Raw genomic sequence first — 230686 nt, forward strand, 5'->3', positions numbered from 1 at the left:
CATAATGGACACTGGCCTCTCCCTCTTGCAGGAAGGGGTTGAAGGGTTTTTCCTCTGTATCTTTTAGCCATATTACCATCAATCCTCTTCAGGTCTTTTCTTTATCTAATGTTGAAGAGGTTTAAATATTGATGGGTTATTTGCCCATTTATTTATCTGCCTTCACTAAAATTTTTTAGGACAAACAGCATGTAAAAATACGAGCCTGCTGTCTTCAAAAAAAAGCAGGCCTGTTGAAGGCCTGCCCTGTCTTTATTCTCCAAGGTCTACGTTGTGGTATACCTGGCGAACATCCTCTAAATCTTCTAAAGCGTCAATCATTTTTTCGAATTGCACTTGTGCATCTTCAGGAAGTGTTACTTCACTTTGCGCCAGCATTGTCAATTCTGCAACGCTGAATTCAGTTATTCCTGCAGTCCTGAATGCTTCCTGGACCGTATGGAATTGGTCAGGTTCTGCGTATACTATGACAGAACCCTCTTCTTCCAGTACATCGCGCACATCCACATCTGCTTCCATTAATAGCTCAAGTACTTCTTCCTCTGTTTTGCCTTCGACTCCGATCACGGCAGTGGCGTCAAACATATATGCTACTGAACCGCTGACTCCCATGTTTCCGCCATTTTTACCGAATGCTGCACGTACGTCGGAAGCGGTACGGTTGACGTTATTGGTCAATGCATCGACAATGACCATGGAGCCGCTTGGACCAAATCCTTCGTAGCGAAGTTCATCATAATTTTCTTCTGAACCGCCTTTTGCTTTCTCTATGGCCCGGTCAATGATTGTTTTTGGCACGTTATAGGTTTTAGCACGCTCAAGTACGAACTTCAATGACTGATTTGATTCAGGATCCGGCTCCCCCTGCTTGGCAGCAACATAAATTTCACGCCCAAATTTTGCATAAACACGACTTGTATTTGCGTCCTTCGAAGCCTTTTTCTCTTTGATATTGTTCCATTTACGGCCCATATGTCTCACTCTCTTTCAACAATGAATCTTTTTAGATATGATTTAAAACAATTACCTGCTGTCTTCAAAATAAATATTTTATACATGTTTTATTGAAGATGCTGGCTTTATACACTAGACTATTATACCTTAAATGGATAATTTGTTAAGAGTATTGATTCAAAAACACCTCTTGTTTCTAAACTCCAAAGTGCGTTATGGAAGCAACCAATGCCTGTATTCATAATTTTATACAGAAGGCGAATAAAAAAGTTTTCTTCAGAAGACACATGGTGTTTTCAATAAAGAAATGAAGGATGCATTCAGGCAGATGCACTCATAACTTAACAAATTAGGGATTCCATTGATACAGAATTCAATTCTTTGTCCCAAATGTAAATTTCTATTTCTTATCCTGTATTTCAGTCCGCCTCCAATTACCTCTTCATGCTATCAAGGCGTATAGATCTAAAAAATAGCCGGCCATAAATTCAGCCAAACAGGATATGTTAAATAGTAAAGGAGGTAAACAAATGTCTGCTACTAACAAACAAGATGAACTAAGCAGCTCTTCTCATAAGCATCGGGCTAGGGCGCGCATCAGAAACAGAAATTCGACAGACTTCAGCAGTGCAACCTTAAGGCGTGTGGCACTCATGCCTTTGTCCCGTTTCCGCTGAAGCCAGTGGTGCTGGCGCATAACTTTTACAAAACTCACTGTCGCTATCCGGCACCCTTGAACTATCTAATACATCCAGAAAACAAAATAAGACATTTTATAACAGAAATTTGTCTTTGTTGAGATTAAAAAATTCACTAACACCGCAGATTATAGTACTATAGACTTATAAAGTCCATCAGGAGAAATATTATGATAAGCAATTACGAAGCTCAAATATTTTTAAAAGAAATTGGTCGATTAATCGACGATTATTATAGATGTAAGGAGCTAAGGGTAAAAAACGAAATTGGTTTGGAAATCCAATTACTTACCCAGCTGATTTCCTCGGAACTGATAAGTAATTAATATTTTTCATTTTGTAATTTGGAGTTAAAAAAAGAAAGCTTCCGAGTCCAGATGAGCTTTCTTTTCTTATGTAGCTATTTAACTAAGGCTGGTGGCAATAACTTTGTCTTTGCCGGTTCTTTTTGCTGAATATAGATTTTGGTCAGCTGCAGACAACAGCTGCGCCCGATTTATATTGCTGCCTCTGACCGTGCAGACACCGATGCTTACTGTTACCGGCAACTCTCCTGTAATAGTTCTCCAATTCGCAGATTTCACTGCCATTCTAATCTCCTCCGCACTGCGGAATGCTGCATCTTCACTTACCTCAGGAAAAAGGATGACAAATTCTTCTCCCCCTATTCGTGCCACTTCAGCTGTTTCCATTACAGTAACTGTCAGGATTTTAGCAAAGTGAACCAGAACAGCGTCTCCCACTTCATGGGACAAGGTATCGTTAATTTGTTTAAAATTATCTAAATCAATGATTGCAGCACTTAATGGCTGGCCTGTTAATGCCACATTTTCAATGAGTTCTTCAAGATGCGCATCAATATATCTTCGATTATGCAGGCCCGTAAGAGGGTCACGAAGAGCCATTTCGCGGTAATGTTCACTGTCACGTCGTGCTTCCTCTGCATCGACTAACCCACGCAGGATCCGAGAACGTGATTCCCTTTCTGCCAGGCGTAGTTCTTCATTTTCAGCGTGAAATGAACGATGCTCCTCATACGCCTCCCGGTAACGGCCAGCTGCAGCAAATAGCTGGGCTTGCTCCAGCCTAACCTGAACTCTAAGGACGGACAAATCATGCTCTTCACAAATATGCCTTGCCTTATCCAGGGTGCTTTGGGCCGATTCAAGCTTCCCCTGAAGCCTTTGCGCTGTAACAGCAGTTAAAAGGCATTCCGGCAAAGATGTCAATTCAATTAACAGCCTGCCTGTAAGGTCATGCAATACAGGAGTTAAAGTTACTTCAGCGTCAGCGGGCCGTCCTAATAAAATTTCTATTCGTGCAATGGTATCCAAATACAAAGCATCAAGCTGAATCTTGTATGTTTGTGATAGCTGCCTCAATTGCTCCATAAGCTCCAGGGCAACTGCCGCGTCATTTAGCTCATAAGCAGTGAAAGCCATATTATTTAGGGTGATTAAAGAAAGTTCATAATCCCCCGCGTCCTTTGCAATATTGAGCACTTCTTGATACCTCTGCGCTGAATCATCATAGGCACCGTTTTCATCCAAAGTGAGGGAAAGGATAAGCAGATGTTCTGCCCTGGTATAAGGAAGCATCGTATCCGGCGAATAGTCCAGCGCCCGTACTGCATGCTCAAAAGCACTGGTATTGTCCCCGATTCTCCGATAAAAACTAGCAAGCTGACGATGGCTGCATGCCATCACATGACGATTTTGTTGTTCATGGGCCCATTTGTTTACCTCGTGAAAGATTCGTCCTCCATCTGCAACTCTGCCCTGCCTGCTAATGACATCCGCATGAATTAGTCTCGCACGCATATTCAAAGCTTCAATGCCTAATTTTTCTGTTATTTGAAGGGCTAATTGAGCTGGCACTATTGCTGCATTTAAATTCCGAAATGGTATGATTTCCAAAAGGTCCAAAGCCGCATCGAGGGAAGATGGACTATCTTCACAAATATGAGTGGAGCGATCATGGTCTTTACATTTTGCATAGTGGGCAAGCGGGTCTCCTCCGGAATTCCAAATAGACTCAACTTGGCAAAGAAGACAATTGTGATTTTGTAACAGCAAAATGATTCCCCCAAACTCCGATATGTAATAATGGATTAAGATTTACACTACTTACGCAATTTTTCTTTGTATAGCTGAGTATCCCTCTGTTCTGCATCATTTCAGAAAATCATTCAAAAAAAATAATGACATTCAGCACAATTTAAACTATCAAACATTTATGTCTTGATACTATAACACTACTGAATATTCAGATTAAAACAACTACTATAAACCCATCCAGCCATTTTATGGAAAGCAGTTTATGTAAAGCGTATGCTTAAGAATTACCCTATAGTAAAATAGAAGGAATACGGATAAGTTTTCCAAACTTAAATATACTATATTTTGTCATATATACCAACATTATAAGCAAGAAACATTCCCTAATATTATGTATTAATTTATGATTCATTGAAAATAGGCATTATTCCTCATCTAGATGCTTTTTGATAAATAGCATAAAAACTATCTGACAAGACTTGACTATAGAGTCCAGTTCTCCCCATATAATAGTGATTTCCACTGTCATAACAAATTACATGAATTCCTCGATTCTGCCAAACTCCTATAAATGGCATACATTACCTATATATTAAAGATATACTAGTAAATTATAATTTTCAGGAAATGTATAAAACAAAAAGGAGAACAGCATGAGGAAACTTGGGGTATTTTTGATTTCTTTAACGTTGCTAATAGGCTTATTTCCGGGCTTTATCATGGCAGCTGAGCCTTCCAGCTTTGATAAGGAGCTGGATTCGTATTTACAGAAGGTTTCTCAAACCAGGGGTTTTGACGTTACAAGAGAGGATATTGAAGCATCTCTGGCTGCCTATGATGAATCCCTAAGTGATTATCATAGTATTCGTGATTTAAAGGATGTTTTAGGTGAAGTTATCAAAAAAGATCTGAGCAATCTGGATCTTATTACTGAAGATTTTGGTCTTGACCAAAAAGGGATTGAAAAATTACTTATCGATAATGGTGAACAATTAAGCGATTACGTTTTTTTATATGACCTATATGATGCCATTGAATTGTACCGATTCGAGCGCGATCCTAACTTTGATCAGGATTTAAGCAATTTTATCTCTAAAATCAGTAAAATTAGGGGTCTCAATATTACTAAGAAAAATATTGAAGACTATCTTGCCAGCTTTGATGATAGTCTCGATACGTTTGAAACCGTGGATGATCTAAGCGATTATCTGGGAGAAGTCATTAAGTCTGATTTAAGCAACCTTGATCAATTTAATGAGTATTATGGTCTTGATAGGCAAGCAATTGAAGATATACTGAAAGAACACAACAAAGACCTGTCGGATTACATTTTCATTGATCAATTAGATGAAGCAATTTGGGAATATACAGATGGCAATCTACCCGGTCTTGATGAAGAGCTTGCGGCTGATATGCTTCCAATCTTTGAACAAGAGTTTGGTTTGTCAGAGGACGAATTAAACAGGATTGAGAAGCATCTTGAATCGTTGGAGGGTACACTTTCCGACGAGCAGACTATGGAACGTTTAGATCAATTGGCTGAACGGATGATGCGCTTTGAAGAGTTTGATTCTGCCAGCGATCTATCTGCACAGGACATTGCAGAAATATCTTCCATTTATGATGAATTTCTGTCCATCTTTAAGTTAAAGGCGAGCTTCAGCCTTGTAAAAAATGACAAAGAAACAGCAATATCATTTGCTGATTTGATTTTCCTGGAAGAATTAAAAGGCGCTAAATTAAAGGTGAGCCTTTACACAACAGATGGAGAGTTTCTGGCTGACCTCCTTGTCTCTGAGGCACTAGTAGATTCCGAAACGCTGACTGAAACAGGCGAACAAATGGAAGAGGCAGCACAGGAAGCAGAACAGGTTTTTTCTCAGCCAGCAGGCCCTAGAATTTCGCAGAAACATTCCGAATTAAAACAAGGTACACAGCAGAAGACAGTTAAAGGAGCAAAGCTTCCAAAAACAGCTACTAACTATATTTCCAATGCTATTCTTGGAGCGTTGATCGCTTTAGCTGGATTCTTTGTTTTCCGTCATGTTAGGAAAGCATAGAAATGAACAATAAAAAACAAGGAATCAACCGCAAAAAACGGTTGATTCTTCTTGCTTTGCCGTTACTGCTAATGTTCATTGGGGTTTTGCTGTCTTCCGCAAATCTGTATAAATTTGCTTATGGGTATTTCATCTACAAAACTTCCCCTGACAATCATTCTGTTGAAGCAAAGACCAAAAATGATCCTGATACAGAGAAACCTAAAGTAAACCAATCCCAGGATAAAGAGGAACTTTACCCGGTAAGGCCGAAAATTGGTGAAAAAATGGGTAAACTGTTTATTCCGAAATTGAATGCTACTCTCCCTATCTATCATGGTACTAACGAGGATGAACTAGCAAAGGGGGTAGGACACTTTGCCGGGAGTGTTCTTCCTGGTGAGAAAGATAACTCTGTCTTGTCAGGTCATCGTGACACTGTTTTTAGAAAATTGGGCCAAATAGGAATAAACGACATTTTAATCGTTCAAACAAAGGCCGGTGAATTCCAATACAGAGTAAATAAGGTCAGGATTGTAGATGAAAATGACCGCACTGTCATCGTTCCAAAACCGCGTGCTACTTTGACTGTGAGTACGTGCTATCCTTTTGATTATATAGGGTCAGCCCCACAGCGGTACATTTTGGTCGCCCATCTTGTGAAAAAGACAATTAATTAGGTAAAAAAGGAACTGACAAAAGGGTTTGGGAACATTTCCATTCGAACCCCCTTTTGTCAACTACCTGAACGCTGCGGCACGCTGCAGCTTTTTCTGTTATATATTTCATTATAATTTAAACTTTACTATTCATTAGAAACAAGGCTTTTATAATAAAAAACGCTAGCATCCAAGCTTCCATTTGCAGACAACGCATAGCCTGGAATTCGCCCCGCTTCTATGAATCCAATGGATCGGTATAAGTGATTAGATGGATCTCCTTCCCTGGTATCGAGTACAAGAAGACGAATGCCCTCTTCTTTCGCTCTTTCTTCAGCTTTGTTCATTAATGCCCGGCCAATACCCATCCTCCTGTATTTTGGAGAAGTCATCAATTTTGCTATTTCTGCTCTATGGCTGCCATTTTGCTTTTTACATAGCTGCAATTGAATGCTTCCTGCAATGTCATGATCAATCTCAGCAATAAACAAAATAACTCCAGGTGCCAGTACGCTTGTCCAGTAATGAGCTGCATCTGATTCGGAAAGCGGCGGCAAAAACCCTACGGATGCACCGTCATCCACCACACTAACCAAAAGTTCGGAAAGCTGCTGTTGGTACGCATCAACCAATTCTACCTCTACAATCTTTAACTTTCTATCCATCATAAACACCCCGCAGAATAGTATGTATAACTGCAATAATACCATCTACTTGTGGAATCTTATATATCTCGTGCAATTTTATAAATTCTTTATTTGGGACGACTGATTAATGGATTGCACGAAGAATAGACAGTTCCAAACCTTGGACTGTCTAGGCATATGATAAAAATTGAGTTACCGTTCGTTTTCAGCAATTATTTGTTGGATTAGTTAACTATTAAGTTCTTTTCATTAAGGAATGCTAGGACTTTTACCATGCTCAAAATCATTAATAATAATAAAGTCACCCGTGTTGACAGCCCTCTCAACTTGTCTGTATGTGAAGATGGAATGGTCATGCTCTACTCCTTCCACTTCCTGGTCCCAATCAATCCTGTATGCTATTCCACCATCAAATACCGCTTTAAAAACAACACCCATACCTAGACCATTACATTTTTCAATAAGGTCATCAGAAAGAATAAAAAGGAATTTATCGCTCAGAAAACCGCTGTTATTCCTGCAATTACCACACATATCATTTCTCCTCCTGCAACTGTTTTTGTTGGAAAAATTTTTCCTGCAGTGTTGTCGTAAGTTTTAACATTTTCTCTTATTTTTAATCACTAATGTTTTTCTATTGAGGGTTTACTGTCAGGATATGCAGGCAAGATCCTTTTGGGTACCTTTTTTTATTCAGGGTAGACATCAATTACTTGTGTGAATTTAGAAAAAGGCTTAATAAAGTTCCCATGGACAAACAAGACCTTTGCTTCTAAAACAAAATGGCTGCATAAACGGCAGCCATTTTGTTGTAACTATTAACTTATATGTACATTTATTGGATAGCGGTAAAAGGTTTGTGTTCCTCCTGGGTATTCACTTTATCAATTTTATCTACAAACATTTGAAAGACCTTCTTCTTCTCTTCCAAATCCTTGATATCTTCCTTTAACTGAGTAAATTTCTGCTCAAATGGTTTATGGTACATCTCCCTGATTGTGCGAATAATTTCATCGTTAACTGTGGATTGGACCACCTGTTTTGTAATACTAAATTTATAAGAATAAATTTGAAGCTCTTTCTTTACTTGTTCGTACTCCCGATCAATATCTCTTAACAGACCACCTATTTCTTCTTTCCAATCTGCTAAAGATTTTTTTACATGTGCCTCCATGATATATCCCATCTCCCTGCCTGCGCAAAAACTGCTGAAAAATAATTACTTTATCCAAAATTGTAGCAGTCTATCTTTTCAGATTGATTGCTTTCCTATTACATTGTGCAATTGAAATATTAAATAGATTTTACAAAACAAGGATATGCCCTTTCATCTTGATAAGAGGTCTATTGCATCATGGTCACGACCTACTACAACAATGTCGGCCATTTTTGAGAATATTCCATTCTCAATGACACCCGGAATCATATTAATTTTTTTGCATAGTTCTTGAGGGTCTGCTATTGCATCAAATTTGCAATCTACAATATAATTACCGTTATCTGTGACAAAAGGATCCCCATTGCGCAACCTCAGAGCTGGATTACAATTTAGTTCTTGTAGCTGTCTGATGGTTATTTCTAACCCAAATTGAACAATTTCAACTGGTAATGGAAAATGGCCAAGCGTTGAGACACATTTAGTTTCATCCACAACTATGATGAGCCGACGGGAATTCGATGCAATGATCTTTTCTCTCAATAATGCTCCCCCGCCTCCTTTGATCAAATCTAGGTCAGGGTTCACTTCATCCGCACCATCAATTGTAACGTCCAATTTTGTAACCTTCGATAAAGGAATTAATGGTATGCCGTTCTCGTTTGCAAGCTTTTCAGTGTGCTTTGAAGTAGGGACTGCAGAAATATCAAGTCCCTCACTGACCAGCTTCCCCAGTTTTTTAATAGTCCAATAAACTGTCGAACCGGTACCCAATCCGATTGTCATTCCCTCCTCAATATACTGGGTAGCGGCTTCTCCAGCCATTTGTTTTGTATGCATTAAAAAGACCCCCTTCTTTTGCTGCATTCTTTATGTCTTTCGAACACTGATCTTCTACAGTTAGAAGCTTAGATATGTAATTACCTATACCCTTATCTAAAATTTTTTGTTGAACGATGATGAAAAAATCTTCTATATATATTGAACTAAAGTTTTCCTTTATGATATGGCTGTTGGATTTTTGCGGCAGGCGCTCGGTTTTCTTGAGAGCCAGGGATTTGGCGCCTCTGCGGTTTCCCTATGCCTGCTTCTTACGCAGGATTTTAAAATGGCTTCCGCGGAATATTGCTAAGCACCAAGATCATGCCATAGCGTTTTCGAGGAGTCTCGCACCTTCCACTCCAATCAACAGGTTTGTAAATATAGGTACCAAATGAAAGTCCAGTATCTTTAATTCAACTTTTATAGTACAAAGGTAAATTACATTATAAATTTACAAGCTAGGATTAACCTGGGATGTTGTAATCTTGGTGATATAAAATGAAAAGCCGCCCACATGGCAGCTGTAAAAATCACAAAATTCAGATAGTAAATTTGAAAGGAACATTAAAGTGACCAAGTAAGAAAAAAATAATGAAAATCGACAAAATATAAGCCAGGATTGGATGATATTGATGCAGAGCAATGATTGAGAACATCATTAAATCAAAGAAGTATGAATACCAAAAATGCCATCCATTCTGATAAGAGATCCGGTCAAATTTCAGTAAGAGCCATTCTACTGCTATGTAAATTCCTGACCATAAAAATATGTAAGCAACTCGTCGGCTCCATTCTTTCGGGAAATGCTGCAGAAAAAGAAAAATGCTAACCGGCATCGTAATGAGTGCATAAATAATAACTGTCATGTCATGATTGAATAAGAAATCAGGATGGAATTTCCATAGTGTATAATCCTTTACCATATATTCATAAAGCAATCCCCCGGTTGCTATGAAAAACATGCTTGCATGGTATTTTTTCCACTCCTTCCAATTACCCCACTTAAACGAAGCTAAAACTGTCAAAATTGTGATTGCAACGTGCATAATCACTGCCCTTTCGAGTAGTTTTGTTTTAAAGTCTGCCCTGTTAACCTTAAATGCATGTGTAATAAAGGTATTTGTTCCGTTTTTTTGAACATACTCAATATACTCCATGTTGACGATATGTTACACAGAAAGCTCATGGAGCATTGGCTCCCAGATAAAAGACCCAGTGTTTTCACCAGGTTGATTACATAGATTTCCCTTTCATGGTTACATTAAGAAAAGTAATAAAAAGGAAGGATGGGTACTGGTCTATGTTATCACTGTTCAGGCGTTCTAAAAAATCTCAAAAGGAAAAAGATTTTACCAAAGTATTGGAGCAAACGAATCCATCCGACTCCACTGATTTACCTATTTATCCTTCTTTAGAGGATAATCTGCAGTTGATCAAGAAGGTATTTGAGAATTCTTCGGATGTCAATTTTCGCAAAATTCAGGTGAATGAAACACTTAAGGGACTGGTAGTCTATATAGATGGTATGGCTGATACTAAAGCAATTGGAGATAATGTCCTGAAAGAATTGCTGGCATCATACAGAAAAAATCCAGATCAAATACAAAATAAATCAGAACTGCAAAATAACGTCTCTTTTCCTTCCGTTCAATTTACCAAGGAATTCAAAAAGGTGTTTTCACAAATACTCTTTGGAGCTGCCGTTCTTTTTGCCGATGGCTGCGAGGAAGCAATGATCCTTTCTGTGAGAAAGGGAGTCCGGCGGGGTGTTTCAGAACCTACCACTGAAGCTTCTATTCGCGGACCCAGGGAAGGCTTTACGGAAAATCTGCGTACAAACACGGCACTTCTCCGATTTAGGTTAAAAACGACGAAGCTAAAGTTCGAACCATTCGTAAAGGGCGAACAAACACAAACCAATATTGTGCTCTGTTATATCGAAGGTTTGGCAGATAAATCGGTATTGGATGAAGTTAGAAAACGATTGGATCGAATCGAAATCGACAGTGTTTTGGAAACAGGATATATAGAAGAGCTGATTGAGGACAATCCGTATTCGCCCTTTCCTCAGCTGCAATATACGGAGAGGCCGGATGCTGCAGCCGGGCAGCTTCTTGAGGGCTGCTTTGCTATTTTTGTTGACGGTACTCCTTTTGTATTAATAGGACCTGTTACTGCGTGGCAAATGCTCCACGCAAGTGAAGATTACTATGAACGATTTTATATCTCCAATTTCATCCGCTGGCTGCGTTTCTTTTTTCTGTTTGTCGCATTGTTTACACCAGCTCTTTATATTGCAGTAACAACATTTCATCAGGACATGCTGCCGACAACATTAATTTTAAGTATAGCTGCTGCCAGGGAAGCCATTCCGTTCCCTGCTCTGGTAGAAGCATTAATTATGGAGCTAAGCTTTGAAGCATTAAGGGAAGCTAGTGTCAGGCTGCCAAAAACAGTCGGACAGGCTGTTAGTATATTAGGTGCGCTTGTAATTGGCCAGGCCGCTGTAGAAGCTGGAATTGTATCGGCCCCGATGGTAATCATAGTTTCCATGACAGGGATAGCATCATTTGCCATTCCAAAATTTAATTTTGCTATTTCAATCCGTTTGATTCGGTTTCCACTAATGATATTGGCGGGAGCATTCGGTTTGTTCGGAATTATAATAGGCTCCTCAGTCGTAATTGCTCATGTAGCACAGCTGCATTCTTTTGGTGTTCCCTATCTTTCTGGCCTGGCACCTCTAAAACAGCATGAACTCAAGGATATTTTGGTAAGGGCGCCTTGGTGGAAAATGATTCACAGGCCTTCTAGTTATGCAAGACGTAATCTAAAGAGGATGAAGAGAGGAAATCAAACAGCTATTAAATAGCATTATTTTGCCATTCAGTCTAATTATGCAGCCAAGAAGAAAGGTGATGGATTTGTTAAGGATATGTAAACTATCGGCAATAATATTGGTCCTCCTTTCACAAACTGGATGCTGGGATCGCCGGGAAGTAAATGATGTCGCTTTTGTTATCGGCAGTGCCTTTGATAAAGAAAAAGATAAGCTGCGTGTCGCTTTACAGGTGGCATTGCCGGGACAGCAGGGCGGTGCAGGCAGTAAGGGCGGCGGTGGCGGAACGAGCGGAGATCAATCTTATTTCATGCAATCAGACACTGGTAATTCAGTCAGGGAAATTAACAACCGCCAGCAGCTTGCTAATTCCCGCCAGCTTTACTTTGCCCACAGGAGAGTTGTCTTGATTGGAGAAGAACTTGCAAGATCCGGGCTCGAACCGGTAATGGATGTATTGGGCCGCGTGCCTCAAAATCGTTTAACTTCTTATGTTGTGATAACTGAGGACAAAGCAGAAAAGGTATTGGAGACTAATGTTCCGGTTGAAAAATACCCTGGTGAATTGATTCGAGAACTGGCTGTCAATGCGATGAGAAATCCCCGTTCGGTTAAACATGCACTCAATGCGATGCTTACGGAGGGAATCGACCTTGCTGTACCATATGTGTCATTAACAAAAAATAAGGGTGGAACTACCCCGAAAATTGTGAAAATCCAAGGTTTATCCGTATTTCATGATAATAAGCTGGCGGGTTTTTTAAAGGGTGATCAATCATCTATGGCTTTAATGTTAATGCAAGAAGCGAAAACTCCTGAATTCACTTTGCCTGCACCCCAGGGGACAGGATCTATCACTGTAAGGGTCGAAGAGTATTCAACGGATAAACAGCCTTCTATAAAGAGAGGAAAAATCGGTTTTGACATAAACATTAAAGGACGCGGTCTTGTAGTTGAAAATGAATCGACTATGCAGCTATCGACTGAATCACAGTTGGTAAAATTAGAAAAGGCACTGAACGCAAAACTAAAATCAGATACTGTTAAATCCCTTCACGCACTCCAAAAAAAATATAATTCTGATGTGATCGGCCTTGGTCAGGCACTCCATCTGAAGGAGCCGACAAAATGGCCGCGTTATAAGGATTGGCATTCCCATTTTCCAGGGGTAGAGACCGAAATTCATCCCCATATAATTATCGAAAACGTGGGCCAGGTCATAAAACCTTTGGGAAGGAGAGATAAGGAGTTAAAGCATGATTAAAGCAATTTTACTTGCTTGTATAGTTGCAGCATTGATTATATTCCTGGAGAGGAACAGACTGAAGAAGTCCTCAAATAGCTCACGGTTGATATTTTACTCACTTCTTCTTCTAAGCGCAGCTATTGGGGTTTACAACAACACACAAGTAGAGCCTTTTCGTCCGCTTTTATGGCTGCAAACTATCCTGGAACACATAAACCCGTTATGAAAGGAGTGTCATGAATTGGAGAGAGTATCCCGTCTGCAAATTGTAATGCTTGGTGCTACCCATTTAATAAGTGCCACACTTGTGAGTGTCCCTGCCCAGGCAGCTCAATATGCCAGACAGCAAGTATATTTGTCTTTAATAATCGCTGCAATAATCATTGTTTTATCATTATGGCTGCTTGATCGGGTCATGCGAAGATTTCCAAAGCAGGACCTGTTTAAATCTTTAATGGTAAACGCAGGAGGAAAAGGAATAGCTGTCTTATATGTATGTTTCTTTTTCTTTATTCTTGTTCGTGATTTCAGGATGTTAGGTGATTTCGTGAAAATCTCGCTTCTTCCCGATACGCCCCCTATAGTGATTGGAGTCCTTTTAGTATTTGTATTTTGGTATATGACCCGTGGCGGTGCGGAAGCCCTGGGACGCATGGCGGAATTATATCTTCCATTGCTTATTGTTGCGGTCCTTTTTATTCCTCTTATTATGGTTAAAGATTTTGATCCGGTTCTTATGGCTCCTTACCTGCCAATAGAACCTATCGGAGTGTTAAAAGGAGCATGGTTTTTTGTAGGATATATAGGAGAAGTCATTGCGATGGTCTTTGTGTTTTCAAATTCAAGCTATCGGTTCAGATATGGACTTTACAGCTTATTGTTGGGTACAGGAGTTCTTTTTATTTTGGTTGTTTCGTCCCAATTGATTCTTGGTACCGTATTACTTCCAAGAATGTTCTATCCTACATATGAGCTGGTACGCCATATAAATGTTACCGATTTTTTAGATCGCTTTGATTTGCCGCTGGTTGGCGTTTACCTCCCTGTTATGTTCATAAAAATTTCTTTCAGCTTATATATTGTTTGCTTGGGGATAGTGAGGCTTCTTCCTGACGCTTCGGGCAAACTGCTTGTTACTCCTGTTTCTGCATTAGGTTTTGTTTGTGCATTCTGGTTTTTTAGAGATGCGATACAATTATTCAATTTTAATCGCAGCTATCCATTGATTGCACTATTTTTTGAACTGCTTATTCCTATACTGCTTTTCTTTTTACTACGCCCAAAAGAAAAGGTGAACAGTGAGCAGCCTAACTCCTCAGCCTGAAAACCAGCCCGATCCTTGTATGTCCATTTGCATTCAAAAGGGCCCCTTTTTAAGAGCCCTTTTCAAATGTTATTTACTAAAAATTCTGTGCGACAATCGAACCGGGTGTTGCCGGTGCCGTTAGTTTCTCTGGACCAGTCTCTAAAAACGACTGGCGATTCTTATTCTGGGCCAGTTTCTCACGCAACCCAAGAGACTTCATCGGATTCATAACCTTATCACGTGATTGTTTATTTCTCATGAGATAGGCTGCTGTTCCAATAGCCAGCGATCCAAGAATTTTATTTTTAGTACTCATATTGGCGATTGGGTTGTTTGCCGTTTTAGACCCGCTGAATGTAGTGGTATCTTTTCTGCTCTTTACAGGTAAATCTTCTACAGCCTTTCTAGCCTGCGGGTTCGTTAGTACTTTCATTTGATTCTTCATCGTTTCTCGTGCATCCTTATTTTTCATTAGATACGCAGCGGCACCGATGGCTACTGTTCCAAGCAATTTGTTATTCATCTTTTTCGCCCTCCTCTAAGAATTAATAGCTGCATGGTACTTACCTGTCCAGACGATTATCTTGATCACGCAAAATTCGATTGTCAGTTTCTTCTACATCTATATCCTCTTTTCTTAACGTGTCGGAAACTTGTTGTGTTTCGGTTACAGTCTGTTTTCCTATCACAATTTCATCCGTTACGACGGCCCTTTTGTTGACATTTATCTTTTCCTCTGTCAATGGTATTCGAATGGTTTCATCCTCCCCAATCGGGCCAGCATCAAGAGCGTCTGTGTCTCTGACACTGTGGTGTTCTACATATACTTCTTCATGCTCTACTGGAACATTGACTGTTTTTTGTTCTTCTTTAACTTCCTTGTTAATGACAACCTCTCCTGCCTGGACTCTTTCTTTGTTTATTTCCAATTGTTCTTCACGGAGGCGCAGCTTCCTTTCGTCATCGAGATGAGCAGGCTGATTACCGATTGAATATATGCTGTCAGTGCTATTGCCGTCGATTACTGTGTTTCTATCTCCCATGGTGGCATCTACCGAATTACTTTCTCCTAATGTGGCATTCACAGAGTTGTATTCTCCTGAGGTTCCATTTGCAATATTTGAGTTTCCATCTAATAAATCTGATGTATCTTCATCTACAAGAACAAGGATCTTACCTTGTTCAACATCGGCCACATACCGATCAGCCTCTGTAGAGGGCAAGCCTGCAGTTGATAAAGTATCATGGAGATCAACACTACCGGAATCTACAGAAAAAAACCTGGCTACTTTGTCCATGAAGGTTTCATCATTATCATGTTCCGCTGTAATGGTATCTACATTTAAGGTTGTAAAGTCGCCAAAATCAAACCGCTCTTCCCTATCTGCTACTAGAGTAATATCATTTCCATCATATCCTTTTGACTTGAGCTCCTGTATTGCAATAATAGCTTTTGAACCAGAATCATACACTCCATATACATGTTTATCCATTATGTTTCCTCCTTTAAATGTTGTATGCCAAACTTATACCCGGCATGCTTAAGCCTAAACGATAGGCTGATTGGTAAATGAGGAATTAAATGGAAATTTCATGATAATCCATAAAAATACAAATAAAAAAGAGAGAGGTATTGTTAAACACCTCTCTCATTACCTTTGGATTGAAGACCCAAGATTTCTTTTGGAAATACTGATTGTTTTCCTGATGGATACGATCAAAGCTGCGGCCCAAAGCAATATTACAATCGTATAAATCATTGGGTAGAAATCTTTTTGTTCAGGAAGCCACGAGAGTAAGAGGGTACGGAGATTTACTAATATGATAAACCCTCCAACAAAAACTCCCATCATCTGAGCAGGCAGGATGCGAACAAACCAGGCTGCGAGTGGAGCTGCAAATAAGCCGCCAAGCATAAGAGCGCCTACCCACATCCAATTTACTGACTCCCAGCCTAAAGATATCATAAAGCCAATAGTTGCAGATAGGGCAACTGCAAATTCCGTTGTATCCACGGTCCCAATCACCTTCCGTGCTGTCATCCCTTTTTTGGATAGCAGCACAGGAGTGGCTATCGGCCCCCAGCCTCCGCCTCCCGTGGCATCGGCAAATCCGGCAATCAAGCCTAGTGGGATTGACTGGCGGTATGGCAATGGAGGGTTATCCTTCTCCTCCGACTGCTTAAATAGAAATAAGAACCGAATGATCACATAAATTCCCAACGCTAATAGAAAACAGGATACGTAAGGTTTTACAAGGTCACCAGGCAGATTGCTTAGAAAGCAGGCCCCAATGAATGCTCCTATAGAACCAGGCACAATCAGCTTAAATACCATTTTTCGATCAACATTGCCAAACCTTATGTGTGATATGCCAGATGCCGCAGTGGTCACAACCTCTGATAAGTGGACGGAAGCAGAGGCAACAGCCGGGGCAATACCAAACGCCAAAAGGAGCGAAGAGGAGGTGACTCCGTATGCCATACCCAGGGATCCGTCAATTAATTGGGCTAAAAACCCAATAAAGGCCAGTACAAATAACTTTTTCATGTTACCTCCTTCTCGAGAAGACGTACGTCATCCAGCAGCTTCCATTTATGGTTTGGTTTCAAGCATGCTCTGAAGACGGTTATCGAAATTCATTCTCTCTATTCTAATCTCTTTATATTTTTCATCGGTCAACTCTGAAAGCAATTTTGTTTTCAGAGACGGATCCAGAGCGCTTCGATTGATGATCTTTCTTTCCTCAGAAAGAAATTCCAGGTATTCTTCGTATGATTCATCATATTCGTTTAATAATCTGTCTTTAATCTTCTTGGCAAGGTGAGGACTGGCACCACTTGTCGAAATTCCAATCACTAACTTTCCACGGGCTGCAACAGCTGGGATATGAAAATTGCCCAGTTCATGGTCACTAGCCACATTTACCAGCTGATGCTCTCCACTGTTTTCCTGGACTTCCCTGTTCACCTGCGTTGAATCTGACGCTGCAATGATTAAAAATGCATCCTTATAATCTTCTTTTTCTGCTACCTTACGTAACACTGTTACCTTATTATCATCCGAAAGTTCTGAAATTTCCTCACATAATTTAGGGCTTACTACTCGGACCTGTGCTCCCGCTTCCAGCAACGCCCCTATACGGCGAAAGGCAATTCTGCCCCCGCCGATAATAACGCATAACTTTCCTGAGAGATCAAGCATGACGGGATACAAGATCCTGTCCTCCTCCGGCTTCAATCACACGTTGCCTTAATACGCTGTTGATTAAAGGATGATAGCCAAGGTACTGGCATAAGATGAATTCTTTATCTTGGTCAGCCAAGCTTTTCCGGATTGTTTTTTGAATCGTGTTCATGAGTATTCCCGTGAACAGGAGATAAGGTACCACATAGATTTTTTTATATTTGCTTTGCTTTACGATTTCTAGCGCTTCTTCCAGTCCCGGTTTGGCTGCAGTCAAATAACAGGTGTCCACCCGGCCAATGCCAGCTCTTTCCTTTAGAAATCCGGCTATCGTGGTTAAATCACGCTTGACATCAGGATCACTGCTGCCTCTTCCTATCAATAAAACCATGCTGTCCTTATCTATTAATTTTCCAGTTTCGCTAAGGCGTTCCATCAAAATTTCAACCATATTGCCATGAACACCAATTGGCCGGCTATACCGCATTTCTACATTTGGAAATTGCTTTGATACTCTGGCAAGTTCGTTAGGTATATCTTCTTTTGCATGGACGGCTGTGAGCAATAACACAGGAATAACAATAATTGTAGCAGCTCCTCTTTCGACACATCTTGCATATGCTTCCTCTATTGTTGGATCCGCCAATTCCAAGAAACAGTATTCCTGAATTGCCACTGGAATTTCTTCCATACAGGTTTCGATAAACGAGATAGCCTGCTCGCAGGCTAGCTTCACCCTGCTCCCATGCAAAACATATAACACAGCTTCCATTTTAAAAAGCCTCGCTAACTAGCAGTTTTTGTTCCTTAGCGTTCAACTGTTCAAACCAGCTGATTTTTTCACGCATTTTTACTACCTCTCCGATTATGATTAATGATGGGTTTGTAATGTTATCCCTGGCTGCCGTTTCCACTGCGGTTTGCAATGTGCAGACGACAGTCTTTTGCTCACTAAAGGTGCCCCAATGTATAAAGGCGACAGGCGTGTCGGGGGTTTTTCCGTTTTCAATGAGCTTCTGCTGAATGTATGGCAGGTTCTTCACACCCATATAAATGGCAATAGTATCAATGCCTTTAGCAAGAGCTGCCCACTTAAGACTGTCATCTTCCCCTTCTTTGCGGTGTCCTGTTATGATGGCAAATGAGGAACCGTAATCACGGTGAGTGACTGGAATACCTGCATATGCAGGGGCTGCAACCCCTGCAGTAATACCAGGTACGATCTCAAACTCAATCCCAGCCTTTGCGACAGCTTCTGCTTCTTCCCCTCCTCTTCCAAATACAAAAGGATCGCCGCCTTTTAATCTTGTTACGACTTTTCCTTTTCTGGCATACTTCACCAGGAAGTGGTTTATTGTATCTTGCTGCAGAAGATGATAATCAGGAAGCTTGCCGCAATAAATCAGTTCCGCATCTGGTTTCGCATGGGCCAGCAGTTCTTTATTGATTAGTCGATCGTATAGTATGACGTCCGCTTCCTGGATGCATTTCAATCCTTTTACTGTGATGAGTTCTGGATCTCCTGGGCCTGCACCCACCAGATATACTTTCCCCATTTCCTTCACCCTTTCCGTTCTATAATGCTGTTTCAAGTTGAGATAATACGAAGCCTGTGCCTTTCCGGATTTTTTTCTTTTCATAAAGAGAAACATCCTTTACATCAGGCATAGACAAATAATGTTTTTCCAGTTCTATATCTACTAATCGAAAAGCCGCATCATCATTTTCCGCTGCTATGATTACATGAATCGGACCTTCCGCCAGAGCGACCTCAAATCTGTATAAATTCATAGAATATTCTTCCTTTACTCAATTAAACTGCTACATTTAGGATGGAATCTAATTTTTCCTGAAGTGGAAGAGTACCCACTCTTTCAACATAATCAAAGAATGTTTCGCCAGGAACCTTCGTTTCGTTAAAATACTCTAGAAGCTGTCTCAGGGTAGTGTCCAGTTGTTCCGCCTCTACCTTGCCCTTAAGCTTTTCATTGAGTTTCCCGCCATTGTTCAAGGTTCCGCCGACATAAATTTCAAATGCTTCAACCATTACCTTGTCTTTATTTTTCATCTTGATTCCCTGAAGTCCAATTTCAGCTATCTGCCTTTGGCCGCATGAGTTCGGGCAGCCAACCATATGAATCCGGACAGGTACATCAAGCTGGATTTCCTGGTCTAAATACTCTGCTATTCTTTTCATTCTTTCCTTTGTTTCTACCAGTGCAAGATTGCAATATTCAATACCCGTGCAGGATACCGAATAGCCAATGATCTTTTCTGGAGAAACCGGGAATTTCTTGAAAATGTCTTCCTGCAGCAGTGCCTCAACGTTTGCATCAGGTATGTTCGGAATAATTAGATTTTGAGAGTTACAGTTTCTAATATCCCCATTTCCATAGAGCTTCGACACACGCGCAAATTCGATGACTTCATCAGGTGTCAACCGTCCAACAGGAATATTGACTCCGATATAATTAAGGCCTTCCTGTTTCTGTTTGTGCACGCCGTAAAAATAACCTGCATTCCAGCCTTTCGATGCATCCTCTCCAGCCGAAAGCAGCGGTCCAGTGTACTCAAGAAGCTTTTCGTTGAACTTTTCAGGACCCCAATCTGCTACAAGAAATTTTAAGCGGGAACGGTGACGCTTTTCACGGTATCCGTGATCACGGAAAATCGTTGTGACAGCAATTGCGACCTGCAATGTTTGATCAGGGGTAATAAATACATCCAGGGCCTCTGCCAATTTTGGCACGGATGACAAGCCGCCGCCAACCTTGACATGGAAGCCTGCGACCCTTTCACCGTTAATATCTTTATAAGCAGGCACAAATGATAGATCGTTGATTTCAGAGTTTGATGCATTATAAATATTTGAGCTGATTGAAATCTTGTATTTACGGGGAAGGTTAGAAAAATCCTCATTAAACTGAAAATATTCATATACTTCCTTGACTACGTCCCTTGTATCGAATAATTCGTTCGGGTCAATACCAGCCAGTGGATTTCCTACGATATTTCTTGTAATATCTCCACAGGCCCCTGCTGTCGATAATCCAACCTCTTCTAGGCGGTTCAAAATATCTGGAATCTGTTCAATCGTCAGCCAGTGAAATTGGATAGCCTGTCTTGTTGTAATATCATAAACACCGCGCCCGTAATCCTTAGCAATATTGGCAAGGGCAATTGTTTGCTCATTTGTAAGGTGTCCTGAAGGAATGACGACGCGCATCATGAAATAGCCATCTTCTTTTGGACGCTGCAGATACAGACCTGCCCATTTGAACATATCCCACTCTTCTTTTGGAATAGAACTGAAGCCTTCTTTAGCATAACGGGGGATATCATCATAGATTTTAAGTCCGTCGCTTACGAGCTTTCTTACTTCTGTCTTATTAATACCGGGATTATCTTTCCAAAACTTATCGTATACCATGGTCTTCCACCTCTTTAAATGAAATTTCTTTTTGTCAAATAGCTGATTAGCCGTTCCGCGCATTCCTCTATGGAATATCGGTCGGTCTCCAAAACCAGAGCCGGATTTTCTGGTTCTTCATACGGGGAATCGATACCTGTAAAGTCCTTGATAATTCCCTGTCGCGCCTTTTCGTAAAGCCCTTTTGGATCCCGGTTTTCGCACTCCTCGATCGGACATTTCACATATACTTCAATGAATTCATCCTCCTCCAGAAGTTCCCGGACGATGGCGCGGTCCTCCCTGAAAGGTGAGATAAATGCGGTTAATACGACCTGTCCGCTATCTATGAACAATTTGGCGACTTCCCCGATTCTGCGAATGTTCTCCTTCCGATCCTCTGCTGAAAAGCCCAAATCTTTATTTAGTCCATGCCGGATATTATCTCCGTCCAGCACATAATTGCTAATGCCATTTTTATAGAGTGAGTTTGCCAGTTCGTTGGCGATAGTTGATTTACCTGAGCCTGATAAGCCTGTAAACCAAATCGCAAAGCTATGATGGGCATTTTGTATCCTGCGTGATTCCTTTGAAAGTGATAATTCATGCCAGGTTACGTTTGTGCTCTTTGCCAAAACATGTTCCTCCTATGTTGAATCAAGATTGCAGGGAAGCTACCTTGATACCTTTAATTAGTACTTCAATGACTTCTTTCCTGCTAAATGTGCTTGGCGGTATTTCACCATTACGGAGCATTTCCCTCACCTTGGTTCCTGAAAGGATCACATGGCTTTCTTTACCATGCGGACAAGTTTTAGTAGATGCCATGCTCTCGCATTCCTCACAATAAAAGCTGTGTTCAAAAAAGAGTAAAGTAATTCCTAATTCGTCTTCCGTGAAATTATCAAAGATTTGCTGTGCGTCGTATGTACCGTAATAATTACCGACTCCAGCATGATCCCTTCCTACAATAAAGTGAGTGCAGCCGTAATTTTTTCTTACCATGGCATGGAAGACAGCTTCACGAGGGCCTGCATATCTCATCGCCGCAGGGAAAACAGATAGAAATACTCGGTTTTTTGGGTAATAATTATCCAGTAAAACTCGATAGCTCTCCATCCTGATATCAGCAGGTATGTCATCAGATTTTGTTTCTCCAACCAATGGATTCAATAGGAGCCCATCTACAATTTCAAGTGCGGACTTCTGAATATATTCATGCGCCCGATGAACCGGGTTTCTGGTTTGAAATCCAACAATGGTATTCCAGCCTAATTGCTCGAATTGTTTTCTTGTTTCTGCCGGGTCCAGGTAGTAATCCGCAAATTTATCTCGTGGAATTCTTTTAACCTGGTGAACTGGACCTCCAACATAGACATTGCCTCTGCTGAATAGTTTAGCCACTCCAGGGTGTTCCTGGCTGTCAGTCTTATAAACTTCCCTTGCTTCCTTTTCTTTGTCAGGCGCATAGATATCCTGGACTGTGATAACTCCGTAGGTAGTGCCGTGTTGAACCAGCCTTACCTCGTCGCCGACAGATATGGAATCTGCTTCATCCTGACTGACAGGAAGCGTGATCGGAATGCTCCATACCTCTCCTGTAGAAAGATGCATGCCTTCCACCACTGATTCATAATCCTTCTTGGTCAGAAATCCGGTAATAGGGCTGTAGCCTCCTGTAGCGATAAGTTCAAGGTCACTAAGCGCCATATTATCTAATTCGATTTCTTTCAGGATGTGGTCAAATTTGTAATTGGGATTTAAACGGTTGACCAAAGTTCCACCATGCGGAATGCTTAATGTCATATATAATCCTCCATTCTAATATTTCCGTTCTTCAATCGTGTGTCAGTTATCTTTAAATATTCTTTATATGTGGAGGCCGCACTCCGTCTTGCCTGATCCGCTCCAGCGGCCTGCCCTCAAGTCATCCTCACTGAAAGCCGGTTTGGTACACTTTTCACAGCCTATGCTGGGATACCCCCTATCATGCAGGATGTTATACGGCAATCCCTGTTTGTGGGCGTATCTCCATACATCCTTCCATGTCCAATGGATCAATGGACAGATCTTAATGGATTTAAATTTATTATCTTTATTTATAAATTGTGTATTTTTCCTAGTTTCGGACTGTTCCCTTCTTAACCCGGACAGCCAGGCAGCGGGTCCGGAAAGCACCTGGTGCAGCGGTATTACCTTCCTTATCTCGCAGCATTTGTTTGGCTCTCTCGCCCACAATTCATCTCCATATTGTGAAGCCTGCTCCTCCAATGTAAGGTCCGGCTTTTTCATTTCAATTCTCAGCTGCGGATATCGTGTTTTTACTTCATCAATTAATTGGTAGGTCTCATTAAAATGGAGATCTGTATCCAGGAAGATCACTCTGGCCTGTGTGTTAATCTTAGAGATCAAGTCAATTAAAACGATTCCTTCAATTCCAAAGCTGCAGGCATAAACCAGCTCATCGCCGTAATGTCCATAGGCCCACTCCAAGACATTGAGAGCTCCCTTAGTCGGATTATCAATGTCAAATTCAATGGGGTTGAAAGTATCAAAGTCCTTGTGAAGCAATAAATTAGTCATATCTGTCCCCCCCTCTCAATTCATTTACCATTTGTTTTAAAGAAAAAATATTATTATCATCTCATGAACCAAATAAAAAAGGCAGCATTAACAAAATTCCAGAAATGGAATGTGTCAATACCGCCTCTAGTTTGTCTAGTCAGCTGTATATTTGTTTTCAGTTTAAGATGCCGCCTTTTTTATTGGATAATGGAATGTGAGCACTCTTAATCTCAATATAAAAATAAAAACCTTTCATTTTAGAAAGATTTCAGGCAATGTTGATACATAAAACCCTTATCTTCCAAAATGATTCTACATTTTGTTGGAGTTAGCACCTTGCAAGCATTGCAGGTTGCCGGACATCATTGGGCCAATTCCCTCCGTCGCTCTCGATAAGTTTAACTATTTAAAATAATACCACAATATCAAATAGTGTCAATATAGTTTTCATATTAATTTACTCGGAATTTAAAAATTAAAAATTTCTGACAAAAAATTTTTGGATTAACGAAATCCCGAAACTTCAAAAGGAATTACTGGCTTGAGTTTTAAATAGGTAATATCACTTATTTCCGGCTGTTCCACCTCTCCCTTCAAAGCAAAGCGTAATTTTAATCAATTTTGGCCACAAAAAAAACAACGGAGGCAAGCGCCTAACCGCATAAACAACTTTTCCACCGGTTTTAGCTTATTGACAATCCTGCTGTTCAAGTTGTTGTTTCTCCCTAGATTCTTTATTAAGCAAATAGCCTTTGAAGCCAATTAGACGGCTGTTTTTGATTTTTCTTCATACGATTAGAGTTCTGCGCCTCAGATATAAATTGCTGTTGTTTGTCTTGAATAACATCCATGATCAAATAATAATTGACCATACTATCCCCTCCTTGAATTTTTCCTATATACTAATGCGGGTTATTGTTTTGTTCACTGATCCTTATATACTCAGAATAAAGGAATGATCGTTTTTTAGCTTCAGCACTATGATTTAACTTATCTACACCGTTAGCCGGATATTTTATTCGGTCCAGATTAGCAACTCAGATAAGACGTTTGCAAATAAAAAGGAGCCTGCAAGGCTCCAACTTTTTAATAATACATTTATTCTTACTATCCAGCTGCTTGTTTCCTGAATATCCAGTAGGAATAGCCGATAGGGCTCAAAAGCAGAATGATAGCTGCTGGAACCAAAATGGCTTCTGATATCCTTTCAGGAAGGAAACTACTGATTATAAATAAACTCCGCTTACCCAAAAGTCTTCGCACCGAATTTCTGTGTAAGACTCCAATTTGCCTCATCATGAAGTGTCCATGGAGTTTTAATGCCTACAAAATACTTATTTTTACGTTAGGCATATACAATCCAATCAAGGTGAAAAGTACTCCTATCACGAAAGGGATAATAATATTCATTTGGATTTCATAACCAAGACCGGAACATATAATCATAAGATTAATTATAGAAAATAATACAAGTGTGGAAAAGTTTATCATTGAATACCCTTTTGTAAAGCTCTTGTAGTTTTCCCGTTTCGGGTCTATCTTTGGGATGATAACAAGGATCGCATACATGAAGACCATAATTCCAAGTGATAGAAGCATGGCATTTAATTTGGATGCAAAACCATCAGCATGATCATTTATACTCCAGTGGATGGGAAGTTGGTCCGGTAATCTCGAATAGAATGTCAGCCATATCATTAATGTAGCTGCAATTAATGATATCGGCAGGAAATGTTTTTTCACGGAATTCATCCTTTCTTATAAGTCTGTCGGAATTATCCGTCAAATATAAAAAGGAATTAAATGGTATATATCACTATGTTTTAAGCTTTATTTATTTATTCGATTTCTGAATCAAATGTAATAAACTCTTTTTTATGCATTCGAATAAAATTGCCGATAATCTGAAGTGTCTCAGGGCCAAGTTCATGGAAAGTATCATGCAGGGGTTTAAGCAGGTCATAGAGAGATGAATCGTAATCCAAATCGTTATACGTCACTTGAAAATTTTCCAGACTCCTTGGAAAATCCATTTTTAAAAGGCAAACCTCAATTTCCTCGATTAAATGAAGCAATTTATCAGTTCCTAGGTGGCGCAATCCCCATTTCAATTCCGACCAGGTTTCTGGCTGTGCAACAAAATAAGCACTCCACCAATAGAATTCTGCAAAGGAGTTTCGTGCATGATTATAAAAAGCACTGAACATAAATAATGCTTTTTGGCCAGTTGTTAAATGATCATAAACCTCTTTCTTCATGGCGCCCTTCTTGCCGCGAATCATGGGTATGATAGGTTCAAAACAATTTTCCGCCAGTGCTGAATCTTCCAATAATTCGAAATCCTCTTGGCTCATTGATTTCAACAAAAAAATCACTCCTTACCTTAAATTATATACCTTTGGGTAAAATTTCGGGAACAGGAAACGATTAAGGCATTTTCAAGGACTGGTTTCTTGTTTTTAGGTGAACCTGCCAAGTGTTTCTAGCCATTCGCATCATACAGATGATGCTTTTTGTTTTTCTAAACATACTGTCTTTTTTCTATCAATAGCAACGAGATGGGGATATACGAATCTGCTTTTAATTCCAATAAAAAAACCGCTAAAGGCGGCTTTTCATTTAATGCGATATACTCTGATTATCTTTCGTTTCTTTTTGCTCACCTACAAGTCGGTCATTAGTCAGCATGAACACGAAAATCAAAACCAAAACTGCAGGTATGATTGCCCAAGCAAATGTATAAGCGATTGAATCGGCAAGATGATCAATGATTTTATCGAGAATAGGCAGTGGAATATGGGCCCTTGCCTCCTCTGATAACAGGGCACGGGGATCACTTTGGCCGTCTCCGCTGAACATTTGCCCTGCTTCTTTAAATGTTTCTTTCATATCGTCGGAAAAAACATTTCGCTGGATGATCCCATATACGGTAATGCCGACAGTCATTCCAAGCTGGCGAACGAATGACACGGTTGAATTTGCAGAACCCCGCCGATCCGGACCAATATTATGGATTGCAGCCATATTTATAACTGAAAAAGAAGCACCTGTCCCCAGTCCAATTATGATCATATACCAGGTTACTGTTGCCCTAGTGGTGTCTGCATTTACCGTACTGAGCAAGTATATGCCAATAAGGAAAATCACCGCAAATACCAGCATGACATTCCGGTACCCAAACTTTGCTGCCGATATGGCACCTGTCTGGGCTGATACTACGACTCCCAGCATCATTGGCAGCAATATTAATCCTGCGTTTGTAGCAGTACCTCCTGTCACTCCCTGAATAAATAGAGGAATATATACAGATCCCACAATAAATGCTATGCCGTAAAGCAGGCCTACAATGGTACTGGAGGCAAATAACCGGTCTTTGAACATCGAGAAGGATATGACCGGATCCTCTGCCCTTCTTTCAGCAACAATAAAGATCAAAAATAACACAGCAAACCCTGTGAACAGTCCAATAATTACGTTTGAATCCCAGGCATACTCATTGCCACCCAATTCCAGTCCGAACATTAGGCAGACCACTGCGCCTACAAGCGTAGCAGCACCCAGCCAGTCGATTTTTTGTTTTTTATGTGCAAGGGATTCTTTATAAAATAACGCAATTAATAATAATGAAATAATACCTAACGGAAGATTGATGTAAAAAATCCAGTGCCAGCTGATATAGTCCGTTATGTAAGCACCTAACAAGGGGCCAAAAATGCTTGACAGGCCAAAAACCGCTCCAAAAAGACCACCCATTTTCCCCCTCTTTTCCGGAGGGAAAATATCAAAAATGATAGTGAAGGTGATCGGTACCATAGCCCCTCCCCCGATACCCTGAATAGCCCTATACACACTAAGCTGTTCAATGCTTTGAGCAGTCCCGCAAAGGATTGACCCAAACATGAAAAGTATGAGGCCCATAACAAAGAAACGCTTCCGTCCAAACATATCAGATAGCTTGCCGAATATTGGCATCCCAGCCATTTCAGCAACCATGTAAGCAGAAGTGACCCAAATAAATTTATCCAATCCGCCTAAATCTCCAACAATCGTAGCCATGGCTGTCGCAACAATCGTGTTATCCATTGAAGCCATCAGGATTGACAGAAGGAGCCCAGCGACCACAAAACCCTGCTTGCTTTTTACTTGATTCATACATATCTCCTTTTAACATTTTTATAAGTCAGCACCGATGGAATAATGTATACACAATATCAAATGAATATTCTTGGAAGCCCAATTCATTCCAAAAAAGTTAAGTACCTATATGACAATGTACCACAAAGTTACGGAACATAGGAGTTGCAATTAACAACATCAGCACATTCGTTTAACCTGTTCACTAAAAAAACCCCATTGAAATGGGGCAGTGAATTACTATATTATATTTTTTCTTATGGCCAATAGTCCTGATTTTCTTCTATATCCACAGGGAAAATGCAGTGTGAAAAGGCTCTATATCATCCATCAATTAAGCATACTTAAATTTACACAATCAATTTTCCCAAGGCAGAAACCTGTGTACTCACCATTTACAATTTCATATACTTCGAGTGGTTCTTTTCCCATGATTTTTACCGCATTTTTGACCGTGAATATTTCCCCTGTTTCAGCAACTACATTTCCATCCACATCATATATCGTATTAATCAGCTGAACCTTCATTATCCTTCTCCTTTTAAGAAATTTCCCAAACAGCCTCTAGGGATTGAATTTCTCTAAAATCTCGGTTATTTAAATATATTTTTAAAGCTCACGGTTATGTCACGAATCTTTTATAACTCTTAATTTATCATCGGCTGTGCCTTGCATAATTTTAATAGAAGAAATAACTATTTTTCGCAAACATATTTTCTGTATTTTCCGATATTTTTGGAAAAAGCCTTCCAGGTTTGTTTTTTAAGCGAGGCGGGTATTATCTACGTGTGTCAGAACTTAGTTCTTTTTTAGTGGGGATAGCATGAGTGGCTATCACGGTATTTGGCGTAGGAGGAGCCAATATCATCTTAGAATCGGCAACTGAACAAACTTTTCAGACAGTAAATTCCATGGGAACAACATATTAAATGCTGAACGTATTTGTTACCTAAGTGATTATATTTACTTCTGAATATGTAATACTCTGCATTTCAGCAAAATACAAATATTATTCTTTATGAAATTAAAGCTTACTTTATTTTTGTCATGAGTTTGGAAAAACAGAATGAATTGTTCAAGCATTAATTCAGTAGGATCGTTTCTGCAGTGCTTTTGGTTTTCCGGTGTTCAATGACCAGGTGTACCGGCAATTGCATCGCGGATCCAAGCCTTTGCTTTCAACCCAAACAATGGTTAAGTAAGACCTACAAATTATGGTACTCGTTGCGGAATAAAAATATTTAGTGTCTGATTATCCAGCATACCTCATTGTAAAAGGATCTCAGTTATTTTTCCTGAGATCAGCGATGATCGCATCCTGATTGTATAGTTCGACTGAAGGATATTCAGTTATCAAAAAAAAGCCAGCCTTATAGGCTGGCTTAATCAAGAGCAATATCCTAAGTTTTAAAGGTTTTTAATCAATGTTATTTCATTAAACGCCTGATAAAGATTTGCTTTTACTGTGATATTATCCAATTTCAGCCCCAGGCTTACCATTGTTTGAGCAACTTCCGGGCGAATACCTGTAATTATTGTTTTAACACCGATTAAGGACAGCGCATCAATTACCTTGAACAACTGATCCGCAACCATCGTATCAACAATTAAAACACCGGATAGATCCAATACCAGGTGGCTCAGCTTTAATTTTCCTGCCTGTTTCAATGTTTCTTCCATCAATAACCGAGCTCTCTCTGTGTCAATATTCCCTATAAGCGGCAGTACCCCTACTCCGGGTACTAGCGGGACTACAGGGACTGATAACTCAAGAAAAGTACTTTTAGCATTTTCAAGAGATGTCTGAAAGGAATTTACGAAGCTAAGACTAAAATAATATACTGCTTTATCTAAAAGAGGATCTATGATAAAAATAGCCTCAAAAATGGTAGATACTGAAAGATTATTTGCCGAAGCTTCCTTTTGGATTGCTTTCCACAGATATTCTCTATAAAAGGACGAATCTTTTAAGGCTTCATCCAAAGTGACCCCCAGGCTATAAAAATAATTGCCTGTATCTCTTCCCCATTTTTCTATTTTCTCAACAGCGCCATCTTTGTCCATATAATTAACCAATGCCTCACCAAATAAACTGATAAAGTTTGCACGGGTATTAAGTAAATCCGCTTCAACTTGTTCTAATTGGCGCTGCTGTTCCTGGGTCATAGGAATACCTGCCAGGCGATTATTGTGTACTTCTCTGGCAATTTCATACTTTTTTTGTATTATCATATTTCCCAACGACTGTAATTCAAAACTCATTGACTAATCCTCCAAAAAAATCCAACATTCATAGTTCACTAAAGTAATAGTAACGGAAAAGTGGGAAAAAGCACAAGCGTAATCATTTACGAGGTGTTTCACTTGGCAAAATAGCTGATGGTTTGTGCTTTCTGATTCATAACGTAAATCAGTTCTTAAAAATGGTCCGCAGCATTTGCACCTTTCCTGGCATTATGGAAAACAAAAAATCATTATGCGTAAAATGATTGCCTTAATATGGACTTGGAAGCAAGCAAAATATATAAGAAACAGTCAAAATGGAGTTTTCCAATAATAATGTCTATCTTTTAGTGATGTCCGATACAACTCACAATTTCGAGAAAGTAATGATAAAGAAGAGCTGCCAAACCTTTCATTCTGTTATTGAAAGCTAAATGCTGATGGTTATTTTACCCAGATGACACCTGGTTATTCCAATAATCCAAGAATTCGATATTCACGTATGGATATACCACCCGTCAACGGCAGGGAATAAGCCTTTTGCAATTTCTCAACAGCCATTTTTGTATGTATATCATATATGCCATTAATGGAGCCATTATAGATCCCCATGGCTTTTAACCTCGATTGTACAATAAGGACGAGATTTCCTTTAGAACCTAGAGATATGTTCTTTAATTCACCTTGGCCAAAACCCGTGACAGGACCACCAATTCTCACCACTGTGCCTTCAGGTATAATTTCATACAAAGATTCAACATCTTGATTCCGCATTCTGATACACCCGCCGCTAACTTTTTTACCAATGAGTTTGGGTTTGTTCGTTCCATGCATGCCGTATTTCCCCCAAGGAACATTTAACCCCAGCCATCTTGTGCCAAATCCTCCTCCCCATGACTTTGATTTTTCTACGACCTTATAGGTCCCTATTGGAGTAGGTGAATTATCACGTCCTGGCGCTATGGGAAACGTGCCGAATTTATGATTATTTTTCATAACGATAAGTTCATTCTTCCATAGATCGATCTGTATTGAGTAAATATTTTGCTGGTCTTGCGCTTTAACATGTGCTGGCAATGCAATGAATATAATTATGACAATAAAGCTGATGATCTTCACATCTATTAACTCCTCCTGAAAGTGCTATAGCTGTGTTTACTGTACCTTTAGAATACACTTAATACTATACAAATATGTTATAAGGCAACGTATCCAGAAAACAAAAAAGAAGAACCCTCAGAGTTCTTCTTGTACATAAATGGCGAATGTAGATCATTATTTTACCTTTGCATTTTCTGTCCTATTTCCGGAGATTTCCTCAAAAAAGAAGCATTACATACCGCGTACTACGGATAACTGACATAGTATAGCTATCCAATTAAAAGTCCAGCTATATGCTAGCCTTCTCTTTTATCATTCCAAAGACCGGTTCAGGCTTTCTCGCGTGATTGTCCATTCTTTTTAATTCTTGTCGAAGTAGGCGTTTGATCTTTCTGCGTCGGTGTACTGCTTTTTTACCCATTAGATAAACCCTCCTTTAGAATTACACTGGAATCCATGCAAAAAGTCTGTACAGATACTAACCGTAATGTGGGGGATTTTCATTTACTTCAGGTCCATCGTAAGAATCGAAATCGAATTGCTCCTCTCTTAAGTCGCAGCACAAGGTACACAAAAAGCGCTTCGGCCAGACAGGCAATTGTTTGCCGCAATTAATACATGAATCTATAAGCATCCAGATCCCCTCCTTACACTTAATATATAACAAATGCCGCATTAGGATTCAACAAAGACGCAAAAGAATTTTCTGACTTTAAGTTAGGTTTTTTGACATCTGCAACTAAATCCTTAGCTACTATGACCCATTTTTCATTGCCTGCCTGCGTGTTGCTGATGGGAAGAAAGCAAAATATTATGGATTGGCTGGTAAAATGTAAGGAAGGATCATGTAACTTCAAGGTATTTATTCATAGAAATACTTGCTTCGTATGAAGCCCAGTTTCTTTTCATGGTCACAAGACTGAGACATTATTTGACGAACATTTTTGTATTGGAAAGTTCACCGGTATAATCCGTAAAAAAATAAAGAGCCGCCAAATTTGACAGCTCCACTATAAATATATGTTAACGACTCATATTTGAAGCATTGCGTTGGATATTTTCGTTCAAATCCTGAACATCAGAAACTGCACCTTTCATCGCTTCTGAGGCATCATCCACACTATCAGCCACCAGTTCCTTAAATTCTCTCGGATTCTTTTTTGCATGTTTGAACATATCAACGGAATTGTTTTTAAGACCAACAGCAGCAGATTTTACTTTCCTTCTAGTGGTAGAATCGAAAATGGCAGTTGCGGCTCCTCCAATGGCACTTCCAATTAAAACACCTTTTAATAATTTACTGCGATTACTGCTTTTATTGATGTTGTTGTGATCCTGCTGCTCCGTTTTTTCAACTTTACGTAGCTCCTGATTTTCCACCGGTCATTTTCCTCCTTGTAAATCCTGATGTTCTTATTTTCCCTATGGTTCCTGTCATTAAACAAATGCGAACCTATATAAGATTCCTTAAAAAAGAACAGCCTGTTCATCCTTTTTCAGGCAAACAGGCTATCCAAAAGAATATTTATGTTATTTTGAGACCATTACAAGTATTTTTCCATTCGTAACATCCGACTCATATTGCCGTGCTTCTTCATCCTCTAAACCCATATCCTTTAATGCACCTACTAATCCGCCAGCATTTGTTGCGGCCCCTGCTACTGCCCCGCCAAGTGTTGAAAAAATAGGGCCTGCTGCTAGAATTGGACCTACTCCGGGAATGGCGAGAGCACTTATTCCCAGGAAAAGGCCTGCCAATCCAATTGCCCCGCCAACTGCTGCCCCTGCGACGATTCCATCTTGATCTCTTGGTGCTACTTTATCTGCATTCGGGCCAAGACCGTCAATATTTTTTGCTATTACGGATATTTCTTCAATACTATAGCCCTGGCTTTGTAAATCCTTGACTGCTTTCAAGGCCTCTGTCTCTGTTTCGTATAACCCAATTACTCTTTTTGTCATGATGAAGATCTCCTTTTGCTAGAATTCTATTCATTAAATACCCTAAACGGAGGATTTCAATCATAAAAAAAGATGGTGAAAATAGAAACAAAGCAGGCTAATTACAAGAAGAATTTTCCTGTTTTGAAAATAGAATATGAGGGTAGAAATATAAAGTAATTTTCCCCCTAATCTGTCACTTTTCTAAGTGACTTTTTTTAATTTCAAGTATATATGTGTATTTTTCCATAAAACAAATAGATTATGGTCATACATATGGTCGGATAAATATTAAGATTTCATAAATATGATGAACGTGCAAACGGTCAAGAGAGGAATGATTAGCCACAGGATGAAAAAAGAAGCGACAACTTTTGTGATTGCATGCCAAGGCCAATATATACGAGCACCTTACCTGTTTGAAGGTTCCATTTATTTAACAAAGAATTTCATGGATGCTGTTCATTTTAAATCGAAAGATCAAGCTATAAACTTTCTAGGACAATTGTACAATACCAAATCGTATCAATATAATCTTATTGAACCATGTATAACACCAAATAAACTTGCTGTAATCAAAGTAATATATCAGATTGTGCAAGAAGAGAAGGTTAGTCATTTTAAACCGAAGGTGCTTCCTTTCAGATTGTAATTTACATTGGTCTTTACAAGTCGAGTGATGATACACGTTATAACGCCCTTTAGGCATAACATCTTTTCTATATACACCTACTATTAACCCCGCATAGTTAAAAAAGCAACCGAAAGTAAATAAGATTCCCCCCTCCAAACAGCTCAGTATACAGCTGTTTTCTTTTTGGATTCCAAAGGAAATCTGAATCATTAACATTTATAATCCATAATTACTATGTCTATAAATTTCGTTTAATTCAAAGACTAGGGCACCACAAAATTGTAAAAATTACGGAGAGAGGTTACTTTTTGGTAAGAAAGGTTGATTTAGAGATGAATGTTAAATCAATTACATTTTTGGACCGTCCTGTTTTTCATATCCTGCCAGACATTTATGAAAACTTGGGACTTCCAGACCTCTCATCCTTTTACGAACAGCATTTCACTTTTATTTTGACTTTCGGAAAGATAGATACAAAGGGAAATGGCAGGATTCGATACTATAAAAAGGAAAAAATTTATAAGGTGCATCTACTTGAACATCTGCCAGGTGTCGGTCCGGTAAGGCAAAAAAAGTTGAAACAGCTGCTGCTTCAACAAACAATATCTACATTTAAAAATAATATAGAGACAGAGCAGAATATGCGAAAAGTTTATTACGCTGATTTTGGCAGACGCTGACTTTGCCTTCACCTTCTGTTCTACATATTCACACTCTATATCCATTATTTAAATCTCTCGCATTAATCACTGCATTTACAGCTCGGTTAAAAATAATGGAATCAGGAAGTTAAAACAACTGATTACTGTTTAGAACGATAATTCTTTATATTTACCAGTCCTATATATTTGATTTGTCTTCATCACCTCCTAAGGAAACTTCTCCTTTTTCTTATTCAAATTGCTGAAATTAGATCTGGATAGAAAAATCAATTGAAGTTAGCTATGGATTTTTTTATTCCTTTCTATTAAGATTTAGTACGTATGTGCTTGATAGTTTGTAAAGGGAGAAACATATGCAAAAAAATAAGCAGATGATTTTATATTCCCTATTGGGGATAACATGGATTTATATAACCAACTTTGCACTTGAAGACTGGCTACATGACGACGGATTATTTGTAAATATCCAAAGAACACTGGGTATTGCGTACATTGTGATTCTGGGATGGTGCTATTATTACTATTTAATGAAGAAGAAAGTGTACCATCAGACATTGAAGGATGAACAAAAGCTTTCGACCTTAATCAACTCCATGGTAGATTTTGTGAATTTTAAAGATGGCGAGGGGCGCTGGCTTGAATCTAATCAGTTTGGACTGGAGCTTTTTCAACTCGAAGGAGTCGATTATAAAGGAAAAAAAGATTCCGAACTTGCTCAGTATTCGGATTTTTATGGAGATGCATTAAGATATTGTGAAATATCAGATGAAGAGACATGGGTAAAGGGATTCATTTCGCGCTGCGAGGAAGTTATTCCATTGCCGGATGGAGGCTCTAAAACCTTTGACACGATAAAGGTTCCCCTCTTTCACCAGGATGGTTCCAGAAAGGCATTGGTAGTAATAGGAAGAGACATAACGGAAAGGATCAAAGCAGAGAAAAGACTATCAGAAAGTCAGCAGCAATATCGCTCTCTGTTTGAGTATAATCCTGATCCTATATATATGATTGATTTAAATGGGATCATAACTAATATTAATCCGAAATTTGAAGAGCTTCTCGGTTTCTCCCGGGAGGATCTGTTGGGAACACCTGTGGCTAATAAAGTATATGAGATCGACAAATATAGAACAGAGCTAACTGAAGCCTTTTACCATGTCATTCATCAAAAAAAGAGTGTATACAACGGGGACGTCAGGTTTGTAACCAAGGATGGCGGATCCGTTCTGCTGTATTGTACTTCAGTGCCGATGATTATTGATGATAAAGTTGTAGGAGTAATTGGATATACGAAGGATGTAACATCCATTAGGGAAACAGAAGAACGGCTGCGGAAGACGGAGAAACTGTCAGTAGTTGGAGAACTGGCGGCAAGTGTAGCACACGAGATCAGAAATCCTCTTACAGCATTAAAAGGTTTCGTTCAATTGCTCCAGGGCCAGGATACAAGAAACGGCCAGTATTTCAATATAATGTTAGATGAATTGGACAGGATCAATCATATTGTCGGTGAATTGCTGGTGCTGGCTAAACCGCAGCAGGTCAAATTTAGGGAATTCGATATTTTACACTTGGTCACTGATGTAAAAACACTTCTGGAGTCTCAGGCGAATCTTTTTGGATCTGAAATCTCGATTGATTCTCCTCCACCCATGCCTGCCATACTGTGTGAACCAAACCAGTTAAAACAGGTCTTTATTAACATAATTAAAAACTCCATAGAAGCGGAAGCAAATTTGATCAATATCAGTTTTGAATTTCAGGACAGCTCCATATTAATCAAGATTTGTGATAATGGGATTGGAATCGAAACAGAAAGGATGAAGCATTTAGGAGAACCTTTTTATTCCTCCAAGGAAAAAGGGACTGGCTTAGGGCTGACAGTTACAACGAAAATAGTTGAATCACATAACGGCAAAATTTCATTTGAAAGTGAAATTAATAAAGGGACTGAGGTAACCATCGAACTTCCAGTTGCTGTCCGTGTAATGGCACCTACTTCTTGATAGGTGCTTTTTTCATTATCCTTTAGTAAAAGGAACAGTGGCCGGCAGGATAGGTAAACCTGCCATAGAGACTTCCCTTCTCAATCATTCTTCATTGATGAAAATAACTTGGTCATGGCCGCAATCATTGCAGGCCATTAAATGCGGACAGATCCCTCCTCTTGAAGTGTTAGCATAACCATCTCCCATCTTTACTGTGGCATCGTCATTGTAATGCCCATACGGGTCTAAAAAATCAGACACCTTTCCTGCATCATTTAATTTTGCCCCACAGTTTTGACAGTTCATATCCATTTCTTTAAAGGCATTGCATAACGGACACATTGGCATATTGTTCCCTCTCTCGTTTTTCTATAGTATCCATGTTTCCTCGAATTAGTATGTAAACAGAATAAATGCAATCTTAAACTAAAAAACATTGGGTTTTGAGTTGCAAATCATAGTCCTTTTATAATAAAAATTGTTACAATAATATGACAGGAAATCCAAAATTTCACATGACAGGAGAGAATTCAGAACACTATGAAGCTTGAAAAAAAATATATGGATTATTTCGTGAATCATAGACAGGAATTTCAGGATAAGCTATTATCTGAAGCAATTAATGTCCGAGATAGGATTAATGATATTTTACTGGTAGGAAATATTGACCTTTTAAATAACGCTCATCAATTGGTCATGTATGTTCTGAGTGAACAAGAGGAGGCTGTGGAAGAATTCGCTAAGGTAGAAGGCGTATCATGGGCGGCCCATAATTTAACACTTTCTTTTAAACTGGAATGGGTACAAGCTATTCGCAGAACTCTATGGTTTTTCCTTCGAAAACTGGATCAAGAAAAAATTCAACCGCTGGATTCCGACAATTTTTTTGAAATGGAAAAGAAAGTGAATGATGGGATTGACAAATTTCTAAATAACTTATTCTTAAGTTATTCAGCTTATAAAGACAAGCTCATTGAATCACAGAGGGCGCTTGTGGAGGATTTATCTGTCCCAATCATCCCCATCACCCATAAAGTATGTGTGCTTCCGTTGATTGGAGACATTGATATATACAGGTCGAATACTATTGAAGAGAAAGTTTTGATGGAAATCAGCCGGCTCCGTATTCACACACTCATCATGGACCTGTCTGGCATTGCGAAGATGGAGACTCAGGTAATCAATCATTTAATGAAGATTACTGATGGAGCCAACATGATGGGCTGCAATTCTGTCATTACAGGTTTACGCCCCGAAATCGTAAGAAGTATCACAAGGCTTGGTCTGACTTTTGATAAGAAAGCAGAGACGAAAGCCACCCTTCAGCAAGCCCTTGAGGATTATCTCCAAGTTTCATCAGTAAGATAGACAATGCTGTTTATTAGCGGGAATTGTTTTAAAGGGGCATTAATTAAGGCATTTACATAGTTTTAATCAGTGTTTTGTATATGGAAAATCTAAGTCGTTAAGTCGGGTGATATTTTAGACTAGATTACCCGACTTAAACTGGGGTCACCATCTATTCTTTTTAAAAGACAGCTAAACAGCTTTCTTGACATCCATTATTCTACACGGCCACCGGCTCTTCCCTTCAAATTGTCTCCATTAATCATTTCTTCTCCCAAACGATCTGTCACTGTCTTATGTTCAGCATGTACTTGATTTAAATCATTTCTATTATAAACTTCTGCTTTTGTCCCGTTATTTTTTTCGCTACCTTGCTCCATCTCTCCACCTCCTTATCATGTTACGACTTTAGCTTGCCGAGTTTGGCAGTTAAATAATACAAGAAATAACTGGTTGAATAGTGTGGTTTTTAGACATCTCGTATTCGTTTTCCAGGTTGTTTACATTATGAGTCAGATTCACTATAAACCATTAACAGTCATGCTTGAATCAGCCAGTCTGCTTTTCAGCACGATACGACAGCATTTACATAAATAAGACCAGGAAATCATTCCTGGCCTTACTTACACAATAAATCTCCTGCCTGCAAAGAACAGTATTGGGTTGCTACATCATTAATTTTGATGAACTGAGAGCTCTCGATAGAGTAGACTGGACGGACATACCTTCAAAAGATAATCCAAGCTGGACAGCTGTCTGAGCAATTTCCGGCCTTAGCCCGGAAAGGGTTGTTTTAACTCCAATCAAACTCAATGCCTCGATTAGTTGGAAAATTTGATGTGCTACCATAGTATCGATCATGACAACGCCTGATAAATCTAAAAATAACTGGCTAACCCCAAGCCTTGCACACTGTTCTAGTGTATTCTCTAGCATAAATTTAGCCCTAGTCGTATCGATATCCCCGACAAGCGGCAGCAGTGCAATATCCTTATTCAAAGAAATGACAGGCGAACTCAACTCTACAATCAGTTCCTGCTGAGCCTTCAGCCTGTCCTGTGAATGCTTTACATGTTGCTCGGTAAACCAGACGAGGATGTTGCCGAATGTTTTTGTTGCGATTCTATACCATGATGTCGCTTCTCTTTTTGTATATTCATCTGTATGTTCCATCACAAATTCAGTGATCAAATCCAAATACTGATCTTGCGTCGCAAGGAATTCCCTCAAAATATAGTGCAATGGAGTGTTAAGATGCTGTTCATCTTTAGCCACCATAACAATCCAATCTTCAAACTCCTTAAAAAAGGCTGACTCTTCCTTAATGAAAACCTGGCAAAATTGTTTATGGAATTCATGATTTTGTTTTTTTAAGTTTTCGATAATCACTGGATCTGTAGAAGAATAAACCCCTGATGGATCGCTCTTGTCTAAATGGCGATACCAATCCTCCGTCAATTTCCAGGTCCTTTCTAAAAAAAACTGATATAATTCCTTATTTATATGCATACAAAATCTCTCCCCTTATTGCCAATCATCCATAATAGGAGGATGCAAATTGAGCATTGGAATTGGCAGGTTATACTTAATACTATATAATTCTTCTGCCTAATTGTCCTAATGCAAAGTGTATCCCATGCTGGAGGGTTTGGAAGCAATCAAATTTAGACAGATTAATGCTTGATTGGGATATTATAATGCTGAGTTCGGCAGAAATACCTACCAGGATGGTTTGCGTACCAATAAGTGCAGTTGCGGAACCTATTTTCTCAATAAGGCTGGCAGTATGTTCACTGATATCCTTATCAAGTCCGGTCAGGTCAAGGACAAGATAGCTTGCCTTATGTGACGGCAAATTATTCAACGTTTTCACTACAAGCTCTTCAGAACGTTCTTCGTCGTATTTTCCTAGAAGAGGCACCACTACGATTCCCTCTAGCACGGGGATAATTGGTGAAGAAAGCTGTTTTATTAGCTCCTTTAATTCCCTCGTCTTTTCTGCAACTATTGTTTCTAAATGCTGAATCTGTTCGGATTCCTTTTTCCTCGCAAGTTCGTGAATATTGTTTGAAACCGAAACATCAGAAGGGAAATAATGAATCACACTATGGTCATGGCCTTCTACTTGATATTGCTCGACTTTATACCAAACATTCGTGCCAAACAAACCTGTAAAAATACCTGCATAATGGGCAGGTAGATAATTGCCGCCCTGTTTTTTCCCCTGTGCCACATTGATTTTATGTTCCCAGCTATCTTTTATATGTGCAGTAAGTGACTTGGTTTCAAAGTCCAGGTTCACTATGGTGGTTTTACCCCAGCCTGCCGATGCATATGTATTTGTAATCAATTCCGCTGCCTCGGCCACAGTAACATCCTTGATTTTTTGAAAATATTCACCTACTACCAGACCCTGCCTGAAACCAGTCGTTTCGAACACCAGGTTGGATGCTTCATCTCCTGATATTTCCTCAATGGTATCGAAGAAGGTCCGCATAGCACTTGATATCCAGAACAAAACAGCATCCTGTCCTTCAAACATAAATTGACCCTTTTCCAAATCCCATTGAAAATCCAGCCCACCTACAGTAATACTTTCATTTTTACTCATTTACATATTCCGCCTTCACCTAGAAATATTATTTTAATATTCTCCATCAACGAAAGTAATTTTACTACAATACTAAAGAAATTACATCTCATATGCAATCCCATACAATATATTTGGTAAATAACTGGTTAATTAGTCGTAAACCTAATCAAGATTAATCTCCTGGATGGATAAACTGTATATTAGAAATACCAAAATGCTCTACTTGATCAAATAAATTAAAAAAAGTAATACACTATCTTGATTTAATATGTGATTGTTAGGCATTTTAGTTGTTTCATCTAAAGGTTAGGCGTATGCTTTCTAGGTAGTTTTTTTAGGAGGCGCAGAACATGAAACAACTTTCCAAAACACATACGGCCTTGCTGCTTGCTTTTCTGGTAATTGTGTGGGGCGTTAACTGGCCACTTTCCAAGATGGCACTCAGCTATACACCTCCCATTTTATTTGCTGGCATCAGAACATGTCTGGGAGGTGTAATATTACTGATCTTTGCACTTCCCAGATTCAAGACTCTCCGTATTAAAGAAAACTGGCATTATTACTTGGTTTCCGCTGTTTTAAATATCATTCTTTTTTACGGACTTCAAACCGTTGGCCTGGGTTATGCTCCAGCTGGCCTATTTTCGGCCATCGTTTTTATTGAGCCTGTATTATTGGGGATTTTTTGCTGGATTTGGCTAGGTGAATCCATGTATCGATTTAAAATCATTGGTTTGGTTCTTGGATTCGCGGGTGTATTGATTATAAGTTCAAGTGGTTTGACAGGTGACATTTCGATCTTGGGAATATTTCTTGCAATAGGTTCAGCAATAGCCTGGGGATTAGGTACTGTATACGTTAAAAAGACCGGTGATCGTGTCGATTCGATTTGGATGGTCACGGCACAGCTTATTATTGGAGGACTTTTCTTAATAAGTATCGGCTTTAGTGTGGAAAGCTGGTCTGATATCCACTGGGAAGCGCCATTCGTAACCAACCTTCTTTTTATTTCCACGTTTGTCATCGCTTTTGGCTGGCTGGCATTTTTTACACTAGTCGGCTCAGGCGAAGCAAGTAAGGTTGGCTCATATACTTTTCTTATTCCGCTTATCGCGATTTTCTGCAGTACCTTGCTTTTAAAGGAAAGTATCACATTAAATTTGGTAGTCGGGCTTATATGTATTGTGATTAGTATTTTATTTGTTAACTTAAGAGTAAAACCTTCAAACATAGTATCTGCTAAATATAAATAATAAAAAAAATCACGACGAACAATTATTTCAGCAATTTTGCAATAAAAAAGGAAAGAAAGGCACTCTCCTCTCTTTCCTTTTCTTTATTATTCAATTCCCTCTGTGACTTTGATAAAATTGTCAGATAAGACTGCATGAACCCCTTTTACTCCATTGACAACCTGAGTGACTCTGAGATCTACCGCAACACTGGCGATAGCAAGTGCTTGACTCTTTTGTAGGCCAAAAAACTGCTGAAGAAGCTGAACCATTTCAGATAATGCAGTTGCGGCTGCTTCATTTAGATCTTCGTCAAAACCAAATGTAATCCACCCGGACGGCGTTTTTGCTATTGGCATATTTAGACTCATATCGTTGCGGACAGTCAAAGTTATATCAACGAGATCCATCGGACACTCGATGGCAGTTCCAGACACTTCACCATCACCTTGTAAGGCATGGCCATCCCCTATTGAAAATAATCCTCCTTCGACTGAGATAGGTAAAAACAGGCTGCTTCCCTTTATAAGTTCTTTACAATCGATATTCCCACCGAAGTAACCAGGTGGAGGCGTGGGATGCGTTCCGCTTTCAAGTGGAGCAAGAGCCATTAATCCCATGAAGGGCATAAGGGGGACCTCAAAGGTTTTATTTCCGATTACACATCTCCCTAACATTGTGTTTGTATCCAGTCTCCAGTCCAATTGAACTCTCTGTGATTCAGACAAACCTAATTTTTCATTTTGCCAATTTTTCATGCCTCCTGCCCAATTACGCCCATACCAGCCAGGTACAATATCATTCAGTTTAACTTCGAGTACCATGCCCGGTCTCGCCCCTTCTATTTTTATAGGGCCAACCATTGGATGACCAGGCTTTTCTTCCTGTTCCCTCGAAGAATAAATAGTCCTTTCTTGACCCGGTATTTTAGAGTAGCCCCACTGAATATCAAGAGTTGACAATTGGATGGAATCTCCGGACTGAACAGTTAGGATCGGTTTATATTCACGGTTAAAAGAACCATGGAAAAGATTCGGTTCCAGCTGCAGCTTATGTATCATTTTTTACTCCCCTCTCTATCTTTAAATTGAGCATCATTCTCTGTATTTTATCATTGCTGCTATTATAAGAGGTAGCAATTTTTGCTTCGAAGCAGGTGGTGTCCTGTTACTGGTTGATGCAGTTTCGAACCCGGTTATTTAACGAATATCATTCTGTTACCTTTTTCAAACTGCGATTGTGGGGGCACCCAGCACACATAGTTTGCTTTGTATCGAGCATATGGGACAAACAGCATGTTTTTCTCACCCGCACAAACTTTTCCTGTTTTTGAAGGAATTTTTTTTCAGTATAAAATCGGCGGAATGGATTAGTCCGTGCATGAAATATTCTCCCCGGGGCCTCATTTATCAGATAATGGAAGTCGGAGCGGATTGTTTGTTCCTCCGATTTACCTTTATATTGCCCCTGAAGGTTTTCATACAGCCAGAATATATAAGTAGCTATATTCTCCCACATGATTTGTTTTGGGAGCTTTGTTTCTTTAAACAATATATCAATGATTAGATGCAGATGAAGTGCGAATGTTTCCTTGCACACTTCCTCTCTTGCTTTTTCCCTGTCGGCTTCCAAAATGTACCCAGTATTGTCTTTGTACAGGATTTCAAGCATCCACCCTGTATGGCCTTTTTCCTGAAATGAAATATTTTCGAGATTGGAGTTAAATTTTATATTCAGCATCGACATGGAATACATATTGATAACGGCGAAAAATCCATATCGTTTTATTAACAAGGAAGCGGCGACTTTCAGATCGGGCGCCTTTAATCTATTTTGAATTTCCATCAGAATGGTTTGCAGTTTTTCGGGCTTTAACAGATCCAATGCACTGAAGAAAAATGCTGATGAATCCATATTAGAAGCAAACCGATAGGCTGATAAAAGTCCTATCTCATGATCCAGTAATTTTTTCATCATGTCTGTAACAGCTCCTTGACGATCTTTCTGCCTCTGCCATGCGGAATACACAAAGGCGTCCCAAATAATGGATCTACGGTGACCTCACAATCCAGTTGAAATACATCTTTCACAAGCGAACTTGTTATAATTTGCTCTGGCATTCCTTCGGCAAAAACCCGGCCATCCTTTAATGCTACAACATAATGAGCATAGCGGCATGCCAAATTCAAATCATGGAGGACCATGATAATCGTGCGGTTTTCTCTCTCGTTTAAATCGAACAGCAAATCAAGGATTTCTATTTGATGTGTCAGGTCCAGATACGTGGTTGGTTCGTCCAGGAGAATGATATCGGTACTCTGAGCAAGCGTCATAGCTATCCATGCACGCTGGCGCTGCCCTCCAGAAAGAGTATCAACAGGACGGTGTCTCAGCTCCTGCAGTCCTGTAGCGATAAGAGCTTCCTCCACCTTCTTCTCATCTTCCACAGTCCATTGCCGCAGCCAGCTTTGATAAGGATAGCGGCCCTGTTTGACCAGCTGGACAACCGTCAGTCCTTCCGGAGTAATAGGAGCTTGAGGTAAAATCGCCATTTTCCTGGCTACCTCTTTCGTAGGGTACTTGGCAATCGTTTGTCCATCTAAAAGTACAGAGCCGGCAACCGGTTTCAACAAACGAGCCATCGACCGAAGCAATGTTGATTTTCCACACCCGTTACTTCCGATGAAAACAGTTATTTCTCCCCGTGGTATAGATAAGTTCAATTCATCTATTATAATATTTTCACCATATGATAAAGTTAGGGCATCCGTCCTTATTGCAGTATTCATTGTGATCGCATACTCCTCATTCCTATTAATATCTTGTCTTATACAGCAGATAGATAAAATACGGCGCTCCAATGGCAGCTGTGAAGACGCCGGCGGGTACTTCAAGAGGTGCAAAAATAGTCCGGCCTATCAAATCTGCAATAATCACCAGGATTGCACCAATTAACGCAGCAACAGGCAAAAGCGCACCAAATGCATTTCCTACTATCCTGCGGGCCATATGCGGAGCCATTAGCCCAACAAATCCAATTCCTCCAGCAAAGGCAATTGCACTTCCAGTGAGGCCAGTTGCAATTAACAACAATATCAATCTTTGTATTTGAATTTTGCTTCCTACTCCTACTGCAATATCTTCTCCTAAAACATGAACGTTTAAGGTACGTGCAAATATCCATGTTATAGCTACTAAGACTAGAATTATAGGAATCATAATGTTTACATTTTCCCAGGTCGCTCCATTAACCGAACCAGTAATCCATATATTAGCCTGTGAAGCACGGTATATGGGCCCTAATACCATCATCATCGTGGTTCCTGCCTGCATCAATGCAGAAATGCCAATCCCGACAAGTACAAGACGGATTGGTGCAACTCCATGTTTCCATGCCAGGATATAAACAACAAATGCAGTGATGGCAGCTCCGGCAAAGGCCGCGATAGGCAGCCATTCTATACTGACAGTCAATGAATTGTTGGTATCGCTAAAAATCGCGAGAAACGATACTACTGCAACGGAAGCGCCACCTGTCAATCCGATAATGTCGGGAGAGGCAAGCGGGTTTCTGATTATGCCCTGGAGAATTCCACCTGCCACCGACAGGGCAATTCCCGCCATCATAGCAACTAGGATCCTTGGCAGCCTGAATGAAACGATAACCATCTTTTCCATTTCATTGCCAATTCCAAACAGAGCCTTTATGACGTTCACCGGAGAAATAAATAACTGACCGGTACCAGCACTGAGTAAAACGCTGAATGATAGCGCAGCCAATAATCCGCATAACACGGCAAGCGACTTTTTATCTGTCAAATAGGAAACTTTCCCATGAAAAAGTCGTATACTCTTATATTTATTCATTGCCATTAAACCCCTTTCTTGCAATAAAGATGAAGAAAGGAGTACCTATAATAGCTGTCATTACCCCCACAGGCACTTCCTGCGGCATAATGATAAATCTTGAAAGAATGTCTGCAGCTACAAGAAGGATTGCTCCAAGTACACCGCTATAGGGTATGACCCATCTATGGTCGCTGCCTACCATGGCACGTGTTATATGCGGAATGACGATACCGATAAATCCAACGGGACCAGCCACTGCAACAGCCCCTCCGGAGAGGAATATCACACACAAAGCAGCTAAGACTTTAATTTTCCCCACTTTAACACCTAAGCTCTGTGCTACATCATCACCCATGGCAAGCAGATTTAGTTTGGCTGCCAGTATAACAGACACTAGCCATCCTGCAGCTAAATATGGGATGACAGCTGTCAGCGTTTCCAGCTTACGGCCTTGAACGGAACCAGCAAGCCAGAATAAAACCTGTTCAAGAGCTGTTTCATTTAACACCAGAAGACCCTGGGTCAAAGAAGAAAAAAAAGCGGCAATCGCTGCCCCGGCGAGGGTGAGTTTCATTGGTGTCAATCCATCCCGGCCAAAGGAACCTGCGCCGTACACTAAAACCGCGGCAATGGCTGCTCCGAAAAATGAAACCCATGTATAGGCTTGAAGGCTTCCCATAGAGAAAATGGTAACTGCGATAACAACCGCTAAGCCTGCGCCAGCGTTTATTCCAAAGATACCCGGTGAAGCAAGCGGATTTTTCGTCAGTGTCTGCATTAACACACCTGCGATTGCAAGGCTGGCGCCTACACAGGCAGCTATTAATGATCTTGGAAGCCTGATAGTTCGTAAAACCAAATGCTCATTCGAGCCATTAAAAGCAGTGAAGGAGTCCCACGCCATTGTCCAGGTAGTAGCCCTATACCCGTAAACAATGCTGGCACACATCAATAAAAGCAAAAGCACCCAAAACAGTATGTACACTGCTGCTTTCTGCGATGTAGTCTTTAATACCATCATATTTTATCTCACCATTGTTCCCAGTATATTCTATATAACATATCCTCTATCTTAGTCTATTTAAACGCTGTCTTCCTGTCAATGCAAATGAAAATCATTTTCAATTGTTTATTGACAACGCATTCATATCATTTTATTATCAAAGTGTAAATGATAACGATTATCATTAAAAAATACATACTATTCAGGGGGTTATTATGTTTTTAAAACGCATCTTCATGCTTGGAGTACTTTCTATTTTCTCCGTGATACTGGCGGCATGTGGAGGAAGTGGACAAACTGAAAATTCGGGTGCTTCTCCTGCTAAGGGTAAAAGCTATACTGTTGAGCATGCCATGGGCCAAACGAAAATTTCTGCTACACCAAAGAAAATTGTCATCTTGACCAATGAAGGAACAGAAGCACTGCTATCTTTGGGAGTTACGCCAGTAGGTGCTGTCCAATCCTGGACAGGGAATCCATGGTATGATCATATAAAGGATGAGATGAAAGATGTCAAGGTAGTAGGAACTGAAAGTGAAGTGAATCTTGAGGCGATCATTGCACTGCAGCCCGATTTAATTATAGGGAACAAAATGCGCCAGGAAGACCTTTATGATAAATTGAGCCAGATTGCTCCAACAGTTTTTTCAGAAACTCTTCGAGGAGACTGGAAGGAGAACTTCAGTTTATATGCTAATGCAATCAATAAAAAAGAAAAAGGCAAGCAGGTTCTCGGCGAATATGACCAGCATGTTCAAGATGTAAAAGGAAAACTTGGAGATAAAACGAACCAAGAAATATCAGTTGTTCGATTTATGGCCGGAACTACCCGAATTTACTATACAGAATCCTTCTCGGGGGTTATTTTCAGGGAACTAGGATTCAAACGAGCAAACCAGCAAGCTAAGTTATTTACGCCTGGCAATAAGCTCGGTAACCTTGCTGTGGAAGTTGGAAAAGAAGCCATTCCCGAAATGGATGCCGATACACTCTTTTATTTTACCTACGCGCCTCCAAATGATGAAACAGGAACAGCGACTGAAAAAAAGTGGACAAACGACCCTCTTTGGAAAAACCTGAATGCGGTTAAACAAGGGCGCGCATATCAAGTCGATGACGCCATTTGGAATACAGCAGGAGGAATTCTGGCGGCTAACCGTATGCTAGATGATGTAGAAAAGATTTTTTCAGAGCAATGACAAAAAAAACCGGTCTCAAAAGTAATAGGAGTCCGGTTTTTTTATATTATTTATACTGCTCTAATTTACTAATTACTGATCGTTCTTTTGTTTGCTGATTGTTTTTAATATTTCACGGTAGTCCTGGTCTTTCATGCGTTGCTTACTAACAGGCGCTGCTGGTTTTATGGTGTCTTGCTTCCCGGTTCCTGTCATCCGTTTCAAGGCTTGTCGATATTGGTAATCCTTCATCTTATGTTCATCTTGAATGATATGGTTATTAAGATGATCTTCACCCTCTGCGCCTAAAAGGTTTGGCATGCTTTGCTCATTTGATCCTGCCGGAATTTTGTCTTCATTAGACAACTTGTTCCCTTCGTTGCCTGGACCATTTCCAGCACTGTCCCTATTGCGAGGTGAAGCAGCCCTGACATTCATAGATACCAACCCGACGGCCACTAATATAGCAACAATAATGGCAATGATCATAGCCATCTGTTTCACCCCTCCTACCTTTTGGCAGTGAATGAATTTGTGACATTTGCAACCCGTGAACCAAGAGCCCTTCCTAAAATGAGTCCATTTTCGGAAATTAACTCATCACTGTCAGGCGGGCATGTGACACCTACACCATAGTAAGAGCCATACAATGCATTCTCGGCAATGCTGCCAGGAAGTCCTACGATAATCATGCCTTGATGCAGCATTGGTGTTATAAGGTTTAGCATAGTTGCCTCTAATCCGCCATGCACGGTTGCGGTGGTACAGAACACGGCCCCTATCTTATTGACGAGTTTGCCTTCAGCCCATAAATATCCAAGCCTGTCTATCCATGTTTTCAGACCGGAGCTGATTGTGCCAAAATGCCCGGGACATCCCCAGATGATAGCATCCATATCAGCAAGCTTATATACGTCTGCAGTGCTGACATGATCGATGAATACATCTGTCCCCTCAACTTCCTTTGCCCCTTCAGCAATGGATTCAGCAAGCATCCTTGTGTGCTCGCCCTCACTATCGTATACAACATAAATCTTCATCTAAATACCCCCCATCGGTTGTGTACCAGATTACTTTTGTTCATTTACGGGAGAAGGCAGCAGCTTGACATCTTTGTTTAGCTTAGCCTCCCGTCGTTCCTTATCCTTTCGTACATCACGCAGGAAAAGGCTTAAAATCAGCCCTACGACAGCAAATCCAGTTGCCCAATAAAAAGCATCATTCATTCCGAGGACATTTGATTGAAGCAAAATCTGTCCTTGAAGGATGGAAATCGCTGTTTGCTGCGCCTGTTCAGCTGTCTGATGCATGGAAGCCATGATCGACTGGACAAGATGCTGAAATGACTGTGTAAAATTTGGATCGGCTGTGCTCATTTGGTTGCCCAGGTTCGCAGCATGCAATGAGGTCCGGTTAGAATAGATTGTAGTCACAAGACTTGTTCCAATCGCACCTGCAACCTGCCTGATTGTATTAGACATGGCAGTTCCATGACTGTTAAAATGTTGAGGCAGCTGGTTCATCCCGGCTGTCATGATTGTCATCATCAATAAAGACATACCAAATGAACGGACCATATAAATTGCCAGCAGAGTGTTATAGCCCGTTCCAGGCGTTAACTTTGTAAATTCATATGTCGTTATAATCGTGATAGTCAAACCGACAATTGCCAATGGCCTCGGACCGACTCTATCGAAGATGATTCCAGAGATCGGTGACATTACCGCCATGATCAAGGCCCCAGGCAGCATGAGCAATCCTGCCTCAAGCGGTGTAAATCCGCGGAAATTCTGCAAATAAATTGGCAGTAAAAATAGTCCGGTAAACATCGCAACTGTAATAATCGCAGAGATGACATTAGATAATGAGAACATGTCATACTTAAAGACCCTGAAATCGAGCAATGGCTTTTCCGATTTCAACTGTTGGATGACAAATGCTGCGATGGAAACCAAGCCAATAACCATGGTCAATATGACAATTGGATCACTCCACGATTCTGTTCCTGCTTCACTGACACCATACAAAAGTGAGGCCACTCCCAATAGTGATAAGAAAGCCCCTAATACATCAAGACGAACATATTTAGGTTCTGAAACATTCTTTAACGTTAAAACTGCGATTAAAACAACGATTAATCCAACCGGTACCATCCCATAGAACATCACCCTCCAGGTAAAATGTTCAATGATCCATCCGGATAAAGTAGGACCGATTGCTGGTGCGAACATCATCGCAAGGCCAAAGATACCCATTCCCTTTCCTCGCATATGAGGAGGGAAAATGAACATGATAATCGTCATTACCAGGGGTTGTAAAATACCTCCCCCTGCTGCCTGGACTAGACGCCCTGTCAGCATGATTGAAAAATTCGGCGCTATTCCGCAAATAAAGGCGCCAATCGTAAATAGGATCATCGCGATAATAAATAAAATACGCGTACCAAATCTTTCTATTAAGAATGCAGACAAAGGAATTAATGCACCATTCACCAGCATAAAACCAGTTGAAAGCCATTGAATCGTTGTCGCAGCCACATTGAAGTCGGTCATCATATGCGGCATGGCAACGCTCAGCAGCGTCTGATTCAGGATGACGACAAAAAGGCCGAGCATTAAAACACCAAGCAACGGGAGATGCTGTCTTACTCCTCCGTCATCAAGCTCTATATGTTCGGAAGCCATTTACAGACAACCTCCTTTCCTTATTTCGTGTACTATTGGAATCTCTCTATATTCACTTAACTGAGATTCTGACGTCGGCATTCATACCAGGCAGAACTTTATCGGACGGAGCCTTGATAGAAATCCGTACAGGAACCGTCTGTGTAACTTCCGTATAATTGCCACTCGCGTTTTGCTGAGGCATTAAAGAGAACATTGAATTTGTAGCGTAACCAATTTTTTCCAGTGTTCCCTCATAGGTAGTGTCAGGGTCCCCTTCAACGGTGATATCGACACTATCACCTTCTTCAATATCCTGTATCTCGCCTTCTTCAATATTGGCTGTTATATATAGGTTTTTCATATCGATGGTCTGTGCCAAAACTTGGCCCGCCTGGACCATCTGATTATTATTTACCTGTTCCCTTACAATCGTTCCATCGCTAGTGGCTTTTATAGTTCCTGTCCCATCGGCTCCTGAAATCTTCCCAAGGTTTGCATCGTTTTTTACAACATCACCTTCTGAAACATTCCAGCCTGATAGCCTTCCCGCTGCGGGTGCGACAATGGCCGTCATGTCACCAGCAACCCTCGCATCATCTGTCTGCACATAATTTGTGTTTTGATAGTAGTAATATCCTCCTACCGCAATCAATGCGAAAATCACCAGGATTCCAATTAAATTAAGTAAGACTAAACGTCCTCTTCCCACAACTCGTTTCCCCTTTCAAAAAATAATATTTAATAAACATAAATATTAAACCAACTAAATTAAAACTTCAAAGCAAAAGTATCGTAAAATTCACTGGTATTTTTTGCCTTTGGGCAACCACTATATTAAAAAGTATGTATCATTAGAATGTGAATTATTTATCTACCGGAAATACCAGGATTAATTTTTCGCAAAAAAAAACTGCCATGCAGGCAGTAAGAAAAAAACATAAAAGTGAATTAAAAATCCACGAAAATTTTTAAATTCGATGTATAATTGCGTTCAGATTGTTTTCATTACCTCTCTTTTTCTAAATCAGAGGTCTGCAGTGTGATCACCTTTCCGCCTATTTGAACGTGGACAGTATCCTTAAATATCGCTTTGACTATCCCTTTGATGGAAATAATGGAATCAACGGTTATCAATTTTTTTGGATCAGCAATTTCAGTCATACTTGTTTACCTCCTTTGTTAATGCTATAGCAGGGTCCACAAAACGGGACACGATTGAAACAAACTATACAATTACGTTTTTATGTTTTATTACGACATTACCCAAACTATATAACAATAAAGCATTTATATGTTCAATAACTATCTTATTTTTGGTTCAAGTATCATACTAACATAGCAGGCTGTCTATATATTATATTTTGTTCAAAGATGCTCCGAAAACCTGTGGCTTTCGTAATAACCGAAACTCTTGTCAAAGAGCATTTCAGATTTAATTATTCACTGCTCAAAACCCTGCAATTATTAATCTTTAGAGAGCGGCACATATTCGACTTGTCACTACCACTGTAATCAAATTAACAGGCATGTACTGGAACTTTGTCCGTCTTCTCGCAAACTCAAAATTAATTTATAACTGTAAATTCTGATTCTACTTTCAAAAACAATATTCCTGCTAGTAGTATTATATTTTAAAACTTTTATATTCCCTGTGAGTAGAAGTATAAAATGGACGAATAAGTATGATTGTATGCAGCAAATTCCAAAAATATGCCGACTGGATTTCACCTTATATATTTTTCTGTCAGTAAAAAACTTTGTGGCAAATTAAAAGACGGTCATGCAACCGCCTTATGTATCCACCTATTTTATGATTACTGTTATATTGTAAAACAACCATTTTTGGACAACCTAAATCATTTTTCCTCTGTGTGAATCTGGAAGGTAACCCCGTATTTATCAGTCAAGTTTCCATAAGCAGGGCTGAAAAATGTTTTCTGTAAAGGCATGTTCACTTTTCCACCCTGCTGTAATGCTTCAAAGATTTGCCTTGCTTTATCAGCATCATCGGTTGAAATGCTGAGAGTTACATGATTACCCGTTTGATATGGTGAGCCAGGAAACGTATCAGAAAACATCAACTCAGAACCGACTACCTTAAGCAATGCATGGGCCACTCTCCCTTTTACATCTGCCGAGAGAGGAAATTCAGGGTTTTCAGGCATCTCTCCGAATGTTTGCATAAAAAGCACTTGTGCATCCAGTGCTTTTTCATAAAATTGAATGGCTTCCTTGGCATTTCCATCCAGCACTAAATAAGGCGTAAGTTTTAAAGTCATCTACATTCTCCTTTTACTATTATTTATTTACCATTATATACCTATTACATGATAACACATTAAGTAATGGATTGTTTATTTCTTACATTCCACAGGGATGTCAGCTTTCATGCTGCTCGCACTGGAGTCTCCAAGTCTCCGATCCAATAAACCGGTTTAGGACATATGATACAATTTTTAATAGCGATTGATAAAATACTTAGATAAACATTAAGAATAAATGTAAAAATCCGGCTGTTTTATTGGTTATACCTAATCGCGTGGCTGTTCCCTTTCTTCTCTTAACAGATCCACTTTTCCGTTCTCAATTTTTATGACATCGCCAGCTACAGCTTCTGCGGGAAATTGATCATGTGGAAAATTGATGTCCTCCCCCTCAATTTCAACGACAACTATGTTTCCATCAAAGCGGGTGATAACACCTCTTAATGATTGATCTTCCATATTAACTCACCTTCTTTTTATTGTTCCTTATATATGGTATGGGTAATACTAATGTCCCCGATAAGAAAGGGAAAATATACCTAAACGGAATTCTGGGGATTTTTAATATTACGTTACATCCATTTCCGATACAGGACCAAAGTTTATTGACGTACGAACAAATTTCTTCTATTCAGTTACATGCGGAAAATCATCAGGCTCCTTTCTTTGCGATACCCTATTCTAATGGTCTATTTTGAAGAAAAAGCAGGTAATCAATTGTTAAATAATTTGCCATTTAACAATCGTAATTCTCGTCCCTGTATCCACTGTCGATTCAAGCGAAAACTCATCCATTAGCTTCTTCACCCAGGGTAGTCCGACTCCAAGTCCCCCGGATGTTGAATATCCTGCCTTCAGTGCTTTATTTTTATCCTTGATTCCAGGTCCTTGATCTATAGCCGTTACTCTAATTCCATACTTCGTCCTCTCGTGAACAGGTTCCATTCTAATTTGGCCGCTGCCAGCATGCTGATACATGTTCCTTGCTAACTCTGAAATAGCCGTAACTAATTTTGCCCGATTTACTGTAGTAAACTTAAGGGAATAAGATAATTCTCGTCCGATTTTTCTTGCATGAACTATATCCCATTCCTGTCGGATTTCAACTGTGAAGCTCGATTTCGCAGACAGTAATGACTTTTTATTTGTATTTCTTAATGCTGAATCAGCTTGCAAATCGTCATTCTTCATTTTCTCACCCCAAAGAATTATTATCTATAATCAAACCAATTCGAATATTTTTGATAAAAAAAAGCCAAAAAGAAGAGATATTTCTTCTTTTTGGCTCATGTCTAGTTCTATCGCCTAGCCCATTGCTGCCCCCATTATATCGGCTGCAAAATAATTACGATGCCGCTTTTGTCCTCTTCAAAGTTCCAGGCCACAAAAAAATTCTCCACCCGGGCTCCCAAGTATATTTCTAAATTTTCCTTATGACTATGTAAGAGCTTTTTTTCCAATCTTCTCTTGGCGATTGTAAGCGTCTCGTTATAACCTAAGGAAATTAGCTCCATTTCAATCCTTATAAGAATCTTTTTACGAATGATTAGCAGTGTTCTAGGATTCAGCAAGTAGGAACAAATCTTACCAGGGGTTTTTTGCGCTTCTTCACTCATCGATATTATTTCATGATGGACATTCTCTTGATTTTGGTAAAAGGCCGACAAAGAAGTATGGTTTTCTGGAGTAACTGCTACAAACATTCCTGATGATGTGTGCAAATTCCAGTCATAATAAAACTCCTTGATTTCCACTCCTAGCCTCATTTTTATATAAATCTTGATCTCCGGTATTAGAGTTTCCATCAGCATATCCCTTATTTTTTGCACATAGGCAATATTGTCTCCCTGGTCCAATAACCTTTGCTCCATTGGTGTTATAAAATCTTTGATATATATCGTGATAAAAGGATAGGCAACGGTCGCATAAACTGAACCTGGCCCCTTGCCAAAATTTTCTCTTAGAAGCCTTCCGATATAGCTCCCAATTTCTCTTTCCTTATGATTAAATACCATAGACGCCATCCCTTTAAGAACTTAGCATTAAATCTAAATTCCCTCATTCTATCCAATTAAATCTAATAAAAAAGAGCAAGTGAGCGAATCATATAACTTTATCTACTTAAATGTTCGAGTTCCATCTTAGGGGTAAAACAAAAATGCTACTAATAGACTAATTCTCCAAAAATAAGGAAAATCCTTTGGCACCCTAAAAATATTTGGAACTCACTCATCAGCATCACTTTAGTTCCTGTGCCGATTTACAAAAAGCGTTTTTCCAGTAAAGGAAACGGGAACGATAAAAATAAAAAAGTATTTAACTATTGAAAAAATTGAATATATGATGGTAAAATTCATTAACGGATAGGAGATTTGATGCTTCTTTCCAAATAAGGGTGAAGTGATATGGATGTAAAAAGCCAGCAAACCAAATTGGCGAACAACTTGGGAAGATTGTTGCGTGATAAATTTGGCAAGGGTCCCGAAGCAGTGCATGTAACTGTAAAAAAACCTTTTGTTCTGGTCTACGTCCGCGGATTTATATCAGCGATGGAACAAGTGCTGCTTGACCAGGATCAAGAGATTACTGTCAAAACTACACGTGAAGTACTGATGAAGACTATAGAGCCCGAGATACGCGGTTATATCAAGGCAATTACCGAAATGGAAATCCAGCATCTTTATTACGATTGGAACTTACAGCATCAAACCGGTATGTTTGTAGGAATCAGTCCGGAAGCACCTCTATCTGATAATCCATATGATGAGGATTTCAAGGAGAAAAATGCAGTAGATAAGGAAATTATCCAGATTAGTGAACAAGCTGAGAAGGCACCCGAATCCATTATCTCCTATCAGCTAAGTCCTCGAGCCATAATAGTGATCCGCGAGGGTATCCTGGTACCTATAGAAAAACAACTCATTGCTCTAGGATTTACCGAGACTTTAAGAGTAGCAAAAAGACAGCTTGAAGGAGATTTGCTGATAAATAATACAAACCTTCCTTCTATGCTTAATGCTGATATTCTCGATATTTTCGTAGACTGGAATTTTGAAATGGATAATAGTGTCATTATAATAATCGTAAAACCAAAACAATAATACGGTGGTAGTGATTTGGACAATTTTTGTGCCGGACATAAGCCGAAAGAAAAGAACCTTTTCTTTCGGCTCTTTTATTTGTCGAAACATGCGATTAAGCATTCATATCTTATATCTGGCAGTCAACCCCAAATTATCTTTCTATGGGAGAGGGTTATAAACATGGTGAACGAGCAAAAATTTCCATTTTTAAGAAGAGAACTTGACCGGTTACTGAACGATTATGAAAGATGCGGGGAAGACGTTTCAAAAGCAGAAATCATGGAAGATATTAAACTAATTATGTCAGTTCTCCCAGACTCAGGCTCCCCTCACTCCCAGGAAATCTATCTGTTGAGGAAACTTGAATCACAAAAATAATAATTGATATAGCGCAACAAGAGCGTTCTGAAGGTTTTCCATTTTAATGAAACTGTTCTAAAAGTATATATATGAGAAAATCTTTCTGATTCATCAGTTTGCCATGTCGTTACATATCTGTTTTTATATTTAACATTAGGAAAATGAGATTCGGCAGTATTCACTTATATCACTGGAAAAATTACGCTTTTCTGAACTGAACTAGAATTTGATTTAGTCTAATAATCACCCCCATCACAGGATTCACAACCTTTTCCTTGAACTTTTATAAGAATGCTGGAAAAAACAATGTGATAATATGTTAAATTAAGAGAAAATGATTGGAAAATTCCGAAGAGGATCCAGGACTATATAGGTATTTCTTTTTATGGGGTGATAAGCAGTTGTTTAGTGCATTTGTTCTTCCGGTTATTATAATTTTTGGATCCATTGCAGCCATTGCAGCCTGGATTCATACACTGATCATTCTTAGGGAGCTTCATGAAATTAAAAGCTTTTTAGGCATTATTGAGGTGAAAAAAGCTTCTTTTCTTGATCGAGACTTAGATAATGACTGAAAATGCCTCCTTGCGAGGCTTTTTTATTTACCATCCTAGTAATAATCTTCCGTAATTATAAACCTAATGAATGATACCTCTTCTCTTTCTCCATTTCATTTTTTTCCGCATATCTCTTGGCAACCAATTATTCTTGAAATAAAATAAAGATGTGAAATTTTTGTCGATTCATCCAAGAAATTGTCGAAAAAGAAAAAAGAGAGTGAAATATCAATTTCACGGCGTTTATTTAAGATGGTTTATAGGAAAGGAAGTCCTGGCTTGATTGATTCAATGCTTATAAATTTTTTATTTTTACTATTACCAGTTACCATATTTCTCATATTTTTTGAGAATCGCTTGAATTTTTTCCTTAATTACAACAGTAAATTCTTTTTATTTATTTTGGCTGCCATCACAATGATGTTATGTATGGAGTTTCCGATCAAATTGGATATCGGTTATATAGTAGATTTACGTTATATACCGTTTATCATTGTCTCTCTTTTCGGAGGTTATCGACTCGCTTTTCCTTTATATCTAATTTTGAATATACATCGTTTCATTATCGGCGGTGAAGGATTTCTGCCCTCCTTCGTTTTTTCAACAGTCATTTTCGCATTGGTGCCATCTTTAAAAAATACATTTTTACAGTTTCGGTCACGGAGCAGAACAGTCTGTGCAGCTGTGGTGTCGTTTCTGACGATATCCTTGTACTTAGTTATATTACCCTTTACAGGCCAGGTAATGAACAGGGAATATTGGATCCTCTTCACGTATAGTATTACGACTTATGTCGTTGTTATGGTGATCATTATAAGCATGATCCAGCAAATTATCAGAAACACCAAAGCACGCCAATCTATGATCCAAACCGAAAAATTAAATTTGATCAGCGAATTATCAGCAAGTGTATCTCATGAAATACGTAATCCATTAACTGTAACCAGCGGCTTCCTGCAGCTTATTAATAAATCCAAGAATATCTCCTATGAGGAAAAGGGATACATTGGTTTCGCCCTTCAGGAGTTAAGGCGTGCAGAAAACATTGTCAGTGACTTCCTTGCTTTTGCAAAACCTCAATCAGAATATATGGTATATTCCAACCTCAAAGAGGAAGTTGAATATGTCAAGAACATCATTACACCATATGCGAATATGAATGATGTGGATATAAAGCTGAGTTTTACAAACACATTAAATATAACTTATGATAAAAACCAAATCCAGCAGTGTATGCTCAATTTATATAAGAATGGGATCGAGGCCATGAAGGAAAATGGCGGCACTCTCCATATAGAAGTTAAGAATGATAACGAGAATAACATCATTATCGAGATCAAGGATGACGGTTATGGAATGACTAGAGAGGAAATCATGATGCTGGGCAATCCCTACTACTCAACAAAAAAGGAAGGTACCGGCCTTGGCATGCTGATGGTTTACAGTACTGTAAACAAAGTAAAAGGGAAGATTCATATAGAAAGCGAAAAAGGTAAGGGAACGCTCTTTCGAATTATTATCCCCGTATAAAGGGGCTAGCTGGCCTGGTCCCTTTATTTGGACACAGTAGCTGGGCTTGGAGTTTGTGTTCTTGTAATTAAATTTATAGGTAGATGATTCGCTAATAAACAATACCGGCAAAGCCTTCTCATATAAAACGCCATCACCATGATACATACAGATTTTGTAGATCCTAAGTTTCCAAATAATGCAAGTTATCAATGACCAGGAGGGTATATTTCTATTAATGAGGTATGTGTATAGCATTAAAAAACTCGCCAATATTGACGAGCTGATACTCCTATTTTGATTCATCATATGAAATCAGCTGATGGTACTTGATAACTCAAATCCAGGCCTCATCACGGTGAAAATTATAGAAAACATTTGCTGTTTACCCACCTCTATAATTTAAAGGAAACGAATTTTAATTCAGTCATTTCTTCCGTTGAGTATTTGATGCCTTCCTTGCCAATCCCGCTATGTTTGACTCCTCCATAAGGCATGTGGTCCACTCGGAATGAAGGTATATCATTGATAATCACTCCACCAACTTCTAATCTTTCTGCAGCATCGAATGCTTTATTTATATTGGTGGTGTATACCCCTGCCTGTAAGCCATATTCAGAGTCATTTACTAATTCAATGGCTTCATCCCAGGTACGATAAGAATTTACAGAAACTACGGGACCAAATACTTCCTTACATGATATTGAAAGCTCTTTGCCGCTCTGCGAAATAATGGTGGGTTCGAACACTGTACCCATTCTTTTTCCACCATGAACAATGGAAGCGCCTGACGCTTCAGCGTCCCTTATCCAATTTTCAATCCGTTCTGTTTCACTTGGATGAATAAGGGATGATACATCCGTTGTTTCAGATTGAGGGTCCCCAAGCTTCAGCTCACGTGCAAATTTAACCATTTTTCCTACAAAGCTATCATATAATTCTTCCTGTACATATATTCTTTGTACAGAGATACATACCTGGCCTGCGAAATTAAAGGAGCCTTCAACACAGCGGGCAGCGACTGCGTCGAGATCATCTGCGCTATCCACTATGACAGCGGCATTGGAACCAAGCTCCAGCGTAACTTTCTTCAGTCCTGCTTTTTCTTTTATACCCAATCCGACAGGAACGCTACCCGTAAATGTAACCATCTTGACCCTCGGATCGGTTACCAATATATTGCCAATGGCACTCCCTTTGCCCGTTACCACATTAAGCGCACCTGCAGGCAAACCCGCATCTTCGAATATCTTGGCTGTCATGAAAGCACTGAGAGGAGTTTGTGAGGCAGGTTTCAGCACTACCGTATTCCCGGCAGCAAAAGCAGGTCCTAACTTATGTGCTACCAGATTAAATGGGAAATTAAAAGGTGTGATGGCTGCAATGATCCCTAATGGCTCGCGCTTGGTATAGCCAAAACGATTTGCTCCAGTTTTTGCAGCATCAAGCGGAATGGTTTCGCCGTGAATCCTTTTCGCTTCTTCTGAAGCAAATTTATAGGTCTCTATCGTACGCAGAATTTCAGCCCTTGCTGCCTTTAGGGGCTTAGCATTTTCCCTTGCTAAAATAAGAGCACATTCCTCGGCCCTTTCCTTAAATAAATCAGATACTTTTTCCAAAATTTCTGAACGCTCCAACGAGGTCAAAGCACGCATGGTTTTAACTGCGGCTTCGGCGCTTGCTAAAGCATCCTCTACTTCCTGTTTGTCCGCAATGGGGATTGAAGTTATTATTTCCTGATTGTATGGTGAAAGGAGATCTTCATATTCCTTCCCCTGCACCCATTCCCCGCCGATAAATAATGACTGTTTTTCCACAAGGTCTTCCCCCTAATTAGCATTATAAATGGAACGAATGAAGTTGTTCCTAACAAGAAAGGTTAAGCAGATATATTTTTATTCATTTTTGCCCCATCAGTCCCTTTAACGGCTGTAATCATTAAATGTGCTAAAACCGCGGTGATACAACCAATCAATCCAAGAATAATAAAACCCTGCTTTAATGTAAGGATATCCCCGATCACTCCCATAAAAACAGGGCCTAAAAACATTCCTAAACCATAAATAGCCTGATAGAATCCCATTGCTGTGGCACGCTTCCCAGAGTGCATATGATTAATACTTAAAGCCATTAAGATTGGAGCAGCTAAACCCCTTCCTATCCCGGAAATGGTTTGTGTGAAAATTAACATAGCAATACTGGAGGTAAAGGGAATGATCAGTGTAAATAAACCCATGAAAATAAAACCGATGATTATTACATTTTTTTCCCCTATTTTAACAGATAAATATCGGCCTCCGACCCATGAAGCAACGGCAGTAGGGAAGGTTGAGAAAAATGTGAGCAACCCCATATCAAACTTATCCGCTCCCAGAGATTGGGCAAAAACCGGTGTAAAACCAAATACTGCAGCAAACATTAACATGTAAAGCAATATGGAGAGGAATGATACCGTTAACAATATTCGATCGCCTGCAACCTCCAATACTCCTCCCACAGTAATTCTTTCATTCCGATCCTCGAATTTTTCAATAATGAAAAATGCACATATTAACCCGATTATTCCAACGACGCCGCCAATCACAAATGAAGATTCCCATCCGTATCGATCGGCAAACCATCCTCCGCATAAAATACCTAACATTTGGCCCGTCATATTATAGAAGGAAATGGTTCCAATAGCCTTTGTTGTCTCTTCACGCAAATAGTAGCTAGTGAACAGGATGGTGAAATCAACCCATGTTGCAGCCGCTGCTCCAGCCAAAGCCCTGAGTATCAATATCCAGGTAACATCTTGTGTTATCAGGATACCCACACCGGAAAGAATGGAGAAGATTAACCCGAAAATGATAAAAATTTTTCGTTTATGGAAACGATCGGACACTATGCCGACTGGAATCCTGAGCAACATCTGCGTTAGGCCATACATGCCAACGATCAGGCCTGCCATTTTATAGGAAGCACCCAGGTACTCTACATAAGCAGCCAAAATAGGAACGCATGTGTACATGGAAAACCAGTACAAAAGGGTAACAATACAGAATAAGGGGATACGATTGCTATGTGTTTTAATGAACCCCACCTCCCCACATGATATCCTAAGGACAAGCCGCCCCATCAGGGTGAACCGCTTCTACCACACGGGAATTTGCTTTTTGTCCCCTGTTAAATGCCAGCAATTCAGCTGCTATACTTACCGCAATTTCCTCAGGAGTACTAGCGCCGATATCTAACCCAATCGGTGAGTGTACCTTTCCCTCTTCCAATGTTACGCCGTATTCCAACAGGTCGATCTTCATTTTTTGCATTCGTTTTGCAGCCCCTAAAATTCCGATATAGGGCATCTTTGCTTCCAGAAGCTCTCCAAGTAATTGAAGATCAAGCTCATAATTATGTGTCATGATAAGACAATAAGTGTTTTTACTTAAGCACAGTGTGTTATATCCCGTGCGATTGACGAGAAGAACCTCATCCGCCTTAGGAAATCGATTGGTTTGTGCGTAATTTGGCCGATGGTCTATAACAGATATTCGCCAGTTAATTGCAGCTAATTGGTTTACAACCGGCGTTACATCCGGTCCTGCACCAAAAATGGCTACATGCTGTCTTGGCTTGATGTGTTCAACAAAGCACTCTGCAACTACCCCATCCAAAAGTAAGTCTTTACAATATGCTGAAGATGACGAATCGGTCAAAATGCTCTGATGTTCCAACACCCTAAAACTGCCGGGAGGAACCAGCGTTTCATTTGAAGAATGAATTACTGTTGCAACAGTAATCAAAGTATTTGTGTCATAATTGGTAATTAACTGATCATATAAAGCTAAGGCATCCATTAAATGATGCACCGGGTCAAAGGGTTGGAGAAAGAGTGTTATTGCTCCGTCACATCCGAGTCCCATACCCCATAAAAAGTCGTTTTCATTCCGAAAATCGTAAATAATCGTTTCTGGTTTAAAACTCTTGATAACCTCCTGTATCCTTCCTGCCAAATCACTCTCCACGCATCCGCCGCTTACAAGCCCTTCAACCTGTCCGTCCTCCATAATTAAACAACGGGTTCCGGAAGGCTGGTAGGTGGATCCTTCGGTTCGTATTATAGTTGCAAGTGCAGCCGGTTTTTGCTCATCTAGACATTTTTTTAAACCAAGTATTACTTTATGCACCTACCCTGTTCCTCCGTTCAGATTGTATTTTTTGGACAAAGTAAAATTTCAGGGTGCATCTCATAATATAAAGAAGTGTTACTATTTGGATACTACCCGATTTATTAAAGTTCCGATTCCTTCAACTTCCAGTTCGACCCGGTCTCCTGCATGAAGAAATTTTTCTCTTTCTGCTCCGGATCCCCATCCTATTGTCCCAGTCCCCAAAACTTCACCAACCTGAAGATATTCTTCCATGGATGCATGGGCAATTAAATCTTCAAACTTCCAGTGAATACTGCCTGAGTTATCATCACACCATGTTTCACCATTGACACGCGCAGTCATAGCCATATTATAAATATCGGGGATTTCATCAGCTGTCACAATCCAGGGCCCTAATGTATGGCCTTTCGTAAAGTCTTTCCCCTTGGCAGGACCTAAACCAATTGCAATCTCCTTTGACTGAATCTTACGTGCACTGAAATCATTGTATATGGTATAACCGAAAACATGCTCTAGAGCATCTTCTTTTTTGATATTGATACCGCCGCGCCCGATCACCATCGCCAATTCAAATTCAAAATCCAGTTCCTCTGCGTAAGAAGGCATTGGAATATCATCGCCATGGGCAGAAAGGCTGCTTGGATTAGCTTTATAATATGCAGGCATTTCATACCACTCAGGAGGGATATCTTTTCCAAGCTTTGGATAAATATTTTTAAGATGAGTTTCAAATGCCATAAAATCCCTTAACATAGGAGGACGTGTTATTGGTGGCAAAAGCTGCACATCGGTGAGAGGGAAAATTATTTTTTCACCGTTTGGACCAGTTTCATCCCCAGCTTCCAACGCCCTATGCAATGCCGTTTGGGCTGCTTCCATGCCAGCTTCGCCATTTTCGATAAAAGCCACCATATTAGAAGGAAGCAATGCCCCTGTCAACCTCTTAGCCGCATTTTCGTTCAATCCGCTTGAAAGCAGTGAAAGCCGATACGACGATGCTAAATCAATAGCTTTATCCCCATGCACAGCTCCTATTCTTTCTTCAGAACCGTCCAGCGTATTTACCCTATAAGTTATTAGTTTCATATTGGCCTCCATGAGGTTTGAATTATTAATCTACCAATGTAAATAGTTCACGTTCACGCTTCTCAAGAATTGGAACAATTTTTCCTTCGATGATTTCCTTAAAATGAGGTGTTTCACGATGGTCCTCCAGCGCAGCTTCGTCTTTATATTGTTCATAAAGTAAAAACATGTCCGGATTATCCTGTGATCGATTGGCAAAATACGCGCCGCATCCCGGCTCATGTTCTTCCACTAACGGTTTCATCTGATTTAAATAAGTTTGGACTTCATCCCCTTTACCTTCTTTACAGTGATATTTCGCTACTAATACGATCATCTTTAGTTCCTCCTATTAATTGGTTTTCTTTCTCAAAAGAACGATACTGGATCTTGCATGTTCCCCGGGAAAAAGTTAAATTTATAGATTCACAATATTCTGGCTCTCCCAGGTCTTTTTCCAGCAAATATTTATTCAAAAATGCCCTTAATACCGGTGAGTGAGAGACACAAATATATCGGCGGGTGATATTCCCAGGAATCAGGCTGAGGCTTTCTGCGTATGCCATTAATCTCCTGGCAACCGCCTCCGCATTTTCCCCTGGAGGGTTTTCAAGATGGAGCCAGTAGCCAATCCGGTCAGGACTGTTCAAAAAGTTTGTCCAAAAAGGCAGTTCGAGCAGCTCGTGATGCAGAAATCCCAGGTTTGGCACTTGGGCAGCAAGCGCTTCAACCGATGAAACAAGTTCCACCCTTTTTCCTCCTAAATAAATATCTGGATTGCGGATAGCATTTTCAATCTCCGGATGAAAAACGGTTACATCTTCTCGGACAGCTTCCATGAATCCCTTCCTAAGCAACTCACAAGTTTGTTTTGTCCTTTTTGTAACTGCATGCAGGAATTCTACATGTTCAGGCCCTGTGATGGAGCCTGCCAATTTCCTTCCCTGTCTTTGGGCTGCTGCCTTACCTTGTTCAGTAATAGGCACATCTCCACGATGAGAGGCGACTTCTCCATGACGGACAAAATGAACATAAACGGTCATTGATCTGCCCCCTCTTTTTCCTTAATTGCCCGCCAAACTCGTTCAGGATGCAGCGGCAATTGATGAATACGTATACCAATCGCATTTGCAACCGCATTCCCTATAGCAGCGGGTACCGCCATTAATCCCCCTTCACCGACTCCCTTTGCACCGAACGGTCCTGGACCGTCTTCATTTTCAATAACAAGAGAACTGAATTGTTCAGGTATATCATCGAATAATGGAATCCGGTATTGAACAAGTGACGGGTTGGTTAGCACTCCATTATCAAATATCATTTGCTCAAAAAGTGCTGCACCCAGGCCCTGCATCGAAGACCCTATATCCTGCCCCTCTACCTGCTGGAGATTAATCGCCCGCCCTGCATCTACTGCGGTCAGGAGTTTGCACACCGTAACCCGGCCAGTATCCGGATTCACCTCTACTTCTGCCGCGACCCAGCATGGCTCCCAAAATGGGGTAGACCCGCCAATCGGGGACTTGGTAGGTGCCAGGATATACTGGCCTACAGCTATAATTTCAATTCCGGAGAGCTCCTTTGTCTGAGCTAAAACTTCGGGAATTGTAAGCTCTGCATCCTTCGTGAATACTTTGCCGTCTTGGATCCTTATATTACGTGGATTTTCGTCCAGCAACACCGCACATCTTTTTAGGAGTTTTTCTCTCACTTCACGTGCAGCATTTTGTACAGCCCTTCCCATTGCCACTGTCGTACGGCTGGCCGTGGTAGTCGAATCAAACGGAACCATCGATGTGTCCGGTTTTGTTACCACCACTTTTTCAAGCGGCAGCTCCAGCTCCTCTGCGGCTATTTGGGCCATGGTACTGGTTGACCCCTGGCCCATCTCAGCTGCACCCATAAGTATGGATGCACTTCCATCTGAATGGAGCCTGACAATCGCGGTAGACTCCGTTGGGGCCTGGCTTGGTTTAAATGAAACAGCAACTCCTCTCCCTCTCCATGGTTGAATCGGCTGGTCCCAACCCAATTTTGAGGTTAGCTCCTTAAGTACTGGAACATAATCTGTATCAATGGGAGTGTCACCCTCAGCATACAACTCCCCTCGTTCAAGCAAATTTTTCACCCGGAATTCAACTGCATCCATACCGATTGCGTTTGCGATCTCATCTGTATGCTGTTCATATGCCCATGTAGCCTGCGGCACACCAAAACCTCTAAAAGCCCCGCTTGGCGGCGTATTTGTATAAATCGCGCGGGAATGTATCTCAAGGTTTGGTAATCTATATGGCCCGGCGGACACATACCCGCCTTTTTGAGCTACCCTAGGTGCACAATCAGCATAGGCCCCAATTTGATAATCAATCTGTACCGATCTCGCCAATAAAGTCCCGTCGCCACTTACACCGCTCTTGATTCTTATTCTCGCCCCTGCTCTTCTGATTGTTCTTGCAGTCTCGGACATGGAAAGAGCTACTCTTACTGGCCTTCCTGCTTTACGGGCAAGTGCAACGGCAAGCGGCTCTACCTTTGAGAAAGCTTTGGCACCAAATGATCCGCCCATGGGGAAGGAAACAACGCGTACTTGTGATTGAGGACGACCGAAAATTAAAGCCAAATCCTGACGAACTACCATAGGCGTTTGTGTACCTGTCCATACCGTAATGCCCGCCGAGTCGATTTTTGCTACTGTATGTATTGGCTCAAGCGGGAAATGGTGAATAATCGGTACACGATACTCGTTTTCTATTACTTTATCAGCTTTTAACAGCGCGGACTCTACATGCCCACGATTATAGTCCCATTGAAATGCAATATTGGTAGCAGTATGAGGATCCGCATCTGCCAGTACCTTACTGTAGTGGCTGCCACGTTGACTATTTGTTTGAACTAATGGGGCATTCGGTCCCAGTGCTGCTTCCAGACTGTCTACTTCAGGTAGAGGGTCATATGAAACATCTACAAGACTAGCTGCATAATGTGCAGTTCTGGAATCGATTGCTACAACAGCTGCGACTGGCTCTCCTTCGTAACGTACACGGTCAATGGCCAGAATAGGCTGATCCCGGAAAACCGGACCATAGTGAGGGTCAAGATCCTTTAAATCATCTCGGGTCAAAATACAAATGACCCCTGGCACCTCTAATGCAGCAGTTACATCTATAGACTCAATCAGGGCATGGGCAAACGGGCTATGAACGATAGCAGACTCCAGCATCCCTTCAATCCGCACATCGCTTGGATATTCCATGCTTCCTGTAATTCTGGGCCGGTAGTCAGTGCGCGGCAATATACGGCCTATAGTCTTCCTGGCAATTGGTACTTGCGTTTTCATTCGCCATTGCCTCCTGATACAGCAGCCTGCTGGACTGCTTTAATGATCGAAGTATAGCCTGTACACCGGCATATATTGCCATGTAGATAATGTTGGATTTCTTGTTCGCTTGGGTTTGGCGACTCTTTAAGCAAAGCTAAAGATGACAGCATCATGCCATATGTACAAAAACCACATTGAAGTGCCCCTTTGTCAATGAATGCCTGCTGGATTGGATGCAGGTTTCCTCCAGCGGATAGCCCCTCCGCAGTCAGAATATCGGCACCATCCATTTCTACTGCCAGGGTGGTGCAGGAACTTACGGGTTTGCCATCAATCAAAACAGTACACGCCCCGCATACCTGCATATCACATGAGCGCTTAACACTAATCAGTCCGAGCTTATCCCGCAGTACATCAATTAATAAATGGGATGATTCTATTTCAATATCCGCCTTCACCCCATTTACGAAGCAGCTTATCTGGTGTGTTGCCATGAATGACCTTCCTCCTTTGCCCTCTGTATTGCCTCTGTCACCGCTTCACGCAATAAGGCTCCTACCACTTGAGTTTTGTATTCTGCTGATCCGTCATTGTCATCCAGAGCATCCATTTGAGGTTCGGCGGCAGCAACCCACCAAGCGACTGTTTTTGGAATATCATTGATAGCCTCACCAGCCAGCAGCTTTTCTGCATTTGTCAGCCTGGTAGGGATGGGGTTTGCAGCAGAAACTACTAATCTTGCTTTTAAGATGTTCTCATTCTGGTCATCCAATTGAATAATTGCCGCAACTCCAGCCATCGGGAATTCAGCTACAGAAAACTTTCGATAAGCAGCACCTGTTCTTTTTTCCAGGACTGGAAGCAGTACGTGGGTAATAACTTCTCCTGGCTCAAGCGATGTTTCAAAAGGCCCTTGCCAAAATTCACTCATGGGTATTCTTCTGGTTTTGGATGAAGATTTAGCAAGAATAATTGCATTTGCTGCTACTAAAAAGGCACCTGGATCAGACCTGGGTTCAGCAAAAGCCAGATTTCCACCAATTGTCCCTGCTGTCCGAACTCGAATATTGCCTATATTATTCTCCAGTTCAGCGAAAGCCGGGTGATATTGGTGAATTACAGACGAATGGGCAATATTATCGTGGGTGGCCATTGCACCAATGGTTATCAATCTACTATCCTCATCCATCATTATTTGATCCATACTTGGCACACGGCGTAAACTGATGAGGTGATTGCAGACAATCAAACCTTCTTTTAAAACCTGCAGGAGTTCAGTCCCACCAGCGTAAAATGCAGCTTCGTCTCCCCATTCGTTTTTAAGATCGATTGCGTCATCGAGACTTTTGGCATATGTCAAATCAAAGGACTCGAGCAGCATCGCCGTTTTCTCCCTCCAGCACCTGTGTCAAATTTGCCGCAAACGCATCTACCTTCTCAGTAAACTTCCGGTTTACCATTCCCTGTCCCAATGTTGCCAATTTGCCTTTCATCTGATAATCCACATCCAATTTCAGTTCAGTGCCATTACCTGCTGCATCTGGGTTGACTTGTACGAACATATTCAGATGGACAAGTGTTTTCGTATATTTGTCCTGCCCCTTAGCCTTAATTTTCATCATCGGCTGCTCGGCTTCAACTACGGACAGCTCCATTGGAAATGAAACTTTAAAGGGACCCACTTTATCAGTTGCCACAGCATTATACTGCTTTCCTGGTTCAATGGCAGCCATTTGTTCGACTCCAGGAATACAGGTAGCTACACGCTCGATTGCATTTACCCAGTTCCATACTGTATCCGGGTTTGCTGATAATTGTATGGTATGTTCAATTTGCATTGTATCTCCTCCTTGTTGCCAAATGATTTTTATTCGACAATGGCGACTGCCCTGACAGCGGCTCCTGTGGATTTTTCCCATTTAACCGGAAATACCGAGAGCAAAAATCCGGTAGCACCGGGGAGCTCTTCAAAATTCTGCATATTTTCCAGATGATAGTATTCTTCTGTAAGCATGACTTTGTGTGCTTCCCAGAATTTTTTCTTTTCGAACATGGACCAAACAGGAGGATCAAAAGTCGAAGCATCGCAACCCATCACCTTTACCCCTTTTTGAATCAAATAAAGGGTCGCTTCTCCGCTCATTCCGCAAAAATCAGTGTTATAACGGTCTTCATTGTTAAATGCTCCGGCTCCAGTCCAGATGAGTACGATGTCCCTTTCCTTTATCTCATAGCCCATCTCTTGTTCTGCATTTTTTATATCTTCTACAGTAATAATGCTGCCAGGTTCCTTATGGCGAAAATCTAGACGAACCCCGTCACCAAAACAATATTCAAGCGGGATTCCTTCAGCTCCCGGAGCATCCTCGCGCATATGCCGGAGAGTATCCATGTGGGTGCCGATATGGTCTCCTTGAACAATGACACAATGCGCTGTAAGCCAATCCGCCCCATATTGTGCCGCACCTATATTTTCCGCAAATTGAGTATGGCTCTCCACCTGGGCTATAATCGGCCGGGCCACTCTGGGAAAAGTTTGCATGTCCGGACTTACAGTCATACTTAAATCGATAATTCGACGTTTCATTTCTGCTTCCTCCCTTTTTATGTAATATTTTGCAAACGGTTTTTAACATATCCTCAAAATATAAAGTGCATATCAGGCCGCTTCTTGCGGCCTGATATGCAGCGTTTATTCGATAATGGACACAATGCCCTTCGCGCCATCCACTCTGATCAGCTGCCCGGACTTGATTTTACTAGTAGCATCTAGTGTGCTAGTAACAGCAGGAATGCCATATTCCCTGGCTATGACAGCAGGATGGGATAACGCACCGCCTGCATCTGTCACCAGTCCTGAAATCTTGCTGAATAGTAATGTCCATGCCGGATTCGTCATACGGCACACAAGGATTTCTCCCTGCTGCAGCTGATCGAATTCTGCCGGGTCATTTACAAGTCTTGCAATCCCCTCCACCACTCCAGCGGAAGCAGCAAGGCCTTGTATTTCAGTCGTTTCTAAATCTTTGGTTTTTCCTAATTCAAAACGTTCCGGATAACCCCAGACACCCACATACGCCTGTTCGTACAGTGACCAATGATCCGCTGTTCCAACCCAGTCACGCGGTGTTACTTCCCTGGCTTTTTCCTGTTCAATTCTTCGCTCGGCTACTCTGGCACGTGCATCGAATGCATCAGGAGTTGCTGAAAGCTCACGAATTTCATCGTATAAGAGATAGAAAATATCTTCAGACTTGTTAATGTCCCCTCGAGCGGCAAACTTTTTTCCAAGCTCTTTTATCGATATTCTCATGCGGGCATATGTTCCCTGGTCTATGTAGAAATGATGGTCTGGTGTGAGAGGAGCCATTGCCAAGGCAAGTTCCAGTGCATTTTCAAACTTCTGTGAGTCTTCATCATTTTGGATGAGGGCTCGTAATCCTTCTATTGCAGCTTTTTGTTCTTCGGCAACTTTTGTTATATCTTTATGGTAATCATAGTCTGAGTCTAGATAGTTTCGAAGCATTTCATAGATGGGGGCTGGATTTTCTTTCCAGAGCTGATAGGTGTATTCGTGGGTGTATACTGCCTTATAGCCATATTCTTCTTTGTAAGCATCGATTGCTTTAAGAATTTCTTGTCCACGAGGAGAGGATTTCAGTGAGGCAATAATGTTATCCATTGAATCCTGTTCTGTGAAGATGGATTTAAGACTAGGGTCAGATTTGATCTCTTCTTTAATTCTCCACAAATCCCTTGATGACTCCCAGTTCTTATCCTGAACAGAGACCAATACCTTACCTGAATACTGTGCGGCTGCCTCTGGCCCGGCAACTTCACCTGCCACCTGCCCAAATTGCTGGAAAGCTGCAAACTGAGCAAGATTTAGTATCCAGTGAATTCTCAGATGGCGTTCCTGAATATCAAGCGCATCCTCGAGAAGAACCATCATTTCAGGCAAGCTTGCCTCTTCATACGCAAACGTATCAAGGTATTCGAGATTTTTTTTGATTTCAGGCAGGTATCTATCATCCCACCACTTTAGAAATCGGGTAGCATAGACTGGAAGCATCATCGCAAAATATGGAGCAAGTTTTGCTGCTTCTTCAGGCTCACGCCGCATTACAGCGGTATATACGTAACCGTTTATGTTTCTTGCCTGCCAATCCTTTCCGAATGGCACACCAAAACGTCGATACATATATTTGCAGGCTTCACCCCACCAGCCTCCGATATCAAAATAAAGTGGTGAAACTGGGCGAGGAACATGCAGGTCATCAAACCACCAGAACTCCTTTTTATCCTGTTCAGATTGCCACTTTACCGGAAAACTTTCATTTCCTAAGAATTCGCCCAAGATGTCATTTGAAGTACTTTGTACAGACATTTACCTTCCCCCTTGAATAATAGATTATCGCATAAGGCCATAAAATGGCCAAATTGCCCAAAATAATAAATCTTAAGGTTTTGGAGCTAATTCCTCTATATGCTGTCGGATTATGGTCCCCGCATGCAACGGATCACCGGAAAGCAGTGCATCCAGTACCTCATAGTGCCGCCTGGCCAAATCTGGTAAATCCTTCTTGGCATTGTGGGTTGAAAACAATGTCCAGCTTCCCGGATTGATTTTCTCCCAGACGGAAAGCAAAAAATGGTTTCCTGACGACTTAATCACAGTTCTATGGAACTGCACATCCACCGCAATCATGGTACGGAGGTCGCCAGCTTCAGCAGCCTGTATCATTTCTTCTATGCACTTCTGCATTTCGCCGATATTTTTTTGAGTCAGTTTCGGTACTGCCAATCGTACGGCCGTTTCTTCCAATGCTGCCCGGACAATATACCTTTCCTGTAATTCGGCGACCGATAGTTTTTTGACGAAGGTGCCTTTGTAGGGCTCACTATATAAAACACCCATATGTTCCAAATCTCTTAGAGCTTCACGGACCGGTGCCTGGCTGACTTTAAGGTGTTTGGCCACCTTCGTTTCCACAATTCGCTCTTCCGGTTTTAAATTACCGTTCAATATAGCTTCCAAAAGGTAGTCCTTAACTTCATCACGCAGCATGGTGCGCTTGATAGCAGGCTCTTTTATTGAATCTAGCCATTCCAAGGTTCAGCTCTCCTTTACATGGTAGTAACAGGCCTGCTTTGCAGCAAGTAGACTTTGCCCAATTTGATTGCCCACTCTACATCCTGAGGTGCACCGAAAAATTGTTCGAGATTGCCAGCTACTTCATTCAGCCTCGATAATTCATTATTATTGAGTACCTGAGCACGAACCTTGTCTGCAGGGACCGGTAGATGCTTTACTTCTTTTTCACTTCGGACGATCATCTGCAGTTTCGGTAAAACGCTTACATTTATAGTGGAGCCTGTACTTTTATCAACGATATATTGATCAGGTGTTACTTCACCAGACACAAGTGCCTCTCCCAATCCCCAGCAAGCCTCAATGACAACCTCTTGCCCCTTGGTTATCGGGTTTACCGTGAACATTACACCGGCTTTATCTGCCTCAATCAATTTTTGCACGACTACGGCTCCAGCTACCTGTTCTTCCTTAATCCCATGACGCACTCGATAAGCAATCGCACGATCCGTAAAGCAGGATGCCCAGCAGCATTTCACCCTGTGTAACACCTGTTCAGCAGTCACTACACCTAAATATGTATCTTGCTGTCCTGCAAAACTTGCTTCGGGTAAATCCTCGGCAGTAGCACTAGAGCGTACGGCGACTGGCCCATCATCCGGACATAATCTTTTATAGGAATCTATTATTACTTGTTCCAGTTCTTGGGGCAAAGTGAGCGTTTCGATAGCTGTTCTAATGATGGAAGAAGCTTTTGCAGCCGCTACAGAATCATTAATGTTAAGTTCGTCCATTTCTCTTTGAATGATTTTATCTACTCCAGTCTCAGCAAGTGCCGAAAGGTAGGCCTCTGTGGATACGACAAATCCTTCTGGAATCGGAAGCCCGGCACAGGCCATCTGGGTCAAGCTGGCCCCTTTTCCTCCTGTCAATTTTAGCTCTGCGCCTACCGGATCATTCAGCGAAATAATCATCTTTTTGAACCCTCCATTCTATATAGATTTTTGATTTCCTTGTAATTGATTATTAGTTATCAATAATCGATTATTAGTTATTATAATATTTTGAATATTTTATATTTTAATTGTAAGCGATTTCATTTTCTTTGTAAACGATTATTTTTTATTAATAATCGATTTTCGATTTTGTGTTATTAGCTAATACTCGGATTGCTTGTTCGTAATCACTTTGCGTATCGATGTCCATATTCCACATTCTTTTGGGGAAATCCACAGTCTCTACCTTGGATGAAAACAATCTAATGATGTCTCTCGCACCCTGATCTCCTTCAATATTTATTAAAAGCGGAAATAGTTCTCTATCAAATAAAACTGGATGGCCCGCCTGTCCCTCGTACAATGCACGGACAATCCTGATTCCATTTTCATAGTGGTCCTGATAAATAGAATACATTTTTATGACGACTTCTTTTGGAATGAATGGCTGGTCTCCCAAGAACAAGAAAACTGCCTGAATGTCAGACGGTAATGCTGATATCCCCTTTTTAAGTGAAGAGGACATACCATTTTCCGATTCCTCATTTTTTATATAGCTGATGTTGTAGTCTTGGATGTAATCTTTCATGCTTTCAGTGTGTTTATTGCCTACCAAAGTGATGCAGCTAAATTCCATACTTAAAGCCAGCTCCACCGGATAAAGGAACAATGGTTTTTCCCCCAGATAAGAAAGCTGTTTCATTGAGCCAAACCGCTTAGCCTGTCCAGCTGCCAGTATCACGGCACCGATTCCTTCCATAAAAAAACATCCTCATTTCGATATAGTACTTGGACAAAAGAGTTTTTGCATAAATCTATTCATCCAGTATTAGATAAGCAGAGACAAAGAATAAAAAGATGGCAGCAAGCTTCCTCTCATTAATTGGCATGCGCATCCCCCCAAATAATCCAAAATGGTCGATGAGCATGGCAATTAGAACCTGCCCTATAATCACTGACATTACTGTTAAGGTGACACCTATTTTAGGCACAACGAAGACCATTGCAGTAACATAAAATGCCCCGAGCATGCCTCCAATTAATTGCCATTTCGGAACAGTGGTTATTGCTGAAATGTCCCCTTTTCCCCAGAATATGCTGACAAACAAGAGGGTAATTGCCCCGGTCGTAAAGGAAGTAAGGGCACCTTCAATAACTCCTATTTTTTTCCCCAATCCCCCATTGATTTTATCCTGAAATGCAATGGCCATTCCACCCATAAAAGCAAGAATAGGAAAAATTATTCTCATCTCATGAATTCTCCTTTTGTAAGATAATTGGTAACATACTATGAGTTACTATTCTGATAGACATTATCTAATAGCCATGAGATGGATTATATGACTAATTCTCTTATGCTATTCGTGCCTTACGAAATGATTATCATTAAAAATTGGAAATGGGTTAGATCGTTTATGTGCTTTGAAGCAATGTAATAAGATCATTGACAATCAGTTAATATGTAAGATTTCCTGCTCCCTTCAGTAGAAGTGACCGGGGACAATATATTTCCCTTATATTTAAGCCTGATTTAGCATCTGAAAAATCTGCCCTCTGTGGTGGGCTTCATGTTCTATCAAATGATAGATTACCCATTCGGGAGATACATCATATTGTTCTAGCTGTCTCGGTCTCCTAAAATCCTGCAAATCCATGTTCATAAAACGTGAAAGTAATTTTTGCCTGACTGCTGTCAATCTATGAAAATGTTCTTCCAATGACTGCCCTGAAACAGTGGCAAGGGAACCATCTTCAGTGCGGGCTTCCTCAGGAAACAATTGCTTTATTTCAGGGTCAAAATCTGTTCTGAGGACTTCCACATAAAACCAGTCAGCTTCGATCAATGCAATATGATAGAGGAGAGACCCAACTGTTTTATTTTCTATTTTTCGATCCAATGTGTCCTGACTTATTCCATTGAGCCTCTCTATAATTGTTCTTCTGACATCCTCCAGTGCCCATAGCCATCTTCCTATTTCCGGGTCATATCCTGGCAAAGCCAAAACCTTTAAAGACTTTTTCATCAACTTCTCACATTCCTTTCAGCACTTATTTCTTGTAAGTATTTTATTAAAAATAATTCAACTTAAAAATCCGATATCCTTCTATATATTACTGTTATTCTTGATACAGGAGTGTAAATCTAGCAATAATCAAAAAAAGGCCTTGCTGTATCAAGCAAGGCCTTTGACTCTTATTGAGTAATTTGTGCAGGTGAACCTGCAAAGAGTGACACTGCATTCTCTCCCAGCATTTTATTAATTTGGGTTTCCGTGACCCCCTGCTCTCTAAGCTGAGGCAATATATTAAGGAAAATATGCTCAGGATGCCAATTTTCAACAATCTGCATCATTTGTTCGCTCATGACCGGAGGACGTCCCAGCCAGATGTTCACAGTATCATGTGCAAGCAGGATTTGATCTTCATAGCCTTCATGCAGTAAAGAAAGCAAGGTCTGGATTCTCTCCTGGTCAAACGGTGCCCCAACCAGCCCCTGCAAACCGAAACGGTCAAAAGCAATCCTTACACCCTGGTTCATGGTCTCCTTATGATAAGAAGGATCTGTGTTTCCACACATATGGCCGATAATAATCTTATTTGGATCAGCACCATGCTCAATCAATAACTTTGCCTGCTCAGGCCCCATTGTCCCCTCCTGGGTATGGGTAAGGATGACAATTCCTGTTTCCTTTTGGGCTCTTGAGGCTGCTCGGAAAAACATCTTTTCATACTCTGTTATTTCACCCTTGCTGGAGGCAAGTTTGATTATACCTGGTTTGATTCCCGTATCAGCAATGCCTTCTTCTATTTCTTTTATGAACATTTCATAAATTTCCTCTTCGGCTGTGCCAAGGGACTGCCGGAATTTGAAGTAAGGAGTTGCGCCTTCTCCTTCATAGTAATAGCCAGTCGCACAGATGATTTGCAAACCTGTAGCTTCCGAGACTTTCTTTAAGAATATTGGGTCTCTCCCACATTCATTCGGAGTCGGATCTACAACAGTTTTGACACCATGGCTCATGATTTGCCTTGCGATCCCAATTGCAGTTTCCAGTGCCTCTTCCTCATTGAATCCTCCAAGGGTAACGTCGCCATGAAAACCGGGATAACCGAATATAAAATGCTCATGGATCAAAGTCTTTCCCAATTCCTCGACTGAAATCGGTCCTGTAACGGTTTCTACTACTTTTGTCATCATTGATTCACCATCCTATTATTATCCTTTTCTTCTTCCTGAAGCTTTCTCCACAAAATTTTGCCGCTCGCAGTTGTTGGGAATGAGTCCCTGAATTCTATAGATCGAGGGTATTTATAAGCAGCCATCTGCCCTTTTGCCCACTCGATAATTTCCTCTTCTTTGACCTTTCCTTTATCCTTTTCATTTAAAATGACGAAAGCCTTCACTGTTTCCCCTCTCTTTGGATCAGGCACTCCGACCACACAAGCCTGCTGGACAGCCGGGTGTTTGTAAAGCAAGGATTCTACTTCTGTTGGCCATACCTTGTAGCCAGAGGCGTTTATCATCCTCTTAACACGATCGACAATAAAGAAGTACCCTTCCTCGTCGTATTTGCCAATATCGCCTGTACGGAAAAATTCCTTTCCATCAAGTATAATGAATGCTTGCTTGGTATCTTCCGGACGATTATAGTAGCCTTTAAACACCTGTGGCCCATTTACAATAATCTCTCCTGCTTCATTGGGTCCCAATTCTTCCAGGGTATTTGGATCTATGACTCTTGCATCCACATCAAATGCGGGTACTCCCAGGCACTGAAGCTTTGGCCTGTCAGGCGGATTGAAATGGGTATGGGAAATTGTTTCAGAAAGCCCGTACCCCTCAACAAATTTTAAGCCTGTGAGCTGGAAAAGCTTTTCTCCAACCGCTTCCGGTAATGGGGCCCCTCCACCCGAGATGCTCTCCAAGGATGAAATATCATACTCTGAAAGTTTAGGATTCGCCAAAAAGTCAATAACCATTGTGCTGATGTTGACCCAATGGGTACATTTATATTTCTCAATAAGCTGGGCTGCCGTATTTCGATCCCATCTAGTCAGCAAAACCATTGCAGAACCAGTAAAAATGGGAGCATGCATGCTATGCAGCATACCGGTCACATGGAATAATGGCAGTGCTGTTAAAGAAACTGAGTCAGGCGTGGCATTGGCCCAATAGGAAGCACTTAGAACATTAGCCTGGACTGTTCGGTTGGTGTGGATGCATCCCTTTGGCATGCCAGTTGTGCCGGATGTATAAGGGAGAACCGCAATATCATCCGCTTGTCCATCATATTCCTCAGGCTTGAGACTTTCATCCAAGATGTCTTTCCATAAATAGTGGTATTCTTTTGAAAAGGTTTCCCTGGAAGCGCTTACTTCATTTGGTAAGTTGAATGGTTCTGTGCTTGACTGAATGTAGTCTGAGTAGGCAGCAACAATTATGTTCTGCAATGAGGTAGTCTGCTGTAGATTGCTGATTTGATTATAAAGTTCCTGTCCAATAATGGCAGTATTAAGATCACAATCCTTAATATAGTAAGACAGCTCGTTTTCCGTATTCATGGGGTTAATCGGTACAACTATTGCCCTCGCCCTTAATATGGCATAAAAAGCGATCAAGAATTGAGGAGAATTTTGCATGAATAATAAAACCCTGTCACCAGCTTTCACATTGAGCCGCTGCTGAAGAAAGCCTGCCAGACTGTCCACTTCATCCAGGACGGATTGATAGTTATATTCGGATCCATAGTAATTCAAGGCGGCTTTTTTCGGAAATCTTCTTGCTGACACAACCAGATTGTCGTAAAGGGTAGTTTCAGGAACGGTCAACGATTTACTTATCCTCTTTGGCCAATACGCAAAATGTCTCTTATTCAAACTCTTCCCTCCAAATTTTCAATTTTATTAATAAATAGCGGGCGGGATTACACCTGCTGCATTTACACGAATAATGCATGTACGAATAATATTTCGCGTTCCCGGTCTTTCTCAGCAATATTTCAATGGCTGCAGAAAGGAACTAAAAATAGAGTAATAGACTCCGTAGTCACATATTCGAAAGAAGCAATACATCTAGCAAAATCCAATTAAAATGTTAGGCCACCTCCATCGACAGGCAAGGTTGCCCCTGTTATAAAGGATGCATCATCCGAGGCAAGGAACAATACAGCGTTTGCTACTTCTTCCGGACTGCCGATCCTGCCCAGGGCATTAGCCTTGGAGATGATTGGCCACCTTCTCTCATCTCTTTTCCAATGGTCTATGATATTAGTATCGATTACACCAGGTGCAATCGCATTTACACGTATATTATGTTTACCGTATTCTAAGGCTGCATTCTTTGTAAGGAGGACCACCCCTCCTTTTGAGGCATTATAAGCAGAAAGGAATTTTTGCCCCTTTAATCCAAGCAGGCTTGATGTGTTTATGATAGAACCTCCGCCTGATTGAATTATCGCCGGGACAGCATGCTTTATACCGAGAAAGACTCCTTTTAGGTTAATATCTATTACTGAATCCCACTCTTCCTCGCTCATATCCGTACTTCTTACTTCCGAATTGCCTACACCTGCATTATTGAACAAAATATGTAAACCACCCAAGCGGCGGACTGACTCATTTATTAGATTCTTAACACTTTCCGAATTCGAGACATCCATCTTGATAAAAATCGCTTCATGGCCATTTTCTTTTATCTTCTCGGCTGTTTCTTCGCCGGATACTGAATCAATGTCAGCCACCGCTACCCGTGCTCCCTCCGAAGCAAAAAGCATAGCTGAAGCACGGCCGATTCCACCCCCTCCTCCAGTTATAATCGCTACCTTTCCAGCCAATTTCATAAATCCAGCTCCCATATGTTAATTTATTGTGAGAATATTAATATATAATCAGTAAATGTAATCGCTTTCAAATTTTGAAAGATTTGATTACAAATTATGAAAAACGCTACTGCTTTCAAATGTAAAAGTACTGACCAGTTGGTATCTTCAATTTAACTATACAACCAAAAAAATTAAATATCAACAAATAGTCTGAAAGTTCAAATATATTATTTCAATTACAAACCATCCATTTCCTATCAGGCTATTTTTAGTGACGACAGAAGGATAGAGTATACATAACTTGGTATGTGCAAAAGGCAATTCCTCAGCTAGTGGCTCGCACTGAACTCCCCCTTTGATTGTGGCGATTATTTTCTCTGACCAGTAAATATAATGACCATTGCTTGTTCTAAAAAGAATGTTACACCCCGGCGCGACTAAACACCTTAACATTCTCAAACAAGGTACATAAACTACATGTAACCAGACACAGTCACTTAAGGTATTTCATGGTCAGCATGAAAGAGGGAAAAAAATATGCAAAATAACAATACAGAGAACAATAAGTCTCAAGTAGGTTCAATACTTTGCATTGATTCGAGGAATCATGTGCTTTTTAGCATAGATGACGAGAACATGGCATATGGGGTCACTGTTAACCAGTTCCCTTACATGGGAAATGGTTCCTTTGTTACGCTCTTTTTAACCAGAGGTAATATCCGCGAACCTCACCGCCATTCTAATGCATGGGAACTGAGCACTGTTGTTTCAGGAGAAGCGGTCGTCTCGCTCGTCAATCCGGAGTCCAGAGACCTCCACCAGTATTCTGTGAAGAAGGACAAGTGGTTTTCATCCCTATGGGTTGGTGGCATTGGATAACTCCTGTTTCGAATAAAATCCAGCTCCATCTATTTTTTAACAACGGCCATCCAGAAACTATTTATGCTGCTGAGAACCAACTCTCTACACCGCCCGATCAGACTCCGATTGATGACCAAGAAGTGCTAGCTGACCTTGCCAGGTCCGGTGAAACAGACAGGATTCAGGAAAGTAGAGGTGCTTGTGAAAATGCCGAAGCCAACCTCCTGGATGCAATCCTTGCATTCATTGGACAAAGAACATACCTTTTACAAAATAATAGATACCTCAAACATCATGATTCATTTTCATCTGAAAGAACTGATAATTTTGTCAGGCACAGGCAGACGGCGCCTATTTCTAGAATAAAATAGGTTCAAAATTCTGTAGAACAGATGGTGTTTCTTATTACGGTCTTCTAATTCAACACTGATAAATAGCAACGGATACATTTCTTTCAAAGTCGTTCGGTTTGAATATGAGGAGGCTGCAGTTATTTTGTCGACATGTAAATTAAGTTGGTAAAATAAGTTTTCCGGATGACTTCGTTTACAGAAGTTAAAACATGAGGTATGTACCGGCCATTCGACCGGATTTTCGAAAAAGAACGGAATGTATAATGGAACAAAAAAACAGGCCCATGAATTAATCATTCATTAGGCCTGTTAAAAGTAACATATTATCAATACAAATTTTTGCTGCATGGAGATTAACCTCCTATTTTTATATTAATCAGTTCACATTTGATCAGAATTCGCTCGCAGCAGAGCCTCGACACTCGCATTCACCGCTTTCCTGATATCTTTGCTGATATACATATATGAGCGTTCGCTCTCCCACGAAATCGCTGTTCCCATATATTTGCCGTTTTTTAACCTCTGGACTTCAACATCGATGAATTCTCCGTTAATAATAAAGATTTGCCTGCGACTCATATGACCGCCTCCTCATGTTTATTTGAATTTTTTAGTCACAAGTAACCAAGGGTCTGTTAGAAGTTGCGATGGATTAAAGAAGGCAAGCCGGGTACCCTGGCTTGCCTGAATATATTATGGGAAAGCACGTATTTATCCGCGTCTGCCGCCTCTGCCACCGCGCTTTGACTCCGTATTGCGCTTAAGGGAGGAAAGATTTTCTTCGCTCATCTTAAGGAAACGGGACATCTTATCCTCAAAGTTCTCTTTAGGCTTGAAATTGCTGTTCGGACGTCTGTCTCCTCTTCCCTGGCGCTGCTGGCGTGGTTCATATGCTGGCTTTTGCCCTTCAGGTCTATCTATTGCCTTTTTAATGGATAAGGCAATTTTCCCTTCTTTTTCGCCAATTACTTTTACTTCAACCTCATCATCAATTTTCAGGTGGTCGTTCACGTCCTTGACATAGCTGTCCGCTACCTCACTGATATGAACCAAACCTGTGGAACCATCCGGCAATTCAATGAATGCTCCAAAATTAGTAATTCCTTTTACTTTCCCTTTTACCTTACTGCCTACTTCGACTGACATAAAAATAATGTTCCTCCTAAATAAGTTTAAGCAATGCTTCATTATAGCATACTTTCTCAATACATTTCTATAATATGCATCAATAATTACTTTCAAGTAACAAAGACTGGCCTGTTAAGCTGTATCTCTCCTTTGCGATCCACACCTGATCTGGAAGTTTTTTGTGGTATTTTATCAAAATTTGTACAATCTTTTTTCTCTTTTTTGCATACTATACAGCGAACGTATTCAAAAAGAATTGTATATTCATTTTGATAGAGTGTTCAATATTGCGGCACCAATTGCAAATACAGAAATAGTAATACTCCCTCCTGATATCCCATATAGAAAGGAGAAGACAACTTGATCAACTGGAAAGTCAGATTTAAGAATCGGGTTTGGATAATGAGTTTCATATCCCAATTTCTGATCATTATTCAAATGCTTGTCACCGGACTGAATCATTTAGGTGTAATCGATTTTCAATGGAGTGAATATATTAATATTTGGGTTCAAAGCTTTGTAAATGCTGTGTTAGTTTTATTATCCATGCTGGGAATGGTACAAGATCCTACCACAAAAGGTTTGGCAGATTCAGAGCAGGCCCTAAACTATGAAGAACCAAGATAACGCTTTCTCTCAGGCAAGGCCGGACACAACATAATTGAATTCAGCATCCTTGTTATCCAGCAGAACTTAGGCAGTCCCCATTATTCGCCAACTATATAAAAATTTGACTCTTCATGACCGTGACTGCCTGGCCTGACATGTTCACTCTGTCCCCATCCATTTGTATTTTTAAGATTCCTCCCCGTGCTGAGGCCTGGAAAGCATATAATTCATGCTTCTTAAGTTTTTCGCTCCAATAAGGGGCAAGGGCGCAATGTGCTGAACCTGTGACAGGATCTTCATTGATCCCTACTGCAGGAAAAAAACCTCTCGAAATAAAATCAAATTCATTGGATTTGCTCGTTACAAGGATCCCTCTCGTTTGAATCTTTTTGAGCAATGAAAAATTAGGCTTAAGATTCCTGATTATATCCTCAGATTCTACTTCGATCAAATAATCAAATCGATTCTTTCCAACATACTGGGGGTTTATATGTAAGGCGTCTTCCAGTTCCTCAGGATAACTGCACTCAGTTACTGGTTCCACCGGGAAGTTAAGCTGAATCCAGGTGTCTTGCTTTTTTGCAGTCAAAAGTCCACTTTTTGTATAGAAATTGGCTTGTTCACCTGCTGATAGAATACTTGTTTCCCACAAGATATGTGCACTTGCCAATGTGGCATGGCCGCATAATTCTACCTCGGCTGTTGGAGTGAACCATCTGAGTGAATACCCTTCCTCCTTTGGAAATAGAAAAGCTGTCTCAGAAAGATTGATTTCTGTAGCAATTTTACTCATCAGTTCATCCGCCAGAGGTTCATCCGTAATGCAAACACCTGCTGGATTTCCCTTAAATGGTACATCAGTAAATGCATCTACTATAAAAATATCTAGACTCATATACTACCCTCCATAATTGCAAAAATGTTCGTTTTATCCATTATACTTTAGTTACCGGAGCACATATAGAATGAACCATTTGATTCAGCAATATTTAGCTTATGATTTAGAAAAAAAGCGAACCTGATAATGGTTCGCAATCTTACTTGGTGTCTGGGCAGTTCGACTTTTGTATTTTACTGAAAACAAAATATCTTTACCGCTGTACAAAACAGTCATTCGCACTGTGTCCTGAGTTGCTGTTCACGAAAAGCCGGCAGATTATTGGTAATTCCAACGAGCTAGGTTTGACTTCATTTGAGTAAAACTGAACGTAATTAACGAAATAATAGGTTCAGCAGCATATCAGCGCAAATCAAACTATTTCATCAATTGAAATACATCTTTAAGGCTTGCTTTTCCATCATATTTCATAACACCTTTTATATAGAGCCTGCTTGAGTACAAGCTTATAATAAGAATGCTTGCCACCAGCAGTGCTATGGTTATGATAACTTCCATCACTGATGTCTCCTTTAGAACAAATCTTGAGAAGGTCACTACCGGCGAGAAGAAAGGGATGTACGACCCTGCAACGACAATTGTGTCGTTGGGATGCATCATCGCTCTCGTTCCAAGAAAAAATGATCCAAGCATTAACAATGAGATCGGGAAAATCACGCTGCCGATATCCTCAAGCCGTGAAATGACAGAAGAAAAGGAAGCAAATAAAAATGCATATAATGTGTATCCCAGTATGAAATATAAGAGGAAGAAGGTAAACATCTTGACAGTCAATACTGATACATCAATTGGAAGCCCAAATAGGGACAGATCCTCCCCCGCCCATCCTAATTGCTTTGCTGCCATGTAAGCTACGAAGACAATGAAGATCTGAAGCACTCCCTGTATCAGGTTTGCCAGTATTTTCGCATACATCATGATAATTGGTTTAACCTTGGTGATCATAATTTCCATGACCCGTGAGGTTTTCTCCCCAGATATGCCCATAGCTACCGTCTGTCCAAATGTGATGATAAAGATATACATGATGAGAATAAAAAAGTAAACCAGCCCTGTCGACTCTGTACTTTTCAAAGGAGCTGGACTAACCTGAACCTTTGTTGACATTTGTTTTGCCAAATCCGCATCCAGATTATTTTTTTGGATTGTATCGGCTATGTACTGATTTTGAAGATATGGTTCCATAATGGATAAAACCACGTAATCCGGGTTTCTTTTAATATAGTATTTAACTTGTGGAATGCCTGCCTGGTCCTGTACGACCAATAAACCATCAATCTTTCCATCTTCCACCTGTTTTTTTAGAGTTTGTTCTTTTTCACCCGGGTCTGTGCTTAGTTTCATTTCTTTCTGCATCTGGTTAATGAGTTTTTCATCGATTGGCATATTGCTGTTGTTTATTAGATGTACATTTAGACGGCTATCATCATTCAAAAAATGAGTAAGTCCAAAGAATCCGAGAATGATTAAAAAAAGGACAATCGACATGATGATGAACATTTTCGACCTGAGTCCCTCTTTTAAATGGAACTGGAAAACGGTATTAAATTGTTTCAACTTCACCCCATCCTTTCCAAAAAGATTTCATGCAGAGTGGGTTCGAGCAGTGTAAACGTTTTTATTTCTGTTTTTTGTTTGACTGCATTCAATGTATGTATCGCTTCTTCTTCAGTCTTCGCCTTCGTCAGCCATTCTCCATTATCTTCTTTGGTAAAAGAGTGAATATCGCTGATATCCGCCTCGCTATCCCTTAATTTAATTCTTAGATTTTTATATCCGTATGCTTCCTTTATATCATCCAGTTTTCCGTTTTCGATGATGTTCCCTTTCTTAATCATTACGATATTATCGCAGAAGGTTTCGATCTGGTTCATCTGATGGCTGGATAAAATAATGGTTTTTCCTTTTGACATTTCTTCTCGGATGACATCGCTTAAGAGATTTGCATTAACCGGATCCAGACCAGAAAAAGGTTCGTCGAGAATGATCATTTCAGGATTATGCAGCAGTGTACCAATTAATTGAATTTTTTGCTGATTTCCTTTGGAGAGTTCACTAGCCAATTTGTTTTTATATTCGGTTGCTTCAAATCTTTCAAGCCATCTATCTATTTCTTTAGAAATGACAGAAGCAGCCATTCCTTCCAGCTTCGCGAAATATGTAAGCTGTTCGTTTATTTTACTTTTTGGGTATAATCCTCTTTCTTCTGGCAGATAGCCAATGCTAATATTCTTTCTTTGATAAGGCTTGCCCTTCCAGGTTATCTCTCCTCTGTCTTTCGGAATCAATTCCAAAAGCATTTTCAATGTTGTAGTTTTGCCTGCTCCGTTCCGTCCCAGAAGGCCAAGAACCTCCCCCTGATGCAAACTGAATGAAACATTGTTTACCGCCACGTTTTCACCGAACGCCTTTGTAAGATTTTTAATAGATAAACTCATAACATTACTCCCTTTTACCACATCTCTAAGACACCACTTCATTTTTTTCTATATATATACTTAAATGGCATCTTTTTCTATAATAATATAAATTCAACAAAAATGTTGCCAGCTTTTATAATGTTTTATAAATGGCTCCAAGTAAGCATTCATCATTGTTTTAATACCTCTATCAGCACTCTTACGCTGCTCACTATACCAATCGACAATCCTGACCCACTGATTAAACCTGTCGCCGCCCTGAGCAAGTTGTTGCTCTGACGCCACCCTTTTAATTGAGTAAGACCATCTATCAACATGGGGATTTGACATAACAATCCCCAAATAATGCCGACCTTAAAAAGAAACAGAAAGGGTATCATCATATAACCTGCCAATATACATAAACATCGAGAACAGATCGGCATGGGCTTACCCTTTATATGAAAGCAGCGTTCAGGTCTTCGATGACAGGGCACAATCAAAAAAAGCTTGTTTAAGAATTGCAATTGCAATCGGCACCTCCACATTCTGCTCCTCCACAATCCAGTTCGAAACATTCGAGTTTTCCACATTCGATATCAACACAATCTAAACCATCTCTTTTATCCATATCGCAGTTAAACAGATTGTCAAAGTTATAAGGATAACAGTCAGAAACGGGATTATTATGATGGTCCAGAGACTTTTTCATTTTCCTTCTATACCTGTATATTATAAGTATGGAAGACATTACTGCCAGGCCCAATATTACTCCGCCTGCTGTATATTCACGTTGAGATAAAAGCAGCCCGCCCACAATGTACAATACTAGATTGATTGATAACAGGATAAAAAACATATGTCACCTCTGATCCTGAAAAAACTCAATTCTGTCAATATACATATATTAATTTTAATAATAAAAAATACATAGGTTATCCTCCTGTGCAACTTCCGCAAATAAGCTTTTTAAAGACACTGTTATGAAGCTCCTTTCCATACAATTCCTTATTGTCATGGTTATAAATCCATACAAAAAGGAGGTATAATACCCCCTCAGTTGCAAAATGTAGTGCCAGTTGTTTTATACTAATGCCGGCATAGGATGTTTGTTGGCATGGAAGAGTTCGATGTACTTTTGAGATATGGAAATGGGAAGCGTCCCAAATTACTATGATTCAATATATATATAGATATTTACAACGGTCAAACTTACAAGAAATATTATCCGTTAAAACAAATTGGACAACACTTTAAGACAAAATGCCATTTCGTTAGATGTCCTTCATTTCAAACTGACTGTAAGAGACGGTTTTTAAAGATCATTTTCCTGGACCTATTCCAGATTATTTAATCTAACTTGGATATTTTTCTCTTCATCCTTTACGTCTATATGTAATGGCTGCTTTTGAATCTAATTCATTTTCCTTCTGCACCATTATGAAAAATGGGTGATTGGTGAACATTTTCAACGTGGGACCCACATGTTTTGCCGAACATGATTTTCTTAGGATGGCGTAGTGAGCCCCTTACCGCCAATTGGCTTAATTGTACAGATTCTTTCCATACCCGCAATTAAAGGTTTGGCACTTTGAATGAGCTCTTGTGTTGCTTCGAGTAATAACGAAGCCTGATGGGCGCTTTCATCCTTCCATACTTCATAAACAAAGACAGAATTGGATTCTTCAGGAGAAACGTGAACGGTGTAGATTTCACAATCTTCAAGGTCCTGCATGCTTTGTGCTGCGCGAAGTAAGATATCGACTAATGCGTCCCGCTCGCCTTCTTTTGTTATGAACTTCCCAAATAAACCGAAATGATTCACAGTCAGTCCTCCCATTATTATTTTTTTCTATGTTCTACCTGATATTTCTCCATCGCTGCTTCCTTTACCTGTTTAATTTTAAACAATGTAGTATAACAGATATTCGCTAAAAAAATAAACTTGCCTCATTTTTAGTAATTTGTTTTCTGGTTGCAGCAAATAACAAATTATATGATAGTCCTGTGCAAAACACATTTATTCTAAAAAAGCGGAGCCCTACTCTGCTAATTTATTATTAACCTGCACATTGATTGCCATATTCATATCTATATAACCCAGACTGACATAGTATTATGACCTTATGCTCGCCATCTTAAGCTTCATGAGCGAAAAACGATTTTTTGATCGAAACAACAAATTCATGATCCTGTTCAAGGATTTATGACCGAAACTGCACATTTATGATCGTATTCAAGGTGTTATGGTGGAACCGCATAATAAGCGCGAGTCCTCTTTTTCAAATGTATTAATCTATCATTGAACTTTTATATCCAAATCTAAATCGCCCAGATTGTAAATACACCTGAATGTCATGACAATTGTTTAACAGATTAAAACGCTCCTTATGATGTAATGATGCCTGTTATGCGTCATTGAAACATACATCTGCGGCATCCAAATGCCATAGCATCCGGTAATTGATTCTCCGATTAAAATGTTGCAATTCTCATATTAAAAAAGAGCTCCCATAATGGCAGCCCAAATCTACACTCTATATCGGTTTTCTATTTAATGGAGAATTGCTCGCTAATTTGATTCAGCCTTTCACTCAACAGGTTCAATTCCTCAGCGGAAGAAGCTATTGTGCTAATAACGGTGTTCTGCTCATCCACAGAAGCAAGTACTTCTTCTGAGGAAGCAGCTGTTTCCTCAGCGATGGCAGTAACATTTTGTATCGCATCTATCATTTCATTGCTTTGGCTGGTAATTTTGCCGATTTCAGCGGTTAAATACTCAATCGCATGAATGATTTGGTTGATAGAACTAGAAATATGATTAAATTGCAATTCAGTATCATCAACAGCATGATTCAAACTGGAGGATATTTCAACTGTGCTCGCCATCGACAGCACCATTTTTTCTGTCTCTGATTCAATGCTTTGGATCATTGTATAGATTTCTGTTGTGGCCTGGCTCGTTTGTTCTGCCAATTTACGGACTTCCTCCGCAACAACAGCAAATCCCTTGCCGTATTCCCCTGCCCTAGCAGCCTCAATGCTTGCATTGAGTGCCAGGAGATTTGTCTGCTTTGAAATGCCGTCAATAGTCGTAATGATGGACGAAATATCCCTAACCCGATTGTATAAGTGTGTAATCCCTATGCTTATTTCATTGCCGGCATGAACGGAAGATTCATTTGATTCCTTTAATGAACCTATCTTTTCTTTCCCAATTTCAATCGCTTTTGCAGATTTGTCAGTCATTATAAGAATTTCCTGGTTTTGTTCGTTCATCCTTTGAATAGCCTCTACCAATTCGTCGGTCCGTTTGCTGGTTGATTCAATATCAGAAGCTTGTGCTACAGAACCCACTGTAATTTCCCGCATAGCACGGCCTATTTCATCGCTTGTAGCAGACGTTTCCTCCGACAAGGCGGATAACTCCAGAGAAGACCTCGAAACCTTGCTTCCCATTTCCTGCATATTTTCAATTATTGACCTCAATTGAATGGTCATATTGTTAAATGCTGTGGACAATTGGCCAATCTCATCTTTTGATTCTGGCAAGTGGTGCAGAACTAAGTTGCCATCAGAGATATCAACAGCCGCTCGGGTAACCTGCCCGAGAATTTTGAACTTTCTTCTAGTGCCAAAGTAAAAAATCAATATACCGGCAAGTGTGACAATAATCGATGTGACCACAACAATCCATTTCAACTTTTGCAAAGAAGCATAAAATTCTTCTTCATATGCACCAACACCTATATTCCAATCCCACGGTTTAAAATAATTCATATAGACAACTTTATTTCTTTCGTTCTTCTCACCGGTATTTTTCCACCCGTATTCGTAATACCTGGCTTCCGGATTTTGCGCTTTTGCTATTTTCACTATATCCTGAACTACATGCTGCCCTGCTGTATTTTGTATATCCTTTTTATTTTCTCCCACGGGTATGATGGGATGCAATTGGGCGATATAGCCGGAATCATACGCCATCAAATATCCGTCTTTTTTATAGACAAATGCCGATTTGCTATAGTCGTATGTAGTGGTGCCATTCTTTGTGACAGCGGGGCCGACAAGTATTTCCCTTGCCCGCTCTTGTGCGTCTTCAAGTGAGAGTGTTCCTGCCTCCACCTGCTGATTTAATTGCTCCAATGATGAAATTGAAGCGTTTACAATATGCTGCAAATCCAACTTCCCGCTGGCAACTAGCTCCGCCTTTGCGAAGTGATAGCTAATGATACCTAAGGAACTTGTTGCCAATATCATTAGTAAGGTGATCGCAATCAGCATTTTTGCAGAAATCTTTTTCATAAACATAGATGAATTTTCCTCCCTAGCCGAGCTGTTACTTCATATATCGGCCAGGAAAAGATATTATTAACATCAGCGCATAGAAAGTTGGCACTACATTATCCAAATTTTATGATGGAATTTCTTAGAGCCAATGTTCAGGCATACTTAAGGAAGTCGGCAGTTTAGTATACTGATTGCCTTTAGCAGAGTTTATTTGGGCTTGTGTAAGGAATAAGCTCGTACTGAGAGCGGCACCGCTTAAGTCAGCACCTCTAAAGTCAGTTCCAAGCAGATCCGCATCGTTTAAATCACATTCTGTTAGATCAGCTGCTATGAGGAGTGCACCTCTCAAGTTTGCCCCTCTTAGGTTTGCACGCCTTAATTTCGCGCCAATCAGGTCGCTTCCCCTCTGAATCTTTTTATTGTTGCTTTTCTTTGAAACTTTGGCACGAACCAGTTCACTCGTCTGTAAAAGGAGGCCGCTGACTTTTGCTCTGTGTGCCGGCACATCTGTATTTAAGAGCGCAGCAGGTGTTAGCTCAGTAAGAAACTCAGTCTCATTCAATGCCATTTGAAGTTGGCTATAAATAGGCAAGGCTTCTTTTAACATGACTGCTTCGTTTAAGTAATATAGCATTTCATGAAGCTGCTGCATAATTGGAAATACTTCAAACATTTCTGCAGCTATTTCTGGATTGTCCCTCCAGCTGTTGCCTTCGTATGTGAATTGTGACACCTTTTGACCGGCACCAAAGCATTCGTACGCTGAACATCCTTGAAAACCACTCTTTCTAAGATTTTTATGGATGCCGCACCGATTATTTGATTGGAGTTTGGGACAAGGGATCCCAGAGTCCTTATCGAAGGCAAAATCAGCGGACCTTGCATATGGCAGAGCTACACAGCATAAAGCAAAACACTTTTCACAGTCTGCCTTTATATGATCCAGCTTGTTACTATTTGTTATTACTCGTTCAGCCAAAAATGACACTCCCTTTAGCTTGGTGCGTAGATTGAGAGTTACTAGAACCGGACTCTAATCCTAAGAGGAAAATAGTTGAATGATAAGGATCTTTCAAAATGATTTACATTAAAGTAAACAATATTGCAAGTTATAGTTAACATAATATGATTATTTGATTAATTTACGGGCGCTCTAGGATGTTTTAAGTTTGAATACCCAATATATATATCGCATCAGAATCAGAATCTGTATATGTATCTGTAAAGCAATGAATACGAACTTATTTGCGTATCGGATTAAGAACTCGTCATATTATTTGTTCTTTTATGAATAGCACTTATCGCAGTTTCTTTGTCATCAAAATGAATCGTTCTATCCCTATATATTTGGTATGTTTCATGTCCCTTTCCTGCTATAAGAACCACATCATCCTGGCTGGCCATTTTAATTGCTTTATGAATTGCATCCTCCCTGCTTTCTATGAGTTCATATTGTGAGAAACCTTCTATTACACCTTTTTCAATGTCCTTCATAATAGAGGCTGGTTGTTCGGTCCTTGGATTGTCGGAAGTTATGATTATAAAATCGCTAAGTCGGCTCGCAATATTTCCCATAATTGGCCGTTTACTCTTGTCACGGTCGCCGCCGCAGCCAAATACAGTGATCAACCTTCCTTTAATGAATTCTTTAATGGTGCCTAAGGCGTTTTCCAGTGCATCTGGTGAATGGGCATAGTCTATCAGCACAAGAAAATCATTTGCTTCCTTCACTATTTCCATCCTGCCGCGGATGTTTGGCAATGCAGCCAGACTGTGTTTTATGCTCTCAAGGGAGATGCCCTCCAGCAATGCAGAAGCCACAGCTGCCAAAGTATTGTATACATTAAATCGGCCTATCAATGGAAGATTCAATTCAATTTCCCCCTTATAAGATGAAAGCAAGAAATTTATCCCCTGTGATGTAATATGAATATTTTTTGCTGTGACGTCCGAGGACTGATTAATTCCGTAAGTAATTACTTCTGCTGAAGTTACTTTCCGATAATATTCGCTTGCAGGATCATCTGCGTTAAGCACAGCATATCTCTTGTCTGATGGCTCAAAGGCATTTCCAAGCTTCGAGAATAATAGGCCCTTTGCATGTCTGTATTCTTCAAACGTTCCGTGATAGTCCAAATGGTCCTGAGTCAGGTTTGTAAAGATAGCAGTCCTGAAATGGCAGCCCTCAATCCTGCGCATATCCAGCCCCTGCGAGGAAACTTCCATGACACAATATCGAACCTTCTCATCTACCATCTTCCTCAAATTCTTTTGCAAAATAGGAGGCTCCTGTGTATTAATGTCTGTTGGATATAATATTCCATTTACTTTAACTCCGTTATTCCCCATAAGTCCTGTTGCATATCCGGTTCCGGCTAATAATCTCTCAAGAATGTATGAAGTCGTGGTTTTTCCATTAGTGCCTGTAATGCCTATAAGTTTTAATGCCTTAGAAGGATTGTTATAAAAGTGTGCTGCAATCACAGCCATAGCAAGCCGCGCATCTTTAACTTTTAACGTCGGAATATCAATATCGAGGTCCCTCTCGACCAGAAGGGCTGCTGCACCATTTTTGACCGCGTCTTTTGCATAATTATGGCGGTCTTCAAGAAAACCCTTGATTCCTGGTACGCAAATAAATAAATGGCCCTTCTCAATCTTTCTCGAATCCATTTGAATCCCTGTAATCTCCACCTCTAAATTGCCTTTGGTCTGCTTTAAAGTAAAAAGTTCTGCAAGTTCTTGTAGTTTCAAAAAACAGGTCCCCTCTCTGTGAAATTCGTGTTGTTGGGCCAGGAAGTTACTCCTCAGGTGATGTCCCACTCAACATATTACCTGCATTCGTTATATACCAGCGTAATAAATATTGGATTGTTGTTCACCTAAAAAATTCCATGTGAGGATTAACGCGTCATATTACATGAAAAACCAATTAAATTTGCCCGGGAATTTCATTTTATTTTTTCAGCTTTTTCAGTTCTCAATTTTGTATTTATGCGGTTAAACGGTTTAACACGAAGTGATTTACCATTTTTTAACAATAGGATGTCATTGAAACAAAGGCACGAAAACAAATGACAGCAATGGAACCAAATATAACTGTACCGCCAGCAGAAATCCATCCAGGTGCCTTTTCTGCCCAATGACCGATCACTTCAAAACGGCGTTACATACAGCTCCAGGTGACAAGTTGCGAGTTGCTGAGGTGTAAGCTGGATGAATGGCACCTGTAAATTAGATAACATTTACAGATAACCAGAGGGCGGAAACATATAAAAAATCAAAGCTTCTACACGAACCTTTTCACTGAGAAATCAAAGAACTTCTCCCGGAAAACAGGGCTTAACTCACTCCAAACATCAAACAGATTGCCGTTGGGATCCTGGAATACAAAATTCCTTCCAGCATGTCCTCTATTTTCTATTTCACCCACCCTGACCTTCTTATCCGCCAAATCTTTATGAAGTGCCTCAAGGGCTTCTAATCCATCAACCTCGAATGTCAACGGAAATCGCACATTCCCTTTTTCATCCAGGAAATCCAGGGTTTCACCTTCTTTTGATTTAACCAGGAAAAAACTCTGATTCGCAAGATTAATAATGGCTTTGTCTTCATCCTGATACGTAAGCTTCGCTCCTAAATGATTTACATACCATTCAGCTGAAGCACTAACATCCAACACTGGAAGATACGTAGTTCCAACTCTCCATATATATGTATTCATATTCATTCTCCTTCCTTAAATCAACAAACTATATAATTCTAGATAAAACTTTAATTTTCCTTCATATCATTCACCTCGCCCCTGCCTATCAATTTAAAAGGAGATAGAGAAGATTTAAGATTCAGTGGATCATGTCGGGCGGGATGCCTAGGTCTTATACCATTGGCGGCAAAATAAAAAGATAACTACAGCGTGGACCACGTCACCTGCATAAAACATCAGCACGCCTCCGTTTTCTGCTTGTGTTTGGAGCGTGTCCCCGGGCGGGTTAGCATATAAGGATTTAGAAAGTATCCCATGCGCGGCCATGGAAATCAGTAACACCGTACCCCGATAAATAAATCCTGCCCTATGCGGGTTTAGGTCTACATAGATGATAGAGCTTGTGAATAAATAGCCTGCCAGGAAAATATGAAGATGTACAAGAAAGAAGACGAAAAAATTTGTACTCATGATTTGAAATAAGTCTGTTGTATACAGAACCCATAACCCTCCAGAATTTAATAAAGCCGCAACAAGAGGATCGGTAAGTAAACGCAATGGCCAGCTCCTTAGGAGCCTGCCAAAATTCCTAGCCGAAGTTATACTAATAGTCCGCAGAAAAAGTGTCATAGGCGCAGAAAATATGAGGAAGATAGGAGCCAGCATTCCAAGGAGGATGTGAACCAGCATATGTCCCATGAAATTTAGATGGGCATATTTAGCCAATGGTCCGATTACTGCAGCAGCTGTACAAAACGTTCCTAGCACCCAACAGACGGTTCGGTACAAAGACCACTTTCTGTATTTACGGCTGGAACGAGTGCCAGCCAGCCAATAAACAAGGCAGGCCAAGAAAAATGGTATAGAAAGGATGAAGTCAAAAGACTCTGCAATATCATGTTGCATATGGTCATGCTTCATTTATATCACTCTCCCCGTGTTTTGATGCCCGTCCAGTTTGTTTAAGCAGGATGCCACCTATAATGATCATGATAAGAGCAATGATGTTCCAGGTTATATCATATGGGAGAATATCAACTTGATAACGTATTTGGTGCAGTCTCATAAGCTTGTGCTGGATTATGCCATCATACAGCTGAAATAAACCGCCACCTAGCAGTACTCCTCCTGCCCATCTTTTTTTCCAAAACGCCAGACGCCGATGCAGGTCTGCAATCAAGAAAGCTGAGCCTATGGTAGAGAACCAGCTGAAAGCATGAAAAATACCATCCGACACTAGCCCGATATCTGTTGTGGACTTATCATAGAAATGATGCCAATGCAATAACTGATGAAAAACTGCTTCATCTATAAAGCCGACCAGACCAAGCCCGAAGAGAAATCCGCACCAAAGGTTTCGGTTTCTGTACAAGAAACGCTTAGCATGTGGATTACTGGGTGACGCAAGTCTTTTCTCCATCCCTGATCCCCTTTCAACATACAATTTAAAGAGTTACCCTGTATCCTATTTCCATTGGCAAGCAACCATAAACGTATAAAAGGATTGACTTGTTCCGTGCTATCCAGTAAAAAGAGCATGGCTGGCGATCATACAGAAGGATTTGATGGCATTGGCGTTTTTTGTATTACAGAGTCCCTGCCATTCAGCCACCAGGCTTTCATTCAAACAAAAAAAGTACACACAAAAAGCGTGCAGTTTTTTCTGCACGCTCTCTTTTATATAGCAAATGAATGATTGCCGATTTTCTTTACCACTTTTCTGCTGAAAATCCATTGACTGGTTGCTGTTTTTGGATTATAAAAATACAGTAGTTCATTGTCTTTCCCTTGTTCCTGCAATGCTTCTTCTACAGCTTCATATGATTCCTTGTTGGCGGGTTCATGAATCGAACCGTTCATGACAGGCTCGAATGCATTTTTTTGGTAAATGACTTCCTTTATTGTGTCTGGGAATTGTTTGTGTTGAACCCGATTTAGAACCACGGTGGCAACGGCGACCTTCCCGGCAAATGGTTCGCCTTTTGCTTCGGCATGGACCAGGCGGGCAAGCAGATTCTTATCTTCGCTCTTGATAAAGCGTGATTCCAATGAATCGGCTTCTTTCTTGTGAATGTCACTTTTTTTATATTTTGCATTATCTGCCACTTGCAGGTCATCGTTTATTTGAGCATTTTCGATTGCAGGAAAGATAGTGTAAGAACTGACTAAAATCGTAATAAAGATTGCTTTCATGAAGATCTTGTTCATTTTACAAACCTCCTGTTTGGTTAATTGTAAGAAAACAGGCCTCTTAAAAGGCTAACAGGTTTGTATAGATATCACACTAGTGAATAACTGGGTGGCTTTCCAGTCATCAAGTTAACAGGCTTCGACGAAGTTGATCTCATCCAACTGCTGGAAACAGAATATAAAATACGATACGTTAATGTTCCGGTTCTAGCACTAGTAAAAGAACTACCTATTTTTATGCGCTAATATACTGTTTATCATGTAAAAAACTATTTAGGATACCGCACATCATTTGCCCAGCACTTGTTTTCCCATGCCTATCGAAGAATCCTTCAAATAACCACCAGGCAACGGGATTCATATAAGGGCCCTTACCTAAATTCCCTTCGTTAAAATAGAAAAAATCGATAAAAATCCAGGTAATCCAAATCTTCTTTACTAATATATACACCGTCCATTGCGGGATGTTTATATATGTTTTGTATCATTCCATGAATTTCTGACAGTGTCCTTACTTCTTCATTCGCCAATCGCCGGGTCGTTAAGACGATAAAATCCAGATCGCTTGAACCTGGAATGTAAGCTTTAAGTGCAATGGATTCATAAGTACAATCCTTCCAATGTTTCCGGAAGAAACTTTTGCATCAAGTCCACATATCTTTGACAACTGGCTCGACATTAACTGGAACTTCCATGTAAAACAACGCACTTGATATATTTTAATAAACTGACCTGTACCGGGGTTCCTTTTGATACTCTGAAAAAATGAAGCTTCTCACGAATTATGGAATAATACTGTGTTTACAACCTGGCGCAGCAGTTGGCCCATCCTACGAAATCGCCGACCGGGCATTTGATAGCATAGTTAATAAGTTTTTGTAACTTAATAGAATGTTTTGCCGAAGCACTTTTAAGAATATTCAGATTCGTAGATAATGAGAGAAAGGACAAGGGTATTATATTTTATAAGAGTGTCCCTTACAAATTTCCGAACGATGCGCTATTCTTGGATTCATTAATCAGGCTTTGGTGAATAAAATTGGGAAATGAATCGGGACGCTATTAATCATTTTCCAGATACTGGAGGAAAAGAACCTTGAATACTACTTCTTTTCTTGATACGAGGTTGAAAGAAATTTCCGAAAAAGTGAAAAATCAAACTGAAGAGCTAGCTAAACAAAGATTTGATGCCGACCGAAATACTTATACCATAACTCAGAATGTATCATTGCATACCTGGAGAGTAAATCTTATTACTATTTTTGCATGCTCCATTGTTGAGGACATAGAAAAAACCTATGATTCTTTAAAGGAATGGGGTTCAAAAGCTGTAAATTTATTAGTCAATATGAACTTGCCTTTGGATGTTGCAATTGAGGAAATACGTTTTTACCGCAATACTATTGGAGAATTGATAAAAAATGAATCTATACGGCAGGACTTAAGACTTCAGGATTTTTACGAGATTATTTCCCGTTTTGATTCTGTAGTCGACCGGGCTGTTCATTGGCTCAGCATTTCTTATTCCAATTCATATTCTTCCAGAATCACCGCAGCAGAAACAACAGCCATGGAACTGTCCATACCCATTGTAAGGGTAACAGAGCATATCGGAATCCTTCCATTAGTTGGGGATATCGACACCAAAAGATCGCAGCAGCTTATGGAAAAAGCACTTCATTGTGGTACAAGCCTCAGTCTTACCTATATAGTCTTGGACCTTTCAGGGGTACCTATCATTGATACCATGGTAGCCAACCATATATTTAAAGTCCTTGACGCTCTGAAACTGGTTGGAATTAAGGCAGTGTTGACTGGAATCAGACCGGAAATAGCCCAAACTATGGTGAATCTCGGGTTAGATGTAAAAGGAATTTCCACTTTCGCAAGCCTGCATCAAGCGATAAAAAAACTGAACCTTACAAGTCAACAAAAGGAAGACCTAAGTATCAACATATAATCTCAATAGTTGGTCGGTTATCTTTTATCATAACAAAGCAGCCATATGAGCAGGAAGCACCTGCAAAATGACTGCTCTTTTGTCATGGGTATAACCCTCTTGTCCAAAAAACCACATGTATGCAGTTTATTTCTGCAGCAGTCTCTATTTAAAGCATGCTAAAAAAGCTCCCCACCTTAAGAATTTACTTTTTCTACTAATAAAGAACTCTCCCACCATACTTTTTTATGTCCATTAAGATAATTTTTTCTAAGATTCCTGAATGGAAAAGACTGCAGGTTAACCTCATCTAATGTATCAGGATCAAACTACAATAACCCAGATGGGATTCAGCTGATTTTGGATCATAGCTCTGTTGGAAGTCATTGCCCGTCACTTTCAATTCCTGATTAATGTAACAATGAATCTTTCCTTCATGACCCGTTTACGCTCGATTACTCCGAGAAAATGGACGACGGAACAAGAAATACCTTACTCTTCTTTACTCTCTTTAGCTAAAGCTTTTTTTGCACTTTCTCCAAATTCCACGTTACCGCCTGGCAGAAAAGAGTTACTTTGTCCTCTACCCTGTACAAGCAGCCGTCCAGAAATAGATGGAGCTTCTTTACCAACAATTGCAATTTCGTAGCTGAAGTTACCGATAATTTTGTTCCAGCACTTTTGTTCCCCAATAATGATTCCTCTCGCTATGTGATGAAATGGCTGTTGTAACTCATTTCTTCCCTTTATCTCCATTTTGGTTCTGTGGATTTGCCACCCAATTCCAGGGACAGGAGTTATAAGTAGTATTTTATTGTTCATTTTTACCATAATAGATTTTCCTTTACACACAAAATAAGGACTGTTAGGTGCAGTCCTTATTTTTTAACCTTCCTGTTCAATTATATTGGATATAAATAAGATATCATTGTATATTTGGCTTTTAATGGATGGTACAGGGCATTTTTCCAGTTCATCCTCAAGTTTCACAAGTTCCAGCCTTATGATCTGAAGTTCTTCGTTTGATAACACAGCACACCTCCCCTTTCCGATACTTTGGTTAACTTTATTGAAATCATTGGATCAACCGCTATCGTAATAACCTGGGAGATATTCATATTATCCCGATGTATTTCCTTAAACTTTTCTTAACACAGGGGTACCACCAGTTTTATAAAAATCGATAGAAGACAGGGAGCAGAGCCAGAGCTGATCATGGCCCCAAACCCTTGTATCGTTTATATCCTATCTATATGTAGGGCCGTCCAGTTTTAGTAAAAAACTTTTTTAATTTGGATATGTTCTAGCTCAATAAAAAAAAGACCGCATGTAGCGGTCATAATTGGAGGAATTCCTCGCATTACTTAATAATGGTCAAATATTTAGCCAATACATATCCAGTACCGTTCTTATATTCTATCTTATACCAGCTGCTGTTCTTTGACAGGATATTCACAGTTTGGCCCTTTTTCAGAGTTCCCAATACCTTGCCGGAGGAAGATGGGGTTACCCGTACATTCAGTTGTATAGTATTCACCTTTCCGGTCATTTTCTTTCCTGCAGGCTTCACCAATTTATGAACGATCTTAGCAGCACGCTTGTTTCCGTTTGAGTCCGTTGCCGTAATCGCTATGGCATAGCTTCCATTAACAAGCTTTGAGACATCCCATGATGCCCATTGGATCCCTGCTTTCACCGTTCGGTTCGATGCCGGATTGGCAACTGTTTTTCCCTTTGAATCCTTTACGCTAATTGATACTTTGGCCGTCTCATTGATTTGATACTTCAGGAATACTTTATTTTCGTTTGCATTAAATGAGGCAGAAGCATTTTTTAAGATTGGCGCTGCTGTGTCCTTTGGCGCAGACTTTGTAAAAGGAACAATCGCTGTATTTTTATTATTGCTGCTGTCCACCGAATGGATGACAAACGTATAATTTCCGTTAGCGGCATTAGCTGCATTCCATGAGAAAGATTGTAAGCCCGATTGCTTATCTTGCGAATTTACAACCGTTGATATTACTTTGCCGTTTTGGTCATTTACGAGGACTGTTACTTTGGAGGCTTCATTTACTGCAAAACTCAGTGAAGCCTTATTTGTTATCGAGTCATAGGATGCTTTTGCATCTACAATAATCGGTGCCGTTTCATCCTTTGCCGGCTGCTCTCCAGGTACCGTTGTGACTGGTGTCGGAGTTGTAACAACTGGAGCAGAGTCAGGTATAACCGGCTGTGTCACGGACTCGGATGGCTCGTATGCTTTCTTCAGTGTGGTACCATTATAATAGAAAGCAAGAATTTCTTGATATGTCTTTCCGTTGTCCCCAGCATGCTTAGCGCCATATTGGCTTAGGCCGACTCCATGTCCATACCCTCTGCCTGATACTTTTATAATTTCAGCTGGTGACTCTACGTAATCCACCAAATAACTCTTCATCAAATCCAATCCAATAATTGCCCGGATTTTTGAAGCAGTTACGTCAGTAAGCTCTATGCTTTTTTGCATTGCTGCTCCCTGTTCCTTCACAAGAAAATCAATGGTTATACTTCCTTTGCTGACTCGCCCGCCTGAAGTTACACCATCTAGCGAAAGATGTGGAACGGCTGTAACTTTTATATCTTTCCCGGCATAACCATTTAGCTTGAGCCATGCTTTTATATTGGCAATCACTGTTGATTGCTCGGCTTCTTTTGTGATTCCCCACCAGGCATCAGCATTTGCCAGGTCTAAATTGGCTGTATCAATTTGCTGCTTCTTTACACTCCATTGCCAAACCGACCTAGGGTCAAATGGATCCTCTTTTACCTTCAGATAAGCAAACTCTGTACCGCCCCAAACATTTTTATTGGATTCTGTCACTCCTCCATTGCTTGAAGAAAACAAAGCGTTAGCCCCAATGGATACTCCGTTATATGCGATGACTTGTCCTCCCGTAGCGTCGACTGCAGCCGTGGATCTTTCATGCCATTCGTAGCCGCCATATACCTGATAATTGATCGTATCATCAGGAATCTTGTTAAGATAACCCATTGCATATGTCCGTGCTGCTACCGCCTGTGCTTTTAATGCCTCAAGATTCCACAATGCAGGCATCTCAGCAGGAACAACACCCTTTAGATAGTCTTCAAGTCCTACTGTATTTACAGGACGTACATACTTACCGTTTTCATTATTAAAACTAAAGCTCCCTAAATAAAGATGCCCATTAATGGATAAAGGACCTTTTCCTTCTTTTGGTTTTATCTCGATCTGTGAAGCTGCAGCCAGCTGGGTTGTCCCTTTAAGTATTGCCAGACCGAATTCACTTATTTTTAAGGTATAGGCCTGGTTTTCCTCGAGAATGAGATTAGGCAGATTAGTAGTATAAGAAACTTGTGGAATAAGGGTCAGCTGTGATTTACTGCCGACATACTGTGAATTAGTAAGCTTTACACGAATGACTGGTTCTGCATTTACAGCTTCTGCATATTTTCCCGGAACAAATGAAACGATCATCACAAGTGACAGTGCAAGCAGAAATATTCGATTTATAGTCTTCAAAAAAGTTCCCCTCTTCTTACTGGAAGTATATAAAATAATTAGCAAGGTCTCCATAATTATACATTGCAGATTTATAGTACACTAGACAAATAGTTTCATCAATCTCCAATATATGTCAATATATTTATATAGCCACAGGATAATGGAAAGAGACTTCAGTTTAGGGAGGGGGTACTTGAGACTTAGGTGTAAAAACATTCAGCTTTTTATTTCATTCCAAAATTATATGCAAATTTGTTAAACTAATAAGCACAGTTAAAGGGCCTAAAATACAATAATTTTATTCACTTATGTTTTGATCTGTATGGCCAACTTTCACTGTGTCATCTTGCCTTCTGCAGTATTCATCATTTTGTATGAGTTAAAGCCCCAATTATAACTATTACGGCCACAGAGAAGGAACTGTCTATAACTCGTTTAAAACGACATAAAGACAGCTCCTTTCAAATTCATGCTTATATTATTTTTTAATTAGTTCAAGTTCTACTGGAATGAATTCTTCCAGTTTTTCCCCCTTAATAACTTTTGATGCTGCATCAATTGCCTGCTCTCCCATAAGTTCAGGTTTTTGAGCAACAGTTGCCGCCATGGTTCCACCTTCCACTGCTTTTACTGCATCGTCTGTTGCATCAAACCCAACAACAATGACATCGTTCATTCCTGCTGCCTTCAGTGCTTCAACTGCGCCAAGAGCCATCTCATCATTATGAGCAAAAACCGCTTGAAAATCTTTTGTACTTTGAATGATATTTTCCATTACAGATAAGCCTTCAGCGCGGTCAAAATTTGCTGTTTGTTTGGCTGCGACTTCAAATCCTGACACAGCAGCAAGTGCATCATTAAAACCTTTTCCTCTTTCACGGGCCGCTGATGAACCAGGAATACCTTCAAGCTCTACTATTTTTCCGGATTTGCCAAGCTTTTCAACAATGAATTCTCCTGCCATCTTTCCGCCTGTTGCATTGTCTGAGGCAATGTGGGTAACAACCTCTCCTCCCTCTGCACTCCTGTCAACTGTGATTACGGGAATGTTGGCTTTATTCGCTGATTCAATTGCTGAAGCAATAGCTGCTGAGTCAGCAGGATTTATCAATAGAACATCTACACTTTGCTGGATTAAGTCTTCAATATCACTTACTTGTTTTGCAGGGTCATTTTGTGCATCGACTGTCGTTATCTCTAAACCTAATTCCTTGGCTTTGGCTTCTGCACCATCACGCAGCGTTACAAAAAACGGATTGTTTAATGTAGAAATAGATAGACCGACTTTTTTCTTCTCCTTTGTTTCACTTCCTTGTTTAGAAGATGATTTTTCCTTTCCTCCGCTTTGCTCCAATGAACAAGCACTTAAAACAACAACAACAATAGCTACGATGAAAAATTTCCATAGATTTTTCATAATTAGAATCCCCCTATTATTTGATAAATTTATAGTTAGGCAGACTTTTTTCGATCTAGCATCACAGCCAGCAAAATAACTCCACCTTTAACTACCTGCTGATAAAATGATGAAACATTTAGTAGATTTAACCCATTATTTAAGACCCCAATTATAAGGGCCCCAACCAATGTACCGAAAATCCAACCTCTTCCACCAGACAAACTGGTTCCACCTAAAACAACAGCAGCGATTGCATCCAATTCATAGCTCATTCCTGCTGTTGGCTGTGCTGAATTCAAACGGGATGTTAGCGTAATGCCTGCAAAAGCCGAAAGAAAGCCCGTAAGCGTATAGACACCCATTTTTAAGCGATTCACCTTTAATCCCGATAGTCTAGAAGCCTCCTCATTTCCCCCAATGGCATACACTCCACGGCCGAATGTCGTTTTCCTTAAAATAAAGAACAGAATAAAATAGGCTAGTAGCATTGTAATAACCGGGAAAGGGATTCCTAGAAAGAAGCCTTTTCCTAACATTTGAAAACTGACAGCATCTGATAATCCTGTGACTGGACGTCCATCTGTGTAAACAAGTGTCAGTCCCCTATATATTGTCATGGTTGCCAAGGTAGCAATAAACGGCGCCACTTTTCCTTTCGCAATGATAAGACCATTCGCAAGACCCATTAAGGCTCCAGCAAGTAGGCCAACTGAAATGGCAAGGATAGGATCCATTCCGTTCGAAAGCAAACCTGCAGTTAATGCAGAAGACAGTGCAAGGATGGAACCAACAGATAAATCGATCCCGCCCGTCAATATTACAAACGTCATTCCAAATGCAATTAATGCATTTATCGAAACCTGTCGCAACACATTAAACATATTATCGACAGTCAAGAAATTTGGACTCATAATGGTTAAAATAATGGTAATTAATAAAAGGCCTAAAAGTGGTCCTAATTTTTGAACAGACCCCAGACTTTTGCTTAACTTATTCACGGCCTAATCCCTCCTGTTGCAGCTTCCATAATTTTTTCTTGGTCAGCATCCTTCTTATCCATAATAGCGGTAACCTTCCCTTCATGCACGACCATGATTCGATCTGACATCCCTAAAACTTCAGGCAGCTCCGAAGATACCATAATAATGGAGAAGCCTTTCTCAGTAAGCTCATTCATGATTGAATAAATTTCTTTCTTTGCTCCGACGTCAACCCCTCTTGTAGGTTCATCTAATATCAAGAGCTTCGGTTCGATGCCTAACCACTTTCCAAACACAACTTTCTGCTGGTTGCCACCGCTTAGAGATTTAACTTCCTGTTCAGATCCGGATGTCTTAATTCTCAGCTTAGTAATCATTTTTTCTACCCAGAGTTTTTCTTTTTTCTCTTTCATGATCCCTGTATTGGACAGTGTTTTTAAATTGGGGATTGCCAGATTTTCACGAACACTCAATCCAAGAATGAGTCCTTCTTCCTTCCGATCCTCGGTAATAAAACCAATTCCCGCCTCTATAGCATGATATGGTTTACGAATGTTTAGATCCTGACCATCTAGACTAATGCTCCCACTGGATTTCTTTCTGGCACCGAATATAGTTTGCATGATTTCCGTTCTGCCAGCACCCATCAATCCTGCGACCCCAAATATTTCACCTTTTCTCACTGCGAAGGAAACGTTTTCAAATATCCCGTCATGACTTAAGTTTTTAACAACAAATCGCTCTTCCCCAATCACCGCAGTCCGCTCAGGAAACCTTTCTCCAAGCTCTCGACCAACCATCATTTTTACTATTTCTTCAAAGTTTGTATGTGATGTTTCTTTCGTTCCTATTGATTGGCCATCCCTTAAAACTGTTATTCGATCACATATCCGAAAAATCTCTTCCATACGGTGTGATATATAGATAATAGCCACACCTTCATTTTTCAGTTGTTGAATGACTTTAAAAAGTGATTCAATTTCCCTGTCGGTAAGGGCTGCAGTCGGCTCATCCATAATTAAGACTTCTGTTTCAGCTGCAATCGCTCTTGCAATCTCAATCATTTGCTGTTGCCCAACAGATAAATCACCTGCTAATCTCATCGGATCAATATGTATGCCTAACCTATTCAAATACTCCTTTGTTTTCAAATTCATTTCCTTATTTTTAAGTAAACCAAACGGACCTCGCTTGAATTCTTTTCCTAGAAACATATTTTGAGAAACTGATAGATAAGGAATAATATTAAGTTCTTGATGAATGACCGCAATGCCGTCTAATTCAGCTTCTTTTGGAGAATTGTATTCTGTTGTTTTTCCTTTATAGACGATATGACCTTGATTACTCTTATGGATGCCAGTCAGTATTTTCATAAGTGTCGATTTACCGGCTCCGTTTTCGCCCATAAGCGCATGAATTTCCCCAGGAGACAGATCAAAATCTACCCCTTTTAATACCTCAACATGAAAAAAAGACTTATGGATATTTCTCATTTCAAGAAGCGGGGTCTTTACCATTAGAAAATCACCCCTGAATGCAGGATAATATTCGCATATGGTGTTGCTTCACCCGTACGAATTATTGCTTTAGCTTTACATGTTTGATTCTTAAAAACTTCATGCGACACATACTCGATTTCCTTGAACTTACCTTGAAGCGTTCTTTCCAAATCTCCATTATGCTCAATTATTTCAGATGCAAGGGTCACTCTTTCAATCTCCATCTCATCCATAAGCACTGATAATACTTCTTGAAATGAAGGTGTACCCAGTTTCACGGCAAGGTCTATTTTTTTCACTCCATCAGGAATGGGAAGTCCACAATCAGAGATAACAATAAAATCCGTATGTCCCATGTCACTCAATACCTTTGAGATTTCACTATTTAATATCCCATACTTCTTCATAGAATGTCACCGCCGCTATCTCTATGTGTCTTTCCAAATTCATTAACTTCCTTACGATATGGCATACCAGATTGGGCACCCAGCTTCGTAACAGAGAGAGATGCTGCCCTTGCAGCAAAATAACAGGCTTCCTTCAGGGATTTGCCTTCTGATAGTCCAACTACAAGCGCACCACTGAATGTATCTCCTGCCCCTGTTGTATCAATAGCATCCACTGGCATGGCCGGAATAACAACTTCCTCATCATTCTCAAATATTACAATCCCTTCTGAACCCTTTGTTATGATGATTTTCTTTTTCAGCTGCGCAAGATTATCATGATCATTCTTATAAAGATTAAAAATCTGATTCGCTTCAAATTCATTGGGAGTTAAATAAGTTGCCATTTCAATCCAACTTTTTGGAATTTCATGATAAGGTGCAGGATTCAGAATTGTCTTAACACCGCCCTTATGAGCAATCTCCAATGCCTTTTCTACACCCTGTAATGGGATTTCCATCTGAAGAAGGAGCCAGTCACTCTTCAGAATATCCTCTGAATGACTTTCCACTACCTCTGGTCCGACACACTTATTTGCACCAGGGACAACAATGATTTTGTTATCCCCCTTATACACAGTGATACTGGCAATCCCCGTTTTTTCACCTGTAACCGGTTTCACATATTTCGTGTTTACTCCCTGTTCCTTTAGATGCACCAAGTATTGTTGACCAAAAACGTCATCGCCTATACGGCCAATTAATTGTACTTCTGCACCAAGCCTGGCAGCAGCCACAGCCTGATTAGCTCCTTTTCCTCCTGGAATTGTTGAGAAATGGTTTCCCATTACAGTTTCACCCAATAATGGGTCCTTGCTTGTCACTGTAACCAGGTCCATATTAATACTTCCTAAAACTGTAATCATATTTTGATACCTCCTTCTGTCTGTATGCCATTTATGCCTTTGTAGTCTCTCTTATCGTCAATTCTGTTTTGAAAACCACATGCATATCTTCAAGCTCTTTGCCGTCAATTAAATGTAAAAGCATATTTGCAGCCCGTTTACCCATTTGATAGATTGGCTGAACCATAGTTGTAATTTCCGGAGAAACTGTTTCTGTCCATTCAATCCCATCAAAGCCCACTATAGCAAGGTCTTCTGGTACTTTTAAATTTAAACGGTTTGCAGCCTTTAATGCGCCAACAGCCATAACATCATTACCAGCGAATACTCCATCAATTCCAGGATTAGTTTTGAATAAATTAATCATTGCTTTCTCTGATTCTTTAAACTGGTATCCTCCACTACAGATAATTGCCGGCAAATTACACTCTCTCATTTCATCTTCATAAGCTTTTAGGCGCAGGACTGAGTTCACTATATTATCAGGTCCTTTAATGTGAGCAATGCTTTTACATCCAATTTTAATCATGTAACTGACTGCTTTACGGGCTTCTTTATAATTATCGATTGTCACTGAAGGAATATTTTTATGAAAGAAACGGTCCAAGGCAACGATTGGCAAATCTAAATTCTCTAAATGGTGGAGTTGAAGAGTATTTGAAACTATTATTACCCCGTCGATATGATTCTCCTGCATTTTTTGAATGTACATTAATTCTTTTTTTATATCTTCGTCACTATTACAGAGAAAGGTGGTATATTCAGCCTTATTGGTTACATCCTCAACAGCCCTGACTAGCTGTGGAAAATAAGGGTTCGTTATATCAGGTACAATAAAACCTATCATTTTTGACTTTTTCTTAAACAGGCTTCTAGCTACATTATTCGGACGATATTTTAAACGCCGGATAGCTTCTTCTACTTTTCCCCTTGTATCCTCGCCGACATAACCTTGGTTATTCAATACCCTTGAAACTGTAGCAACAGAAACTTCTGCTTCCTTTGCTACATCCTTAATAGTCACCATTTGAATTTTCTCCTGTCCATCCAACAATATGTAACCGGTTACATACAGCTGTAAAAAAAAACTAACTTTCTAAGTAGTTACATAAAACATAATATTCCAATTTTAATTTGTCAAGTGTCTATTTAATTTCATATGGTGATAGGCCGTTTTACTAGTACTTCCAAAATTGACATTTTACACATAATTAGAGCGTGAATGCGAAACACGCCCAGCCATCCGAAGGGATTGGTTTTTGAGAAATTCTTATTCTTTAGTTCTTCCGGTATGCATTATTAATTCCTTTCCATTGCTGTACAGTTTACTCTCATAAGGAAAGATCCACTCTGTCACTTGAATTCAAGTCCATGAAAACTACGGCGCCATAGCCCCTAAAATATCAAGATACATCTAAACGCAGAATCAGTAGTCACAGTTTTTTTATGTATAGCATTTAGAGTCACCATCACGCTGTTAAAAGTAAATACAGATCGGATAGTTCCTTAAATTCCAGCATTCCCAGAATCATTTTGTCAAAGGAGAAGAAGCTGTGACAGGTTTTGTGAACAATTAGGTAGAAGCACGGAGCGTAAACGTTAGCTGTTTGGCTGTTTAGACAATAAAAAACCAATTAGAACAGGAAAATAGATTAAGACTGCTAGACTTTTACGAATGAACTAACGCATTGTTAACGCATTACACATAAATTTCTGGTCCCCAGCCCAAGTGATGCACTAGGGAGGTAAAAAAAACTTTTACAAATTACCAAACCATTTTTTATGTTGGCTTCGTTCCTATGGTTAGGAAATAAAATTGATAAATTTTAATTTTTATACGGATCATCAATTTTGAAGTTTTTTTAGTAACGGCGATCTTGCTAACACTTGACTCCAGGGACAGACACCATGTACATCGTCAGCCGAAGCATTTCACTAGGAAGGCTGGCAGGAATATTATCCGCTCTTGGGATTTCCGCTGGAGTCATTGTCCACACCCTTCTGGCTGCTTTTGGATTATCTATCATCTTAATGCAATCAGTTTTTTTATTTAGCTTAATTAAAATTGCCGGAGCAATTTATCTCGCCTTCCTGGGCTGGAAAATGCTAATGGGGAAAAGCAATGAAAAAGGGAAAAAACACTTGCCAAAGCAAAGTAATAAAAAAATCTTCCTTCAAGGCACGCTGACAAACATTACGAACCCTAAGGTGGCCCTGTTCTTCCTGGCATTCCTTCCTCAATTCATCCAAACTGGCGGAGGGTCTGCAAGCCCTATACCTTTTATGATTTTAGGAATGACCTTTGCTTTAACAGGCGGGAGCCGGTGTTTAATAACAGCTTATTTCGCCTCGATGGCGACAAACAGGCTTAGAGGAAATCCTAAAGCCGCAGCAATACTAAATAAGGTGACAGGAATAGTCTTTATAGGTATGGGCATTAAACTGCTGAATACAAAAGCTGCATCTTAACATATACAAACAAAAGCAGTGGAGAATTTTTAATCCACTGCTTTTATCTTTAATTAGAACCCTTTATTCCTCTAATCGCTTGGGATAATTGCTGCCATTATTATGTAACAGTACCTTTAACCCACTCCCGATATCGGAAGCCAGGATATAATTTCTATCTACAAAAACTCCCCAGATATCAGAATTTTCCGGTATGTACTTGCCTGTCTGGACCGGATTCGAAGGGTCTGTGATGTCAACCGTGCGGACTCCGCCTGCATAATGCGATAAGTAAAGCGTATTGCCCCTTACCTTTGGATCATGTACAGTTCTTGCAAAGGTTACAGGTGCTCCCGCTTCTGCCTCGGTTAACTCTGTTCTGAACTCACTAAGCAATTTTGGATTAGTTTTTTCTTTTATATCAAATATACGGGTGTAGCCGTATGCGGCTTCATAGCCAGGTTTGATCGGCGAATACACTTCCCTCGTCTCAATCAGAATTGTCCCACCCTTTGCTAGTGTGGCTGAGTGGGCAGATCCTTGCTGGTTAGATGCAAAGTCTGTCCTGCCAAGATATTTGGGCTGTTCAGGAGTACTGATATCAAAAATAAGAGTCCCCAAATCCCACATGGAAACATAGGCGTATTTTCCTGTCTCATCAACCATCGTGCTGTGGTTAAACACAGGGCGTACCTTCCCATCAGGGGAATTCCAGTTATACCCGTTGAAATTCGCTGGAACCTCAGGCAGGCTTCGTGGATCAAACTCCCAAATTGTTTTAGGCGCAGTTGGGTTACTTACGTCCACGATTTGAAAATCCTTCTGTTCGCCATGGCTGTAGTAATCAGCATAAGGGTTTGCGGCAAGGACGATTGCCCTGTTACCCTGTACAGTCAAATAAAGCTCATGAGTACCATTTGTTTTCTTGGTTACTTCCCAAAACCCCAGTTTCTTTGGTTCATAAGGATTCGTCACATCATATAAAAGGAAGCCTCCCCTGGAATCCCGGTTGTTCCTGCTTATCTGCTGGACACTAACAACCGCCAAATCACCCGTAAAGTCCGGAGTACTGACCGACTTTACAATCACCTTTTCCTGCCATGTACCTGGGATGTCACTGTTTGCAAATACAGCCACTTCTTTCGGACTGGAAGGGTCCTTCAAGTCAAAAACCCGTACTCCTCCCTTACCGCCATTCTTGGTATGGGTTCCTACATATGCGAATCCTTTATGACTGTATACATCTCCAAAGCTGTTTTGTTTGCCGTCCGGTCTAACAACCTTCATCTCCGGTGCAGCCGCTTCATACAAGAATTTCAAATTCTTGCTGCCTTCTAATACAGGCACCGCAACACCTTCATAATTGGCCCTTTCCCCTTTTTCGATATTAATGTCGCCTAATTCATCATGGGCGAGTACATTAAAAGGAAGAGCAGAGACAGACAGTGTGCCGGCTAGAGCAAGACTAAGAATCATACTTTTTTTCTTATTCTTCAAAAAAAAACCCCCTAACATAAAAAATAGTAATTTGTCAGATTCCAAGCTAACTATAGCAAGAGATTAAATTTCGAACAATAACTTTTCAGAAAATTCGTACTATAATACTTCATACTTTTTGTATTTTTAGGTCTTTGTTTCCACTTTTTGTAAAACCATGGATAGCCCGGTTGTCCTAATTTCTTTGTTGTATTTTTTTAATGTGCTTTATTTTTTTTAATTAGAAATTGTAAATTTTGTTTAGCTTTTTGCTCTTACTACTTGTTTTGTGTTTTAATATTATTTATTCTAGCGAGGTTTTTGGCTAAATACATAATACAGTAATTATCGTTAGGAACATCCTTTTTACGAGAAATTCAGGAAGGGACGATGTGGGAGGTACCCGCCCTTCTCGGGAACGAATCAAAATAGAAGACGGAAAAAAAGTGGACCCGCCTGGACAATCGGGTAAAGCGGTGTTTTAAATTGATGAGGGCAGTTATTCAAAGTTTTCCAACACCTTTCCTTGTAAAAGTGGCTGGTTTAAAGATATTCTGTCGAGGTTTTCTATAAGATAAACTGAAAGGTTCGTATATTCATTTTTTTGAAATTTGGCATCGAATAAAAATAGAGCCATGATCGCTCAAGGCTCCTTATCAAAAACTTATTAATTTTTCCATTCAGGGATATTCGAATAAAACCATTCATTCATATGTTTCTCAGTCATAATATTGCTACTTTTAATTACTTTTTGGATGGCTTTTTTTGCGGACTTCCAGCCGGCAAGAAATATAACGTTCGTTACATAAACTTAATGTTAATAGGAGTAAAATATGTGAAAAGTATAGATATAACTATACTCGTAGAGAGGAGTGCGATTATTGATGCAAATGAATATGAATGACCCAAATTTCAGAAATTATTTGATTTCCTCTGCCTCACAGGAAGAATTAGTAAAGAAGCTAACAAACGGGAACATCCGGGGACTGGATCGATTAGCCCTGAGAACTATATCGCAAAGAAGGCAGCTGCCAAACGAAGTTGTAAATGTGCTTCTCGCCTATTTTTTCGGTACGTTTGCAAATACTGTCTACGACCGAAAATTGTTAGGAAAAATCTATGATTTTTGGGCGAATCAGGGTGTGCACACATTCGCTCATGCTCTAACCATGGCAAAACTGGATATTACTGATGTTTTGCAAGGGAACAATGAATCAATATGACAATGCTGGCTCTTACTTCCAAAATGAGGATTCACTACTGATCACCTAAATTCAGGCAAACCATATGGACAAGATCGTGCAATTACAGCATTTCTTCAATATATCCTTGTTTCATTCATTTATTGGAGCATGTCAATATGACCATTATTCATTTTACTATCTTGGAAGCAGCCGGAGGTATGAAACCAGTGTGGTTCCTTCATTGAGCTTTTTTAAGTCCCCTGTTTTTTTGTATCCCATTTTCTCATACAAATAACAATTTCGCTCTTCCTCCAAAATTGTATCCAATTCCCAACTTGTGGCGGTAGGATACATATCATCCAGTAAACCAAGTGTTTGCTGCGCTATTCCTCTTCCCTGATATTCAGGTAAAATGAACATTGGACTGATCCTGAACCGGGTGGTACCTTCCTTCTGCAATATCCTTATGGCACCCACTAGGACATGATCCAACATAATTTTAAAATAGCTGCCATGCATATTGTTAATTCGTTCAATAATCCTGGAAAGTTCCTCATTCGCCGGGTTGGTATCAAAGTCCTTATATTTTTCGAGCATTGGCATAAATGCCTTTATTTGCATTTCATAAATATCGTTTGCATCATCAAGCGCAGCTTTTAGTAAAACCAAGTCCAAATTCATCACTTCCAATCATGTGAATAACTACTATTTGGAATATAATTCCTTAATTGTATTTGGTTATAAATATTACATGGTTAACTTTGAAAAATAAATAAAAAAACTCGCCATGAGAGCGAGCAGTACGTATCAATTGCTATTCTATTTTTGATGGAGTATTTTTCTTCGATACCATGCCTTCATTTCAACCGGTTTTTCGAAAACAATGCCCATTGCTATCAATAATAAAACACCGGTTATAATAAAGACAATTTGTGCCGGGAAGATTCCCCCGAGAACTCCTCCAATAATAGGGCCAATCATCCCTCCTAATTGATTGGCAGTTTGGTTAAGACTAAATGCCCTGCCCCTAAAGTCATCCGGGGTTGATTTAACAACAAGCCCATTGATTGCTGGGAATACAGCACAGAAAAAGATTCCGTAAATAAAACGGCTGATGGAAAAGCCCCAGATGCTGCTGAAGATGATTTGGGCAAACATACCAAGCCCTCCACCAAGGAGCCCGATCGTGAGTACTTTGTGGAAGCCCACTCTATCGGCCCACTTTCCCCAAAAAGGTGCAAACAATGTACTTGCGATACCAGGAAGGGAAAACATCACCCCAGCCAGAAGCGAGGCTTTATCGGAAGATCCGCCAAGGTCAACAATATATAAAGGAAGAATCGGTTCAAGGGTCATGACCGAACAAGATGTTACAACTGTTAAAATGAGCACCGACAAGAGCGGCTTATTCGAAATGGCTGTCTTAAGGTCTCTTTTAACCGAACCCTTCTCTTTGCTCGGCTTGAAATTCTCCTCTTTTACAAGCAACAGGATTAAAAGAGTTGAAACAAAGACAATGATGCCAGCCAATGCAAAGGCTAATCTATTGCCTGCAAATTCAGCGATCCCGCCTCCCAATAAAGGTCCAATAATGCCTCCTGAAGCAGAAGCTGTAGAAATCATGGAAAGTGCATAACCTACCTTATCGCTCGGTGTATTGGTACCGACCAATGCAATCGCGCCTGGTATAAAACCTGTCAACAAACCCTGCATGATCCGCAACACTAATAATTCATACGGATTTGTAACAAATGCGGTTAAAGTATAGATTACAAACAAAACAAACCCAGCACGAATGATCATAGGTTTTCGTCCATATTTATCAGCCAGCATTCCCCAGAATGGCGAGGAAATGGCTCCTGCAAAGAACGCAGAGCTAAACAACAATCCTGACCAAATTTCCGTATGTTCATGCACACCAATTTGCAGCAGAAAAATCGGCAGGAAAGGAATAACCATATAAAAGCTTGCCGCCACAAAAAAGACTCCGATCCACAATACCCATAAATTCCGTTTCCAGGTCAACAATTTTCTCGCACTCCCGATTGAACCATTGGAAATATCGTTCTGTTTGCCAATGGATGATTTTGTATGTGAATCATATCATAAATAAATAATATTTTCACTCACGAAATATTCGGAAACAGAAATATTTTTAAGAATGATAGAATCTTAATTCATTTATTTTCATCCTTATTTTCTGGTTTTTATTAAGGTTAATTCATGTGCTGCTGTGAATTTTGATTACTATAAAACCATGATTGTTTTGGGTGATCAACCCTTGGGAAAATCGCAAGAGCGTCATAATATAACCTGTAAAACAAGCCCCTCCATTTATGATGGAGGGGCTTTCTATATGTCTGATTGAATTAATATCAAAAGGAAGAAGGCATTGTTTGCAATCCTGTACATTCCAAGCGTTTATGAATATGCCATGTGACCATGTAAACATTAGTAAAAATGAGATAAGTGAATATTCAATGGGAATTGTCCTCATTATTATGTAGATTAAGTGAAATAAAAAAAGCCAGGACTATTACTGGCTCTTTTTGTTGATGGCACCCATGCCCTCCAAAATGATTTTTGCATCAGAGTTTAAATAGTGTATAACATCTTCCCTCAGAAATAATTGAGCGTTGTCTTTGATAAATAGTTTTATGCCCCTGAGGTCAAACTTGCTGGCATAGGAGTTAATAGCATTAATGCTTGCCAGTTCTTGCCTGGTCAGCGGCTTTTCTGTTCGGTTCGACAAAAAATCAAGCAGTTCTCTTGCATTTTTGTTTAAGAGACGTTTGTTTTCATTTAGTATAGATAAATTATCCTCCATATACTTTCTTGCAGTGACCAAGTCCAATTCTTCAATACTTTCATTAATGCGACCTATAATGTCATTGAGCAGCATGCAGTGTACTCTCCTTCAATTCTCCTGGTAACAAACAAATTTTAGCTCTAATTAGTATGTTAAAATCTTTTTAGCAGGTATTCAGTAGTTTTAAGAACATAATTTTTATATCGGCAGCCAGGTGTTTTATTAAACAGGTCTTTTTACTTAAAAAAATCCCAATAATTTACACTTGATCCCAATTCTCAGTGTGCTGGTTCATACTGCTTTTTGCGGCTAGAATCAGCCAGCAGCCAAACAAAAAAGCGTCTAAAAAGACGCTTCAAACTAGAATGAAAACAATGACTTGCTTTTGTAATATTTTTATTTCGCCAAAGCGCTGCCAATTTCCCTAACTTTACAAATGTCATAGATGCTTTTCCAAGGCTTCAGCCTTTCGAATTCGGCACTGGCTGCAAGGACATCGACTTCGGCATATCTTCTGCCGATAATTTGCATGCCTACGGGAAGCTTATCCTTAGAAAGGCCAGCAGGAATGGAAGCAGATGGATGACCGGTAAAGTTTGTAAAATATGTTAAACACCAGCCGATCAACGGATCTACTTCAACACCATTTATTTGTGACGGTCCAAGTGTATTACCGTCATTTGCGTTATCTACAGGCATTGATGCCAATGTCGGCGTGATGATCAAATCATATTTATTCAGGACGTTTTGGATGGCATCGTAAATTTCTGTCCTCATATGCTGGTCTCGGTTCATATCAAGCACCGTCATTTTGTAGCCTTTTTCAAGCCAATCGATATATTGTGGAGGAAGATCGTCACGATGATCCTTCATTATATCCAGTCCCTGGGCTTTGAAATTCTCGAGCGTATCGATGTTTGTAGGCAGAATCAGCCTGCTCCAAATATCACTTAATTCCCGCTGATCCCTTGTGATGCCGAATTTGACTTCCTCAACATGCGCTCCGGCCTCTTCAAACACCTTCACAGCTTTTCTAACCACAGCAGCCACTTCCTTGTCTACAGGGAAGACGTCGAAATCTGGACTGTACGCTATTTTCATGCCTTTGACAGACTTGTTTAGGGCAGCCATATAATTTACCTTTTCATCCAGACTGAATGGGTCTCTTGAATCATATCCAGCTAACGCCGATAAACCGATGGCAGCATCCTCCACATTCCTTGTAAGGGTACCTTCAAATAGGAACGGATTGATCCCGCCAAAAGCATTCGGCCTGGCCACAAATGGAACTCTGCCAAAGGAAGCCTTATACCCATATAATCCACACCAGGCAGCAGGTATACGAATCGAGCCTCCGCCATCTGTACCTTCGGCAATTGGAAGCAAACCATCAGCCACGGCTGCTGCACTTCCTCCTGAGGATCCGCCTGTATTTTTTGCGAGATTGAAAGGATTCCTGCTTGGCCCGAATAAATAATTATCGCAGGTGCCCCGGAATCCCATCACAGGACTGTTTGTCTTTCCTACCAAAATCGCTCCGGTTTGTTCCATCCGTTCTGCGTATACACAATAAAACTCGGCGATATAATCCCTAAGTGCACGAATGCCCCCAAAAGTGGACGGCCAGCCAGGCTTAAAGTCGAACAAATCCTTCAATGCTGTTGGTATACCATGCATGATGCCGACTTCTTCCCCCGACATTAGCTGCTGCTCCGCTTTTCTTGCTGCTTCCCTGGCCCCTTTGAAGTCCAAATGTACAAAAGCATTTAAGCTTTCGTTTCTTTCTTCGATTCGAGCAATGACTCCCTCTAGCACATCAACGGGCGACAATTCCTTTTTAGACATATTACTTTTCAGGTCGGCTACAGACATATAGGCCATTTCGGACGATAAAGACATGCGTCTTCCTCCTTATACTAAAATGTATACGCTTACACATCAATTTACATATTCTATATAAACGTGAGGAAGCCCTTTTTCTGAGTTATAATATTTTATTGACTTTTGTGTTTTCATAATATTTATTCTAGCGAGCTTTTTAATCGAATATATTATTGACAAAGTTGTACCCTGGGTATATATATTTGTAAAACGTTTTTTGTTTCATGACTTACAGTTATTTTATTTATTCTAGCGAGCTTTTTTTTAAAATAAAACATTTAAAATACCGGGTTAAAAGTTGGTCTTTTATAATATCGGTCAAAACTACTCTGTACCAATTTTCCGTTTTAAAGTATGATAGAACCATATTTAAAATCCAGTTTTTTACTTTCGGCACTCAAAAAGCAGTGATATCCAAGAATAATTGCCATTTGATAACTTTTGTTGTTGCTTTATAAATACTTATAATTCAGCAGCATCGAAAAATCTGCCCAAAACTATATAACTGCTCCTTCCCGATTTAATATTTAAATGGTAATATATTAATATTTGAAATAATGATTGTTAAATCAGATGGTTATATGCCGATATTTTTACTAAATCTTAGACACCAGGTGGTATGTAATAATGGATAGACGTACTGAAAAGAGAGTAAATTTTAAACAGCCCAAACCTGTTAAAGCTAAAATTCACCAATTAGGAAATCGATCTCTGCCTAGTGGTACTGCCGAAGTGAAAATTGAAAATATCAGTTTAAACGGCCTTCGGTTTTCATCTGATTTAGACTTCCCTATAACGAAAGAAATGGATTTAACATTTGAAATCGAATTGCTTGGCGAACACAGTTCGATAGCAGGAAGTATTTTATGGAAAGAAAAAATTGAATCCGGATATATGTACGGCGTGGAAATTAACATCACTAACCCAGCATACATAAAATCAATCGCATATATAACAAGCCAGATTTTAGGTTAGCACTGCTTCTCACATTTTTCGCTTGAAATTTCTCAGTACTAAAGAGCCAGCTAAAAGAAACAAGCTGACTCAAACTCGTTTACTCTTGCTCGCCAATCTACATAAGTTGCTTTCGTGATACATGTCTTTATATTGTACGGGGTGCTAAATATATGCTGCTTTAGTAATAGAGAAACGATCCCCTTGTTAAAGCACAGTGTAAACTTAACGAAAAATTGGATCATTCTGTTCATTTGTTATTTAGCTTCGGGTGACATGTAAATCTTCTCCAACGCATCGCATAATTTCCCCTGATCTAACAAACTTCCTGTAAGCACCATAGGTTTGATGCTCCTTTCCACTATTAATCTTTCTTTTATTCTTCAGATAAAACCTTAACATCAAATCTGGCCTTGATTGAGATTTGAAGCCTTCATTTTGTTCATCAGTTCGCTTTCTTAGGGCCAGGATTATTTTATATTTCTATTGAGATAAGGCTTATTTCCTTTCATTTATCAAGTCATTTCTTTTCCTGATAAAAAGGGTCCTTCATCATTCTTATGAAGGACCTTGCTTGTGTTCTCTCTTCAGATTTTTTCATCCTTAGCAAAGACGTTTTCTTGTATTACACACGATATATAATCTTCATCAGACTTAGAAGCACCGTTTCTATCTTCTCTCACTGGCTGCTTTCATCTTCATCTTCCCTACTCTCGACCATTCTTTAGTTCTTTCGTCAGATTATGAACTTCATCCCTTTATGAATGCTCCTTCTTGTATCCTCACTTCAGAAATTTTCCCTTTTCCTTCAGCCCTTTTATAAATGGCCTTTACTTCACCGCTTTGGCACTTGATGATCTAACTGGAGTACTTGACATCCGGTGCTCTAGCTCGATTTAGCCGTTACAGTAAACTTTGTTGGACAAATATTTTCAAGGCCTGTTTCAAGAATGCAATGGCCTAACTCTTATTCAGCAGCAGTGCCGCTTCTTTTAATATTGCCTGTTAATAGGTCTTCCAATGTTGTATGGTCCAAAAGTTCGGCAACTGTATCCCTTATTACCGACCATAATGGCTTTAATAAACACCCCTGGTCTTCGAGTGGGCAATATTCGTATGAAGTGACACTGACACAGCTCATGGGTGCCAGGGGGCCTTCCAAATCGCGTACCACATCGCCTATTATAATTTCTCCAGGGGTGGATTTAAGCATGTATCCCCCATTTACCCCGCGTTTGCTTACTACGTAACCATGACTTTTAAGCTGAAGAAGAATTTGTTCAAGATAGAGAGGCGGCACCAATGTTTCTGCTGCTATGTCCTTGATTTGGATCACCCTATTGTGCTTGGCTATGACAATCAGGGACCTTAAGGCATATTCTCCTTTACTTGATATTTTCATATAAAGCCTCCTTGTTTGCCCTCTTATTACACTTTATTATTCTTTTCAAAATTTATACTTGGGCGTCCGCCCACACAGAATGGGGAATATGTCATACGTTATTTCTGTAAAGCTGACTATGATTATCATCTTTATCAAAAAGCATGTTTTAAAGGAGAGAATAAAATGGATTTTTTGGTGAAATTGGATAGTACCCTTGGCGGTCTTCCGGATTATGGCAAGAGACAGATCCAAAATGCCATCCGGAAACTAAACCCCTCAGTTGAAGAGATTAAACCTTTTATAACAGAGCCAGACGGCCTTGAATATGGCAGGAATGTAATATATAAAACAGACGGCGTCGAAGTAATTATTGTTCATTTGCCTCCTCTCGCCAAGACCCTTGTGCATGACCATGGCTTTTCAAATGGCTCCGTATACGTCCTGGAGGGCAGATTGCTGAACATGATCTATCATCGTAACGGCAAACAAACCCTCTATCAAAAAAATGAAGAGTTTACTGTTGGTGAAGGATTTTCCGTTGAAGGAGATACCGTCCATCTGATGTATAATCCTGATTTAACCCGGTGTATTACCTTCCATGTCTATGCTCCTCCACTTGGAATGAAAAAAAATGACAACTCAAACGCAAAAAAAACAACGCTCGCAAATTAATCTACAAAGATAAGATCCCTGTTAGGTAAAACAAAAGATTTTACTATTTACAAAGGAGCTATTTTTTAAATAGGCAGGCATCCGTCATGAATCTGGTCATATAGTATGTGTAAAGGCGACTAAGTTTATAAAATTTCTATGCTTTAATAAACAGTCGCCAATCTTACAGGAAAGTTGGGGAGCTTATGATAAGCATCAAAAAACCAATATTTGCCCTTTTTACAAGCATGTTCGCACTTTTTCTCGCCCTTTCAGGCTGCAGCAGCAATGAAAGCGTGAAACACTCCGACAATAAAGAAAATGCATCAAAACCTGTTGAGTTATTGAATGTTTCATACGACCCTACAAGAGAGCTTTATCAGGAGTTCAATAAAGAATTCATTGAATACTGGAAGTCAAAAACCGGCCAGCAGGTCACCATCCAGCAGTCCCATGGAGGCTCGGGCAAACAGGCACGTGCTGTGATCGATGGCCTTGAGGCTGATGTTGTGACTCTGGCTCTTGCGTACGATATTGATGAAATCCATAAGCAGAGAAACCTACTCGATAAGAATTGGCAGAAAAGCTTCAAACAAAACTCAACTCCCTATACCTCTACCATCGTTTTTCTTGTAAGGAAGGGAAATCCGAAGAACATTAAAGATTGGGATGATCTGACCAGGAAGGACGTTTCCGTCATTACACCGAACCCAAAAACCTCCGGTGGTGCCAGATGGAATTACCTGGCGGGCTGGGCTTATGCTGATAAAAAATACAACGGAGATGAAGACCGAATCAAGAATTTCATGAAAAAGCTGTATCAAAATGTGGAAGTGCTGGATTCTGGGGCAAGGGATTCTACTAACACCTTTGTACAAAGAAAAATTGGCGATGTCCTTATTGCTTGGGAAAACGAGGCTTATTTGGCCATCAATGAACTGGGAAAGGATCAATTTACCATCGTAAACCCATCCATCAGCATACTTGCTGAACCTCCTGTCGCGGTTGTCGATAAAAATGCTGAGAAAAAAGGGACTACCAAGGTAGCGAAAGCATATCTGGAATACCTCTATTCTGATAAAGGCCAGGAAATTGCAGCGAAAAACTATTACCGTCCGAGAAACCAGGAAGTACTGAAAAGATATGCTGATAAATTCCCTGAATTGGAAATGGTTACTGTTAACGATTTTGGAGGCTGGCAAAAAGCCCAGCAAACCCATTTCGTAGATGGCGGTACCTTTGATGAAATCTATCAGCCGAAATAAGATCAGCCATTGATTCGACCCAAACATAGATAAAAAATGAGAGACAGATCCCCTTATAGGAAGGTGTGTAAGATTCGGCTCTCCGCTTTCCTATTACATTCAATTAGCCGTGCTTTACTAAATTCTAATCACCATTCCAGTATGCAAAGGACTGGATGGTGATTTTTAATAAGACCGAGGTGGACCAATGAAACATGTAAAAAAAGGGAGACTTAAAAGCTACAGTGTATTGCCGGGCTTTGGCCTTTCACTAGGCTTTGCGATGCTTTATATCAGCGTATTGATCATCCTCCCTTTATCCATGATATTTTTAAAAAGTGCGCAGGCGGGTTGGAGGGAGTTTTGGGAAACCATTACCGACCCAAGGGTGGTTGCATCGTATAAGCTAAGCTTTGGCGCCTCTCTTGCAGCTGGATTGATCAATATGGTTTTTGGGACATTGCTGGCATGGGTGCTTGTCCGATACAGTTTTCCAGGGAAAAAAATTGTTGATGGCCTCGTTGACTTGCCGTTTGCACTCCCGACAGCCGTTGCAGGAATTGCCCTGACCACTTTGTACGCTCCCAATGGCTGGATTGGCAGCCTTATTGGATTTAAAGTGGCCTTCACCCCTCTGGGAATAATAGTCGCTTTAACCTTTATCGGCCTCCCATTCGTGGTCAGGATGGTACAGCCCATCCTTCAAAATGTGGAGAAGGAAATGGAAGAAGCCTCCTCAAGCTTAGGAGCAAATCGCCTTCAGACCTTTATCAGGGTGATTTTTCCCGAAATACTCCCCGCTGTTATTGGCGGTTTTGCGCTCGCCTTTGCAAGGTCGTTGGGAGAATACGGCTCTGTTGTTTTTATTGCGGGCAATATGCCGATGAAGACAGAAATCACCCCCTTGCTAATCATGACAAAGCTTGAGCAATATGATTACACGGGTGCTACAGCCCTAGCGATAGTCATGCTCGTGACATCTTTTATTCTTATGTTTATGATCAATCTTTTACAGTGGCTCACCAATCGGCGATTAACGGCGAAATAAGGAGGTTTTAAACTTGGCCGGAAATGTAAGCAAGCATATTTATCAATCGCCCCAGTCTGGGAGGGGAGCAACAGAGCCAGCTTGGATCCGTTACACGTTGACTGTGATTGCGCTTCTGTTCCTTGGCGTCTTTCTTGTGCTGCCGCTTGTCACCATCTTTGCCCAGGCTTTTGATAAGGGAGCAGAAGTATACTTTCAGGCAATTTCTGACCCGGAAGCGCTCTCTGCAATACGTCTGACATTATTAGTCACAGCCGTTGCCGTACCGCTAAATGCAATTTTTGGCCTGGCAGCTGCATGGGCGATTTCAAAATTTGAATTCAAGGGGAAAAATTTATTGATTACCATTATCGACCTCCCCTTTTCCGTTTCTCCCGTTATCGCCGGCTTGGTATTTGTTCTCTTATTCAGTTCTCATGGCTTATTTGGAGAATGGCTTTTCGCTCATGATATAAAAATCATTTTTGCTGCTCCCGGAATTATTCTGGCGACGATTTTTGTAACGCTTCCCTTCATCGCAAGAGAGTTGATCCCCCTCATGCAGGCACAGGGCGCTGCGGAGGAGGAAGCATCCGTCTCCCTTGGAGCCAGCGGATGGAAAACTTTTATGTATATAACGCTTCCCAATATCAAATGGGGATTATTATATGGAATGATTCTTTGTACTGCCAGGTCCATAGGAGAATTTGGAGCTGTTTCAGTGGTTTCCGGCCATATTCGCGGGCTTACAAACACGATGCCCCTTCATATAGAAATCCTGTATGGAGAATATCATTTTGCAGCAGCATTCGCTGTTGCGTCCCTCATGTCTATATTCGCGATCATAACACTGATTGTGAAAAGTTTCCTTGAATGGCTGACGGTAAGACAGATGCAATCGGAACACCAAGCTAAGGAGTTGGCTTAAGTGAGCATTAAGATTGAAAATATTTCAAAATTCTACGGCGATTTCACAGCCCTGGAAGATATAAACCTGGATATTCAGACTGGCGAGCTTGTTGCCCTTCTAGGGCCATCCGGCTCTGGAAAAACCTCACTTCTCCGTATTATTGCCGGTTTGGAGAGAGCTGACACCGGCTCAATCCTGTTTGATAATAACGAAATTACCGATATAGATACAAAGGATCGAAAAGTAGGTTTCGTGTTTCAGCATTATGCCCTTTTTCGGCATATGACTGTATTCGATAATATTGCTTTCGGACTTAGAGTGCGTCCCCGAAAGAACCGCCCTTCAAAAAAAGAAATAGAACAGAAAGTCAGCCAATTGCTGGAACTCGTCAAGCTTGAATCTTTTGCAAAACGTTATCCAAGCCAATTATCAGGAGGACAAAGGCAAAGGGTGGCACTTGCCCGGGCTCTTGCTGTCGAGCCAAAAGTCCTCTTGTTGGATGAACCTTTTGGCGCGCTCGATGCAAAGGTGCGAAAGGAATTGAGACGCTGGCTGAGAAGGCTTCATAACGAGTTTCAGATTACCAGCATATTTGTAACCCATGACCAGGAGGAGGCGTTGGATGTAGCCGATCGAATAGTGGTCATGAATGAGGGGAAAATCGAGCAGATAGGACGGCCTGAAGATGTGTATGAGCATCCACAAACTCCCTTTGTATATGATTTTATCGGCAGTGTAAATGTTTTTCATGGCAGGCTTCAGGACGGAAAGCTCCAAAACGGATCATTCCAATTGGAAGCATTCCATTCAAAACAAGAAAACAACAAGGAAGCAGTCGGCTATGTCCGGCCGCACGAATTATATATTTTTAAAGCATACGAACAGGATTCTCTCTCAACTACAATCAACCATATCCATCTCACAGGTCCCATTGTCCAATTAGAATTGAGGCGGAAAGATACGGATGAACTCCTTGAAGCGGAGATCACCAAAGAGACATATGAGGCGCTCCGTTTAGAGCCGGGAGCGGTCGTCTATGTGAAGCCTAAAAAGCTAAAGGTGTTCATACCAAATAATCCAAATGATTATACGATATAAATTATATGCCAGCTATGGTGTCTTCTTACAGCACCTGCATCAAATTTTGCATGATGCCAATCCATGCCATATCCAGTTGATCAATCACGTTTCCTCTGTTAAAGCTACGCGTTAATTTGACAAATGATCAACTTGTAACTAAAATTGTTACATGAAGTGGTTTTAGTAATTTGAAAGTGTGTTTCTGCAACCCTTTCTAAGGTTCCATTGCTCCCTAAGTGTCAGGAAGATGATCGTTCCGAAAAAAATCATCCGGCTTTCGGAAACAGAAAGCAAGGAAATCACAAATTATCGTAACTTTTATTATCATTATTTTTGGAGGAAATTCATGAAAATTGGAATCATTGGCGCCGCCGGAAAAGCAGGCAGACTTATCATGCAGGAAGCGCTTAACCGCGGACACGAGGTAACAGCAATTGTAAGAAACGCTGCAAAAGTGGAAGAAAAAAATGTTGTTGTGCTGGAGAAAGACTTATTTTCTCTTGCTGGAGACGATTTAAAAGCATTGGATGTTGTGGTAAACGCTTTTAGTGCCCCATTTGGCCAGGAGCATTTATATGTAGATGCCGGGCAGGCCCTTATACAAGCTCTACAAGACGCACCCAATACAAAGCTGATTGTAGTTGGAGGAGCCGGAAGCTTATTTGTTGATAAAGACAAGACGACAAGGCTCATGGATACACCTGATTTTCCGGATTTTGTTTATCCAACAGCTTCGAATGCTGCCAAAGCCCTCGAGGACCTGAAAAAAACAGATTCCATCACATGGACCTATATCAGTCCAGCAGGTTTTTTTGATGCCAATGGAAATAGAACGGGCTCCTATCAAACAGGCGAGGACCATGTTATTTTGAACAGCAAGGGGCAAAGCTACGTCAGCTATGCCGATTACGCAATCGCCGTGCTGGATGAAATCGAAAATCCAAAACATGATAATCAACGGTTTACCGTTATTTCAGAAGCGGAATAAACAAGATGGGCTGTAGTCACAATGATTACAGCCTTATCCTTATGTTCGGTCGATGTGTTGAACGGTAAAAAGTGCTCTGTTGCCTGCACACTCCCCTCTCATCTCATCCTGCCTTTTTCGTATCGGAGCCTTCTGTCCGAATAAATTTGAAAACTAAAAAGGCAATTATGATTCCTAGCATACCAGCAATAATAAATGTCATATTGATATGTTCTTTCATAAAAATCGACATAAGCGGCGGGCCTGCAGCAACCCCTACGTATCGGGAAGAGCTGTAAAAAGAGGTTACCGTACCTTTTTGCTCCTTCTCGATATTCTCTGTAATCATGGCATCCAGAGTCGGAAGCAGACACCCAATCGCAATTCCCAAAATGCTGGTGACAGCAATAAGCAGCCATAACCTTTCCCTTATAAACCCTTCGAATACAATGGTTACCGACATTGCCACTACACTGGCAACGATGACCTTCTTCATGGTTGGAAGCTTCCCTTTTATGGTTCTCCCTGTAATAAAAGATGAAATACATAAGGTCAATAATGGGATTGCCAGTACAAAACCTTTTTTGACACCATGCAGGTCATGGAGTTTTTCAAGATTGTCCGAAAGGAAAAACAGGACACCAAATAAAATGAGCATTACATAACTGCCAATTATAAGCACAGTGTAAATCCATCGGCCTTCATTTTTGAAGATTTGCTTGGTGTTGTGCAGAGAGTCTTTAAAATTTTTAGGTTTCTCTTTTCCTTTGGGCTGCGGAATTAAGAAAAAAACCATGATGATGCTGATCAAACTAAAAACTGCAATCGAAAAGAAAGGCAGGTACCACAAAAATGCTGCAAAAAAGGAACCCAGGATCGGACTTAAGACCTTTCCAAAAGTATTAGAGGTTTCAATAATTCCAAGGCATGAACTCGTTTTCTCATCATCATCCTGATAAAGGTCACCTATAAGCGGCAATACAATCGGTGAAGCTCCTGCTGCCCCTATTCCCTGCAGAACCCTGCCGATAATAATCATGGCATATGGATCCTCCAACCTCCATGATGCAAAACCTGCAATCAATCCTCCGATTAAGGTGATGATTAAGCTAGGCAGTATGACTTTTTTTCTTCCGATACGGTCCGAGAGGTAACCAGCTATTGGAATTAAAAAAATGGAGGCAATGGAAAAGCTGGTGATCACCATACTGGACTGAAATGAAGTGATTCCCACCTTTTTTTCAAAGATAGGCAGCACAGGAATAAGCATAGAATTTCCCAGAGTCATAACAAGAGGGATGGAAGCCATGCTTGCTACACACCATACGCTGACAGTGTTGTTTTCCTTATTTGCTAGTTGTCCCATTACTTCACCCCATCTTCATGAACTTTTCCTATATATATTGTGTACAATAGATGAACTTGTTATTTTTGATAGCAATGGTTTTGAGCAGATCCGTTCAAGAATCCGATTGCTGGCAGGAGCAAAAACCAAAACTTGCAAAAGCGCTGTCCTTATCGTTATATTGCCAGTTAAGGGTGTCATTTCATACGGACAAATGAAAAAAACATATTTTGAACAAAATAAAAAAACCATACGGATTAGTATGGTTTTGCGCTGACATTATTTTTGGAGCATTTTCTCTAGATGCTTTATGGTAGGCGTCAAATTCGCGAGGAAATAGGCTTCCCTTAAGCGCCTTGATGATTCACTCTTTTGAAGATAACCCGAACCGCCCTGGTGAAGCATATTTGCCTGCACCGCTTCAAGCGTCAAATAGGCAATATTTAAACGAAGTCGCATTAATTCTTCGGTATGCTCTTTGATACTCTCAGCTGCAGCGATCTGGTAGGTCTTTTCTCTAATCGGCTCCAGCTTCTCCTTCAACTGGTCTGGCTGAACCAGCAAGTACTGGTTGCACCCTCCCTGTCTGTTGCATACCTTGTCCATTGCTGAAATCGATGATTCTGTCACGCCAAGGCCAAGCGGAACTTGGTAAATAAGGAACGCCGGGCGTATTTCTTGCACATATTGATCAGCATCCTGTGAAACAATCCATTGCTCAGGTATGAATACTTCGTCAAAGGAGCAGGAATACGTTCCGCTTCCATTTAAACCTAAGTAGTCAACCTTCTCCTTCAGTGTAAGCCCTTTTGCATCACAAGGTACAAGACCCATAATCCTGGTGTGTTCATCCACTGAAGCAATAAAACCAAACCAATGATCTGGTCCCAGGTTCGACACCGAAGGCAGCGTGCCAGAAACAACATAGCCCCCATCGCATTGTTTAGCGGATAGATGGAGTGTCTCCAGGCCGGCATAATACTTCATCGGGTTTGATAAGCCAGTTGCTCCCAGTAATCCTCCATTTTCGAGCAAAGGCAGAATCTCTTTTTTCAAATAGGCGTTGCTGCTTTTCCGGATATATGTGAGAGAAGCCAGGTGACACCAAAGGTTGAATCCCGTAGTCATACAGGCCTTTGAAATCTCTTCTACCAACTTTACTTCACGGGTTAGCACTTCAGCTTCAGTAAGGCCGCTTGAATTGAGAAGCCCTGATTTTCCAAGCTGCAGCATGAAATCCTCAGGATAATAAGCATCAAGGTCGATCTTTTTCACTAAAGGTTTCAGCTCACTTGCAATCAGCTCTTCTACAATTTGATGTTCTTTCATGGGTCTTCCTCCTTTCCGATTGATCATATGCTGATTTTATTTTCTAAATATATTAAGCCGCCAAAATGGTGACGGTATCCGAGTCGTTTTACATTTTACATGTAATTCTCTATATATGGTTCGAATTAAACTTTTTATAGAACTTGAAAGAAGGATGACTCAATATCGGCATCTGACGCTGTTCCATCAACCAATTAGAACCTTAACGCTTTATAGCAAATACACATTAAAGCCTAGCCCAGATGAGTCATCCTCCAAATCTGATGATCTATTATTTTTCTGAAGAAAGCTCTGTAATAGTATCAATGGGTGCCTTCACCGCTTCGCGAGCCTTTTTGACAGCTGACTCATCCGGTGCATCGTAGAAGCATAGGCACTTAGTCATATCTTCACAAACATAAGTCCTTGAGAATGCAACTTCAGGAACTTCCTGATAATGTACAGAATTAGTTTTCTTGCGGTCAAGGTATGCATCCATAGTCAAATTCTCAGGAAGATTCCACTCCACTAGATAATTTACTTTGTCAGCCTGTTTTTTTACATTATCCAATTCCTGGCCAACAAGGCGAACAGGCTTGATTAAAGTTACAGGCACATCAAGTTTTCTTAGTGCTTCATTTACTGTATTACGCTCTTCGCTTTCGAAAATGAAGAACGCTCTTGAGAAATCCTTGGATACTTGGATCTCGATTAGGCTTGCATTATTATTGCCAACCTCTGACTGAATTTCAGCAACCTTCTTTTCAAAGCTTTCACGATCTTTAATTGAACTGTTTAAAATGGATTCCACTAAATAAAGTCCCATTACAATTCCTCCCAGGAAATAATAATTTTAATTCTGTTAATCAAGTATTTTCGCACTTTTCTTTCGAAATAGCTTTCCTAAGTTATTTTATTATACTTAGTTAAAAAAAACAACTTTTAGATTTTATGTTATAATTTACGCAATAAACATAATTTTGGAGGACATAACATGAAAGACAGATATAACCTGCCCTGTAATATTGCCCAGTCTCTTAACATCATTGGAGACCGTTGGACGCTTTTAATCATACATGAGATACTGATTGGGCATACCACATTTAATGAGATTAAGAAGGGATTGGACGGACTCTCTTCCAATCTATTATCAGACCGTTTAAAGCATCTCGAGGAAAACGGGCTGGTTGTTTCAGAATTGTATTCCACCCATCCACCCCGATATCGTTATGAACTGACAGAAAGCGGCAGGGCACTGGAGCATGTTTTCAATTCCTTAATTCTATGGGGACAAAACCATCTGAAAAAATGTTATAAAAAGCTGATTCATCAGCCATGCGGCCACGAGGTTGAAATTTCTTATTACTGTCCATGCTGCGAAAAAAATGTAGATGACCTCGAAGTCTTGGTCTTGCAGGAAGAAATCTAACTAGGCAGCGACAATTTTTATAAAAATTATAGATTTGAAATTTTGCCTCCATACTCAGGGCAAAGCAGAAAAAAGCAAAACTATAAATCTATAACCTTCATGAAATAAAAGACAGAGAAATTAACTCTCTGTCTTTTTTTTAAGGTTTCTTCCATTTCCGCCCCACTGCCTTTGGATCCATCTTTCGAAAAGGCCTACCGCTTTATCAAGAAGCAGCCCCGAAATACCGATAAAGATAATTCCCGCAAGGACCAGGTCCAAACGAATGGAATTTCTTGCATCTACAATCAGGTATCCAAGGCCTGACTGAGCCCCCACCATCTCTCCTGCCACAAGGAAAATCCACGCTGTACCTACAGCAATATGAAGCCCATTTGCAATGTACGGGAAGGATGCAGGGAAAATGATTTTTTTCATAAGATCGGCCGGTTTCATTTCGAAATTCTGCGCAATCTTCAGGTATGTCTTGTCAACCTTCTTTACTGCCGACACAGTGGAAAGTAGTATCGGGAAAAAGGCAGCAATAAAAATGATGACGATGGCCGGGACGTCCCCAATGCCGAACCATAACACGATGAATGGCGACCAGGCGATTGGGGAAACTGGCCTCAGCACCTGAACGATTGGATCAAGGACATTCCAAACCCTCGTTAATCTGCCAAGGACAAGACCCAGCACAATTGCAATAACTGCAGCCAGCAAATAGCCGACCAGGAAACGAAACAGACTGACCCTGAAGTGGGTGAAAATCGTTCCATCTTCAATGAGGCTCAAAATCCCCTCGCATACTTTCAATGGAGGAGGGAATAGTGCTTCATCATACTTGCCGATCATAATCGAAGTTTGCCATACAGCAAGCAATATGACAAATCCAATGATCACATTACTTATTGTCTTAAATCTGCCCATAATCACTTCGCCTTATCAATCAATGTATTGTCGATAAAATCCTTATAAGAAGGAGGATTATCAAGCAATTTCATTTCTTTTAGATTAGTGGTCAATTCATCGTAAGATGCCTCATCGATCCTTAACTCATCATAAGAGATCCACTTTAGTGATACGTCCATTACCTTTTTGTCCACCTTCATGAATTTAGAAGAGACATCATGTACATGGCTGTCTTTTTTCTCGGCAGTTTCCCCTGCCTTCACATATTCATTCACAAGCTCCTGAGCATAGTTACCATCTTCTTGGATAAAATCATTTCGAAGTACAAGTGCACAGTCTATGGAATCCTTCCAGACATCCTGATCCTGATACAAGACTTTTCCTTTATCCAGCGCAACAGATACCGCACCAAATGGCTCTGCTACAACATATCCAGCAATCCTTCCTTCTGAAAGGGCAGCCGGCATTTCCGCAGGCGGAAGCTCTACAGCTTTGACATCTTCGTATTTCATCCCTGCTTGCTTCAGAGCCTGATGCAGCAGGATATTATGCGTAGAGAATTTATGTGGAATCGCAAAGCTTTTACCCTTTAAATCTTCAATTTTATTAATATCTTTATTAACAACCAGGACGTTTCCATCCCTGTGTCCCAAAGCCACCGCTTTAAGGTCTATACCGCTCTCTTTCGCCTTCATGGCTAGCGTGATCAATACAGAAGCACCATCGATACGTCCAGTATTCAAAGCATCGAGCAATTCTGGCCATGAACCGAATTTAACAAGCTCCAGCTCAATATTTTTGAAGTTTTCCTTGCCATCTTCACTTTCAATGAATAAAGGCATTGCATGGGTGATTGGCAGGTATCCAATCTTAACCTTACGTTTTTCGTCCTTGCTGCCACCCTTACTTGAATTCTCGCTGGAGCCGCAGGCTGCCAGACTGAAAACCATCAGTGCAGCTAAAAAAATCATGATAAGCTTTTGATACTTTTTCCTCATCCTTATTATCCTCCTATTAGTACCTTGTTTACTTTTATCTTTTCTAGATGTTGAATTCCACCGGTCTTGCCGGATGGTTAAGGTGAAATTCATCGAGGATGATTTTCCGGTAGTGCTGGAAATCGCTGTGGCTACGATCCCTCGGTCTTGATGTATCGACGTGCAATTCCCTCTGTATACGACCTGGATTTGCATTCATGATAAAAATTCGATCTGACAGGTATACGGCTTCATCGATATCATGGGTTACCAATATGATCGTCGTCTCTTCATTCCGATGGATGTTTAACAGTTCATCCTGTAGATAGTAACGGTTAAAGGTATCCAATGCAGCAAAAGGCTCATCCATCAGAATTAATTCCGGCTGAAGAGCAAGTGCACGTGCAATGGCGACTCTCTGCTGCATTCCCCCTGATAATTCGGCAGGGAATAATCCGGTCTTACTATCAAGTCCCACAAGTTTCAAATAATGATAAGCACGGTCCATCCTCTCCTCTTTGGAAAGGTCTAGACCTTCCAGGCCCAGCTCTACGTTTTTCAAGACGGATCTCCATGGCAAGAGACCATAATTTTGAAAAAGCATTACACAGCGCTTGCTTGGCCTGTCAACTGTTTTCCCCTCGAGAAAGACATCCCCGCTGTCTGATTTTTCAAAGCCGCCAATTATGTTTAATAATGTACTTTTTCCACAGCCGCTCGGCCCTAGCAATGAAATGATTTCACCTTTCTTAATATCAAAGGATATATTCTGAAGAACCTGTTCTGAACGATTCCGGTTTGAAAAGCTCTTGCTTACTTCCTCAACTTTAATTAATGCTGAATTATCAGACAAATACTCCTACCTGCCTTTCTGAGTTTCTAACCAGTTTCATATTTTTCAGGAATGAATTGTACAATCCACTTAATCCCTATCAACTTAGTGAGATTTATGTATTGTAAGTAATTTTATTATACTTTGTCATATAAATCAATCTAATATAACAATATTACTAATAATTGTGGAAATTGAAAGAGTTTTCTGAAGCAGTTTATTGCATGGGCAGAATAATCATGCCACATAACACTGTATTTCCTTAGGTTTACTATATGAAACTCTCACATGAGAAAAAAAGTGCTGAAAACCTCAGCACCATTTCATTTTGTATCTTACAATTATATGAAATGGCTGTGCCTTTTAACAGACCCATCAAAATGTTATAACTTTATTCCCTGATGGAAATAAATCTCAACCCTTAAAACGCTTTATTATGTTCTTATAGCGCCCTATAATTATTGAAGGCATACAGATACTTCCATTCCTTATTAAATTTAGCATGTTAATATGTAGTGAAAGGTCAATGAAAAGCCTCCGTATCGAAACCTTTACCTCATATACCCAGGATGTATAATAGAAGATTCGAAAACTCCCATTCCGATTTTGCTGGTTGGTATCCAGAATTGCCAGGTCTCCATTCATTTCTTTGCTATCTCGCAAAGGAATCATCAAATCGATTGTGCTGGAGTTTTTTGCAGAGTTTTCCAAGAAGTTTTCAATCTTCTTTCGTCTAAAAGTTCTGTAAGAAGGCTATTTCAGGGTCAAAACCCGCGCGTGAAAAATAATCAGCGTTTTTTTGTTCTGTCTTCTTAGATAAATCGTTTCTCATTCCAGAACTTAATAATATCGGCTGTCACAATCGCAACTCCGTGTTCTCAACAGAAAGCTATATATATATCCGCTCCAATCAACAGTTTCTTAATACAGATGGACCAAATACACAAACCCTGGTTCAAATTATATAGATATATAAATTTGTTAGTCTTCTGATTTGCTAATTCTCAATATTTTCGTATAATTAAGGGAATAATTCTAGGAAACTATCTCACAGGAAGTGAAGAAATGGATTTTAGCTTACAGCCTTTAGGGGACCACGCAGTAATTATTCAGGTTGGAAATGATATAAATGAGGAAACTCAAAAGAAAGTTCAATTAATAACCGCTTTATTGGATAAAAATACAGCGGACTGGATAGTCGAATACATACCAGCGTTTACAACTGTCACTTTATTTTACGACCCGGTAAAGGTGATTAATCATAAAAGTCTAGTAGATAAGCTGCCATATGATATTGTATGCTCCAATTTAAAGACCTTATTGTCTGGTCTTCAAGCCGGCAAGCATGAAGACCAGCGCATTATCGAAATTCCGGTGTGTTATGGCGGAGACTTAGGCCCGGATTTGCAAATCGTAGCAGAACATAATGGCTTGACTCCAGAAGAAGTGATACAGATCCATTCCAGCGGCGATTATATTGTATATATGATTGGATTTGCGCCTGGATTCCCATATATCGGCGGGATGTCAGAAAAAATTGCAACCCCAAGAAAAGATACACCGCGATTAAAAATCCCGCCTAGGACAGTAGGCATTGCCGGTAAGCAAACAGGAGTGTATCCAATCGAAACACCTGGCGGCTGGCAGCTTATTGGAAGGACACCTATCGATCTTTTCCTTCCGGAAGAGGCTCCTCCTACCCTCCTTAGGGCAGGAGACAAAATTAAATTTAATCCCATCACCTTTGATGAATATTTGGCACTGGGAGGAGATCAATGATGATAACGGTAATTAAACCGGGTCTCCTGACAAGTGTTCAGGATTTAGGAAGATATGGGTATCAAAAATACGGAGTCATTGCAAGCGGCGTTATGGACAAGCTCTCCCACCGTATTGCCAATATCTTGGTCGGCAATGATGAAAACGAGCCGACTCTGGAAATAACCTTGTTAGGGCCTGCTATCCAATTTGAGGAAGACAGCCTCATTTCCATTTGCGGAGGCGACTTATCCCCTTCCATTAACGGAACATTGGTAAGACCTTGGCGGAGCATTTTTGTAAAAAAAGGAAGCAAGCTGACTTTCGGCCCTGCAAAGTCCGGCAGCAGAACTTATCTTTCGGTGGCAGGCGGCTTTAACGTTAAGGAGGTCATGGACAGCAAATCAACTTATTTAAGAGCAGGTATCGGCGGATTTAAAGGAAGGGCCCTAAAAGCAGGAGACTCTATTCCATTCCATCAGCCTGGCGATCTTTCGATTTCCATAATGGAATATCTGGCACGACAAGCCAAAGACCGCCAATTTGCCGAGATGGAATGGTCCGTTGCAAGCAATTTAACTCCTGCTTACCGAAAAGATGCAGCAATCCGGGTAATTAAAGGGAATCAATATCATTTATTTTCTGAGGTTAGCAGATATAAATTTTTTAGCGAGACGTTTGAAGTCACTCCCCAATCGGACCGAATGGGATATCGGTTGAAAGGCCCCTTTTTACAGCTGGAAAAACCGGAAGAATTGATTTCTGAAGCAGTAAGCTTTGGTTCGATACAAGTTCCTTCCGAGGGAAGTCCAATTGTCCTACTGGCAGACAGGCAAACAACCGGAGGCTACCCTAAGATCGGCCAGATTGCATCCGTTGATTTGCCAATCATTGCCCAGGCCAAGCCGGGAGACCGCATCCGTTTCAGTGAAGTAAGCCATGAAGCAGCTCAGGCCCTCTATCTTGAAAGAGAGGCTGAATTAAAACAGCTGAAGAATGGGATATTATTGAAATTCAGATAGGAGGAAATGTGAAAATGGTATTCGTAGACATTAACTGCGACATGGGAGAAAGCTTTGGAGCATACACACTCGGCAGAGATGCTGAAATCCTCGATTATGTGACTTCCGCTAATATCGCATGCGGTTTCCATGCTGGAGACCCAGCGACAATGAGGAAAACAGTGAAGCTGGCTCTTGAAAAAAATGTGGGGATCGGTGTCCACCCAGGCCTTCAGGATCTTGTTGGCTTTGGCAGGCGCGAGATGAATATTTCTCCTCAGGAAGCCTACGACCTTGTCTTATATCAAATTGGTGCACTATATGCATTTGTCAAAGCCGAAGGCGGAAAAATCCAGCATGTAAAACCGCATGGGGCCCTATTCAACATGGCGGCTAAAAATGCATCCCTCGCTGATGCAATTGCTGAAGCCGTGTATAAAGTCGATCCTGAGCTCGTCTTTTTTGGCCTTGCTGGCAGCGAATTAATTAAAGCAGGCAAAAAAATCGGCCTTCGCAGTGCAAATGAAGTCTTCTCAGACCGCACTTACCAGGAGGATGGTTCCCTAACCTCCAGGCGTGAAGCAAATGCGCTTATTAAGGATCACGAGCTAGCCGTCAACCAGGTCATCAGGATGGTCAAAGATGGAAAAGTAACATCCCTTCAAGGAACCGATCTCACGATACAGGCTGACACCATCTGCATCCACGGGGATGGAGAAAGTGCGCTGGACTTTGCTAAATACATAACAAGCGCTTTGAAAGAATCGGGTATAACAGTTGCCAATATTGGCAGCTTTATAAAATAAAAAAAGCGGCAAGCGCGGTGTTAAAATACAGGGAAGCGCTTGCCAAATATTTAGGGGGGTATTTATGGAGAAAAAATCAACAGCAAGTGTACTGCTGGGTGCCGCCTTCTTGATGGCGACCTCAGCGATCGGACCAGGCTTCCTTACGCAGACAACCGTGTTTACACAGACTCTGCTTGCAAGCTTTGGGTTCGTTATCTTAATATCAATCATCATTGATATTGGAGCCCAGATGAATATCTGGAGGATCATCGCCGTTTCAGGTAAACGAGCCCAGGATATTGCAAACGACGTCCTTCCTGGACTGGGCTATTTCCTGGCCTTTCTTATCGTTCTCGGAGGTCTCGCTTTTAACATCGGAAATATTGCAGGAGCCGGTCTTGGGGTAAACGTTTTGTTCGGCTGGTCTCCGGAAATGGGCGCTTTGTTAAGTGGAATTGTTGCAATCGGTATCTTCCTGGTTCGTGAAGCCGGAAAAGCGATGGATCGTTTCGCCCAGATTATGGGATTTGTAATGATTGCCCTAACGGTTTACGTCATGTTCACAGCCCAGCCTCCTGTTGGAGAAGCGGTTGTTAAAACCTTTATTCCAGATAAAATCGATCTTCTTGCAATCGTCACACTTGTCGGTGGTACAGTCGGAGGATACATTACTTTCGCTGGAGGCCATCGTTTATTGGACGCTGGCATCAAAGGAAAGGAAGCATTGCCTGAAGTGACAAAAAGTGCTGTCAGCGCTATAGGTATTGCCTCCATCATGAGGATTTTCCTGTTCCTTGCCGCTCTTGGTATTGTGGCACAAGGATTGGCCATAGATCCTGCCAACCCCCCTGCTTCCGTTTTTAAGCTTGCAGCAGGAAATGTCGGCTACAAGATTTTTGGTGTCGTCATGTGGGCAGCGGCCGTTACATCCGTAGTCGGAGCAGCTTATACTTCTGTTTCATTCATTCAGACTCTAAGCAAAACCGTTAACAAATATCATAATCTGACGATTGTTGCATTCATAGCTATTTCTACTATAGTTTTTGTGTTAATCGGAAGACCGGTAAAAATCCTTGTATTAGTTGGATCGTTAAATGGATTGATTTTACCGATCGCACTAGGAGTAATGCTAGTAGCAGCTCACAGGACTAAAATTGTCGGCGATTATAAACACCCAATCTGGATGACAGTCTTTGGAATTGTTATCGTTATCGCTATGGCCATCATGGGCGGGTACTCTTTAATAAACGGCATTCCACAGCTATTTAAATAAAATTGATTGGAGGTATACATTTATGAGCATAACTGAAGCAGTAACACCAAACCAAGTGCGTGAAATGATTCGCCAAAATCAGTGGGTTAAACCTACTGCAGGCTTGGCCAATGGCTATATTCAGGCGAATCTTGCGGTATTGCCAAAAGATTTGGCTTTCGAATTTCTTCTATTCTGCCAGCGAAACCCAAAATCTTGTCCGATCATCGATGTGACCATGCCAGGCTCCGGTGTTCCCGCCCTGTCTGCCCCTGATGCAGATATTAGAACAGACATTCCTAAATACAGGGTATACCGGAATGGCGTTTTTACTGAAGAACTAACTGACGTTACAGAACTGTGGGACGAATCGATGGTCGGATTTCTGATTGGGTGCAGCTTTACATTCGAGGAAGCCCTCTTGAAAAACGGCATCCCAATCCGGCACATAGAAGAAGAACGCAATGTACCAATGTACAAAACAAACATACCTACCGTAAAGGCAGGAAGGTTTGAAGGCCCGACCGTTGTCAGCATGCGTCCAATGACCGAAAAAGATGCCATCCGTGCAGTCCAGGTCACAAGCCGCTTCCCTTCCGTACATGGAGCACCTCTCCATATCGGAAACCCGGCAGCTATAGGAATCGAGGATATCAATCGTCCCGATTTTGGCGACAGTGTCACCGTCAAACCAGGTGAAGTTCCTGTCTTTTGGGCCTGCGGTGTTACCCCTCAAGCCGTTGCCATGCATGTGAAACCGGAAATCATGATTACCCATGCACCTGGTCATATGTTTGTAACTGACTTGAAAAATGAGCAATTCAGCGTATTATAATGTAAAGGAAAAACTCGTCATATATTGACGAGTTTTTTTGTGTGTTTTGAGAATTTTGAAAAACATCTTTCCTCAATATATTACTATTTTCATTACATGTTGGCAGCCCCCCGCAGAGTTTCATTTTTTGCTTGATATATATGGATAGTATGACGGACTATATGCCTTTGTCTCGATTGTTTTTCAGCATCCCGTTTTTAAAAGGGCTTAGTCTCATGCTAACATCTTGAACGACACGATCTTGCTAAAAAAAACTGAATCAGGTCCTCCTTGTAAAGTGTGAAGGACACAATCTATCAACTTAAATCAAGGAATTTCTTTTATAAAAGCAATGATCTACCAAATCTAGCAGAAACGATCCAGAAGAATCCCTTCATCACGGCAATGAAGACCAATACTGTGATACACATGCAGAAAGGTCCTTCATAACAGCAAGGAAGAACATGCTGCACACGTCCTTCCTTCTCCTTCTCCCTTATAGAAAGCAATTACTCCATTTCAACGGTTAAATCCTTCAGCCACGGCCGCCCCTTAAGTGGTTCGATCTTTACGCTTGTATCCTGCTTGGCCCGGATGCTGCAGAGGTATCCAGCCTTTCCATCTACAAGGGCCATACATTCCTTGCAGGCATTTGCTGACTTACAGGAATACCTTACTGAAAGTGAAGGATCAATATGTTCGCGAATCCAGAAGATACAATCCAGCAAACTGGAGCCTTCCATATATGGAACTTCATATTCTGCCAGTTCGCTGCCTTGTTTTGCATCCCCTCTTAGGACACTTAATTTAATGGTGCTCAATATAATCCCTCCTCGCTAACCGGAAGCATTTCCAGCTCCCATTTTTCTGGTTCGAGTAAAGTAAACCGTAAATGATAGGCCTCTGGCTGTTGGTCAGGATAATCTAGTCGAACATGGGCCCCTCTTGATTCCTTTCGTGACATTGCTCCCAGAATAATAGATTCCCCGATAAGAGCCATGTTAAAGGTTTCAAGTTTTTCTACCATCGACAAAGCAAAGCTCTCTTGTTTTGCCAGGGCAGTGTTTTTGCAGGCTTCGCGCAGCTGTCGTACTTCTGTTAAGGCAATATCTAGAGATTCTTCCGTCCTCAGCGGACCGGCGCCCTTCCATAAAGCCATTTGGAGTTGCCGCCTCATTTTTAGCATGGATCGATCATCCTTCTCTGTATACCTTGGATGCCAGAAATTATGAAGGTTCATCCACTCAATCTTCAGCTCTTCTTCTATAGCTGAAAAAAAAGGTTCTTCTTGAAAAGCAGCAGCTGTCTCTCCGGCAATCCTTCCCGTTACAAGAGCTTCAGTAATGGCATTTCCTGAAAGACGATTTGCTCCGTGCATTCCAAGAATGAGCTCTCCACAGGCAATCAGGCCTGGAACAGTTGTATTCATATCTTTATCCACCTTGACGCCGCCAAGCATAAAATGAGCCATTGGGGCCACTTCTACCAGATCCTTCGTGAGGTCAACTCCCTGGGATTGCAAAATATCGATAACCGGACCGAAGCCTTCCTTCAGCTTTTCTGCCGGTACCATCCGGAAATCGAGAAAGGCTCCTCCATGCGGCGTCCCCCGTCCAGCCTCCACTTCCTTAAATATGGCATAGCTCGTCATATCTCGCGTAGCAGTATATTTTCCTGCCTGTTCCCCGGCATAACGGTCCATAAACTCCTCATGCTCTCCGTTCAACAAGCGCCCGCCGAGTTTATAGCGAAACGGGTCCCACATAATCGGGTCAATGCCGACTAGCGGAGGGAAAAGATGGGCAATCGGAAAAAATTGCACCATTTCCATGTCATATAGCTCTGCACCAGCCTCAGCGGCAAGACAGAATCCGTCACCAGTCATATTCGTTGAGGCACTGTTCCTTTCATATGCTTCAGTAAGCCCTCCTGTGGCTAAAATGACACGGGACGCGCTGATGCCAACTGGAACCATCTTTTCCATTGAAAATCCGACCGCCCCTGCAACACTTCCATTCTCCTTCACAAGGCGGGTAATCATAACATTTTTTAACCGGGTGATCCTGCTGTCTTTCCATATCGCTTTTCGCAATCCCTGAGTCGTGGCGCCTCCTGTATTCAGAATATCGACATAAACGCATCTTCGGCGTGAATGTCCGGGAGATACAACCTGAGACCTCTTTCCATCAGCAGTCCGTGCCCATTTCACTCCATACCCTTCCACTTCAAGGATGACTTCCGGTGCCCTGTTAACAATTGTGCGAACGATTTCCGGATCGGCAAGCCCTCTTGCACCGTCCATGGTATCTTGAAAGTGAATGTCAGGATTATCTTCCTCTGCCTCGCCTAGAGCAACTGCCACCGTCATTTGGGCCAGAATCGTTGCCCCGCCTCTTCCTACTAGACTTTTATCCGCGATAATGACATTTGCCCCTTTTTCCGCTGCAGCACGGGCAGCCATCATTCCGGCAGCACCAGACCCGATAACCAGGACATCTGCATTAAAAACATTACTAGCCATATCGAACCCCCTTATATATTTGCTCCTTATGTAAAAATGTTTATCCAAATACTGTATGGGATAAGTTATATTCTTACCTATTTTATTACAAATTCAGATATTTCAAAACAATATCTTATTTCTTCTTCCATTTTGCAGCTTTCCTCCTTTAATAAGATTCCGTTAAAGGATCTTGTTGAATTTCTTGCTCAGGCTAAAGGGCAGGTTAGTTAAAAAAGGAAAGTTTACCTATAATGAGGAATATATAATGTAAGAATCTTAAAGAAAAGGGCGTTTATGGTGTTTAATTTTATACAATGTTCCAATGTATTGGAGAAAGAACAAAAGTGGAATTACACGAATATGGTTGCACGCTCTGAAGATGGGGAATCCCTATACAAAAAATGGGTTTCATTCAAATAATAGTAAAATGGAAGTGTTTCTATAAATACTTGAAATAAAGGGGATGAATTTGATGAAGGGTAATTTTATCAAAGTTCAGGACGTGCTAGAAAATTACAAGTCTTCAGTTTACGAAAAAGATGTTGAAAGATTCTTATCGACCTATGCCCCTGAAATACATATATATGATTGCTGGGGTAACTGGGAGATGAAGGGTATCTCCCCCTGGAGGGCAAATGTGGAAGAATGGTTTAATGGGTTGAAGGTGGACGGTGTTTCACTTAATGTTGATTTCGATGACTTAGTAGTAACAGAAAATTTGAATCTTGCATTTGTTCATTGTGCTGTTACCTTTGCAGCACACGATATAGAATCGGGAGAAAAACTTCGTCAAACGAAAAATCGTTTCACATTTGGATTAAAAAAAGAAGATGATTTCTGGCTAATAACTCACGAACATTCATCCTTACCAATAAATATGGAAACTGGAAAGGGTATTTTTAATTTTGGGTAAAAAGATACCGTTAATTTGTATAAGAATAGGGGCTGCTTATCCAGCAGCTTTTCTATTGCGTAAAAGGTCAGGTTACTATAAAAGAATGCGAAAATATGTACTTAAACTATCGGAATCTTTAGTTGAAGCAAGCAATAGCAGCAGGGCCTCATATGGCTCTTTTTTGCAAAAAAAAACAGTGTCGTTTAACAGAGCCTTCAATAAAGAGCAAGGAACGGAAAACCGTTATTGTGTAGGATACATATGGAAGCTCCATTACGCGTTTTACAGTTTCACTTACCGAAATTGCTGCTGCATTTGTTAAGATGTTATAGATTCAAAAAGAAAATATATTCCTTACTAAAAGAAAAGAGATTAGAAACTTGTTCCTAATCTCTGATCCTTATATAAAATTTGTTTGGGCAAGATCGGCATTTTGCTTTCGCTGGAGGAAATGATACAAGGCCCCAATCAAATTGGAGTCATTTCCGAATCTGCAAGCTTCCACCTTGACTGATAAACGGTGCATATTTGATTTCATGCTGCTCAATGTTTCATTGATCTGATCAATGAGTTCTTCTCTCTCACTGATCGCTCCGCCGATCAGGATTTTTTCTGGATCAATGGCATATTGAAGATTTAAAATGCCGACTGCTATACGCTTTGTAAACTTCCGTATTTCGTCCTGGACCTCTTTATCTCCATGATCAGCCATTTCAAACACCATTTTCCCATCCAATCCCGAAGCGTCCCTTCCCTTTCTTTTTGCCACAAGCTGCACTATGGCCTCTGTAGAGCCAACTGAACTCCAGCTGGTTCCCATCGGCTGATCCAGGTAGTCTTCCATAATCATAAAGCCAAATTCTCCCGCATGGAGGTTCTTTCCGTGACGTATCCTCTTATCAAGAACAACAGCCCCCCCTATACCTGTACCAATCACAATACAAATATAGTCCTTTACATCCCTTGCAGCACCAATCCAGCCTTCAGCAAGACTTGCGCAATTAGCATCATTTTCCAGGTCGACAGGAAGTCCGGTCCGTTTTTCAAGGATGCTCCGAATGTTCGGACCATGGACATATGGAAGGGCACTTGCCCCTTCAATTACACCTTCTTCTACATTGACGGCACCCGGCATACTGAGTGCGATTCCTCTCAACTTGCGTTTTTTTTCAAATTCTTTAACTGTCGAATCCAGTAAATCCATCAATTGCTCAAGACTGTCTTTAGGAGTATCCATGGAGGATTTTTCTATAAACTCCCCAGTCTCGTTCATGAGAGCATATTTAGTAGAAGTCCCGCCTACATCAAAAACCGCATAATAATTCAATACTGACTCCCTCCACTCTGCCTATTCCTGCTGCGCACTGCCGCATGATTCACGGACCACCAGTTCAGAATCAATAAACACTGGCTTTAATTTAGACTTTCCGTTGATTAGATCATTAAGCATGTAAGCGGATAATTTCCCGAATTTATCCTTATCCTGCTTAACTGTTGTTAATTTCGGATCACTGTACCGGCAGGCAGCGATATCATCACAGCCAATCACCTTGATATCATCCGGCACCTTCAGCCCTTTTTCCTTGATAGCCTGAAGCGCACCCAATGCCATTAAATCTGACGCCGCATATATAGCTTTTGGAAAAGGCCTGGTTTGTAAAATCTCCTTCATCGCATTATAGCCGCTATCCTCATGGAAATCCCCATATCTCACCCATTCTTCTTTCATTTCAAGCCCAAATTGGCTCATTGCCTCCACAAATCCCTGTTTTCGGTAATTGGAAATGGTGGAGTCGCGTCTGCCGCCGATATAAGCGATTTCTTTTATGGAATTCAGATAGAAATGCTCCACTACTTTCCTGGATAAGTTTATATTATTTGTCATGATAAAGCTTGATTTTGGACCTTCAATCTCTATATCGATCCCTATACAAGGTATTTCGCTCTTCGCCAGTTCGAAGACAGCCTCTTCCACTTCCTCACCGGCGATAATCAGGCAACCATCGACATTGAAATGGCGGCATCTCGCAATATAGCTCCCATTATCCTGCCGAAATCTCTCATTTGAAAACAAAACAATGTCATAGCCCAATAGACCGATATTTTTTTTAAAAGAAGATATAACCTCGTTGAAGTAGGGATGTGTCATATCCACATTTATTTTTCCAGCATAGATCAGCCCGATTAAATTTGACTTTTTCGATGCAAGCGACCTTGCAGAGAAATTCGGTTCATAACCCATTTGATTAATGACGTCCATCACATTCTTCTTCGTTTTTTCACTGATGCCTCCATAGTTATTCAAAACCTTAGATACAGTTGCTGAAGAAACACCTGCCAGTTGTGCGATATCTTTAATAGTTAGAGTCATTATATCCCTTCTACTTCCCTACAATATTATATTCCGATAAAGATAGCTTACTAGGAGTTGGAAAACGAATCAATACCCGGCAGGCATAAGACATTCTCACTTAACAGAACCTTCGGTAATGCTTGAAATAAACAGCCTATTGAAGAGGAGGAATATGACCAATAACGGAACAGTTGCCCAGAAAACACCTGACAGGATCATTCCAAAGTCAATATTCCTAGTGTTGCTAAGTTGAGCAAGGGCCACCTGTATCGTATAATTCTCCGGATCCCTGAGGACGGTAAACTGCCACAGGAATTCTCCCCATACTGCCGTAAATACAATGATGCCTAAAGTTGCGAAAGCAGGCAGGATAATCGGGATCACAATACTTAAATAAATCCTGAAGTTGGACGCTCCATCCAATTTAGATGCTTCAATCAATTCATCAGGCACTGCCTCATTAATGTATTGCCTCATGAGAAATATCCCAAGCGGATTCAAAAAGAACAGGACCATCACGCCGGGCAGAGTATCTAACAGGCCCGCCTTCGAAATTAAGAAGAATTGTGGAATCAGCCCAAGCTGCGGCGGAATGATCATCGTTAATAATATGGCGATAAAAAATGCGTTCTTTCCCGGGAATTTAAACTTGGCAAAAGCGAAGCCTGCAAGGGAACTGATTACCAGTACCACAATCGTAACAATCGCACATATGACAAAGGAGTTCCACATCGCATGGAAGAAATCGATTTGCTCGAGAACCTTTTTGAAATTATCCATGAGAAGGTTTCCCGGAGTGATGGTAGGAGGAATGGAATTATAGGCCGAGCTGGGCCTAGTAGCCATCACGAACATCCAATAAAAAGGAAATATGGAAAGCAAAGCGGCAAGACATAAAAACACATAAACCATCAGCCGGCCAAAGGAGAACTTTTTTCCAGTCACAGGATTGCTCATCGGTTTACACCTCTTTTCTTTCTGCCAGCACCCGATGTAAGTAAGGTATTGATCACCGCGAATACTGAAATCATGATTAACAGGATGATCGCTGTCGCGGAAGCTGTACCAAAGGATTGCAATCTAAAGGCATCCCGGTACAAATACATCACGATTGTCATGGCCTCGTCGCGTGTGAATGCTCCTGTCCCCAGGAAAATCGTCGGTTCGGAAAACAGCTGAAGCGCCCCTACCGTTGATGTGAAAACCGTCAAAAGAATAAACGGCTTGAGCATCGGAATGGTAATATAGAACAGCTGCTGAAATCTGCTCGCCCCGTCGATTGTGGCAGCTTCGTATAAGTCATTTGGGATACTTTGTATTCCAGCAAGATAAATAATAGTGTTATAGCCAACCCATCTCCAGAATACCATGATGGAAATGGCGATCTTCGTTCCCCATTCAGAAGTCCCCCAATGCACCGGATCCAGTCCCATCAGGGTCAATACATAGTTAGCCAGAGAAGATTCATGGTCGCTGAATAAAACGCCGAATATGAGGGCTACCGCAACCATAGAAGTAATGTACGGCATAAAAATCGCAATTCGGAAGAAATTCCTGAACCGGAGGAAAGCCAGGTTGAGCAGATAGGCCAGAATGATCCCGACGATCAATTGTGGGGCCGTACCCATGATTCCCATAACGATGGTGTTGTATACAGACTTCCAAAAGAGCGGGTCTGTCAGAACCACCTTGAAATTTTCCAAGCCGACATATTCCATCGGACTTAATCCATTCCATTTCTGGAACCCGAGAAAAATGCTGAACACCGCAGGATATAAACCAATGACAGAGAAAATAATGAAAAATGGCGCTATATACAAATAACCTGAAATCATATCTTTCTTTTCTTCGGACAAGAACCGCCTGTTTCTCACTTTTGGTGCCGGTTCTTTCTTAATTACCATACTCATGTTCAGGCCCCGCTTCACTTTTAAAATAGGATATGGCACCTTTTAGGCTGCCATATCCCTGTTCATTTAAATATCCTCTTATTTTTTGATTAGATCCTTTGCGCGTTTGATCGCTGCTTTCCATTCTTTTTCCGGATCTGCCTTCTTGTTCTGGACATTTTTCAGCGCATTCAGCACTTCCTGATGAACAGGGAAGTACTTTTCACCTTTGTAGACGGCACCGCTGATATCCTGTGCAGCTTCGGCAAATACCGGAGCCGTTTTCTGTCCGCCGAAGAACTCATCTTCATTGGATTTGAATTCCTCCATATCATAAACCGCTGGTGCGGACGGGAACAATCCCTTAGACTGGAATGACTTAAGCTGGTTATCAGGAGAAACGAGCCATTCTACAAATTCATATGCCTCTTTTGCATGTTCCGTTTCAGCAGGGATGGAAATATAGGAACCTCCCCAGTTTGCAGCAAACTCCGTTGGCAATGTGGCTACCCTCCACTTTCCAACGGCATCGGTTGCATTTCCTTCCATCCAGCCTTTCAGCCACCCAGCACCTAATTCTGCTGCGAACTCACCCTTATTCACCGCATTGGCCCATTCAGGGGTCCACATATCGTATTTGCCGACAATGCCAAGTTCATTTAATTTCACCGCATAATCATAAGCTTTCTTTACGCTGTTTCCATCCTTATCCAAAAGCAGTTCTCCTTCTGGATTGAGATAGGTCTCCTGTGCTGCATCCAGATAAGCACGATAAGCCATTTCGATACTATCTACAAAGGGTTTTCCCGTCTTTTCTTTCAGCTGTACGCCTGCTTTCTCAAAAGCCTCCGGAGAGTCGATCAATGAAGACACCTCTGCCGGGTCAGTAGGCAGGCCTGCTGCCTCAAATAGATCTGTACGGTAATATAAAGCCTTAGGCCCGATATCCGTCGGCAATCCAATCAGGAAATCACCCTTTTCATTCTCTCCGCCCTTCCATTTCCAGTCGAGATACTGGTCCTGCACATCTTTTGCACCGAGGTCGTACAGGTTCTCGAATCGATCCTGCGCTGCCTTGAAGCGATCAATCTGGTCAATTTCTAGCATAGCAATATCCGGTGCACCGCTACCTGCCGACAGAGCAGTGAATAGAGCATCATGATGTTCAGCTGTCTCTGCTGATCTCATCTTAATCTTCACATTTGGATTTTCTTTTTCATATTCCTTTGCAAGCTCCTCATACCCGGTAGCTCCGAACGCCCAGAAAGTTAATTCAACATCCCCGCCTTTCTTGGTCCCGGATGCTTTTTCACCATCACCGCTGCAGGCTGCCAAAGAAAGCGCAAGCACAGAGGATAAGCCTAATGCAACTACTTTTTTCATTCTTTTCAAAATAAATACCCCCATATTTTCATAGTTTCATAAATACCAAGGGACAAACAATTGATTTCCCTTTCACCTCCTTAGCGTGATGGCAGCATACATCATACCTTGCATATTGCAGCTTCCTATTTTAAGAAAGCGGTTTCCAAAACTCTTGAAAAAATAAGCTGTTCTCTTAATAAGAAACCGCTTACAATTTGAATTATAGGAGAAGATATTCCCTAAATCAAGATTTTTTTGTAAATATTTTGAAAATTCTGTCCCTGGTTTGAATAGACATTTAAAAAAAGCATCTTTTTTACTTAATTCTCACCATAAAAAAGATTACATTCTAGCACCAAAAAAGTGAGTTTCAAGAATGAATAGATCAACGTCCACCATTAACGAAACCGTTTTCCATAAAGGACCTTAAAAATTTAACCCCTTGCAGTATACAAGGGGCAATTTTTCTTATATTTTTTTCCCGTTCGATTCGATGACAGTCTTATACCAGTAAAAGCTTTTCTTTTTAATTCTCCGCAGGTCATGTTCGCCTTCCTCGTGCTGATTTACATATACAAAGCCATACCGCTTTTGGAAGCCGTTTAGCCAGCTTAAAAGGTCAGAGAACGACCAAACACAGTAACCGAAAACTTCCGTGCCGTCAGAAATCGCTTGCTTTATCGCGAGTATATGGGCACGGATAAAATCAATCCGGTACTCATCGTTTATGACGTCGCCATCCTCTACCTTGTCGAATGCTCCAAGACCATTTTCACTGATCAGGATTGGAAGATTGTACCGGTTTGTGATTCTGCGCAGTGCAATCCTTAAACCATCAGGATCGATGTTCCAATCCCAGTCCGTCCTTTCAAGGTTTGGATTGGCTGCAGTCTTATATACTCCCGGGATTCCCGTATCCTTGGAGGTCCCTTTTTTGCCGGACGTGTTCATCTGGCCGGTAGAAACGCCGCCATCCAACGGATTTTCCTCAAAGGTTGTGGTCTGATAGTAATTGAGGCCCATGAAATCAGGTTTACCTTCACGCAGCAAATCAAAATCACCCTCCTCCACAGTAGGGGCAAGTCCATTTTCCTCCAGATAATTCCATGCGGACTTAGGGTATCTTCCCCACGCATATACATCCATCCACCAGTGGCTATTCAGTTCCTCCGCATTTTCAGAAGCTATGATATCCCTTGGATTGCTTGTAAGCGGATAAGCTGGTGAATAGGCAAAGCTCGGCCCGATTTTTCCGTCGGGAACATATTTCCTGAACTCCTTGATGACATTGGCGTTTGCAAGATTAGCGTGGTGGTTTACCTGATAGAAAAGCTTGTCATCAGTCACTCCAGGCGGATGGGCTGCCATGCGGTATCCTAACATCGTAAATATATTTTGCTCATTTAAGCTTACCCAATATTTTACGCGGTCCCCAAAACGCTTGAATAATGCAATACTATAATCGGTAAAGTCCTTTACGATCTTCCTGGACTCCCATCCCCCGTATTCATCCTGGAGTGCCTGAGGCAAATCCCAATGATACAGCGTCAGGATGGGTTCTATGTTATGTCTCACTAATTCATTGATTAGATGATCATAGAACTCGAGCCCTTTCTCATTGATCTCACCTCTGCCGCTTGGAAAAATCCTTGTCCAGGCTACTGAAAAGCGATATGATTTCATTCCCAACTCAGCCATCAGCTGAACATCTTCTTTATAACGATGATAGTGATCTACTGCTACGTTACCTGTAGTTCCTTTAAATGTCTTGCCTGGAATCCGGACAAACATATCCCAGTTGGAAACCCCTTTCCCATCCTCATCCCATGCACCCTCTACCTGATACGCTGCCGAAGCGGCCCCCCATAAAAAATTCTCTGGAAATTCCTTTAATTGTTCATGGATCATGACATTTCTCCTTATCCTGAATGATCGAGGTGCTCTAATAGAACAACACCACTTGGAATGGACATCAAACCTACTAATCAAGTTACCTATTGAAATACATTACTCCTAAACCAATTATTCATACATTTTGTACATATGGTAACTGCCAAAATAAACCATATATTACATACCATAATCCAGTTCAATAAAAAAGACAAATAAAATACGATTCAAAAAATGCCCTTTAGATAATAACAAATTCTTATGTTAGGAATCCGGATATTGACTTAGGTATCCCTGCTGTAAAAACTGATTTAACTTTCCTCGGTAACACATGTTTAGTCTTCCAAACAGACTTCGAGTCTAAGAAGATGACGTTCTTCTTAGATGCTCCTACTCCTAAATAAACACCAAACTTACTATATAAATGCAGTTTCAGATTGCAATCACCACTTTTCCCTGTGCATGCCCGTCTGCAAAATACCTAAATGCCTCAGAAACCTCGGCCAGTGTATATCGTTTGTCTATGACTGGTTTTACTTTGCCTGTCTCAAGGTAATCTTTCAGCAGGAAAAGATCTTTTTGGTTTGCCCTTTGTAAAAAGGTCCCAAATTTTTTCCCATCCGTCTTAGAAATGAAAGGTCCCATTACCATAGCTTGAAACATTTGGCTCCCCGATCCTCCAACATGAACAAAAACTCCCTTCGGAGTCAATGCACGCTTGTAAACCGATATCGGCTGTTTTCCATTTGCACCAAGAATCAGGTCGTACTTCTCCGTTCTGTTTGCAAAATCTTCAATTTTATAATCAATGACATGGTCGGCCCCAATCGACCGTGCAATGTCTATATTCCTTGTACTGCACACAGCAGTTACTTCAGCCCCAAGTACTTTGGCAATTTGTACGGCAAATGTACCGACTCCTCCTGATGCTCCATAGATCAAAACCTTCTGCCCCGGACAAAGCTTGCCCTTATCCCTAAGACTTTGAAGTGCAGTTGTTCCTGCCATGGGAATCGCTGCAGCTTCCTCAAATGACAGATTGGCCGGTTTCGGTGCTAATGCATGTTCGGGAACAGATACATATTCTGCAAAACCACCCCAACCGCTGCCGGACAGGTCTCCAAACACTTCATCACCAGGCTGGAATTGCTTAACATTGGCTCCAACGGCTTCAACCCGGCCTGCTATGTCACCTCCAGGTATTGAATACTTAGGTTTAAGAAGACCGAAAGCAAAGCGTGCCAAGAAAGGTTCTCCTTTTAAAAGCACCAGGTTTCCATAATTAACTGATGCAGCATGCACTTTTACCAAAACCTGATCATCCGCATGACCGGGCTTTGGGACCTCTTTGATCTGCAGAACATCTGGTGCGCCATATTTATCATAAAACACGGCTTTCATGAGCTACCTCCTCATATCCGTTTCTTACATACATATTCCATCAATTCTCTTTAGAATTAAAAATACCTTCATATAAGGATTTACAACTTCCACTTTACGTCCTAGAATAGTTCAGAAATCTGCTTATTTTCAAGAATTTACAAGGTATGATTGTCTGCGCTTATCCAAAATATTGCTATAAAAAACTCAGCTGATTCATTGGGGCATACTGAGTAAAATGAGAATCGTTGTTATTTTTTCGCTACGATTCATTGCATCCTGTACTTTCCATACATTATTAAGGTTATTCATTAAGGCTGGTATAAACAATAACTCTTTTTTTAGGAATCGATTGATGAGTGATTGCATGAAGATATAAGAGAGGAAATTTTCAGAAAATAATATGAAAGCCCATTGAGTCAGAAGATAAAATGACTTATACCATGTGCCCTTTTCGTAGGTAATTGCAAATGAAGCCTCCCTGCCGAATCCACCCAAGCCCTGCCTGCTGCCGACGCTAAAGCACGATGATGCGGCTGCTGATCATTTGGTAATAAGGTCAATGAAAGACATGAAAAAAGATGGAGCCGTATACGCTTCATCTTTTTTTCGTTCTTAATGAATTTCCACGATGGCACGAAGATCCTCCACGCCCATGGTCGGTACGATTTGATACCTCGGTATCTCATACATCGAGTCTTTACGGTTAGCTGGCCTTTCTTCCGTCGTGAAGGCCATCTCGAATCCCAGGTCCTTCACCGCTTGTATGGTTTCTTCATCATATTGGCCGTACGGGTAAGAAAATCCGCCTTTTTCCCCGTCTAACTGAACGATGCTCTTTGCGATGTCCTTTTCGATTTTGCCTTTAGGCTTTTCAACGAGATACGACCGCTTTTTTCCAATTTTATGGTAATCAAACGTATGGCTTTGGTATTCAAACACATCACAGGCCTTTTTTGCTTCCTTGAACGTCAGGTACTGGGATGCGGATGCATCATATTTCACGTCTTGTTTTAGGACTTTTGCGGTAATGAGGAAATTAGTCGCCTGGAATCCGTACTTCTTCAACAACGGATAGGCTTCCACATAATTGTTCCGGAACCCGTCATCAATGGTGAGGAATACGCTCTTTTTAGGCACATCCGATTCCCCTGCCATAAACCTGCGGAATTCCTCAAGCGAAAGACTCGTGTAGCCATTGTCCTTCAGGAATTTCAGGTGCTCCTCGAACAATTCTGCCGTAATGATCGTTTGGTACAGGTGCCCCATGCTCTCGTAATGCACCTTTGTCAAGTCCTCTTCCTTGATGACATGGTGGTAAGTGAGGATCGGGACCGCCTTATTCACACCATCATTTACAAAGGTCCTTGTCAATGGCTTACATGCTTCCAAACCTAGCGGCTTTCCGTCAGAGACCAGCGGCTTTTGGGTACCAAAGGCCTTTTCCTCAAAAGCATAGAAGATGACCATGCCAATCGTGGAAAGCAGCATGGCATATCCTGTAGCGATAAAAACTCTCATGATTCCACCCTTCCCAGGGCAATTTCGCCCCTTCTTTCAAACTTATTCCAAGCATCCTTCTGATGAAAGAAGCTGACCGTTCCATAAATCACGAAACATTGATTGATCATTCGGTAGACGAGCATCCCGCTGAACAGGAACAGGACGACCTTGGCGAGGTCCCAGCCATAGAACGCGATACCATGCTCCTTTGCGATGTAGAGCATAATGACGGATTGGTACAAAAACAGAGTCACAGCGGATAGGCCAAGGGCGAGCACAACCTCCAGGCTTCCTGGATTCAATAGCAGCAATACCGGTGTCGCAAGCACCGGAAACGCATTCAACGTACCGATTAAGAACTGGTCGCAAAGGAAGAAGAAGCTGAACCGTTTCGTGAATTTGTGGAAGTAAAATTTCTTATAGTGGAACAGACAGTCGATGAATGCCTTTTGCCACCTGACTCGCTGTTTGAACATGCTGTTTAAGGTGTCCGGGCATTCCGTATAGCACTTCGCCGTCGGTACGAAGGAAATCCGGTTCTTGTTCCCCCCTTCTTTAAGCCACAGATGGAGTTTCAGCGTGATGTCCATGTCCTCTCCGATCGTTTTCCTGAACCCCCCGATCTCACCGAGGACATGTCTGCGGAACGCTCCGAACGCCCCTGAAATGACAGTCATGGTCCCGAGGGACGCCTGGGCCCGTTTGTACAGGTAGAAATCGATGAGATACTGAAGGAGCTGGTAGCCGACTATCGGCTTAACCTGAAAGGTCGGTTCCATGTTCCTCAGGTCTCCCTGGAAGGCCTGGGCAATCAGGACATTCCCGCCGCATGCAGCGACTTCATCTGGCTGGAATTCCCGGTTCATTTCGCCGATTGCCTGAGGATCGAGGATGCTGTCCGCATCAAGCGTGATCACGATATCCCCATCGCTGTAGTTGATCCCGGCATTGAGCGAGTCCGCTTTTCCGCCGTTTACCTTATCAATGACGAAGATATCGTCATATTTGCTGGAATGATACATGCCGCGTATCATCATGTGCTGCAGGTTCTGCTGTTTCGGTCTCTTGCATTCCTGTAAACCCAGAAGCTCCTCGAGGTATTTCATGGTTCCGTCGGTGGAGCCATCGTTGATGATCAGGAGCTCTGCATTTTGATAGTTGCTCTGCCTAAAGCCCACGATGCATTGATAGAGCACCTTTTCCTCGTTATAGGCTGGCACGAGGACCGAGAAGCGGTGCTTCTTCGTAACGAGGGACCTCCTTCTTTCCTCATTCTTGAACAGTGGCACCAGGATGTAAAAACTCTGAAACATGATAAACGTGAAAAAAATCGCCAACGATATCCAAAGCAGTGTCATTTGTTTTCTCCTTTCGATTTACCTTTTTTTCTCGTATTGGAATCCATGGCTTACCTATCAATCTACCGCCACTGTCAAGAACCATTATGCACGTTATGTATCCTCCTTTTTCATCTGTATGTCAAAAGTTTGTGAATTCGCTATCATTCTTTCAATCACAAATCCTAGCATAATAGATAAATAGTCCTATTTCTATAGCTTCGATAAAACATATCAAAACTAGTGTAAACCCGTCATGACCCCAAAAATGGAAGGGGTTACATTTGAAAATTCGCATAATGTTTATAGTATTATGTCGAATAGATGCCCTTGTTTTTATGCGTATATGTTAAATATGGTACCATTTGGGTGGCAGTCTGGGTAAATCGACACGCGAAGAAGGTGAAAGATTACTTTTGCAGAAAAAGGCATGTAAATCTTAAATGCATATCTAGTCAGCTATTATCATAAGGTTCATATCTTTACAGACGGTAAAAAATTCGTATTGTTCAGCATCTTTACCAACCAGTTCCTCCTGCGAAACATGGTTTGGTCTGATTTCGTGAACACAAACCAAACCACTTTCTCCAAATGAGTGTTTCACGCACACTATCGTTCATTATAAAGAACAAAAAATGATAACTCACCAGTCTTCTTTATGTTTATGGAATTAGAAAAAACAACGACAATACAGAATGCCGTTGTTTTATTACATGAAAATAGTATCGCTCACGTCAAACACTTTTTCCGTTATCAATAACACTATGTGAAAAACGAACGTCAACATTGTATAAACAATGTGTCGCCTCAAAGATCCTTAAGGCCCGTATTACAGCATTACCATCTTACACGTCCCAGCATATTTGCATTGCGATTTAGCATTGCTCCTTTTTCTAAAGACCTCTTCCCGCCTAAACCCATTGCCCAATCAAAAGGCTCAAATTCAAATTTTCGGATGACGATTTCGACTTCTTTTCCGTCCTGAGGTGGCTTTCCTTCAAAAAGCCACAGATTTAAATCCACCTTTTCCTGGCTGCTGTCCGGGACATACATTCCCTCGTACAGCCAATCATGGGATACATAATCGTTGTGCGGTGGATGCGCATAATGGCCATGCAAGGACTGAAATCTTATATATTCCGGAGCCCATGAAAAGGAATGTGTGGAATATTCTCCGCTGAATTCAGATTTAAAAGGCTGTACATTACCTATTTCAGTGTGTGGTTGAACGGTATACCATGAGTTAGATTCTTCGGGATTCCCCCAGCGCGAGAATTCAATATCAATTTCACGGTAATGCTTGTCTGCAGCATCTATCGATTCAGTATCATAAGTGTATAGACCAAGCACAACATTTGGATCCAGTGTGTCAATCCTGCTTTCCAGATAGAAACGATAAGTTCCAAAACCAAGAGTCTCCATATTAAATATTTCCGAGGAATACCAAGTGCCATCCCTATAGGTGATCTTCAGATGAAGACTGCCGGCTGCATCCACCCAGACATTCCGATAATCAGAAGACCAATAATTGGGTCCAGGACCGAACTGTACTTTGCCTGAGTCTTTCACACCCCAAGTATACCCACTCCACTGCAGTTCCCTTTCCGCAGCCATCGCCTCCCCTTTACAGAAATCTATTGCCATGAACAAACCCACCATACCTGCAAGCAATCCGGCGATTCTCTCAGTCAATCTTGGAAAGTCCTCCTTTTAAACAATGCCATTCCATGGTTAATTACTATCCCTTTGTTTGCTGACATCTGATTGTAAAGTCGTTATACTTCGGTAAAAACGTGATATATTAACAGGAAATAAATTACCAGTTACAATCTTTTCCCCCATTCTAAAATTGATTAACTGGTAAAAATTCCAACTTTATCTTCCATTATGATAGTTTTGAAATGAGTAATGAGCATCTTTGGATAATCGTTTTCCCAAACCGGTTTGTTTTATGTCCTTTAAAAACTGGGATAAAGCTTTCCCTATGACTTATTCGCCAAATCAGTAAAACGAGGTTTGTAAGAACTTACAAATTCGGATGCTATATAAGGATAATATACTTTTTAAGCGTCTTATTAATCCTCATACAAACAATAAAGCGTACATAAATTCTGCAGGCTCATAATATTTATCTGCTGTTTAGCATTTCTATGGCTTTTTGAAGGTTAGAGTAAAAAGATACAGGCAGAGTTACCCCCATATTAACAAAAGAAACGCTAAGCTCCGGCCTCACCCCTGTGACGATCGCTTCTATTCCCAGCAGCTGTAGAGAACAAATCAATTTTGAAATGGCTTCAATCACCATGGAATCTGCCTGTTGGACTCCTGAAAGATCAATAATCAGCACCTCAAAGCGATGGCGGTTGCAGGTATTTAATGTATCATAAACCAGGATTTCCGCCCGCTCTTCGTTTATTTCCCCGATTAAGGGCAAAGCTGCGATATTTTTTGAAATCGGGACAATGGGGACAGAAATTTTCATAAATTCTTTTTGGGTGTGCATTAATCTTTCCTCTGAATGTTTAACGAATACCTGGGTAAATCCATATGTAGCTCTCGTCACAATTTCATCAATGTTTATCAGTAGGTCTGTCAATTCCTGAAATGAGAAACCAAGTTCTTCGCTCTCTTTTTGCACGAAATTCCAGATCACCTTCTTATAAAGTGTACTGTATCGAATCGTGTTGGCCAAATTCCCACCGTAACTCAGTGAAGCCTCCCCTACTTCCATACCCCACAGCTCAGATCGCTCAAAAACACCATGTTCGTCCAACAATGCTTCTGCTACAATCTCAACTAATTCGCCGAATACACGGATCGTACGTTCCTCCTCTTCTATACTTGAAATCTCAAATGTAGTGTTTGTGACAAACTCCAAAAGCATAGTTGATGCAATTTGATTTTTATTTACAAGAAGTTTTTCACTTATAATCTTACTGATATGACGTTTAGCCATTAGCTACGCTCCTTATACTTTTTTGCAGATGTTTCTTTTTATTCTAGCAAAAAAAGGCTGGAAAAGCGGTATCCATTTTTCCTTTTAAATTGACATTAAAATACAAGGAAATCTTGATGTGACTTTGGTGGTCGGAATCCTTCTTAAGGATATCTGATTTTGACTGCGCTTCTTGCACTGTTGATTTCAACCATATTTTACAAAAAGAAAAACTCCACAAAAGTGAAGTTTTCTGATCTCCTATTGTATGCGCACAAGAGGAATATTTACCATTATATTGTTGCGGTTTTCCATATCATTTTATTCATCAAAGCTCGCTTTATTTGTAAAAGTCTAATTTGCGATTTGTATGCGAGACGGCTCAACAAATCGATCATAAAATTTGCATTTCGAGCATAGAAGCATGGATATCGAGCATAGAAGCATTGATTTCGAGCATAAATTCTGGATTTCGAGCATAGGTCAAGTTAGTCTAAAAAGTGGACACGTAAAAAAGATAACTTATAATAAACATAATTATTAAAAGGACGTGTTCAGAGTGGGGAAACATCGTGATCCGGAATTTAAAGAATATGTAGCTAAATTAGTGGTTGAGGAGGGCCGGGTAGCCCGGGAAGTAGCATACGAGCTGGAAGTGCCGTATCCCACTCTTCGCAGGTGGGTTAGTGAATATAAGAAGAAATTAAGAAACGGGACAGAAAAAGAGACATATATAACACCTGCAGAACTTAAAAAACTACAAAAACAGCATGAAAAAGAGATTCAGCAGTTAAGAGAGGAAAATGAAATTCTAAAAAAGGCTATGCACATCTTCACAAAAAACCAAGCATAATTTACAGTTTCATCTATGCTCATCGGGATGAACATACTGTGGTGATGATGTGTAAAGTCTTAAAAGTATCGAAGAGTGGATATTACAAGTGGATAGATAACAAAGATAGGGTCGACCTCGAAAGAGAGGCTTACAAGAAAGAAATCCAGCAGAAAATAAAAAAATCTTACTATGAAAGTGAAGGAACTTATGGAAGTCCCAGGGTCCATCATGATTTAATCGAATGGGGATATACGATTTCAAAAAAAACGGTCGCACGAATCATGAAGGATTTAGGTTTGCGTGCTATCCCGGAAGAAAGATTTGTCGTGACCACGGATTCCAATCATGATTTGCGCCTTTATCCTAATCTTTTAAATCAAGAATTTCGTGCGCAAGCGCGGGATCGGATATGGGTAGCAGATATTACATACATTTGGACCCTGGAAGGATGGGTTTATTTGTCGACCGTGATGGATTTGTTTTCCCGAAAAATAGTGGGATGGAGCATGGATTCCCATATGAAAAAGGAACTGCCGCTGCAGGCTTTAAACATGGCGCTCCTGACGCGGCAGCCTACAAAGGAATTAATCCACCATTCTGACCGAGGATCCCAGTATTGTTCTAACCAGTATGTGGAGAGGCTGCAGGAACTTAACGTTAAAATCAGCATGAGCAGAAAAGGCAATCCATACGACAATGCCTGCATAGAATCGTTTCATGCGACAATTAAAAAAGAGTTAATTTATAGAAGACGTTTTAAGTCTCGGGCAGAAGCAACAAAAGCAATCAATTACTACATCAGCAGTTTTTATAACCAAAGAAGGAAACACTCGACTTTAGGCTTCTGTTCACCTAATCAATTCGAGAGAAATATGGGTTTCGCAAGCTAGTTTATAACTAATAATTTCACCATTTGGGTATGAAGTGAACAGTCAGGTTTTTGACTGATCACTTTCAGAAACCTTCAGCAAACGAAATGCGCTAGAGATTTAGAACAAAATAAAATCAAAGCCTATTGTCCACTTTCTTGACTGAAGTCCATAGGAGCTTTGATTTCGAGCATAAATTCTGGATCTCGAGCATAGAAGCTTGCTTTTCGAGCATGAAGGGGGAATTTTGAATCATAAGAGTCAAAAGGAGAATGAAAATCTGACCTGCATTTTTAAAATGCAGATTTTTGAACATTATTTGTTCCAAATCCAGCGGGAATCGAGCTTTTTAATCATTTTCCATATCAAAATTTCGGGAATAAATCATCACACTATTTCAGTTTTGACATTCATATTGCTTTATTACCCACAAAAAAAAGACCTATAAAGGTCTTTTTTTAGCAGCAGTTGCCTGCATTTCCCAACAGCGAGAATCCTTCCCCATCTCCACTGACATCGAGGATCAGGTCACCCGTGCTTGCTTCAATCATAGGGTCAATCGCTACTTGTATTTCATTTACAGTGATGATGATATCATCTTTTTCTGGCGCATCCAGCGCCATTCCTATATTTGGCTGTCCTCAGCCAAAGCCTGCAAAATAAAGGCGAATATTTTTTTCATTATGCTCCTTGAATATAACCTTTAGGCTTTCACGAGCTTTATCTGTGATTTGCATTCTTTTCTCCCCCCCTTTGATCATGTCCGAGCAGCGGCAGAATGCATCATTGTGCTTCCTTTTGTTACTCGTATGAATCTAACCAATTATTATTTTAAAATAAGTAAAAAGTCAAGCAATCCTTCCCGCTTGGCAACAAATATTCTTGTGCCAGATTGTACCACAGTGAATAAATCTTGGTCTCGCCATGTCCGCGCAAAAATCATCCCACTCTTCCCTTAGTCCATGTGTTTACATTGCGTTAAACTTTGCAGCATATTTACTGGATTCTGTTCATGCTAAGATTTTCTATCTTACCGGGATTTAGCAGGTTGAATATTGTTTTGATTCTGTTTTGGTCAGTTTGGACTGCGATAATACTTATAATTTTTTGATCCATTAAAACCATGGCACCAATTTCCCCGTTTACGTTCAACTCACGAACCGCAATCTCTCCACCTTCCAGACCCATTTTTTTATAAAGTGCTTCAAACAGCATGATAACCCGGGATAGCGTCCTTATCGGTTTAATGGCTGCTTTCACAATACCTCCGCCATCTGCATAATAAGCTACATCCGCAGAAAGCAGTTCAACCAACGCTTCTATATTTCCTGACTGAAGGGCTAGGATGAACGAACGGGCAATCAGCTTTTGATCGGCATTTTCCGTATCAGCTATACAGCAGGAAATATTTATTTTCTTCTTGGCACGGCTGAACACCTGTCTGCACGCTTCTTCGGTCTTGTGTAGAATCGCTGCTATCTCGGAATACTTCATTTGTAATGATTCGCGTAACACAAATACGACTCTTTCTGTATGATTCATGGCCTGTAACATATACATGACTGCAAATGTGAGCTGCTCCCTTTGCATGACGAGATGAAGGGGACTGTTCTGTTCCAAAAGAACCGGATCCGGCAGCCAAGTTCCAATATAGCTTTCGCGGTTATAGCGTGCAGACTTTAATAAGTCCAGGCTTCTATGTGTCACCATGGTACATAGAAGTGATTTAATATTCTCATCGTGAAGATCCATTTCCCTTAACCTGGCATAGACATCGTGTACGATATCTTCGGCGTCTGACACATTGCCAAGCAGGCGGTAAGCCAAACAAAATAATAAATGTTTATATTCTACATATAATGCCTGTATTTCCACTTTCTCGGCCAATGTGCTTCCTCCTGTTTAGGGACCCAATTTGCCAAATCCCATGTAAAAGTACGGAATTTTGCACCCAATATTCCGCCAATGAGTATATCTATGCCCCATTTTCTTATCCAGACCAATCCATTGTTGTATCCCAGATTGATACAGTATAAATCCGTATATGGTTTATGCGGCATCTTCTGTTTCCCCTTTATATCAAGTTCAATATTCTTGCACAGTCTTCCTGCCTGGTCGATCGCCTCTTTACAGGTCATGCCTGCAATGCTCCCCGATTCTGGGTCACGAATGGCTGCGGCATCCCCAATTGCAAAAATATTCGTATTGCCTTCAACCTGGTAGAAGGGATTCACATTTACTCTTCCAGATGAATTAACTGGCATCCCAAGCTTTCGAATGGCAGGATTGGGAATTAATCCAGTCACCCAAATGCATAGATCTGCTTTTTCCTTCGTTTTATTGGAATATTCTATATGGCCGTCCCGATGGCCCTCGGCCTTATGGCCATGAATGACTCTGACTCCTAACTTTTGCAGTTCTTTCTCAATTTTTTCACCGACTTTTTTGGGCAAATGCGGCAAAAGCGTTTTTTCTGAATTGATCAGGATTACTTCACTTGGTCTACGTATTTCCTCCCTGAACCAAATCGCCATATCAGCTGCTGTTTCAATCCCGCTTATCCCGCCGCCTGCTATGCATAATTTCATTGATGCAGAGCTGTTAGCGTCGTGCCACCGCAGTATCTCCTTCCTGATCTCTACTGCGCTTTCCATGTTTGCAAGAGTATAGCCTCCCCTTTCAGGAGGTGCTGGCCGCACTGTGCTTCCCAGGGCAAATACTAGATAATCAAATGACAGATTATATAATTCGCCATGTTTCACATACGTGATAGTGTTTTCAGAACCTTTAATAGAAACGATTTCCCCATTGATAAACTCAGCTTTTTCGCCGCAAAATTTTTCATAGGGAATTTTCAGGTTCATTCCATGTACAATGGCTTTAAACAAGAGAATTTTTTGAAGATGCTCAGGATTTTTATCAATCAATATAATGCGGATGTCCACATCAGAGTCTGTTGAAATCTTCCTTGTTAGTTTTCTTAATAAATGAAGTCCCGCGTATCCTCCACCCGCTATAATGATCGTTTTCCGCTCCATCAGTAAGCCCCCTTTTTTGGAGTATGACTATAGAACGAATATCTGCTTAAAAATGTGACAGAAGCAACAAATATTTTTTCCGTATTCTTGCCCACAAAAAAAAGGACCAATATGGCCCTTAATCCTATAATGATCATTATTTATTTCATACATGCTTAACCAATGATGTAAACAAATATCAACAATAAAAGAAACATCTTACATCGTATTAGTATTTACTTGATTAATATTCATGTTCGGCATTGGCACATAACCGTGCATTAGATGGTCCTGTGTTTGATCATGCAGAATAGGTACTTCATAATACCTTTGCATGTTGGCATATTGAAAAGCTTCGTAAGCCAAGTCGGCTGAAGAGTTGGCAGCATGCTGCATGGTCCCGCGCAAAGACGGGTGCGCCATTTCTAACGCCGCTTTCATTTTAAATGACGAAGACTGCTTGTGACAGTTAAGTAAGGCTAAAGCAACATCCCGGTCATGAAGCTCATTCTGGGCATTTGCAGGGGTTATGTCCTGTTCATCCATATTCCTGAGTCCATAAGTTGGCTCAAAACCCAGGTTGTTCACAACGCTCCTAGCTGGAATTGCAGCACCGACCATCTGGTGATTGGCTAACTGGATAAGGCCATTGTATTCCATCATTAATGCGCGGATGTGCCGATCCATCAAGTCCCGTAATACTTGTTCTTTTGCATGGGGACGGTACAGATTGATTGTGTTCAGAGCCGATACGGACTCATTGAGTACTTCATGTAATTCGAGCACCTCGTGGGCACCGAGTGTATTCATTTTTTTCCCTCCAGATGAGATAATAAAATACCCATTTATCTTTTACATTACTGAGGAAAAAATGTATATAAAAAGCACATCAACCTATGATTTCCCATTTACGTTCATTCGCAACCTGCAAAAGGCGGGGTTCTGGATTCACGGCCACCGGATTCCCGACTAATTCAAGAACATCCAAATCAGAAAAGCTGTCTCCGTAGGCAAAGCTATTTTGCCAATCGACTTTCTCACTCGCAAGCTGCGCATGCACGACCTCTCTTTTCCGCTCTCCATTAATGTGGTCAATAGGAGAACTGTTATCAATGCTGGTTCCAATAATAGAATCAAAGGGTACATCCTTAGCTACGGACTGCAGAAGTGGCTGGAACGCTCCGGACACGAGCATAATATAAAATCCCTCCTCTTTGTGCTGTTTAAGCCTTGCTAAAACTGGTTCACTAAGCTTCCCGCTCATCTTGTCCCCTAATTGAAACAAAAATCTTTCTATTTCCTCTGAAGGTGTTGAACCGAATGAGGATATGTAAGTGCGCATGGAGTATTCCTTCATCTTTCGTTCCGGGTAAAGCCTGCATTTGTATGCAATATATATTGGCATTAACCTGGAAATGAAACGAAAGTATCTTTTGGAATGCTCGGGATGTGTTCTTAAATGGTCCATTAAAAATGAATATGTCTCTTCAGGAAATAATGTTCCATCAAAGTCAAAAATAGCAACCTTCATAAAATCCACCTTTCTTGCTTATGTTTATCTAGATTATAAATTTGGAACCCTAAAAAGCACACTATTAAAACCTCTGTCAATATCTGAAATACTTGAAGATATACCTTAGCCTCACATCTCTTAGACATACATGTTAATATTCTGTTTGTATTATATCTCAGAATACACACCCTATGGCAAAGGAATCACAACTGCCTGACAAGCTTTCTGGTAAAACTCAATCGGTCCTGCCCCTCCAATAATGGCATATTCATATCCAATCTCGCTCATATCCTTCAAACAATGGTGCAATAAAGCATGGCCAACACCCCTGATTCTGTTTGTTTCCGTTACACCCATGGGACCAAAATAGCCTTTTTTGTTCTTATACCTATCATAAGCGGCAAAGCCTACTATACTTTCATTTTCATCCAACGCAATATATATCGAAGGCTCAGCTAATAGAAACCCATTCCTGATCGTTTCTGCCCACCCCTTTGAAAAATAATCCTCCACAAATTGCACAACATCTTTTTCGTCATCTTTAGTAACTTTGCGTATTTTATGAAATGAAATTTCAGGTAATTTATATTCTTCAAGATGAGCAATCCTATCTCACGATACAGTCCCAAGCTTTAAAATCATGTTTCTCGTCTGTTCTGTAAGAAATCGTCAACTGCATGTGTGTGTAACAGGGCTTTTAGCAAATGCCCTTCATTCATATAAATCGGGTTATATCGTTTCATGTAGCTTATCGCAAGCAGCAAGACATCCCTAACCTCCTGGGTAATACTAATGCCAAAATAGCCGCTGCTCGCTGCATGTTCAAAAGAAGAATCAGCCAATTCTTTCACTTTGCAACGTAACCCAGGGATATCCAGTCCGCACTTTAAAGAGATTTCCCCTAGAACGCCTGATTTTTCATATAAACATGCGATAAGAAGATATGCTGCCTGCAATACTCTCCAACTGGAAAAACTGGCCTCATTCTCTGCATGCCTCATGATCCGTTTCATCCTGTCGGGAAAATATACAGCCGAAAGATTCATGAATTCACTCCCTTTCAGCTATTTTACCATGTTAAACCAATATCATAAGTATAGGTTCTCTTTATAAAAACCTTTGAGACATATGCATTCATTTTTGTCTCATTATATTAAGGAGTCTATCCAGCTCACAGAAAAGTTGCTCATCTGCGAAAGGAAACCATTCCATAAAAAACTTTCTTTACTCTTTACAAATCGAGATCAAAATAAAAAAATAAGTGGCTCTTTTGTATGTGCTGGTCTAATGGGAATTTCAAAGAATGATAATCGTAAGAAGTGTGAAATATAAAGCTGCACTACTCAACTGTTATACTCTCATTCTGTATGTGAATTAACATCTGGTCGAACTCTGTTCTTAATGAATCAAAAATCGGTTTATGAAACTTACACTTTTAAATATCAGAGTGAATTTATTACGTATTCATCTTAATAAATTGTATAAATACTCTCTGAAGGAGAAACTAGGAAAACAGGATTTTCTCCTTTTCACCATTCCCAGTAAGATTCTGATACGTTTTAAAAGGTGGTGTAAAAATGGCGAAGCAAGAAGACAATCTTCCTGAAACAATCGAATCCAGCATCTGGATTACGAATCCTAATCCCGTAGAGGCCGGGGAAAATTTAGATAACGCTCAAGAAGAAAATCCAGGAAAACAGGAAGTAAATATAAAAGAATATACAGATCAAATAGTTCAAGCGGCAAAGCAACGCAGCAACAAAAATCAGTGACTTCCGTGTGTTATATTTTTTTTCATAAGCTAAAAAACAGGTACCAATTTAATGACTGGTACCTGTTTCAAATGTTCATTAAATTTTTCACATGCTCATTTACATAATTGGCTCGGTGACTTTTCCCTTAAATGCTGAACTATAGATTTCTCTAATATCATTTTCAGTCAACGGCAATGGACTCCTGGCCAGCAGCCTCTTTTGTTTTGCTCCATCTCGGGTCAGGCTTTCGAGTGCTGATTCAGGGATATCGAATTCTGCCAGGGTCGATGGAATGCCTACGTCCTTAACAAGGCGCTCGAGCTCCTCAACGCATTTATAAGAGGCCTCTTCTTCAGACAGATAGCTTGAATTGCCTCCCAATGCATTCAAAATATCCGCCATCCTTTTTGGACAGCTATTTCTGATATATCCCATTACATATGGCAGCAATACTGCATTTGATTCGCCGTGTGCAAGGTGGAACTGGCCTCCTAACGGATATGCCAGTGCATGCACTCCGGCTACTCCGGCATTAAAAAAGGCGAGGCCGGCAATATAGCTTCCCTGGCTCATATCGATCCGTGCCTGCTTGTCACTTCCATCTTCTACTGCTTTCCTAAGCGAACGGGCAATCAGCCTGATGGCCTGCAGCGCCAAACCATCCGAAACAGGACTGGCGTTGACAGATACGTAAGCTTCTACGGCATGTGTCAATGCATCAATTCCGGTTGCTGCCGTAACGCGAGGCGGAACTGACACCGTTAGTTCGGCATCAACAATCGCGACATCAGCCAGCAAATTGTCATGTGTAACTACGTCTTTGGTAGTTTTCAGTGAAAGGACAGAAATATTGGTTACTTCAGAACCCGTACCTGCAGTGGTAGGAATGAGGATCTTAGGCAATCCCTTTTTCTCCACATGTTTGGTCCCGCTTAAATTTAAATAGTCTGCTGCAGGACCATCATGTTCCGCCATGACTGCGGCAAGCTTGGCCAAATCAAGTGCACTTCCTCCCCCGATGCCAATCACCATCTCAAAACCGCCATCTCTTGTAAACGATACCAGCTTTTCTCCAACTTCTAAAGGCGGTTCAGGGATAACCTCCGTATACAGGGTTACCTCATAGCCATTCTCCTTTAGTGGAGCCGTGACCCGGTCAGCAAGTCCGATCTGAGCAAGCATCGGGTCCGTTACAACCAATATGTTCTTTACATCATACTTCTCAACCTCTGGCAAAAGCTGCTGCAGAGAACCCCAGCCTATATGGGTTAACGGCGGAAAAACCAATTTTGAAACACTCATATGATTGCCTCCTTATTCGTAAAAGCCTTCCGTTGATTTACGGAATGTTGTAAACTGCTTTGCGTCATGTCCAAACCAAACCTGTGAATTCGTTTCATTGGCTATTCTGCGGATTTTCTCCACCGCACTGTGATATCCGAGAGAGTCATAAATGATCCCGGGCGGCTTGACAGGCGGACCAAAGCTTTCAGCTGTATAAATGGCATCCGAAGCAAGGATAATGCCGCCGGTTTCAGGCATATCCACATGAAGTCCAATCATCCCCCATGCATGTCCGCTTCCAAAGTTGAGAACCTTGATCCCCGGCACAATTTCAAGATTATCTTCCTGTCGCTTGATTGTGCGCCATTGCAGATTATTTTTGATCCATGCATCAATATCGGCCCAGATGTAGGCGCCTTCTTTTTGATTGCGCGCATAGGATTGCAGCGTTCCGTTCAGCTCGTCCTCATGAACGATAATGGTGGCATTCGTGAACATTTCGAGGCACCCTGCATGATCAAGGTGAAGGTGTGAAGCAACTACATATTTAATATCCTCAGGCCTGACTCGCAATTGCTCCAGGCGGTGATGGAGATAGCATTCTTCACTCATCGAAATCGGGAACATTTTTTGCGTCATTTCTCCCCAGCGGCCGTCTGGACCCATCGAATTTGGGTTACATGCTGTATCAAAAAGGATCTTGCCTTCAGGATGGTCGATCAATACCGTATATACGGGGAATTCCACAAACTCGGCAGGTGCATTCGGATTATCGGCAGTAGCCGGATTATGCATCGCAATCATCCAGTTTTTATCCATTCTCATTCGGCCATTATCCATTACATACAGCCTCGGATTTGGTTTTATAATATTTGACATGATTCTTCCTCCTCCAAACGGTTGGTAATCGCAATAAACTCTTGTACCATCTTTTCTGTTTTTCCGCACTCATATATAATCCTTCGTATTCTATGAAGCATAATTTTTTACAAATCAGGCGATATTATGGCGGTGCCTGACTGATCTACTGGCTCTTGATTTTGACTGGTTTATAACTGTAACCACAAAGTCCAATACCTTGTCTTCTGATAGGCTCCTAAGCGCCAATCACTTCCCTGCCATATGCCATACAAAAAAATATACAGGATCTGTACCATTATTCACCTTACCTTTTGAGGATGCCGGTACAGAAATGATTCATGTCACGATTCTCCTATTGTAAAATCTTTTTTGTTACACTCATCAACCTCCTTTTTTGCTGTATTTTTATTGCAAGTTTTATGCCAATTATTAAAAAGTTGGTTTATTCGCAATATTTCTAATTTACGTTTACACTGATGGTGATGGATTTCACCAAAGGCCAAGAAAAGCAATATTTTGACGGTGATTTTATTCACCGATACAAGAAAATTTTCACCGTTATGAAGGAGGAATGCTGATGAGCCTGCAAGTAATTGAACCTGAAATTATTTTTTCTTCCATGCGCAATGGAATCATTGTCGTGGACCAGGACATGAAAGTAATATTCATGAATGGGTATGCCCAGCAACTGCTAAAAATTTTCGAAAGCGAATACCTCGGGGCAGAAATCAAGCAATTCATCCCTAATACAAAAATACATAACGTGCTGGAGAGCGGTGAAAGTACAATAGGTGTAAAAATGACGATTAATGGACTCCCCTGCATCGTGAATCGGACACATATGTATCAAGATGGACAGTTAATCGGCGTAGTAAGTGTGATACAGGATATTTCGGAAATGGAAGATTACCAGAAGCATTTGAAAAATATGGAGAAGATCATAGAATTTTCGACAGATGGGATTTACGTTGTCAATAAAGAGGGAAAAACCATATTGGTGAATTCCGCATATGAGAAAATAACCGGCTTTCGAAGGCAGGAACTGCTCGGAAACCATATGGCTGACCTTATGGGCCGGGGATATTTCGACCAATCGGTCTCTCTCCTTGTGTTGAAGGAGAAAAAGCAAATTTCCATCCTTCAGACCATCGATGGAAAAAAGGATGTCATTGTCACTGGCAATCCAGTGTTCGATGAACAGGGAGAAATTAGTATGGTAGTAACAAGTGTGCGGGATATTACCCATTTAAGCAATATGGCAAATGAGTTACGAAAGGCAAAGACCATTTCAGAGATTAGCCATAACCGCTTCTCTTTCACCTTTGATGGCTCGGATCAGAAAGTAGTTTTCAAAAGCCCGCAAATGAAAGAGGTTATGGCTAAAGTCGAGCTGGTTGCTCCCTTTCCAACCAGCATCCTCCTTACGGGCCCTTCCGGTACTGGAAAAGAGGTTGTAGCTAATTTAATTCACCATGTCAGCAACCGTAAGGACAAGCCATTTATCAAGGTAAACTGCGGAGCAATTCCTGAACAGCTGCTAGAATCGGAATTGTTTGGTTATGAAAAAGGTGCCTTCACAGGTGCAAGACAAGATGGCAAAATCGGGCTGCTTGAGCTGGCAGACCAAGGAACGGTCCTGCTCGATGAAGTCGGCGAGCTGCCGCTGCCGCTGCAGGTAAAGCTTTTGAGGGTCTTGCAGGAAAAACAAATCCAGAGAATTGGAAGCAGTAAAATCAAACAATTAAATATAAGGATTATTTCGGCAACTAATCGAGATTTGAAAGAACTTGTTGCAGCGGGGAAATTCCGGGAGGATTTGTTTTATCGTCTGCAAGTCGTTGAGCTGTATATACCTCCACTGAATGAACGGCCGGCGGATATACAAACCTTGATTGACCATTTCTTTGCTTATTATTGCCGTTTATATAATATGGATAAAATTCTGGCAGTTGAAACCAAAAAGATTTTACAAAGCTATCAATGGCCCGGTAATGTAAGAGAATTGAAAAATTTAATGGAAAGCATGGTTGTTTCAGTGCCATCTTTCAAGATAGAGCCCATGGACCTTCCGCCGCACTTTCATAAACATTTTACACCTGAATCCCCAGCAAGCCTTAAGCAGCAGGTTGAACAAATTGAAAAGAGAATAATCCTGGATGCCATTCAAAAGCATACTTCCATTCGAAAGGCTGCCGAATTCCTTTGCGTAGACCATTCAACATTGGTAAAAAAGTTAAAAAAATGGGAGAACGAAAGAATTGGATGAATAGTGAAACCTTTAAGGAGGTGCTGCCGAAAGATATCAAATGTCAAAGATACAAGGGACAGTATAGACTGTCATCATTCCAAACTATCAGAGCATTAAACAGGCAAGCCCTTTAATGAAGAGCTTGCCTGAAAATGATGGTTTAACCAAAGGTCGATGGTTATTCAACTTTAACTTTTGCGCCCCGGGGTTCCATTCATTAAATCATCACCTGAACGGTTGTTTTCCAAGGTGGTCCTGTCATCCAAGCCAGCTAAATCCGGTGCTGATTTTACCACTTTCTGTCCACCTACTGTTTCAGGTGTAAAATCTATATTTTTGTCATTTTGTTTCACTTTAGATTCCCCTCCTTTGTTTTTATTATTATCTGCTGATGCTGACATTTATAATCATTAACTTTGATATAGTTTTGCGAACCAGCATCCCCCTCGGTCTGTTGCTGATGAACGTGTATTCGGAATAAGACAGTTTGTGAGAAGTCAATGCGGAAAATCTTCAAACCTTCATCTTTTTTTCGGAAGAAACAACAGTAAAAATTATTTCTATTGAATAAGGAATATACTTCTGAAAGTACGGAATGCTATTACCCCCATTTCAGCCTATTAATATAAATGACTGGTTTTTTTGCAATTTCATCCGTATTCTTTAGTAACAATCCTTCCGTTAAATGAAACTGGTAAAGCTAAAGTTTAATAAAACAACCCTTTAAATCACTCGCTTTTTAAAAATAAAAATAAAATAACGCTAAAAATCTCCCTGGTTCCGAGGAGATTTTTTTGTATGTTAATGATAATTGTTTTCCTCTTCCCAGCCTACTGTAAAAGGCGTTTCTTTTTCTCCTACCGTTATTTTTATCAATTTCCATCCTTCACTCAAATACTGATTTAACTCGTCTTTATTTATATCTTTTCTCTTGGTGATATTATGGCAATTTGCGTATTCATCTGACATATTATTGCCCCTTTAACGCTTTACTCTCTGATTCACTTCATCAAATACTTCGAGGATTTTTCGAGGTGTGCTTGCCCGATAATAATCCTCCACCATTCCGCTTCCCTGGCTCAATGCGTTTGCCATGGAAACAATTTCATCTATGATATCGTCCTGAACGTCTCCGGCTTCAATCATATTATATAATTCTGCAGCAATCTGTTTACTGCGATCCATTTTTGGCTGCCTCCTTCTTGCTATATGTTTTTTATTGGCTGATTGAACATTGCTTATATAAAGGTGTGCAAAAAAACTGCTCCTGGCCTGCTCCAAAATGAAAATTATTGCAGCACAGCGAGCATTAACAATAAAACAACATTGAAAGACAATTAATTCTCCATTAATACATGGTCCCGCTCCCTCTTATGTTAAAAACGGTATGGACACGGAAGTCGATGTCTTTGTATATATCCTGCCATTCTTGGTCTAAAGTTTTGGTTGCCCGCGTTTTTGCCTGATATTTCAAACCAAGACCAAGTGGGTCGGAGCCTGAATTCCGAATTTCAGTCAACACCGTCTTCACTCTTTTATTAAGAATCTGGGCTGATTTTTTCTCGAAGTTTTCCAGCTCTGAACGGGTATTTATCTTTCGGTCGGAATATTCAATGAATCCTCCAATATTCAAATCAACGTCAACATATGGATCTTTGCCTTTTGGTATATTGACTTTAAACTTGCTCTCAAAATCATCTACATTAACAAAAAATTGGTCCTTTCCCGAACTGACGTCAATCTCTCCCCTTCTCGGCGAATTAAATAATTCATTAAGAATCCTCGTATCATCCCGGCCCAATTCCTTTGCCAGCTTACCATCTTTTAATAATTGCACTGTGTTAATAATATATTTGCCCTTCTGTGCTGTAATAACAGGTAAATAAGGATCAATCCCAGTCTCCTTTAATCTCATGTAAAAGTCATTCAGTATTTCCGTTACAATATAGGGAGAAGTATTGGTCCTTTCGTCGAATGCCAGGATCAAGGCGTTTGCAGGAAGCCTCTCCGACTTCGCTCTCGCTTTTAAAACCGTATCCGGTGAAGGCTTCCCGATTCCAAGATAAGAGATTCCCTGAATATCCCTCCTTCTCATCAGCCAGTCCATTGCATCTCCAATATGATGATTTATTAATTCGGGACCAAGGAGAATAATACGGCAATGGCCGAAATCAAACTCCTTATCAACCTCGGATTTCATGACCCTGACCGCTTCAGGAATTGAATTTGCATCTTTTGAAATCAGCTGGAAATTGGCCTTTCCAGGTGCAACCTGTGCAGAAGGAATAGCAAGCTTCAGCGTAACATGAAAGGGTTTTTTTTCGTCTTTTGATTTATCAATCCCCATAGCAACCACAAAGAAACGTTTGTCAATATCCCTGAAGCCGCAGCTGCTGAGAATGGATGCTAAACTGATAATAATTATGAAAAGAAACGCCTTCTTCATGAACGTTTCCTCCTTAATGAAAAAATGAGTACCATGCTGACCAAAACTACTTCACAGACAAGCCTGACATTAAACCATAGTTTAATGACGCTGAAAAACTCCCTTTGATTAACCTTTTGTACTACATAAACCGTCGCAGCCGCAATAAGGAGGGTAAAAACGACCGGTGCATATTTCTGTACCCTTTTATTTGCGCTCTGCAGTTTATTTTTAAATGGTACTTTCAACAGTTCGAGGCCAATATGCCACGTCAAAACTCCAAACATAAGAGTGAGTGATAAATATACAAGGAGAAGGAGAAAGCTGGTTCGTTCAATAAATCCATATTCCATCCGTAAAGTATCTACGGTCACCATCCATGGAAAGACGATATCACTCACGGCATTGATTCCAAAAAATCCAAATGGCACTAAAAAGGAAGTAAATAATAGCAATGTTCCCACTAATGGTATACACCATATGTATTTCATCACCTTTTTGGCATCGATATACCTATTTAATATGGCAGCATTGACATAGCCCGTGAAAATAAAGCTAGCTGCCGCAATTGAACTAAAATCAGGTGTATCCCATGTAAAATCAAGTATTCTCAATATATGCTCCGGATAAAAAAATCGGCTTCGGACCGCCTTAATAATGATAAATAACACAACCGGCAATGAAATAAGCATGGAAATTTCCAACTTATATAATATGGATGTCGTCTGCCGTGTCGCCCCATACACTAAAACAGCGGCAAGCAAACCGGTAACCAGCCGCATATCCATTTCCGGATTCAAGTGCAGTTTAACAAGATAACTGTAAGAGATAACGACAAAACTGCCTGCGGACATCCAAAAGATTCCTAAAAATGCCAGAAACGGATATTGAATAAAATTGGGCAATCTTCCGCTGAAAATCTCCGGGAGTCCCTTGTTTTTAAATTTGCTCATAGAATTTACAAATAAAAAAGTCAGTGCAGTCCCTATTGGTATGCTAAGAAGAATCGAGATGATGGCACCACTAAAGCGATGCTGCACTAACACCAGGGGGGCATTGAGAATGATATTCAATGACATATTCAAGAAAACAATATAATAGAAATAACGTGCCAACTATCCCTGTTCCTCCTTCTTCTTCCTCTCAGAAATGCTTTTAATTTTTCTATTCGCTCCCCAAAAAATCTTTAGATACGGCCGGCCAAAACTGCGTAAATCCGTTAGATAGCATAGAATCAAAAATACACCGGCTACCAAGCCTACAAGCCCGAAGAAGCTCGCCAAAATGATCAATGGATACCTCGCACAGCGAACCGCAAAACTCATGGCATTCACTGGAATCGTAAAATTCGAAATGGCCACAAACGCGGTGATGATGATCATAATGGAACTGACCAGCTGCGCCTGCTGAGCAGCCTGCCCAAGGATCAAACCGCCTACCGTGGTAGCAGTCGGGCCTATGGCCTTAGGCAGCCTAACACTCGATTCAATCAGCATTTCCACTGCAATCATCATAAAGACTACCTCAAAGTAAGATGGATATGGAACCGCAGCCCTGCTTCCGGCAATCGTCAAGGCTAGCTGGGACCTGACGATCTCCGGATTGTAAGATGTGATAACAATATATAATGCAGGCAAAACCAGCGTGATCCCTAAACCAATATATCTAAGCAAAATCATGAGCCTTGAAACCCAATATGTATGGGATAAATCATCCATCGAAGAAATGAAATCAAAAAAAACAGCCGGAACCACCAGCCCAAATGGTGTACCGTTAACTAAAATGATGATTTTACCCTCGGCAATATTAAGGGCAAGGCGGTCCGGCCTTTCGGTGTTGAGCGTAACAGGAAATAGATGATATTTTTTATCCGTAAGTTGGTTTTCCATCTGGCCTACAGCTTGTATCATATCGACCTTAATATCTGAAAGCTTTTTCTTTAATTCTTTCAAGATTTTCTTGTCTACGAACTCAACATCGTAGAGCAAGGCAATCGGCGTATTGGAGAGTGTTCCGATTGTACTTGACTCGATCCTCAAATTCTCTGAAGGATATCGTGTCCTAAGGAGGGTAATATTGGTCTGGAGGTCTTCGCTTAAGGCTTTTTGCGGTCCCAAAACAGACATCTCAACGGTAGCTTCAAGAGGCTGGTCATTATTAACCTTTGTTACTTTATAGGAATACACACCCTGTGATAGGAATATTAGCGTTTCGCCGCCGATTAGCTGCTTTTCCAGCCCATTTAAATCAGAAATCTTTTTACAGCCGGGAAGAGATAATAAATGCAGCGTGAATTCGTTTTCTGTTTCACATAACAGCAATGGTTTAATGATATGTTTTTTGATCTTTTCATCATCACTCATACTTTCAAGGTAAAGTAGAATGATTTTCTTGCCAAAATAGTCAAACTCATGTGCCATTAAGTCCTTGCTGCTTTTATATTTAAGTTGTAAGGAATCGATGATTTGTTTATGTTCTGCATTCATGATTGTTTGCACCTTTAAACCTTCTCTTGGTAGATTGATGATTTCATGATTGTATGGTGTACACGACCTTGTGATATTTGCTATTTGTTTTTCCCTTAAAGCTGCCAGATTATCCAGTACCCGATTCCGGTGATTTTTTCGAAGTCTGTTTTATGAATTTTCTCTTTAATCCATTTATAGAATTGCCTAAAGGAAGAATGTATTTCCATTCCGTAAATATACTGGTTATAACCGGAGAACTTGTCCCTATCACAGACATGCCTGATTAGCAAAGTTTGGAGGTAGTAATGTGGAATACGAAAAGATTATGCAATGGATGGAGCTGGCAAAAAAGTACCAGACCCCCGATTTTTGGAATGGAGTTTTTGATCAATCTCATGTAGCCGAATTTATGGATGATGAGCCTTTACGGACACAATCAGATAAGGTTTCCAAAGGAAAATTCCCTGCAATAGACATCTACATGAGCGAAACTGATATTATCGTGATTGCCGACCTGCCTGGATACCAGAAAGAACATCTCCATGTATCTGTATCCGGTAGCAGGCTTCTTTTAAAGGGTTCCATAGACCGGTTTGATACAGGACAGCCTGTACTTCAGGAACGCAGGCAAGGAGAATTCCAGAGAATAGTTGAGCTGCCAGAACCGACTGATTCGAATCAGATAGTTGCCAGATTCAATAATGGGATTCTGCTCGTAAAATACAGACGACAATTTTTCGAGGAACAGCCTGTAGACATTACATGATTTTTGGCCGGAAACCAAAAAGGACAACGATTAACTCCGTGCTGATCATGCATATAGCCCATCGCAAACGATTGAGTATAAGATAAAACCTTATAAATGTGGGGATTGAGATGAATTTTAAGGATATATTCAATCAGGAATCAAACGGAGATAAGGATAGAATGATGTCGTATTTCAAACAACAGGACAAGCGAATTATAGAACTCGAAACTCAGATTAACCATTTGACCCGTCTGGAAGAAAAAGTAAGACCCCTGCTTGCCATCACCGGTCATCTGGAGAAAATCATTAAAAATGTTCAGCTAGATAATGAGAAAAAGCTAAAAACCAAGGGTGGAATCACCGCATACTTTAACCACCGTGAAATTTACCCGTCTTCTGCAGAACCAATTGGTTTTGAAGCTACTATTCCAATAGAATCGTCTGAAAGAGCTTCTTCCCCTGCTCCAAGTAATCTCGAGGAAAGGATCTTCCTTTTGGAAAAAAACATTGCACTGCTGAATGAGCTGCAGCGTGATATTATAAAACGTTTAGGCTCCCTATCCCATCTTCCCAAATCGAAAACTGGCGAAACAGGCAGCGTCCCTTTCGATGCCGGAGATGTGATGGACAAGGCAGTAGTTGTCCAGGAGCTTCATATTGAACAGGTTATTGTAGATCGATATGAGCAAAATAATAACTTTGCCCAAATGGGTATCAAGGAACTGAGCGGGGTTTTAAACATAGGGGCAACATATGGGGCTCTACCTGGTACAGGCAAAGTCAATACAAATAAAGCTCAAGATCCTGCCGGGGAAACAGAAAAACGAGGCTCCAAATAAAACCGTGGACAACCAGGCCAGACAAGCAGAAAATGCGGAGTCAGGCAAAGTACATACACCATCGGAGAGTAACCCGGAAACCAATCCGATGAAAAATGACGACCTTGTTTAAATCGCTTGCCTGCAACACCTGGGAATATCCGTATATTCGGACAGGAAGCTAATGTTGCTATTCTTTTTATAAGAATCCGGAATAGAATGATATATGGCAATCCACCGATTACAAACGAGGGATATGGCAAAGCCAGGTCATACCAAACGGACGGGGAGTGGTCAAAGTGATTTTCGCGCCGATGGTTTTAAATGTTTTGGCCTACAAGATTAATTCGGTCGACAATGGATCCAACGTGATTATGGGTCCCTTCCAGGAGATCGATTTATTTGTGTCTTATAAGAGGAATCAGGGGATGGGGGAACTGAATGGGGATTTCTCACCCTATTTTGCTCCCGTTGCATGGCTTATCGATACAGATTTGGCGGATAGTAATTCAGTTAAGAACAGCCTTCTGTAACTAGGTCAAGTTATCCTCTTTATTTCACTGTAATACGGCACTAATAACGAAGAAAGGAGCTAGATACATGGCATTTTTGCCCACACAGATCAATATCCGCCATATAAAAATTAATTCCACTGAACATGCAGGGTCCGTATCCTTCGGTCCTGTCTCACAGATCAATAAGAATATATCCGGTAAAAAGAACCAGCCTTTTGGCCAGCAGCATGCTGATTTCACAATGGTCATCACTCCCGCCCATATGATACTGGATCAGGAACTCATGGATTCAGCTAGCGAAAAAGAAAATTAGGGTGGTGGAATCTAGTGGCTGTACCATACATTAATATCAATATAAATATCATAAAGATCAATTCATTTGAAAATGCTTCTGCCGTAAACATCGGTCAAAATTTACTGGCCGAATGGCACAATGCAGATAAGAAGACAATGGGGCTTGGCCAAAATATGGGAGATGGCAGCGGATTTATCGGCACGAGAAGCTTTGTGGATGATCGGGATCAAGTGGATAACCCTTCCACTTTTTCCTCCACTCCATTAAACCCAATCATTTAAAATAAAAGGTGATAGCATAGGGTCTATCACCTTTTTTTTACACATTGCTATTCTTCACAGTGTTACTATCGAGACCATCCGTATCCGCGATATTGGCAAATGGCATATTGACTGAGACAAAATCTCCATTTTGCTCACCGATTGCCTGATTTCTTTTATAAGAAACCAACTGGTCGACTAGCTGCATCGATCCGGCATTGACCACGGAACCATTATCCAGTGTATTGATTTTGAAACCAAGCAAGTTTAATACCATGGGTGTATATAGAAACATAATATCCCCCTAAGACCCTTTCTGCCGTGGATGATTACCCTCCAGATAGTAAATGACCTTTCTAAGTGGTCCACCAATTACCCTTCATGTATAGAATATTAAAGAGGGGGAAATCCGTTCCTTATCGGTTAATAATTAGACTTTTTTTCCGCCTTGATATTAATCTTAAGCATAAGACTGCACTTCATATAGTTACAAGGCACATAACAAGTTAGATGCACTGCCATTTAAATAATTTGATAGTATCAAATTATTTAACTTCCATCTGCTACAAGGCATCCGAAGGAAATCTCCCCATAACAACAGTGTTATAGTATTTACCGTCGGAAAGGATTTTGTCGTTTTTTAGAATCCCTTCTATTTCAAAGCCAAGTTTCTGATAAAGCTTAATGGCTGTTTCATTGGTTTCCAGCACATTCAATGTCATTTTTGCGATTGCGTTTGAGTCTGCCCAGGCAATGGACTCTTTTAGCAGATGTTTCCCTATCCCGTAGCCCCAGAATTCTTTCAATATACCTACCCCAAATTCCACTTTGTGAGAGAATCTCTTTAGCTGGTTCCCTTCACATCTGGAAAATCCCACAATCCTGTCATTCACGACTGCGACTAAAAATAGGTTTCTTGGATGATCAGTGTCAGCTTTTATTAGTTGCTCAAAACCAGCTGGATCAATGAACCCCTCCCCTTTTTCCCTGTCTAGATTTTCTGTTTCACCATCGATTTGCAGCCTTAAAGCCGACAGGGCTGCTGCGTCTGATTGGATTGCTGATCTGATTATATAGTCGAACCCATTAACGTTATATTCCTGATGGTTTATTAACATGAGATACTCCATTCATTAGAAAATAATCTGTGTGGAAAAGCACGATGATTTCAAAGAAAGCGTTGTTGTAGGCCGATACGTTTTAACTGTTATTCTTTCTTGCCTTTGGCTGCACCTGTCTGTCTGGTGTAAACCTGTCTCGTTTGAAAATTTACTGAGAAACGCAGTGAAAAGCGCTCAAATATTAGGCACCGAAATTTAGGCAAGTGCATTACCCATGTGAAAAATATTTGATTGGCAATAAATTTCAGCCGATATGAAAATCTGTCCCAAACTGTATCAGCTCTAGTTTCCTTGCCAAAGCCCTGGATGAAATATTGTCTTCAGAAGTGCTATATAGAGCAATGCGTCCTTGTTTTTGCACCTCCAAAGCCCATGCATTCGCAACTTGAACAGCCAATCCTCTTCCACGGTATTTTTCATGTGTAAATAGACTTGCTTCCGCAGCTTTTGGTGTCTGCCTAGCACTGCAGCAAATCGACACAGGAACATTATTCTCAATTATTACAAAACAAGGCTGCTTATCCGCAAAATCCTGAAATGTATATGGAAAATATGATTTTAATAGGTCTTTATTTTGATTAGTTATTTGTATGGCTTTTGATAGGGTCCTAGCTGTCAGAGCTGAAAATACATACGCTGGTCCCGTCCATACATCGTTTACATGATGGTCCTGACGCAGAACTTCGATTAATTCTGATAAACGATCAGCTGGTATCGCCTCCAACTCCTGCTCCAGCTTTCCTATTAATTCTGCAGAAAGAGCACTTGAATAGTATTTCACTACTTTGCCCAATTCAGTGTGACCAACGAAAACGTGCGGTGCAGAATCGTATGGCGGTTCATTCACCACAGTTAATCGATTATGTGCATCATGCTTAAATAACACATGTACATGATATTCCATCAATTCCAAAACTGAAACCATCTGCATCCTCCCCAAACAATATTGCGAATGCTTTGATAAGTCCTGTACTCATATGATTATACACATATCTTGGATTCTAAGAAATATGATGGGCGTGTGATTTGGCTCAAATAATGTATGGAATTAGCTTTTTACCCTTAACATAAGAAGCAACCGAATTCCAAAATATCCTTCTTTCTTAACGGTAAGAGTACATATTGCGCTAACACTCACTTTAATTTTGGAACCTTTTCTATTAATAAAACGTATAAACAACAAACGAACGTTTGTGAGGCGGAGTTGGATGAGAGAGGTAGCCACAATGCGAAGAGAAAGACGGAGACAATTACATATGGAAAAGAACGGCCATAAAAAGCATTACCATTGGTTTAACTTTGTAGCAGATGTATTATGGGCAGCAGGAGACCTAATCATTTCAGGGATTGTCCACCTTATACGGCTACTCCTTCGAATGCTCCATCATGCGAACTAAAAATAAAATGCTTCACAGCACAACGTACTGTTCTCAATTTCCATATGGATCCCAAATAGAATTAGATTCTGCAGCTTTCTTCCCACAATAAAAAGAGCATGATTTCTCATGCCCTGTCACTTTCTGCTAATCTCTAATTTCACTTTCCATTTTCATTGATTTATGATGAAGAATTCTTATCGTTCCAGAAATCAGCATACCAGGCTCTGCGGCCATGAGTTAATAATTGGTTTACCTCTTGCTTTAGCTGTTGATCTTCTTTATCATTCTGCTTTTGTTTATGAGAATTTTGATTAGTATTATCCAAGTTTACCCCTCCTTGTATAATCTTGTTGTTATGTATATATATCACGTTTTTGGCAATTCTAAACATATAAGAATAACATTCTATCCCTACAATCCCAATGAAACATAAAGTATATGAAGAAACTGCGAAACTTGTTTTTTGATAAAGATACTGAATAAGCAAAAACTTCTTTCCTCAAATCCGCCAGGGAAACGATCTTTCTTAAATGCAATTTACCAAATCCATAATTATTACAGTCGCATATCATTTTCCCAAAATCTTCGTACAAATAAGAATCCTATTTCCATTTCCAGTACGCCGTCTACTTCTTGGGGCACAATCCCGCATTGTCCAAAAAAGTTCCCGTTGCTCGATCTTCTACAATCCAGAGACCGTAATTATGTTTTTCATAATGATCTAAAATCCAGTTTATCCAGCCAATCGTCTGCTTTGCGTCCTTTGTGGAACGATAGTCCCTCATGGCAATTGGGTCAGAGAAAATTTGAAAAGATCTAATTCCTGTATGTCTGCGGATCAGGCTTGGGTATTAGCACACCCTTACAAGGACTGCTTTGGTAACAGGAGCGCTACCTTTATACTCATTGTTGTGCAAAACAAGTGGCGGTGTCAGTACCTGTTCGGTGAAACGTTTAACAAACCTTTACATTATTATTGTTGGCTTCTACAATCCACCCACTTTTATACCGGCCAAAATTAATGAGATTAACTTATGAATGCCAGGAAGGTATTTAATGGAAAGGTTGATTCCAACCTGCCGTTTTAATAAGCATACCTCCCCGCTGGCATAGAACGAACCCGCATAATAAGGTTGTAAAACAGTCAATAAGCAATCAATTCTCTTTTATGGTGGAAGTTCAGTAAAAAGTTGACATTGTTCTAACTGTTAAAATAAAGTGATTCCTACATAGACACCGGCCAGAAAAATAGTCGAAATAACAATGACATGAAACACGATCCACGCCCATCTGCCATACTTAAATGCCTCAGAGGAAATGGGAGAACGCAATTCAGGTGGAATTAATTTCCCGCCTAATATTTCAAACAGTAAATAGTACACCCATCTAAGCGAGTAAGAGTCCCATAAATCCCATTCTGCCTGAAAGGTAAAAATAGGCGTTGCCAGTAATATAACTTCAAATAAAACACCGATATGGATGAGTCCCCAATAAAAAGGAATTTTCCAAACCCATTTTTCAGGGCTATATCTAACACCAAATAACACTGCAAAAGGAAATGCTGAAGAGACTAATGCATAAGGAATTACTAACTCCTTATGAAGTACATTTCTAGGAAACGAATAATAATCTGTCACAGTAAATACATAACAAAGTAAATTGGCTGAAATAGCTGCAATAAGATAAAGAAGCCCATATCTTTTCCAATCTAATCTGATAAAGTATAAACAGCCTATTGCCATCAACAGGATGGCAACAAAGAATAACGCTGTGAGCATGGCATCACCTAATGATTTTACTAAACATCATTTCCAAATCAGACAGCAGCTAATCGTCAATACTCTGTGTCCTTACAAAATATTGCTGTTCAAAAAACTTGTATTTCTTTAAAGGCAACACCAATATTAACAAGTATTTTATTTTAATAAAGATTGTATATTAACGACATTTCACACTACCCGAAGAATTAAAAAAAGATTGCCGCAGCAACCGAATAATAAGATATAAAAACTGATTCCAAACAAAAAGAGAAACTGGGTGAACACCAAACCCAATTCGTGCTTAATCAGATGTCCTTAAAACCAAATGAAGCTACTAGAAATTGTGCTATCATCTGGACAGGGCCTGTTTTAGTTGTCCGAAAATCTTGAGACTGGAAAAATCAACGTCAAGGTCTACAGATGTTTTTGCCATAGCAGGAGTAAAACCAGTAATGACCACTTCCGTACCTACCAGCTCCAGGGAACAAATTAAGTCAAACAAGCTTTTCCCTAGTACGATATCAAAATTAATAACCCCAGAAAAGTCTATGATGAGTTTCTGAACATTCTGCTGTGATACCTGAGCTAGTGTGTTTTCCATTATTTTATTCATACGTGATGAAGAAAATGTTCCCACAAGAGGCATAACCGCATGTGTATCATTGATCCAAACGACAGGCGCAGTCACTCCGTCCAATTCCCGCTCCATATTAAGCTGAGTATAATTCATTTGTTCGTTAAACCTGTAAGTCGTCATTCGGATAACTTCATCATATGCAAAAATAATCGTCTCATAAATTTGCAGCCCGTCATCCAATTCGTCAGCCATAATTACTTTTGATTGGCGCAAATATTTTAACAACGACAAGCGGAAAGAGCAGAGCACGGCAACAGTCTCCTTCAATTGAACACCCCGATCAAAGAAGTAATTCAAAGGATCATATCCCGGCTCATTTTTTGTGGTTTCCGCTTTGCTGATCAACAAGCTGGCGGCTATCCTGCCTAAAAGCGAGTCAAGCATCCTGAAATGGATATCCAAATCCTGTTTGGTGAATGTAATATTTAGATCTTTTAATGTTTGAGGCAGAAGGGTGTGAATAATTTCTTTTTGGTGGACGTTCAAATATTCAGCCACTTTGTTTCGAAATTCTCCCACTATGCAACACTCCTTTTTTTGCAAAATGTTGTAATAGCTCACCTAAACTCTTCTGCTTGTTAATTAAACAAGTTCAATCTGAAATCCTTCTTAAAAGAGTGTTAAAGTTGTAGACATCCTGCATGATCCTAAATCCAGATAAAAAGCTTATCATTGTTTTTTCAGTTTTATAGAAAAAACGAAACCCTAAAAAGGCTTCGCTCGAAATTGCGATCTATTTTCTTATAGTAGACTATAAGCTTGTTTTTAAGGCCAGTACACCCATCTAGACCTGCTAAACTACCAAAGAGACCTCACATCTATTTTTTCATTACATGAAAAGCATTCGGCTGAAATGTTTCTTCCGCTGCCTGACGCTTCCAGCGCGGTATGGCATGTCCTGCATTTTAAATCGATATAATCAATATATTTCTGGAGGATGGTTTTGGTTATTCCGCTATGGTTTCCACAGTAGTTGCACATCAGGATTATCCTTCCATTAGCTGCCGGTTCCATGACCCGCCTGCTTCGGCAGACATGGCACTGATCCCAGGACTTTATATACTGTCCCAGGGAATACGAGGGCCGGTAGCTGACAAGCTTTTCCTGAACTTGCTGCTTTGTATATTGACCTGGCTGCAAATTCAGGAAACTGGAAAGGAGCTTCACTGCCCGTTTTGAAACAAGCCGGCATGTTATATCCTGCGCATCGTATGAACGGTAATGTTGGTTATCAGCCATAACAGGTGTCCCAATCCATAGCGTGTTGCCATCAATGATGAGGAAAGGCATGACTAAATCTCTTGTTACATGATGAAACGATGCAAGCGGTATCCCATCCTTCTTTGGTGTAACGAAGGTAACCTCGGCAATGAAATCTGCATGTCTTAAAACATTCCAGATTGCCTTGTCCATTTTTGAGGGGTTAGGAACGGAAATAAGGATTTCTTTCGCATTTGATAAATCCTCCAGCAGCAATTTCTCGTAATCCTTATCACCAAACCATCTTAGATTGGCGTGCTGCGGCTTTTGCAGCACTGTACGTATTTCATTGCGTGTATAGGTGTGATTATTCCTCGATAGATGATCAATCAAAGCGTTCACTGCCCGCTTCTTAGATACTCTTGATTCAATATAACTCCGGTCTGCAATATTGATAAATTTGCCCTTCGCCCTTGTAATAGCAACATTGATAAGGCGGTCGCTAGTCTCATCAGTCAGAAGGACACCAGCCCTCTGTTGTGGGAAACTATCCACATTATCAAAGATAACCATATCCCGTTCAGAGCCTTGAAATTTGTGCACTGTGGCCGCTGTGATTCCTTTATCTCCACTATCCTTTGCCTCTTCCGGCATTAAATCCATCAGGCAAGCAGTTATAAATCTTGCTTGTGCTTTATACGGAGCAATAAAGCCAATAGAGTTGATCCCGTTTTTCTTTGCCGAGAGGATCAACTGCATGGAGATCAGGGCAGACAATATGTTAAAGCGTGAATCTGAAGAAGCTTCCTTCAGGCTGTATGCTGCCATGTTTGACAAGTCAACCAAAGCAGCTGCTTCATTTAAGAACGGAGGTTTATTTACTATTTCATCCCTTGTTTTGGCAACCGTTTCATGGTCGAAAACTCTATGATTATAGATAAACTCGTTTGTAAAGGAGGATATGTCAGGGTGCATCCTTCGCTGCTCTTTCAGCATAAATAAATGCGGGTGCTCCTGCCCCTGCTCCACCGCCTGAACAATTTTGGCTGCATGGAAGATATCCCGCTTCAACCAAAAGTCCACCAGCTTATGCTCCGACATTGCAATTGGCGGCAACTGGCGGAAATCCCCGCAAATTACGATCTTCTTTCCGAGTGAGCTTGCATAGCCAATCTGAGGAATGGAAGCCATACTTGCTTCGTCTACCACCACCAGATCATATTCGCGCTCGTAAACAGCGGGGTCCATGGCTGCCTTGGCAAGGGTGACACCTAACACGGAAGCCTGATCGACAAACTTGGATTCTTCCTTCTTGATTACATTTCTTAGTTTATTTAACTCTTCTTCAACTCGGACAAGCTCTTCGGAATTCCTGTTCCTCGTATCCAACTGTATTAGTTTCTTTAACCGTGACCTTTCCGACAGCAGTTTTTGTATCTTCTGCTGTGTATGCATGCTACTGTTTTCTACTAATCTTGAGGTCAGAATATCACGGTGCCTCAACAAATTAGGGTCGGCGCTGAAGCCATATCTTATAATCTCACCTGGCTTCCATTTGAGCTTCCTCTTTATCAGCTCTGCCAACTCCAACATCAATACGTCCACCGCAGCATTGCTATGTGCCAAAACTAATATCTTCTTGCCCCTTACATAATTTTTGGCTATCACCCTGGCTAAAGTGAAGGTTTTACCAGTTCCGGGCGGTCCCCAGATATAGGTAGCGGCATTATATCTGGAACGTAAAACCGCCTCGTCTACTGCATTTTTTATTTTCTCAACAGGATGTTTGACTGCCGTTTTTCCGGAGAGCAAGCGGCTGGCCCTCTTTAACTTGATGTTAGAAGACTCCATTGAGTCCAATCTCCTAGAAAGTGCTTCTATGACTTCCCATGGTTCGCTGAACAATTGTGCTTCTTCCACCTTATCCCCCATGAAGGCAGTCACCTCTATGACTGCTTCAAAACCTTCCACCGAAACAATCTTCCCGTAATATGATTGATTCCTGTGCTCGATCCGGACAGGCGTATCATCCGGGAACATGTCATCGGAGGCCAACAAGAACAGGTAGGTAAATTTCCTTTCCTGCTTCCTCAGACATTTTCCTTCCGATAAAAAAAATCTGGAACCGCCTTGATTTTTTAAATGATTTACTTCTATTTGAAGGGCCTTTTTCCATTGTGCAATGATTTCTTGAATGCTGGCCAATTTTTATCGCTCCAATCCAAAACCAACATAGAAAAGTTACTAATCGGTATGAAACGTTCCACTGTGGTCTGATAATTTCCCATTAGGACATTATATCAGAATTATTCTCTTGGCATGTGCGGTTATATTTACCTAACTGGGGAAATAACATGGCACCCTACGATCAGGCAATTAGGTGGCAGTTTGGATTTGATCTGCTGCCCCATTTGCAATAATAGAGTATTATCATGAAGGAAAAACCCTTCTGTATTAACTTGTTTTACTAGTAAATCCAGTAGCAAGCTGTCTTTTATATTTACTAACACTTACATGTGAATCATTTTCATATATCAGCCTTACTATGGAAGCAGATTCTCCAAATGGAAAAAATGAAAGGCTGCCTCAACTGAAGCAGCCTTCCAATCAATATGTCAGCTTATAAACCCTGCATTCATAAGGCCTTAAGATAAAACGTTCAATACTCTGATCCTTATCTCCCTCATAATTACTGATTAAAAGTGATTTATTTATATAGTCGATCCCTGTTTCAAATTCGGTTTCTTCTTCATAGAAGTTATTGATCACAAGCAGTTTTCCCCTGCCAAAGGTTCTGGTATAGGCAAAAATGGCAGGATGCTCCTCCAATATTAAGTCAAAGGAGCCCTCTACGATAATATCCTGTTCATGGCGGAGCTTAATAAGCTTCTTATAGTAATAGAACACGGAATCAGTGTCTTTTAACGCGGCTTCCGCATTGATTTTCAAGTAGTTTTCATTTACCTGAATCCAGGGCGTTCCGGTCGTGAATCCGCCGTTGCTTCCGCTATTCCACTGCATCGGTGTCCTTGCATTATCGCGGCTTTTTACATAAATGGAGTTCATGATCCCTTTCTCGCTATATCCACGTGTGATTCTTTCATGATACATGTTAAGCGTCTCGATATCCTTATAGTCTGAAATGGAATCAAACCTGACGTTTGTCATCCCGAGCTCTTCTCCCTGATAAATATAAGGTGTTCCTTTCATCATATGCAGGACAGTGGCAAGCATTTTGGCGGACTTTTCCCTGTACGATATATCATTTCCCCAGCGTGAAACAATCCGTGGTCATGATTATTCCAATAAAGGCTATTCCAGCCTTCGTTTTCCAGCTCCTTCTGCCACTTGGAAAAGTTCTGTTTGAGGTCCAAAAGGGAAAGCGGCTTTAAGTCCCATTTGCTTTTGCCCTTTATTTTATCAAGACTCATATGCTCAAATTGAAACACCATATTCAATTCCCGGCGGCTTTCTGCCGTATACTTCTTCGCTTCATCCGTTGAAACCCTCGGGCACTCTCCCACGGTCATAATGTCATAAGAGGACAGGACCTTCCTGTTCATTTCCTGTAAATGGTCATGGACCCTTGCCCCGTTATGGTCATATGGTATTTGCTCAACATTCCCGATTTGATAATCTTCATAAGAGGATAAAAACTCCTTTTTGGATATCATGTTGATCACATCCATACGGAATCCGTCAACACCTTTATCCAGCCAGAACTTCATCATTTTATAAATCTCTTCCCTTAAATCGGGATTTTCCCAATTCAAATCGGGCTGTTTTTTTGAGAACATATGCAGATAATATTCGTCCGTTTCCAGATCGAATTCCCAGGCACTGCCGCCGAATGACGCAGTCCAATCGGTCGGTGGATGGCCATCCACACCAGGACGCCAAATATAGTAATCCCTATACGGGTTATCCTTTGACTTACGTGCTTCCACGAACCATGGATGTTCATCAGACGAATGGTTGACAACGAGGTCCATCACAAGCTTTAAACCCCGCTGATGCATTTTTTCAAGCAGTTCTTCCCAGTCCTACATCGTTCCGAATTCATCCATTATGTCCTGGTAATCGCTGATATCATACATCATCATTTGGAGATTTAAACACCGGCGACAGCCAAACCACATCCACTCCCAATGTCTTCAGATAATCCAGTTTGGATATAATGCCCTGAATATCGACAATGCCATCTCCAGTGCTGTCCATAAAACTTCTTGGGTAAATTTGATATACAACGCTTTCTTTCCATCATTTCCTTGGCAATTCCATCAGCTCCAAAAATCAAAAGTACCCAGCTATCGTAATTTAAGGATTTGCTGAAATCAACTCTTCTATTTCTCCGGAAGATGGAAGTGCAGAAATGGCACCTTTTCCCGTAGTCGTCAGTGCTCCGCTGGCATTAGCAAAGGTGAGGATTTCAGAATGGTTTTCGGTTAGTATAGAAATAAGGTTTTCTGGCCGTGTTTCCATGGAAAGCAGTTTGAATAAAAAGGCTCCTATAAAAGCATCTCCTGCACCTGTCGTATCCTGTGCATTCACCCGAAATCCGCTGGAGTGATACACGTTATCATGACTATACAAAGCTGCTCCTGCCGAACCCTTTGTATATATGACAGCCTCTACATCTCCAACGAAAAGGGATTGGATGGCAGCTTCCACATCCTTAATCCCGGTTATAAATTCCAGTTCCTCGTCTGAAATCTTTAACAGATGTGCCTCAGGTATAAATTCAAGGATCGCCTGCCTGCATGCTTCCGGACTATCCCAAAGAGGAAGCCTGACATTTGGGTCAAAGCTGATAAGCCCGCCAAGCTCTTTAACTGCTTTAATGGCTTTTTTGTGCGCTAGTTTCATGGGACTCTCCACTAAGTCTACCGATCCGAAATGAAGTATGTCTCCTGCTGCAAACCAGGAAGGATCGATTTCCTCCTCTGTTAATAACAAATCGGCAGAAGGCTTCCGGTAAAAAGAAAAATCGCGTTCCCCATTATCTTTTAACGAAACAAAGGCAAGCCCAGTGTTTGCCTCACTAGTTCGAGAAACCTTATCCGTTTCAACCCCGACTTCCTCTAGCCTTCCAATCAAAAAATCACCAAATGCATCCGAACCGAGCTTAGTGATCATGGAGGACTGGCCGCCATATTTGGAAACTGCAGCTGCCACATTAGCCGGTGCACCACCCGGCGCCCTTTCAAAAGAGGTAACATCCTTTAAAGCCCTCCCCTTCTGCAGGGGGATAAAATCAATCAGTACTTCACCAATGGAAAAAAGCTTTCCCATGCCTCTCACCTCAAATAATTTGATAAGTAATTTTGTGTGCTTAAATAAGCGCGTAAAAGAAAGATACCAAGTAACGGCATCTTTCCTTTTACATGCAGTTCACTGCCTGAAAGCAGTGCTTATTTTTTGATATCCCATTTTGTTGCCTTCACGCGGGTATGGCCTCCCTTAGAAAAAAAGCGGATTCCCCGGCTGTCTGCTTTAGGAAAAATTCTGCCAGTAAAGACCTCTTCGCCATCATTAACAAACACCTCAACAGATGAAACATCCACGAACACCTGGAAGGTAACTTTTTCAGAATCAAGCGCACACTTCCGAATGGAACCGTATCCCTCGGCAACAGGGACCCCAGAATGCGTTCGGTCGAGAATCACTTTCTTATCCATTCTGTCATACTTAATTACTGTTTTTTCGCCTGTGCCCACTCTGAGCTCCAATCCAAACTGTTGTGCCGTACTTCCGGTAAATTCAGCGTGAAGCTCATATGTCTGCCCCTCAAACTCGTTTAAAGTAATGCTGCTGTTCTCGAGGTCAGCTTGTCCGTCTGTTTGATTCCCTCTCAAGTCCGCTGTCTCCCGAACAGGCTTTTGAATCAGTTTTCCGTTTCTAATTGAAAGTTCCCGCACAAGCGTGAGGCAGTGAGCCCATCCATTGATATCAGTTGGATAATCGATGTCAGGCAATCCCATCCATCCGACAAGAAAACGACGGCCCTCTGGGTCAACCATGGTTTGAGGTGCATAGAAGTCAAAACCTCGGTCAAGCTCAGTGAACTTTCCATGTACAAGCTTCCCCGCAGGTATATCTGCCTTACCCATGACATAGCCGGATTGATATATATTTTGAAATTCGTCATTGACAGGCGAAATTCCTTGAGGAGAAAACAATAGAATACTTTGCCCATCAAGCACGAAGTAATCCGGACACTCCCACATATACCCAAATTCTGTAAGTCCTGTCTCCATTTCTCCAAGAAAAATCCAATTCATTAAATCTGCAGATTTGTATAGTACAGTACAGCCAGTTTTGTTTGTCCTCTGAGCACCAATAATGGCGTAATAGACTCCATTCTCTTCCCATACCTTAGGGTCACGGAAATGGTCGGTATAGCCTTCAGGCACTTCTGAAATGACAGGCTGTGCGTTTTTCACAATATTCCCTTTCTCGTCCATTAGTGCGATACATTGAAATGGATGTCTGGTCCAGTTTTCATCTCTGGTATTGCCAGTATACATAAGATAAAGTACACCATCCTTTTCGAGCGCACTGCCTGAATATACACCATGGCTGTCATACTGATTCGTAGGGTGGAGTGCAATCCCGACATTCTCCCAATGGACGAGATCCTTTGACTTGGTATGATACCAGTATTTTAAACCATGAACCGGGCCGAGCGGGAACCACTGGTAAAACAAGTGATATTCGCCATTGAAGAATGAAAAGCCATTTGGATCATTGAGCAGGCCGGTAACCGGACTGATATGATAAGACTGTCTCCATGGACACTGGTTGACCAAGTTAGCAAGGTTCTGCAATTCTTCCTCTGTAACATCCTCGATTTTCCTGTATCTTTGCTCTTTTGTCCATTCCAAAAGTATCAGCTCCTAAAAAATATCAAAGGAGAATCTAGGATTCTCCTTGACTATGATTCTCTTCATGCAGCTTTCTTGTCTGCCGTGCTCCCGCTTTTTTGTACTTTCCTGGTATCTCTTCTTGCCAGAAAGAAGGTGACACTGAATGCAATTACAATAGCAATGATCATTCCTAGAATATATGAAATGATGGATGAAGGGTTGATGGAAATAACCCCTGGAATTCCTGCCGCACCCAACGCTACAGCTTTTACTTTTAATAAGGTGGCAAAAGCAGAGCCGAATGCCGAACCAATGATGGCACCAATAAATGGGTACCTCAGCTTTAAGTTTACTCCGAACATGGCTGGTTCCGTAATTCCAAGTAGGGCCGAAATCCCTGCTGCAGATGCCGTACCTTTAATTTTGGCATCACGTGTTGTCATCATGACTGCAAGAGTTGCAGCACCCTGGGCCACATTCGACATCGTCGCAATGACAAAGATAAATGATCCGCCTGTTTTTGCAATGTCTGCAAGCAATTGTGTTTCTACCGCGATAAAGCTGTGATGCATACCTGTGATAACTATCGGTGCATATAATAGTCCAAAGATCAATCCGCCAACAGCGCCAGTTGTATCATACATCCAGACAATCCCGTCGGTTAACAGATTACCGGCTGACCTTGTCAATGGACCAACCAATGTAAAGGTAAGAATTCCAGTAACAAAGATTGATAGAAGCGGTGTTAAAAGATTATCCAGCGCTGAAGGAATCACCCGGCGCAGGAATGTTTCTATTTTTGCCAGGATAAATGAAGCTGCCAGTACTGGAAGGACAGTCCCCTGGTACCCTACCTTCTCAATTTCAAGCCCAAAGATGTTCCAGACCGGGACTTCTCCTTTCAGAAGGGCTGCACCATAACCGTATCCATTTAGCAAATCAGGGTGAACCATCAGCATCCCAAGGGCTGCACCAAGATATGGATTTCCACCGAATCGCTTTGTAGCCGAGAAGCCGATTAATATGGGCAGGAAGACAAAGGCAGCGTTTGCAAAAGTATTAATGAGAGCGGCCAAATCTGCCATTTCCGGGTACGCATCTATCAGGGACTTTCCTGCAAAAAATAAGTCCTTGGCTGTAAGTACGTTGTTCAATCCCATTAATAAACCGCCAGCGACAATTGCCGGAATGATCGGAACAAAAATGTCGGAAAGCATTTTCACAAAACGTTGCAATGGATTTAATTTTTTCGAGCCAGCGTCTTTGACATCACTAGTGGACATCTCTTCAATTCCTGCTGCTTTAGAAAAATGCTTGTATACTTCATTGACTGTGCCTGACCCCAAAATGATCTGATACTGCCCTCCGGTTGAAAAAGTTCCCTTGACCACATCCATTTTGTCCAGACTTTCTTGATTTACCAAAGATTCATCATTGAGTACGAGCCGCAGCCTTGTTGCACAATGTGCTGCTGCTGAGACATTCTCACGACCGCCGATTGCGACTAAAATCTCTTCTGCAATGTTTTTGTGGTTCATAATGAACCTCCTTTATTTTTATGAGGAACCGGTTCCATTTTCATTTAAAAATGAAGGCGCCTTTTACGGAACCGGTTCCAATTTATTGAATTAGAGGACCGGTTCACTTTTTTGATGGAACCGGTTTCATTAATTGAATTATAAATCCAACTATACTAAAATGTCAACGCTTTCTCTTTCAATAATTTGATATTTTGATATGGAAGTTATTTCCACTTCCTCCTGGTCGATTAGCTTCAGCATATTTTTGGCTGCGGTTGCTCCAGCTTCATGATAAAAGAACTTAGCAGTCGTCAGGCCTGGATGTATCACTTCTGTAATGTCATAACCCCCGAATCCCGTTACAGATAGTTCAGCTGGAACCCTGATTCCTTTTTGATAAGCCGCTTTCAGGACTCCCAGAGCGATATTATCAGTCGCACAAACAATGATCGAAGGGTTGAAATTACAGGAAAAAATGCGCTCGGCAGCTTGTTGGGCAGCAGGTATGTTGAATTCCGACTCAAAATATCTAGCCTCGCAATCCGGACAGTCTTCAAGCGCCTTCTGGAATCCCCGCTTTCTTTTCACACCTACCGCAATATCTTTTTCGGTGACTCCCAGATAAGCAATTTTCCGGTGGCCTTTTTCGATCACATACTGCCCCATACTTAGGCTTGCATGAAAGTCGTCATGTATGACACTGTGCATATGAGCATGTTCTTGCCCAATCAGAATAACCGGGATTTGGACAGCCTCAAACGCCTCTTCATGGGCAGGAGTTATTTCAGTGGCCAAAAGGATGATGCCAGCCGCTTTTTGGTTCGAAAAACTATAGATGCTTTCAATTTCACGTTCAATATTTTGACTGGTATTGGATATGAGCATCTGATAATTATTTTCCTTTAATTGCTGGTCAATGCCAATAACCGTGTGCGACGCAGCATAAGAATCAAGACGCGGAATAATGGTTCCGATAATATTGGTTTTCTTTGCTTTCAAGCTCTGGGCAAAGGGATTGGGCGTATAGCCTGTTTCTTCGATCGCTCTTTCAATTTTCTTCTTGGTAGCATCCCCTACAGATCCCCCGTTCAGAAATCGGGAAACTGTACTTTTGGCTACCCCGGCAATTTTAGCGATATCCGAAATGGTAATCATTTGTCTAGTCAACTCCGTAACATTTGATGAATGGATCAAAGCATGGATTTTCTTGTATAAACTTTTTACAATAATGGTGACCCGCTGTAAAGCCATTGCTATATGAAAATCCTTTCTTCCACGTTTTGAATGGAAATGTAGGATCATCGCATGTAGTGAAGATTCATTCATCCGGGTTTGAATGGTATTGCAGCTTCATCAGCCGTATGATTATTCTCTCTTCTACGGTCTGAATGGTAATGCAGCTTCATCAGCCATATGAATATTCTTTCTTCCCAGTTTTGAATGAAATGCAGTTTCATCACCGGAATGAAGACTCTTTGTTCCATGTTTTGGATGCCAAAGTACTTTCATCATATAGAATGGAAATGCAGCCTCACCACCCCTATGAAGATCCTATGTTCCATATTTCGAAAGGAAAAGTAGTTTCATCGCGGTTTCTAAATGCTATATTCATATATTTATTAATAAGCTGCAAACAAAAATACCTTGTCTTACTGCTGCAGAGAGATATTCAATGGTATATATTAATCCTATTTTTAAAAATAACTCATCTGAAAATATTCTTCTTGTGCCATTTGAAATATATTTTGTTCTCAGGGTGAACCATTATTTTGGTCCCAGCGGTAAGGCCATATTTCAAATAATCTTCCTGATTGATCTCCAGGGAAATGTGAAGACGCCCTTGCCCATCGAATGCAATCAAACCGTTATTATATAAAGCTGCATGATTGCTGCATAGAAGCACTCCATTATATGGGTCGGCCTTTTCATGGTTTGTGCTATCCTTCCACGGCTTAGACTGGCTTACAGTCAACAATTCCGATAAATCAATGTCACATAAAGCACATTTACACTGCCATAATGGAAGCATTTCTTTTCTGACCTTTTCCAGTCCCATCCGGATCTTTGCCTTCAATTCAGATTCAGTCTCCACAATTACAGGAATCAGTGCATCGTGCTCTGTACTTCTTATCACATCAATCGAAAATTCAAGCTGCTCCTCATTAACAAGATAAATATTGCGTTCACTGATCAAGTCGAGTAGCTTGATCGCTAACTCCTCATTACATGGGTATAAATAGCCATGATTTCCAGTGGTATCTTCCTGAAACGGTGAATATTTGACCGGCAGCACCGGGGAAATCTGAGTGAAATTCTCCCGAATCTTAAGAGAGCTATCCAGCTCGAAGTATTCCAGGTTAACCAAATAACCTTCTTCATCACTGAAATTCATTTGTGCAGCAGCCGGCTTACTTGATAATGTACAGCCTTCGCGAACAATGCTGATCGCAACAATTTCCCCTTTCACATAATGAAAGATCCGGTCGCCTGTCTCCACTTCTTTCATTCTCTCCCAGGAATGCTGCTTCATCCCGCGCCTATCAAGTTGCGGCGTCCAAATGATTCCTAAATCTTTTTCCTCTGGATATGTATCGCCTTGCATCACAATAAAACTCCTCAATTTCTTACCCTCCAACACATAATGAGGAGCCTCGACTCTCCTGCTACCCCTATCATAACCTTATTCCAGCAAATAAGTACATGTGTATATTTTAAAATAATATTTTAACACATTATCAAGCGTTGATGAGGCGTAATCTATTACCCCGAGATAGTATTTATACATATAAAAACGCCGCTCCAAAAATTGGATGGCGTCTACTTCTTGTGTTCCTAAAAGAGTGCGAAAAATCCCTTCTTTGTTTGAGTCCTCTCATCAGGGATACATGCGTTACTCTCCTTTAAATATTGGTTTTCTCTTTTCCAGGAATGCAGATGTTCCCTCTCTGAAATCATATGTACCAGCAAGCTTTTCCTGTATTTCAGCTTCCAGGAACATTTGCCGCTCCAGATTTTCACTTTCTTGCTGGTAAACAAGCTGCTTTGTGTAACCGATGGCAAGAGGGGCTTTTTCCGCCAATTTGTCTGCAAGCTGAAGACAGTGGGAAAGCAATTCTGCAGACGGTACCACTTGATTAACCAGCCCAAACGCCAAAGCTTTGGCAGCAGAGATCATGTCACCAGTCATCATCATCTCCAGTGCAGCACCATTACCCACCAGCTTCGGCAGCATATAGGTACTTCCCGCGTCCGGAATGAAGCCTATATTTACGAATACTTGCCCAAACTTCGCCGTTTCGGAAGCAATGCGAATGTCCGTAGCAAGAGCCAAACTGAAACCGGCACCGGCTGCTGCCCCATTGATGGCACCGATTACCGGTTTTTTCATGCTTCTGATGGCTTTGACAATGGGAATGTAGCGCTGCTTCAAAGTCCTTTCGGGTGAAAAATCGCCCTCATCCATCTGAAGGTCTTCGCCAGAGCAAAATCCTTTTCCCCTACCGGTCAGTATGACACAGCGGATTTCATTGTCGCCAGAAGCTCTCTCTAGGCACTCCAGCAAGCGTTCACCCATTTCATCATTGAAAGCATTCAAAGTACGCGGCCTATTTAAGCTAATTATGGCAGTATTGTTTTTCTGTTCATAGATCACCGATGGTTCATTCATCATAGTCCTCCCTTTTCAAATAGTAGATTCACTCGGGATGCATGTTTGGCACCCAATAATAATTTGAAACTTTTTTCTACCCGTATATCGTCTCAACCTTCGAACAAAACCTCGGAAATTCCATAGTATGGCTGATTAGCTGAATACTTCTTTCTTAAACCTTTTCTTTCCTTCCTTTTTGGAAGATATTTTATATTATAGACTTTTGAATGGTTACCTCTATCTTCTAGACATACGGTAGTTATATTTAGTGTGATTAGCAGACACTCTCTGTCCATACAATAAAACACCGCCAATTGACGGATTAGCGGTAGAGAGAATAAAATAGGGTTTACCGATTATTAATTGTTATAGCTGTTCATAAATTTTCCCATTAATCTGTCCTGCATTCCAGAAACATGAAGTGCGAAGTAGATGGTTTCGTTGCCACGTGTTACTTCCAACGCTTGTGGAAATTCTTAAAAGTCGAACCAACCGACCATCAATCCCATTAATTTGCATAGTTCAGTACGGCGAACCAATTCAGTAATGATTCATTCCTAAACTCCCACTAGCTTGCCAATTACTGTTTGAATGGAATCGACAAGTACCTTTACCATTACAATCCCCTCCCTTAACTAAACTCTAATCCCTTGCATAATGCTTTATTTTTTCCTTATCTATTTCCATGCCAAATCCTGGGCCATCCGGGATGACGATTTCAAAGTTTTCATATGTAATGTTGTTCAATGTCAGGTTGTCTTTAAAAAGAAGCGGTCCAAATAACTCTGTTCCAAATTTCAACTCTGGAAGAGTGGAATAAAGTTGGGCGCATATTGCCGTTCCCAAACTGGATTCGATCATTGTGCCGCCGTACAATCCAAGTCCTGCCCCTTCGGCAATTGCTGCCACTTTTTTTGTCTGACTCAGCCCTCCCGCTTTACAAATCTTTAAAGCAATGGAATTTCCAGCCCGATGCTTTGCAATTTGGAAAGCATCGTAAATTGAATTCGCGGCTTCATCAGCCATAATGGGAACTCGAAAGCGTCTAGTCAGGCGCGCCATTCCTTCATGGTTCCATGAAGCCAGAGGCTGTTCCACCATTGAGACTCCACCGTCCTGTAAGGCGGCAATGCAGTAATTCGCCGTATCCTCATCCCACGCCTGGTTTACATCTACCGTAATCCTTGCATTGTTCCCAATTGCATTTTTAATTTTCAATACATGTTCAACATTTTTATTGGGGTCACCTTTTCCAATCTTCAATTTAAAAATGTTATGGCGCCTCTGGTGTAGTAACTCTTTCGCTTCTTCAATATCCTTTTCTGTATTTCCGCTAGCCAGCGTCCATGCCACTGGCAAGGCAGAGTTAATTTGTCCTCCAAACAATTCATACGCTGGAACCTCTTTGGCCCTTGCTGCCAAATCAATAATGGCTGCTTCTATTAATGCTTTGGCAAAATAATTGCCCCTTACCTGCTTGCCAACTTCGTACAGGATTTTGTCAAAGTGAACGGGATCCTTTCCAATCAACAGCGGGGTAATGTACTTATCAATGTTTACTTTTATCGCTTCTGGAGTTGATTCCCCGTAGGAAGCCCCCCCAATTGTAGCCACTTCTGACCAGCCTTCCCGACCTTCTTCATCCTTCAAGCAGGCGACAACAATTGTTTGTGTAACTATGGTATGCATTGCAAGCTGATGGGGTCGGACAGTTGGCAAATCTATTATAAGAACTTCTACTGATTGGATCTTCATTATTTAAGCAGCTCCCTATTCGATAAAGTTGGCCTCTGTTTTCTCCCGTACCTCCTCAATGGTGGCACCTGGCATCAGTTCCATAAGCTTTAGCTGTTTCTGCTTCACCTTAAAAACAGCCAATTCGGTAACGAGCATATCTACGGATCGAGTTGAAGTGATCGGATACGTACATTCTTTTAAAATCTTGCTTTGTCCGTCCTTAGAGGTATGATTCATGGTCACTATGACCTTTTTTGCCCCAACAAGTAAATCCATCGCACCGCCGACACCCATAATGTTCTTTCCTGGAACCGCCCAATTTGCAATAATCCCGCTTTCATCTACCTGGAGTGCTCCCAGTATTGCCACGTCCACATGCCCTCCGCGGATCATAGCAAACGAATCAGCACTATTGAAAAATGATGCACCAATTGCTTCACCAACTGGCTGCTTTCCGGCATTTACCAGATTTGGGTCAATCCTGTCTTCTTCAATATTCATCACACCTAGAAGTCCGTTCTCTGTATGAAGATAAACTTGATCATCCTCCAGATATTCAGCGACAAGAGTGGGTATACCAATGCCTAAATTCACGGTGTAAGGGCCTACAAGTTCCTTTGCAACTCGCTTTGCAATAAGATGCTGCAATACCTGTTTGCTTAATTGTGTACTCATCTGAATACCACTCCTTCCTTTGTAAGGATTTGCTGAGCCACAATAATAGAATCAATATAAAGATGCGGTGTGACAATTTCTTCAGGATCCAGCTGCCCAGGTTCAACAATTTCATCAACCTCGACTATAACGGTGTTTGCAGCCGTTGCCATAAGTGGATTAAAATTTCGTGCTGTTTTATAGTAAACTAGATTCCCCAAGCGGTCGGCTTTATGAGCACGGATCAAGGCGACATCGCCACGTATCGCTTTTTCAAACAGATATGTCACACCATCTATTTCACGTTCTTCCTTTCCCTTTGCTAAATTGGTTCCCACTCCAGTAGTGGTGTAATAACCACCCAGTCCAGACCCCCCTGCCCGGAGTGATTCTGCCAATGTTCCCTGTGGCAACAGTTCAAGTTCAATTTCGCCTTTTTGGTATTTATCTCCAACATCCCTATTGCTTGTAAAATAGGAGCCAATCCCTTTTTTGATTTTATTTTGATTCAGCAGGATCCCAAGTCCCTTTCCTGGTTCGCCCAGATTATTGCTGACAATGGTCAGTTCCTTTACATCCTTCTTCGTAAGCCCGTCAATCAAAGTAAGCGGCGCGCCAATCAGGCCAAAGCCCCCAACCAAGATGGTCTGGCCTGATTCAACGCAGGATAACGCTTCTTCAACCTCTTTTTTTATCTTGGACATACCTTTCCCTCCATTTGAAGATTATTGCCCAGCCTGTTTTAAAGAGTCACTTAGTTCGAACCATGAAGGAATTCCAGCTGTTAAAATGCAGATATAACCGATATCAGCCAAATCCGCTTCTGTCGCCCCAGCCTGTCTCGCCTTTTCAATCCATACAGCCGCTTCTTCCCCCCTGAGCTCGGTTATATAGTTGCCAACCATACTCAGACATTTCAGCCTTGTAGATACATGACCTTCAGAAAGGAGCTTTTTTTCAATCCTGGCAGGATCATTAGTCTTGATCACATCTAAAGCGCTCTTTACGAAGTTGTTATCTTCCTGTTCTAGCCAATTTATTATGGTGTTCAGAATATCTTCATTTGTCTGTGGCTCCAATGCTGGCTGCTTGACTGGTTTCCCTTTTAGTTCAAAAGCGTATGCAAGTGCCTTAAGCGATACTTTGAGAGCAGCGCCTCCCCGATACAAATAAGAAACGAGAAAATATTCAACGATTTCAGGGATTGTATACCCAAAATCAATAGCACCCTTTGTATGATAGAGCATGCTGCGCGGGTAAAGTCTGGCAGCGTTCATCGCGGCAATGAGTATATCCTTTTCCTTCCTAGAAAGGGCGCCATCCTGCATGATTTCACTGCGGATCCCCGTATAATGCTCTAATACTCCCGGTCCATAATCATGCATTTTCTGCACCCATCCAGGCACTTGATCATAGACTTCTTTAAAATATGCCAAGCCTTTACTCAATTTCCCTTCCACCTTTCACTATGTTATTAGGTTATCATGAGACTATTAATCTTCCATTTTCTTTAAAAACGTTTCAATATAAGTATTGATATCTTCTCGATTTTCAAAGACCATCGTATAATGGTTGCACTCAGACACCACGACTTCCAGATTCTTTGTATGTGCACGCGTTTGTTCATAATCACTTAGATCAAATAGGGGGGGCAACTGTCCGATATTTCCTTTAGCGTACACTAGCAACACCGGACAGTGGATATGTGAACATATTTCCTTCGGGTTGAAGGTATAAAAGCTTTGGAAATCTGCCAGTATTTTTCCTTCATTTGATTTGTTTTCCCAGTGATCATCGACAGGGCCTACCTCATATTCGACTGTTTCCTGAAGCATTTCACTCCACGTGATGCCTAAATTTTGATAAATCCCTTTAATTACAGCCAAATAGTGCTCGCTGGATACGTATTCTTTGCTGAGACGCCCAAGCGAGGGCTGGACAATGGTCCGCTGGTGTTCGGACATGTTAGCGGCGCCATCAAGTAAAATGACTGCTTTAACAGAAGGTAGTTTACTAGCGACAATAGCTGAGATAAACGCTCCCATTGAATGGCCCAACAAAATCGGATTTTCGATTTGAAGTTCCTTGATCAAGGCAATAATGTCTTCAGCATGCTTGAATATCGAAGTTTCTGCATCTGCTTCTGCACTATTGCCTCTCCCCCTTAGATCGACAGAAATGATACGGTAATCTCCTTTAAAGTTCTCCGAATAAAATTGCATATTTTTATGTGTCCCTGTTAATCCATGTATGGCAATGATCGTCCCTTTTGTTCCATAATAGTCAGCGACCTGCATTTCATTCCCATTAACTCTGATCTTATATAGTCCCATTTATTATTACACCCCGCTTTACTTGAATATCTGTTTTTCATGTATGGCTTAAAACAAAGACCATCGGGATACTTCCCGACGGTCCTAGTATATATTTGTTTCATAAAGGACGAAGGACGAAATTTAAGGAAGCTTCTTTATGGTCGCCAACTTGATTCAGCTGAGTTAATAATGAGGAACGAACACCCTTGGCTACATCAGTTTCTAACCATCGATCACCCTCAAAGAACACTTGCGTAATAAGAGTTTCATATCCTTCATGGATAAACATCATATGGATATGCGCCGGGCGGTATGCATGATAGCCTGCAGCGCGTACGAATTCACCTGTTGGCCCATTTGTTGGAATCTGATAAGGAATTGGGACGATAGAACTGACCTCAAAGTCACCATTCTCATCTGTATAGAAATGGCCCCTAAGGTTAAATTCAGGTGCAGGTGAGTCGAAATTCGAATATAATCCATCGTTATCATCTTGCCACCATTCTACTTTCGTGTTGGCCAATGGCTTTCCGTCCAAAGAGGAAACGTTGCCGTGAAAAACCAGTTTATCCCCTGCTTCATCTGAGCGCTGCGGAAGTACGAATGGTTTTTGTTCCAATAGCGGGGACCCCTCAACAAAGTATGGCCCAAGGAGTGATGGCTGTGTTCCAGGGGCATCCTTATACCTGGCTTCAAGTACATGAGTTTCTACAAACACATCTAAAAACAAAGGGATTTCACCGCTACGTCCAAGACGGTCTGCCCATTTCACGAAATTAGAGTATTCTTCGTGATCAATCTGCTGTTCATCCAAAAAGTTTTTCAAATGCTTCACAAAGCTTTCGTACATTTCCAACACACGCTGATTCTTTACTTGAGTTTCTGCCATCATCATTTCCTCCTATTTTTAAATGATTAAAATAGTTGTGAGACTCTACAAATTTATGTAATCGCATATATTTTTATTGAATATATTTGCTTCGCGATCAGAGCCTCAATCTGTAAAATTGTTTGCACAATTTTTTCTAAAGACAGAATGGAGCTGCATTCAGAACCTCTCTCCCAGAAAGGGACGGACAAACGCTATAGCACGCGGAATGATACTTCCTATCAGATGCTTGTAGTTTTCCCTTTCGCTTAATGTTGCAGGGTATATTAAAAACATGTAACACCATTTATTTCGTATTCCTAGAAAATTTTCTTTTATTTAATTAGCAACTCATTCTGTCTCCTTAAATTCCTTATTTTGTATGGTGCAATGAAAATCTATTTATTTAGAAAAATAGCTGATATCATCTGGATTGATCCATGTATCATTTGTCCACCCGTTCAGATCGTAGTCGCTCATGCATTCGTCTACGAATTTCTCAAACTCAGACGCTTGCCCATTCTGATTGGCGACGATAAGGTTTTCCAGACGAATGTTTTCATGGTTTCCTGAATAATTACGTTCATATAGTTCATGTCTGCCGCCGTATTCTGTACCTACTACATCCCAGAGCAGCTTAATAAGCTTGATCTTTTCTACTGACTCAACACCATTTGACCCCCGGTACAGTTTATCGAGTAGAGGCCGCAGCTCCGGATTTTTAAAGTCGCGTGAGCTAGAAGGCTGGACGATTAGACTTCCTGCCACCACGTTTTCAATGATTTCTTTCACCTTTGGCCATCCTTCTGACATAAAGACTCTATATGCTAATCCATAATTTAAATTCGGCAGAACTGTTCCATTTGTTCCCTGGTTAGGGTTAAGTGCCATAGCATCACTTAAAGCCCAAAACATATTTCTCCATGCCAAAACTTCTCCTACGTTAGCCTGTACTCCCCTGAACTGATCTGTGCCATTAACCTTTACAGCTTTTATAAGTAAACCTGACACAAAATCCAGCTTGACAGCAAGCCTTGTCACTCCATGGAATGTAAAACGATTTAGGAAACCAGATTCAGCAAAGAAATTATTAATTTTGTGCACGTCTTTATAGATCAAGATATTTCCCCATGGAATCAAGGCTTCATCAAAGATAAGAACAGCATCATTTTCATCAAACCTGCTGCTTAAAGGGTAATCAAACGGACTGCCCATTACTGCCGCGTTCATTTCATATGAAGCCCGGCTAACAAGCTTTACGCCTGGGGTATCCATGGATGCTATAAAGCAGAGGGCAAATTCCTCTTTTGTGATTGGGGCTGCACCATAGTGGGCGACAAAATTGTAATTTGTCAGAGCCGATCCGGTGGCTACCATCTTTGCACCGCTTACAATTACTCCTTCCTTGGTTTCGCCTACCGCTTTAATAAAAATGTCTGACACGGCTTCCAAAGGTTTATGTCGGTCTACCGGCGGGTTGATGATGGCATGGTTGAAAAACCAATTGTTTTCCTGTGCTTCCTTATACCATCTTCTCGCATTATCTTGATAGGGCGCATAGTAATCTGGATCCGCACCGAGCGTGGCCAGGAATGCGGCTTTGTAATCAGGTGATCTGCCCATTTGCCCGTATGATAGTTTAGCCCATTGGGCGATTGCATCCCGGGATTTTAACAGATCCTCGGTAGTTTTATCTGTTTGGAAGTACTTTTGTGTATATCCTCCATTTCCTGTATCAGTTTGTACAGTTAGAATATCCTTTGTTTTTTCATCATGCAAAGCATCATATAGCCTTGCAATGGAACGAGCGGAATTCCGGAAAGCCGGATGAGTGGTGACGTCTTCAACCTTTTCTCCATGAATCCAGACTTCTCGGCCGTCCCTCAGGCTTTCCAGGTATTCTTGTCCGGTTAATGGCCGTTTTGTCCTTACTATTTGCTCAACTTTCATTCTCAAGCCTCCCCAAAAATAATTTTTAAAGCGCTTTCATTCCCTGTTTTTATTATCTTTTGTTTTTAAATCTTTTTAAACTGTAAAAATATACTGATAAAAGCTGTTCTTTTTTATGTTTTTGCGGTAAATATTGCTCTATTTATTTGATCTGGTTTTCAAGTTATTATCATTCCTTAGTAAGGTTTAACTTACATCCACTACAAATTTCCGCTTACCTTTTACAGGCTGGTCTAATCTTTCTATGAAACCTGAAACAATAATTAAAAAGACCATTAAAGAAGCAATGAAGCCACTTCTTCATGATCTTTGAAAGACCATATAAAGCAAAGCAGGAAAAATACCCAACTCATTTTTTTAATGATTAGAAGGGTATGCTGCAAGCATTGGTCTCATATTAATTATTTGCATGGCAAAGTAAATGCGAATAGCCAACTGGTATTTAAATCTTCCAGTTCCAGTTTTTAAGTCAGCTTGGCATAATGATTCAATCTTTTCTATTCGGTAACGTAAACCTGCAATGGACAGATGCAGGTCGTCTGCAGTTTGCTGAAGATTCCCATTATGGTCCAAATAGGCCTTCAAAGTGATAACTAAATTTCCTTGATTTGTTTCGTCGTATGCCACTAATTTACCGATGGTTTCTCTACAAAAATCAATTAACTCTTCCTGATCGATACCTTTTAGGAACATAATGACGGGCTCCAATTCTTCATAATAAGAAGCTCTGCTGTCAGTGGGATATGCAAGTTGTATAAAATCACAGATGCGGCATGCGTCTTTATAACTCTTTGCTAAATCCTTGAGATTTCTAGCTATGCGTCCGACACTAATATATGTTTTAATATTTTTGAATTCTTCCTGAATGGCTTTCTGGAGTTTCGATGTAAAGGTTTCTATCTCGAACTGTTTTTCTGTCAAAACAAGAACGATATATTGATCTTTTATGAAAGCATCAATTTCTGGATGTAGCAAGCTTATGAATTGAAGGATATCTTTTTTATTGTCAAAAGGATCTTGCTTTAATGCGAGGATGCGGTTAGGTTGCTGGGGATTAAAATCGAATACATGCAGATGTCGTTGAAGTGTGTTTTCATCAATTTTGTTATTCAGTAATTCATCAAAGAAATCCTCCCGTTTCCGCCAAATGGATTGTGTGATTTTCCTCTGGTGATATAATTGAACAGTGCTTACGATAACTGATCTTTTAATTATCATTTTTTCCCTTTTACTAAGCGGTTTATCTCCTATGACAACCATTCTTCCTAGATTCACATCATGAGTCCGAATTGGGAATGTATCTATGTATGTATCCAGTGCTTTATTCGTCCCCTGATTTTTGATCCAAATTTCATACGTTTTCATATCTGAAATGGACTTAAAACAGCTATCCATCTTTTTTGAAAAGAATCTATAACTATACTTTTTTGGACAATATCTGATATCAATCTAACCGTTTCTGAAACATTTTTATCTTCAAGCAGCATATCAGTTAATTCGTTTTGAACCCGCTCGGATTCTATTATGTTATCGTTGAGTTCTCTAACTTCCTTATATGCCCGATCTAATTCTGATATCAATGTTTCAGTCTTGTAATAACGTAAGTCTTGCTTGTGCCTTTCATCCAGGGGATCATAGGTTTTCGCTACAAAGTAGCAATGGGCTTCTCCTTTTCCTTGGCATGATTCTTCATATACAAGCACTTCTTGTCCAAATACACTTGTTAAATAGCCACTGGCATATCCTATAAGAATCCAGCATACAGGATCATTGCTATAACCAAAATGATTAATATGTTCAACCGCTTCAAATGAATTCCTCCATATCCCGGTAAAATGAAGAGCATCTTCATTCAGCTCCAGAATATCAGGTTCAACAGTAACGATTCCCTCAATTGTATGAAGCTGTGGACCTGCCAATAATAGCTCCTTTAGCGAATCCCATTCATACATTTTTTCTAAAGTCTGCCCATCATTGTATCCACATGCCCATCCGTAACGCATGAGAAAACCTTTAGCTCTCTCCATGCTCAGGGTATTAACCAAATCTCTCCTTAAAATGCCCAGTGCCTCTACAGACACCAAGGCCATTCTTCTATCACTGAACTTTATTACACCAGTACGGGGATTAGTATCTATTAAACTTTCAAACTGCAATTTATGGGCTTTCATTTTCTCCCTTCCCCTCACTTTTTCGCAATTTTCAATTCGGTTCACTTAGGCAGAACGTTCGAAAATTTGCCGCAATAGTAGGCAAGCGGACGACCGGATGTATAATTAAATTCATTTACCTTACCCACATATAAAACATGGTCCCCACCATCATACTCGGCCCATGGCTCACATGCCACATAAGCAAGGGTCTCTTTTAACCTGGTACATAGTTTACCTTCTACCAATTGAAAAGTTGGTTCACCAAGGGGACGGCCAGCAAAATGCATTGCGATATCCTCTTGGTCCTCGTTTAAGATGTTTACAGTGAAATTGTTGTTTTGTAAATATTTCAGTGCTTTCGCCTTTCTGTCTATAGAAACTAAAACAAGCGGTGGATCAAGCGAAACAGAAGTAAAAGAATTTGCCGTTATGCCATGTATCCCTTCTTCCGTATCACATGTGACAACAGTTACACCTGTAGCGAAATGTCCCATACAGTTTCTAAATTCTCTTGAATCCATAATAACATCTCCTTTTGCATTTTTGATTACGCTCACATAAATGATAGAAAAATAATCATTTGCCAAGAAACAGCAAAAATGTATGGTTATGTACAAATTTGCCATGTTAATAGTATAAATTGTTATAAAAAATGAGCTGATTCCACCCCCTTTGTTAATGAAGTAGCTGACCAATATACAACTAAATCATAAAATTGTTTACATAACCTTGGAGCAATGTTTTCTGATAGGTATTGATTCTTTATACTTTGTAATCTGTTCTGGCCAGTGTAAATTTCTTGGGACCATACAAAGCGAATAACGAAGAAACCCTTAATCAAAATGGATACCGAAGCGAATCAAACAGGCTGTTTGCTTCCTGCTTTAGGAAATTGCCTGAAGTGATAGGAAATTCCGTATGGCTGGCCGCTTTCATCCACTAAAATTTCAGCTATTTCTATAGAATCGTTGACATGGGCCACAAAAGTACGCTCATCTACGAAAGAAATAGGAATATCACTATTTTGAGAGGATAGGACAGGTTTACCCTCTCTAAATTCAAGCGCTACCTTCATTCCTTCATTGGACTGGTATTCTCCTTGGTACTGCTCGAGCAATACTTGGGAGATTTCGTATTCTTTAAAGGAAATATGGGATGCACCGACCTCTCTTCCTTCGTACGCATTCAGTGCAAGCTGCATGAGCCGTGCAGCCGGTACACCAGCCAGGTTCGTCAAAACTACCCCGGTTACTCCTTTTTCAGGTAAAATACTTAATTGTGATGAAATTGCCTTTAACGCACCTCCATGCTCCACCAGCTTGGTGCCAAAATAATCAGGGGTAATCATTAGGCCATAGCCATAATACCTTCCCGGCTGCACCTGGATATGCGGCTTAGTCATTTCTTTGACGCTCTCTGCAGAAAGGATTCGGTTGCCGTTAACAATGCCGGCATTTCGAAATATCTCTGCATACTTTAACAAGTCTTTTGCAGTGGATTTCAAAAAGCCTGCTGCCCTCATCGACGGCGCATCCCACCAGATTGGCGCTGAAATGATCCGCTTTGTTCCATCACTTGCGTCCTCGGCATAGCAGGTCGTGATATTGTCATAGTCACCATACTCCCCGATTGTAAAGAAGCTGTTTTCCATTCCGCATGGAGCAAGAATATGATCATACACATACTGCTCATAGCTTTGTCCGCTGACTTGTTCCACGATGGCTCCAAGCAAGGCGTACGCATCATTGGAATAGCTGAATTGCGTGCCAGGCGTACCGAGAAGTTCGAACTCCTGATTGGCAATATACTGCATAAGCTCTCCATATGTATCAATTGGTCCATGCCCATCCTGGTCAATTTCAAGACCTGGATAATTTGGGACCGATGGGTCGTTATCCATCGATCTTTTCATGGCATACATGAGAGAAGACATTGGCGGCAGGCCTGACGAGTGTGTCATAAAATGGTGGATGGTTATCTTGTTCAAAGCTTCTTCATCTTTAATTTTAAATTCTGGCAGATACTTGATTACCGGATCATGCACACCCAATTTACCGGCTTCCTGCAGCTGCATAATCGCTACACAGGAAAATGATTTCGTAATCGACGCAATTCCAAACACGGTATCCGGTGTGATAGGAAGTGCCTCTTCGACATCGCGGAATCCAAATCCTTTGTGATACACAGCCTCTCCATCCTGAGCAATCGCAATCGAGGTGCCCGGAATCATGTATTTTTCAGTCAACTCATTCCCAGCCTCTTCGAATGCTTTCATATTTACTTCAGCCTTCATAATTTTCCACACCCCTTTTATGGTTTGGTTGCTTGCCAGAGAGGATTCCTAAGAGGATTGATGATAGAATCCTGTATTGACACTATAAAAGGAAACTATCAAACAGATACTGTAAATGAATTTCCTCTCAATCCCTACATTCGACAACGGCTAAGATTTTCCTAGCAAACTATGGAAACAAATTGAGATTTTCTTAGTCAATATGGAATATATATTGTGCGCAGAAGGGAAATTCAACCGGCTATTCAAATTGAAATAAATCCAAAAAGCCCGCTCTAATGAGAAGGGCTTACTTTCACACTGGAATATATAAAGGGCAGAACATTTACTAGGGTACCAGAAAAACTTAGAAGTACATCCGAATCCCCATATACCCAATACAAACGATCAAGGCACTGAAAAACACTCTTTCCGCCAAACTGCCCGTTTTAATTCCCCCAGGTACTCCGATATTAAGCTTCAATGGCCATAAGAACTTGATGCCTTGTTTTGTCAGCATGTCCAGCACCATATGGCTAAACATTCCGAGCCAGATGCCGAATTCTACGGATACAGGCCATGGCGTTTGTTTAAACAACAGGAAGCTTAAGAATAGAAATACGAGGCTGTGTGTAAAGGATCGATGACCGAATACGGCACTTATGATGTTATCGAGAAATGGAATTTTTCGGCCTATCGACGAGCCTTTATGGTCAATGTCCGGTATTAATGAACCAACTGCTAAACTTCCATAAAAAAGAACCTCCTGGTCAACTGTACCTCCCAGGTTTAAATAAAGGGCACCAGCGGCTACAGCACCAACTATATGTGTTTTCCCTTCCATTGCTCCTCCTTCTGCTGCCTTCACTGTGATCGTATCATCTAATAAGGAGTATTCATCCGGTTCATCCCCCAGAAAAAAACATTGTTTAGATTTACTATCATACTTACTTTAAAAAATCATGAAATAAATAACGTTTCAGGCAATTTTTGATAAATTTCTAAATAAGTATACACATATTTCAGGAATGGAGTAAATCCTTCCTATTTCCTTATATTATTCCTTCACACATTGCCTTTTTTGGGGATTCTTAGATGTTTATTCTGCAATTTGACTGTTTACATCGATTGTATACAAACCCAGCTGATGAACAAACACGTCGTGAATATTCCGCTTTACACCACCTCTCAAGGTAAAAAAAATGAATTTATTTTTTTACAAAAAATGCAGGAACATCTTGCATGAAAGGCGTAAATATATCAATAGAAAACGTTTCCATATAATAGGTTTTCGTCAAGAGAGACAGCAACGAAACGAACACATCTCGTATGGCTGTCTTCGTAAAAAAGCAGCAAGTGAATTGCAGCTACTCCCCGCTTACAAACAGATGAATCGTTTGCCCTCAAATGTTTTTGCCATCGTCATGTAATCAGAAAATCAACTCTGAAACTCACCCGCATAACATATCAATCAGCTATTCATGAAGCATGATTTTGTGATTTGTCATAAATCACATGAATCCCGCCATACAGTGATAGAGGATATAGATATGTCAGGCAAACAATCAATACCGACTAATAAGCCCGGAAAAGTCAGCAAAGATAGCCAATTTTTCAAAAAGGAAGGTGGAAATGCATGGCTAAATTATTTGGAACAGATCCAACATTTTATCCATCCGCGAGAACGGCAATGGAAGCACCAAAAGAAAAGCTTGCTTATATTGCTTTATTAAAGCCTGATGCGATTGGGGTAGTCGATCTTGACTCCGATTCTAAAACTTATGGACAGCTGATCAGCAAAATAGAGCTTCCAGAGGGATTGGAAGATGAGCTTCACCATTTTGGCTGGAATGCCTGCAGCTCAGCACTATGCCCTACCGCCTTCCATCCGCAATTGGAACGAAGGTACCTGATCGTGCCTGGTATCCGTTCATCGAGGGTATATATCATCGATACGAAACCGGATCCCAGAAATCCGAAAATCGTTCGCACAATTGAACCCGAGGAGATTAAACGCAGGACCGGGTACAGCCGTCTTCACACCGTACATTGCGGGCCGGAAGGGATTTTTATAAGCGCCCTTGGTGCAGCTGAAGGAGACGGAGGACCGGGTGGCATCATGCTGCTTGATCACTTTAATTTCAATGTCTTGGGCGCCTGGGAAATGGATCGCGGTTCCCAACATTATGCCTATGATTTTTGGTGGCATATTGCACATGATGTGACAGTCACCAGCGAATGGGCAACGCCTGACCTTTTTGAGAATGGGCTTAACCTGGATGCACTGTTGGAAAGGAAGTACGGCCATAAGCTCCACTTCTTCGACAGCCGAACCCGAAGCCATATTGATGAAATCGATTTTGGGGACCAGCATCAGATGGTTTTGGAGCTCCGCCCTGCCCATGATCCTCGTAAAACCTATGGCTTTGCTAGTGTGGTTATAGATGTAACAAATCTGGCCAGTTCTATCTGGGTTTGGCATCGTGACGAAGGTAAATGGAAGGCAGAAAAGATCATTGAAATACCTGCACAGCCTGCTGATCCCGACAAGCTTCCTCCTGCGCTTAAAGGTGTTGGGGCGGTGCCGCCGCTGGTAACCGATATGGTGCTGTCGCTTGATGACAAGTTTCTATATGTTTCGTGCTGGGGAACAGGTGAAATGCGGCAATATGATGTCAGCGATCCTTTCAACCCGACTCTTGCGGGGGTAGTGAAAATAGGAGGAATCGTTGACCCTGTACCCCATCCGTCTGGCGCGCAAATAACAGGCGGCCCGCAGATGGTTGAATTAAGCAGGGATGGCAGCAGGCTTTATTTTTCCAACTCTCTGTATAGCACCTGGGATGACCAATTTTATCCCGATGGAATTCACGGAGCTATGATAAAAGTAGATGTGAACCCTGAAGGCGGGATAGAAATTGATGAGAAATTCCTGCTTCAGCTTACGGATGTGAGGGCCCACCAAATCAGGCTCGAGGGGGGAGACTCCTCAACGGATACGTTCTGCTATCCATGAGGGGAAATGAGATAAAATGGACTTTTTCCAATTTGAAAACCAAATGATAGTAGCCTCTTTACTCGGTGCCTTTCATGGACTAAATCCAGCGATGGGCTGGTTATTCGCAGTTTTTCTGGCGATGCAGCGAGGAGAAAAACGGGTCCTGTTTTATTCCCTTATTCCGATTGCATTGGGACAGATTTTGGGAGACAGCCTGACCATTGGATTACAGACACTGGCAAGATTTCACTTACCGATAAAAACTGTACACATAACCATTTCCATTCTGATTCTGGCCTATGGATTATATCGCCTTTTCCGTTATTACCGGCATTTCAAGTGGTCGGGCGGATTGAATGTCGGATATGGCCAGCTGGTTTTATGGTCATTTTTAGCCTCTTCCACCCATGGCTCCGGACTTCTGTTCGCACCTTTTATTCTGAACGCCACAAAATTCACGGACATCATTCCATTATGGCTTGTCCATGAACTATCAATGCTTACCGTGATGGCAGCCATTGCCTATATTGTGTACCATATCGGCATTGTCAGCTTCAGAAAATTCATCGTGAACTTTGACCTGGCGTGGGCTGTACTTTTAATCGGTGTGGGCTTGTTCCTGTTCTTTATGAACAGCTCCTCTCCTGGTCATATGCATTCTCATTAAGGGAGAAACTGATATTGTAGGTAATGCCTGAGCCGGTAACACTGCACACTGTAAAACAATGACATTTACGAAACATGTGCTTTGAATGGAATTACCGTTTATAACGTTATAACGGGTACCATATTAATAGAAACCTTTGAGCGAGATTAAACCAAGAAAACGGGAAAGCGGGGATTGATTCCTCGCTTTTTCTTATCGCGATTCAGGTTATTGATTTAATTATGCAGGAAAATTTGGACATCTTTATTTTCGGCTCGGAATTTTCCGAATAATAAGAAGGACATTGTTCCGTTAAAGGGCAGGTTAATTCAATAATCGGAAGGAAAAAGGTAGATAGAAAGGGAACTATTTGATATACCGGATTAAATAAAGGAGAGAAGGCTATGAGTAAATCTTTTATTGAACAAGTACATTATATTAGAATTCCTGTAAAAGATTTAGAACTGTCTGCACAATGGTATAGAGATGTATTAGGGCTCCAGTTACTAAACAATACTGAGGAACTTGCAATTTTAAAAGTAAATCAAGGACCTTTCTTACTTATCTTAGTTCCTACCAAAGATGACACATTTGTACATTTTACAATTGATAATGAACCAGAATTTAGCATTGGCTTTACAAGTCCAGAATTATCTAAATTTCATCAACACTTAATTGATAATCAAGTTAAGGTCGAGGATATAAAAGAAGATAATGGTCATGCCTTTTTCCACTTTTATGACCCAAATGGTAATAAACTTCAAGTACACTGGTAATAAACTCAGACGTTCACATATTTTTCGCCTGAAAAACAACAATACCATTTAACAAGGCCTTATTTTTAAAAGTATCCCATACCCAGTCATTCAGGGCTAATGATTGGGCAACCTATTTTGTACATATTCCCTCTTATCCCTATACAGATGATTATTTAGGCGTTCAAATACAGCAACCATAGCCAGAAGCAAATGTAGGCCATAATAAAAACAAAGATCAACCGACAATCGGCTGATCTTTGTTTATTTGATTGTTACTATATTGAATCGATCCAGCGATAATGAAACGGTCACCATACATGCTGTTTTATCATTCAAGTTATTTTTGAGTGCCTCTTTTTCCTGGAGAGTTCCTTAAACACCGAGGATAAATAAAAAAACCTGGTCCTATTTAGACTGGTTTGTAGTTGTAAAACTTATGTAACCGCCGCTTTTGCCGTAGATCGGTATAAGAAAGTTTTAAACCACCACTCCTCAAAGTGGGTGTTCGCAGAAAACCTTCCCCTGCATGTCCTCCATGTCACTATAGACAGAGGCTTGTCATTGAGGTTTCGATATAAAACTCCCTATTACAGCTTAAAGGTTAAAACTTTATTATCACTACGAACAATGCAGCTTATATGATTATATTACGTTAAATGAGTGTATTTTTCAAAGGGAATTGCTGTTCCAGCTTCCAGTTTGCTCCATCACCCTTCATACCTTCATAAAAAAACAGTTTATAGGATGCGTTTAGTCGGCTTTTACTATAATAAGCAAGTGTTCGATCAATGTTTAAAACATATAATAGAGACCCCTTTTAAGTTACAAAAGGGAAGAGACCGCATAATAGCGACTCTACCCCTTTATGTAGTTTACGGTTTCCATTCGACGCTCTGCAACAGGCGGTGCTTCATTAGAGCTAATACGAAATCAGTATAATAATCATGACGCACAATGACTCTGTATTCATGATTTGGATATACATAGAACAGCACGTCAGTATGTACTCGATTGTCGTCAAAGTGTCTTTCGATCTTTTTTAGTTCTTCCATTAATGTACTTTGTGGCGGGAATTGAATGTTGAACTCCACATCATTTCCATTTTCGATTTCTTTTATATAAAGTTCATCTTCATTGAATCGGTACGTTAACATTGTCTCCCTCTCTCCTATATCAAATATCTAAGGTAAATATAAATACTTGAAAGAACGATGGAAAGGATCATGAGTGGAAATCCGAGTTTCAGATAGTCAATGAACTTGATTGGATACCCTTCCTTGCCTGACAGGCCAGCAACGATCAGGTTTGCGCTGGCACCAATCAGGGTCCCGTTTCCACCTAAACAAGCACCTAATGATAGACTCCACCAAAGGGGTTCTAAATTAGTAACCCCCATATTCCCCATCTCTTGAATCATTGGAATCATAGTTGCTACAAACGGTATATTATCGAGGAATGAAGATGCGATCGCGCTAAGCCATAGAATTAACATCGAAGTCGCAGCAACATCCCCTCCAGTAAGGTCGATGGCCTTGGCAGCCAATTCGGCGATTACTCCTGTTTCGACAAGGCCGGAAACCAGTACGAATAAGCCTACAAAGAAGAAGATGGTGGGCCATTCGACTTTTGCAAGAGCATTCTCCATCATATGTTCCCCTGTTAAAAGAAGCAACAGAAATGCACCGGCCAAAGCCACGGTTGCCGATTCCAAATGCACCAGCTGATGCAGGAAAAAGCCCAGAATGGTAATTCCCAGAACAAATAAACATTTGTTCAACAATTTTTTATCCGTTATAAGTCCGTTTTCATTCATATCCATGATTCCGCGTTTAAGTTCGTCCGTTGTCTTGAGCTGCTTGCGGAATAACCAGATAAATACAGGTACATAAGTCAGCATAATGATGATGACGATTGGAGCCAGATTTTCGATGAACGCCATAAATGTAAGTTCCTCAACCGCGCTTCCAATCATGATATTTGGCGGATCACCTATAAGGGTAGCCGTTCCGCCCACATTTGAAGCGAGGATTTGTGTGAACAAAAAAGGAAACGGATGCACGCGCAGCTGTCGGGTGATGCTAAAAGTAACAGGTACGATAAGAAGTACAGTTGTCACGTTATCCAAAAATGCAGATGCAACTGCCGTGATCAAAGCCAGAGCTATTAAGATTCTGACCGGCTCACCTTTTGACTTCTTGGCTGCCAGCACGGCTACGTATTTGAATAGTCCGGTTTCTGCTGTTATGCTGACGATAATCATCATGCCAATAAGCAGACCCAGAGTATTGAAGTCAATATGGTGCATGGCTGTTTCCTGATCAATAATCCCTAATCCTATCATCAGTACTGCGCCAATCATCGCAACGATTGTACGGTGAATTTTCTCGGCAATAATCAAGCCGTAAATGACAAGAAAGATTCCGATCGCTAAAATTGCTTGCTGTTCCATGGTGCCTCCTTAATTATGTATGTTTTATTTATAACCGAAAACGTTTTGCTTCAACCACCACCCTTTTCAGCCTGAAGAAACCACCTGCAAATGTACAATTAGTCCACTAAAATGCAAAAGGAGCCTTTAGTTGACAGGCTCCACCAAAAACCGCATATATAAGAACTACGGTAAAATTATACTTTGTCTTTTCTAAAAAGTACAGAATATTATAAACAAGATTTCGGATTTTCAAAATTGAAACAATCCTCCAGGAACATTCTGGAGGATTACTTTATATATTTATGCTGCATTCTCAGCCGGTCTTCTTGATTGAAAGAACCACTTCATCATCGGAGGTGTGACAATGGTTGTAGCAAGAATCACAACAACAATCACAGCAAACATATCCTGGCTAAGCAGCTCAGATTCAAGTCCCAATGCCGCGATAATCAGTGCGACTTCTCCCCTCGATACCATGGCAGCACCGATGCCTAAAGAACTGTTCCAGTTAAATCCGGCAAATTTCGCTCCAAGGGAGGCACCTGTCAGCTTGGTCATGATCGCTATAAAGCTTAGTACGGTAATTAACCCTAAATGTTCACCTATGCCTGCAAATTCGGCTGTCACACCAATCGACGTGAAAAATACAGGAACAAAGATGGAATAACTGATCGTCTCGACCTTTTCAAAAACTTCGTGTTTGAAGCCGGTCACACTGATGGCAACTCCTGCAATATAAGCTCCGATTATTGCCGCAACTCCTGTATATTCAGCCAGGTATGCAAATACAAAGCAAATGATGAGTGCGGATGATATTACGGTTTCGGAAACCCTTAATGTTGAAAACTTTTTCAGGAACCAAGGAACGAGCTTCCATCCGACAAGAATGGCTCCAGCAAAGAATAATACTTTCTTGAGGATGACTGTTGTCAAATTGACATCGCCGCCAGCAAAACTCATCAAGAACGCCAAAGCTATAATCACCACAACATCGTCAATGACAGCTGCCCCTAAAATCGTAGTTCCTTCACGAGTTTGTAACTGGTTCATCTCTTTAAGGGCCTGAACAGAGATGCTCACGCTGGTGGCTGAGAGCAATAAACCCAAGAACCAGGATTCGAAAGATGTCAGCCCTAAAACCGTACCTGCCAAAAACCCTAACAAAAGAGGGACGATGATACCGCCTAAACCTACATAAGAAGAAGCTTTCCCGGTTCTCTTAAATTGGTCTATATCCGTTTCCAAGCCGGCTATGAACATAAGCAGGATCACCCCAATCTGACTGAATTCTGCCAAAGTTTCTGTATCATTAACCAGTCCCAGGACAGAAGGACCCAGCACAATTCCTATTAATAATTGTCCCAGTACGGAAGGCTGCCCCAGTCTGACACTCAGGCTTCCCGCAATTTTTGCTGTAACTAAAATAATCGCTAACTGAAGAATTAGCATAATTGATTCCACCTTTCACTTTTACTATTTGTGTCCAGACTCAAATAAATACAAAAAGAGCCTGTCACCAAGGGACATACGTATCCCTTGGTGACAGGCTCCTCCGAGTCTTCGCTATATGTGAATATCTTTTAGTATAGCAAATTCACTAAACTTTTGCACTTACTATTTTCATAACCATAGAAAAATTTTGAACATAACATGAATAAATAATATATCCAGATCAGGATAGAACACTATATCAAAATAAGGAAGTGATTGATAGCTGCGGGCATGACCACTTTCTAAGATTAATAAGAACATACAAGCAGAAGCAATTTCAATAAGATTGAAACTAACACAAGCGTTCTGGATACTGCTTTAGGAAGCTTTTCTTTTCCCTTTCCTTTGTACCAATCACTAAATTGAATGATATTCCAATGTAAAACCAAGGACAGAAACAAAATAGCGGAATACCGATGATTAAATAGATAGGATATTCCAAATACCTCGAGACTCCACTTTAAAGGACTCCTCAATATGCTGATAATCGTTCAACTGAGGCAATAGGTGAATGAAAACATAAAATACTACGACACCCGCTATGGACAGAAAACGGCTTCTTAGCGCGTCCAAAACCTGCTGCAAAACAAAAACTCAATCAAAATATTTAAAAAACCATCCTATAATCTTATTAATGGTGATTTTTGAAATATGTATACGGAGGGAAGAATTAGAATTCCCCCGCTTGATCATGCGATCAATTTTTCGCAGGCTTCCGCACATTTGAAGCAAGCTTCCGCGCATTTTTGACAATGATCGTGATTATGTTTTCTGCATTCATTCCCACATGCCTCGCAAATCGTTACGCATACTTCTGACAATTCAGAAAGAAAAGGTGTCTCCCTTACGATTGCCTGTTCCAAATATGCACAAATATCTGCACATTCTCGGTCTAAACGAATACATTCAGCCATCATTTGCATATTTTCTTCCTTTAGGCAAGAATCATAGCAATGATTACATGCCTCGATACATTCATGAAGCGCTTCGATGGCAGATTGATATTGTTGGTATATCATAAACCTTTTACCTCCTTGCATCTTATTTCTTTACTCGTAACCTTTCTTATCCTCGATTAAACCTTTTTTGTTGGACAAGGTGAGCCGTGAACGTGTAGATACGAATCATGAAATGGCATCGCTTAAACCGATAGAAGTATTAGTGAATGAAGAGGGAGGATAAAGCAAAAAGAATTACGGGATATTGGACTGTGGATATTGTGGTGCACCTTGAAGAAAGTGGTAACCGGTGTGTGCTAAGAATATCCATTTTGCTGTTACTCTTTTTTTACTGACTTTTTCCTCTTTCCGTCTCTTAATATGAATAAAATCTGAGCCACCCTTATATTCGGAAATAAATGAACATCAATAAAAACAGCAGAAGCACCCCTGCTGTCCAGCTAAAAAACCTTTTTTTGATCACGGTCTTCTTTTAATATTTCCACTGCTTCACGGAATCTCATGGAGTGGACAATTTCCCGTTCCCTCAAAAAGCGAAGCGAATCGTTTAGGTCGGCATCGTCGGACATATCAATCAACCATTGATAGGTAGCCCGTGCCTTCTCTTCCGCAGCAATATCTTCATATAAATCAGCAATCGGATCGCCTTTTGCCTGGATATATGCAGCGGTCCACGGCACACCGGCTGCGTTATGGTAAAACAATACACCGTCATGATTTGCATAATGATCCCCAAGCCCGGCATCCCTTAACTGCTGCGGTGTCGCATCTTTCGTAAGTTTATATACCATCGTCGCAATCATCTCGAGATGGGCAAATTCCTCTGTCCCGATGTCTGTCAACAGCCCGATCACCTTATCGGGTATCGTATACCGCTGGTTTAAATATCTCAGTGCAGCTGCAAGCTCCCCGTCCGCCCCGCCGTATTGTTCCATCAAATATTTGGCGAGTGTCGGGTTGCATGTACTTACTTTCACAGGATATTGCAGCTTCTTTTCATATACCCACATGGTCTCTCCTCCTTACACTTGCCATGGCCATGGACCTTTGTTCCAATCCCACTCGGGGCCCGGATCACCACTGACACCAAATTGCATCAAAGGTCCATATTTACTTTCAAAAACCTGCTTCACTTGTCTCGAGTGAATGGAATACTGGTTGAATTGCTGTAATGCAGTTTCATCGTCAGGATGAGTGTCAAGATAGAGTGTAAGCTCGACTAAAACGAAATCCACAGCCTGAATCTGCCGCATCAATTGATAATATTCAGCATCAGTTTGTTTGTTCAAATTAAGAATTCCTTTCTTTATATGGATTTTCGTAAAAGTCGTATAACGCTTTCCAAAGAGTTCCTCTCATCAATGCTTCATATGGTGGGAATTGTTCGAGATTAGGTGGCTGGAAATTCATGTATAAATGAGGGGGAGTACGATAGTATTTCCTTCCTATCGGCGGACAAGGATCAAAAGGGCTATAAAAGGGTTTATAAGCTTTTATCGGTGTATATTGAGCGGGGTTTTGAATATACATTTTTATTTCCTCCTTTCCCCAAAAAACTGTTCTGTTATAAAGGTATGCCTGCTTGGAAGGTTTATGATAAAATCACGGCCCGGCCTTAACAAATTGACTTGATTTGACGACTGAACTAGCAAGACGTTATAAACAAGAAAGAAAAAATATAGGGCACCCCACAAACTTCTTTTCCTACCTGAAAAAGCAACTTTATCATGGAATAAGTTATATAACCCAAAATATGGGAATAAATTTTTACAATCTATCCGCAACCATCTGTCGGTGGCCCAGGTAATAATTTTACAAAGCTTGGAAGAACCGGTTTCTCTGCCGTTCATTCGCGTAAAGAGATGGCGTCCGAAACCATTCAATTTGGAAGTAGCCGAATGCAGGAAGGACAGGAAGGACAATAAATGACCATCAGAAACTGTCTGGATTTAACCCCGCTGTTTTCAATCTTACCCTAACCTCCCCAGACCCGGGTGTGAAATCTTCCAGCTCAATGAGGGTGAGGCCTTCCATACCAGTTTTTCCAGCATGAACAAATGCTTTCATTCAAACATTCCCCTTTCCTATGTAGTTCAAATAATAGATTTCATATATCTATAATACTCTGAAAAATATTTTTTACATTATAATGTCGCATTGGTACTTGACGACACCCGCGGGCACTCACCACCGGTGGCGAATAATGAATGAAAGCTGCAGATATAATTGGTAGTTAGGTTCCATCAATTATGATACTATGATACAAACAATATTAGAGAAAAAGAGGCTATGGTTCATTAATGGACACTACTTTTGGTCGTGGATTTTAAACGGCTTTACAGGAAGAAAGGAATTTAACAATGAAACAAGGGGAAAATTCAAGATCGTTCGGCTTGCCGCTTACCATTTCGATTATCGCCATTTCATTTTCGGCGATTTTCGTCAAATGGTCCGATGCGCCAGCTTCTATTTTAAGTATGTACCGTATGTTATTTGCTAGCTTACTATTAACTCCTATGGTTTGGAAAAATCGGCAGGAACTTATCCAAATGCGTAAGAAAACAGGATTTCTGCTGTTCTTCTCAGGAATATTTTTAGCATGCCATTTTGTTCTTTGGTTTGGGTCGTTAAAGTACACGACGGTCGCTAGTTCGACGATTATTCTTGCTTTACAGCCAATGGTGTCGCTGATTGGCGGATTCTTTCTATTTAAAGAAAGAACCAATGCAGCCGCGCTTCTTACAATGGGCATTGCCATCATTGGAGCGATGATGATTGGCTGGGGAGATTTCGGCTTGAGTGCGGACGCGATAAAAGGGGATTTCCTTTCATTCTTTAGCGTTATAGCCGTCGTAGGTTATTTATTCATAGGTCAAACTATTGTTAAAAAATTGTCGCACTGGCTTTACAGCTTTTGCGTGTTTTTTTCTGCGACCATCGTTCTTTTCTTTTACAATCTATTCAATGGCGTAGAATTTACAAATTATCCGGGGAAGGAATGGGTTATTTTCCTTCTGTTAGCCACCGTTCCAACGATTAGCCATGTTATCAATAACTGGCTGCTAAATTATGTTAATGCTACGACTATTTCAATGAGTATTTTAGGTGAACCGGTAGGGTCAACGATCTTGGCTTACTTTATTCTTGGTGAGCAATTATCAGCATGGCAAGTGGCCGGTGGCGTACTCGTGCTGTTCGGCGTCTTCTTCTTCCTGACCAGACAACAAAAAAAAGGACCGGTAAGCAAACCAGAAATAACCGACACCCGCAAAATGGACATAATCGCGTAGACTTTAAAAAATCCCAAGTGAAGTTAATTGGGATTTTTCACTTCTTCAATCTGAAAATTCCATACTTCAGTTCTTAACAAATCCTGTTTTGATTTTAGTATAAACTTCTTTGGCGGCTTCGCTTGCTCGGATGAGGAGGATCTCATGCCGCCGATTGGAGCCTGGATTCGCCTCCTGAACTTTCAACTCGAACTAGACAGAGATCAGGAGCCGGAAAAGTAAGTAAAGCAGCAGCTTTTACTATATAATGTAAATATAAAAAAGATGGGGGATTATATTATGTTCGTTCAAGTCCGAAATATCACAGTAACCGAAGGCAACTCAGAGCAAGTGGTCCAAAGATTCAGCAAACCAGGAATAATCGAAGAGCAGGAAGGGTTTGTAGGTATTGAGATATTGGTCAAAAAGGTACGCCGCGGTGAAGAAGAAGTCATCGTCCTGGTGCGCTGGGAATCTGAAGACTACTGGAAACAGTGGGAGAAAAGCGACGCCCATATTGCTACCCATAAAGCGAACAGAGGTCAGCCAAAGCCTGAATACATCCTTAATACTGAAGTAGGCATGTATGAATTAAAAGCCGAAAAGAAGCCAGCGCAAATGTAAATCATACCTAAAAGATACCGGGAGCCTTTAAATAAGCGAACCAGGTATCTTTTTTACTTTTGAGACGGTCAATCCATCACCAATTGGGATAAGCAAAGATTCTAACTTAGGATGGCTGGCTACAGTTTCATTGAATTTTTTCATGGTCGCATAGCGTTTGGATTGTATACTCGGATCTGCCACACTTCCGTGAGCAAGAACATTATCAGCAACAATTAGAGCGCCCGGTCTCGCAAGCTCAATACAATACTTCAGGTAGTTTTCATAATTATCTTTATCTGCATCTATAAAGAAAAAATCAAAGCGCCTGCGTTCCTCTGCAAGTTTTTCAAGGTTTTTCAATGCCGGTCCCGTCAAATAAATTACTTGGTTTCCAAACCCTGCTTTCGATAAATGGTTCTGTGCCAGCTGTGCATACCTCTCCTCCAATTCAAGGGAAGTCAGATGGCCTTGTTCACTGAATCCGCGCTCAAGGCAAATCCCGCTATAACCGCCAAGAGCCCCGATCTCCAGGACATTTTTAGCCTCCGAAATGGATACAAGCATGGTAAGAAGCTTCCCTGATGAAGCCGATACCGATATCGACGGCATACCATTCTCTTTTATGGAAGAAAGCACTTCCTGTAAAATTTCATCTTCCACAGAGAACATAGTATCTATGTATCGATTAATTTCTTTAATCATAGCCCTCTTCCCCTTGTCTATTATGTTTATCTTTATTTTATCGGACGGTTTCATTAATTACTATTTTAAGAGTCTAACAATTACCCAAATAATCCCTCCTCTCCGTTGCTATATTTAAAACTAGCTAACCCGGACGATGTCCATCTCTGCAAAGAAATATCAAAGCAGGAAAAGGTTTAGATGATTCCCTTTTCCTGCCGAGTTACCTTGTCCCTATAAACCAAAAAATGATAAAAGCTTGTCCCAAAAGGATGTGCTTTCGGACTGGCTTTGAGGGGGATATTTATTGTACTCGCTGCCGCCAGCGGACGGCTTAAGGAAACACCTCTACTTCAAGGAGCTGAAACTGCCGATATCAACGGCGAACCACTAAAATTAAATGGCAAGCAGATTGGTCTCCTGGAATTTTATCAACAAAGCCTTTACCTTAGTGCTTGTAATAGCCTCAGCATCGATAACCTAGCCAAAACAGTCTGAACCATCTTCATATGAATCTAGCTTAAAACAAAAAATAAAAACACCCATTATGGATGTTTTTACTGTAGTAACTGCTACACATATATTTAATTTCGATTTATTGTCCTAATTAATGTCTCGTTCATCCTGTTCAAACTATAGTTTTTCAGCAAAATGATTTAATTTTTCGGACATCTTTTGCAGCTCTTCAATAAAAGCCGATATATTTTGTATGGAAGATGCTTGATCCAAGCCTATAGAGTTGATTTTCTGGATGGAATCCACCATTTCAGCTGTGGATGCCTGGGACTGCTGCAATGTCTCACGGATGGTATTGGTCGACGCTACTGTTTCACTCGAAAGTTTCCGGATTTCATTGGCGACAATGCCAAACCCTTTGCCTTTATCCCCTGCATGTGCTGCTTCAATTGCAGCATTTAATCCTAATAAATTGGATTGTTCAGCAATTTTCTTTATGATTTGAAGCACTTCACCGGACTTTTTTACATCCTCGGTAACGTGCTGTGACTCCACGATAAGCTGCTGAGTGAAGTCTGATAATGATACCGCCCCTTGTGAGACTTTACTCATGCCTTCATTCACCTGGGTTAAAGAATCCAACATTTGATCCGCCATATTCCTCAATTCGGTTTGACGCTTCATCGCAATCCCCATCCCGCCGATCAGGTTGCCTGATAAATCATAGATTGGAAGAGCCTTTGCTGTGAACTCAAATCCGTAGACATGCTCGGGTACATTCACAAGAATCGTTTTTTTCTGGCTCATGGCCTGTGCGATCGGAGTTTGAGCAGGCAGTACATCCCCTTCGTTTAATCCGAGATTTATATTGTCACCTGGAAAAACAGCGATGACGTTTTCCAATCCAGAGATTGTTATTGATGAATCGACCGGAAAACAACTTTTGATAACTGGAACAGCATCTATTAAAGAATCCAAAGAAGAAACTTTACTAAACATTCATGAAACCTCCAAACAGCTTGATAAGTCTATACACCCATATTTTCATTTATAATGGTAAATAAAAATGTATCTATCCGCTCTCGATTTTCTATTTTAATATAAGTTAAATTACTATATTACTACAAAATATCAATACAGGGCAATATTGTCAACATCATAATATTAAAATTAATTGTATCTAGTAGTCTCTTTGCATGGCTCATTTGTTGTAGATTAAGGAACTATTTTGTAGCGTTGGAATATGCACAATTTTATGTTTTAATCATTTTTACATATGAAAAAATGGTCTTTCGCAAGTATTAGAAAGACCTTTCTCAATATTTTGTGGTTACTTATAATTTGATACCCAACGGAATACAAACACTTTATTTCCGATGCCTTCTAGTTTTTAAATATTATATTGGTATTTTTTTACTTTTTCACAATTAAAAACTAACGAAAAATGATATGCAGGTCTAAGTACTACTCTTTTTTAACATGAATAACGTAAGGCAGCTCCGTGTGCTTATATGTCCGGTCTTCCTTACCAGATACAGACAGTGTAAGAGGAGAAATAACAGCTGGTTTTTGCGTTGGATACCAGTTGCGTCCAACTTTGACAACAACAAATACACCCCTTTCATCACCGAAGAAAGTAAAGATCTCATCATCACCTTTATAACGATCATACAAAAATGGCAGCTCATTTTGGAGACTTCGGATATCTTCTGTAGGCATACCCACCTCTGAAACATCATATAAACCCTTCTCCACAGGAACGTTTCGTTCAATGATCTCTAAGATGTTTCCATCAGGGTCGTAAAAGTAACATTGCTTTCCCTCCCAAAACATTAGCGTTTGTCCATTTTTATTAGGAATGAGGTTATCTTGATCCTCAAGCTTTTTGTAAAAGTGGTCAAAATTATGACTATCCGTTCTAAAACAAAGATGATAAAGCGCATTTTCCGTTGATCTTTCAAAGGTGATGGTTGTATTCCGTGCCTGACAGGTAAATGAGTCAGGGCTTTCATCCATTAAGACGCATTCTAAATCATCTGTGTAGAATTCTTTCATTCTTTCTAAATTACTTGCTGAAATCTTGATACTAAATATTTTCATTATTTTTCTCCTCCCTTTAAAAAGAAATCCGCTGACTGCGTTTATACGATACATACTAAATGAAAAAGATATGTTTTTCTTCAGTATAATTCATCATCTTTTCTACTGCTTTAGGCTTATAAAAATCAACTACTATATAGTATGATCCCGGATACTTTTTCCTTTATAAGAAAACTGCAATCTTCCCAACTAAAAAAAGCCAACAAAAATTTTATTGTTGGCCACAGGATTTTGGTTTTTACCATAATATAAGTTTAAATGATACTAGCTGATAGAAGTTTTTACTGAAAAGTGCAGCATTTCTTCCAACCCTTTATCCATAAACACAAGTCTATAGTTTAGAAGCCGCCTCCGCATCGACCATAAGCTCAGCATTTCTATGCTCTTTCAGTACAGATGATGGTACTTTATTTGTCACAGGTCCCTTCACCGTCTTTTCAATGATGTCCGCCTTCTTCTTCCCATCTGCCATCAGGATCACTTGCTTTGCTTGAAGGATTGTCTTTATCCCAAGGGTAATGCCTTTTTCAAGTGACATTGTCGTGCTGAAATATTTTTGCCCAACGGTCTGAGTCGTTTCATCCAAATTGACTAAATGTCGTATTCGTATTCCTTCACACCGAGTTCTTGAAAATCAAGAGGAAATCTCAACAATACTCGTATTCTTAAACTCTCAGCAAAACTTTCCCTTCATATTTGCGGCTTTCAATTAACTTATGCGCTTCCGCCGCCTCACTTAAATGAAAGATTTGAGCGATCGGTAGCGTAACCTGGTTGGATGCAAATAGTTGTATAGCTTTTTTTGCTACAGGTGCCAATCGTTCTGGATCATGCTGTCTTGTCGTACCCAGGCTGAAACCCTTTATATTTCGGCAGCTGCTATGGACATCACTTGTCGTAAAAGTACCAGCTAAACCGCTGCTGTTACCAAATTGTACAAGAGTGCCATATAATGCTAAGCAATCTAAACTCTTGCTTGTAACATCACCAGCGACTGAATCGAAGATAACATTTGCCCCTTTGTTATTTGTTTGCGTCAAAACTTCCTGTGTAAATGTTTCATATGTGCATGCAACATCAGCCCCTAATTTCTCCACATAATTTACTTTATCTGCACTGCCGACGGTTCCTATAATTTTTTGGACTCCAGCCAGTTTTGCCAATTGCACGAGCATTGAACCGACCCCGCCAGCAGCACTGTGTATAACAATGGCATCTGATTTTTGTACTTGTCCGATTTCATGTAAAAGTATATACGATAAGATTGATACAGTTGGCATCGCAGCAGCCTGTTCAAATGGTAAGCTGTCCGGGATTTTATACATTAAATTTTCATTTGCAACCACATATTCTGCATATGAACCACCTTTAGGAAAGGCAATCACACGATCTCCTGCGGAAAAAGAAGAGTCCGGTCCAGCTTCTACAACTATGCCCGCAGCATCCAAACCCAATATTAAAGGAAATCTCGCCTTTCCTTTATTTCCATTTCGGGCTTTGATATCCGCATAATTCACACTCGTGTAAGCTGCTTTTATTAAACATTGATTGTCTCTTATTTTCGGTATCTCAATATCCGAGTATGAAAGAACACTTGCGTCACCATATTCGGTTTGCACTACAGCCTTCATTTTTTTCATCTCCTAAACTTCGATCTTATTCTGTTTTTTACATATAGCTACATGGGTTTCCAGACAAGTTATATCATTTCAAATCCCTGGCCAAGTGTTGCTAGCTTCAGATCTCTCCTACTGCCAGGTTGTACTGCTGATGAGTCTGCATGCAGAATGCAGCCACTTTAGCTAAAAAAGAAGAAACCGCCCTTTTGGCGGCAAACTTATTATTGCAGGGAACTTTACCCCTGAAATTACCTTGCACAAAGAACGAAACTGTTTAATGACTGCTCCTGATGACTGGAAGCATTCATCAGCTCATAATAGCTGGAGACCAATGTTTGTATCATAGCGGGAGCACCGGCAAATTCTTTACGTATGCTATTGGCATAACTCTTTTCCCACTTTGCGTCTTGTAAGTATGTTGCATCGACTATAACTTGTTTAAAGATTTGAAAATCTGCTTTTTCAATCAACTCTTGAATTTGTGCTTTATGAAACAAGTTTTGAATATTCCCATCGTTTGCTACAAAATTCGAGTACAACGCCAATATGGAAGCCGCACAAAAATGGGCACGCTGCGATATCTATGTGAAATCAAGATCCCATTCTGCAAAGCATATACATTTAGCCATTCCCCGTAATTTTTGAAAATAGCGCAGTAAATCTTCCGGTTTCTTGAAGTACCAGGAGGAATGGGATAATACTGCTACATCAAATATCTCGCTGGATTCATATGTATCAAAATCCGTTTCAAAATGAAACGCAATTCGTTCTCCCAAAACAGACTTCTTGATGATGTCTGTTGCCTGGCCTAACGTCAACGGAGAGCCGTAATCCCGACTGGCAATATCAATGGCAATAACTTTTCCTTTTTCTCCAACTGCATCTGCCAGGGCTGCTGTTGTATCTCCCTGGCCGCAGCCGATTTCCAATACACTCATTCCTGTTTCAATCCCGAATGCTTCCACTAAATCCATTCGATGCTGCAACTGGACTTGCTGTATTTCATCTGTTTCGAATAGCTTATATGTCGATAGAAATGCTGCTGTTTTTCCGTTTAGTTCAATTGATGTCATTTTAGTTCCCTGTCTCCCTATCAATCTTTTTTTATTTTTGAAAGCGTCAGGCTGACTTATACATAATTCTTCAGCAATGACAGTTTTCCTGCTTTACCTAACTTCCCCCCTGTTCGCTTCAACCAGAAAAAAGGCCACAGCAAATGAATACAAAACCTAAGACAATTTTTACGCTAAGAGTCTGTTGATATTTGAAGTAAACAAATATAATAATGAATTTAAAGAATTCTAGTGAGGATGGGATATATGAATAAAGACTGGTCGGATCTCATAGCAAGAAAAATTACCGCAACCTTTGTCACAACTATCATCCCATCATTTATCCTGGGGGCATTATACATATCACAAGCCAATGATGCAGATCACAATAAATATCACCAGGGAAGTTCTTTTTTAGCATGGTCTGCGATTTATGTGATGTACATTGGAACAATAGTATTGGTGTATGGGAATTTAGTATCTCTAGGATTGGAATATATTAAAAACAGATGGTCGAATAATCATGTACGGTTATATGTTGGGTTGCATGGGGTATTTGGATTAGCCAATGGATTTATTTTTAGAGAAACAGCATTAGCGTTTTACGGCATGGCTGCCGCCTTGTTGTATGCTTGTATCGATAGATGGGTATATAAACGGATGGAAGAACAAAACGACATTAAGATGTTTTATCTAATTCCAGTACTTATTCTTAGTCTGCTATGGGGATACTATACGATTATTTCAGCGCCTGAACCCCCTTTTACGAAACACGATGCGGTTGCATTTGCGACTTCTGGTTCAGGAACCGCAGAAGATGATCTGTTCCCGAAGAAAATTGGGAAATGGCACGGAACAATAGAAGGATACCAGGTAGAAAGAGAAACTTCCGCAAAGAAAATCGGAAAAGAAAAATATGTGGTCACCTTCACAGAGAAATGGGAGAAGGACGGGGACAAAGGAACTTGGCATTCCTCCTATGAAGTCGGACGCGGAAGTTCGGGAAACCTGGGCGGAGAAACAGGTGATGAGCCTCCTTATAATAGGTACTCAAGGTAATGATCAGGCAGTGGCTATCCAATTTCTATTTATGTATGGATATAATGGTGGACTTGTCCTCCCCATAACAAGCTGCCCAAACAACAAATGGGATATCCCTAACTGTTACACTTTTAATTCAGATTTCACTATCTCTCCTATAGAAGCAAGAATAATGGAGTGATGATCTTTAGAATCTCCCTGTTTAATAAACTATAATCATTTTACATTTTAACAGGCCATTACTGTTTATTCATTTTCAAATAGTATTTTTGTATGTACCAAGACAATTCCTGGAATCCTTAGATCTTAATCGCAAAACCTTCAACACCCGGACCAATTTCTCGATGGAAATATTCATTTCCTATAAAAATCTTCAGAAGAAAACCATTCTAAAAAACGTTGATACGGATAATATGCAGTTCCGTTTAACTCTATTTTCGGCGCATCGGGATATTTTCTTAAAAGGTCGGTTACTTCCTCTCTACTTAAATTTAAATACATAGGCAATTGGGACTCCTTTATCAATGTTGGATATACGGATGGGCTCCCTTTAGGGTTTTTGAAATTCTTTAATCCATCTCCTATAAAATAGCCAAAAGCCGCTAACCCAACAGCTATCCAAAAAAAGCTAATATCCATTTTTCTTATCTCCTTCTCAATTAAGTCAGTTACTTTCAATACGATTTAATTAGAAAAAAGTTCCATATATTCCAATCTTACCTGTTTTTATTGTATGAGTCCTAGGACTATTTTTGCTTTCTTGGCTAAATGGGCCTTCTCCCTACTATCTTCCATAACATGAGCTGCACCCCTGCTATGATCAGCTACAATCTCTAGCTGAACAAGCTTATTTTAGCGCTGCTATATTTCTCCCATAAAAAAGCCTGCAATATGCAGACTTTTAGCCACAGTATTCAACAAAGGAAGGGATCCTGAACAGCCCTGCTTTTGTGTAATTCCTGAATTTTACCAGTCATTTGATTCTAGGTTCGATATAAATGAACTGCTTGTCTTCGTATATGATCAGGTCCCGGTACTGTCTATAAAACTGCTTCTCTTTTTCTGCAGGAGACATGAACTCCATAAGATTATGGAGAAGCAGCTCTCATTGATCGGAACAGGTGACCATAATTATCATGATTTTAAACGGGCAGTAGCGTTTATAGATAAATTCAAACTTGAACCCTTTTTATCCAAATTATATCCCTTTGAAAGATTTTAGGAAGCCTTTCAACTGATGGTAGAAGGAAAGCAATTCGGTAAAACTGATTATGAACTAAAATTGGTAGGCTCCCTCTGAGAAATTGCCATAAGGAGCTTTATTTATTGGTATGGGACACAGCTCCTGCTTACTCATTGATTATTTGCATATCTAAACGATCTTATTTATAAAAATACTGCTAAGCTATATCTATCCTCCAATTTCAACGTTATTTTTTTCAAATTCTACTACGGGCCATTTCAGTATTATGTATCATTTACATACTTGTTTGATTCCTTGTGTCGTTTTGAATTCTTACACGCTAATATATTGAGAATGCATACAAAACAGATGGTTACACATGAACTAATACCAGGTATCGTTTTTACTCTTATGTCCGTTTATAAAAATTATCAATATGATCAAAGACTTCCAATATAATGTCCTCGTTTAAGAATGGATTAAGCAATACAGCGCGAAGCCACCTATTTCCCCTGTAGGTCGGCAAGGATAAAAATATATTACCTTCCTGGATTAAATGTTGCTGCAGCCTATAATTCCAATTGTCTAAGGATTCCGGTACTCCACCAGAAATTCCCCTGAAACAGATTATATTCGTTTGGGGTTTGCTGGAAAGCTGGAGATAAGGACGCCTTTTTATCTCATCTCTATAAAGTTCCATCATCTTTAACCCATGATCAATAAGTTGTCCATATCCAGCAGTGCCTATTTGCTGTAACGATAGCCATAATTTTAAAATCTCCGCATGCCGGGTACCTTGGACACTGATCTCACCGATATTCGTAGTGACGGTATCGTTCATATACGGCGCTGTGATCCTGAAATTCTGTTCTAATATTTCTCCATTTTTAAACAAAACCATGGCACATGTCTTGGCAATGTACATCCATTTCTGGGGATTAAACGTAATGGAATTTGCGTTTTCTATGCCATTCAACAAGTTCTTGTGTTTATTCGAAAATATCAGGGCTCCTCCATATGCAGCGTCCACATGGAGCCACAAATTGTGCCTTCTTGCAATTTCAGAGATTTGCAGTATTGGATCGACACTGCCCGTTACCGTTGTACCTGCTGTCGCGACAATCGCAAAAGGTGCTTTCCCTTCCTTACTTGCACTTCTGATCCGTTGATCTAGATCCTTAACATCCATCTGTGAATCCTCATTGACTGATATAGGGATGACGGCATCCGTGCCCAATCCAAGAAGCATGGCAGCTTTCTGTATGGATGTGTGTGCTGCCTCGGATGTGAAAATGACCGGCTGCTTCTCCAACGAATGAAGGCCCTTGTGCAGACTCGAAAAAGCGTGATTTCTAGCAACCGCCAGGGCTTCCAGGTTCGCCAGGCTCCCGCCACTAAGCATGACGCCGCCGGAGCTTTCATCGTATCCAAAAAAGCTGGCAATTTCTTTGATGACCTGAGTCTCCATTTTCGAGAAGATTGGCGACATCTCTATGCTCAACATATTATTGTTCAGCAAGGAGCTAACAAATTCCCCTGCGCATGAGATTAATGTAGGTACGGAGTCCATATGGCCCATATATTTCGGATTCGCCACATTGATGGATTGCTCTATAACCCGCTGTAAACCTTCTACTATTTGTGCAGATGGAATGCCAATCCGAGGCAGAGATTCCATAAAAGAAACTTCATGGATTGGGACTGTTCTTTTGTTGTATGCATCTGTCAGGTGCTCAAGCATGCTTTCAGTTACTGAATCAACCAATTTCCTGTATTGGTCGAAATCATTACCATTGGGATTGATAAAAGCCAATTCAGCCAAATCCTTGATATTGATAGTAAACTCCCCTTTTTGACTAGGTATAGCACTTCTAAGATCGTGCTTTATGAAAATTGATTTAAAATCAGCATAAAAAAGGAATCAAGTACATCCGATTAATCTCGTTCTTAAAACTGTTTGCCTTTAATCCTATATTGGGCGAAATGACTAATGCAGGATAATTTCGCTATGTCTTTTGTAAATTCCTTCATTAATAAAAATGAATCAAAGGGAATGGATTGGACAAGTATCGTAATTTTTACAGACCCGATATAAACACTCAAAAACCAAATGAACAGCCATTTTTCCATTCAGACATTTTCCTCCATTCCCCCGCTTCATTTTCCAGGCACCAAATATGACAAAAGCCAAAAATTTAGCGATAATTGGCGTATAATAAGTGAAATTATACTCATTTCACCCATCTTAGATTCAAACAGAGTTTTTTAAAGGGAAGTGACCAGATGAAAGTTGCTTTAGTAACCCCTAATTTCCACCAGCCCAGGGGGAACACCGTTACGGTTCAGCGAATTGCGGATAAGCTGGAAAATCGGGGTGTAGAAACAGAGATTATTTCGATAACAGATGACAACATGATTACGGAGCTTCCGAATGCCGATATCATTCATGGCTTCCACGCCTACCATTTTTTTACCTTCAAGAAAAAACTGGAACAAAAGATCGATTCCTATGTTCTTACCATAACAGGAACCGATTTGAACCATGACTTATTTAATAATGCCAGACGTGCAGATGTGATTCAATCCGTGACAGAGGCAAAGGCCGTCCACGTATTTAACGAGAAGGCGAAACAAATATTGATCGAAGAAATTCCTGCTGTCTCAGACAGGATTTACGTTATTCCACAAGGGATAAGCGACCTTAACGACACAAAATTGACTATAGATAAAGAAGCAAACACCTTCCTGTTTGTCCTCCCTGCCGGAATAAGGAAAGTAAAAAATATTCCTTTTGCGATCAATATGCTAGAGAGGCTCCATGAAAAAGCGGGACATATTCGCCTTTTAATTGTCGGGCCAATCATCGAAGAGGACGAAGGCCAACTCGTCAAAGATCTCGTTGAAAAGAACAAGGATTGGGTACAATACATTGGACAAGTTCCCCACTCACTAATGGGTGCTGTCTATAAGCATGGAGATGCGATGCTTAATACATCACATTCGGAAGGACAATCTACTTCGATCATAGAAGCAATGGGCTATGGATTACCTGTTCTAGTTTCTAGCAATGAGGGGAATCTAAGTCTTGTCACACATGAACAAACTGGACTCGTCTTTAATGGCGAAAGCGAATTCCTTGATTATGCCGAGCGATTAGTCAATAATAACGAATTGAGAGAAACACTTGGAGGGGCAGCTCAAGAATATATTGCCAAACATCACTCTGATACATCGGAAGTGGAAATATTGCTAAATATTTATGAGTGCATACGAAAGCAAAATAGAGAACAAGTTTCCCAATAAGACATAACTCCCCTGGCTTCTCAAATGATAAAAAGGAGAAAAGAAGATGTCAAAAAAAGAAGAAATCATTAAATTGACTGCATTGTCAACAAAAGGTGGCTGAGGATGCAAAATTGGTCCTGAGGACCTGACGCAGGTTCTGCGTCATTTGCCGAAAGCAACACCTGATCCAAACCTGCTTGTCGGGCTGGATACTTCCGATGATGCTGGTGTATATAAAATTACCGACGACATCGCTCTAGTGCAAACATTGGACTTCTTCACTCCAATTGTGGATGATCCATATATGTTTGGCCAGATTGCAGCTGCAAACTCATTGAGTGACGTGTATGCCATGGGTGGAAAACCAATGACCGTCATGAATATCGTCGGCTTCCCAATCAGTACGTTAGATAAGCAAATCTTAGCGGATATTTTAGTCGGTGCCGCAGACAAGGTTAGAGAATCCGGTGCTGCCTTAGTCGGAGGGCACTCCATTGATGATCAGGAGCCAAAGTTCGGTTTATCCGTTACTGGAACCGTTCATCCTGATAAAGTGCTATCAAACGCTGGTGCTAAACCTGGCGACCGACTGATACTTACGAAACCAATCGGTGTTGGCATCCTTACAACAGCGATCAAAAACAACCTGCTTGGCCAAGAAGACATAGACAGAGTAATGGACGTAATGGCGACATTAAACAAAAATGCAGCCGAGTCCATGGAAGGCTTTAACGTAAACGCATGTACGGACGTGACTGGTTTTGGATTGCTCGGCCATGCCATTGAATTAGCCGAAGGAAGCAATGTCGGCGTCACGATTAACAGCAAGGACGTTCAGGTTCTACCTAGAACAAAAGAGCTTGCGGAGAAAAATATCATTCCAGGTGGTACGAGAAAGAACCATAAATGGCTAGCCGAAAGAATTGAATATGATGCTGGTATTAGTGAAATCGATCAACTAATCCTTTGCGATGCGATTACTTCAGGCGGGCTCCTTATTTCTGTACCTGAAGCTGAGGCTGAAGCCCTGCAGCGCACCCTGCTTGAGAAAAACGTAACTTCTTCTATTATAGGTGAGGTAACGGCCGAGATGCCGGGACGTATAAAAGTAATCTAAAAGGACTCGATTAGAGTCCTTTTTTACGAAATACATTTTTATTGCCTGAGAACACCCTTAACACAACTTGATTTGCTATTAACTAAATGAGGTGAAAGAATGAAAAAGTGGCTAGGTTTTGCATTAACACTTTGTCTTATAGTCATGTTAGCGGCTTGCGGCGACAATAATAAAACGGAAGAAAACAACAGTGGAGAGAAAAAGAATGAAGGAACGTCCGAGGCCTTTACAATTGGAGTGATTCCTGTACAAACAGAAGGTGCCATGGAAGGTGCCATGGATAAACTGCAAACCCTGTTGTCAGACAAGCTAAATCGTGATGTGAAAGTTGAAGTGTACCCGGATTATAACGGTGTTGTCGAAGCGATGAACTACGACAAAATCGATATGGCCTACTTCGGTCCTTTGACATATGTTGTCGCACATGAGAAAAGCGGAGCCGAGGCGATCATCACCCAGCTAATCGAAGGCGAACCTTTTTACCATTCCTATATCATCACGCATAAAGACAATCCTTACAATTCGCTTGATGACCTGTTGAAGAACCCTGCAAAAATTAATTTTGCATTCGGTGATATTAACTCCACTTCTGGTTCCCTTATTCCGTCGATCGAATTGAAAGACAGAGGCGTTTACCAATCTGAAGATGATAATAAATTTAAAACCGTACGATTCACAGGTTCACATGATGCTACAGCTTTAGCAGTCCAAAATAAGCAAGTTGACGCGGGAGCAATCGACAGCGCCATTTACAACCAGCTGGTTGAGTCTGGGAAAGTCGATGAAAAGCAGATTAAAACAATCTGGAAATCAGAGAAATTATTCCAATACCCCTGGGCTGTTCATAAGGATACCGACAAAGACACAATCAAAACACTGAAAGAAACATTTAAGGCAATCGATGACAAAGATATTTTGGGCGCATTTGGCGCAACTGGATTCACAGATGCTTCCAATAAAGACTACGAGAGTATCAGACAAGCTGCCATCAAACAGGGAATCATTAAAGAATAGAGCTGAACGCCATGTGGTTTAAACGTCGCAGTATTTTTACTATTATTTTGCTGGCTGCAGCAATATACATCAGCATGAAACTGACAGAATTCGATCTTACCAAGTTCAGGGATT

The 230686-nt window shown here is 40.7% G+C and carries 228 protein-coding genes, 1 other RNA gene, 3 pseudogenes and 1 riboswitch (1 of these 233 cut by a window edge); of the genes and pseudogenes, 57 read left to right on the forward strand and 175 right to left on the reverse strand.

All coding sequences use genetic code 11. The annotated features are described in order from the left end of the window. Positions 1-252: 252 nt before the first annotated feature. Complete coding sequence (locus tag V1500_RS13355) at positions 253-972, reverse strand: YebC/PmpR family DNA-binding transcriptional regulator (RefSeq protein ID WP_409299900.1); 720 nt, start codon at positions 970-972, stop codon at positions 253-255. 512 nt (positions 973-1484) lie between these two features. Here V1500_RS13355 and V1500_RS13360 point away from each other — a divergent pair. Beyond that, positions 1485-1631, forward strand: a complete 147-nt coding sequence (locus V1500_RS13360; protein WP_409299901.1) for a hypothetical protein — start codon at positions 1485-1487, stop codon at positions 1629-1631. 191 nt (positions 1632-1822) lie between these two features. Beyond that, positions 1823-1978, forward strand: a complete 156-nt coding sequence (locus V1500_RS13365; protein WP_409299902.1) for a hypothetical protein — start codon at positions 1823-1825, stop codon at positions 1976-1978. A gap of 78 nt (positions 1979-2056) precedes the next feature. On the opposite strand, the gene V1500_RS13370 is transcribed toward V1500_RS13365, so the two are convergent. After that, on the reverse strand, positions 2057-3727 hold the full coding sequence (locus tag V1500_RS13370) for a diguanylate cyclase (RefSeq protein ID WP_409299904.1): 1671 nt from the start codon (positions 3725-3727) through the stop codon (positions 2057-2059). Positions 3728-4362: 635 nt separating this feature from the next. On the opposite strand from V1500_RS13370, the gene V1500_RS13375 reads away from it, so the two are divergent. Then, complete coding sequence (locus V1500_RS13375; RefSeq protein ID WP_409299905.1) at positions 4363-5769, forward strand: processed acidic surface protein; 1407 nt, start codon at positions 4363-4365, stop codon at positions 5767-5769. Then, positions 5766-6428 (forward strand): class D sortase, encoded by a 663-nt coding sequence (locus V1500_RS13380; protein ID WP_409305986.1) that lies wholly within the window; start codon positions 5766-5768, stop codon positions 6426-6428. The genes V1500_RS13375 and V1500_RS13380 overlap by 4 nt, the downstream gene beginning before the upstream one ends. Positions 6429-6553: 125 nt before the next feature. Here V1500_RS13380 and V1500_RS13385 read toward each other — a convergent pair whose 3' ends face one another. From V1500_RS13385 to V1500_RS13405, 5 genes are all read right to left on the reverse strand, one after another. Then, a complete protein-coding gene (locus V1500_RS13385; protein ID WP_409305987.1) occupies positions 6554-7072 on the reverse strand; it encodes a GNAT family N-acetyltransferase in 519 nt (172 codons plus the stop codon). A 231-nt stretch (positions 7073-7303) separates the two neighbouring features. Continuing rightward, a complete protein-coding gene (locus tag V1500_RS13390; RefSeq protein ID WP_409299907.1) occupies positions 7304-7588 on the reverse strand; it encodes a hypothetical protein in 285 nt (94 codons plus the stop codon). A 301-nt stretch (positions 7589-7889) separates the two neighbouring features. Next, complete coding sequence (locus V1500_RS13395) at positions 7890-8228, reverse strand: hypothetical protein (RefSeq protein WP_409299908.1); 339 nt, start codon at positions 8226-8228, stop codon at positions 7890-7892. A gap of 153 nt (positions 8229-8381) precedes the next feature. Continuing rightward, on the reverse strand, positions 8382-9050 hold the full coding sequence (rpiA, locus tag V1500_RS13400) for a ribose-5-phosphate isomerase RpiA (protein WP_409299910.1): 669 nt from the start codon (positions 9048-9050) through the stop codon (positions 8382-8384). Between the two features lie 521 nt (positions 9051-9571). After that, positions 9572-10078 carry a CBO0543 family protein gene (locus tag V1500_RS13405; protein WP_409299912.1) on the reverse strand — a complete coding sequence of 169 codons (507 nt, stop codon included), beginning with the start codon at positions 10076-10078 and terminating at the stop codon, positions 9572-9574. A 254-nt stretch (positions 10079-10332) separates the two neighbouring features. Here V1500_RS13405 and V1500_RS13410 point away from each other — a divergent pair, with 254 nt between their 5' ends. The 3 genes from V1500_RS13410 to V1500_RS13420 all read left to right on the forward strand — a co-directional run bounded on the left by V1500_RS13410 (position 10333) and on the right by V1500_RS13420 (position 14441). After that, a complete protein-coding gene (locus V1500_RS13410; protein ID WP_409299913.1) occupies positions 10333-11904 on the forward strand; it encodes a spore germination protein in 1572 nt (523 codons plus the stop codon). Between the two features lie 52 nt (positions 11905-11956). Next, entirely contained in the window at positions 11957-13135 is a 1179-nt protein-coding gene (locus V1500_RS13415) for a Ger(x)C family spore germination protein (RefSeq protein WP_409299915.1), read from the forward strand. Between the two features lie 223 nt (positions 13136-13358). Continuing rightward, positions 13359-14441 (forward strand): endospore germination permease, encoded by a 1083-nt coding sequence (locus V1500_RS13420; RefSeq protein ID WP_409299917.1) that lies wholly within the window; start codon positions 13359-13361, stop codon positions 14439-14441. 76 nt (positions 14442-14517) lie between these two features. Here V1500_RS13420 and V1500_RS13425 read toward each other — a convergent pair whose 3' ends face one another. The 21 genes from V1500_RS13425 to V1500_RS13525 all read right to left on the reverse strand — a co-directional run bounded on the left by V1500_RS13425 (position 14518) and on the right by V1500_RS13525 (position 33002). After that, complete coding sequence (locus V1500_RS13425; protein ID WP_409299919.1) at positions 14518-14946, reverse strand: hypothetical protein; 429 nt, start codon at positions 14944-14946, stop codon at positions 14518-14520. Between the two features lie 40 nt (positions 14947-14986). Continuing rightward, on the reverse strand, positions 14987-15916 hold the full coding sequence (locus V1500_RS13430) for a YsnF/AvaK domain-containing protein (RefSeq protein ID WP_409299921.1): 930 nt from the start codon (positions 15914-15916) through the stop codon (positions 14987-14989). Positions 15917-16075: 159 nt separating this feature from the next. Further along, positions 16076-16972 carry a sulfite exporter TauE/SafE family protein gene (locus tag V1500_RS13435; RefSeq protein WP_409299923.1) on the reverse strand — a complete coding sequence of 299 codons (897 nt, stop codon included), beginning with the start codon at positions 16970-16972 and terminating at the stop codon, positions 16076-16078. A gap of 45 nt (positions 16973-17017) precedes the next feature. Then, positions 17018-17638 carry a bifunctional precorrin-2 dehydrogenase/sirohydrochlorin ferrochelatase gene (locus V1500_RS13440; protein WP_409299924.1) on the reverse strand — a complete coding sequence of 207 codons (621 nt, stop codon included), beginning with the start codon at positions 17636-17638 and terminating at the stop codon, positions 17018-17020. Further along, positions 17619-18380, reverse strand: a complete 762-nt coding sequence (locus V1500_RS13445; RefSeq protein WP_409299926.1) for a sirohydrochlorin chelatase — start codon at positions 18378-18380, stop codon at positions 17619-17621. The genes V1500_RS13440 and V1500_RS13445 overlap by 20 nt, the downstream gene beginning before the upstream one ends. Before the next feature lies 1 nt (position 18381). Beyond that, a complete protein-coding gene (gene cobA, locus V1500_RS13450; protein ID WP_409305988.1) occupies positions 18382-19164 on the reverse strand; it encodes a uroporphyrinogen-III C-methyltransferase in 783 nt (260 codons plus the stop codon). 19 nt (positions 19165-19183) lie between these two features. Continuing rightward, a complete protein-coding gene (locus V1500_RS13455; protein ID WP_409299928.1) occupies positions 19184-19399 on the reverse strand; it encodes a DUF3906 family protein in 216 nt (71 codons plus the stop codon). A 22-nt stretch (positions 19400-19421) separates the two neighbouring features. Continuing rightward, the gene (locus tag V1500_RS13460) at positions 19422-21038 is read right to left on the reverse strand and encodes a nitrite/sulfite reductase (RefSeq protein WP_409299930.1); all 1617 of its coding nucleotides are present in this window, start codon (positions 21036-21038) and stop codon (positions 19422-19424) included. Between the two features lie 14 nt (positions 21039-21052). Next, the gene (gene cysC / locus V1500_RS13465) at positions 21053-21652 is read right to left on the reverse strand and encodes an adenylyl-sulfate kinase (protein ID WP_409299932.1); all 600 of its coding nucleotides are present in this window, start codon (positions 21650-21652) and stop codon (positions 21053-21055) included. A gap of 22 nt (positions 21653-21674) precedes the next feature. Further along, on the reverse strand, positions 21675-22823 hold the full coding sequence (gene sat, locus V1500_RS13470; protein ID WP_409299934.1) for a sulfate adenylyltransferase: 1149 nt from the start codon (positions 22821-22823) through the stop codon (positions 21675-21677). Between the two features lie 63 nt (positions 22824-22886). Next, on the reverse strand, positions 22887-23600 hold the full coding sequence (locus V1500_RS13475; protein WP_409299935.1) for a phosphoadenylyl-sulfate reductase: 714 nt from the start codon (positions 23598-23600) through the stop codon (positions 22887-22889). Positions 23601-23873: 273 nt separating this feature from the next. After that, positions 23874-23981: riboswitch (SAM riboswitch) on the reverse strand. Between the two features lie 338 nt (positions 23982-24319). After that, positions 24320-24454 carry a hypothetical protein gene (locus V1500_RS13480; protein ID WP_409299937.1) on the reverse strand — a complete coding sequence of 45 codons (135 nt, stop codon included), beginning with the start codon at positions 24452-24454 and terminating at the stop codon, positions 24320-24322. A gap of 371 nt (positions 24455-24825) precedes the next feature. Next, positions 24826-24903: a hypothetical protein gene (locus V1500_RS13485; protein WP_409305989.1), complete on the reverse strand. Its 78-nt coding sequence runs from the start codon at positions 24901-24903 to the stop codon at positions 24826-24828. A gap of 2 nt (positions 24904-24905) precedes the next feature. Continuing rightward, positions 24906-25325: a DUF1648 domain-containing protein gene (locus tag V1500_RS13490; RefSeq protein ID WP_409299938.1), complete on the reverse strand. Its 420-nt coding sequence runs from the start codon at positions 25323-25325 to the stop codon at positions 24906-24908. Between the two features lie 95 nt (positions 25326-25420). Beyond that, on the reverse strand, positions 25421-25948 hold the full coding sequence (locus V1500_RS13495; RefSeq protein ID WP_409299939.1) for a hypothetical protein: 528 nt from the start codon (positions 25946-25948) through the stop codon (positions 25421-25423). 253 nt (positions 25949-26201) lie between these two features. Further along, positions 26202-27734 carry an MDR family MFS transporter gene (locus V1500_RS13500; protein WP_409299941.1) on the reverse strand — a complete coding sequence of 511 codons (1533 nt, stop codon included), beginning with the start codon at positions 27732-27734 and terminating at the stop codon, positions 26202-26204. Positions 27735-28046: 312 nt separating this feature from the next. Beyond that, positions 28047-28244: a hypothetical protein gene (locus tag V1500_RS13505; protein ID WP_409299943.1), complete on the reverse strand. Its 198-nt coding sequence runs from the start codon at positions 28242-28244 to the stop codon at positions 28047-28049. A gap of 879 nt (positions 28245-29123) precedes the next feature. Further along, positions 29124-29978, reverse strand: a complete 855-nt coding sequence (locus V1500_RS13510) for an STAS domain-containing protein (RefSeq protein ID WP_409299945.1) — start codon at positions 29976-29978, stop codon at positions 29124-29126. A gap of 429 nt (positions 29979-30407) precedes the next feature. Continuing rightward, positions 30408-31058 carry a L,D-transpeptidase family protein gene (locus tag V1500_RS13515; RefSeq protein WP_409299947.1) on the reverse strand — a complete coding sequence of 217 codons (651 nt, stop codon included), beginning with the start codon at positions 31056-31058 and terminating at the stop codon, positions 30408-30410. Positions 31059-32063: 1005 nt separating this feature from the next. Continuing rightward, positions 32064-32420 carry a YtxH domain-containing protein gene (locus tag V1500_RS13520; protein ID WP_409299948.1) on the reverse strand — a complete coding sequence of 119 codons (357 nt, stop codon included), beginning with the start codon at positions 32418-32420 and terminating at the stop codon, positions 32064-32066. Between the two features lie 150 nt (positions 32421-32570). After that, positions 32571-33002 carry a general stress protein gene (locus tag V1500_RS13525; protein WP_409299950.1) on the reverse strand — a complete coding sequence of 144 codons (432 nt, stop codon included), beginning with the start codon at positions 33000-33002 and terminating at the stop codon, positions 32571-32573. 286 nt (positions 33003-33288) lie between these two features. Here V1500_RS13525 and V1500_RS13530 point away from each other — a divergent pair, with 286 nt between their 5' ends. The 3 genes from V1500_RS13530 to V1500_RS13540 all read left to right on the forward strand — a co-directional run bounded on the left by V1500_RS13530 (position 33289) and on the right by V1500_RS13540 (position 36283). Further along, complete coding sequence (locus tag V1500_RS13530; RefSeq protein WP_409299951.1) at positions 33289-33633, forward strand: hypothetical protein; 345 nt, start codon at positions 33289-33291, stop codon at positions 33631-33633. A 290-nt stretch (positions 33634-33923) separates the two neighbouring features. Continuing rightward, positions 33924-34295, forward strand: a complete 372-nt coding sequence (locus V1500_RS13535) for a hypothetical protein (protein WP_409299953.1) — start codon at positions 33924-33926, stop codon at positions 34293-34295. 335 nt (positions 34296-34630) lie between these two features. Continuing rightward, entirely contained in the window at positions 34631-36283 is a 1653-nt protein-coding gene (locus tag V1500_RS13540; protein WP_409299955.1) for a PAS domain S-box protein, read from the forward strand. 84 nt (positions 36284-36367) lie between these two features. On the opposite strand, the gene V1500_RS13545 is transcribed toward V1500_RS13540, so the two are convergent. After that, positions 36368-36613 (reverse strand): hypothetical protein, encoded by a 246-nt coding sequence (locus tag V1500_RS13545; RefSeq protein ID WP_409299957.1) that lies wholly within the window; start codon positions 36611-36613, stop codon positions 36368-36370. Positions 36614-36793: 180 nt separating this feature from the next. Here V1500_RS13545 and V1500_RS13550 point away from each other — a divergent pair, with 180 nt between their 5' ends. Further along, positions 36794-37633: an STAS domain-containing protein gene (locus tag V1500_RS13550; RefSeq protein WP_409305990.1), complete on the forward strand. Its 840-nt coding sequence runs from the start codon at positions 36794-36796 to the stop codon at positions 37631-37633. Positions 37634-37827: 194 nt separating this feature from the next. Here V1500_RS13550 and V1500_RS13555 read toward each other — a convergent pair whose 3' ends face one another. The 3 genes from V1500_RS13555 to V1500_RS13565 form a co-directional block, all read right to left on the reverse strand. Beyond that, on the reverse strand, positions 37828-37992 hold the full coding sequence (locus V1500_RS13555) for a hypothetical protein (RefSeq protein WP_409299959.1): 165 nt from the start codon (positions 37990-37992) through the stop codon (positions 37828-37830). Between the two features lie 286 nt (positions 37993-38278). Continuing rightward, complete coding sequence (locus V1500_RS13560; protein ID WP_409299960.1) at positions 38279-39121, reverse strand: STAS domain-containing protein; 843 nt, start codon at positions 39119-39121, stop codon at positions 38279-38281. Between the two features lie 82 nt (positions 39122-39203). Further along, positions 39204-40223 (reverse strand): STAS domain-containing protein, encoded by a 1020-nt coding sequence (locus V1500_RS13565; protein ID WP_409299962.1) that lies wholly within the window; start codon positions 40221-40223, stop codon positions 39204-39206. 332 nt (positions 40224-40555) lie between these two features. On the opposite strand from V1500_RS13565, the gene V1500_RS13570 reads away from it, so the two are divergent. Then, positions 40556-41458, forward strand: a complete 903-nt coding sequence (locus V1500_RS13570; RefSeq protein ID WP_409299964.1) for a DMT family transporter — start codon at positions 40556-40558, stop codon at positions 41456-41458. A gap of 86 nt (positions 41459-41544) precedes the next feature. Here the strand turns inward: V1500_RS13570 and V1500_RS13575 are convergent, their stop codons facing one another. From V1500_RS13575 to V1500_RS13595, 5 genes are all read right to left on the reverse strand, one after another. Further along, a complete protein-coding gene (locus V1500_RS13575; RefSeq protein ID WP_409299966.1) occupies positions 41545-42498 on the reverse strand; it encodes an acetamidase/formamidase family protein in 954 nt (317 codons plus the stop codon). Positions 42499-42646: 148 nt separating this feature from the next. Further along, positions 42647-43414, reverse strand: a complete 768-nt coding sequence (locus V1500_RS13580; protein ID WP_409299967.1) for an IucA/IucC family C-terminal-domain containing protein — start codon at positions 43412-43414, stop codon at positions 42647-42649. Further along, positions 43411-44226, reverse strand: coding sequence for an ABC transporter ATP-binding protein (locus tag V1500_RS13585; RefSeq protein ID WP_409299969.1), 816 nt, complete (start codon positions 44224-44226; stop codon positions 43411-43413). Before V1500_RS13585 ends, V1500_RS13580 begins: the two co-directional genes overlap by 4 nt. Positions 44227-44251: 25 nt before the next feature. Continuing rightward, positions 44252-45304 carry a FecCD family ABC transporter permease gene (locus V1500_RS13590; protein ID WP_409299971.1) on the reverse strand — a complete coding sequence of 351 codons (1053 nt, stop codon included), beginning with the start codon at positions 45302-45304 and terminating at the stop codon, positions 44252-44254. Beyond that, a complete protein-coding gene (locus V1500_RS13595; RefSeq protein WP_409305991.1) occupies positions 45297-46304 on the reverse strand; it encodes a FecCD family ABC transporter permease in 1008 nt (335 codons plus the stop codon). The genes V1500_RS13590 and V1500_RS13595 overlap by 8 nt, the downstream gene beginning before the upstream one ends. A 200-nt stretch (positions 46305-46504) precedes the next feature. Here V1500_RS13595 and V1500_RS13600 point away from each other — a divergent pair, with 200 nt between their 5' ends. Next, entirely contained in the window at positions 46505-47488 is a 984-nt protein-coding gene (locus tag V1500_RS13600; protein ID WP_409299973.1) for an ABC transporter substrate-binding protein, read from the forward strand. Positions 47489-47560: 72 nt separating this feature from the next. On the opposite strand, the gene V1500_RS13605 is transcribed toward V1500_RS13600, so the two are convergent. The 9 genes from V1500_RS13605 to V1500_RS13645 all read right to left on the reverse strand — a co-directional run bounded on the left by V1500_RS13605 (position 47561) and on the right by V1500_RS13645 (position 54412). Further along, positions 47561-47962 (reverse strand): hypothetical protein, encoded by a 402-nt coding sequence (locus V1500_RS13605; protein WP_409299975.1) that lies wholly within the window; start codon positions 47960-47962, stop codon positions 47561-47563. Positions 47963-47976: 14 nt separating this feature from the next. Continuing rightward, a complete protein-coding gene (locus tag V1500_RS13610) occupies positions 47977-48507 on the reverse strand; it encodes an NAD(P)H-dependent oxidoreductase (RefSeq protein WP_409299977.1) in 531 nt (176 codons plus the stop codon). A 30-nt stretch (positions 48508-48537) separates the two neighbouring features. Continuing rightward, positions 48538-50151 (reverse strand): DHA2 family efflux MFS transporter permease subunit, encoded by a 1614-nt coding sequence (locus V1500_RS13615; RefSeq protein WP_409299979.1) that lies wholly within the window; start codon positions 50149-50151, stop codon positions 48538-48540. Between the two features lie 52 nt (positions 50152-50203). After that, positions 50204-50842 carry an HlyD family efflux transporter periplasmic adaptor subunit gene (locus tag V1500_RS13620; RefSeq protein WP_409299980.1) on the reverse strand — a complete coding sequence of 213 codons (639 nt, stop codon included), beginning with the start codon at positions 50840-50842 and terminating at the stop codon, positions 50204-50206. Positions 50843-51138: 296 nt separating this feature from the next. Continuing rightward, positions 51139-51294: a hypothetical protein gene (locus tag V1500_RS13625; RefSeq protein ID WP_409299981.1), complete on the reverse strand. Its 156-nt coding sequence runs from the start codon at positions 51292-51294 to the stop codon at positions 51139-51141. 695 nt (positions 51295-51989) lie between these two features. Further along, positions 51990-52412, reverse strand: coding sequence for a VOC family protein (locus V1500_RS13630; RefSeq protein WP_409299983.1), 423 nt, complete (start codon positions 52410-52412; stop codon positions 51990-51992). Positions 52413-52664: 252 nt separating this feature from the next. Continuing rightward, on the reverse strand, positions 52665-52856 hold the full coding sequence (locus V1500_RS13635) for a DUF3006 domain-containing protein (RefSeq protein WP_409299985.1): 192 nt from the start codon (positions 52854-52856) through the stop codon (positions 52665-52667). 261 nt (positions 52857-53117) lie between these two features. Beyond that, positions 53118-53588, reverse strand: coding sequence for an anti-sigma regulatory factor (locus V1500_RS13640; RefSeq protein WP_409299986.1), 471 nt, complete (start codon positions 53586-53588; stop codon positions 53118-53120). 134 nt (positions 53589-53722) lie between these two features. Continuing rightward, the gene (locus tag V1500_RS13645) at positions 53723-54412 is read right to left on the reverse strand and encodes a DUF2294 domain-containing protein (protein WP_409299988.1); all 690 of its coding nucleotides are present in this window, start codon (positions 54410-54412) and stop codon (positions 53723-53725) included. A gap of 390 nt (positions 54413-54802) precedes the next feature. Between V1500_RS13645 and V1500_RS13650 the strand changes: the two genes are divergently transcribed. The 4 genes from V1500_RS13650 (at position 54803) to V1500_RS13665 (ending at position 57927) form a co-directional block, all read left to right on the forward strand. Then, positions 54803-55498, forward strand: a complete 696-nt coding sequence (locus V1500_RS13650) for a Na-translocating system protein MpsC family protein (RefSeq protein ID WP_409299990.1) — start codon at positions 54803-54805, stop codon at positions 55496-55498. 162 nt (positions 55499-55660) lie between these two features. Beyond that, positions 55661-55858, forward strand: a complete 198-nt coding sequence (locus V1500_RS13655) for a hypothetical protein (protein ID WP_409299992.1) — start codon at positions 55661-55663, stop codon at positions 55856-55858. 320 nt (positions 55859-56178) lie between these two features. Further along, entirely contained in the window at positions 56179-56415 is a 237-nt protein-coding gene (locus tag V1500_RS13660) for a hypothetical protein (protein WP_409299993.1), read from the forward strand. 273 nt (positions 56416-56688) lie between these two features. Continuing rightward, a complete protein-coding gene (locus V1500_RS13665) occupies positions 56689-57927 on the forward strand; it encodes an ATP-binding protein (RefSeq protein ID WP_409305992.1) in 1239 nt (412 codons plus the stop codon). A 374-nt stretch (positions 57928-58301) separates the two neighbouring features. On the opposite strand, the gene V1500_RS13670 is transcribed toward V1500_RS13665, so the two are convergent. From V1500_RS13670 to V1500_RS13765, 20 genes are all read right to left on the reverse strand, one after another. Then, positions 58302-59723, reverse strand: a complete 1422-nt coding sequence (locus V1500_RS13670; RefSeq protein WP_409299994.1) for an aldehyde dehydrogenase family protein — start codon at positions 59721-59723, stop codon at positions 58302-58304. A 62-nt stretch (positions 59724-59785) separates the two neighbouring features. Next, positions 59786-60895 carry an MFS transporter gene (locus V1500_RS13675; RefSeq protein WP_409299996.1) on the reverse strand — a complete coding sequence of 370 codons (1110 nt, stop codon included), beginning with the start codon at positions 60893-60895 and terminating at the stop codon, positions 59786-59788. Positions 60896-61004: 109 nt separating this feature from the next. Beyond that, positions 61005-62072: an XdhC family protein gene (locus V1500_RS13680; RefSeq protein ID WP_409299998.1), complete on the reverse strand. Its 1068-nt coding sequence runs from the start codon at positions 62070-62072 to the stop codon at positions 61005-61007. A gap of 81 nt (positions 62073-62153) precedes the next feature. Then, positions 62154-63143 carry a fumarylacetoacetate hydrolase family protein gene (locus V1500_RS13685; RefSeq protein ID WP_409300000.1) on the reverse strand — a complete coding sequence of 330 codons (990 nt, stop codon included), beginning with the start codon at positions 63141-63143 and terminating at the stop codon, positions 62154-62156. 25 nt (positions 63144-63168) lie between these two features. Beyond that, entirely contained in the window at positions 63169-63459 is a 291-nt protein-coding gene (locus V1500_RS13690; protein WP_409300002.1) for a putative quinol monooxygenase, read from the reverse strand. Beyond that, positions 63428-64165 (reverse strand): phosphoglycerate mutase family protein, encoded by a 738-nt coding sequence (locus tag V1500_RS13695; protein WP_409300003.1) that lies wholly within the window; start codon positions 64163-64165, stop codon positions 63428-63430. Before V1500_RS13695 ends, V1500_RS13690 begins: the two co-directional genes overlap by 32 nt. Further along, positions 64162-66459: a xanthine dehydrogenase family protein molybdopterin-binding subunit gene (locus tag V1500_RS13700; protein WP_409300005.1), complete on the reverse strand. Its 2298-nt coding sequence runs from the start codon at positions 66457-66459 to the stop codon at positions 64162-64164. The genes V1500_RS13695 and V1500_RS13700 overlap by 4 nt, the downstream gene beginning before the upstream one ends. Continuing rightward, entirely contained in the window at positions 66456-66935 is a 480-nt protein-coding gene (locus V1500_RS13705) for a (2Fe-2S)-binding protein (RefSeq protein ID WP_409300007.1), read from the reverse strand. Before V1500_RS13705 ends, V1500_RS13700 begins: the two co-directional genes overlap by 4 nt. Next, complete coding sequence (locus tag V1500_RS13710; protein ID WP_409300009.1) at positions 66917-67822, reverse strand: FAD binding domain-containing protein; 906 nt, start codon at positions 67820-67822, stop codon at positions 66917-66919. The genes V1500_RS13705 and V1500_RS13710 overlap by 19 nt, the downstream gene beginning before the upstream one ends. Next, positions 67803-68279 (reverse strand): CoxG family protein, encoded by a 477-nt coding sequence (locus tag V1500_RS13715; RefSeq protein WP_409300010.1) that lies wholly within the window; start codon positions 68277-68279, stop codon positions 67803-67805. Before V1500_RS13715 ends, V1500_RS13710 begins: the two co-directional genes overlap by 20 nt. Positions 68280-68308: 29 nt before the next feature. Continuing rightward, a complete protein-coding gene (locus V1500_RS13720) occupies positions 68309-69028 on the reverse strand; it encodes a cyclase family protein (RefSeq protein WP_409300012.1) in 720 nt (239 codons plus the stop codon). Between the two features lie 105 nt (positions 69029-69133). Further along, positions 69134-70828, reverse strand: coding sequence for a PEP-utilizing enzyme (locus tag V1500_RS13725; RefSeq protein WP_409300014.1), 1695 nt, complete (start codon positions 70826-70828; stop codon positions 69134-69136). Positions 70829-70900: 72 nt separating this feature from the next. Beyond that, positions 70901-71554: a GntR family transcriptional regulator gene (locus V1500_RS13730; protein ID WP_409300015.1), complete on the reverse strand. Its 654-nt coding sequence runs from the start codon at positions 71552-71554 to the stop codon at positions 70901-70903. Positions 71555-71568: 14 nt separating this feature from the next. Continuing rightward, positions 71569-72507 (reverse strand): PEP/pyruvate-binding domain-containing protein, encoded by a 939-nt coding sequence (locus tag V1500_RS13735; protein ID WP_409300017.1) that lies wholly within the window; start codon positions 72505-72507, stop codon positions 71569-71571. Positions 72508-72658: 151 nt separating this feature from the next. Then, entirely contained in the window at positions 72659-73288 is a 630-nt protein-coding gene (locus V1500_RS13740) for an NTP transferase domain-containing protein (protein ID WP_409300019.1), read from the reverse strand. A 55-nt stretch (positions 73289-73343) separates the two neighbouring features. Further along, a complete protein-coding gene (locus tag V1500_RS13745; RefSeq protein ID WP_409300021.1) occupies positions 73344-73778 on the reverse strand; it encodes a DMT family transporter in 435 nt (144 codons plus the stop codon). Positions 73779-74048: 270 nt separating this feature from the next. Further along, positions 74049-74552 (reverse strand): DinB family protein, encoded by a 504-nt coding sequence (locus tag V1500_RS13750; protein ID WP_409305993.1) that lies wholly within the window; start codon positions 74550-74552, stop codon positions 74049-74051. 170 nt (positions 74553-74722) lie between these two features. Next, a complete protein-coding gene (locus tag V1500_RS13755; protein ID WP_409305994.1) occupies positions 74723-75724 on the reverse strand; it encodes a phosphotriesterase in 1002 nt (333 codons plus the stop codon). Then, positions 75724-77406, reverse strand: a complete 1683-nt coding sequence (locus tag V1500_RS13760) for a long-chain fatty acid--CoA ligase (protein WP_409300023.1) — start codon at positions 77404-77406, stop codon at positions 75724-75726. The genes V1500_RS13755 and V1500_RS13760 overlap by 1 nt, the downstream gene beginning before the upstream one ends. Before the next feature lie 209 nt (positions 77407-77615). Next, positions 77616-78368, reverse strand: a complete 753-nt coding sequence (locus V1500_RS13765) for an SDR family NAD(P)-dependent oxidoreductase (RefSeq protein ID WP_409300024.1) — start codon at positions 78366-78368, stop codon at positions 77616-77618. 519 nt (positions 78369-78887) lie between these two features. Here V1500_RS13765 and V1500_RS13770 point away from each other — a divergent pair. Beyond that, positions 78888-79229 (forward strand): cupin domain-containing protein, encoded by a 342-nt coding sequence (locus V1500_RS13770; RefSeq protein ID WP_409300025.1) that lies wholly within the window; start codon positions 78888-78890, stop codon positions 79227-79229. Then, positions 79208-79582 (forward strand): hypothetical protein, encoded by a 375-nt coding sequence (locus tag V1500_RS13775; protein ID WP_409300027.1) that lies wholly within the window; start codon positions 79208-79210, stop codon positions 79580-79582. Before V1500_RS13770 ends, V1500_RS13775 begins: the two co-directional genes overlap by 22 nt. A gap of 363 nt (positions 79583-79945) precedes the next feature. Here V1500_RS13775 and V1500_RS13780 read toward each other — a convergent pair whose 3' ends face one another. Then, positions 79946-80143: a hypothetical protein gene (locus tag V1500_RS13780; RefSeq protein ID WP_409300028.1), complete on the reverse strand. Its 198-nt coding sequence runs from the start codon at positions 80141-80143 to the stop codon at positions 79946-79948. Between the two features lie 132 nt (positions 80144-80275). Then, positions 80276-80710, reverse strand: coding sequence for a S1 domain-containing RNA-binding protein (locus tag V1500_RS13785; RefSeq protein ID WP_409300030.1), 435 nt, complete (start codon positions 80708-80710; stop codon positions 80276-80278). 342 nt (positions 80711-81052) lie between these two features. On the opposite strand from V1500_RS13785, the gene V1500_RS13790 reads away from it, so the two are divergent. Further along, on the forward strand, positions 81053-81319 hold the full coding sequence (locus V1500_RS13790; RefSeq protein ID WP_409300032.1) for a phage holin: 267 nt from the start codon (positions 81053-81055) through the stop codon (positions 81317-81319). Between the two features lie 91 nt (positions 81320-81410). On the opposite strand, the gene V1500_RS13795 is transcribed toward V1500_RS13790, so the two are convergent. The 12 genes from V1500_RS13795 to V1500_RS13850 all read right to left on the reverse strand — a co-directional run bounded on the left by V1500_RS13795 (position 81411) and on the right by V1500_RS13850 (position 94802). Next, complete coding sequence (locus tag V1500_RS13795) at positions 81411-82196, reverse strand: PhzF family phenazine biosynthesis protein (protein WP_409300034.1); 786 nt, start codon at positions 82194-82196, stop codon at positions 81411-81413. A gap of 360 nt (positions 82197-82556) precedes the next feature. Continuing rightward, positions 82557-83756: an ABC transporter permease gene (locus V1500_RS13800; RefSeq protein ID WP_409300036.1), complete on the reverse strand. Its 1200-nt coding sequence runs from the start codon at positions 83754-83756 to the stop codon at positions 82557-82559. 2 nt (positions 83757-83758) lie between these two features. Beyond that, the gene (locus V1500_RS13805; RefSeq protein WP_409300037.1) at positions 83759-84637 is read right to left on the reverse strand and encodes an ABC transporter ATP-binding protein; all 879 of its coding nucleotides are present in this window, start codon (positions 84635-84637) and stop codon (positions 83759-83761) included. Between the two features lie 152 nt (positions 84638-84789). Beyond that, positions 84790-85191: a DUF2085 domain-containing protein gene (locus V1500_RS13810; RefSeq protein WP_409300038.1), complete on the reverse strand. Its 402-nt coding sequence runs from the start codon at positions 85189-85191 to the stop codon at positions 84790-84792. A 914-nt stretch (positions 85192-86105) separates the two neighbouring features. Next, a complete protein-coding gene (locus V1500_RS13815) occupies positions 86106-86423 on the reverse strand; it encodes a putative quinol monooxygenase (RefSeq protein ID WP_409300040.1) in 318 nt (105 codons plus the stop codon). Positions 86424-87148: 725 nt separating this feature from the next. Beyond that, positions 87149-88909: a methyl-accepting chemotaxis protein gene (locus V1500_RS13820; RefSeq protein ID WP_409300041.1), complete on the reverse strand. Its 1761-nt coding sequence runs from the start codon at positions 88907-88909 to the stop codon at positions 87149-87151. A gap of 118 nt (positions 88910-89027) precedes the next feature. Beyond that, on the reverse strand, positions 89028-89867 hold the full coding sequence (locus V1500_RS13825; protein ID WP_409300042.1) for a pentapeptide repeat-containing protein: 840 nt from the start codon (positions 89865-89867) through the stop codon (positions 89028-89030). A 278-nt stretch (positions 89868-90145) separates the two neighbouring features. Continuing rightward, complete coding sequence (locus V1500_RS13830) at positions 90146-91642, reverse strand: UDP-N-acetylmuramoyl-L-alanyl-D-glutamate--2,6-diaminopimelate ligase (RefSeq protein WP_409300044.1); 1497 nt, start codon at positions 91640-91642, stop codon at positions 90146-90148. 535 nt (positions 91643-92177) lie between these two features. Beyond that, positions 92178-92612, reverse strand: coding sequence for a VOC family protein (locus V1500_RS13835; RefSeq protein ID WP_409300046.1), 435 nt, complete (start codon positions 92610-92612; stop codon positions 92178-92180). A gap of 147 nt (positions 92613-92759) precedes the next feature. Next, positions 92760-93515 carry a cytochrome c oxidase assembly protein gene (locus V1500_RS13840; protein ID WP_409300048.1) on the reverse strand — a complete coding sequence of 252 codons (756 nt, stop codon included), beginning with the start codon at positions 93513-93515 and terminating at the stop codon, positions 92760-92762. After that, positions 93505-94014, reverse strand: coding sequence for a DUF2243 domain-containing protein (locus tag V1500_RS13845; protein ID WP_409300049.1), 510 nt, complete (start codon positions 94012-94014; stop codon positions 93505-93507). The genes V1500_RS13840 and V1500_RS13845 overlap by 11 nt, the downstream gene beginning before the upstream one ends. 257 nt (positions 94015-94271) lie before the next feature. Continuing rightward, positions 94272-94802 carry a cell wall hydrolase gene (locus V1500_RS13850; protein WP_409300051.1) on the reverse strand — a complete coding sequence of 177 codons (531 nt, stop codon included), beginning with the start codon at positions 94800-94802 and terminating at the stop codon, positions 94272-94274. A gap of 1078 nt (positions 94803-95880) precedes the next feature. Between V1500_RS13850 and V1500_RS13855 the strand changes: the two genes are divergently transcribed. Beyond that, positions 95881-96744, forward strand: a complete 864-nt coding sequence (locus V1500_RS13855; protein ID WP_409300053.1) for an STAS domain-containing protein — start codon at positions 95881-95883, stop codon at positions 96742-96744. A gap of 471 nt (positions 96745-97215) precedes the next feature. On the opposite strand, the gene V1500_RS13860 is transcribed toward V1500_RS13855, so the two are convergent. The 9 genes from V1500_RS13860 to V1500_RS13900 form a co-directional block, all read right to left on the reverse strand. Beyond that, positions 97216-97554 (reverse strand): hypothetical protein, encoded by a 339-nt coding sequence (locus tag V1500_RS13860; RefSeq protein WP_409300055.1) that lies wholly within the window; start codon positions 97552-97554, stop codon positions 97216-97218. A 54-nt stretch (positions 97555-97608) separates the two neighbouring features. After that, positions 97609-97755: a hypothetical protein gene (locus tag V1500_RS13865; RefSeq protein ID WP_409300056.1), complete on the reverse strand. Its 147-nt coding sequence runs from the start codon at positions 97753-97755 to the stop codon at positions 97609-97611. A gap of 328 nt (positions 97756-98083) precedes the next feature. Continuing rightward, on the reverse strand, positions 98084-100264 hold the full coding sequence (locus V1500_RS13870) for a SpoIID/LytB domain-containing protein (RefSeq protein WP_409300058.1): 2181 nt from the start codon (positions 100262-100264) through the stop codon (positions 98084-98086). Positions 100265-100724: 460 nt separating this feature from the next. After that, positions 100725-101663: a ribose ABC transporter substrate-binding protein RbsB gene (gene rbsB, locus V1500_RS13875; protein WP_409300060.1), complete on the reverse strand. Its 939-nt coding sequence runs from the start codon at positions 101661-101663 to the stop codon at positions 100725-100727. Positions 101664-101698: 35 nt separating this feature from the next. Next, positions 101699-102643 (reverse strand): ABC transporter permease subunit, encoded by a 945-nt coding sequence (locus tag V1500_RS13880; RefSeq protein WP_409300061.1) that lies wholly within the window; start codon positions 102641-102643, stop codon positions 101699-101701. Beyond that, entirely contained in the window at positions 102640-104142 is a 1503-nt protein-coding gene (locus V1500_RS13885) for a sugar ABC transporter ATP-binding protein (RefSeq protein WP_409300063.1), read from the reverse strand. The genes V1500_RS13880 and V1500_RS13885 overlap by 4 nt, the downstream gene beginning before the upstream one ends. Continuing rightward, the gene (rbsD, locus tag V1500_RS13890; RefSeq protein ID WP_409300064.1) at positions 104142-104531 is read right to left on the reverse strand and encodes a D-ribose pyranase; all 390 of its coding nucleotides are present in this window, start codon (positions 104529-104531) and stop codon (positions 104142-104144) included. Before rbsD ends, V1500_RS13885 begins: the two co-directional genes overlap by 1 nt. Further along, positions 104528-105436 carry a ribokinase gene (gene rbsK, locus V1500_RS13895; RefSeq protein ID WP_409300066.1) on the reverse strand — a complete coding sequence of 303 codons (909 nt, stop codon included), beginning with the start codon at positions 105434-105436 and terminating at the stop codon, positions 104528-104530. Before rbsK ends, rbsD begins: the two co-directional genes overlap by 4 nt. Before the next feature lie 31 nt (positions 105437-105467). Next, positions 105468-106442 carry a LacI family DNA-binding transcriptional regulator gene (locus V1500_RS13900; RefSeq protein WP_409300067.1) on the reverse strand — a complete coding sequence of 325 codons (975 nt, stop codon included), beginning with the start codon at positions 106440-106442 and terminating at the stop codon, positions 105468-105470. Between the two features lie 808 nt (positions 106443-107250). Between V1500_RS13900 and V1500_RS13905 the strand changes: the two are divergent. Beyond that, positions 107251-107884: pseudogene (locus V1500_RS13905) on the forward strand (LysE family translocator). 63 nt (positions 107885-107947) lie between these two features. On the opposite strand, the gene V1500_RS13910 reads toward V1500_RS13905, so the two are convergent. Continuing rightward, complete coding sequence (locus V1500_RS13910; RefSeq protein ID WP_409305995.1) at positions 107948-109339, reverse strand: LVIVD repeat-containing protein; 1392 nt, start codon at positions 109337-109339, stop codon at positions 107948-107950. A gap of 881 nt (positions 109340-110220) precedes the next feature. Between V1500_RS13910 and V1500_RS13915 the strand changes: the two genes are divergently transcribed. Beyond that, positions 110221-110562, forward strand: a complete 342-nt coding sequence (locus V1500_RS13915) for a hypothetical protein (RefSeq protein ID WP_409300068.1) — start codon at positions 110221-110223, stop codon at positions 110560-110562. A gap of 156 nt (positions 110563-110718) precedes the next feature. Here V1500_RS13915 and V1500_RS13920 read toward each other — a convergent pair whose 3' ends face one another. From V1500_RS13920 to V1500_RS13935, 4 genes are all read right to left on the reverse strand, one after another. Next, positions 110719-111198, reverse strand: coding sequence for a GNAT family N-acetyltransferase (locus V1500_RS13920; RefSeq protein ID WP_409300070.1), 480 nt, complete (start codon positions 111196-111198; stop codon positions 110719-110721). 144 nt (positions 111199-111342) lie between these two features. Further along, a complete protein-coding gene (locus V1500_RS13925; RefSeq protein ID WP_409300072.1) occupies positions 111343-112551 on the reverse strand; it encodes an MFS transporter in 1209 nt (402 codons plus the stop codon). Between the two features lie 508 nt (positions 112552-113059). Then, positions 113060-113425 carry a hypothetical protein gene (locus V1500_RS13930; protein WP_409300074.1) on the reverse strand — a complete coding sequence of 122 codons (366 nt, stop codon included), beginning with the start codon at positions 113423-113425 and terminating at the stop codon, positions 113060-113062. Between the two features lie 303 nt (positions 113426-113728). Beyond that, complete coding sequence (locus tag V1500_RS13935) at positions 113729-115231, reverse strand: amidase (RefSeq protein WP_409300076.1); 1503 nt, start codon at positions 115229-115231, stop codon at positions 113729-113731. Between the two features lie 609 nt (positions 115232-115840). Here V1500_RS13935 and V1500_RS13940 point away from each other — a divergent pair. Further along, positions 115841-116188, forward strand: a complete 348-nt coding sequence (locus V1500_RS13940) for a PilZ domain-containing protein (RefSeq protein ID WP_409300078.1) — start codon at positions 115841-115843, stop codon at positions 116186-116188. Between the two features lie 946 nt (positions 116189-117134). Here V1500_RS13940 and V1500_RS13945 read toward each other — a convergent pair. Next, entirely contained in the window at positions 117135-117569 is a 435-nt protein-coding gene (locus V1500_RS13945) for an RrF2 family transcriptional regulator (protein WP_409300080.1), read from the reverse strand. A 165-nt stretch (positions 117570-117734) separates the two neighbouring features. Here V1500_RS13945 and V1500_RS13950 point away from each other — a divergent pair, with 165 nt between their 5' ends. The 6 genes from V1500_RS13950 to V1500_RS13975 all read left to right on the forward strand — a co-directional run bounded on the left by V1500_RS13950 (position 117735) and on the right by V1500_RS13975 (position 123451). Beyond that, entirely contained in the window at positions 117735-118223 is a 489-nt protein-coding gene (locus tag V1500_RS13950) for a cysteine dioxygenase (protein WP_409300082.1), read from the forward strand. 185 nt (positions 118224-118408) lie between these two features. Further along, the gene (locus tag V1500_RS13955) at positions 118409-119467 is read left to right on the forward strand and encodes a sulfate ABC transporter substrate-binding protein (protein WP_409300084.1); all 1059 of its coding nucleotides are present in this window, start codon (positions 118409-118411) and stop codon (positions 119465-119467) included. Positions 119468-119654: 187 nt separating this feature from the next. Beyond that, entirely contained in the window at positions 119655-120494 is an 840-nt protein-coding gene (cysT, locus tag V1500_RS13960) for a sulfate ABC transporter permease subunit CysT (protein WP_409300086.1), read from the forward strand. A gap of 13 nt (positions 120495-120507) precedes the next feature. Then, on the forward strand, positions 120508-121401 hold the full coding sequence (gene cysW, locus V1500_RS13965) for a sulfate ABC transporter permease subunit CysW (protein WP_409300088.1): 894 nt from the start codon (positions 120508-120510) through the stop codon (positions 121399-121401). Continuing rightward, entirely contained in the window at positions 121402-122481 is a 1080-nt protein-coding gene (locus V1500_RS13970; RefSeq protein WP_409300090.1) for a sulfate/molybdate ABC transporter ATP-binding protein, read from the forward strand. A gap of 328 nt (positions 122482-122809) precedes the next feature. Continuing rightward, positions 122810-123451 (forward strand): NAD(P)-dependent oxidoreductase, encoded by a 642-nt coding sequence (locus V1500_RS13975; protein ID WP_409300092.1) that lies wholly within the window; start codon positions 122810-122812, stop codon positions 123449-123451. A gap of 103 nt (positions 123452-123554) precedes the next feature. Here the strand turns inward: V1500_RS13975 and V1500_RS13980 are convergent, their stop codons facing one another. The 3 genes from V1500_RS13980 to V1500_RS13990 form a co-directional block, all read right to left on the reverse strand. Next, entirely contained in the window at positions 123555-124796 is a 1242-nt protein-coding gene (locus V1500_RS13980; RefSeq protein WP_409300094.1) for an MFS transporter, read from the reverse strand. A gap of 258 nt (positions 124797-125054) precedes the next feature. Further along, positions 125055-126104 carry an acyl-CoA dehydrogenase family protein gene (locus tag V1500_RS13985; RefSeq protein ID WP_409300095.1) on the reverse strand — a complete coding sequence of 350 codons (1050 nt, stop codon included), beginning with the start codon at positions 126102-126104 and terminating at the stop codon, positions 125055-125057. A 271-nt stretch (positions 126105-126375) separates the two neighbouring features. Beyond that, complete coding sequence (locus tag V1500_RS13990) at positions 126376-126909, reverse strand: DUF4242 domain-containing protein (RefSeq protein ID WP_409300097.1); 534 nt, start codon at positions 126907-126909, stop codon at positions 126376-126378. A 168-nt stretch (positions 126910-127077) separates the two neighbouring features. Here V1500_RS13990 and V1500_RS13995 point away from each other — a divergent pair, with 168 nt between their 5' ends. Further along, positions 127078-127512, forward strand: a complete 435-nt coding sequence (locus V1500_RS13995; protein WP_409300099.1) for a winged helix-turn-helix transcriptional regulator — start codon at positions 127078-127080, stop codon at positions 127510-127512. A gap of 120 nt (positions 127513-127632) precedes the next feature. Here the strand turns inward: V1500_RS13995 and V1500_RS14000 are convergent, their stop codons facing one another. The 3 genes from V1500_RS14000 to V1500_RS14010 are packed head-to-tail and all read right to left on the reverse strand — an operon-like array spanning position 127633 to position 130233. Then, a complete protein-coding gene (locus V1500_RS14000) occupies positions 127633-128421 on the reverse strand; it encodes an ABC transporter permease (RefSeq protein ID WP_409300101.1) in 789 nt (262 codons plus the stop codon). Positions 128422-128423: 2 nt separating this feature from the next. Continuing rightward, entirely contained in the window at positions 128424-129401 is a 978-nt protein-coding gene (locus V1500_RS14005; protein ID WP_409300102.1) for an ABC transporter substrate-binding protein, read from the reverse strand. 43 nt (positions 129402-129444) lie between these two features. After that, entirely contained in the window at positions 129445-130233 is a 789-nt protein-coding gene (locus tag V1500_RS14010; RefSeq protein ID WP_409300103.1) for an ABC transporter ATP-binding protein, read from the reverse strand. A gap of 1044 nt (positions 130234-131277) precedes the next feature. On the opposite strand from V1500_RS14010, the gene pxpB reads away from it, so the two are divergent. The 5 genes from pxpB to V1500_RS14035 all read left to right on the forward strand — a co-directional run bounded on the left by pxpB (position 131278) and on the right by V1500_RS14035 (position 135846). Then, positions 131278-131991, forward strand: a complete 714-nt coding sequence (pxpB, locus tag V1500_RS14015; RefSeq protein WP_409300105.1) for a 5-oxoprolinase subunit PxpB — start codon at positions 131278-131280, stop codon at positions 131989-131991. Then, positions 131991-132992 carry a biotin-dependent carboxyltransferase family protein gene (locus V1500_RS14020; RefSeq protein ID WP_409305996.1) on the forward strand — a complete coding sequence of 334 codons (1002 nt, stop codon included), beginning with the start codon at positions 131991-131993 and terminating at the stop codon, positions 132990-132992. The genes pxpB and V1500_RS14020 overlap by 1 nt, the downstream gene beginning before the upstream one ends. Before the next feature lie 14 nt (positions 132993-133006). Then, positions 133007-133777 carry a LamB/YcsF family protein gene (locus V1500_RS14025; protein ID WP_409300106.1) on the forward strand — a complete coding sequence of 257 codons (771 nt, stop codon included), beginning with the start codon at positions 133007-133009 and terminating at the stop codon, positions 133775-133777. Positions 133778-133841: 64 nt separating this feature from the next. Further along, on the forward strand, positions 133842-135032 hold the full coding sequence (locus tag V1500_RS14030; RefSeq protein WP_409300107.1) for an NRAMP family divalent metal transporter: 1191 nt from the start codon (positions 133842-133844) through the stop codon (positions 135030-135032). A gap of 22 nt (positions 135033-135054) precedes the next feature. Continuing rightward, positions 135055-135846, forward strand: a complete 792-nt coding sequence (locus tag V1500_RS14035) for a putative hydro-lyase (protein WP_409300109.1) — start codon at positions 135055-135057, stop codon at positions 135844-135846. Between the two features lie 488 nt (positions 135847-136334). Here the strand turns inward: V1500_RS14035 and V1500_RS14040 are convergent, their stop codons facing one another. Beyond that, a complete protein-coding gene (locus V1500_RS14040) occupies positions 136335-136646 on the reverse strand; it encodes a 2Fe-2S iron-sulfur cluster-binding protein (RefSeq protein ID WP_409300110.1) in 312 nt (103 codons plus the stop codon). After that, entirely contained in the window at positions 136643-138346 is a 1704-nt protein-coding gene (locus V1500_RS14045; protein WP_409300111.1) for an FAD-binding protein, read from the reverse strand. The genes V1500_RS14040 and V1500_RS14045 overlap by 4 nt, the downstream gene beginning before the upstream one ends. A 454-nt stretch (positions 138347-138800) precedes the next feature. On the opposite strand from V1500_RS14045, the gene V1500_RS14050 reads away from it, so the two are divergent. Further along, on the forward strand, positions 138801-139241 hold the full coding sequence (locus V1500_RS14050; protein ID WP_409300112.1) for a YybH family protein: 441 nt from the start codon (positions 138801-138803) through the stop codon (positions 139239-139241). Positions 139242-139623: 382 nt separating this feature from the next. On the opposite strand, the gene V1500_RS14055 is transcribed toward V1500_RS14050, so the two are convergent. The 11 genes from V1500_RS14055 to V1500_RS14105 form a co-directional block, all read right to left on the reverse strand. Next, the gene (locus V1500_RS14055) at positions 139624-140550 is read right to left on the reverse strand and encodes an ROK family protein (RefSeq protein WP_409300114.1); all 927 of its coding nucleotides are present in this window, start codon (positions 140548-140550) and stop codon (positions 139624-139626) included. A 21-nt stretch (positions 140551-140571) separates the two neighbouring features. Then, entirely contained in the window at positions 140572-141594 is a 1023-nt protein-coding gene (locus V1500_RS14060) for a LacI family DNA-binding transcriptional regulator (protein ID WP_409300116.1), read from the reverse strand. Between the two features lie 96 nt (positions 141595-141690). Continuing rightward, complete coding sequence (locus V1500_RS14065; protein WP_409300117.1) at positions 141691-142533, reverse strand: carbohydrate ABC transporter permease; 843 nt, start codon at positions 142531-142533, stop codon at positions 141691-141693. Further along, positions 142530-143486 (reverse strand): carbohydrate ABC transporter permease, encoded by a 957-nt coding sequence (locus V1500_RS14070; protein ID WP_409300118.1) that lies wholly within the window; start codon positions 143484-143486, stop codon positions 142530-142532. Before V1500_RS14070 ends, V1500_RS14065 begins: the two co-directional genes overlap by 4 nt. A 78-nt stretch (positions 143487-143564) precedes the next feature. Beyond that, positions 143565-144848: an ABC transporter substrate-binding protein gene (locus V1500_RS14075; protein ID WP_409305997.1), complete on the reverse strand. Its 1284-nt coding sequence runs from the start codon at positions 144846-144848 to the stop codon at positions 143565-143567. Positions 144849-145298: 450 nt separating this feature from the next. Next, on the reverse strand, positions 145299-146738 hold the full coding sequence (locus V1500_RS14080) for a glycoside hydrolase family 1 protein (RefSeq protein ID WP_409300120.1): 1440 nt from the start codon (positions 146736-146738) through the stop codon (positions 145299-145301). Positions 146739-147152: 414 nt separating this feature from the next. Next, positions 147153-148121 carry an NAD(P)-dependent alcohol dehydrogenase gene (locus V1500_RS14085; RefSeq protein WP_409300122.1) on the reverse strand — a complete coding sequence of 323 codons (969 nt, stop codon included), beginning with the start codon at positions 148119-148121 and terminating at the stop codon, positions 147153-147155. Positions 148122-148715: 594 nt separating this feature from the next. Then, complete coding sequence (locus tag V1500_RS14090) at positions 148716-149621, reverse strand: polysaccharide deacetylase family protein (RefSeq protein WP_409300124.1); 906 nt, start codon at positions 149619-149621, stop codon at positions 148716-148718. Then, the gene (locus V1500_RS14095; RefSeq protein ID WP_409300126.1) at positions 149618-150961 is read right to left on the reverse strand and encodes a glycosyltransferase family 2 protein; all 1344 of its coding nucleotides are present in this window, start codon (positions 150959-150961) and stop codon (positions 149618-149620) included. The genes V1500_RS14090 and V1500_RS14095 overlap by 4 nt, the downstream gene beginning before the upstream one ends. Positions 150962-151777: 816 nt before the next feature. Further along, on the reverse strand, positions 151778-152632 hold the full coding sequence (locus tag V1500_RS14100; RefSeq protein WP_409300128.1) for a glycoside hydrolase family 16 protein: 855 nt from the start codon (positions 152630-152632) through the stop codon (positions 151778-151780). Between the two features lie 436 nt (positions 152633-153068). Next, positions 153069-153896, reverse strand: a complete 828-nt coding sequence (locus V1500_RS14105) for an STAS domain-containing protein (RefSeq protein WP_409300130.1) — start codon at positions 153894-153896, stop codon at positions 153069-153071. A gap of 538 nt (positions 153897-154434) precedes the next feature. On the opposite strand from V1500_RS14105, the gene V1500_RS14110 reads away from it, so the two are divergent. Then, entirely contained in the window at positions 154435-154728 is a 294-nt protein-coding gene (locus V1500_RS14110) for a transposase (RefSeq protein ID WP_409300131.1), read from the forward strand. Between the two features lie 11 nt (positions 154729-154739). Continuing rightward, on the forward strand, positions 154740-155600 hold the full coding sequence (locus V1500_RS14115; protein ID WP_409305998.1) for an IS3 family transposase: 861 nt from the start codon (positions 154740-154742) through the stop codon (positions 155598-155600). A gap of 437 nt (positions 155601-156037) precedes the next feature. On the opposite strand, the gene V1500_RS14120 is transcribed toward V1500_RS14115, so the two are convergent. The 7 genes from V1500_RS14120 to V1500_RS14150 all read right to left on the reverse strand — a co-directional run bounded on the left by V1500_RS14120 (position 156038) and on the right by V1500_RS14150 (position 161155). Further along, on the reverse strand, positions 156038-156202 hold the full coding sequence (locus V1500_RS14120) for a hypothetical protein (RefSeq protein WP_409300132.1): 165 nt from the start codon (positions 156200-156202) through the stop codon (positions 156038-156040). Positions 156203-156575: 373 nt separating this feature from the next. Beyond that, positions 156576-157466, reverse strand: coding sequence for a sigma-70 family RNA polymerase sigma factor (locus V1500_RS14125; protein WP_409300134.1), 891 nt, complete (start codon positions 157464-157466; stop codon positions 156576-156578). Continuing rightward, positions 157430-158617 carry an NAD(P)/FAD-dependent oxidoreductase gene (locus tag V1500_RS14130; protein WP_409300135.1) on the reverse strand — a complete coding sequence of 396 codons (1188 nt, stop codon included), beginning with the start codon at positions 158615-158617 and terminating at the stop codon, positions 157430-157432. The genes V1500_RS14125 and V1500_RS14130 overlap by 37 nt, the downstream gene beginning before the upstream one ends. Before the next feature lie 198 nt (positions 158618-158815). Further along, on the reverse strand, positions 158816-159406 hold the full coding sequence (locus V1500_RS14135) for a spore coat protein (RefSeq protein WP_409300137.1): 591 nt from the start codon (positions 159404-159406) through the stop codon (positions 158816-158818). Between the two features lie 79 nt (positions 159407-159485). Then, a complete protein-coding gene (locus V1500_RS14140; RefSeq protein WP_409300139.1) occupies positions 159486-160127 on the reverse strand; it encodes an HAD family hydrolase in 642 nt (213 codons plus the stop codon). Positions 160128-160298: 171 nt separating this feature from the next. Further along, positions 160299-160622 (reverse strand): GNAT family N-acetyltransferase, encoded by a 324-nt coding sequence (locus tag V1500_RS14145; RefSeq protein WP_409300140.1) that lies wholly within the window; start codon positions 160620-160622, stop codon positions 160299-160301. Positions 160623-160747: 125 nt separating this feature from the next. Beyond that, a complete protein-coding gene (locus V1500_RS14150) occupies positions 160748-161155 on the reverse strand; it encodes a hypothetical protein (protein ID WP_409300142.1) in 408 nt (135 codons plus the stop codon). A gap of 531 nt (positions 161156-161686) precedes the next feature. On the opposite strand from V1500_RS14150, the gene V1500_RS14155 reads away from it, so the two are divergent. Then, a complete protein-coding gene (locus V1500_RS14155) occupies positions 161687-161881 on the forward strand; it encodes a hypothetical protein (protein ID WP_409300143.1) in 195 nt (64 codons plus the stop codon). Between the two features lie 99 nt (positions 161882-161980). Here the strand turns inward: V1500_RS14155 and V1500_RS14160 are convergent, their stop codons facing one another. Together V1500_RS14160 and ahlS are read right to left on the reverse strand one after the other, a co-directional pair. After that, positions 161981-163165 (reverse strand): iron-containing alcohol dehydrogenase, encoded by a 1185-nt coding sequence (locus tag V1500_RS14160; protein WP_409300145.1) that lies wholly within the window; start codon positions 163163-163165, stop codon positions 161981-161983. 12 nt (positions 163166-163177) lie between these two features. Then, entirely contained in the window at positions 163178-164026 is an 849-nt protein-coding gene (ahlS, locus tag V1500_RS14165; RefSeq protein WP_409300147.1) for an AhlS family quorum-quenching N-acyl homoserine lactonase, read from the reverse strand. A 559-nt stretch (positions 164027-164585) separates the two neighbouring features. On the opposite strand from ahlS, the gene V1500_RS14170 reads away from it, so the two are divergent. Continuing rightward, entirely contained in the window at positions 164586-166274 is a 1689-nt protein-coding gene (locus V1500_RS14170; protein WP_409300148.1) for a sigma 54-interacting transcriptional regulator, read from the forward strand. A 170-nt stretch (positions 166275-166444) separates the two neighbouring features. Here V1500_RS14170 and V1500_RS14175 read toward each other — a convergent pair whose 3' ends face one another. The 6 genes from V1500_RS14175 to V1500_RS14200 form a co-directional block, all read right to left on the reverse strand. After that, positions 166445-166609, reverse strand: coding sequence for a hypothetical protein (locus tag V1500_RS14175; RefSeq protein WP_409300150.1), 165 nt, complete (start codon positions 166607-166609; stop codon positions 166445-166447). 448 nt (positions 166610-167057) lie between these two features. Then, positions 167058-167225: a hypothetical protein gene (locus tag V1500_RS14180; protein WP_409300152.1), complete on the reverse strand. Its 168-nt coding sequence runs from the start codon at positions 167223-167225 to the stop codon at positions 167058-167060. Positions 167226-167237: 12 nt separating this feature from the next. Continuing rightward, positions 167238-167441, reverse strand: coding sequence for a hypothetical protein (locus V1500_RS14185; protein WP_409300154.1), 204 nt, complete (start codon positions 167439-167441; stop codon positions 167238-167240). Between the two features lie 163 nt (positions 167442-167604). Then, positions 167605-168702 (reverse strand): Ger(x)C family spore germination protein, encoded by a 1098-nt coding sequence (locus V1500_RS14190; protein WP_409300156.1) that lies wholly within the window; start codon positions 168700-168702, stop codon positions 167605-167607. Further along, positions 168699-169796, reverse strand: a complete 1098-nt coding sequence (locus tag V1500_RS14195; RefSeq protein ID WP_409300158.1) for a GerAB/ArcD/ProY family transporter — start codon at positions 169794-169796, stop codon at positions 168699-168701. The genes V1500_RS14190 and V1500_RS14195 overlap by 4 nt, the downstream gene beginning before the upstream one ends. Continuing rightward, positions 169797-171167: a spore germination protein gene (locus V1500_RS14200; protein WP_409300160.1), complete on the reverse strand. Its 1371-nt coding sequence runs from the start codon at positions 171165-171167 to the stop codon at positions 169797-169799. It lies immediately after the preceding gene. A gap of 289 nt (positions 171168-171456) precedes the next feature. On the opposite strand from V1500_RS14200, the gene V1500_RS14205 reads away from it, so the two are divergent. The 5 genes from V1500_RS14205 (at position 171457) to V1500_RS14225 (ending at position 173806) form a co-directional block, all read left to right on the forward strand. Then, entirely contained in the window at positions 171457-171915 is a 459-nt protein-coding gene (locus V1500_RS14205; protein WP_409300162.1) for an Hsp20/alpha crystallin family protein, read from the forward strand. 110 nt (positions 171916-172025) lie between these two features. Further along, positions 172026-172736 carry a hypothetical protein gene (locus V1500_RS14210; RefSeq protein WP_409300163.1) on the forward strand — a complete coding sequence of 237 codons (711 nt, stop codon included), beginning with the start codon at positions 172026-172028 and terminating at the stop codon, positions 172734-172736. Between the two features lie 278 nt (positions 172737-173014). Then, positions 173015-173248: a hypothetical protein gene (locus V1500_RS14215; protein ID WP_409300165.1), complete on the forward strand. Its 234-nt coding sequence runs from the start codon at positions 173015-173017 to the stop codon at positions 173246-173248. Positions 173249-173315: 67 nt separating this feature from the next. Further along, positions 173316-173543, forward strand: a complete 228-nt coding sequence (locus V1500_RS14220; RefSeq protein ID WP_409300166.1) for a hypothetical protein — start codon at positions 173316-173318, stop codon at positions 173541-173543. Between the two features lie 14 nt (positions 173544-173557). Then, positions 173558-173806 carry a hypothetical protein gene (locus V1500_RS14225; RefSeq protein ID WP_409300168.1) on the forward strand — a complete coding sequence of 83 codons (249 nt, stop codon included), beginning with the start codon at positions 173558-173560 and terminating at the stop codon, positions 173804-173806. Between the two features lie 37 nt (positions 173807-173843). Here V1500_RS14225 and V1500_RS14230 read toward each other — a convergent pair whose 3' ends face one another. The 3 genes from V1500_RS14230 to V1500_RS14240 form a co-directional block, all read right to left on the reverse strand. After that, positions 173844-174080: a hypothetical protein gene (locus V1500_RS14230; protein ID WP_409300170.1), complete on the reverse strand. Its 237-nt coding sequence runs from the start codon at positions 174078-174080 to the stop codon at positions 173844-173846. 268 nt (positions 174081-174348) lie between these two features. Further along, the gene (locus tag V1500_RS14235; protein ID WP_409300171.1) at positions 174349-174903 is read right to left on the reverse strand and encodes a GNAT family N-acetyltransferase; all 555 of its coding nucleotides are present in this window, start codon (positions 174901-174903) and stop codon (positions 174349-174351) included. Positions 174904-175150: 247 nt separating this feature from the next. Then, entirely contained in the window at positions 175151-175831 is a 681-nt protein-coding gene (locus V1500_RS14240; RefSeq protein ID WP_409300173.1) for a GNAT family N-acetyltransferase, read from the reverse strand. Positions 175832-176114: 283 nt separating this feature from the next. Between V1500_RS14240 and V1500_RS14245 the strand changes: the two genes are divergently transcribed. Next, positions 176115-176303: a hypothetical protein gene (locus V1500_RS14245; protein ID WP_409300174.1), complete on the forward strand. Its 189-nt coding sequence runs from the start codon at positions 176115-176117 to the stop codon at positions 176301-176303. Between the two features lie 160 nt (positions 176304-176463). Here the strand turns inward: V1500_RS14245 and V1500_RS14250 are convergent, their stop codons facing one another. The 24 genes and pseudogenes from V1500_RS14250 to V1500_RS14365 all read right to left on the reverse strand — a co-directional run bounded on the left by V1500_RS14250 (position 176464) and on the right by V1500_RS14365 (position 204710). Further along, positions 176464-176610, reverse strand: coding sequence for a hypothetical protein (locus V1500_RS14250; RefSeq protein ID WP_409300176.1), 147 nt, complete (start codon positions 176608-176610; stop codon positions 176464-176466). 883 nt (positions 176611-177493) lie between these two features. Beyond that, on the reverse strand, positions 177494-178063 hold the full coding sequence (locus V1500_RS14255; RefSeq protein ID WP_409300178.1) for a CBO0543 family protein: 570 nt from the start codon (positions 178061-178063) through the stop codon (positions 177494-177496). A 331-nt stretch (positions 178064-178394) separates the two neighbouring features. Further along, positions 178395-179201 (reverse strand): STAS domain-containing protein, encoded by an 807-nt coding sequence (locus V1500_RS14260; RefSeq protein ID WP_409300180.1) that lies wholly within the window; start codon positions 179199-179201, stop codon positions 178395-178397. Between the two features lie 279 nt (positions 179202-179480). Beyond that, positions 179481-182087 (reverse strand): AAA domain-containing protein, encoded by a 2607-nt coding sequence (locus V1500_RS14265; protein WP_409300181.1) that lies wholly within the window; start codon positions 182085-182087, stop codon positions 179481-179483. 402 nt (positions 182088-182489) lie between these two features. Then, a pseudogene (locus V1500_RS14270) lies at positions 182490-184100 on the reverse strand (alpha-glucosidase). Positions 184101-184199: 99 nt separating this feature from the next. Further along, positions 184200-185174 (reverse strand): carbohydrate kinase family protein, encoded by a 975-nt coding sequence (locus V1500_RS14275; protein ID WP_409300183.1) that lies wholly within the window; start codon positions 185172-185174, stop codon positions 184200-184202. A gap of 119 nt (positions 185175-185293) precedes the next feature. Continuing rightward, positions 185294-186766, reverse strand: a complete 1473-nt coding sequence (locus V1500_RS14280; protein WP_409300184.1) for a sucrose-6-phosphate hydrolase — start codon at positions 186764-186766, stop codon at positions 185294-185296. A 62-nt stretch (positions 186767-186828) separates the two neighbouring features. Beyond that, a complete protein-coding gene (locus V1500_RS14285; protein WP_409300186.1) occupies positions 186829-188286 on the reverse strand; it encodes a sucrose-specific PTS transporter subunit IIBC in 1458 nt (485 codons plus the stop codon). Between the two features lie 150 nt (positions 188287-188436). Then, positions 188437-189423, reverse strand: a complete 987-nt coding sequence (locus V1500_RS14290; protein WP_409305999.1) for a LacI family DNA-binding transcriptional regulator — start codon at positions 189421-189423, stop codon at positions 188437-188439. 550 nt (positions 189424-189973) lie between these two features. Beyond that, positions 189974-190888, reverse strand: coding sequence for an HNH endonuclease (locus V1500_RS14295; RefSeq protein ID WP_409300188.1), 915 nt, complete (start codon positions 190886-190888; stop codon positions 189974-189976). A gap of 270 nt (positions 190889-191158) precedes the next feature. After that, a complete protein-coding gene (locus V1500_RS14300) occupies positions 191159-191938 on the reverse strand; it encodes an enoyl-CoA hydratase/isomerase family protein (RefSeq protein ID WP_409300190.1) in 780 nt (259 codons plus the stop codon). Positions 191939-192559: 621 nt separating this feature from the next. Further along, positions 192560-193672: a muconate cycloisomerase family protein gene (locus tag V1500_RS14305; RefSeq protein WP_409300191.1), complete on the reverse strand. Its 1113-nt coding sequence runs from the start codon at positions 193670-193672 to the stop codon at positions 192560-192562. A 15-nt stretch (positions 193673-193687) separates the two neighbouring features. Beyond that, positions 193688-194329, reverse strand: coding sequence for a 3-oxoacid CoA-transferase subunit B (locus V1500_RS14310; protein ID WP_409300193.1), 642 nt, complete (start codon positions 194327-194329; stop codon positions 193688-193690). Continuing rightward, positions 194326-195012, reverse strand: coding sequence for a CoA transferase subunit A (locus V1500_RS14315; RefSeq protein ID WP_409300194.1), 687 nt, complete (start codon positions 195010-195012; stop codon positions 194326-194328). The genes V1500_RS14310 and V1500_RS14315 overlap by 4 nt, the downstream gene beginning before the upstream one ends. Before the next feature lie 21 nt (positions 195013-195033). After that, positions 195034-195756 carry a carboxymuconolactone decarboxylase family protein gene (locus V1500_RS14320; RefSeq protein WP_409300195.1) on the reverse strand — a complete coding sequence of 241 codons (723 nt, stop codon included), beginning with the start codon at positions 195754-195756 and terminating at the stop codon, positions 195034-195036. A gap of 45 nt (positions 195757-195801) precedes the next feature. Beyond that, on the reverse strand, positions 195802-196641 hold the full coding sequence (locus V1500_RS14325) for an alpha/beta fold hydrolase (protein ID WP_409300197.1): 840 nt from the start codon (positions 196639-196641) through the stop codon (positions 195802-195804). A 100-nt stretch (positions 196642-196741) separates the two neighbouring features. After that, positions 196742-197512, reverse strand: coding sequence for a dioxygenase (locus V1500_RS14330; RefSeq protein WP_409300199.1), 771 nt, complete (start codon positions 197510-197512; stop codon positions 196742-196744). A gap of 145 nt (positions 197513-197657) precedes the next feature. After that, a pseudogene (locus V1500_RS14335) lies at positions 197658-197788 on the reverse strand (flavin reductase family protein); the annotation flags it as partial. A 105-nt stretch (positions 197789-197893) separates the two neighbouring features. Next, entirely contained in the window at positions 197894-199441 is a 1548-nt protein-coding gene (locus V1500_RS14340; RefSeq protein WP_409300200.1) for a 4-hydroxyphenylacetate 3-hydroxylase family protein, read from the reverse strand. Positions 199442-199798: 357 nt separating this feature from the next. After that, entirely contained in the window at positions 199799-200806 is a 1008-nt protein-coding gene (locus V1500_RS14345; RefSeq protein ID WP_409300202.1) for a PucR family transcriptional regulator, read from the reverse strand. Continuing rightward, entirely contained in the window at positions 200803-201657 is an 855-nt protein-coding gene (locus V1500_RS14350) for a XylR N-terminal domain-containing protein (protein WP_409300204.1), read from the reverse strand. The genes V1500_RS14345 and V1500_RS14350 overlap by 4 nt, the downstream gene beginning before the upstream one ends. Further along, positions 201654-202115 carry a flavin reductase family protein gene (locus tag V1500_RS14355; RefSeq protein WP_409300205.1) on the reverse strand — a complete coding sequence of 154 codons (462 nt, stop codon included), beginning with the start codon at positions 202113-202115 and terminating at the stop codon, positions 201654-201656. Before V1500_RS14355 ends, V1500_RS14350 begins: the two co-directional genes overlap by 4 nt. A gap of 338 nt (positions 202116-202453) precedes the next feature. Next, positions 202454-203887 carry a serine hydrolase domain-containing protein gene (locus V1500_RS14360; RefSeq protein WP_409300207.1) on the reverse strand — a complete coding sequence of 478 codons (1434 nt, stop codon included), beginning with the start codon at positions 203885-203887 and terminating at the stop codon, positions 202454-202456. Between the two features lie 346 nt (positions 203888-204233). After that, the gene (locus V1500_RS14365; protein ID WP_409300208.1) at positions 204234-204710 is read right to left on the reverse strand and encodes a metal-dependent hydrolase; all 477 of its coding nucleotides are present in this window, start codon (positions 204708-204710) and stop codon (positions 204234-204236) included. A 792-nt stretch (positions 204711-205502) separates the two neighbouring features. Between V1500_RS14365 and V1500_RS14370 the strand changes: the two genes are divergently transcribed. The 3 genes from V1500_RS14370 to V1500_RS14380 all read left to right on the forward strand — a co-directional run bounded on the left by V1500_RS14370 (position 205503) and on the right by V1500_RS14380 (position 208286). Next, a complete protein-coding gene (locus V1500_RS14370; protein WP_409300210.1) occupies positions 205503-206882 on the forward strand; it encodes a selenium-binding protein SBP56-related protein in 1380 nt (459 codons plus the stop codon). A 16-nt stretch (positions 206883-206898) separates the two neighbouring features. Beyond that, a complete protein-coding gene (locus V1500_RS14375; RefSeq protein WP_409300212.1) occupies positions 206899-207531 on the forward strand; it encodes a hypothetical protein in 633 nt (210 codons plus the stop codon). Positions 207532-207914: 383 nt separating this feature from the next. Further along, positions 207915-208286, forward strand: coding sequence for a VOC family protein (locus V1500_RS14380; protein ID WP_409300213.1), 372 nt, complete (start codon positions 207915-207917; stop codon positions 208284-208286). Positions 208287-208706: 420 nt separating this feature from the next. On the opposite strand, the gene ssrS is transcribed toward V1500_RS14380, so the two are convergent. From ssrS to V1500_RS14425, 9 genes are all read right to left on the reverse strand, one after another. Then, positions 208707-208907, reverse strand: a non-coding RNA gene (gene ssrS / locus V1500_RS14385) — 6S RNA. 233 nt (positions 208908-209140) lie between these two features. After that, on the reverse strand, positions 209141-209422 hold the full coding sequence (locus V1500_RS14390) for a hypothetical protein (RefSeq protein WP_409300214.1): 282 nt from the start codon (positions 209420-209422) through the stop codon (positions 209141-209143). A 14-nt stretch (positions 209423-209436) separates the two neighbouring features. Next, positions 209437-210717 carry an SLC13 family permease gene (locus tag V1500_RS14395; RefSeq protein ID WP_409300216.1) on the reverse strand — a complete coding sequence of 427 codons (1281 nt, stop codon included), beginning with the start codon at positions 210715-210717 and terminating at the stop codon, positions 209437-209439. Positions 210718-210999: 282 nt separating this feature from the next. Next, positions 211000-212148 carry a cation:proton antiporter gene (locus tag V1500_RS14400; RefSeq protein WP_409300218.1) on the reverse strand — a complete coding sequence of 383 codons (1149 nt, stop codon included), beginning with the start codon at positions 212146-212148 and terminating at the stop codon, positions 211000-211002. A gap of 731 nt (positions 212149-212879) precedes the next feature. After that, a complete protein-coding gene (locus V1500_RS14405) occupies positions 212880-213209 on the reverse strand; it encodes a four-helix bundle copper-binding protein (RefSeq protein ID WP_409300220.1) in 330 nt (109 codons plus the stop codon). Between the two features lie 380 nt (positions 213210-213589). Further along, a complete protein-coding gene (cotJC, locus tag V1500_RS14410) occupies positions 213590-214159 on the reverse strand; it encodes a spore coat protein CotJC (protein WP_409300221.1) in 570 nt (189 codons plus the stop codon). A 12-nt stretch (positions 214160-214171) separates the two neighbouring features. Continuing rightward, complete coding sequence (locus V1500_RS14415) at positions 214172-214438, reverse strand: spore coat protein CotJB (RefSeq protein ID WP_409300223.1); 267 nt, start codon at positions 214436-214438, stop codon at positions 214172-214174. Position 214439: 1 nt separating this feature from the next. Beyond that, the gene (locus V1500_RS14420; RefSeq protein ID WP_409300225.1) at positions 214440-214679 is read right to left on the reverse strand and encodes a spore coat associated protein CotJA; all 240 of its coding nucleotides are present in this window, start codon (positions 214677-214679) and stop codon (positions 214440-214442) included. A gap of 402 nt (positions 214680-215081) precedes the next feature. Continuing rightward, a complete protein-coding gene (locus tag V1500_RS14425) occupies positions 215082-215216 on the reverse strand; it encodes a hypothetical protein (RefSeq protein ID WP_409300226.1) in 135 nt (44 codons plus the stop codon). Positions 215217-215509: 293 nt separating this feature from the next. Between V1500_RS14425 and V1500_RS14430 the strand changes: the two genes are divergently transcribed. Beyond that, positions 215510-216439, forward strand: a complete 930-nt coding sequence (locus V1500_RS14430; protein WP_409300228.1) for a DMT family transporter — start codon at positions 215510-215512, stop codon at positions 216437-216439. Positions 216440-216718: 279 nt separating this feature from the next. Beyond that, positions 216719-217042: an antibiotic biosynthesis monooxygenase gene (locus V1500_RS14435; RefSeq protein WP_409300230.1), complete on the forward strand. Its 324-nt coding sequence runs from the start codon at positions 216719-216721 to the stop codon at positions 217040-217042. 27 nt (positions 217043-217069) lie between these two features. On the opposite strand, the gene V1500_RS14440 is transcribed toward V1500_RS14435, so the two are convergent. The 7 genes from V1500_RS14440 to V1500_RS14470 all read right to left on the reverse strand — a co-directional run bounded on the left by V1500_RS14440 (position 217070) and on the right by V1500_RS14470 (position 222953). Then, entirely contained in the window at positions 217070-217723 is a 654-nt protein-coding gene (locus tag V1500_RS14440) for an O-methyltransferase (protein ID WP_409306000.1), read from the reverse strand. A 615-nt stretch (positions 217724-218338) separates the two neighbouring features. Continuing rightward, positions 218339-219160, reverse strand: a complete 822-nt coding sequence (locus tag V1500_RS14445; protein WP_409300232.1) for a methyl-accepting chemotaxis protein — start codon at positions 219158-219160, stop codon at positions 218339-218341. Positions 219161-219625: 465 nt separating this feature from the next. After that, entirely contained in the window at positions 219626-220261 is a 636-nt protein-coding gene (locus V1500_RS14450) for a VOC family protein (protein WP_409300234.1), read from the reverse strand. Positions 220262-220592: 331 nt separating this feature from the next. Then, complete coding sequence (locus V1500_RS14455; protein ID WP_409300235.1) at positions 220593-220847, reverse strand: 6-phosphogluconolactonase; 255 nt, start codon at positions 220845-220847, stop codon at positions 220593-220595. A 79-nt stretch (positions 220848-220926) separates the two neighbouring features. Then, positions 220927-221892, reverse strand: coding sequence for a zinc-binding alcohol dehydrogenase family protein (locus V1500_RS14460; RefSeq protein WP_409300236.1), 966 nt, complete (start codon positions 221890-221892; stop codon positions 220927-220929). Between the two features lie 236 nt (positions 221893-222128). Next, positions 222129-222377 carry a hypothetical protein gene (locus V1500_RS14465; protein WP_409300238.1) on the reverse strand — a complete coding sequence of 83 codons (249 nt, stop codon included), beginning with the start codon at positions 222375-222377 and terminating at the stop codon, positions 222129-222131. A gap of 84 nt (positions 222378-222461) precedes the next feature. After that, positions 222462-222953, reverse strand: coding sequence for an SAM-dependent methyltransferase (locus tag V1500_RS14470; protein WP_409300239.1), 492 nt, complete (start codon positions 222951-222953; stop codon positions 222462-222464). A 246-nt stretch (positions 222954-223199) separates the two neighbouring features. On the opposite strand from V1500_RS14470, the gene V1500_RS14475 reads away from it, so the two are divergent. Then, the gene (locus V1500_RS14475; RefSeq protein WP_409300241.1) at positions 223200-223991 is read left to right on the forward strand and encodes a hypothetical protein; all 792 of its coding nucleotides are present in this window, start codon (positions 223200-223202) and stop codon (positions 223989-223991) included. A 336-nt stretch (positions 223992-224327) separates the two neighbouring features. On the opposite strand, the gene V1500_RS14480 is transcribed toward V1500_RS14475, so the two are convergent. The 3 genes from V1500_RS14480 to V1500_RS14490 all read right to left on the reverse strand — a co-directional run bounded on the left by V1500_RS14480 (position 224328) and on the right by V1500_RS14490 (position 227286). After that, a complete protein-coding gene (locus V1500_RS14480; protein WP_409300243.1) occupies positions 224328-224612 on the reverse strand; it encodes a DNA-binding protein in 285 nt (94 codons plus the stop codon). 953 nt (positions 224613-225565) lie between these two features. Beyond that, complete coding sequence (locus V1500_RS14485) at positions 225566-226969, reverse strand: pyridoxal phosphate-dependent decarboxylase family protein (RefSeq protein ID WP_409300244.1); 1404 nt, start codon at positions 226967-226969, stop codon at positions 225566-225568. 134 nt (positions 226970-227103) lie between these two features. Further along, positions 227104-227286 (reverse strand): hypothetical protein, encoded by a 183-nt coding sequence (locus V1500_RS14490; RefSeq protein ID WP_409300246.1) that lies wholly within the window; start codon positions 227284-227286, stop codon positions 227104-227106. A gap of 153 nt (positions 227287-227439) precedes the next feature. On the opposite strand from V1500_RS14490, the gene V1500_RS14495 reads away from it, so the two are divergent. The 4 genes from V1500_RS14495 to phnE all read left to right on the forward strand — a co-directional run. Beyond that, positions 227440-228459: a glycosyltransferase family 4 protein gene (locus V1500_RS14495; protein ID WP_409300247.1), complete on the forward strand. Its 1020-nt coding sequence runs from the start codon at positions 227440-227442 to the stop codon at positions 228457-228459. Positions 228460-228505: 46 nt separating this feature from the next. Further along, positions 228506-229558: a selenide, water dikinase SelD gene (gene selD / locus V1500_RS14500; RefSeq protein WP_409300249.1), complete on the forward strand. Its 1053-nt coding sequence runs from the start codon at positions 228506-228508 to the stop codon at positions 229556-229558. 99 nt (positions 229559-229657) lie between these two features. Then, positions 229658-230572, forward strand: a complete 915-nt coding sequence (gene phnD, locus V1500_RS14505) for a phosphate/phosphite/phosphonate ABC transporter substrate-binding protein (protein WP_409300250.1) — start codon at positions 229658-229660, stop codon at positions 230570-230572. Positions 230573-230583: 11 nt separating this feature from the next. After that, positions 230584-230686 carry the 5' end (the start) of a phosphonate ABC transporter, permease protein PhnE gene (gene phnE / locus V1500_RS14510; protein ID WP_409300252.1) on the forward strand. The gene runs 653 nt beyond the window's last position, so only the first 103 of its 756 coding nucleotides appear in the window; its start codon is at positions 230584-230586; the stop codon falls past the right edge of the window.

It is taken from the genome of Peribacillus sedimenti, assembly GCF_046237635.1.
Taxonomy (GTDB): Bacteria; Bacillota; Bacilli; order Bacillales; family DSM-1321; genus Peribacillus; species Peribacillus sedimenti.

What these genes read in the sequence shown, in the direction of transcription:
- V1500_RS13445 (WP_409299926.1), bottom strand. Translation starts at nt 18,380, where the DNA reads ATGGAAGCTGTGTTATATGTTTTGCATGGGAGCAGGGTGAAGCTAGCC.
- V1500_RS14370 (WP_409300210.1), top strand. Translation starts at nt 205,503, where the DNA reads ATGGCTAAATTATTTGGAACAGATCCAACATTTTATCCATCCGCGAGA.
- V1500_RS13395 (WP_409299908.1), bottom strand. Translation starts at nt 8,228, where the DNA reads ATGGAGGCACATGTAAAAAAATCTTTAGCAGATTGGAAAGAAGAAATA.
- sat (WP_409299934.1), bottom strand. Translation starts at nt 22,823, where the DNA reads ATGACATTAAGCATTCCGCATGGTGGAACTTTGGTCAACCGTTTAAAT.
- V1500_RS13645 (WP_409299988.1), bottom strand. Translation starts at nt 54,412, where the DNA reads ATGGTATTTAATCATAAGGAAAGAGAAATTGGGAGCTATATCGGAAGG.
- V1500_RS14000 (WP_409300101.1), bottom strand. Translation starts at nt 128,421, where the DNA reads ATGGGCAGATTTAAGACAATAAGTAATGTGATCATTGGATTTGTCATA.
- V1500_RS13910 (WP_409305995.1), bottom strand. Translation starts at nt 109,339, where the DNA reads ATGATTCTTAGTCTTGCTCTAGCCGGCACACTGTCTGTCTCTGCTCTT.
- V1500_RS14070 (WP_409300118.1), bottom strand. Translation starts at nt 143,486, where the DNA reads ATGAGTATGGTAATTAAGAAAGAACCGGCACCAAAAGTGAGAAACAGG.
- V1500_RS14480 (WP_409300243.1), bottom strand. Translation starts at nt 224,612, where the DNA reads ATGGATATTAGCTTTTTTTGGATAGCTGTTGGGTTAGCGGCTTTTGGC.
- V1500_RS14330 (WP_409300199.1), bottom strand. Translation starts at nt 197,512, where the DNA reads ATGGCAGAAACTCAAGTAAAGAATCAGCGTGTGTTGGAAATGTACGAA.
- V1500_RS13995 (WP_409300099.1), top strand. Translation starts at nt 127,078, where the DNA reads ATGAAAGACAGATATAACCTGCCCTGTAATATTGCCCAGTCTCTTAAC.
- V1500_RS13355 (WP_409299900.1), bottom strand. Translation starts at nt 972, where the DNA reads ATGGGCCGTAAATGGAACAATATCAAAGAGAAAAAGGCTTCGAAGGAC.
- V1500_RS14315 (WP_409300194.1), bottom strand. Translation starts at nt 195,012, where the DNA reads ATGTCCAAGATAAAAAAAGAGGTTGAAGAAGCGTTATCCTGCGTTGAA.
- V1500_RS14080 (WP_409300120.1), bottom strand. Translation starts at nt 146,738, where the DNA reads ATGATCCATGAACAATTAAAGGAATTTCCAGAGAATTTTTTATGGGGG.
- V1500_RS13755 (WP_409305994.1), bottom strand. Translation starts at nt 75,724, where the DNA reads ATGACAAAAGTAGTAGAAACCGTTACAGGACCGATTTCAGTCGAGGAA.
- V1500_RS14470 (WP_409300239.1), bottom strand. Translation starts at nt 222,953, where the DNA reads ATGACATCAATTGAACTAAACGGAAAAACAGCAGCATTTCTATCGACA.
- V1500_RS14390 (WP_409300214.1), bottom strand. Translation starts at nt 209,422, where the DNA reads ATGTTAACGTACCGATTCAATGAAGATGAACTTTATATAAAAGAAATC.
- V1500_RS13705 (WP_409300007.1), bottom strand. Translation starts at nt 66,935, where the DNA reads ATGGCAACACACCAGATAAGCTGCTTCGTAAATGGGGTGAAGGCGGAT.
- V1500_RS14355 (WP_409300205.1), bottom strand. Translation starts at nt 202,115, where the DNA reads ATGGATTCAAGAGAATTTAGAAACTGTATGGGACATTTCGCTACAGGT.
- V1500_RS14430 (WP_409300228.1), top strand. Translation starts at nt 215,510, where the DNA reads ATGAAACAAGGGGAAAATTCAAGATCGTTCGGCTTGCCGCTTACCATT.
- V1500_RS14210 (WP_409300163.1), top strand. Translation starts at nt 172,026, where the DNA reads ATGAATTTTAAGGATATATTCAATCAGGAATCAAACGGAGATAAGGAT.
- V1500_RS14305 (WP_409300191.1), bottom strand. Translation starts at nt 193,672, where the DNA reads ATGAAGATCCAATCAGTAGAAGTTCTTATAATAGATTTGCCAACTGTC.
- rbsD (WP_409300064.1), bottom strand. Translation starts at nt 104,531, where the DNA reads ATGAAGAAGTATGGGATATTAAATAGTGAAATCTCAAAGGTATTGAGT.
- V1500_RS13710 (WP_409300009.1), bottom strand. Translation starts at nt 67,822, where the DNA reads ATGCTGCTCGAGTCCTTTGATTTGACATATGCCAAAAGTCTCGATGAC.
- V1500_RS14290 (WP_409305999.1), bottom strand. Translation starts at nt 189,423, where the DNA reads ATGATTACCATTTCGGATATCGCTAAAATTGCCGGGGTAGCCAAAAGT.
- V1500_RS14365 (WP_409300208.1), bottom strand. Translation starts at nt 204,710, where the DNA reads ATGGAAGGGAAAACACATATAGTTGGTGCTGTAGCCGCTGGTGCCCTT.
- V1500_RS14230 (WP_409300170.1), bottom strand. Translation starts at nt 174,080, where the DNA reads ATGTTTCTATATACACCCATGGTATTAAACTTGCTTGGTTTCAAAATC.
- V1500_RS14395 (WP_409300216.1), bottom strand. Translation starts at nt 210,717, where the DNA reads ATGGAACAGCAAGCAATTTTAGCGATCGGAATCTTTCTTGTCATTTAC.
- V1500_RS13695 (WP_409300003.1), bottom strand. Translation starts at nt 64,165, where the DNA reads ATGACCGTTTATGTTCATTTTGTCCGTCATGGAGAAGTCGCCTCTCAT.
- V1500_RS13590 (WP_409299971.1), bottom strand. Translation starts at nt 45,304, where the DNA reads ATGAATAAATATAAGAGTATACGACTTTTTCATGGGAAAGTTTCCTAT.
- V1500_RS13430 (WP_409299921.1), bottom strand. Translation starts at nt 15,916, where the DNA reads ATGGATAAACATGTATATGGAGTGTATGATTCTGGTTCAAAAGCTATT.
- V1500_RS14095 (WP_409300126.1), bottom strand. Translation starts at nt 150,961, where the DNA reads ATGACACTGCTTTGGATATCGTTGGCGATTTTTTTCACGTTTATCATG.
- V1500_RS13770 (WP_409300025.1), top strand. Translation starts at nt 78,888, where the DNA reads ATGCAAAATAACAATACAGAGAACAATAAGTCTCAAGTAGGTTCAATA.
- V1500_RS13510 (WP_409299945.1), bottom strand. Translation starts at nt 29,978, where the DNA reads ATGAGTTTTGAATTACAGTCGTTGGGAAATATGATAATACAAAAAAAG.
- V1500_RS13385 (WP_409305987.1), bottom strand. Translation starts at nt 7,072, where the DNA reads ATGGATAGAAAGTTAAAGATTGTAGAGGTAGAATTGGTTGATGCGTAC.
- V1500_RS14035 (WP_409300109.1), top strand. Translation starts at nt 135,055, where the DNA reads ATGAGCATAACTGAAGCAGTAACACCAAACCAAGTGCGTGAAATGATT.
- V1500_RS13740 (WP_409300019.1), bottom strand. Translation starts at nt 73,288, where the DNA reads ATGGAAGGAATCGGTGCCGTGATACTGGCAGCTGGACAGGCTAAGCGG.
- V1500_RS13685 (WP_409300000.1), bottom strand. Translation starts at nt 63,143, where the DNA reads ATGAAACTAATAACTTATAGGGTAAATACGCTGGACGGTTCTGAAGAA.
- V1500_RS14220 (WP_409300166.1), top strand. Translation starts at nt 173,316, where the DNA reads ATGGCATTTTTGCCCACACAGATCAATATCCGCCATATAAAAATTAAT.
- V1500_RS14255 (WP_409300178.1), bottom strand. Translation starts at nt 178,063, where the DNA reads ATGCTCACAGCGTTATTCTTTGTTGCCATCCTGTTGATGGCAATAGGC.
- V1500_RS13615 (WP_409299979.1), bottom strand. Translation starts at nt 50,151, where the DNA reads ATGGCTTCCGAACATATAGAGCTTGATGACGGAGGAGTAAGACAGCAT.
- V1500_RS13475 (WP_409299935.1), bottom strand. Translation starts at nt 23,600, where the DNA reads ATGACTAATTTATTGCTTCACAAGGACTTTGATACTTTCAACCCCATT.
- V1500_RS13365 (WP_409299902.1), top strand. Translation starts at nt 1,823, where the DNA reads ATGATAAGCAATTACGAAGCTCAAATATTTTTAAAAGAAATTGGTCGA.
- V1500_RS14105 (WP_409300130.1), bottom strand. Translation starts at nt 153,896, where the DNA reads ATGGCTAAACGTCATATCAGTAAGATTATAAGTGAAAAACTTCTTGTA.
- V1500_RS14065 (WP_409300117.1), bottom strand. Translation starts at nt 142,533, where the DNA reads ATGAGCAATCCTGTGACTGGAAAAAAGTTCTCCTTTGGCCGGCTGATG.
- V1500_RS13625 (WP_409299981.1), bottom strand. Translation starts at nt 51,294, where the DNA reads ATGACTGAAATTGCTGATCCAAAAAAATTGATAACCGTTGATTCCATT.
- rbsK (WP_409300066.1), bottom strand. Translation starts at nt 105,436, where the DNA reads ATGATTACAGTTTTAGGAAGTATTAATATGGACCTGGTTACAGTGACA.
- V1500_RS14340 (WP_409300200.1), bottom strand. Translation starts at nt 199,441, where the DNA reads ATGAAAGTTGAGCAAATAGTAAGGACAAAACGGCCATTAACCGGACAA.
- V1500_RS14005 (WP_409300102.1), bottom strand. Translation starts at nt 129,401, where the DNA reads ATGAGGAAAAAGTATCAAAAGCTTATCATGATTTTTTTAGCTGCACTG.
- V1500_RS13745 (WP_409300021.1), bottom strand. Translation starts at nt 73,778, where the DNA reads ATGAGAATAATTTTTCCTATTCTTGCTTTTATGGGTGGAATGGCCATT.
- V1500_RS14450 (WP_409300234.1), bottom strand. Translation starts at nt 220,261, where the DNA reads ATGAAAATATTTAGTATCAAGATTTCAGCAAGTAATTTAGAAAGAATG.
- V1500_RS14170 (WP_409300148.1), top strand. Translation starts at nt 164,586, where the DNA reads ATGAGCCTGCAAGTAATTGAACCTGAAATTATTTTTTCTTCCATGCGC.
- V1500_RS14495 (WP_409300247.1), top strand. Translation starts at nt 227,440, where the DNA reads ATGAAAGTTGCTTTAGTAACCCCTAATTTCCACCAGCCCAGGGGGAAC.
- V1500_RS14490 (WP_409300246.1), bottom strand. Translation starts at nt 227,286, where the DNA reads ATGGAAAAATGGCTGTTCATTTGGTTTTTGAGTGTTTATATCGGGTCT.
- V1500_RS14030 (WP_409300107.1), top strand. Translation starts at nt 133,842, where the DNA reads ATGGAGAAAAAATCAACAGCAAGTGTACTGCTGGGTGCCGCCTTCTTG.
- V1500_RS13820 (WP_409300041.1), bottom strand. Translation starts at nt 88,909, where the DNA reads ATGTTTATGAAAAAGATTTCTGCAAAAATGCTGATTGCGATCACCTTA.
- V1500_RS13655 (WP_409299992.1), top strand. Translation starts at nt 55,661, where the DNA reads ATGGTGAACGAGCAAAAATTTCCATTTTTAAGAAGAGAACTTGACCGG.
- V1500_RS13930 (WP_409300074.1), bottom strand. Translation starts at nt 113,425, where the DNA reads ATGCTGCTCAATGACATTATAGGTCGCATTAATGAAAGTATTGAAGAA.
- rbsB (WP_409300060.1), bottom strand. Translation starts at nt 101,663, where the DNA reads ATGAAAAATCTATGGAAATTTTTCATCGTAGCTATTGTTGTTGTTGTT.
- V1500_RS13945 (WP_409300080.1), bottom strand. Translation starts at nt 117,569, where the DNA reads ATGAAAATATCAAGTAAAGGAGAATATGCCTTAAGGTCCCTGATTGTC.
- V1500_RS13565 (WP_409299962.1), bottom strand. Translation starts at nt 40,223, where the DNA reads ATGAGTAAAAATGAAAGTATTACTGTAGGTGGGCTGGATTTTCAATGG.
- V1500_RS13975 (WP_409300092.1), top strand. Translation starts at nt 122,810, where the DNA reads ATGAAAATTGGAATCATTGGCGCCGCCGGAAAAGCAGGCAGACTTATC.
- V1500_RS13845 (WP_409300049.1), bottom strand. Translation starts at nt 94,014, where the DNA reads ATGGAGAAAAGACTTGCGTCACCCAGTAATCCACATGCTAAGCGTTTC.
- V1500_RS14235 (WP_409300171.1), bottom strand. Translation starts at nt 174,903, where the DNA reads ATGTTAATAAACCATCAGGAATATAACGTTAATGGGTTCGACTATATA.
- V1500_RS13735 (WP_409300017.1), bottom strand. Translation starts at nt 72,507, where the DNA reads ATGATTATTTCGCTGAATGATCCGGTAGGCGCAGAGCTAAAATTGACA.
- V1500_RS13425 (WP_409299919.1), bottom strand. Translation starts at nt 14,946, where the DNA reads ATGAATAACAAATTGCTTGGAACAGTAGCCATCGGTGCCGCTGCGTAT.
- V1500_RS14400 (WP_409300218.1), bottom strand. Translation starts at nt 212,148, where the DNA reads ATGCTAATTCTTCAGTTAGCGATTATTTTAGTTACAGCAAAAATTGCG.
- V1500_RS13530 (WP_409299951.1), top strand. Translation starts at nt 33,289, where the DNA reads ATGATGAACGTGCAAACGGTCAAGAGAGGAATGATTAGCCACAGGATG.
- rpiA (WP_409299910.1), bottom strand. Translation starts at nt 9,050, where the DNA reads ATGCATACAAAACAAATGGCTGGAGAAGCCGCTACCCAGTATATTGAG.
- V1500_RS14445 (WP_409300232.1), bottom strand. Translation starts at nt 219,160, where the DNA reads ATGTTTAGTAAAGTTTCTTCTTTGGATTCTTTAATAGATGCTGTTCCA.
- V1500_RS13985 (WP_409300095.1), bottom strand. Translation starts at nt 126,104, where the DNA reads ATGAAAGAACATCAAATTGTAGAAGAGCTGATTGCAAGTGAGCTGAAA.
- V1500_RS14135 (WP_409300137.1), bottom strand. Translation starts at nt 159,406, where the DNA reads ATGAATACACTCGGTGCCCACGAGGTGCTCGAATTACATGAAGTACTC.
- V1500_RS13980 (WP_409300094.1), bottom strand. Translation starts at nt 124,796, where the DNA reads ATGGGACAACTAGCAAATAAGGAAAACAACACTGTCAGCGTATGGTGT.
- V1500_RS14345 (WP_409300202.1), bottom strand. Translation starts at nt 200,806, where the DNA reads ATGAAAACGTATGAAATTTGGATCAAAAATCAGGGGACGAATAAAGCA.
- V1500_RS13435 (WP_409299923.1), bottom strand. Translation starts at nt 16,972, where the DNA reads ATGAAAAAGTTATTTGTACTGGCCTTTATTGGGTTTTTAGCCCAATTA.
- V1500_RS13610 (WP_409299977.1), bottom strand. Translation starts at nt 48,507, where the DNA reads ATGAAGATTTATGTTGTATACGATAGTGAGGGCGAGCACACAAGGATG.
- V1500_RS14435 (WP_409300230.1), top strand. Translation starts at nt 216,719, where the DNA reads ATGTTCGTTCAAGTCCGAAATATCACAGTAACCGAAGGCAACTCAGAG.
- V1500_RS14310 (WP_409300193.1), bottom strand. Translation starts at nt 194,329, where the DNA reads ATGAGTACACAATTAAGCAAACAGGTATTGCAGCATCTTATTGCAAAG.
- V1500_RS14285 (WP_409300186.1), bottom strand. Translation starts at nt 188,286, where the DNA reads ATGAACCACAAAAACATTGCAGAAGAGATTTTAGTCGCAATCGGCGGT.
- V1500_RS14460 (WP_409300236.1), bottom strand. Translation starts at nt 221,892, where the DNA reads ATGAAGGCTGTAGTGCAAACCGAATATGGTGACGCAAGTGTTCTTTCA.
- V1500_RS13725 (WP_409300014.1), bottom strand. Translation starts at nt 70,828, where the DNA reads ATGTCTGTACAAAGTACTTCAAATGACATCTTGGGCGAATTCTTAGGA.
- V1500_RS14085 (WP_409300122.1), bottom strand. Translation starts at nt 148,121, where the DNA reads ATGAAAGCCGTGTTTTATGATAAATATGGCGCACCAGATGTTCTGCAG.
- V1500_RS13715 (WP_409300010.1), bottom strand. Translation starts at nt 68,279, where the DNA reads ATGCAAATTGAACATACCATACAATTATCAGCAAACCCGGATACAGTA.
- V1500_RS13505 (WP_409299943.1), bottom strand. Translation starts at nt 28,244, where the DNA reads ATGAAGGTTCAGCTGATTAATACGATATATGATGTGGATGGAAATGTA.
- V1500_RS14025 (WP_409300106.1), top strand. Translation starts at nt 133,007, where the DNA reads ATGGTATTCGTAGACATTAACTGCGACATGGGAGAAAGCTTTGGAGCA.
- cysT (WP_409300086.1), top strand. Translation starts at nt 119,655, where the DNA reads ATGAAACATGTAAAAAAAGGGAGACTTAAAAGCTACAGTGTATTGCCG.
- V1500_RS14140 (WP_409300139.1), bottom strand. Translation starts at nt 160,127, where the DNA reads ATGAAGGTTGCTATTTTTGACTTTGATGGAACATTATTTCCTGAAGAG.
- V1500_RS14475 (WP_409300241.1), top strand. Translation starts at nt 223,200, where the DNA reads ATGAATAAAGACTGGTCGGATCTCATAGCAAGAAAAATTACCGCAACC.
- V1500_RS13665 (WP_409305992.1), top strand. Translation starts at nt 56,689, where the DNA reads ATGCTTATAAATTTTTTATTTTTACTATTACCAGTTACCATATTTCTC.
- V1500_RS13640 (WP_409299986.1), bottom strand. Translation starts at nt 53,588, where the DNA reads ATGAAGAATGACGATTTGCAAGCTGATTCAGCATTAAGAAATACAAAT.
- V1500_RS14190 (WP_409300156.1), bottom strand. Translation starts at nt 168,702, where the DNA reads ATGAAGAAGGCGTTTCTTTTCATAATTATTATCAGTTTAGCATCCATT.
- V1500_RS13460 (WP_409299930.1), bottom strand. Translation starts at nt 21,038, where the DNA reads ATGGTATACGATAAGTTTTGGAAAGATAATCCCGGTATTAATAAGACA.
- V1500_RS14375 (WP_409300212.1), top strand. Translation starts at nt 206,899, where the DNA reads ATGGACTTTTTCCAATTTGAAAACCAAATGATAGTAGCCTCTTTACTC.
- V1500_RS13940 (WP_409300078.1), top strand. Translation starts at nt 115,841, where the DNA reads ATGGATAGACGTACTGAAAAGAGAGTAAATTTTAAACAGCCCAAACCT.
- V1500_RS14420 (WP_409300225.1), bottom strand. Translation starts at nt 214,679, where the DNA reads ATGTATATTCAAAACCCCGCTCAATATACACCGATAAAAGCTTATAAA.
- V1500_RS13560 (WP_409299960.1), bottom strand. Translation starts at nt 39,121, where the DNA reads ATGCATATAAATAAGGAATTATATCAGTTTTTTTTAGAAAGGACCTGG.
- pxpB (WP_409300105.1), top strand. Translation starts at nt 131,278, where the DNA reads ATGGATTTTAGCTTACAGCCTTTAGGGGACCACGCAGTAATTATTCAG.
- V1500_RS14075 (WP_409305997.1), bottom strand. Translation starts at nt 144,848, where the DNA reads ATGAAAAAAGTAGTTGCATTAGGCTTATCCTCTGTGCTTGCGCTTTCT.
- V1500_RS13795 (WP_409300034.1), bottom strand. Translation starts at nt 82,196, where the DNA reads ATGAGTCTAGATATTTTTATAGTAGATGCATTTACTGATGTACCATTT.
- V1500_RS13750 (WP_409305993.1), bottom strand. Translation starts at nt 74,552, where the DNA reads ATGAAAAAGTCTTTAAAGGTTTTGGCTTTGCCAGGATATGACCCGGAA.
- V1500_RS13545 (WP_409299957.1), bottom strand. Translation starts at nt 36,613, where the DNA reads ATGCCAATGTGTCCGTTATGCAATGCCTTTAAAGAAATGGATATGAAC.
- V1500_RS13540 (WP_409299955.1), top strand. Translation starts at nt 34,631, where the DNA reads ATGCAAAAAAATAAGCAGATGATTTTATATTCCCTATTGGGGATAACA.
- V1500_RS14180 (WP_409300152.1), bottom strand. Translation starts at nt 167,225, where the DNA reads ATGTCAGATGAATACGCAAATTGCCATAATATCACCAAGAGAAAAGAT.
- V1500_RS13500 (WP_409299941.1), bottom strand. Translation starts at nt 27,734, where the DNA reads ATGAATCAAGTAAAAAGCAAGCAGGGTTTTGTGGTCGCTGGGCTCCTT.
- V1500_RS14130 (WP_409300135.1), bottom strand. Translation starts at nt 158,617, where the DNA reads ATGGAGCGGAAAACGATCATTATAGCGGGTGGAGGATACGCGGGACTT.
- V1500_RS13840 (WP_409300048.1), bottom strand. Translation starts at nt 93,515, where the DNA reads ATGAAGCATGACCATATGCAACATGATATTGCAGAGTCTTTTGACTTC.
- V1500_RS13580 (WP_409299967.1), bottom strand. Translation starts at nt 43,414, where the DNA reads ATGATGAAAAAATTACTGGATCATGAGATAGGACTTTTATCAGCCTAT.
- V1500_RS13810 (WP_409300038.1), bottom strand. Translation starts at nt 85,191, where the DNA reads ATGTGGAAAACTCGAATGTTTCGAACTGGATTGTGGAGGAGCAGAATG.
- V1500_RS13585 (WP_409299969.1), bottom strand. Translation starts at nt 44,226, where the DNA reads ATGAATACTGCAATAAGGACGGATGCCCTAACTTTATCATATGGTGAA.
- V1500_RS14150 (WP_409300142.1), bottom strand. Translation starts at nt 161,155, where the DNA reads ATGAATCTTTCGGCTGTATATTTTCCCGACAGGATGAAACGGATCATG.
- V1500_RS13780 (WP_409300028.1), bottom strand. Translation starts at nt 80,143, where the DNA reads ATGAGTCGCAGGCAAATCTTTATTATTAACGGAGAATTCATCGATGTT.
- V1500_RS13835 (WP_409300046.1), bottom strand. Translation starts at nt 92,612, where the DNA reads ATGAATACATATATATGGAGAGTTGGAACTACGTATCTTCCAGTGTTG.
- V1500_RS13405 (WP_409299912.1), bottom strand. Translation starts at nt 10,078, where the DNA reads ATGCACGTTGCAATCACAATTTTGACAGTTTTAGCTTCGTTTAAGTGG.
- V1500_RS14275 (WP_409300183.1), bottom strand. Translation starts at nt 185,174, where the DNA reads ATGGGAAAGCTTTTTTCCATTGGTGAAGTACTGATTGATTTTATCCCC.
- V1500_RS14245 (WP_409300174.1), top strand. Translation starts at nt 176,115, where the DNA reads ATGAGAGAGGTAGCCACAATGCGAAGAGAAAGACGGAGACAATTACAT.
- V1500_RS13595 (WP_409305991.1), bottom strand. Translation starts at nt 46,304, where the DNA reads ATGGTATTAAAGACTACATCGCAGAAAGCAGCAGTGTACATACTGTTT.
- V1500_RS13650 (WP_409299990.1), top strand. Translation starts at nt 54,803, where the DNA reads ATGGATGTAAAAAGCCAGCAAACCAAATTGGCGAACAACTTGGGAAGA.
- cotJC (WP_409300221.1), bottom strand. Translation starts at nt 214,159, where the DNA reads ATGTGGGTATATGAAAAGAAGCTGCAATATCCTGTGAAAGTAAGTACA.
- V1500_RS13605 (WP_409299975.1), bottom strand. Translation starts at nt 47,962, where the DNA reads ATGGCTATGATCATTGCCATTATTGTTGCTATATTAGTGGCCGTCGGG.
- V1500_RS13700 (WP_409300005.1), bottom strand. Translation starts at nt 66,459, where the DNA reads ATGAAAACGCAAGTACCAATTGCCAGGAAGACTATAGGCCGTATATTG.
- V1500_RS13805 (WP_409300037.1), bottom strand. Translation starts at nt 84,637, where the DNA reads ATGAGTTTATCTATTAAAAATCTTACAAAGGCGTTCGGTGAAAACGTG.
- V1500_RS13555 (WP_409299959.1), bottom strand. Translation starts at nt 37,992, where the DNA reads ATGGAGCAAGGTAGCGAAAAAAATAACGGGACAAAAGCAGAAGTTTAT.
- V1500_RS14045 (WP_409300111.1), bottom strand. Translation starts at nt 138,346, where the DNA reads ATGGCTAGTAATGTTTTTAATGCAGATGTCCTGGTTATCGGGTCTGGT.
- V1500_RS13390 (WP_409299907.1), bottom strand. Translation starts at nt 7,588, where the DNA reads ATGTGTGGTAATTGCAGGAATAACAGCGGTTTTCTGAGCGATAAATTC.
- V1500_RS14360 (WP_409300207.1), bottom strand. Translation starts at nt 203,887, where the DNA reads ATGAAGGCTGAAGTAAATATGAAAGCATTCGAAGAGGCTGGGAATGAG.
- V1500_RS14185 (WP_409300154.1), bottom strand. Translation starts at nt 167,441, where the DNA reads ATGGATCGCAGTAAACAGATTGCTGCAGAATTATATAATATGATTGAA.
- V1500_RS13480 (WP_409299937.1), bottom strand. Translation starts at nt 24,454, where the DNA reads ATGGTCAATTATTATTTGATCATGGATGTTATTCAAGACAAACAACAG.
- V1500_RS14405 (WP_409300220.1), bottom strand. Translation starts at nt 213,209, where the DNA reads ATGATATACCAACAATATCAATCTGCCATCGAAGCGCTTCATGAATGT.
- V1500_RS13690 (WP_409300002.1), bottom strand. Translation starts at nt 63,459, where the DNA reads ATGATCGTATTAGTAGCGAAATATCACTGTAAAGAAGGTAAAGGGGAT.
- V1500_RS13570 (WP_409299964.1), top strand. Translation starts at nt 40,556, where the DNA reads ATGAAACAACTTTCCAAAACACATACGGCCTTGCTGCTTGCTTTTCTG.
- V1500_RS13785 (WP_409300030.1), bottom strand. Translation starts at nt 80,710, where the DNA reads ATGTCAGTCGAAGTAGGCAGTAAGGTAAAAGGGAAAGTAAAAGGAATT.
- V1500_RS13720 (WP_409300012.1), bottom strand. Translation starts at nt 69,028, where the DNA reads ATGAAACGTCGAATTATCGATTTAAGTATGACTGTAAGTCCGGACATG.
- V1500_RS13900 (WP_409300067.1), bottom strand. Translation starts at nt 106,442, where the DNA reads ATGGTGACTATTAAGGATGTAGCAAAGGAAGCAGAAGTTTCTGTTGCT.
- V1500_RS14120 (WP_409300132.1), bottom strand. Translation starts at nt 156,202, where the DNA reads ATGGCGCTGGATGCGCCAGAAAAAGATGATATCATCATCACTGTAAAT.
- V1500_RS14050 (WP_409300112.1), top strand. Translation starts at nt 138,801, where the DNA reads ATGAAGGGTAATTTTATCAAAGTTCAGGACGTGCTAGAAAATTACAAG.
- V1500_RS13850 (WP_409300051.1), bottom strand. Translation starts at nt 94,802, where the DNA reads ATGAACAAGATCTTCATGAAAGCAATCTTTATTACGATTTTAGTCAGT.
- V1500_RS13575 (WP_409299966.1), bottom strand. Translation starts at nt 42,498, where the DNA reads ATGATACATAAGCTGCAGCTGGAACCGAATCTTTTCCATGGTTCTTTT.
- V1500_RS13775 (WP_409300027.1), top strand. Translation starts at nt 79,208, where the DNA reads ATGGGTTGGTGGCATTGGATAACTCCTGTTTCGAATAAAATCCAGCTC.
- V1500_RS14325 (WP_409300197.1), bottom strand. Translation starts at nt 196,641, where the DNA reads ATGGGACTATATAAGATCAGAGTTAATGGGAATGAAATGCAGGTCGCT.
- V1500_RS13950 (WP_409300082.1), top strand. Translation starts at nt 117,735, where the DNA reads ATGGATTTTTTGGTGAAATTGGATAGTACCCTTGGCGGTCTTCCGGAT.
- V1500_RS13410 (WP_409299913.1), top strand. Translation starts at nt 10,333, where the DNA reads ATGTTATCACTGTTCAGGCGTTCTAAAAAATCTCAAAAGGAAAAAGAT.
- V1500_RS13885 (WP_409300063.1), bottom strand. Translation starts at nt 104,142, where the DNA reads ATGGTAAAGACCCCGCTTCTTGAAATGAGAAATATCCATAAGTCTTTT.
- phnD (WP_409300250.1), top strand. Translation starts at nt 229,658, where the DNA reads ATGAAAAAGTGGCTAGGTTTTGCATTAACACTTTGTCTTATAGTCATG.
- V1500_RS13360 (WP_409299901.1), top strand. Translation starts at nt 1,485, where the DNA reads ATGTCTGCTACTAACAAACAAGATGAACTAAGCAGCTCTTCTCATAAG.
- V1500_RS13765 (WP_409300024.1), bottom strand. Translation starts at nt 78,368, where the DNA reads ATGAAATTGGCTGGAAAGGTAGCGATTATAACTGGAGGAGGGGGTGGA.
- V1500_RS13630 (WP_409299983.1), bottom strand. Translation starts at nt 52,412, where the DNA reads ATGACTTTAAAACTTACGCCTTATTTAGTGCTGGATGGAAATGCCAAG.
- V1500_RS14300 (WP_409300190.1), bottom strand. Translation starts at nt 191,938, where the DNA reads ATGATGAATGAACCATCGGTGATCTATGAACAGAAAAACAATACTGCC.
- V1500_RS13600 (WP_409299973.1), top strand. Translation starts at nt 46,505, where the DNA reads ATGTTTTTAAAACGCATCTTCATGCTTGGAGTACTTTCTATTTTCTCC.
- V1500_RS13635 (WP_409299985.1), bottom strand. Translation starts at nt 52,856, where the DNA reads ATGGAAGATCAATCATTAAGAGGTGTTATCACCCGCTTTGATGGAAAC.
- V1500_RS14020 (WP_409305996.1), top strand. Translation starts at nt 131,991, where the DNA reads ATGATAACGGTAATTAAACCGGGTCTCCTGACAAGTGTTCAGGATTTA.
- V1500_RS13375 (WP_409299905.1), top strand. Translation starts at nt 4,363, where the DNA reads ATGAGGAAACTTGGGGTATTTTTGATTTCTTTAACGTTGCTAATAGGC.
- V1500_RS13990 (WP_409300097.1), bottom strand. Translation starts at nt 126,909, where the DNA reads ATGGGACTTTATTTAGTGGAATCCATTTTAAACAGTTCAATTAAAGAT.
- V1500_RS14240 (WP_409300173.1), bottom strand. Translation starts at nt 175,831, where the DNA reads ATGGTTTCAGTTTTGGAATTGATGGAATATCATGTACATGTGTTATTT.
- V1500_RS13955 (WP_409300084.1), top strand. Translation starts at nt 118,409, where the DNA reads ATGATAAGCATCAAAAAACCAATATTTGCCCTTTTTACAAGCATGTTC.
- cobA (WP_409305988.1), bottom strand. Translation starts at nt 19,164, where the DNA reads ATGGGGAAAGTATATCTGGTGGGTGCAGGCCCAGGAGATCCAGAACTC.
- V1500_RS14380 (WP_409300213.1), top strand. Translation starts at nt 207,915, where the DNA reads ATGAGTAAATCTTTTATTGAACAAGTACATTATATTAGAATTCCTGTA.
- ahlS (WP_409300147.1), bottom strand. Translation starts at nt 164,026, where the DNA reads ATGTCAAATATTATAAAACCAAATCCGAGGCTGTATGTAATGGATAAT.
- V1500_RS13860 (WP_409300055.1), bottom strand. Translation starts at nt 97,554, where the DNA reads ATGGTAAAAATGAACAATAAAATACTACTTATAACTCCTGTCCCTGGA.
- V1500_RS13455 (WP_409299928.1), bottom strand. Translation starts at nt 19,399, where the DNA reads ATGAATTTATACAGATTTGAGGTCGCTCTGGCGGAAGGTCCGATTCAT.
- V1500_RS14200 (WP_409300160.1), bottom strand. Translation starts at nt 171,167, where the DNA reads ATGAATGCAGAACATAAACAAATCATCGATTCCTTACAACTTAAATAT.
- V1500_RS13525 (WP_409299950.1), bottom strand. Translation starts at nt 33,002, where the DNA reads ATGACAAAAAGAGTAATTGGGTTATACGAAACAGAGACAGAGGCCTTG.
- V1500_RS14425 (WP_409300226.1), bottom strand. Translation starts at nt 215,216, where the DNA reads ATGAAAGCATTTGTTCATGCTGGAAAAACTGGTATGGAAGGCCTCACC.
- V1500_RS13935 (WP_409300076.1), bottom strand. Translation starts at nt 115,231, where the DNA reads ATGTCTTTATCGTCCGAAATGGCCTATATGTCTGTAGCCGACCTGAAA.
- V1500_RS14160 (WP_409300145.1), bottom strand. Translation starts at nt 163,165, where the DNA reads ATGAGTGTTTCAAAATTGGTTTTTCCGCCGTTAACCCATATAGGCTGG.
- V1500_RS14060 (WP_409300116.1), bottom strand. Translation starts at nt 141,594, where the DNA reads ATGACTCTAACTATTAAAGATATCGCACAACTGGCAGGTGTTTCTTCA.
- V1500_RS14090 (WP_409300124.1), bottom strand. Translation starts at nt 149,621, where the DNA reads ATGAGAGTTTTTATCGCTACAGGATATGCCATGCTGCTTTCCACGATT.
- V1500_RS14155 (WP_409300143.1), top strand. Translation starts at nt 161,687, where the DNA reads ATGGCGAAGCAAGAAGACAATCTTCCTGAAACAATCGAATCCAGCATC.